The sequence below is a fragment of the bacterium genome (assembly GCA_020444065.1).
Classification (GTDB): domain Bacteria; phylum Sumerlaeota; class Sumerlaeia; order SLMS01; family JAHLLQ01; genus JAHLLQ01.
Genome location: JAHLLQ010000001.1, coordinates 980,415 through 1,211,100, shown reverse-complemented (window position 1 = coordinate 1,211,100; position 230,686 = coordinate 980,415). Strand labels below are relative to the sequence as shown.

Below are 230,686 nucleotides of genomic sequence, written 5' to 3'. Positions count from 1 at the left end.
GCATCCAGACGTCCTTCCACTACCCGGCGCTGCATTCCTTCACACACACGCGCCGCATGTTCGAAGGCCTCGAACTCCCTGTGCTGGACAGCCTGATCGACCGCCTCGTCACCCTCCCCATGGGTCCGCACCTGGACGAAGAGAAGATCGACCTGATCGGCAAGGCGGTTGAGGGGGCGTTGTAATTACCGCAAATCAGGTGGATTCGAGTGGGCCCAGACAGATTATCGAACAGGGAAGAAGCGAGCGAGAATGCTGAACCAGCTTCAGATCGTCGGATTGCTTGTGTTCGTGCTACTGACTGCGGCCGCAGAGGGGCAGGCTTGTGACAATCAATTCTGGATAGCCTTCGACAAGTCGTATGATCCTTCCGCGACATACGAACCTGGCGACTGCTTGGAACTCACCATCGTCGAAACAGAGGCGCACAGCTGGCCAACGACGCCAACTCTCGTGATATGGTCCTCGGATTTTGAGGCAAGTCTTCAGACGGAGTCCTTATCGACGAGCTTCACGATGCCCTTGGTCGGATACAACTGCGTACAGATCTCGGCGACAGCGTATATCCCATCTCAAGGTCCCGATTGTCCGGCTGCGTGGTCTCGGAACTCGGCGTACTATGTTGCCTGCAGGATCGACGCGACTCCATCGCCCACGCCACCGCCAAGCCCTTCGCCGACGCCGACATGCACCCCGAAGCAGATGGACTGTTCCGTGGTCTTTGACCCCTGGCCCGACAAGGATGGATATCTTCCGCTCTCGTTTGAGTTCGGATTCCAAGGATACGCAATCTACGGAATCTCGGGTCCTGGGAGTCCAGTCCTTGAGCACCTCGGCGGTACCTCCTATCGAATCAGCGGATTGGAATACGATTCCGCCTACCAGATGCCGTGGTCCTGTGAGGTTGAAGAATGTACGGGAGAACCAGACAACTACCTGCGGCTATTCCCAACAGTCCCTCGGCCAACAGGCTGGCAGACCTTGGGACCCGAGAGTCGTGACAACTCCGCCGTGACGCCCACGCGCGTCCTGCCGTGCGAAGTTCCGCCGGGGGATGGAGAAGCGGAAATCCCGTGAATCCCAATCAACAGCTCTGGGTTCTGATCGTGGTCGCGGCCCTTTGCCTGCCTGGGGTCGTAGGCGGGCAGGAATGCGATCGTTTCTTCACTATCGACTTGGACAAGGAAAGCGGCGAGGCAACGACATTTGTACCAGGGGAGTTCCTCAGCCTCACGGTGATCGAAGAGGTTGGCTATCCCTGGCCGACGACGCCCACGCTCGTCATGTGGGCAAAGAACTTCGGAGAGACCGAGTACACGGAAGGGCTCTCAAACACAGTGCAACTCCCAAGCGAAGGTTTTGATACCATCGTAATTACTGTGAGTGCGAAGATCCCTGCGCAAGCCCCGGACTGTCCAGAGGCTTGGTCACAGAACGCCCCAAGTTACACAGCCCATCGCTTCGACGCCACTCCATCGCCGCCCCCCCCACCCAGCCCTTCGCCGACTCCGACATGCACCCCGAAGCAGATGGACTGTTCCGTGGTTTTTGACCCCTGGCCCGACAGGGACGGATATCTTCCACTCACGTTTGAGTTTGGATTCCATGGATATGCGATCTATGACATCACTGGTCCCGGGAGTCCAACCCTTGAGCACCTTGGTGGCACTTCTTATCGAATTAGCGGATTGGAATACGATTCCGCCTACCAGATGCCGTGGTCCTGTGAGGTTGAAGAATGTACGGGAGAACCAGACAACTACCTGCGGCTATTCCCAACGGTCCCTCGGCCAACAGGATGGCAGGCGACTGGTTCGAGCAGCAGGTCGGATGATGAAGCAGAGCCCGCAAGGGATGCCTTGGTCCCCTTTCCCGAGCGAATTCACCCGTAGCAGGCACACTCCTGAATAGCCTCGTCCTCCCGCTTCCCCTTGCTCCTCTTCCTGCGGGCCTGGAGGATGGGCTCAGCTTGCGTACGAGGTGCGTCGATGGAGTTTCCCAGGGACTTGTGGCCGGGCGAGGATGATTGCCGGTTGGTCGAGCAGGCCATCGAGCTGTTCGAGTCGATGCCCGTTGTGCTGACCGACGAGCTGGCCAATTCGGTGTTCTTCAACGAACGCGCCGAGAAGCTGTTTGGCGGGACGGGAGAGGGGCTGGTGAACCGGGCGGCGTGTTCACTGCTCGGGTACGACCGCGGCGAGAAAGCACCGGGGCTTCTGGCGGAGGCACTGCTGGCGAAGTCGGGGCCGTTTCGGACCGTGGTGCGGCTGCCGGTGGGCGTGGACGACCCGCAGCCGGTCTTTGTCGAAGCATCCGCCGTCGTGAACGGATCGCGGCTCGTGTGCGGCGTGCTACGGTTCTCGATCGATCAATCCTGACGACATCAAACGGAGGAAGTGACATGGCGAACGATCTGCTGATTGCGACGGGGAATGCCCACAAGGTCGAGGAAATCCAGCAAATCCTGGCGGGCCTCGATGTGACGTGGCACACCACGAAGGAGTGGCCCGACGGACCGGATCCGGTCGAGGACGGATCGACCTACGCGGCGAACGCGGCGATCAAGGCGCGCGCCTGGGCCGAACACACAGGGATGTGGACGCTGGCGGACGACTCCGGGCTCGAGGTCGACGAACTGGCCGGCGATCCGGGTATGCATTCCGCGCGCTATGCCCCGACGAATGACGAGCGCATCGCGAAAGTCCTCATGAAGATGTCGGAGGTCGAAGATCCCGAAGATCGCACCGCGCGCTTTGTCTGCGCAGCGGTTCTTGTCGGGCCGGACGGCGCAGAGATCATCCGCCGCGGCTTCCTGAACGGCCGCATCGCCACCGAGGCCCGCGGCGAAGGCGGATTCGGCTACGATCCGATCTTCGTTCCCGAAGGCGAAGAGCGTCACCTCGCCGAACTCTCCGAGGACGAAAAGAACGAGATCAGCCACCGCGGCCGCGCGATGCGCTCGATCCGCGAGGAAATCGAGAAGCAGGTCATCGGCCAGGCGATCACTGACTAAGGGCAACCAGGCGTGATGCCGAAACTCTTTCTGCATGCAGCGACCGTGTTCATGGGGTTCTTTGCCATCATGAACCCGATCGCCAATGTGCCGATCTTTCTGAGCCTCACGGCCAGCGACGACCGCCAGACATCGAAGGCGATTGCATTGCGATCCGTTGCCTTGGCGTTCGCGATCATTGCACTCTTTGCCCTCACCGGGAAGCTCATCTTCCATCTCTTCGGGATCACGTTGCCGGCCTTTCGGATCACGGGCGGGCTGCTGGTGACGTTGATTGGCTATCACATGCTGCAAGGCAACCAATCGAGCGTCCACCAACTGAACGAGGGCGATAATCAGAAGTGCCGCGAGGCCCAACTCAGCGTCGCGGTTTCACCGCTGGCGATGCCGATCCTCGCCGGGCCGGGCACGATCGCAACGGCGATGAGCTTCACGGCCGACGGCGGCGTGGCGGAGACGAGCATCACCATCGCCGCGTTCGCCGTGCTGTGCGTGATTACCTATCTGCTGTTCGTGTTCGGCGAACGCTTCGTGAGCTTCATCGGCGCCGGCGCGCTCGGAGTCATCACACGACTGATGGGCCTGATCCTCGCCGTCATCGGCGTTCAAATGATCATCGATGGGTTGAAGCCACTGCTCGGGATGATTAGTTGAGTAGCCCTCAGTACCCTTCGTTCGGCGGGGGATCGGGAAGCGGGGCGTCTTCGGTGTCGACTTCCGGGATGGTGTCGATGTTGAAGGTCGATTCCGGGTACTCGGCTGCTTCGGCGGCCTGGGCTTCTTCTTCGGAGACGTACCGTATTGCGGTGCCGCGCAGGAAGTAGAGGTTGTACTGTCCCTGGCGCAGAGCGCTGAACGGCACGGTCGGATCCATCTCGAAGCCTTCGTGTTTCTCGCGCAGAAGTTGCACGTTCACGACGGCCTCGGCGCCGAGCTTCGCCGCGCGGCGCCGCAGATCCTGCAACTGGTCGCGCTTCGTCAGAACGGTCTTCTCGCGATCCAGGTACGAGTTCACGTACGCGATCCGAATGTGTGGCCGCTGAACCTGGCCGAGGAACAGACGGACGTCGTCCGGGTTCTTCGTGGCCGGAAAGCGTTCCTCGGTCAGTCGATAGACCTTGGTGCTGGAGCAGCCGGCCATTGCCAGCGCCGCAATCAGGATCAGCAAAATGGCGCGTCGCATACTCATCAGGTGCCTTCCGGGGCGATTTCCTCGTCGCCCGTGGGTTCTTCGGCAGATTCGGAAACTGCCTGGTCGTAGAACTCGGTGTAACCGCACAGGTGGCAAGTTACAGCCAGGTACCGACCGGTGTGGATGGGAAGTCTGCCGTGAGGCAGGTTGACGTGCTCGAACCGGCATTGCTGTCCGCGGCATTTCGGGCAGCGGTAGTCAGCGGCCAGAGCTTCTTCCCGGTTCATTCCGGCGGCGGTCCCTCCGGGGGCTTCTCCACCCCCTGTTCATTCTGGGGAGATGGTGGTCCCTCGGGTGGGTGTGGCGCAAAGGGAAAGGACGGCGGGTCGCCGTTTCCGTCTTCGGGCGGGCGCTTCGGCATGGGGGCATTCGTCGATTCGGGCGGCGGCATCATGGGGCCTGCCTCGGATTCGGTGGCCTCGGGAGGGGGAGGTGTCCAGGGGCTGATCTTCCCTGGATCGGCCGGGCGAATCCGCGGGTCGCCCCGATCGCCGGTGTAATCGCCGAACGGCCGCGGGCCATCGTACTGCGAGAAGTAAGCGGATGTCTGTGGCGGATCAAGCCAACTCGGCCGATAGCGGTCCGGCTCCAGGCCGAAGTAGCTCCGGTACGATGCCATTAGCATCGCATAGTAAAGCGGCATCAGGAAGATCACCAGAATGCAGCAGCAGTTCGAGATCGTGAGGATAAGGAAGATCAGAACATTGAACAGCGCGAGCCCGAACCAGTCGCGCCGCACGCAATCGAAGCTCGTCCGGATCGCGGACCAGAAATCCATGCGCTTGTCGACGGTCAGTGGAATGACGAACATCTTAAAGGGCGCAAAGATGATCAGCCCAACGACCGCGACGATCATCCCGAGTATCATGGACACTGCCATGATCCCGTCATCCGGCGGGCCGCTTGTCTTTGATGCCTCCAGAATTGCCGGCAGGAAGAAGAGCCCCGACAGTATGCCCACCACCATGAACATCCCGAGCGAAGCCAGGACGTCAGCGAGGATCGCCTGAACGTACGTTGGCACATCCTGTTTGAAGTCATCCCACTCGGCATCCCTTCCGTGCAGCCGAGCCAGCGCGACGCCGCTGAGTCCGCATCCGATCAACGCCGAGTAGAGAAAGCCGAGCGGAACCGAAACCGCCACATCGAACTGCACATTTCCGAGAACCTGACCCGCGAACTGGAACCCGCGGACGATCATCTCCATCGCCACGCGCACGCCGAAGGCCACCGCGCCAAACTGCGCGATGTTTCCCCAGTCGGAATTGCAGTCATTCCAACCCTGGGCGAACCAGTCGGGGATGCTTCTGAGGGCGATCTTCTGCATCGATGTAGCAAGTGGCGAGCAGCCGGCGGCGAGCGAACGCCACGGGCATCGGGCCACTATCCCCCATATCCGTCGGGATGGTTACTGTGCCAGTTCCAGGCATCAGTGACGATCGTCTTAAGGTCACCCTTCTTCGGATTCCAGCCCAGAATCTCGCGCGCGCGCCCGGCCGAGGCGACGAGTTTGCTCGGGTCGCCTGCGCGACGCGGCGATTCGATGGCAGGGATCGCATGGCCGGTGACCTCGCGGCAGATGTCGATGACCTCACGCACGCTGTGGCCATCGCCATTGCCAAGATTGCACTTCAGCGAGGCCCCGCCCTTTGCCAGGTAATCCAGCGCGCGCAGATGCGCATCGGCCAGATCCTCGACGTGAATGTAATCGCGAATGCATGTCCCATCGGGCGTGTCGTAATCGGTTCCGAAGATTGCGATGCTCTCGCGCTGCCCAAGCGCCACCTGCAGAACCAACGGAATCAGATGGGACTCAGGGCGATGATCTTCACCGCGGTTCGGCGTGGCGCCGGCCGCGTTGAAGTACCGCAAGCAAACCGACCGAAGACCGAACGGTTCCTCGTACGTCTCCATGACCTGCTCCATGAAGCGTTTGGTCAGTCCGTACGGGTTCGTCGGGGCCGTGCGCTGGTCTTCCGTGATGGGCACGGCTTCGGGCTCGCCGTAAGTGGCGGCGGTGGACGAAAAGACGATGCGCTGGACATTCGCGGCACGCATGGCGCTCAGCAGAGCGATTGTTCCACCGACGTTATTGTGCATGTACTTCTCAGGATTCTGGACGGATTCGCCGACCAGCGAAAACGCGGCGAAGTGAACGACGGCTTCGATCTCGCGGCCTTCCATGACTTCCGCCAGACCGCGGATATCGTGCAGGTCCAGATTGTGGAACGGCACATCGTCGAAGAGCGCTTCCCTGTGCCCGGTCGATAGATTATCCACGACCGCAACCTGATCGCCGCGCGCACGCAGCGCCTCGACTGTGGCGCTCCCGATATAGCCTGCCCCGCCTGTCACCAGGATGTTCATCGTCTCGATTCGTCCTTGCTGAATGTTGAACCTATAACGAGGGCGCGCCCCGATTTGGCGCAAGGGGAAGAACGAGTTGGACAGGATTGACAAGATCCACGAGAAGGGACGTCACCCGGAATCTCGTTCATCCTGCAAATCCCGCCCCCGCGCACAGTCGTTTTCGATGCGAGTTTCATTTGACTCCAGGCCTCCGATCTTACTATGACACGAGGTTTCCGTTGCTTGCGGGACAAGAATTCGCTGATCGGAGAGTATCATGATTATTGGCGTTCCGAAGGAAATTAAGGACCAGGAACATCGCGTAGCGGTCGTCCCGGCTGGGGCGAAGGACCTTGTGCGAAACGGCCATCGAGTGGTCGTCCAATCGGGCGCCGGAACGGGAATCGGGATCTCCGATGCCGACTACACGGCCGTTGGGGCCGAGGTCGCGGCGACCGCCAAGGAAGTCTGGGACCAGGCCGAGATCATCGCCAAAGTCAAAGAACCCCAGCCGTCCGAGTGGCCGCACATTCGCGCCGACCACGTGCTGTTCACGTATTTCCACTTCGCCAGCGGCAAAGAGCTGACCGAGGCGATGATGAAGTGCGGCGCCAAGTGCATCGCCTACGAAACCGTCGAGGACAAGAAGGGCGCTTTGCCGCTGCTGACTCCGATGAGTGAAATCGCCGGCCGTCTGTCGACGCTTCAGGGCGCGAAATACCTCGAGAAAATCCACGGTGGGCGCGGTACGTTGCTCGGCGGCGTTCCGGGCGTGAAGCCTGCCCGCGTGATGATCATCGGCGGTGGTGTCGTCGGGACCAACGCGGCCAAGATGGCTGCGGGTCTCGGCGCACGCGTCACGATCCTCGATGTGAACCTCGATCGTTTGCGCTACCTGGATGACGTGATGCCCGCCAATGTCAGCACCTTGTTCGCCTCGGATTACAACGTGTGCGACCAACTGGAGTCCGTCGATGTCGTTATTGGCGGCGTTTATCTGACCGGTGCGAAAGCCCCCCACGTGATCCGCAAGGAGCACCTGAAGCTGATGCCAAAGGGCGCCGTGATGGTCGACGTCGCGATTGACCAGGGCGGATGCTTCGAGTCCTCCAAGCCCACCAGCCACACGAATCCCGTCTACGAGTACGAAGGCATCATCCACTACTGCGTGACGAACATGCCGGGTGCTGTGGCGCGCACGTCGACGTTTGCATTGACCAATGCGACGCTTCCGTACCTGCTTCGCCTTGCAAATGCGGGCTATCCTGAAGCCCTGAAGCAGGATCCGCTGTTCAAGCTCGGCCTCAATGTCGCCGATGGCAAGATTGTCTACAAGGCCGTCGCCGATGCGTTCGGCATGGAATCCTCGGACGTGGATTCCATCCTCAACTGACGCAGTTCGACAAGTCGTTTCATGAAGGCCGGATGGCAGAACGCCATTCGGCCTTCTTCTGTTTCAGGGGATAGAAGGAATATCGAGGCCGGCTTCTGCCGCACGACGACGCAACTCAGCCTTGATGTGATCGGATTGTTGCGCGAGGTCTTCGAATTTGTCGATGTCCGTGCGCTCGTCGAGTCGCACGGCCGGCATTCCAAAGCGCCTTAGTTGCGCCAGCATCTGCCCGCAGGTGTAGCGGCTGCTGTACTCGACGTTGTGGAAGAGGCGCGGCATCCAGCGGCGAATCGCTAGAATCCAGAATCCGCCATCGGTCGCGCGGCCGATTGAGGAATCGGCCCCATCCAAGCGAGCCAGCGCTTCGACAATGTCCTCATGAGTGAGTTCCAGACAGTCGGAGCCAATGAATACAATCGCGTCGGCTTCAGCTTGTGTGGCGCGTTCCCCGGCATTCTCAAGACGCCCGGTCAGATCGCCGTCGGGCTGCGCAAGGACGCGCGTCCCTTCCCTGCGAGAACCACCAAGAAGCCATGCGCCGATTCGTGACGCGGCCTTCGCCGGCGTGGCGTAGATCCACAGATCGTACTCGCAACCGGCATGAGGAAGCAGCCGATCGCGCAACACTTCGACCATGATGCGATAGAGATTCGCGGCCTGCACTGGAGTACAGCCGCTGGCGAGCCGAGTCTTCGAGCGTCCCGGCTCCGGTTCGCGGACGAACATCACAACAACGGGGCGGCCCATCGCCGGATCCTCAGAACTGCAGCCCGATCTGATCCATCAGGACTTCAAGCTGGCGAGTAGCGGCAGGGATGCAGGGGAGAAGTCGACGTCCTTGCCCGGCGGTCCATTCGTTTGCGCCTTCCGAGGGCTGCGGATCGCCATCGCGCATCAGCAGTCGCTTCCACATCTCAGTGCAGTTCGCGTTGTACTCGCTCAGCGATTCCTCGGAACCGTTGTTCCTCAGAATCTCGAAGAGGCGGCATGCGAGATCGTGTCCCTCGATGAGGCCAACGTTCATGCTTTGGCAACCGACGGGGCTGGTCAGGTGTCCGGAGTCGCCAGCGAGCCAAACTCGATCCCGGCCGAACTGCGTGACCAGGCGATGTTCAAATCGCACCCGGGCGGACCACTCGACGTGCTCCGGGCGACTGGTGAACCACGGGGCTCTTTCTTCGATGAAGTGCGACAATGCGTTGTTCGAGTGATTGTGGCTTTCGCCGGGCTTCAACTCGAAACTCCAGCGACAGCGGCCGTCCTTCATCGGCCACAGCACGTTAACGGTGTCCTGCGACAGCGTCAGCCGCACCTCGTTGTCGAGGTTCATGTCCGTGTGGAACTCGTAGACGGAGAAGACCTGCGCTTCGTTGAGATCCTGGTACTCGATCTGGAGAAGCTTGCGCGTCAGCGAATTGTAGCCATCGGTCCCCACCACATAGTCTGCGTGGAACGTCGATGTCGACGTGACGACCCGATGCATCTGCATGATTGGGTAGCCCTTGGGGATTTCTTCGATATGGTCGATGGAGGCTTCCACGCCGTCGCCGGTTTGCTCGATGGTTTCGACTTCGTGGTTCCAGAGGACCTTGACTCCAAGATCCGCGAGCCGGCGTTCCAGGATTGTCTCAAGGCGGCTTTGCGGAATCGACAGCGCAAAGGGGTAGGCATTCTGAAGCTTCGAGAAATTGAGCGTGGCGCGGTGGACATCGTTATCGTAGACGCCGAGGCGATCGACCCGATAGCCGACGGGGATCAACTCATTGACGACGCCGGCCTCTTCCAGCAGATCAAGCGACCGTGGATGAAGCACCAATGCGTAGCTATGGACATTTGTTCTGCGCTCGCGATCGACGATGGCGACCTTCACCCCACGCTCCGCCAAACAGACCGCCGTCATCAGGCCAACCGGCCCTGCTCCGACGATCAACACCTCGGTCTTTCGCTTTTCATTCCTCGCCATAGTCCGCACCTTGTTCCGATTTTCGTCCGGTTTCTACTGTCTGCAGTCGTCAACTTTATCCCGTGGTATCCCGGCCCACGGCCTAAAATCTCATGAATACATGTGGGGAATGCAACGATTATGCGCAACTTACAGATAAATCACTCGGAATACAGGATTCTTCCAGACCAGTGTTCAGATGTGAATAACGCGGTCGGGAGCCTAGATTCGCTCGATGGCATCCGTACGGATGTAGCCGCTCCGCCCATCCAGTAGCTTGAACTGTACCCAGCCGCGTTCGGGGGATCGGACAAGGTCGAGAACCGTTCCCGAGGGGAGTTCCAATTGCTGGAAGAACTTCTCCCCGGGGCCGCTGCGTGTGATAGATTTGTCTTCGATAACGACGGCATCGCCGCCGGAATCTCCGGCTGAGATATGAAGGGTCAGCAGCCCCGACGTGGCGATCAGAAGCAGCGCAACCCAGGCTACTCGGCTGCCCCATGCGGCTCGGGTGTCGGTGTGCGGCTCGCTGCGTCCGAATGCAAAGAGCGTTATCAGGAATGCGAGGAATGTCAGCTCGGCGAGCACGATCCAGAACATCCGATAGGTTCCACTGAACCACTGGGATACAAGGCTTGTCATGCTCGCACCCTCGAGGACATTGGTCGAAGGCTCGACGAGCTGCAGATTCTGGCGCGGCATGCTGTAGCCAGGTGCCAGACGCAGGGCGCGCTTGTAGAAGACAACGGCTTGTCCGACATCGCCCGCCCGATACGCCGCATTTCCTGCGTTTGCCAGGACCTGTGGATTCTCGATCCCATCGCGATACAGTGTGCGATAGGCCTCGAACGCCTCCTGGTATTGGCCCTGCTGGTACAATTCGTTGGCCTCGTCGAAGCGATTCTGGGCAATATCGACTGTGAGCTCTTCGGCAGGGGAGGAGACGGCGAGGAGAATGGCGCCAAGAAGGAGCACGAGTATGCGAGCGGCCCGGTTCATCGCTTCTTCCCCTTTCCCAACTCGGTAATCAGTGCCCGGGCTCCCTGCAGATCTTTCTCGCGATCATTGTCGGCGGATTCAGGGGCGTATCGCATCGCATCGCATCGATCCAGCAATTGGCTCAATCGCGTCAGGTCATCTTCCTCGACGCCCTGGCTGCGCAGTTCCTTCAAAGCGTCGTCTGCGGTCAGGCCGGATGCTTGTCGACCAGTGATAGCGGCGACTCGGTTCAGGATGCCTTGGGCCAGCGCGGAGTAGTATTCCTCGCGCGTTCCCTGCCCCTTGACCTTCTCGGCTTCGCGCAATGCTTCCTGTGCGCGGCGATCGGCGCGCTTCGCGTGATAGGCCACCGGGTCCGCGTGCAGCCGCCGGACGTTGGCAACCCAACTAACGGCCGCAACGACCAGAAGCAGTGCACCGCCGTGCAGCACCCAATACCATGGCCGTGCATAGAACGGCGCGTCGTCTGAACGCAGACGGAGATCGCGGAGGGGTTCCGTATCGATGAACAGAATGTCGGCCTGGCCCACCTCGCGAACTTCACCACGCGCCCGGGTGGGGCTGCCGCTGGCGAGCTGCAGCGATGAGCCCTTCGACTGGAGAATGGTCACGGGAATCGCGTTCGTCGAAACGATCTTCTGTTCTTCCGTTTTTGGATCAAAGACCGCGAAGTCCAGGGGGGGGATCTCGAATTCTCCGGGCTTGCTTGCCTGCAGGATTTCCTTAAAGACCTTCGTCGTCACCAGATCGCCGTGGATGTTGTTGATCTGGAAATCGACCTCTTCGTTGATCTTCGTGAATCCGTCGAATTCTGGAAGCGATTCCATTGAAACCGTCTGCAAGTAGCCCGTTCCGGACACGCGAATCGTCAGCGTCAGAAGATCCGACTCCGTCAACTCGCTCTTATCGGCAAAGCTCGTGATCTGGTAGGAGCCGACAAGTTGACCCAGTACCCCATCGGGTTTCGGTGGCAGGGGGAGGATGTTCAGTTCCTGCTCGTAGGCAGGGAGTTGGGCCTCCACCGTGTTGCGATTGAAGAAGGAGTCGAAGAAAGGATCGCGCCGCCTGGTGTTGTTCGCGGTTTGTAGAATCATCTGAAATGTCGTGCCGCGGAGTGTCGTCTCGCCGGCGCGTGTCGGCACCATCGTCGATACAGCCAACGGAGTGCGCAGGAAGGCTTCACCATCCACGTTCACGCTTTCCCACTGGATTCCTGGAACGCGATAGGACGCGTCGTCCACACGAATGAATTGCCGCCCGCCGGCGACCTCGAGAACGTTGATGCCGGCAATGCTGGGGTTGAAGTTGGCGCGGCGATACAAGTACGTCGTCGCCTGGAATGCCTGGTTCGCGTAGACCTTGTCGGGCACTTCCGTGTAGCTGAACAGGCGGCCCTTCAACTGCTGGTCCAGTGACGTGTTGCCCGTCCGCGCAGAAGAGACTTCCCCAAATGTGCCGAGCTTCTGTGATGGCACGGGAATGACTTCGACCTCGACAGGATTCGTCTGAACGGTGTTGCCGCCGATAATGACCTTGGCCGGCCCAAACTTCACTGTGCCCGTTCCCTGTGCCTGGAAAGTCCAAGACATCTCGACGCTCACGCTCTGGCGGCCATTAACGTTCAGCGTGCTTGACGAACTATTTGGCCCGCCAGCCAGACGCACATTGCCGCCTTGAATCTCGGGCAACGTGGCGTCGTCGATCCGCGAGTCGGCCTGAATGACATAGCGAAAGGTATCGCCGACCACAACCGGCGAGGGCTCTGCGTAGACGGTGACTTTGGCGTGGGCCTTCGCCCCCAGTGCCGTGATCAGCACCAGTCCCAGAATCCAAAGCCATGTTGAATTGCGTCGCATTCGATTACCAATCCTGACGGCTGCGTCGCGAATCGTCGCGTGGCTGACGCAGGATCAGCAAGCCGCGATTTCCGAGGAGGTTGAGCATGTTCTTCGCCTCCTCCTCCGACATTTGCTGAGCCATCTGCGCTTGCTGCTGTTGGCCTTCCTGCGGCTGCTCCTGATCGCCGGCCTGTGACTGGTCTGCCTGCTTCTCTTCCGGCTGCTGCTCTTCCTGAGGCGTGCCGGAGTCGGCCTGCTTTTCGTCCTGTTGCTGCTCTTCGCCCTGCTCCTGACTGTTCTGCTGTGCCTTGCCTTCCTGCTGCTGATCCTGATCCTGCTGTTCGCCTTGCTGTTGCTGTTGGTCGTTTTGTTGATCGCCCTGCTGCTGATTCTGCTGATCTTGCTGATCACCCTGTTGTTGCTGTTGATCGCTCTGCTGCTGGTCCTGCTGATCCTGGTTCTGATCGCCGTTCTGTTGCTGTTGCTGCTGGTTTTGCTGATCCTGATTCTCTTGATCCTGCTGATCCTGATTCTGATCTCCATCGCCCTGCTGTTGCTGTTGTTCCTGCTGGGCTTGCTGAGCCAATTGCATCAGGAAATTCCGCACCTGCTCGCGGTTGAACTCTGCATCGGGGAAATCGGATTGCGCGTCGAGTGCCTCGTTGAAGGACTTCAGCGCTGCAACGCCCATTTGAATCGCCTGCTCTCGGTCCTGGGCTTCCAAAGCCTGGCGTGCGAGCTCGAACTGGGACAGTCCCTTGTTGTAGAGCGACTTCGCACGAATCTCCGGTGCGCTCTCTGCCAGTTCAACGGCATGGTTGAACGAGGCAATGGCTTCCTGGTACTCGCCCATCTTGGCCGACGTGAGACCGAGGTTCATCACCGGTTCGGGAGCATCCGGGGCTTCGACGCGCGCATCATGGAAGATGCCTCGAGCCGTCTCGTAGTCGCCCGAGTCGTAGGCCGCAACGCCTTCTTCGATCAGTCGCGGCAGGCGATTGTTCCAATCGAAAGCCATCGCGGGCGACGCACCGGCGAGCGCAAATACGATCAGGATTGTGGCGAGCCTCTTCATCATGCCGCTTCCTTCCTGCGGAGCATGCCCCTCGAAATCTTTCTCTCCCGCCGGTCGCCGATCAGCCCTTCAAGGAACAACAGAATCAGGGCGAGCGCCAGCGGGTACTGAAAACGTTCTTCGCGAACAACGCGCCGGTTTTCGGCGAAGTCCGTTTGCTGAAACGTCCGCAACTCACTGATCAATGGTTTGACGTCGAGCGACGTCGAGCCGTCGGCGATGTAGGCCTTGCCGCCGGTCATTTCAGCGACCTTCACCAGCGTCTCTGCGTCAAGTTTCGAAAGGATTTTAGATCCATCTGCATCTTCCTTCAAGGTCCCATCTGGCATGACAATCGGCGACCCCTCGGTCGAGCCGATTCCCAGCGTGTAGATGAGGATTCCCTCTTCGGCCGCCAACTTTGCCTGCTCCTCGACGTGTCCGCTGTGATCTTCGCCGTCAGTGATCAGGACCAACACGGGTGTGCCGACGCTGCCCTCGCGGAAGGCATTGCGAGCGACTTCGATCGCCCGTCCGAGATTCGTTCCGGGCGTTCCGATCGTTCGCGTATCCACGTTCTGCAACACATCGAGCACAATCCCGTAATCCGTCGTCAGCGGGCACTGCAGGAAAGCATCCCCGGCGAAAGGAATCACGCCGAGGCGTTGGCCCGGGAACGATGAGAGGACCTGGCGAAGCTTGGTCTTCGCTTCGGTCAATCGATTGGGCTTCACATCCGTGGCGAGCATGCTCTCCGAAACATCGAGAGCGACCAGGATGTCGATGCCGCTCTGGCGAATCATGCGCTCGCGGGTGCCGAAGAGCGGCCGCGCCGCGGCAAAAACTGAGAGGGCCAGGGCCGTGAAGAGCAGCAGCGCCTGCCAGCGCCTCGCCGTCGTGGACACAAATGGGTTCAGCACGGACCAGTTGCTGTTCTGATTGTCGACGAAGCGACTCAGCTTCTGCTGGCGCATTGCGCGGACCCAACGCCACACGATCGCCAAGGGAACGAGCGCGACAAGAAGCCACAGGAGTTGGGGATGCTGGTACGTCATGGCAACCTCACCAACCAGAAACCGCGCAGGAGGAATTCGAGTCCGAGCAGAATCAACGCAGGCGTCCAAAACATCATGAACCGCTCGTCGAAGTCGTCGTACTCGTTGACCTCGATTTCCGTGCGCTCGAGATGGTCGATCTCCGAGTAGATCTGCCGCAGAGCATCTTCGTTCGTGGCGCGGAAGTATCGTCCGCCGGTTTCCTTCGCAATCTGCTGCAGCGTCTCTTCGTCAATCGTCACCTGCTGGCGCACCATGCGCTGACCGAACAACGGATCCTGGACGGGGATTTCGGTGATCGAATTGCTGCCGACACCAATTGTGTAGACGCGCACACCGAGAGCCTTTGCCGCTTCGGCGGCCTGCAACGGCGCGATCGTCCCGGTGTTGTTTTCGCCATCCGTCAGCAGGATGACGATCTTGCTCTTGGCTTCGCTGTCGCGCAGCTTGTCGACAGCCAGTGCCAATCCCGTTCCGATCGCCGTCTTCTCGTTATTTAGAATGCCATCCTGAATCGTATCGATGAAAAGCTTCACAGCCTGGCGGTCGAACGTTGGCGGACAGAGGACCGCTGCCGTGGAGGCGAAGACCACGAGACTGATGCGATCGCTGGAGCGCCCATCAATGAAGTCGTGAACGACTTCCTTGGCCGCTTCCAGGCGATTTGGGGTGAAATCCGCGGCCTGCATCGAGCCGGAAACATCGATCGCAAGGGCAATGTCGACGCCGAGCGCGGCGCGTTGCCGTTCGACCTGGCCGAATTGCGGCCGTGCCAGGGCGATGATTCCGAGAATCAGGACGAGCGCTCGCAGCACGGGCATCAGTTGGAGGACGCGTATCTTCAGCGTCTTCGTTCCCGCGGCAAACGGCGCCGTGTCGGAGAAGAGCACCGATGGATGGCGCCTCGCACGACGCAGGTAGTGCCACGCCAGCCAAATCAACGGCAGCGGCAGCAACGCCAGAATCCAGGGATAGAGGAATCTCCACTCCAACATCAGGCTGCCTTCGATCCTTCTTCCGGAGAGTTCGTCGCACGCATGCGTTCCGACTCATGACGCAGGAAAACGCGCGCGGTGGAAATGTCTTCGCCGGCCTGAGGCTCATTAGCTTCCCATCGTGCGAACTTCGCCATGCTAGCGCGCAGCAGGATCGGTTTCAATTCCGTCAATGCCGCGGCGTACTCACCAGAGCGACGAAGGTATTCGATGAGTTCATCCTCCGACATTTCGAGAGCCTGGAAATCGAACTGGCGCTCGAAGTAGCGGCGCAGGAGATAAGAAAGCTCGGAGTAATGCGCCTTAGTGCCGCGATTCTGAAAAACATCCATCGTAGCCAGTCGGGTGAGCGACTGAATGGCTTCCTCAAGCGGCGGCAAGGGCGGAGGTGCGATCCGTTGGGTTTCTGCAGAGCCTCGCTTCAGCAGAGCCCTGATGAGCAGGAATGCGAGCAGAACCGCCACGATGATCATGGCCCCAATCGCCATGTTGCGAAGTGTCCAATCGAACGGCACCGTCAGTGGCGGCGTGTAGTCTTCAGTTTGGCCCGGGTCGGCGCCGGGTTCTGCAATGGTCACAGATGCCGTTTGTGTTGTGAAATCCTGAGTCCGCCCATCGGTCATTTGGGCGGTGATGGAGAGAGGGCCGATCGTCTGTTCACCGGGAGAGAGGAGCCGAACCGGAATCGTCCAACCGGCATCGGTCTTCTTCGGCTTATCGATGACGAGCAGTCCCTGCTGCTCCTTAGGCGGCTTGGCAATCAGTGCTTCTGCGGCGCCGGTCACTGGGACGTCGAGTGACACTTCGATCTGATCCCCGATGGGTGCGCTGACCGGATTCACCGTGATTGGCAGAGGAGCGCCCGCAGGGGCATCCTGCGCGAAGCAGGCGGCCACCATCGCGAGCCACAAGATGCCAGTCAGGATCGTTCGCCGCGGGCTACGCATGAGACATCCTCCGCGCGCGACGTTGGAAAAAGTCGATCAAGGGACGATCGAAGGGACGGTCGGTGCGCAGATCGATCTGGTCGATGTTGAGAGACCGGAGGAGGCGCTTCGTCGCCACCTGGCGCCCCTTCAGATCCGCGGCGATCTGCTCGCGCACCCGCCGGCTCGATGTATCGACCAGCATGCGTTCGCCTGTTTCGGCGTTTTCCAACTCGATCAGGCCGACGTTAGGGACTTCCTCTTCGCGAGGATCACCGATCGAGATTGCGATCAAGTCATGCCGCTGCGCTGTGACAGAGAGCGAGCGGTACAAGTCGGGTTGCTGGAAATCGGAAATCAGGAAAACGACCGCGCGCTTTCTTTGCAGCCGATTCAGCGACTGCAGGGCGGTTGCGATGTCCGTCTTGCGACCTTCAGGCTCGGTCAGAAGTTCCGTGATCACGCGCAACCCATGGGTCCGTCCCTTTTTCGGAGTCAGGAACCGCTCCACGCGATCGCTGAAGAGCATCAGGCCAACACGGTCGTTGTTGCGAATGGCGGAGAATGCGAGAATCGCCGTGATGACGGCGGCCAGTTGGCGCTTCCTCCGTCTGCCAGAACCGAAAAGCGTTGATGCCGACACGTCGACCGCAAAGATCACCGTCAGTTCGCGCTCTTCGACAAACCGCTTCACATGTGGGTGTCCGGTGCGTGCGGTGACGTTCCAGTCGATCGTTCGGATGTCATCGCCAGGCTGGTACTCTCGAACCTCGCTGAAGTCCATGCCTTGACCGCGGAAGACGGAGTGATACTCGCCCGCCATCACATCGTTCACGATGCGACGAGTGAGAATCTCCAGTTTGCGGACAGATGCCGCATCTTCGAGTAATTGTGGAACAGGCATGCTCTCTCAACCTCTGGCGATTGAATTCGCCGCTTCCCTCATTCTTCCCTGTCAGGGCACCTCGACCTGGTCGAAGATCTGGCGCACGATGTCATCGCTGGTCAGCTCTTCCGCTTCCGCTTCGTACGTCAGCAGAATGCGATGGCGCAGAATGTCCATGCCGATCGCTTTCACGTCGTCCGGCGTCACGTGAGCGCGGTGACGCAGGAAAGCGTGCGCCTTTGCCGCAACTGCCAGCGCAATTGTTGCACGCGGGCTGGCGCCGACTTGGATAACCTTCTCCAATTGCGTTCGCGATCCGTTGCCGGAATTCGAATGGAAGCGCACATTGAACGCCTCCGGCGAGCGCGTTGCCTGCACCAGGTCGAGAATGTAGTGCTTCACCTTCTCGTCCATGTAGATGCGATCGACCGTCGCGCGGGCATTTCGAATTTCGTCCGGATGCACGACTTCAGAGATCTCGACATCCTCGGAATTCGACCGGCGAGTCGTATCGGCCAGGCCCATGCGATCCAGAATCAAGCGTTCCTCGTCGCGGCTGGGGTAGGTGACGTTGACCTTGAAGAGGAATCGATCGATCTGCGCTTCCGGCAGGGGATAGGTGCCTTCCTGTTCGATCGGGTTCTGTGTTGCCAGAACGATGAAGGGGTCATCGAGCTTGTAGGTTGTGTCGCCGATCGTCACCTGGCGTTCCTGCATCGCTTCAAGGAGCGCGCTCTGCACCTTCGCCGGCGCGCGATTGATTTCATCGGCGAGGATGAAATTCGAGAAGATCGGTCCTTTGCGCGGTTCGAACGTCTGATCCTTCACGTTGTAGATCAGCGTTCCGATCAGGTCCGCCGGCAGCAGATCCGGCGTGAACTGAATGCGCTGGAACTTCGCCGCGATCGCTCGCGACAATGTTCGGCACGTCAGCGTCTTCGCCAGGCCCGGCATGCCTTCCAGCAACACGTGGCCATTGCACAGCAATGCGATCAGCAGACGATCGACGATGTGCTTCTGGCCGACGATGATGCGACCGATCTCTTCTTCCAGCCGCTCGACAAATGCGCTCTGCTGGGTTACTTCTTCTTGAACTGCTTGAATGTCCGTTGCCGTCATTCTCTCGCTCCGCATTCCGCAAAGAATCTCCGACCATCGCCGGAACCCTGGGGCCGGACGAGCGCTTCTCGCCCGGCCCCACGGTATTCAGTGGTTACTCGACTGGATCGACTGTGATGAATTGATTCGAGCCTGCACGCCGGAATAGAACCACGTGGTTCTTGCCCTTGCGAACATTCTCCAGACCTTCGACCAGTTGCTCTTCAGAGGTGACATCGATTCCGTTGATCTGCAGCAGAATATCGCCCACGCGCAGGCCGGCCCGCGCGGCGTTGCTATCGGATTCCACGGCGTTGATCATCATTCCTTCGATGCCGCCTTCATTGAAGTGCTCGACTTCCAGACCCAGCTTCTCGACCGGGGAATCTTCCTGGATGATCTGGGGATGATTGAACATCCCACCAAGGTCGCCGCGCGCCGTTGCCAGTTCATCTTCCGACGGGCGCTCCGCCAAGGTGACCTTCAGCTTCTTCTCCTGGCGCTCGTTGCCGCGGAAACGCAGCACTTCGACTGAAACGTCGTCGCCGGCATCGTAGGAGGCGATGACCTGCAGCATTTCGCGACGGTCTGCAATGCGATCGCCGTCGATGCGAATAATCAGGTCGCCCGCTTCGAGGCCTGCTTCGGCGGCCGGAGTTCCCGGCACGACTGCGGCGACGAGGACCCCGTCATCGGATTCCAGGTCGTAGGCTTCCGCCACGGCCTTGTTGAGGTCATTCATTTCGATACCCAGGTATCCGCGCGACACGCGGCCCTTATCCATCAGCATCTCAGCGATTCGCTGTGCCTGGTTGCTGGGAATGGCGAAACCCACGCCGGCCCAGCGTCCCGTGGACGTCGCGATCGCGTTGTTGATGCCGACGATGTGACCGTCCAGGTTCACCAGCGGCCCGCCCGAGTTCCCCGGATTGATGACGGCTGTCGTCTGAAGAAGGTCCTCAATCGGCGCCTTCTCGATCACGCGATGCTTGGCCGAGATGATCCCCTGGGAAACGCTGTTGTTGAGTTCAAGAGGATTGCCCAGAGCCAGGACCCATTCGCCGACCTCCACATCATTCGAGTTCGCAAATTTCACTGTGGGGAGGTGCACGCCATCGGGAATGTGGAACTTCATCACGGCCACGTCGGTCAGCGGATCGTTGCCGACTGCTTCGACGTTCTCACCGGAGACCTCGATCGGGCCATCATCGCCCAGCGAGGAATCCAGCCGCACCGTGTACTCGACCCGATCGTTAGCGCTCAGCACATGAGCATTCGTAATCAGGTAGGCCCATCCATCTTTCTGGGCGAAGATGACGCCGGAGCCCGCACCGCCGGAGGGGAAGTCCTCCATCCGGAAGTTGCGCCAGAAATCCTGGGCACTCGGCGAGTTCGGATCCTGCATGTATTCACGCAGCATGTCTTCGAAGGATTGCGCCTGGCCCTGCTGGTACAACTCGGGGGCGGGCGGTACGTAGACTTCGATGCTGACGACGGCAGGCAGGACCTGCTTCGAGACGTCGATAAACGTTCTCGGGGTCAGCACGGTGTCGGTGGATTGGGCGGCCAGCGGGGCCGAGATCGTCAGCGCCATGGCGGCGCCCAGAATGGCAATCCATCTCTTCATCGGATTTGTTCCTCTCAAGTTCATCGGACTTCGTTCACTCCAGCTTAACGGCATCCTCCAGGAGGGGTCGCGCCGGATTCGATTCCCCTAGTATCAAAGCCCGTGCCCCAAGCCTCGGGAGCCCGCGAACATATCATGTTTTTGCATATGCTTGCTGTAAGTGGTTTGAAATCAGCGCTAAACGCAGTGTGCTGATCGGCCAAAGAAGGACCGGATACCCGTGCCGATGCGGAGGTGGGTGCCATCGCTCAGCCGTTGGAAGGGTCGCATGCTTCTCAAGCCTGCGACATCATGTCTCTGTCGGTCAGGGCGACGCGCTGGGCGAGACAATTGCGCACTTGAAGGTCGCGATTGAATACAACGCAACCCCGAGCGTACAAATGGCAGGTCACTGAATGGAGAAGACTCTGTGCTCTACTTGCTCGCCATTATCCTGCCCCCCGTCGCCGTCCTGCTCTGCGGGAAGCCGATTCAGGCACTTATCAACCTGCTTCTGACGCTGCTGTTTTATGTTCCAGGTGCCGTGCATGCCGTGCTGGTCGTGCATGACTCAAAGGAAGAGAAGCGCACGCGTCGGATCATCCATGAGATTGAAAAGAAGCAGGCCTAGTCGCCTGTGCCTTCCTTAATCATCGTCAGCGGAATGCCCAGTTTGTCGATTTTGTCGTAGAGATTGCGTCGGCTCATACCGGCCTGGCGGGCGGCGTCGGTCACGCTGCCGTTGTGGCCGCGCAGGAGGGCCTCCAGGTACTCGCGCTCGAAGGATTCGCGGGCGCTCTTGAAGTCCGGAACCTCCTCGACCATCGCTTGCGCAGAGAGCGCCAGCTTCGTCACGCCATCGGTGCTGCTGCTACTGCTGCGGCGAGCACGTCCGGCCTCTTCCGGCAGAAGGTCGGTCGTGATGACGTCCGTATCAGACAGGAGAATCATACGCTCGATCAGGTTTTCCAACTCGCGCACGTTGCCCTTCCAGGGGAGCATTCGCAGGGCTTCGAGCACGCTTTCGCTGAAACGCAAGTCGGGTCGATTGTGCTTCGCAGCTTTTTCCTGCAGGAAATGTTCGGCCAGCAGCGGAATGTCCTCGCGGCGTTCGCGCAGCGGTGGGAGCTCGATCGAAATCACATTCAGGCGATAGAAGAGGTCCTCGCGAAATTCGCGGTCCGTGATCGCGGCCTGCAGGTCGCGGTTCGTGGCGGAGACGACGCGAATATCGACGGGGATGTTCGTCAGGCCGCCGATGCGCGTGATTTCGTGCTCCTGCAGGACGCGCAGCAGCTTCGCCTGCAGCGGCAGGGGAAGTTCGCCGACTTCATCGAGGAACAACGTTCCGCCGTCGGCCAGCTCGATTAGTCCGATCTTCGTCTGGTTGGCGCCCGTGAACGCGCCGCGTTCGTAGCCGAACAATTCGCTTTCCATCAGTGACGCCGGAATCGACGCGCAGTTGATTGCGACGAAGCGACCCCCGCGGCGTCGGCTCAGCCGATGGACGCTGCGCGCGGCCAGTTCCTTGCCTGTGCCCGATTCGCCCATGATCAGGACCGGACTGTCCGATGGCGCGACCTTCTGCAGCATCTCTCGGACGCGGTGCAGAGCCGGTGACTCACCGAGCAGGAGCACGTCCTCGCGACGGGCCCCCTGATTGTAGGCCTCGGTCAGTGCCGAATTCATCTCCTTCAGGCGCTTGTGCTCGAAGGCTCGAGAAATCGTGACAAGCAGTTCGTCGGTCTTGAACGGCTTTGTGATATAGTCGAGAGCGCCGATCTTGACGCACTCGATCGCACCCTGAATCGTCCCGTACGCGGTCATCATGATGACCTCGCAGGAATGGCCACGTTCGCGCACCGCGGCCAGAACTTCGCGGCCGGTCATCTCCGGCATCCGGATATCCGTCAGTAGCACGTCCGTGGAGTGCGTCTCCAAGTGCCGGAGCGCCTCCTTCGGATTGGTGAACGTCGTGACGTAGTAGCCCTCCAGGTTGAGGACCTTCGTCAGGATTTTGCACATGTTCTCTTCGTCGTCGAGAACAAGGACGCTGCCACGGTAGGTTGGTTTCTGGCCGTTCTTCATCAGTACTCAAGCACCCTCAAGGCCTGGGGTTTGGGGAAAAGCGCTTCCATCGAATTGTCGATAGTGCCCCGTTTGGACCGGACACGTCCAGCATTAATGCCAGCCGAACGTGCAAAAAAATGCACTGCATGCTGTCCAGGATGGGGCCCGGGTCTGTGAGCGTCAAGAAAGTGCGCAGGATTTTGCGCGCCCCAGGCAAAATACATGTGTGGATATGCCAATGTCGCCTTAGCGCTTGAGCTATCGGGAGGCTTCCACCAAAGTTCCACCATGGCAATCCTCGGCTTTTCGGCTCCAACCTCCACTTAGAGGACGTGTGTTCATGACTCGGAAGCACTCCAATATCATTCTGATCGGGATCATCGTTGCCATCGTCCTGGCGGCGATCTGCGTGGCGCTCTTCGGCGACGCGATGACTCGGGTCGAGGTCCTCGGCAAGCTCTTCCTGACTGCCCTGCGCATGGTTGTTGTTCCGCTGGTGCTGGCCTCCGTCATCGTTGGAGTGACCCAGATGGGCGACATCCGGAGGGCCCAGAAGACCGGCTTGAAGACGATTCTCTATTATGCGACGACAACGGCCCTATCTGTGGGTCTGGGAGTCATCCTCGTGACCGTGATTCGGCCTGGGGCTGGGATGGCGATCGAGGGAGCGGTTGCCCCGGAGAACGCTCTCGCCAAACAGGGAACGACGATCTCCGACGTCTTGCTGTCTTTCCTCCATCCGAACATCTTTGGAGCCCTCGCCGAGGGGAAGATGCTTCCAATTATTGTATTTGCGATTATATTTGGGGGAATTCTGACGACGCTGGGGGAGAAGGGGAAGCCCGTCATCGCCTTCTTCGACGGGTTCAATGAGGCCATCATGAAGATGGTTCACCTGATTATGTGGATCGCGCCGATCGGGATTTTCGGATTGGTGGCATCAAAGTTCGGAGCCGCGGCCGGGACCGAGGGCGGCCTGGCCCGGATGATCTCCGGAGTCGGGCGCTACATGGCCACGATCTTCGCCGGGTTGGCGATTCATGCGTTCGTGACGCTCCCCATTCTTTGTTTCGTGCTGACGAAGAGGAATCCCCTGAAGCTGATGCTGGCGATGTTCCCCGCCCTGCTGACGGCCTGGTCTACCGCCTCCTCGTCTGCAACTTTACCACTGACAATGGAATGTGCTGAAGATCGTGCCGGAATCGGAGAGCGCTCGGCCGGCTTTGTCCTGCCCCTCGGGGCCACGATCAATATGGACGGCACGGCGCTCTACGAGGCCGTCGCGGCCATTTTCATCGCCCAGGCTTTCGGCGTAGACCTCTCGTTCGGCCAACTGCTGATCGTGTTCCTGATGGCGACGGTCGTCTCGATCGGGGCCGCCGGCATTCCGGAGGCCGGCCTGGTGATGATGGTCATCGTCCTGCAGGCAGTCCACCTGCCGCTGGAGGGCATCAGCCTGATCGTCGCCATTGACTGGTTCCTCGATCGCTTCCGCACCGCCACGAATGTCTGGGGAGATTCGATTGGGGCTGCCTTTATCGATGGGTCATCGTCATCCGACATTCCATCCGGAGAACTGGCTGCATCCTGACTGGTGGCAGGCTGATTCGGGCGTGAGTGAGTGTTTGACAAACATGATCGGTTGACAGCGCCCGCGTCTGAGGCTGCAATACTTATGGTGGGTACATGGGGAAGAGGGCAGATGCGCCGGGGGCGCATTCCTTGCCCAGGATTCGGCCTGTGAGGGACCATCCCTCGGCAGGCCAGTGAGGTCCTATTTGAGATGGCGATTGCCGAGCGTTTCAAAGGGCTGTTCCGCAAACGCGCGCTGAAAGAATTGGAAGATCCTGAGGCTCGACGTCGTCTCCTCCAGGAGGCGTGCGACGAGGCTTCTCAGGCGCGTGCGCTCGACAAGTCCGGGACCGGAGAATGGCGCTCCTCGCTCCGCATCATTGCCGAAGCGTTCCAGGAAGTCGGTCAGGACGAAACGGAGCTCTACCGGTTCGCCGACGCGGCATTCCCTGACGATGAGTATTGGCTCTCCGAATTAGTGAAAGCGCTGGTCCGTCGCGACAAGTTCGAACTCCTCGATCTCAGCTATCTGGAACGTGAAGCCGCGCGCCAGGGCATGAACCTGAGTTTGTGGCGCCGCCTGCTTGAAGAACGCCGGCGTCAAGGCGATCAGGCCATGATCGTCGATTCGTTGGAGCGGGTCGCCATCGGATTGGGTTCCTATTTCCCATCGATCGATGAGAGCGAGTGGCTCGATGTCGATACCGAATCCGAAGCGCGCTCGTTGTTCTACGATAGTTTCGACGACGCGTTGGAATCCGTCCTCAAGTCCACTCGCAGCGACCCACAGGCAGAGCACGTTCTCATGCTAGGCTCGCAGCACTTCCCGGAGCGCGCCGAGATTTGTGGCCGTTTGGCTGAACTCTATCGCGATCGCGACGATGGCAGCCCCAAAGCGCTCGAGTATGCTCTACGCGGGCTCCTGTACTCCCCGGAAGATGTCGATATGAAGCTATTTGCCGGTCGGCTGCTGTGCGACCGGTCGGGGCACGAAGAAGAGGGCATGGAAATGCTGCGCCAGGTTCTGGAGGCGCGGCCCGACGATCCGGACGCTGTGCGGACCCTTGGTAAGATCCTCGTTCAGAGCAAGCAGACGCTGAACGACGAAGATGCCGGCATCGTTCGCAAATGGCACAACCTGCATACCGACGACGTCGACGCGGCGGTCGCGTTGGCAGACTTCCACGCGAACCGCGGCGACATCGATACGAACGCGCTGGAGATCTACCGCAAGGCCGTTACTCATAGTCCGAACCGCGCAAAGTACCTTCGTCTGATTGGAAAGTCTCACGCCTCGCAGGGCAACTGGACGGGCGTGATCGACATCTTCGACAAGATCCACGAAGAGGGCGACGATAGCGAAGACACGATCATTCCGCTCGCGACTGCTTATGCGGAGATGGGGCGGATCGACGACTCGGCGGTCACCCTGTTTCAGCAGGCGATCCAGCTTGGGTCGCGACACGATGCGGTTCACAATCAGCTTTGTCGCCACCTGTACCAGTCGGCGCCGCAAGATCCCGCTTCGATCCGGCAATTCAAAGAATCGCTGAAGATTCATCCCGATTGCATGTGGGCGCGGCTCGGCGTGATCGGGCACCTGGTTCGAGCGAGAGATTTCGGAAAGGCCTTGGACGAAGCCGCTGCGCTGCTGAAAGAGAACGGAAACGACATCGAGCTGCAACGACTGGCGGCGGAATCCCTCGCCGGGAACTTCCATCGTTTGCAGGTCCGCAAAGTCATCTCGCTGCCGCCGAAGACCGCGCTGGCCGTGCTCGAGCAGGCCAACCAGTTGCACCCTGATGCGTTACCGATCACGAGCGCCCTGGTCCGTTCGCGTCTGGCCAACAACGTGCGCGACATGGAAACGGCGAAGATGCTCGGCGAGATCTGCCGCCGCGATCCGGACGAGATTGAGCTGCGCATCGCTCGCGCCGATCTCCTGTGGGAGTTGGACCAGCGCGACAACGCGGCAATGCTCTACAAGGAACTGATCGAGCGCTGGCGCGCGATGGGCGGCGTGAGCATCAAAACGCAGGCGATCGTTCGCCAGGAACGCGCGCGAATTCTGCATCGCGTCGCGGAGTTCCTGATGCAGCCCCCCGGCCCCAAAGCCGAGGACATGGACATTCTGCTGGAGGCCGCTCTCGATCCCGAAGCCAATCAGGACCTGGTCCTGGCCGTTGCACGCCACATGGTGGAGACGGATCACGCACATCCGATGCGGTTGGCTTTCCTGGAACGCGCACTGGCTTTCGCACCGGGCGATGAATTGCTCGAGCGCGCCGTGGCGGAATCGCGAGCGGCTCGCGGTAATCCGCGGCCCGCACTCAAGCTCGGATTGGCGGCCTTGATTCGGAAGCGGTACGATGCCTCAACGGTTTCCCTCCTTCGCGCGGCATTATCGTACACACGCAAGGAACATCTGGGCGAAGACGTCGGCCGCAATCTGGACGATCTTGCGCGGCGCGGGCGGGCACTGCCCGAAGACGTGATCCGCGTCTGGGCCCAGATCGTTGCGATTGGTCAGTTCTGGAAGCCGGAGTTCGCGAAGCTGATGCAGCGGGCGGTTGAACTCGAGCCAAACAACCCGAAGTTGGCCGGCTCGCTGGCGCGTTGTTATGAAGCAGCGGGCGAGGATCAGAAGGCAGCCGAGCTCTACCGTCGTGTCGTGGACCTCTTGCCCGAGGACGATGAGACAGTGCTTTCGCTGGCACGAACGCACGCGCGATTGCAGCGCAACACGCCGGAAGTTCTGGAACTTGCCTCGCGGGCCTACGAGATTGCGCCGGAAGAGGCAGACCTCGGATTGCATCTTGCAGCCGTGTTGCTTGGCACCGGTCAGACGCACGAAGCGGCTGATATTCTCGATCGCCTGTTGGGTGAGGATGCGGCCGTGAATCAGCGCGTCCTGACGCTTCTGGAGCAGGCCGCGCCGCTGTCCTCGAATCATGCGGAGATCCTGCTGTTGCTCTCGAAGTGCTACGTGCGCGTCGGCAAGATCGAACAGGCACTTGTGACGCTCGTTCGCCTGCACACCCAGTACACGCAATACATGGGCGATCTGATGGCATGCTACGACGAGATTATTCGCGTCGCTCCGGACAACGCGCGCGCGCACGTCGAACGCGCGATTCTTTACAAGATCATGGGCCAGGTGGAAGAGGCGGCGGAGGATCTGGCGGAAGCCGCTCACCTTGCTCCGAACAACCAGGACATTCTGGAGGAGTACGAAGAAGTTCTCGAGTTCGCCGTGAACACCGCAACTGCGCCAAGCTTCGACATGCTGTTGAGGCTGACAGAATTGCGACTGGACCTGGAGAATGCCGAGGGGGCCAGCGAGATCATCGACCGCGCGTTGGAGATGAAGCCGAAGAACCGCGCGGCTCTGTTGTTGAAGGTCAAATGCTTGATGGGGCTTGGGCAACATGACGAAGCTCACGAGGCGATTCGCAATCTGACCGACGACGATACGAAGGCTGTGCTATTGCAATCGCTCTCTCGTCAGTTCGAGGAATCCCACGAGTATCTGCGCGCCGCGGAAGTGCTGACAGAGGCACTGGAGATTTCACCCGATCAGCGAGACTTGCTCGAGCGGCTGCGGAACCTCCACGTGCAGCAGGCGCGTGAGCAGAACACCACGACGGATCGCCAGCGCATTCTTGGCGAGCTCTCTCCAAGTGCGCGGAGTCGGTACGAGATTCGAGAACGACTCGGTAAGGGCGCGATGGGCGAAGTGTTCCTGGCCTACGATCGCGAACTCGACGAGTTGGTGGTCCTGAAGATTCTGGGCAAGCACTTCGCCAAAGATCCTGCAGCGCATGCCCGCTTCAAGAATGAAGCGAAAGCCGCGCGCAAGCTGAGCCATCCGAACATCGTGCGTATCCACGATATCGGAGAAGAAGGCGGCTTGAAACACATCTCGATGGAGTACGTGCCTGGTGGCGATTTGCGGACGATGCTTCAACGCGAGAAGCGTATTCTGACTCTGGATGAATCGATCAGCATCATTCGCCAGATTGCCCGTGCGCTAGTGCATGCTCACGGCGAGGGCGTTCTGCATCGCGATATCAAGCCTGCCAACATCCTGATCGGAACGCGCGGCAAGATGAAGCTGTCCGATTTCGGAATCGCAGCGATCGCTCATCCGGAAATCGCTCGCGGCGGTCTGATCGACAGCGCATCGCAAGGTACGATCTTCGGAACGCCGATCTACATGAGCCCGGAGCACTTCGCGGGCGATCCGCTCAGCGTAGCATCCGACATCTACTCGCTCGGAATTCTGTTCTACGAGTTGATCACTGGGTTGCCGCCATTCTGTCGCGGTTCCGTTTCCTACCATCACCAGTACACGAAGCCGGCCCCGCTGGCTCCAGAGGTCCCAGGCGTGATCTCGAAGGTGATTTTCCGATGTGTGGAAAAGAAGCCTGAACGCCGTTACCAGTCCGCCGTCGAGCTGCTCCAGGCGCTCGACGAGTACGATGGCATTCGCAGAGAGCGTGGGTCGTCTCCGCGCATCCGAAAGCTGAAAGCGGACGAAAGCCAGAAAGAAGAAGACCCCGTCTAGTTGCTCCTACTGCAGATGATTCGTGGCCCCGCCCTCCCACGGGGGCGATGAAGGCGTGCCATCCAACTTGAAAATCCCAGGCTTTGGGTTCCCGAAGATTGCCAGCAAGCGCACAGGCGTCGCGCTGGTCACTCGAAAGCCATGGGGCTCCCACTCCGGGATCAGGATGCTCTGTCCGGCTAGAATCGCCCATTCACGATCGCCGATTCGTGCAAGGATTTCGCCCGCGACGATGGTGATGATCTCTTCGCAATCGTGCCGGTGAAGCGGAACATCGAAGCCGGACTTGTGCTCTTCCTGCCACAAAGCCAACTGCGCCGCGCCGGTCGTTCCATCGATCACCGTTCGATGCCGCAACCCAGCCAGCGCGCCTTCGTCTAAAGCGCAAAGCGGGGTGCGGCCGTGATCGTAGAAATGTTGAATATCAGCCTGCGAAGGCATGGCGCACCTCGGCGGGGTAGACTGGACGAACGGCCGGTAACGACGGAATCAGGTCTGCTGTATAGGCTTTCGCGAAGAGCAGCCGGAGTGCTTCGCGGCAGTCTTCCGGCAACTCGACCGTGTCGGAGTTCGTGAACATCTCGATGAACTCCTCGCCGATCCCGTCGGCGGCCTGGTGCGTGTAGGTCATCGCAAATGCCACGGCGGCCTCGCGATTTTGAAGAGCCACTTCCACGCTCTCGCGAACTGCGTGGGCGATGTGTTCGATCAAGTCGTCGCCAAGAGACTGCCGCACCGCAATCAACCCAACGGGGATGGGCAGCCCGGTTTCCTGCTCCCAGCTCTTGCCGAGGCACTCCAAACGGCGCATGCCACGGTGGCGAAGATTCATCAGTTCCTCGTGGATCAGAACGCCGGCGTCCACGTGGCCATTCACGATGGCTTCGCCCACCTTCGCGCACGGCATCTCAACGGTGCGAACCTGTGGGTGCATCAGGCGAAACAGCAGCGCACCAGTCGTCAAATTACCGGGCAGCGCGACGGTTGCGTCAGCCAACTCATCCAACGTCTGCAGATTCACACTTCCCACCGCCGGGCCGTATCCTCGTCCGACGGAGGCGCCGACTCCCAGGATCGCATACCGATCGCTGAAGTGCGGCCAGGCCGCCGAGGAGATCGCAGCCACATCGACTTCATCATGAAGACAGGCCAGATTCGCTTCCTGCATGGTGCGCGGGATGCAGCGGAACTGCACGCCCGGGACCGAGACCCGGCCCGAGAGAACTCCCCACCAGGCGAACGCATCGTCCGGATCCGGGGAGTGGGAAATCGTCAAAACTTGATCTGAAGTTGTCATTCTAAAGCCCTCCTTGGTCATGGCTGCGAAACGGGCAGGGGCAAGCTCCGGGCCATGCCCAGAGAGGCGTTTGAGGGATTCATTTCGGAAGAGTTTACAGCTTGGACTGTGAAAAAAGGACAGGAGATGGGCTCGAATAGAGCCCTGGAGCCCCCCCTCCGGACGGCACACGGATTGCCCTTCTCTATGCGCTAAAAGGAGAGGCCATGAGGCGTACACCGATTCCGATGATGACAAGACGTTCCATCTTCCTCACAGGAGGAAGCGGCTACCTGGGTTCCGCGCTTCTGCGCGAGCTGCTGCGGCGAGGGCATCGCGTGACGGCGTTCGTGCGCGAGCGCTCGCAGAATCGTCTGCCATGGCACGAGGCATTGCGGGTGGTGACCGGCGACCTGACAGATCCCAATCTGATGCTGCCGACGGAGCGCTTCGACGCAATTGTTCACTGTGCCGCGATGCCCAAGTTGGCCGGCGCGTCGCAGATCGCGATGGAGCAGGCAAACGTTGCCCCGGTGGAGTTTCTTGCCGCCCATGCGAAGCGCACAGGTGTGGCGCGCTTCCTCCATGTTTCCACCGCGTTTGTCGGTGCGGATGACGACGGTGTCCTTGCCGAAGCTTCGGCCAACGAGGAGTCGTGCTCGAATACGTACGAGAAAACGAAAACGAAGGCAGAGGGCCTCCTGTTAGGGCGCGTCGACGGCCTCGAAGTCTTCCGCCCGGGGATTATCCTGCCCGAATGGATGAGCAGTCGGGAAGAAATCGAGAAGAGCCCGCTGGGCCCTTTCTTCGAAGCACTCGATGTAACGGGGCGGGGCACTTGCCGACTGGGGGCACAGGCACACATTCGGCCGGGATTCTGTCGCCGGACCGATGTCGTGCGTTTCATTGCCGGGCGACTCGAAGCGGCACCGAAGCCGAACTCTCTCTGGAATCTCGTCAGCCCCGAGCGGCCGACCGTTGCAGAAATCGGTCGGGCTTTTGTGCGGGCCGGGCTCGCGATGCACTTCGAGTTCCTTCCGCGATCCCGTCACCCCATGTTCCGTCCGTGGGACAACTACCTCTCTCGCGATCGCAGGTGGGAGCAAACGAACACCTGCGCGGAGGCAAACCGCATAATCGGCGGCCTCAACAACATTAGCGAAACGTATCTCGAAATGCTGGGAAGATCATGGCTGAACGCCGAGATCTTGAAGGAAGTGAGCGCATGAACGATCTTGAACGTTGCGAATACTATCTGCGCGATTGGCTGCCGCCTCGCCTGAGCGCAAACGAGAATCAACTGCTGGATTCCATCGGCGTTCCTGTCTCGTTCGATTTGCATGAGGGCAAAGAGAGCCGCCGCTTCACCGTTCAGAAAAAGAACGAAGGCCTCGCTGTGCTCGAAGAGGCGGAGCCGGTCTGCACATACCGATTGGCTGCTTCGACTTTCCTGAAGATTGCAGCCGGCGACTGGTCGCCGCAGCGCGCTGTCTTTACGGGCAAATTGCGCATTGGCGGCGACAAGCTTCTGGCCGTCCGCCTTGGGAGTTTGCTCGAATCCGTCTTCCGACGCATTCCATGGGACGGTTCACCGGCGTCGACATTGAAGGCCACGATCAGCAGCGTGACCACGGAACTGACGCCTCATCAGCGCGCGATGCTGGCTCTCCACATGGACCCGAAGGATGGCTCGCGTTACTGGGTGGAGCGCTCGAGTCTACTCGGGATCGAGCCGCAAGAGCTGCGAACGATCGAGGATCTGGCGGCGTTCGGGCCGATGGATCGCCAGGCCATGTCGCATCGTCCGTGGCGCGATTTCGTCCCTATGAAACTGCTACGCACGGGCGGAGAATTCACGCTCGGAGAGACCGGCGGCACAACGGGCGACCCCGTCACGGCCGCGTGGTCGGCGAAGGATTTCGAAGCCGGATTCGTCACGCCGCTGTTGTCCGAATTGGGGCATCGTGAATTGGAGATGTTCGCGCAGTGGTTGTTCGTCGGTCCCACGGGACCGCACATCATTGGCAAGGCGGCCGACGCGCTCGCACGCAGAACCAGTGGCATCGACGCATTGAAGGTGGACTTCGATCCGCGCTGGCATCGCACAATGCTGCCCGGCTCGACCGCCTCGCTGCGGCATCGCGAACATCTCGTACGCCAGGCGATGGCATTACTCGAGCGAGAAAGCGTCGACGCTCTGTTCATCACGCCGTCGGTTCTGCAGGTACTCCTGGAGAAGCACTCCGGACCATGGATCGCGAACCTGCGCCTAGTTCACCTCGGCGGCCAGAGCATCACTCGCGACGAGCGCGAATGGTTAGCGGGCAAACTCCCCGCGCACTGTGCGCTCATCAATGGATATGGCAATTCGCTGTTCGGTTGCCTGATTGAAGATGCGACGCGTCCGTTGCGATACCGCACAGCCGAGAATCGCGTGGCGATTCGTTTGCTGCGCAATCCGGAGAATCTGCGCGACTTTGCTCTCGCCGGCGAGACGGGCAGAGTCCTGTTTCATCGCTTTGACGAGTCGATGTTGCTGCTAAATTGCGTGGAGCGCGACGAAGCCGATGCCTGCGAATCAGGTTTCGAATCCCCTCGACCGGCACGAGAGACGGCTTCGGCTGTCGCCGGCGGCATCTACTGAGGAGGACGGGAATGAACCTGCTGGAACGAAAACGCCGCGTCCTGATGCCGTGCCTTTATCATTTCTTCGGCGACGATCCGCTCCATCTCGTGGATGGCAAAGGCACCGTTGTGCGTGACGATCGCGGGCGGGAGTATCTCGATTTCTACTCCGGCGTTGCAGTGAATGGACTGGGGCATTGCCATCCGGAGGTCGTTGAAGCCGCAGCACAACAGATGCGAAAACTGCAGCACACCACCACTATCTTCCTGACCGAGCCGATGATTGAGTTGGCCGAGAAGCTAGTCGACGTCGCACCGCGGGGACTCAGCCGGGTGTTCTTCTGCGCAGACGGAAGCGGCGCCAACGAAGGCGCCTTGATTGCGGCGCGCATCGCCACAGGACGTCCTGCCTTTCTTGCGTTTCGCGGTGGCCTGCATGGAAGGACTTCGTTGACCATGGCAACCACCGGACTGCCAATGTGGCAGGCGGACCCTTTCCGGCCCGAGGTTGTCATTCACGTTGATCATCCCATGAACGTCGGGATGGATGTGCACTTCTCTCAGCTTCAACAAGCCATTGCGTCGAAGGGTGCGGATTACTTCGCCGCGTTTATCGCCGAACCGATCTGTGGGAATGGTGGAATTCTCGTGCCGCCGGATGGGTACTTCCAGAAGCTGCGCGCATTTCTGCAAGAGCACGGAATCCTCCTGATCGCAGACGAAGTGCAGACGGGATTCTGTCGAACGGGCGAGTGGTTCGGTTTGCAGAATTGGGAGACTTCGCCCGATCTGATGAGTGTCGCGAAAGCCCTCGGAAACGGCCTCCCGATCGCGGCATGGATGGCGACTGAGGAAGTTGCAGCCCGTCTCACATCGCCGCAGGCCTCCACCTTCGGGGGGAATCTCGTGCCCGTTGCCGCGGCCTTGAAGGTCCTGGAGATCATGCAGCGGGAGAACCTTGCCACCGAATCCCGTCGGAAGGGCGAGCGTTTCAAGGAGATGCTGCGCGCGATCGACGATGACGGAATCGTGGATGTCCGCGGCAAGGGACTGATGATTGGCGTTGAGTTGTCGCACGAAGGACAGCCCGCGACCGATCGATGCGATGCGGTCCTGCGTTCGTTGCGTGACAATGGCATCCTGGCTGGGAAGACGGGCCCTGGGCGCAACGTTCTGACGTTCGAGCCACCACTGATCGTTTCGGACGATGAACTCGAAAGAGTTGCGACCGCGACGGCGGATGCGATGGCGGCGACGCGCGAGGTCCTGGCATGATGGAGCGCGTTCGGATTCGCACAACGTTCGAAACGGAAGGCATCCTGGCCTATCCGGATGCGAACGCCAGTCGGGGACGGATTCTCGTCAACTGCCCGCACCCTTTGCTGGGTGGGACGCTCGATAATCCCGTCGTGATGGCAATTCTCGACGGATGCGTGCGAGCAGGTTTCGCCGCATTGGCGTGGGAGTATCGCACGCGAACGGGACTGAGCCAGGAAGAGGTCGATGCCATGCGTACGCGATTCTGGGAAGATCATCGCTTGATCGAATCCAGCGCCGGCGATCTGGCCGATGCACAAGAGATTGCCGGGTGGTTTCGCAAAGAAACGCTTGGATGTGACGAGGAAATCACCGCGTACGCCGGCTATTCCTACGGAGCGATCGTGAGTCTGCTGCTGGCAGACGAATCGCCCGTGTTTGCGATCAGTCCACCTTTGCGCGCAATGCCTCAATCGGCGCGAGTCGTTCCGCAGACGCGGATTATCTTAGCGGAAGAGGACTTCGCCGTCAGCGACGAAGAGCTTGTTGCATCGACGGGGCTCACCCGAGAATCCGATAATGTCCTGACGCTGGATGGAAGCGATCACTTATTCGTGGGCGATGCGCCTCGAATTGCCGACGTCGCCCAGGAATGGGCGCTGCGGCTTCACTCCGCCTCGTCGTCCGACTGCCACGCTTCCAGCTTGTTGTAGAGCGTCTTCACAGAGACTCCGAGTTTCCGTGCGGCTTGTGTTTTATTCCCGCCGCAGTCGTCCAGCATCGCCAGGATGTGACGCTTCTCCAAGTCGGCGATCGTCATGTTCGAATCGAACACGTAGGCCTCCGTGTTCTCGTCCGCCGGCTTTACCATCTGGCGCAAATGACGAGGCAGATCCTCGGGCTGGATCTCATCGCTCTCGGACAGAATCAGCGCGCGGCGCACGACGTTTCGCAGTTCGCGGACGTTTCCCGGCCAGGCGTAGTTGCGCAGAATATCGAGGGTCTCCTTGCCAAATGGGCGGCCGACGTATTCCTCGCCGAGCTCCTTGCTGAAGAGTTCGATCAGTTCATTAAGGTCTTCGATTCGTTCGCGTAGTGGGGGAGCATCGAGGGTGATTGTATTCACGCGATGCATCAGATCCTCACGAAAGCGGCCCTCGCGGACTTCGTCGATCAGGGATTTGTTCGTGGCGGCGATGACCCGCACGTCGGCATGGAGCGCCTTGTTCCCACCAACGCGACGGAACTCGCCCGACTGCAGTACGCGCAGCAACTTGGGTTGCATGGAGATCGGCATGTCGCCGATCTCGTCGAGAAATAGCGTCCCGCCGTCAGCAATTTCAAAGAATCCCAGGCGGCGTTCTTCCGCGCCGGTGAAGGCTCCCTTTTCGTGCCCGAACAGCTCGCTTTCCAGCAACGTCTCGGAGACGGCCGCGCAGTTGACGGTCAGGTACGCTGCCTTCGCGCGGTTGCTTTGCTGCTGAATCATTCGAGCAATGAGTTCCTTGCCTGTTCCGCTCTCGCCGATGATAAGGACCGACTCGTCAAAGCCCGCGACCTTGCCAATCATGCGGCGCAGACATGCCATCGGTTCCGACGATCCCGACAGTTTTGGCAGCGGGCGCAGCGGTTGTGTATGTCGCGTCAGCGTCCGGGTCTTTTCTCGGAGCCGCGTCCCTTCGACGGCACGGCGAATCGCAAGTTCCAGGTGATCGATGGAGCAGGGCTTCGTCAGCAGATCGACTGCCCCAAGCTTCATGCACTCGACAGCCAGGTCGACATTCGCGTGGCCCGTCAGCATGATCACCGGGACGGACGGAGCCAGGTCCGCGAGTTCACGGAGAAACTGATCGCCGGAAATTCCCGGCAAGCGAACGTCGAGCACAATGGCGTCCGGCGTCTGCTCCTGCAGCCAACTCCGGGCGCTGGCAGCGTCCTCGAAGGTCGACACTGTGAGCCCAAGCCCTTCCAGTTCTCTCCCGAGAATGCGGCGAATAGCCGATTCATCGTCGATGAGTGCGATGTGTAGCTTCTCTTTGTCTGGCATGATTCCCTGTCTCCTATGATTCTTCCGTCAACGTCCGCGGATGGCGCGGCAACGTCACGATGAAGCGCGAACCTTTTCCGCGACCTTCGCTTTCCGCCCGAAGTTTGCCGCCGAGTGCATCGATCAGACCTTGGCAAACATACAGACCCAGGCCGGTCCCGTTCTGATCGCGACGGCGTGTAAAGAATGGCTCAAACAAATGGTCGAGGTCTTCAGGGGCAATACCGACGCCGTTGTCCTGAATTGAAATCTGCACATCGCCGTTCGACCATGCGCCTTCGATCTCGATCCTTCCACCATTGTCGCAGGCTTCAATCGAGTTCATCAGCAGATTCAGGATGACCTGTCGGAAGGCACTCGGGCTGGAGTGGATTTCCGCATCATCTCCCAAGCACGATTCGATTGTCACGCCCTTGGATTCGGCGAGTTTTCCGACCAGTCTGGTCACGTCTTCAATCAAATCGCACGGTTGGAAGTCTTTCAACTCGTGCTCGCGGCGACGCGAGAGATCCAACAGGCGCTCAGTGATTTCTTTGCACCTGAAGACTTCGTCATGAATCGTCTGCAGGTAGTCGAAGAACGTCTCGCGCTCCAGTTGATCGGCTTTCAGCCGTTTCAGTAGTCCTTCGGCGCAGGCGCCGATCGCCGTCAGCGGATTGTTGATCTCATGAGCCATTCCGGACGACAAGCGTCCGAGCGCAGCGAGCTTCTGCGACGATGCCAAAGCCGCTTCCACTTCGAGTTGGCGTGTCATGTCGCGGACACATTCGAGGACGACGTCGGTCTGCCCATCCACTGTTGCGATCGGGAGTTCCTGTACGTCGAGCATGCGACTTGTGCCATCGGGCGAAACCCACTGGAAGTAACCCTGAGGCGTTCGCTTTCCTTGCTGGAGTTCCTTCACCTTCGAGACTCCATCGGGAGATAGCAGCGTACGATATGTATCGTTGGCCATCACAATCTTTCCATCTGGAGTGGCAAGTCCGACCGCATCGGGCAAGAGATCCAGCATCTGGCGCAGTTGACGCCGCGACGATTCGAGTTCCTGCGTGCGCTCTTGAACCCGATGCTCCAATTGTGTTGTGAAGTAGTGAATCTCTGTGGCCATGTCCTGGAACGAAGAGATCACTTCGCCGATCTCGCCCGGGGCACGCGCTCCAGAAACGGACTCGAACTTGCCGTTGCGCACGTACCGCACCATTTTCTGCAGCCGACGGATCGGACGTAGAAGCCAAATGCCAAACCCTACCCATGCCAGGGCCAGCAGGACGAACATCCCGATCGTCCACGTGTGGGACATGTTCTCGAGGACTTCCTCGCTGCGATCTAATCGATCCAGCGATGAATCCAGCTCCTCGAGAGCCCCCTGATTGTAGTTGCCGATGGCTATCATAGAGCGCCCGTACAGGGCATTCATCTGGCGGAGAAGATCTTCCTCGGTGGTACCCGGCGCCGGTGACGTGTTGATGAACGCCTGCAGGTCGTGAAGAGTCTGGTCCAATCGTGCAAGGGAGGTGAGCTCCTGTTCCTCTCCTTCGTCGCCGGTCGGATCGTCTTCCGCGTGATCGCGGATTTCGGCGGCGCGCGCCAACGCCTCGCCCAAGTGGCTCATCGCCATTTCGCGGTCGGCTTCCAGGCCACTGCCTTCGAACTCCATGTGGATATCGCTGATTTGATCCGACAGTTCCATCAGCAGGCGGGTCTCTTCCCAATCGTCCTCAATCCGATGACGAATGGAACGAAGCTCCTCCTTCTGATTTTCCATAATCAGATAGAACGTCACCGTACCGGCGACGAAAAGGAGAGACAGAACAAAGAAACGAGTTTTCAGCGACATGGCGAGAGACCTTCCTCCACTCTCTCAAATCAATGGAAACGCCGATCCGGCCAGGGCGTAAAGGGGAACCACCGAAAACCGGAGCGCCGATTCAATTTCTACGGTGTCATGAGTTCAGAAATCCGTTCGCGCACGAGCGCGCTTCCCTCTTCTTCGAGCAACCGCTCCGCACGTGTGCTGAAGCCATCCGGATCGAGCGCCGCCAAGGCATCGACGCTGAAATACCGGACGTCCTCCGAAGGATCATCCGACAGCATGCGTTCAACAACTGCGGCGTCCTTGGCAGAACCCACCTTGCCAAGCGCAATGACGGCCTCGATGGCCTGCGCATCGGTCACATCCGTACCACCCGGATCCAATCGATCCTCGAGCATGCCGCGTAGCGGTGGCGCCAACTGGGAGTCGTCGGTTTCGCCCGCGCGGTGAATTTGCTCGGGTGTGACTTCGGCATAGCGGCGTTCGCGCAGAGAACCCAGCGAGGCGCACCCAACGGTCAGCATGACGAGCGCGATTTCCGGTGCAAGTCGAATGAATGAGGCGATGTTCACCATTTGCCTGCCTCCTCCAATCGCGTCTTGATGTCGAGTGCGAGGCGGTTGTTCTCGTTCTTCTGCAGTGCCTTTGCAACTTCCAGGCGAGCTCGCTCCGGGCGCTTCTTCTTCATCCACGCCTGGGCCAGAAGGGCGTGATACACGTCGCGATCACCATCCTTCTCGGCGCAGGTCGTAAAGGTCTCCACGGCCTTGTCGAGATCGCCCCCGTTGATCGGTGGATTATTCAGATACATCAGCCCAAGGGCGCGGTGCGCTTCCCAGTTTTCTTTGTCCAACGTCAGCGCGTATTCGATGTCCGACTTCGCGGTCGGTCCGAAACGCATGCCGGCAATCGGACCGTTGATTCGATGGACGGTGCATTCGCCGGAGAGACGATAGGCCTCGGATTTCTCCTTCGGATTCTTGGCGAGCTTCTTAGCGGCCGAGGCATGCGCTGCCCCGGCTTCCCCCCACTCCGCCTGTCGATCGCGCAGCGCCCCCACTTCGTCACTCTCGATATCGCCCATCTGGCGATCCGCGCGCACCAGGTCCGCCCGCGCCAGATAGCCTCGTGCCGCGGCGATGCGCAGATCGTAGTCCTGAGGACTCTGCTCTACCTCGTTCAGGACATCGGTCAGGGCCGCGGCAATCGCGGCGTCGTCATTTGCGAAGATCGCCTTATCCAGAACAACGATAGAGTCGCTCTTGGCGTTCTCGATGCTCTCATCCTGAGCAAACGCGCCGACCCCGAACAGCATAGCGGCCAGCGACAGGCAGAGGAGTTTGGGGGACATACGGGTTCTCCAACTCGGGGAATAGTTCCAGCCGCTGAATCGAGAGCAAGGCCGGTTCCACATTCTGCCCGCAGAATCGCCCCCCAGGGGAGGAATACGCGGCAATCTTTTCACGATCCTCGGGTAGAAACTTCCGAAGAAGCCTGCCAACAGGCGACTTCAGCCATGGCAAAGACTTTGCCTGAGCCTTTGGGGAAGTCTGTTTCGCTGGGAGCGATTGGGTCGTATGAGAATCTCGAATCTGCACATCAACCGCATTGCCGCTCTGGCTGCCCTGGCCATTGTGGCGCTTCTGGCAGGGTGCGCGTCCTCTGGCGCCCCGGGCCTGTTGCCCGAGCCACCGGCCGCCGATGGATTTCGCGAGTTGGAGCAGGATGCCCGCCACGAGTCCACCACCTGGAACATTGCCCACCAGACGATCGATGAACGCCCCTGGCTGGGAGTCGATTCGGAGACTCGTCTGCGGCTTCATCTGCTCAAGGACCAGGTGAATCACCCGGTCATCTTCCGTGAAAATGCCGTGGTCGCAATTCGGCACATGCTGGACATCGGGGCCCAGAACCTTAGGATCGACGCGGAGGGATTGGCCCCTGTTTCGGTCGACGAGGATGAGCTGTCACTGGCGGGGCAGTTGGAGTTAGAGGCTGTTTCGAGGCTGGAGACGCCGGAGGAGTGCGAGGCTTGGCTCGATGCCATGACGGATGCGACGCCGGGCTTTGACAAGCAAGACGGCCGGATCTGGCGGATGCTGTCCGCGCTGCCTGCCGTGCCCTTCGTGAATGCCTGGATTTCGCACCACGCCAAGGAGGAATGGCGCGGCGAGAACTGGCGCGACTTCCCGAAGGCCGTTTTGTACGAGCCCGACTACACGCGCGACCTGGCGACGCTGGATCATCTTGCGTCGGCGACGGACGAGGAACTTCTGGCTCTCTACGCGCCGATCATCGCGCAGGAAGTTCCCGAAGATGGACCGCCCGATTTTCGCGACGACATACCCGGACGTGTGGGGTTGATTCCCAATCGAAAGGGCGATCCCGTCGCGGAGATCGATGAATCGCGGCCATCGCTTTATGGTCACGTCACGCGTGCCTTCGTCGATGGTCGGTGGCTCAACCAGATGAATTACTCCTTTTGGTATCATGACCATCCCGAGCTAAAGCACAACGATCCGGAAGCCGGACGTTCCGAAGGGCAGTTGATCCGCATCACGCTGGATGAAGGCAATCGGCCGCTGGTTTCCGAAGCTGTCTACGCATGCGGATGCTACCACCGCCTGTATCCGCTCGATCGCGTTGAGCAGAGCGCCGAACGCCTCTACGGCGATCCGGAGCAGGGCAAGTACACCATCGCGCGCCACATCAAAGGACGCATCGATCCAATCGTGCCGGAAACTGGTGGCGAGTTCTTTCCAGATAATCCACACCCCATTGCCTACGTGCGGAGTGGATTCCATCTGATCGCCGCTGTTCGTTTTGAGGAGTGGATTCCTGCGTACGAAACGGCCGCGGAGTATTCGCTGTTGCCCTCACAAGAACTTGAACAACTGGCGTGGGGCGGCGACACGGTTTCGCTCTACGATCGTGATGGACTCGTGCGCGGCGCAGACCGTCCCGAGGCCCTGATGCTCTATCCATCCGGTATCTTCCACGCCGGGACGCCTCGCGCTCCTGGCCTGCACCTTGTTCATTTCGATCAGTACGACTACGACGATCCCGGTCTTCTCGAGACCATGCTACGAATCCCACTGAATGGAGAGGCTTCCGATAATGTGGCGGATGTTTCCGATACTGATGGCACTCCTGCTGAGCGGATGCGCGGCGGGCTATAACGTAACGAAGTGGCAGGAAGTCATGGCGCTGCCGCGTCCCGAGCAGGATCGCGGGTTTGTCGCCAAGGAACTCGCCCGTGTCGATGTGTTGCGCGAATCCATGGATCTTCGCGCATCGCGTGAGCTTGCCCTCCATCTGGTGGCGGAAAATCCCGCAAATCCGGATGCCCTTTGGCGCGCGGCACGCGCCGAAGCCGACGGCGTCTTCCTGCACCACCCTCACGAGGAAGACCAACGCGCTCTCTCCGCTCTCAGTTCTCTCGAGTATGCAACAGAGGCCACGCGACTGGAGCCGCAGGATGCCGAAACGAACACTTGGTACGCCTGGGCGCTCGGAACGACGATTCACCTGCAGCCGATGTTCTCGCGTGCCGGCCAGGCGGACGAAACCCTGGAGGCTGCCCGGGCGGCCCTCGGAGCGGACCCCCATAACCCCACAGCTAATCTCGCGATGGCGATTTTGAACTACCGCTTGGCTACGCTGCCCTGGATTGCCAAGACGATGAGTATCGGCGAGCCGAGCAGCTCTTTGACCGATGGGGAGGCATTCGCGCGTCTGGCGTATGAAGAAGAGCCTTCCATCGAGGCAGCCATCGTGCTCGCGCAGATATTGAAGGCGCAGGAAAGAACGCGAGAGGCAATCGAGGTGCTCGATCATGCGCTCGCGGAGCCAAACCGTTTCCCGCGCGATGCGGAGAATCGGGATGAAGCCTATGCGCTTTGGAAGGAGTGGAGTGAAGTCGATGGCGACGAATCCGGATAGCCGGGAACGACTGTGGGCGGTCTTTTGGGTGGCGCTCACAGTCGTTCTCGCCTTCGGAGCCGTGCGGGCACGAATCGACAACAGCCCCGCTACGTGGACGGCGCCGCACACGCCCGCTGCGGAGTTGCATCGCCAGACACTCGACGAGTTCGGGCCGGACGAATATGTTTCTTTCGTTCGGTTCGATGTCGATCCGTTCGACTCGAGCCAATGGCAGGCCCAGCAACAACTCGCCGATGAATTGACCGCGGTACCTAGCGTGGCACGCGTCGATGCGTTGCCAACGTTGGCGCAATCCCTCGGCCCAAGTGCCGAGAAAATCCCCGATCCAAATTTGCAGGAGACGATTCTCGATTCTCGATTCGCGCGCGGCACGCTGCTGGGGCGCGATGGACGGTCTATTCGGCTGTTCGCATGGGTTTCTGCCGGCGACAGCGCGGCGCGCAGCAAGCTTCTTGCAGAGGTGCGGGATCTTGCCGACCGCAACGGCGATTGGACGATTGGTGGCCCGGTTGCCTTCAATGTCGAACTCGATCGCCTGGTTCAGGCGAACATGATTCGCATCGGAGTGTACCTTGCCGTCGCCATTGTGCTGCTGGGGTTCCTGATCTTCCGCAATTTGTGGGGGATTGTCGGTCTTGCACTCAGCGGATTGCTCCCTGGCGCTGCATGGATTGGCCTGTGCGGCTGGCTCGGGCTCTCGTTGAACGGAGCACAACTGGGTGCGCTCCCGTTTCTAGCAGTGATCGGACTGGAAACGTTTGTGCATTTGTGGAGCGAATCTGCCTCGGAGCGGACTCACTTTGCTGCTGCCGCAAGGAAACTCAGCCGCCCCTTCTTCTTCGCGATGATCACGACCGCCGTATCGCTCCTGGCTCTGGCAATGGCGGCATTTCCATTCCTCCGGACGATCGGATGGACGTTGCCGATGGCCGTCATCGTCGGATGGGGATTCTCGCGATTTGCTCTGCCGCGCGGAATGGACTGGGTGCGCTGCAGCCCTCAGTCGGAAGGACCGAAGTTGCTTCAGCGATTGAAGATCGGACGACTACCTCGAGCGCTGGGAATCGCGCTGACGCTCCTTCTACTCCTCGCCGGCGGGGGAGCGCTTCGTTTCATCCAGACCGAGGCCAACATCGCGCGCCAGTTGCCCGCCAGTTCGGAACTGGCTCAAACGCTGTCGCGAATCGATCAGGCATTCGGCGGCAGCCTTGGGCTGCTTGTACGAATTGAATCTCCCGACGGCCTGGCCGGCGACTTTGAAGCAGAAAGGCAGATTGCCAGGGAACTTACCCCTCAAGGTGCAACTGTCATTGGTCCCGCTGCCTGGCTGGATCTGCAGCAAGCGGCGCACGATGACGTCTCGCTCCTTGAACGAATGCGTCAATTGGCGGAGACGCCTCCGGAAGCAGCGAAGGCCTTCATTCACGGCGATGCGACGCTTGTGCGTGTGATCATTCCTCAATTGCCGGGCAAGCAGATCGAAAGCATTCGCGAACAGATCGAAGGCGACTCCCCTGAGCGCCGCGTCACGGGTACCGTCGCAAACCTGATGGACGTTCAGCTTCGCATTCTGCAGGAAGCAGCCCGCAGTTTCGCTCTATCATTGCTGCTCGTCGCCGTTTGCATCGCTTTCCTCCTCAGATCGTTCGCGACGGGCTTGATCGCATTGGCCGTTAATCTTGTCCCATTCGCCGCCACCGTGCTGCTTTTCGCCGTGACCGGATGGGCGGTCGACATGACGAACTCGCAGCTCTTCTCGATGCTCTTCGGATTCGTCGTGAACTCAACGGTCTTCATGCTGGCATCGCTTGCTCATCCCGAGACAGTTGCGCACCGCTCGCGGGCAATCGTGCTTGCCGGTGTCGTCGGAACGATCCTGTTCAGTGGACTGGCGCTGACGACGCTACCGTCGCTTCAGCACTTCGGAATGCTGGCCGGTGTCACCATTGCTGCAGCTTGTTTCGCGGATGTTGTCTTGCTTCCGTCGCTGGAGAAGCGACGCGCCTAATCGCCAATGCCTAACCGATCGATCGCCGACTGCAGACGCCCGGCATCGGTGTGCGTATAGATTTGCGTGCTGGCGATCGAGGCATGTCCCATCAGCGCTTGGATATCCACCAGGTCCACGTCGCGACCATGAAGCAACGTCGCGAACGTGTGCCGCAGCTTGTGAGGCGAAATGCGTTCCTTGTCGATACCCGCGCGTTCCACGTAGCGATCGACCATGTACTGCACCGATCGTCCGGACAGCCGGCGCCCTCGCGAACTGGTGAAGAGCGCACGCTCTCCATCAGCGACCTTTCGCTCGGCATCGTTCAGCCACAACTCGAGCGCTTCGCGAACCTGCCGGTTCATCGGAACTAGGCGCTCCTTGTTGCCCTTGCCGAGAATCTTGATCGTCTCGCGAGAGAAATCCACGTCCAGCGTATCGAGCCCCACCAGTTCCTGCAGACGCACGCCCGTGTAGACCATCGTGATGAGCATCGTCAGGTCGCGGCGCCCGATCCATGTCGACGTGTCCACAGCCGTCAGGAGCTTGCGGACTTCTTCCTCGATCAGGTAGATCGGCAGTTTCTTCGGCAGCTTTGGCCGGTGAACATCCTTGGCCGGGCTTGTGTCGATCAGTTCCTGCTCCAGGCAGAAATCGAAGAACACTCGCACCGACGCCACCACTCGCGACAGCGTCGTGGCCTTGTAGCCGTGGTCCTTCTGAAGAAACTCCATGTATTCCCGAATGTGATCGGGCGTGACGTCCTTCAGCCCGATCGACTCTTTTCCGTCGCCCGACAGGTACTTGTGAAAGCGCTCCAGGTCGTAACGATAGGCTTCCCGCGTGCGCGGCGAGAGATTCTTCTCCACACGCAAGAACGTGTGAAACGAATCCAAAGCATCCTCGATGGGCATGTTCCAGGCCATGGCGTTTCTCCGAGTCGTGGCTCCCTCGAAGAGACCAAGAACAGCAAGGGGAAAGGACGATGGCGTTTGGCAGTCCACGGACCGCGAGTCCCGAATCTCCCTTGCGTGGCACGGGGGATGCTTCCCAGGATGACCGTTGGCGGGGGAGACGGCCACCTCTGCCTGCCACGCAAAACATTGAAGGGACATTGGTTACGTGCCAGTTATCATTGACGAACGGCCTTCGTTCGAGCCCGGCGATTCCTCGCGAGGGGCCGACGGCTATCATCCCGGAAGCCTGACGCCTCAGCAGTTGGCGGAAACCGGACGGCGCCTGCCGCCCTGGATTCGAGGCCGGATTGCGGCCGGTGCAGGCTATTCCAAGATCCGCAGTCTCGTCGATGACAAGCACCTGAACACTGTCTGCGAAGAGGCCCAGTGCCCGAATCTGGGCGAGTGCTGGACGCGCGGCACTGCAACGTTCATGATTCTCGGCGACACATGCACGCGTGCGTGCGGCTTCTGCGCCGTCAAGACAGGTCGCCCGACAGAACTCGATCTGGACGAGCCGCGTCGCGTGGCCGAATCGATCCGCGCGATGAAGCTTCGCCACGCGGTGATCACATCCGTGAATCGCGACGAGCTTACCGATGGGGGCGCGGCCGTCTTTGCCGACACGATTCGGCAGATTCGCGCAAAGGCTCCCGACTGCCGGATCGAGGTTCTGATCCCCGACTTCCTTGGCGAACGCGAATCACTCGACCTTGTCTTTGAAGAACGTCCGGAGATTCTGAACCACAACATCGAGACGGTGCCGTCGTTGTATACGCGCGTGCGCCCCCAAGCCGTTTACGCGCGGTCGCTGCAGGTTCTCGCGATGGCGAAGGAAGCCGGCTTGAAGACCAAGACCGGGCTGATGCTGGGCCTGGGCGAGACCCTCGACGACGTGCGCGATGTGATGCGCGACCTCGTTGCGATCGATTGCGATATTCTGACCTTGGGCCAGTACCTGCAGCCCACGAAGAAGCACCTGCCGATCACGCGCTTCGTTCACCCGGACGAATTCCGGCAATTGAAGGAAGAGGGCGAATCGATGGGCCTTGGCCACGTCGAGAGCGGCCCGATGGTTCGATCCTCTTACCACGCGGAAGAGCAGAGCGAGGAGTTCGTCTGACTCGAGGCGGCCCCTTTACCGCGGCATTGTGCGTCTGTACGAACCATCCGGTGAAACGAGCGGTTCGTAACCCGGGTGTGACTTGATCAAGCGCTTATAGAGGGCATTCGCCTGATCCTGCTCGTTGGCAGAGGACAGCGCTTTCATCGCCAACAACTGAACGGTCAGAATCTCCGGCCGCACCGTCGCCATGGGAGTCGTGATGCTGGCTCGGATCGGCGGCGCGAGACCCACCTTGCCGAGACGCGTGGCCGAATCGATTTCCAGCAGAATCGGCGCGGCTGGGAAGCGTGCCAGCAAGTAGTCCAGGTCCGGTGTGAAGTCCTTCACCCTGTTCAAGCGCGCGTTCGTGGCAAGTCGCTGAACATGAAGCGCCGGCACGTCCGGCCAAAGCTCAATCGCCTTGTTGATTCCCTTCAATGCTTCCTCGCCATCCATGTAGCGGGCCCGCAGAGCCAGGGCCGGCGGATAATCGGGATACTGCTCCAGCGCACCGTCTGCCAGTTCCTGCATCTTATCGATGATGGCCTGGTTCGAGTACGGAATGTCGCCATCGGGATAAACGGCCACGGGCGGTTCGCCGACCTTCGACACACGGTACCGTCCTTGGCCGGGCAACGCTTCCAGGCGATCGATCAGCCCGGTGGCGCCGACATCCTTCATCGTGATCTCCTGATCCTTCTCCAGCAGTTCGCTTGCCGTGGCCAACTCGATCGCGGCATTCAATTCACCCAGGAGAGACTGGATCCGCATCGTCTGGCGAATCTCGGCGCTGTCTGTATAGCGCAGCGCGAACATGCGCGTCTCGATTTCGCGATGCAGCAGCTCTGGCGCCTTCTCGTCGTTGTAGATGATCTGCCATGACTTTCGGACCGACAGAGGGGCCGTTGCAACGCGCTCCTCGTACAGTTCCATTCCGAGCAACTGCCGCAACGCCCCCACGACGAGGCTGTGCGAGCCTCCCGTCGTGCAGTCGAATCGATTCTCGTCTTCGTTCCATGTGTACGTTCCACCCTGCGGGCACTGCGGAGCTTCCTCGATGCGCTCTGCCGCTTTGAGGGCTTCCACCGTCGGTGGATCTTCGTGCAGCATTCCCCAGGTCGCAGCCGCCTTTGTCAGCATAGCGAGATTCTCGCGGCACTGTGCCGGCAGGTCATCTCCAGCCGGTGGCTCGTCCAGGTACAGACCCTCGACGCCGTAAGCCTGCTCGTAGATCAGAATCCAGTCCGAGTCGATTCGCTCCGGCAGTTCGACCTCCGTGGCCGATGTGTCTTCGTCCGTTGGGCGGACGGGCTCGATAGCCGACACCGTGTGGAGCGGCAGCACGCAAAGTGCAAGAAGCAGAATCAGGAATGCACGAGTTCTCATCATTTGACGATCACCGAATGGGTTGAGGTGCCGGGCCGGCCGAACCATCCAGAGACTTGCTCGGCAGCTCCAGGCGTTCAAAGGGCAAGTGCTTTGGCGGAGTCCAGAATACCGCGGCAGCAAACAGCCCGATCACAATCAAGAGGCCGCCAAGAAACAAGCCACGATTTCCGCGGGCTATCCAGACTTCCGGGTGCTTCAAGATCTCGCCGTTGTAGAAAACCTGCAGATACACGAATTGCGGGATTTCCAAGTCTGTGGCGAATGTGGTTTCTGCCAGGACCTCGTCGTCATTGCCTTGGGGTATCTGCGGATCGATTAAAGAGAGGGGCGCAGACAGCAGGATCGAGATCGTCCCGATCACAAGAATAGTCCACCACAGGCCCTTTGCGCGATCGCGGCGGCACCACTCGGCCAGTCCGAGCGGCGTGACGGCCAACATGGGCAGCAGCAGTCGCGACCCCATGCTCCAGCCACTCCACCACATATAATATCCCGCATTGAACAGCAGATAGCTGACAAGGCACCACAGTCCCAGCCATCCGATGATCCGTCGCCGGCCAGACGAACGCGTTTGCATGATCGACCCACCGGCAGCCAGCAATAGAATCGGGGACCAGAAGAAGAGTCCTCGGAACGGGTGCAAGGTGATAAACCAGAGTGGCGCCAGCCTCGGTGTCGTCACGCCCATCAGGCCCGCCTGCATGCCTTCGCGAAACCGATCGCTGACTTCGTAAGCGTACGGGATCGTCGGCGAGCCGAAAATACTGATCGAGTAGAGCACGAACACCGCGAGCGGAAGAATGCCTCCGATGATTCCAGCGGCAAGGATCTTCAATGCGGTGTTCTTCGGCGAACTCATGCCGCGCATGTCTGCAAAGGCCCGCACGCCGAAGAGAGCCGCTTGATCCAGCAGTCGGATCAGGAACACCACTCCGATTCCCACGATCAGCAAACCAAACGTCAGATCGCACAGCATCGCAAAGCCACAAAGGAGTCCGATCGCGAAGCTGTTTCGTACTGTCAGTCGACGCGCACGCGGAAAAAGAATCATCCAAAGCGCGGCCATCGCCGATGCGATTCCGGGCAGGTAGGGGTAGAAGACGGTCGAGTATCCGAACAGCATCGTTCCGAAGAACGCCGCCGCGACAGCGAACAGAGCCCGACGCGGGGCAGCTCCCAGTCGCACCATCAACAGCCACATCAGTGCGGCGACAATTGCGCCGGGAATCGAGACAGCCAGCAGGCGCAGCGCGTAGTTCGCTTGCTGGAATGTCGGACTCCAGCCGACCATTCGCAGCGCCGCGTAAGGTGGCACGGCCAGAAGCGAAAGCCCGATGATTTTGTCGCAGTAGTAGTGGCCTTCGTAGAATGCCTTGTCGCCCGTCGCGTAGGGCTCCAGTTCGTGATAGTCGTCGATGGCGAAGGTCTGTTGGTCGACGATCGCAAACACTAGATTCAACCGTGTGTTGACGTTCCAACCGGTCTTCGGATGATGAACGATCGCACACGCTACCAGCGCCGCCAGGCCGATAAGCAGGGCAGTGCGCCACTGCCAGTTCTGAAGCAGGCCAGGGCGCGAGGCAGGTGACGAATCGTTCGTTGTCATCAGACGTCGAGCAGCAGGCGCTCGGGATTCTCAATGCACTCCTTGATACGAACCAGGAAGCTGACCGCTTCGCGTCCGTCGACGATCCGGTGATCGTAACTCAGGGCCAGGTACATCATCGGCCGGATCACGACTTCCCCGTTGCGCGCTACGGGGCGCTCCTCGATTCGGTGCATCCCCAGAATGGCGCTCTGTGGCGGATTCAGAATCGGCGTCGACAGTAGTGAGCCAAAGACGCCGCCGTTTGTGATCGAGAACGTCCCGCCCTGCAACTCATCCAACTCGATCTTGCCGGCGCGAGCACGCGTTGCGAAATCGACGATCTGCGACTCGATGTCCGCGAATGATCTCTCGTTGGCATCGCGCAACACTGGAACGACCAGGCCTCGCGGTGTCGACACGGCGACTCCAACATGGTAACGGTTGTGCAGTACAATGTCCGTCTCATCGATCTCCGCATTGACGCGCGGGAAGTCCTGCAGCGCCTTCACAGTGGCGCGCACGAAGAACGACATGAATCCGAGCCCCACGCCGTGGCGGTCCTTGAATTGCTCCTTATATTCGCGGCGCAGGTTCATCACGGCGCTCATGTCCACATCGTTGAACGTGGTCAGCATCGCTGCGTTGTGCTGCGCGGAAACGAGGCGCTCGGCAATCCGGCGACGCAGCATGCTCATGCGCTCGCGGGTTACATCGCCGTCGCCTTCGGCTTTCTTTGGAGCAGGCTTCTCGGACGGGGTTGGCTTCGGTGTCTCAAGCTCATGCGGCGATTTCGCAACCGGCGGCATCGGGGGCAGGCGCGGAACGTCCTCTTCCTCAACTTGCGGTGCTGCAGGTTCAGGAGCGGACTCTTCGGCCTTCTCTTCGCCGATGCGGCCTGTGCGTTCCATGGCGAGGAGCACGTCCTCGCGTGTTACGCGACCGCCCGGTCCAGTGCCGGGGATCTCCGCGACGTCCACGCCATACTGCTCGGCCATTTTGCGCGCGACGCTGGATGCCTGACGATGCGAGGCGCCTTCTTTCGCGGGCGCCTCTGCCTTCTTTTCGACCGGTTGCTCGACCTTCTGAGGCGCGGGTGCCTTCGGCTCAGCCTTTGGCTCTTCCTTCTTAGGCGCTTCTTTCGGAGCCGGCTTCTTCTCTTCTTTTTTTGCCCGTGCTTCGCCGGTGGCTTCCGTATCGATCGTGGCGACGACCTGGCCGACCTTGACCTCATCGTCCGCCGCCGCCTTGTGCGCGACTACGCCGGATTCCGGAGCGGGCACCTCGGTCGATGCCTTGTCTGTCTCCAATTCGAAGAGCGGCTGGCCCTTCTCGATGCGCTCGCCGTCGCCCACAAGCCACACGGCGAGAATGCCTTCGCTGATCGATTCGCCTACGGAAGGAACTTCAACTTCGTGAATCATAGTTTGCCTACTCTCGCTATTGTGTCGGACCCGCGCATTGCGGGTCCGCTCTCAAGTTCGATGCGTGTTCGTTCGTCTTACTTCGCGCTTGTTGCCAGCGCCTTCTTTGACATTTGCATCGCCGTGCGGACGATTTCATCCTGTTCCTGGCGATGGCGGTGCAGAGAACCCGTCGCCGGGCTGGCCGCGGAAGAACGGCCGACATAGCGCAGTCGAATGTCGAAGTGCTCCTGCATGCGCTGCGACATGAACGTCCAGCCTCCACGGTTCTTCGGCTCTTCCTGGCACCAGACGAATTCGACCTTCTTGCGATAGCGATCCATCATCGCTGCCAGTCCATTCTCGGCGAATGGATAGAACTGCTCCACGCGAACGATCGCGACATCATCAATGTTTTCCTGCTCCCGATATTCGAGAAGATCATAGTAGACCTTTCCGGAACACATCACGATGCGCTGCACCTTCTTCGGATCGCGATCATCGTCGAGCACTTCACGGAAGTGCCCCTCGGCCATATCATCGATGCGCGAGGTTGCCCGCGGATGGCGCAGCAGGCTCTTCGGGGCCATGATGATCAATGGCTTGCGAAAATTCCGGCGCATTTGCCGACGCAACGCATGGAAGTACTGCGCGGGCGTCGAGATATTGCAGACCTGGATGTTGTCCTGCGCGCACATCTGCAGGAAGCGCTCAAGCCACGCGCTGGAGTGCTCCGGTCCCTGGCCTTCGTATCCGTGCGGCAGTAGCATCGTAAGGCCACTGAAGCGTCCCCACTTCGATTCGCTCGAAACGATGAACTGATCGATGATCGTCTGCCCACCGTTTGCGAAGTCGCCGAACTGCGCTTCCCAGAGGATCATCATGTCCGGGTTCCCGAGCGAATACCCATAGTCGAAGCCCAGCACGGCGGCTTCCGACAGCGGGCTATCATAAACGCAGAAACGTCCCTGTTCCGCCGCGATATTATTCAGCGGGATGTACATCTCGCCGCTGCTTGAATCCCACACGGCCGCATGGCGTTGGCTGAAGGTCCCGCGTCGGCTGTCCTGGCCGGAGAGGCGCAGCGGCGTGCCTTCGATCAAGAGCGATCCAAACGCGAGCGACTCTGCCGTCGCCCAATCGAGTGGCTCGTTGTTGCGTACGGCTTCGACGCGTTTTCCGAACAGGCGGCGGATCTTACGATTCGGCTCGAAACCATCCGGGAAGCGATCCCAGATCTCGGCGACTTCCACCAATCGCTCTCTGGGCACACCCGTCTCCACGGCATCATGCGTGTAGATCGGTTGCATGTCCTTCCATTCATCACGAAGGGACTGCTGGGCGAAGACGACCTGCTGGTTTTTCGCACGGCCCTGCGCGTCGGACAGGTACTTGTCCAACTCCTGGGACATCTCATCGAGCATCTCGCGCGTGGCAACGCCATCAGCGATCAGCTTTTCCATGTAGATTTCCTGGGTCGTCTGATGGCTGTTGATCATCTCGTACAACTTCGGCTGCGTGAAGCTCGGTTCATCGCCTTCGTTGTGTCCGAGACGGCGATAGCAGTACAGATCGATCACGACGTCCTTCTGGAACTTCTGGCGGAACTCGACGGCGATTTCCGCGATGTGGATCACGGCTTCCGGATCGTCCGCATTCACATGGAAGATCGGCGCCTGAATGCTCTTCGCCACGTCCGTGCAGTACGCCATCGAGCGCGCGTCTTCCGGCAACGTCGTGAAGCCAATCTGGTTGTTCACGATAATGTGAATCGATCCTCCGGTGCGATAGCCGACAAGCTGCGAGAGATTCAGCGTTTCCGCCACGATGCCCTGGCCGGGGAAGGCCGCATCGCCGTGGATTAACAGCGGCATCACCTTGGTGCGCTCGAAATCGCCGAGGATTCGCTGCTTCGCGCGTGCCCGTCCTTCGACAACCGGATAGACCGCCTCGAGGTGGCTTGGGTTCGCGGTCAGGCTCAGGTGGACCTTTTGCCCCTGGTACGTGTACCAGTCGAGCGAGTAGCCCTTGTGGTACTTCACATCGCCGTCGCCCATGACCATGCCGGGCGTGTAGTTGTCTTCGAATTCCGTGAAAATCTCTTCGTACGACTTCTGCAGGATGTTCGTCAGCACATTCAGTCGCCCGCGATGGGCCATGCCGAGAACGATCTCCTGAAGACCTTCGTAAGGCGCTTTCTCGACGATCGCATCGAGCAACGGAATCAGCGTCTCGCCGCCTTCGAGCGAAAAACGCTTCTGTCCGACGTAGTTTGTGTGCAGGAAGCGCTCGAATGCCGTCGCCTTGCGCAGCAGCCGCGCAATCCGCAGCTTTTTGCCAACCGGAAGCTGCGGATGGTTCTGATCCTTCTCCATCCGGCGCTGCAGCCAGCGGCGTTCCGGCGTGTTCTGAATGTGCATGTACTCCGCGCCGATGCTGCGACAGTACGTTTCGCGCAGCGCCGCCAGGATCTCGCGCAGCGTCATCCGCGGCGGACCCCATAGCAGCTTGTCGGCATGGAACTGCATGTCGAGATGCGACTCGTCCAACCCGAACGCCGCCAGTTCCAGCAGTGCGTGGGACTCGCGGTTACGCCCCAGCGGATCGAGTTGCGCGATCAAGTGCCCGACATCGCGGTAGTGATAAATCAAAGAGTCAACCTGCGCCTGTAGCCACTCGAACTGCGTCAGTTCCTCGTGCGTATGCAGGCGTTCGACAGCCGATTCTTCGATTTCATCTGCAGATGCGCCGGATTCTTGCGGCGCCTCAACAGCAAAGCTCTGCCCCAGTTCGAATCCCTGGAAAAACGCCCGCCACTCTTCCGTGACGGACTGCGGATCCTGGCGCCACTGATTGTACAGTGCTTCCATGTATTCCGGATTCCAGGAGTTAATGGCCTCACCTTGGCCGGGTTCCGAACTCATACCCAAGTGTTCCTTCCTGTTTGGAAAACAGGCGGATCGCGACGCACGCGACCCGCCCGCTTGACTTTCCTGTATTCAGATCAGGACTTCGCCAACTGCCGAATCACGTACTGCAGGATTCCACCATGGCGATAGTACTCGACTTCGTTTGGCGTATCGATACGAACGAGAGCCTGGAACGCCTTGGTCTGTCCGTCCGCGCCGATTGCCTTCACATCGACTTTCATGCCAGGCTTCAATCCTGCGGCGATGCCGGCGATCGTGAATTGCTCCTCGCCCGTCAGGCCGAGTTTCTCGATGCCTTCGCCTTCCAGGAACTGAAGCGGAAGCACGCCCATGCCGATCAGGTTACTGCGGTGAATGCGCTCGTAGCTTTGCGCCAGCACCGCCCGTACGCCAAGGAGCGTCGTGCCCTTTGCCGCCCAGTCGCGCGACGAGCCGGAGCCGTACTCCTTGCCCGCCAAAATCACGAGCGGCGTGCCTTCTTTCTGATACTTCATCGCGGCGTCGTAGATCGACATTTGCTCGCCGTCGGGCAGATGACGTGTCACGCCGCCTTCCGATCCCGGCAGCAGAAGATTCCGCAGGCGGATATTCGCGAACGTGCCGCGCATCATCACCTCGTGATTACCGCGTCGCGAACCGTAGGAGTTGAAGTCCTTCGGCTCGACGCCCTGCGCCATCAGGTAGCGAGCCGCAGGGCTGTCCTTTGCAATCGCGCCGGCAGGGGAGATGTGGTCCGTCGTGACCGAATCGCCGAGCATAGCCAGCACGCGAGCGCCTTCGATGTTCTGCACGGCTTCGGGCTCCATCTTCATGCCGACAAAGAAAGGCGGCTTCTGGATGTATGTGGAATCGCCCTGCCACTCGTAGAGGTTGCCCTCCGGCGCGGGCATCGAGCGCCACTTTTCGTCGCCTTCGAACACGCGGCTGTATTCGCTGCGGTACATCTCGGAATCGACGGCCTCGGCCAGGACTGTCTGGACCTCCTCTTGAGTCGGCCAGATGTCTTTCAGATAGACATCCTTGCCATCCTTGTCGGTGCCGATCGGCTCCGTATCCAGGCTTGTGTCCATCGTGCCGGCGATCGCGTAAGCGACGACCAGCGGCGGCGACGCGAGGTAGTTCGCGCGAACATCCTGGCTGATGCGGCCTTCGAAGTTACGGTTGCCGGAAAGAACGGAAGTCGCGACGAGCTTCTCATCGGCGATCGCCTGCGAGATTTCCGGCGCCAGCGGACCGCTGTTGCCGATGCAAGTCGTACAGCCGTACCCGACCAGGTTGAATCCGAGCGCATCAAGGTACTTGTCGAGACCGGCCTTCCTCAGGTAATCCGTCACGACCATCGAGCCCGGCGCGAGGCTTGTCTTCACCCACGGCTTGCGCGTCAGGCCCTTCTCGTGGGCCTTCTTCGCAACGAGCCCGGCAGCCAGCATCACGGCGGGGTTCGATGTGTTCGTGCAACTCGTGATCGCCGCAATCACCACGTCGCCGTGCGTCAGATCGAAGGAAGAGCCATTCTGTCCGACCTTCGCCTGTGCGGAACGACGATTCGCATCGGGCACCATCTGCTCGAGCGTCGACTTCCATGCCTTCTGCGCGCTGCTGACTTCGATCTTATCCTGCGGGCGCTTCGGGCCGGCGATCGTCGGAACGACCGAGCCGAGGTCCAGCTTCACGACCTGGGTGAAACGTGGTGCTGGGCTGTCGTCCGTGCGGAACATGCCCTGCGCCTTGCAGTAGGCCTCGACCATTCGCACGTGCTTCTCATCGCGGCCGGTGAAGCGAAGATACTCGAGGGTCTTTTCATCGATCGGGAAGATGGAGACCGTGCAGCCGAACTCCGGGGACATGTTGGAGATCGTCGTGCGATCCGTCACTGCCAGGCGCGAAAGGCCTTCGCCGAAGAACTCGACGAACTTGCCGACCACGCCGGTTTTGCGCAGCAAGTCAGTGATCGTCAGCACAAGGTCCGTGGCGGTGGCGCCGGCGGGCAGTTTCCCCGTCAGTTCCACGCCGACAACCTGCGGGATCAGCATCGAGATCGGCTGGCCGAGCATTGCGGCCTCTGCTTCGATTCCGCCAACGCCCCAGCCGACAACACCCAGGCCATTGACCATCGGCGTGTGCGAGTCCGTTCCAACCAGCGTGTCCGGCAGTGCGAATGTGGAGCCGTCGATCTCTCGCTCCAGAATGGAGCCGGCAAGATACTCGATGTTTACCTGGTGACAGATGCCCGTGCCGGGCGGGACGACGCGGAAGTTGCGAAACGCCTTCTGGCCCCAGCGCAGGAACGCGTAGCGCTCGCCGTTGCGTTCGTACTCCTTCTCCATGTTCTGCTGATAGGCTGTCGGCTCGGCCGAATGATCGACCTGAACTGAGTGATCGATCACGAGATCGGCGGGCTGGATCGGATTGATCTTCGCGGGATCGCCGCTCAGGTCGCCAAGGGCATCGCGCATGGCGGCGAGATCGACGACGGCGGGAACGCCAGTGAAGTCCTGAAGCAACACGCGGGCGACGCTGAAGGCGATTTCCTGGTCAGGGGTCGCTTTCGGATCCCAGTTGGCCAGGGCCTTGATTTCGTCAGAGGAGACCCGGACGCCATCCTCTGTACGAAGCAAATTCTCCAACAGAACCTTCAGCGAGAACGGCAGCGTTTCGACGTTGCCGACTCCCGCCTCTGCCAGTTTGGGCAGGGAAAAATACTCGATGGAACGTCCGTCCACATCGAAACTCGAACGTGTGGAAAAGGAATCTTTCATCATAGTTTCGGTCATCTTTTCTCTCGGAATGGGGAGGGATGTCCGGTCAGTGGCTCTCCTCCGGCAAATGCGCGGCACAGCGTAAGGTATATGTGAAGCGAAACACAAGCCCCAAGCCCTCAGTCGATCCGGCCATCGACTTTGTCCATCAGTGCGCTGCAGCTTCCCGGAATTCCTCTCGCCTCGGGCCATCAACTCCCGTAGAGGTAAAAGCAAGAAGTGTGACGAATTGACGCGACACGGGCGACCATATGGCCGACATTCCCGTCACCGAACAGGCCCCGACGGAGCCGATCCCTGTAAACCCATGGCGTGTCCCGCCTTCCGGGTCGCTGGGGGATGACTACGATGCGGCGATCCAGTTGGACGTCGGCGAGCAAGCCAAGGCCAGCGGTGAGCGTTCGCGCCGTCGCCGCACGCCCAAGCGCCGGCCCGACGAGATCGTCTTCCTGCAGTGGACACCCCCTCTCCACTGGGCCGTTGTCCTTGCGTGGATCTTCGCAGCGATGTCCCTGCTTTCCACCGGGCCGCTCTATGCTCTGATGTCGATCTGGGCCAGCTTCTCCATCCTGTCGGCCGCCGGCGCGGTGATCCTTCTACGGACGGTGCACCGCCAGAATACTGGCGAGAAGTTGGCGATCGGTGCCGGATGTGTGGCACTCGTGCTTGTCGGTCTGGATTTGTGGCGACCGGACTCGGACGCGTTCGAAAACTACTTCATACGCGCCCCTCGCGCCGGGGCATTGCCGGATGCAATCGATCCTCGCGACCAGATTAATGAGCGCATGCAACTGATGGCTCGAATCGCGGGGTGTGCGTGGTTGAAACTGGGAGATGAGGCGATCGAGGTTGGAAGTTACAGTGTGAATTCAGGAGTCGATCCGCGATCCGTGTCTTTTGCGATCTCGACGCTCTCCTCTGGGGTTATCGTGGACCCATCCTTCATCCCAACATTTCCCGGGGAGCGTCGCAAGTTCCTGCCGCGCGATCCCTACTCGGACGACTCCTATGCGACCTTCGGCGTCTACGTCACAAACACGCATCTGCTCGTCTATTCGCCCGGCCCCGATGGCGATTGGGACATCAACCCGCGGGCGCCACTTCCCCCTGAAATTGCCGACCCGGTGATTGATCTTAAACCGCTCATCTACGATGAGATGTCCGGCGATGGGGACATCATCCTGATCATGCCTTTGGAGAGTGTTGAGGAATGGGCTGAATGCGATACTCTCGTCGAGCAGTTCCGGAAGTAATACTTAATACACCACCCAGGCTCCTGCGGGGGCGTTCCAATCCGTTCCTTGCGGCGTCAGGATGTAGGTGCGCGACCCGAACACATCGCTGCCATCCGGGCGGCCGGTTGCGAGGATCAGCCCTTCGTCGTTGATCGCGCGGGCATTCTCCAGAAGCACGTCTCCGCCGGACAGCATTTCGTTCAAGTCCCAGGCTTCCCATTGCCCTTCCGAGACCGGCAGCCAGACCGCTGCGAAGTGCTCGTACGATTGGGCCTTCGCCCAGACCGCGCCGCAGATTGCTCCCGATTCGTTCATTCCGTTGGCCGTCCCGGCATCCGACACACCGTTCGAAGGCAAACCAAGATCGATCGGTTGTGTCGTTCCTGGCATGAAGGCGACGGCGTGGGGTTCGAAGGACGCCGCATAGCTTTCGCCTGCAATCAGCCCCGCATTGTTGATCGCGATCCCCTTTGTGGAACTGATGCTCAGACCATCGAGAAGCTCGAACTGCCCATCCGCCATCCGGCGGAATCCGCGCGTGGGGGAGCTCTCGTCCGCCACCCAGCCCGTGATCGTGCCGGAATTGTTGATCCCCAGCGCCGTTCCGCGGAAATATTCCGGCGTCAGTACCACCAGCGATTCCGACGTGGCCGGATCGTAGGAGATCGCCCGGGATGACCAACCAAGTGAGCTGCTGCCGGATCCTTGAACGGTCGATTCGCCGACTGAGGTTCCCGATGCGTTCACATCGTAGAGGCGGGCGAAACGAACGTATCCATTATAGAAGTGCAGATCATCGCCATCCCAGGTCGTGTAGGACCAGTAGTACTGCCCCAGCCAGGTCTTGTACGTGAGCACATTGCTCTCGTAGTAGGCGGCGTAGTCGGAGTTGCTCGCCGCGACGCCGACGATCTGGCCTGCGTGGTTGCGCGCCCGCGGCGACAGGTTCGACCCGCCCCATGGCAGAACAAACACCGCGTGCCGGAAGTACGGGATCGTCGCCAACTGCACTTCGCTCCAGCCGGTGATGTCGGTGACATCGTAGATGACAGGCGGATCGGCGGCCCGAATGGCTGCCGGCAGGAGCAACACCAGCGCGCTCCATGCCCAAATCGAAATGGTCAAACGCATGGCCCCAACCTTGTCATTTCTCGCACCCGAGAGGTGAAAATTCGGAAAAACCTTCCGGAATGCGGATGATCATGTGTCGTCGGGGTGAGGAGGAGAGAGTTGTGTGCCACCGCTCGGGCGGGCACTGCCCTTGACGGGGTTGGGGGGAGGCGAGCAGAGTCTGCGGACGCTTGGGCAGGCTGCCCAAGCGCCTATCTGCACGGTTGTAGAAAGGCCTCTCACGCCACGTGGCCAAAAAGAAGAAAAAGGTAAAGAACGAGAAGCGCTCGATCGTGAAGAACAGGCTCCTTCTGTTCCGCGTCTTGAGCTACATGCTTCCCTACAAGAAGGCCATTCTGATGGCTTTTGGATCGGCCTTCCTGTCCGGGTTCCTCGCCGCGGCGGCGCTGCTCCCGATGATTCCGGTGATTGAAATGGTTCTCGATCCCGAGACGGCCGAGGCGCGCGAGGAGCAGTACGAAGCATCCAGAAAGCACGACGAGAGCATCCTGAAAGAAAAGCGCGCCCACGCCGAGGACACTGCAAAGAATGCCGTTGAATCCTTCAAGGAACGATTCGCGTTCATTGAGGACGCCGAAATTTGGCTCTCTGCGCGAAAAGACAAGGGACGCGAGGAAATCCAGGAGTTCCTGATCGATCACCGCGAAAACGCAATCAACTGGATCGTTGCATTCATTCTGATCGCAACAGTCTTCAAGTCCTTCTTGGAGTATCAGGCAAAATACAACATCACGAAGGTCATCTACTGCGCACTTCAAAAACTGAAGGTGGACCTGTACGCGAGCTGTCTCGAATTGGATATGTCCGCGCTCCAGGTGCGCACTTCCGGCAACCTGATCGCGCGCCTCAGCAGCGACGTGGGGCAGGTTCGCCAGATCATGCAGTCGTCATTGACTCAATCGATCATGGTTCCGTTCCAGATCGTCTTCCTGCTGATCGTCCTGCTGATCATCAATGCGAAGATCACGCTGATTACAATCGTGGCCGTCCCCCTGATCGTCGTGCCGATCGCGCTCGTTGGCAAGGCCCTTCGCCGCATGAGCAAGGCCGACGCGGAGGAGGACGCCTACCTGATCGACGTGATGCAGGAGACGATCCAGGGAATGCAGATCGTCAAGGCCTTCAACACGGAACGCCACGAACGGAAACGCTTCAAGCGCGTCTCGAAGGAGCAACTCAAGCGCCAGATCCGCCGCATGCGTCTTCGCCTCGCGTCGGGCCCGGTCGTCGATATCCTCACGACCGCCGCGATGGGCGTGGTCCTGATCCTCGGCGGATACCTCGTCATGAAGAAGGAAACGATGAATGCCGCCGAGTTCATCGTCTACCTCGTCGCGCTGACCCGCTTCTACAAGCCGCTCAAGGGCCTCTCGAGCGGATACGTCAAAATCCAGCGCGGCCTCGCGAGCGCCGACCGCATTTACGAGATCATTGATGCCACGCCGGACGTGGTTCAGAAGCCGGACGCCATCGAACTGCCGAAGATCTCCGAGAACATCGAGTTCGATGACGTCTCGTTTGCCTACACGCAGACACGCGATCTTGTCTTGCGCGATATCACCCTGAAGATCCCGAAGGGGAAGGTCTACGCTCTCGTCGGCGCGTCGGGATCCGGCAAGTCGACCATGGTTCGGCTGCTGCCTCGATTCTACGATCCGACAAAGGGCTCGATCCGTATCGACGGACACGATCTGCGCGATGTGACCTTCCGCAGCCTCCGCGAGCAGATCGCTATCGTGACGCAGGAAACCATCCTGTTCGACACGACGATTTTCTATAACATTGCCTACGGCCGACGCGATGCGACGATGGAAGAGGTCCAGGCTGCTGCCGAAGCGGCCAATGCCCACCAGTTCATCTCTGAATTGCCCGACGGCTACGACACGCGGATCGGCGAGCGCGGTGGCCAATTGTCCGGCGGCCAAAGGCAGCGCGTCGCCATTGCCCGAGCCCTGCTGCGGAACGCCCCGATTCTCGTTCTCGATGAAGCGACCAGCGCGCTCGACAACGAGAGCGAGGCGCTCGTGCAGGAAGCGCTCGACCGCCTGATGAAGGATCGCACCGTGATCGTCATCGCCCACCGGCTCTCGACCGTTCGAAACGCGGATAGACTGGTGGTGATGGAAGAAGGCCGGATCGTCGAGACCGGCACCCACGAAGAACTCCTTGCCCGCGGCGGGCGCTACGCCGACCTTTGTAGAACCGAACTGACGCGAGACCAGCAGAACCAGGCCGCCCTCGAAGCCGAGCTTGCCGCCGGCGAGAAAGACTGAGTTCAAAAGACAGGGACCACTGGACCGATGAGCGATCAGACACCCCAAGGTCCGCCCCCCGAGATGCCGTCCAGCGGCATCCACGGTCCTCTCCAGCCCTCTGTCACAACCCCGATGTCCAGCGCGTTCGATCTGACTCGGATGATCTGCTTCGAGCCTTTCGATATCGGCCGTTGGTTCATCCTCGGATTCCTGGCATGGCTGACTGACTTCCTGCGCCAGGGTGCCAACTTCGGCAGCAGTTGGAGAGGTGGACCAGGCGGGGGAGGACCGGGTTCCGGATCCCTTGACGATGTCGTCAGTTGGATCGATTCGAACCTTGCATGGATCCTCGCAGGGACGATCCTCGTCCTCATCATCAGCTATCTCTTCATGATGCTGGTCTTCTGGCTGCGAAGTCGCGCCGACTTCGCTTTCCTCGCGAATCTCGCCCACAATACAGCAGAGATTCGTGGCCCATGGAACGAGTTTCAGCGCGAGGGGAACTCGCTATTCATGCTGCGAGCCGTCATTTACACGATCGGGTTTGTCATCGGCGCGATCCTTCTGGGTGTGGGTGCACTGATCGGATACTCGGATCTCCAGGCGGACCAGTTCACGACTCCGACAATCGTCACAATCGTCGTCGTGGTTCTGATCATGATCTTCATGGGGATTGGGATGGGCCTGCTGACATTCTTCATCGACAACTTCGTCGTCCCCATCATGTACGCCCGGCGATGCACGGCGACTGAGGGACTCAAGGATGCCTGGGCTCTCATGACCGCGAATCTCGGCACGTTCTTCCTCTATCTTCTGATGAAGATAGTCATCTCTATTGCAGTCGGCTTGCTGGCTGGCGTGCTGACCTGTTTGACTTGCTGCATCGCAGCCCTGCCCGTCGTCCGGTGTGTCGTACTCTTGCCCGTCTTTGTCTTCCTGCGCGGATATTCCGCCTACTTTATCGACCAGTTCGGGCCACAGTACCGGATTTTCCCGGAGACGTTATATTTCGACACCTCAGGCTATCCTGCTCAGATGCCGCCGAGCCACCAGTGAGGCCCTGAGCGCAATTGCCCGATTCTTGCGTTACCCCCATGGCCGTGAAAACGAAAGCACCCTATCGGACCCATCCCGTCCCATAGGCTTCGAGATACAGACCCTTTACGATACAGGAGATACCCATGGCAGTCAGTTCATTCGACGTTGCGGTGATCGGCGGAGGCCCCGGCGGATACGTTGCCGCAATTCGGGCGGCTCAGCTTGGATTTAAGACGGCGGTCATCGATCGCGATCGCCTCGGCGGCATCTGCCTCAACTGGGGGTGTATCCCTACCAAAGCCCTGCTGAAGAATGCGGAAGTCTACGATCACATCAAGCACGGCGGCGACTGGGGGATCACCTGCAAGGACCTGCAGTTCGACTTCAGCAAGATCGTCAAGCGTAGCCGCGGCGTGGCCGACAAGATGGCCTCCGGCATCGATTTTCTGATGAAGAAGAACAAGGTCACGGCCATCCACGGCGCGGCGAAGCTGAAATCCAAGACCCGCATCGTCGTCGACGGCAAGGATGGCAAGAAGGAAGTCGAGGCGAAGAACATCATCATCGCGACGGGCGCTCGCCCGCGGACGCTTCCTGGCGTGGAGATCGATCGCAAGACCATCATCACCAGTCGCGAAGCCATGAGCCTCGACAAGCAGCCCGAGTCCTTGGCCATCGTCGGCGCAGGCGCGATCGGAATCGAGTTCGCCTACTTCTATGCTGTGCTCGGCACGAAGGTCACTGTCTTTGAAGCCCTGCCGACAATTCTGCCCGTTGAGGACCGCGAGTGCTCCGCCATCGTCGCGAAGGCCCTGAAGCACCGCGGAATCGACATTCGCACGGGCGTGTTCGTCGACTCCGTCAAGACCCAGAAGGGCGGCGCGGAAGTCACGTTCAAGAAGGGCAAGGACGGTAAGCCCGAGACCCTGAAGGCCGAGAAGGTCCTGATGGCTATCGGCGTCCAGGGCAATGTCGAGAACATCGGCCTCGAAGAAATCGGCGTGAAGACCGAGCGCAATCACATCGTCGTCGACGAGCACTATCGCACCAGCGTCGCCGGCATCTACGCGATCGGCGACGTCGTCGGCGCACCCTGGTTGGCTCATGTCGCCAGCGCCGAGGGCGTTCACGCCATCGAGCACCTGAAGGGAATGAACCCGCACCCGATCGATTACTCGAACATTCCCGGCTGCACATACTGCCAGCCGCAGGTCGCCAGCGTTGGCCTGACTGAAGAAGCCTGCAAAGACAAGGGCCTCGAATACAAGGTCGGGAAGTTTCCCTTCCGCGCCAGTGGCAAGGCCGTGGCCGGCGGCGATCCCGAAGGCATGGTGAAGATCATCTTTGGCAAGAAGTACGGCGAAGTTCTCGGCGCCCACATCGTCGGCACCGAGGCGACCGAGATGATCGCAGAGCTGGGTCTCGCGAAGTCCCTCGAAGCGACTTCCGAGGACATTCACCACGCCATCCACGCGCACCCGACCCTGTCGGAAGCGATCATGGAAGCCGCCGCGGCCTCCGAGGATATGGCGATTCACATCTGAGGCACCGAGTCGCTTCAAATGAATGCAACGAACTGCCCGGGGGGAACCTCGGGCAGTTTCGTTTGCCCCATTCCCATTGACTTGCCAGCCTCTCCACGCCAGTAAAACAACGACTCCACGGATGGGGATTGGTAACCAGTCTATGCACCTCTCTTACAAGTCTGCTCTTCGCGCTTTTGTATTCGTTTTGTTTGGCTTAGCTCTCGCCTCTTCAAGTTTCGCCCAGACCACCGTTTATGTGTCCACGAACGGTAGCGACGAGGGGGAAGGAACCATCGCGGAGCCGTTCCAGACGGTGATGAAGGCCTTCGCTTCGCCGGCCGACCGCATCGTCGTGGCGGCGGGCGACTACGCGACCACCGGCCAGCTTGTTCTCTCCGGCAGCCGCGAACTGATCGGTGGCGTTCAGGACGGCGATTTCAAAGCCGACAAGCTCTCTGTGTCGCGCGTGACACTGTCGTCCGGGCTTGGCAAGGGCGGCCTTGTTCTGGAGGACAACGCTCGTGTCGCCTACATGACGCTGACCGGCGGGTACTGGAGCATCGAAGCGCGCGACAACTCGATCATCGACAATTGCGATTTCGAAGGCTCGACGGGTGCCTCGATCCGGGTGCAGGGCGATGCCTCGCCGACCATCGTGAAGTGTGAGTTCATCACCGGCCTCTCGGGCGTGGAGGTGACGAACAACGCCGATGTTCTGATCGATCGGTGCTACTTCATCGACCATCGCGGCCGCGGCATTGTTGTGAAGGGAGACTCCACCGCGACGATCGTCCGGACCGAAGTACGCCGCAGCGATGCGGAGGGCATCAGCTTTTTCGAGAACGCCACCGGCCTCGTGCAGAACAGCTTCGTGCATCGCAGCACCGACGCGGGTATTCGTTGCCAGGGAACGTCGCCACAACTCATCGGCAACATCGTCTCATTGAACGAGGACGGAATTCTCCTCGAAGCCGGGTCGCAGGCGATCATCTCGAACAATACGATCGCCAAGAACCGTCAGGCGGGCCTGCGCATCGATGAGTCGCTGCCAAAGGTTCGGCAGAACATCTTTGCCGAGAATGACGATTACGGCGTCAGCGAAGCCGAGCAGACCGTCGGCGACGAGATCTCGGAGAACATCTTCGCGAAGAACATTCTCGGCTCCTATCTGGACGCTGGGACGACGCCGGTTCTGACGGCCGAGGCGATCAACACAAGCCTCGTCAACGACGGCACGCAGTTCGGAAATCTGGTCGAGGACGAGTTCCTGTTCGTCGATTCTGCGAATGAAGATTTCCGCCTGGCGGACGGCGCCTCGGCGATCGACCGGCTTGCGCTGAACGATGCTGGATTCGAATACGACGCGATGGGCGTTCCCCGGCTGTTTGATGTTGCCGGAGTAGGCAACGAGCAGGACGACGTTCTCGACATCGGCGCACTTGAAGCAGGCCAAACGACCTCCTATCGATTCGGCAGTTTCCTCGACGGCTGGGAACTCGTCGATGTGCTCGCATGGGAGCCCATAAGCCTCCGCAGCATCCCTGGTCGAATCGAGTTTGGCGGGATCAAGGAAGAATCTTACGGTGGTGCGATCATCGAGGGCATGCCGAACATCCAGTCGCCGGACACGCTCCTCCAGATGCGTCATCGGATCGCATCGGCAGGCCCGGATATCGCCGGAATGCCGGAAGTCCGTATGCGCCAGAACGGTCTGCTGAATCAGCTTTCGTTCTCGTCCGCCTTCGTGCCGGCGCAGAACCAAGTCCTCGCGCCGCCCGAATCGGGCCGCGACTACTATCAGATCATCGACTTCCAGAATGGAAGCCTGCGGACTAATCCCGGAACCACGCCCTTTTACTACACCCTGTCGCTCGACATGCTGGAGTTCGGACGCTCGCCAGCCCGCACGAAGGCCATGACGCCGTTCGACTTCGAGGAAATCGACGCGACCGAGATCGACCGCGCGTCTTTCGACAGCCAGTTCAGCCCGTACCGGGAATTCACTTTCGACCAGGACGCAGAAGGTTGGCAATTCTTCGATTACGTATCGTTGTTTGATGTGCCGACGCACGGGCACGACATCGGCCGCGGCGCGCTCTGGCTGGCGCCAAGCAGTAACACCTGCTTCGGCTTCTGGAGCAGCGCGCGGATGGAAATGACTCCCGGCACAATCGTCCGGATCACCAGCACGCTGTCTTGCGACGAGCCCGACGAGCGCATCGTCTCCGACCTCCGTATGCGCTTCGGATCGTGGACGTTCGAGTACTACCAGACCATGACGACGGCTTCCCTGGCGGCGGGCTATACGGGTGTGATTCCCGATGCCGATGGGAACGACCTCGTCATGTACGCTGTCATTCCTGACGACATCGATGAGAACGGCTTCTACCTGGCCTTCGATCTGATGGGCTTCAATCCGACCATCAGTTCGCAGCCCATTTACCTGGAGAACGTGCGCATTGACACTGCGCCCGGTCCTCTCGTCCCCTGACGGGTCGACGAGAACCCACCGGCGAGGTTGTCCATTGCCTGATATTCAAGAGTTTCCTCAACCCCAGCCCGGTCACCGGGACTGGTACGCGTACGAAGCGCTGCGTGCTTTGCCGCGCCTGATTCTGATGGCGGACAAGAACCCGTTCAGCCGCACGTACGGCTGCTTCGATCGTCAGTACTGGCACTACCGGACGATGGACTTCCCGTGTGGCATGAACCAGGAATTCGTCCTGCCGCTGGCGCTGGCGTACAAGCTCCAGATGCCGAACAATCCGTATTACGGACTGCCTCGGATGAAGGAACTCGTCGAGGCCGGCATCGACTTCGCCCGCGAATCCAGCTATCCGAATGGTTCCTGCGACGATTACTTCCCGTTCGAGCGCGCGCTCGGCGCATTGGTGTTCAGTCTCTACGCCATGACGGAAAGTGCGATCGAACTCGATCTGCGCGAGCCGCGTCACCTCGAGTTCTTTGCGCTTCGTGGCGACTGGTTGCGCGAGCACAACGAAACCGGTCAGTTAGCCAACCACCAGGCCTTCGCGGCGCTGGCGCTATACAATGTGTACATCCTGACGGGCGAGAAGCGCTTCCTGAAGGCGTCGAATTCTTTCCGCGATCTGACCCTGAGCTGGCAGGATCCCGAAGGCTGGTTCCAGGAGTACGAAGGCGCGGACCCCGGCTACCACACCTGCAGCATCGGGTTCCTGACCAAGCTCTGGCAGAAGACCCAGGACGAGCGCCTGATCGAACCGATCGGTCGTGCTGTGGACTTCGCGGTCAACTTCATGCACCCGGATGGTTCTTACGGCGGCGAGTACGGCAGCCGGAACACGTACCACTTTTATCCGCACGGCTTCGAGGTCATGGCGTCTCGTTTCCCGAACGCCGCCAATATTGCGGAGACCTTCCTGCAGCGCTCGATGCCCGAGCGGCGCCGCTATTACAACGACGACGATCGCATGGCGGCGCACTACGTCTACGATTGGATGCAGGCTTGGCGGGATTACTCGCCGGAGCGCGGCAAGCCAATCGATCTGCCCAAGAAGCTGACAGCGAAGTGGTTCGAGGGCGCAGAGATGCTCGTCGTGCGCGGCCCGCAGTACCACGCTGTCGCGGCGGCGAACAAGGGAGGCGTGTTCAAAGCCTTCGACCGCGAAGGCCCAATCGCCAGCGACACGGGCCTGATCGGTGAACTGGACGACGGCCGCGTGGTCGTGACACACATCGTCGACCGCAACAAAGTGAAGATCGCGCCGGATCACCTGGAGATCGAAGTCTCCGGCGTCTTTCAACGCCGTCGCGCACCCTTGTCGACACCGTTCAAGCAGATCGTCTTTCGCGTACTGCTGCTGACCATCGGGCGCTTCCATGCGAATGCTGTCCGGTTCCTGCTGCAGAAGATTCTGATCACCGGAAAGGCCCGCACATCGATTCAGTTCCGGCGTCGGCTGGCATTCCGAGAGGACGCCATTGCCGTCGTCGATGAAGTGCAATTGCCACGTCGCCGCGCGCCGCGCTTCCACCGGCTGGCGGCCGGTTCCGATGCGACGTCGATCTACGTTGCCAACTCGAACGTCTTCCAGGAATCGGTGCTGATGCCTTGGACCTGGTTTCAGCGGTCGCTGAAGAAGTTGAACTCCACCGGTCGGATGCGCGTTCGTCGCCGCATCTTCCCGCGCGGTCAGCAGGACTGATGAACTCGCCGCGTGCACTTCTGACTTCCCGAGTGGGACTGGCGGCGATTGTCTCTGTCGCGCTCTTTCTTTTTGGCTGTGCCGCGAATCGTCCGGCCACATGGCTCGTCACCGGCGAAGGGCGCGCTCCCATCGCGGGAGCCGAAACCCGCACCCCCGCTCCGGAATTGCAGGCTCCAGTCTCCATCCCCTGGGCGCGTCAGATATTGCGCGCATCGGCGGTTGCCCCGATCGAAGGCGAAACCGATGCGCCTCCCGGCGTTCCATACGCCGGTGCCGTCTTGGCGGCACGCGGCGAAGCCCAGGCCGACCTGCGGCGACAGGCTGACGAATTGCCTGCAGTTGTGGACAAGAACCTGGCTGAGTTTGCCAAAGAAAACCCGCCTGTGGCGCGCGCGCTTGAAGCCGCTCTTGCTTCCGCCGAAGAAGACCTTCGGGCGGACTGGGATGAGGGCGATGTCAGCATCGCGCTGGAGATGCGTCTGGGCGGACTGGCGGCGGCAGTCCTTTCTTCCGGAGGCGGCGTTCGCGCCGAACTGGTGCAACCCACCGACGGACGCGAAGATGCTCAGGCACAACTGACTGCTCAACGAGAGGCCCTTCGTCGCGCCCGCGCGGACCTTATCGACCAGATCCAACTCGTTCCGCTCGACAGCAAAACCCGGATGGGTGACCTCATGCACCGCAACGCCGTGATGGCCGAGGCCTGCTCGCGAGCAATTCGGGCGGCCCGCACATTGCGAAGCGAAGAGCTTCCCACCGGCGAGTGGATCGTCGTGCTGGAACTGGACATCGCGCCGCTGCTGGGCGTCGCCGATTCATTGCCCGAAGAGAAATGACTCAATGACCCAACCGAAGATTGTTCTCGCATCCAACTCGCCGCGCAGGCGTGAACTGCTCGCCCGCATGGGAATCGAATGCGAAGTAATTCCCTCCGGCGTCGACGAATCGGCCATCCCGGCCGATCATCCGCGCACATTCGCCATCCGCGCCGCCTATGCGAAGGCTATGGACGTTGCCCAGTCCCAATCCGAAGGGACCGTCGTGATCGGTGCGGACACCGTGGTGACGAAGAGTCTCCAATTGTATGGCAAGCCCAGCGACGCAGAAGCCGCCCGCGACATGCTGCACAGCCTGAGCGGCGACTCCCACCAGGTCATCACCGGCGTTGCCGTTGCCATTGCTGGCCGGCCCGAAGCGATGCTCGATTCGGAAACCACCGATGTTGTGTTTCGCAATCTATCGCAACGGGAGATTGAAGACTACATCGCGACGGGGCGTGTATTCGACAAGGCCGGAGCCTACGCCATTCAGGAAGAGGCCGGCGGATTCGTCGATCACCTGGAGGGGGATTACTTCAACGTGGTGGGGTTGCCGTGTGCACTGCTTGTGCGGATGTTGTCGGAAGCCATCCCCGGCTCCCGCTACCGCGTTCCCGCGCCGCCCGAGCGCTGGCGCTGATTACCGACCCAGACCGGGATTCTGTTTCTTGATTTGCTGATGGTTCGCGCAGGACTCGAGCGCCTTGTTCATGAAACCCCTGGACCTCAGTCAGTGCCTGGATCCTTCGGCGGGGCGGGGGCAGGCGACTGGAACTGCGGAAGATTCTCGGCCTTCTCCAGCTTCACTGGCTTGATACCAGTTTTCTTTAGATCCATCGTGGGTGAGACGCCGCCGTTCTTCGCCTGGCGGGCGAAATTCTGTGACGTGCGGCGTCGCTTTTGCTTCTCTTCGTAGGTCTGCCGCTCAGACTTTGTCTTCTCCTCGTTGTAGCGAATGCCCGCGCGGCGACAGAACTCCGCAACGCCTTCGCGATCGATGAAGCGCACGATCTGCTCGTGATCTTCGAACTGCGATCCAACCGATCCCAGGCCTAACTTCGTCAGCAATAGCTCGAGCCCATTCGGCATGAAGGCCTTCGTCAGAACCGCGGTCGCGATCGAATCGCCAAACTTCGCGTAGCGCTGGTGAATGACTGCGACCACCTGGTTCCGGGCGTTATACATCGTATCGTTCGTTTCGTTCTGAATCAGGCCGCCCGAATCGGGTTCCACATTCTTGCCTCGGTGCCGTAGTCCAGCCACTTCGCCTGGCGTGGGCGGAGTCCGCGGATCGGCTTTCCCCTTTGTCATGTGGGCATGTTCGGGATGGGCGGGCGCGTGGCTATGTCCAGTGGGGGGCGGGGGAGTCAGCGGCGGGGCAGCAACGTCCGTTGTCGGATCGTCCATCAAGCCACGCTGGGGCTTCTTGCTGCCATCGAAGTTCAAGAACCGCCCCTGGGCGTCCTCGCCCAGATTGTCATCGCGGTCGCTCTCCTGCCGCGGAGGATGAAGAACCTCCAGGGCCTCCTGACGGCGCTCTTCCTCGCACCGGTCAAACCAGCCCTTCACGGCGCCGATGACTTCGTTCACTTGATCGAAAATCCCCATAATCAGTCCCTGATTTCTTCCCTTATAGGTACGAGTCGTGCCCATCGAGCTTCCCAGTTCGCGCGTCAGTCTCGTAGTTCAAACCATCCTATTTGCAGACCTCATACCAGTCTCACAATTCCCAGGGTGGTCAAAGAGGCACAGCTTATAAACTGTAGGTCGTTGAAAACAGAAACTTTACTTGCTGTCTGCGAAACCCGTATCGCACCTGGACGTTGGGAAATGTGCAATCCCGTGCACAGATTCTGAGTATTTATGTACCCACGGTATTTTCCTCTTGTCATGGCGGGGCTGATGGGTAACTAAATGGTTACATGATAGCAGATGAGGAGATGGATGCAACGTTCCGGGCGCTCGCCAATTCCGATCGGCGGCGGATTCTGGACATCCTGAAGGACTCGCCCGGTTGCAGCGTCAACCACGTGGCGGAGTTCTTCGAAGTCAGCCGCATCCAGATCCTCAAGCACCTCCGTTTTCTCGAGGACGCCAATCTGGTTGTTTCGCGCAAGGTGGGGAGGGTTCGGCACTTGTACTTCAATCCGGTGCCCATCCAGATGATCTACGATCGCTGGTCCACGGAATTCAGTTCCTTCTGGGCCTCTGAGATGACCGCGATGAAGTACCGAATCGAATCCCAAAGGAGCGACAACGATGGCTGACAGCGACAAGGCTGTGTTCCGGGTTCAAATCAACGGACCCATCGAGGAGGTTTGGAAGGAGATCACCAGGCAGGACAAGCCGCAGGCCTGCATGTTCAACTCGCAATTGCACACCAGGGAACTGAAGCCCGGCGAGAAGATGCAGATGCGCACGAAGAGTGGGAAGTTCGTCGGCGTCGTGGGCGAGATCCTCGAATTCGATCCTCCGCGCCGCTACGCGCACACTTTCAAGTTCACAAACTGCGACGATCCGCCCTGCAAGGTGATCTACGATCTCGAGCAGAAGGATGGTGGCACGCAATTCACAATGACGCTTGAGGACCTTCCAGCCGGAACGAAAACAGCCAAGCAGATGCTTCAGGGCGGAAAGTTAATCGTGAACACCCTGAAGCGCGTTGTGGAGACTGGAAAGCCGGCGCTCGGCGTTCGCCTTCTGTTTGTCCTGTTCCGAATAATGGAGCCCATCTCGCCCAAGAGCCAGCGCGTCGAAAACTGGCCGCTCTGACCTTCGAAAGGAAGACCACCATGGCGAAATCCCCGGAAGAAATGGCTGCGTCGATGATTGCAGCGTTGAAGGAGAAAACCGGCAAGACTCTGCCTGAATGGAAGAAGATCGTCGCGAAGTGGGAGGAGAAGAAACACGGGCAGATCGTCAAACGGCTTAAATCCGAGCACGGCGTAACCCACGGATACGCGAATCTGATTGCCCACGAGACTCTCGGAAGCGCCGCCAGTGCGCAGCCGAGCGACGACCTGATTGCCGGCCAGTATAGCGGCAAGAAGGCCGATCTGCGCCCAATCTACGAGAAGCTCATCAAGGAAATCCGGAAGTTTGGCAAGGACGTGGAAATCGCCCCGAAGAAGTCCTACGTCAGTTTGCGCCGTTCAAAGCAGTTCGGGCTGATTCAGCCCTCCACGGCCACGAGAATCGACGTCGGGATCAATCTGCCAGGCAAGGCTCCGACCGACCGACTTGAAGCCTCCGGCAGTTTCAATGCGATGGTGAGCCACCGCGTTCGGATCGCGACCGAGAAAGACATCGATAAGGAACTGCTTGGGTGGATCAAAGAAGCCTATGAAGGAGCCTGAGCCTTCAATTGGAGAGACGCCATGGCTGAGTTGAAGACCAAAGAGAATGACGGCAGTGTTGAGGAGTTCCTGAACTCCGTCGAGAACCCCAAGCGCCGCGAGGATGCCTTTGCGATCCTGGCGATGATGAAAGAAATCACCGGCGAAGAACCCCGCATGTGGGGCGGCAGTATCGTTGGGTTCGGGCACTATCACTACAAGTACGCCAGCGGCCGCGAAGGCGACTGGTTTTTGACCGGTTTCTCACCACGCAAGCAAGCCTTCAGCATCTACATCATGGCGGGGTTCTCTCGTTACGAGGACCTGATGGAGAAGTTGGGGAAGTACAAGAACGGCAAGGGCTGCCTGTATGTGAAGAAGTTGGAAGACGTGGATGCAAAGGTGCTGCGGGAGCTCATCGCAGAGTCGGTGAAGTATCTGAAGAAAACTTACCAGGGCTGAAGCCGCGATCACACGATCCGCTTGAACTGCTTATCCAACTCATCCTTCGCCAGCCGAATCACGGTCGGGCGGCCGTGGGGACAGGTGAACGAGAGCTGGTGCTGGCGCATCAGGCGAAGGAGCTCTTCCATTTCCATGGCGGTCAACCTTTGCCCGGCGCGAATAGCCGAGTGACATGCCGCGCGGATCAGAATCTTCTCTCGCAGGTCGGCGACGCGGTTGATTCGCGGTGCGCTTTCGAATTCATCCAACAAGTCCAGGATCAATGACTTCGGATCGACCTTCTGCAGATCGCTTGGGACACCGGTGATGCTCCAGGTCGAGCCGCCGAACTCCTCGACCTCAAATCCCAGGTTCTGCAGCGCGGGCGCCAGCGTCTCCATCGCCGCCCGGCGATCGGCAGGCACGTCGAACGTCTCCGGCACAAGCAACGTCTGCGATGAAATCTCCGCCGATCGCTGCTGGAGTTCGATGAAACGAATGCGCTCGTGTGCCGCGTGCTGGTCGACGAGCAAGAGGTCCGGTCCGAATCGCACAACGATGTACGTGTTCGCGATCTGTCCGAGAGGTTCGGGTTCGTAGCCCTGGCGCCAGAAGTTTGGCTCGGGCCGTTCGCCCGGGCCGGCAGCAATCGGCGATTGCGCGGAGTGCTTTGGCGGGGGCGCAGTGGGCTCCGCATCGGCTTCCGGCTCTTCGGCAGAGACGCGTTCGGCGGGTCCCAGCGCGGGGGCGAACTCCGGAGCACGCGGCTGAAAGTCCTCCTGCTGCGCGGCGAGGCCGATCCAATCGCTTTGCACTTCGCGAGCGCGTTTGCGCTCGAACGCCCGTGCGACCAAAGCTTCCGGCGACGTGAAGAAGGCTGGATCTTGAGCCGGACGCGACTCCTGCTCGGCAGGTTGCGGTCCCTGCTCGTCGCCCAACTGCATGTTTGGGACGTGGCCATGTTCTTCGAGCGCCAGACGCGCTGCATGATAGCACGCGCCCGCGATCGAGCGTTCGTTGCGGAATCGCACTTCTTCTTTCGTCGGGTGGACGTTGATGTCCACCTCCTCTGGAGGAACGTCGATGAAGACGCAGAAGATCGGAAAGCGCCCGATCATGATAAAGCCGCGACAGGCCTGCTCGATGGCCGCGGCGATTTGCTTGCTGGAAAATGGCCGATCGTTGACGAACAGATACTGAGAACGACGGTCGGAGCGACTGCTCAGCGGGCGCGCCAGGTACCCGCGAACCCGAGCCGGCGGCCGGTCGAATGCCAGCTCCAGCAGCCCGTGTTCGACTTGCGAACCCATCAAGGCCTTGAACCGATCGGCGAGACTCTGGCCCACGGGCAGATCGAGATGGACCTTGTCGTCTTTGACAACGCGGACTCCAACCTCGTGCGCAGCCAATGCCTGTCGGACAAGCGTTCGCAGCGCGGCGTTGAATTCGCCGACCGGGGTCTTCAGGAAATTCCGTCGCGCCGGTGTGTTGAAGAACAAGTCCCGCACGATGATCCGCGTCCCGGCCGGGCAGCCGGCACCTTCGATGCGCTCGATGGCGCCGCCTTCGACAACGACTCGCGTTCCGGACAAATCCTCGTGTCGGCGCGTTTGCAGTTCCAGGCGCGATACGGCCGCGATCGACGCCAATGCCTCGCCACGGAACCCGCGCGTCTGAATCGCGAACAGATCCTCCGTCGTGCGGATCTTCGACGTGGCGTGGCGCTGCAGAGACAACTCTGCGTCGTCGCGGTCCATCCCACAGCCATCGTCCGCGATCGTCATGTCGCGCAAATCGTTGGCCAACTCGATATCGATGTGCGTGGCGCCCGCATCGATCGAGTTCTCCACCATCTCCTTCAAGACGCTGGCCATATTGACCACCACCTCGCCGGCGGCGATCTGGTTGATCAGTGTCTGTGGCAGTACGCGGATGGTCATGGAGTGCCGGTTCCTTCCGAATCGGAGCCTATTGCCAAGCACAAGGCCGCGACCTTAGCCACCCTAAAGATGGCTGCCCGGCGGGATCGGCCTGAGCCTCAGGACATTCGAGTCGAACGCATAGGCCGCGGAGGTCTCCGGGACAATGTGATCGAGCACGACCGTGACGTCCTTCTCCGGGATGAAGAGTTCGAAGAGGAGTTGCGAGTAAACCCACCGACTCTCTCCCTGTCCCGGGTGCGGATGGGCGTAGATGGAGATCATCGTGCCGTCGATCCAGTCCTTCGAATACCCCTTCGCGTCGTGGATAAAGGCCTCCACAGCACGCTCCGTTTGCCTCGTCGCATCGACAGTGGGGGACGCATAGAACCCCATCGCGTAAACGACTCCGAGCACGCAGACTCCGCCGAAGGCCCATCGCCCGAGTAATGGGCTCCGCCGCCGGGCGCGATGGACCACATCGGCCAGCAGCAGGCAAAAGAATGGGAGAGCAGAATAGAGATACCGGCTTTGCGGGGGATCGGCGAGCAGGCTCGGGGGAAGCAGCGGCAGCACCAACGAAACGGCGAGAATTGTCTGTTGCCTTGGAATTGCGCCCTGCCAGGACTTCCATGCGAACACGAGGACCCCAATCGCGATCAGTCCACGAATTCCCCAAAGAGTGTTGTGCGACAGGGAGATGGCTCCGAATGGGGCTTCGACCACGTGGATGTATGGCACCCCGACGGAGAACAGGTAATCGGCAACCTGGCGCCCGAATGAAACTGGGTTCAGCAGGACTCGCTGTTCGCCCGAGTAAGAATTCTCCGCCAGGAACTGCCCCAGCAAGAGCGCGATGAAGTAAGCGCCAGAGACGGCTAGCGTCACAGCGCCGGCCATCCGTTGCCGAGGCGACAATGCTTTCCAACGCCACGTTCCCGTCCATAGTAGGAAGTAGACGGGAAGGAGAACGACCAGTTCTTTGCTGAGGGCGCAGATGGTCAATCCACCAACCCATTGGGCGATTGCCAGACGCGTGGGGCTCTCTCGTAATGCATGACAGCCCAGAACAAAGAGCAACAGCCCCGCTGCGAACGTCGAATCGCACGCGGCATTCAGTTGTGAGAGCGGATGAAAGGCGCCGACATGCACGACCATCAGGACGCCTGCGAGAACCGCTGGAGCCATCGCCAGTCGCAGCACACGAGTGCCCACGACGACGGTCAGTGTCGCCACGATGGCATGAATGACCACTGCCAGAACATCGAAGGGAAGGGCATTGAATCCTGCGATTCGCTGCAGAACGAAAAACATCACGCAATTCAGCGGGCGCCAGAATCCGTTCCCCCAGACCTTCCAGCAATCCCAGAATCCCGCACCGGACAGCGGCGACGTGCGGTAGAGCATCGGAAGATCGTCGGTGATCAGAAACCCGCCGAGGTGCGGGGCATTAAGCAGAAGGGCGATCGCCAGGAACACCGGGAACAGCAAAACAACCTGTCGCCGCATCGCACACTCCTTGGGGATGCCGTTGCTTCGTTCGGTACGCGTTGTCTACTGTCAATCGGTGGTGTGGGCAAGCACGTCTTGCGCGGGTCAGCCTTCGCGCTTTGGTGCTCCGAAGAAATCGTATGGGGGAAGCGGCACAATCTCGCGCATCTCTTCGTGGACCTCTGAGATGCCTCGGGCCGCGTTGATCCGGCAGATTCCCGGCATGTCGAGCAACGCGAACCGCCGCTGGACTTCGAGTTGGTACTCTTCGCGCTCGAACAGATTGGGTCCGGCGTCGTCGCGCTCGATCACGCGGCCGAGCGCATCGCGCACCGGCGCATCTAGCAGGAAGATCAGGTCCGGTCGCGGAGCAATCGCCTCATTGGCGGCCTGGATTTCCGCCGCGTCGAGCCCGAGCGCGCCCTGGTACGCGATCGACGAGATGTAGTAGCGATCCATGATCACCACCTCGCCCCGGGCCAGCGCCGGCGCGATGTTCGTCTCCACGTCGTAGATGCGATCCTTGCGAAAGTACTCGAATTCCTGCTGCGGTTCGAGGCGTCCGCTGCGGGCCAGGCGCCGCAGTTCCTCGCCGATCGGGCCGTGGGTGGGCTCATGGAACATCGAGCAGCCGACGCCCTGCTCGTGCAGCCAATCGCGCAACATCAGACACTGGGTCGTCTTGCCGGCACCGTCGATTCCTTCGACGGCCACCAGCAGGCCATTGTCCGTGCGCTTGTAGCGAGAAGAGGGCTTCCGTTCGTCCACCGGGCGTCTGTCCTGAGGGGAAGTGGCTGCTGCAACGGCCCGACCCTGCGGATGCGATGCCGGGGAGTCAAGCCTTGGGAGGGGCGGGATTCCGACTTGCTCCCGAAGTCGCCTGCGACCAGTGTCGATAGCGCATCCATATCCATCCATAGTCCGGTATGCCACGGGGCTCGCCCGTTTCCTGTTGCGACAGGGCCGGTTCCATCTCATAGCCTGCGGACATTCGTAGAAACCTGATTCGGGGGAAGTCGCATGCGTGTCTCACGTCTGCTGCTGATCGTTATTCTTGCGGCCGCCGGGGTCGCTTCCGCGCAGTTGCCGGATTCGGCGCGATACCGCGGCGAAAACCGCAATCGCTACTTCCTTGCGAAGTACGGCGGGCCCTATTGGGCCGAGATAACGGGCGGAAACACCGACTTCAACGGCGACGGCCGACCCGATCTGTGTCTCGGCATCCAGGAAATCGGAGAACCCGATCGCGTGGAGATTCTCCTCACCGATCCGTACTTCTTCGGCATGGACACGATGAGTTCCGACGCCACACTCGCCCAGCACCACATCATCCGATTCAGCGTTCCCGGAAGTAGCTCGGACTTTGGCGTCGCCCTCGCAGGCGGTGATTTCAACGGCGACGGAGTTGGCGACCTGGCCATCGGTGCGCCGATGGCGGACACACTGGCCGGCACGGGGAATGGCGCGATCTACATTCTGTACGGTGCGGAGAGCTTCGCGCCGGGATCGTATACGCTCGGGACCGCCGCGGAAGCCCCAAGGACAAGTGAAACTCTTATCCTCGGCGATGACGATGCGGATCATCTGGGCAGCGCAATGACCGCCGGCGATCTGAACGGCGATGGCATCGACGACTTGTTCATCGCAGCGCCGGACGGCGATCCGGGAGGACGGGGACGCGCCGGCGAAGGTTATGTGATCTGGGGCTCTCCCATCTTGCCGAATCAGATCATCGATCTGGATACGACGACGAGTGGATTGGATGCCGTGAGTCCCGCCGGCGAGTTGCGCATCTTTGGCGATGATACCATGGATCAGTTCGGTGGCTCGTCGGCGATCGGCGATGTCGACGGGGACGGATGGAACGATCTGTTCGCAACCTCGCAGGGAACCGCCGACGCGTACATCCTCTATGGCCCGCTTACATCCGGGACGTTGACGCTCGATACCGACGGCGCCATCGGTCCGGCGGGGGAGACGCGAATCCTCGGCGATGATGAAGGATTCGGGGCCGACGGAGCGCTCGCGGACTTCGATGGCGCAGAAGGCTTGGACCTCTTTACGTCCTCACGCAACTCCACGAACGTGACCATCACGATTCTGCCGGGAACGTCAGCACTCCGCGGTGAAATCGTAGACTTGGACACCGACGCCGCCACCAGCGCATGGAACGAGATCCGGTTGCTGCTACCGACGACGGATTCCGACGCCTATCGCGCGGCACCCGTGCATCTTCTCGGAACCGCTACGCCGCAGATCATCTACGGCGATTTCGCCTGGGCGGAAGGCGCATCCACCATGGTCGGGCATGTGGTTGCGTACGATTATCCGTTCACGTCGTGGGGAGTGATCCACACGCTGACCAGTGCGGATGATTTCTTCACGCTCTCCGGCCGCAGCGAGGACGACAACCTGGGCTTGCCGCCCGGGATGTTTGCAGATTTCGACGGCGATCATTTCGAAGACGCCTTCGCATACGCACCCAGTTCCAATATCTTCCGCACAGATTTCATGGTGATCGAGGGCGACGGCGCGACGGACGCCGGTGGCGCGCAACGCTACTCGCCGGTCGGCACCGGCCTGGTTCCCCCCGTACGTCTCGGGCACTCGGGAGTCGCGATCGACTATTCCGATGGCGATGGCGCGGACAACGGGGCTGGTGGAGCCTCGCAGACTACGCTCGTGCATTACTACACCGACGAACATCTGGGAATGCTCGGCGATGAATCTGAGACAGCAAACGTCGCGTGGCAACTGACCACCGACCGCGTGGGCTGGACGAGTGCCTCGCTGACCCTTTCCTACAATCCGGATGAAATCGCCGGCCTGGTCGAGGGCACGCTCGCTCTCTGCCAGACTGACGATCCGACAACAAATTCGTGGGTTCAGGTCGCCGATGCGACGTTTTACTTGAAGCGCAATCGCGTGACGGCGCCCGTGACGGAACTTGGCTGGTTCGCGATCAAGGGACAGCCGACCGGCATCATCATCGATGGAACGCTGGACGATGCATACGGTCCTCCGATCGCCGTTCAAGGCGTCAGTACAGGATTCGGCGATCAATCGGCCGGCATTCTGATGGAGAGCGGCAGCGAGCTGAACGCGCTCTACATGGCCAACGATGACGAGTTCCTCTACGTCTTCATGGCCGGGAACCTGGAATCGAACGGCAACGTGATGGGGTTCTTCCTGGACGATGCCTCCCAACCCGACACCGGCGAAAACGAGATTCCGTGGATCAGTTGGGTCTACGACAATTGGTTCGCGTACGGCTACATGAACGGCTGCGTACTGCCGACGGGTATGAACGCGGACTATTACTTCGGATTCAAGTTCTTCGACACGTACAATAACGGCACGGCCGACTGGACATTCCACGAAGTCGATTTCCGTCAGCAGGAAGAACGCTCGACCGACGACTTCGACAGCGGCGCCACAACCAATCCAATGATCGATGCGCGTCAGGGAATCCGCATCGGCATGAACAACGCAAACGTCGATGGTGTGGGGGATGGATGGCAGAGCAACTTCGAATTTGTCGGCACCGATCCGGCTCTGGTGACAACCGGTATCGAGGTCGCAATTCCGCTCGATCGTTTGCCCGATCTGCAAGTGGGCGACGATATTCGCGCCCTGGCGTACGTCGGCAACTACGTGAGCGATTATCTCTCGAACCAGTTCCTGCCGACAATGGATCCTCCCGATACGAATATCGGCAACACGCCCCTGGATCTGAACGACTACGGAATCGGTTACGCCAGTTATCGATTTGCCGGAGCCGCCGGCGAGGAGAAGCCGCTCAACGTCGTCGTCACTTCGGACTCTCCAAGTCCGACGGAGGATTCACCGATTCCCGCAACCGCGACATTCCGGCGTGCAGTCACGGGCTTTGAAGCAAGCGATATGGTCGTCACCAACGCCACAGTTGAGAACTTCCAATCCACCGATGGTCGCATCTACACGTTCGATCTTGTTCCGGATTCGGTGCTGGAGCGAATCGAAGTCTCGATCCCGGCCGGCGTGGCCGAGGATGGGAACGCCGTTCCGAATGTTGCCTCCAGCGGACCGTTCATTCGCGACTACGATGCAAATGCGCCGTACATGACGTCTCCGCTCGCCCCGGCCTCGACCCAGCAGGTCCCGGCGACGGTTCTTCCGGTGCGCTTCTCGGTGACTTTCAGTGAGCCCGTGCTGGGCATGGACAAAAACGCCATGGACATGACCTTCCCCGGGGACGCCGGCGCCTCCAACTTCTACATGTCCGGCTCGGGGGCCGGGCCCTACACGATCGTCGTGACCACCGTGACGGAATACGGCGATATCACGGCCGCTTTCGTTCCCGGAGCCATCACGGACACTACCGGAAATGCATTCGATTCCACCGGGGTCAGTGCCACGATTCGTTACATGGACGCTGCCGACGTGGTTGGTTGGATGGCGAAGTAATCCTTCGCCAAACAGGGGCCGCTAGCGATTTTGGAAGATCAGCACCACTTTGACGTTGTTCTGGTCAACAACCATTGGGAAGGCGGCTTTTAGTTCGCGGCCCAGATTGGCTTGTAGTCCGCAGATGGCTTCGATTTTTGTCTTCATCTGTGCACCATCGTCGGCCGTGAAGTGTAATGGTTCCACGTGGGTGGATGCATCATATTTTGCCATGTCTCTATTCCTCTTCAGCCTGTGTTTCGGGTGGTGCTGGGGGCAGTTTTCCAATCTTTGATCTGATGGCTTTCATTAGCTCCTCTGTCAGTTCATTGGGCTCCGCATCGAAGACCTCCTGGATGGAACTGACTTCCCCCTTCTTGTTGAACTCGTCAGTGGCGATTTTCTCTATATCTTCCTGACGCTTCTTGTCAGATTTCCAGTAAAGATCACTCAGCCAGAGTTTGAAGTCTATCTGATCTCGATTGAGTGCCGGGAGATTATTCGCGACATCGTTAGGGATCAACAAGGCGGGCTTCATGATCTCCTCTCGCGTCTTGCCGTTCATTGCCATGGCCTCAGCCACGGTGCCCGTTGCGAAGATTTCCTGCACGTCCATCGAGGTCGCAGTGCCATTCGCGCCCGCATCCAGCGAGAATCCGGCGAATAGGGATGGCACGTGTGGAACGACATATGCCGTCCCTTTGACATCTACGTCGGTTGTTTGGACCGGTGAGACAACAACGACAGCGACTTCCTGCCGCTTCAGACCTAGCGCGACAGACTTGGGGGCGCCCTGCGGTGTGTATGAAATATCCAGGCCGAAATTCGTGTTAGTCCCGAAGAAGAAGGGGTTCTTGGCCTTGTGATCGAGTTTCGACCCTGTAATTAGTCCCTTGATAAGGCCATCGACAACTACGAGTTCCAGTAGGCCGTGGTTTCGATCATATCGTAGTTCATCATTAGTCGCTTTGATCCGGACTGCCTCGGCCTCTCGAAAGCCCATTGGAGGTTGATCTCCTATTTTCCCCGTGCTGGCTGCAAGATTGTAAGCGGCCTTCCCTGTTGCGAAATTCTGGCTGACTCCGAAGCCGAAGATCTTGCCAACGGTCGCTACGGACTTCTGTATCCAGGTCATATTCGTTGTATCCGCCCGCTTCAGAGTCGCCAGTGCGGGGGGAACCTCCCCGCCTGGATATTGCGGGGCGATGACGCCTACCTGGCGGGAGAACGCGATGGAAGTTCGCGGAGGAATCGTGTCCAGATCGATTCCGTGAGATGTATTGGTCACAAAGGCCATACGAGATTGGCCAATTCCACAACCCGTCCCCACCGCCAGCGCCAACAAGAACAGCACATACGAGGTCAGTCTAATCCTTGCGTTCATTGAGCGTTACCCCTTTCAGAGTTTCGACCGACGTCCTGGTCGTTATGATTTGGATCCATGGTTCTTCGTCGTAAAGCGCGTACCCCCACGATCTGTCCTCCGCGATGCCTGAACCGACCATCCGGCACTGGTAGCCGACGCCGAGGGAGAGCGTGTCGCGTTGTCGGACGATCTTTGCTCCGACCGAGCCCAGCCAGTCCCGCGTTGCCACCCGCTCTGCCCCTGGGGGCTTTCGTTGGCCCAAGTGAAAGAGGAATGGCCCTCTTTTCAGAGATGTGTTGGAGATTCTCTCTCCTTCGATTGGTTCGCGAAGGACGTAAATGGAGGTGGTCCTCAGTTTGGAAGGCCCGACCACGATTCCGGAGAGAGAGTTCGAGTACCCCAGGTAGAGAAGCGGCGTTGCGATCTGTGTGTCGACTGCGACGGCTCGATTCTCAGTCGCCTCAGCGAGCGCTCCTTCATCATCCGGCCAGCCCGCCGAAGTGACACGCAGACTTCCAATCCCCATGACAAACGGATTCGAATCGCCGGCCACGAAGACGCATCCGGTCGAGAACGACGACGCACAAAGAAAGACGAGCACGGCAAATATACGCACAATCACACCCCGCATCCCAGCGGAAGAGCACGCCTGCGTTCATTGCCTGGACACCCCAGACATTGATTTGCGATGTTGCAAAACGCAATCATTTTCGCCCGGCTGGCGCAATCAGAAAATCAAGCGAGCATAAGAGGTTATCTGGCCTGACTTCCAATTGGGCATTCCCTTTGCACCCGGCACCGCGAGGAAACGCATTGCCCGGCCCGTGCCGGGCTGCCTAGCATCCTCGCAATCGCAGGCGCCCGTGCGGCGCCGTCGGAAGGAAAGGCCCCATCATGGCAGATGTCCCGATCGCAACAGCCCCGCTGCTGGGGAATGAACCGATCGACCCCGAGTTGCAGGCGCGCATCGCTCGTCGCAAGGAAGAGCTAGGCGACCGCGTTGTGATCCTCGGTCACCACTACCAGCGCGACGACGTGATCGACTTCTCCGATCGCCGCGGCGACAGCCTCGATCTGTCCCTGTTCGCCGCCGAGTTGAAGGGCATCGAATACGTCATTTTCTGTGGCGTGCATTTCATGGCGGAAACGGCCGACATCCTGACGCCGGACAGCGTTCAGGTGCTTCTGCCGGACATGCGGGCCGGATGCAGCATGGCCGACATGGCGGACATCGACCAGGTCGAAGAAGCGTGGGACGTGCTGACCGACGCGACCGATGCGACGTTCATCCCGATCACTTACATTAATTCGACGGCGGCGTTGAAGGGATTCTGCGGGCGCCACGGCGGCGGCGTGTGCACCAGTTCGAACGCGCGCATGATCGTGGAGTGGGCGTTCGCGCAGGGCGAGAAGCTTCTCTTCTTTCCCGACCAGCACCTCGGCCGGAACACCTGCTACGACCTCGGGATCGGGCTCGAGGACATGATCGTCTACGATCCCGCGCAGCCCGACGGCGGCAACGATCCGGAGGCCTACGCAAAGGCAAAGGTCGTCCTCTGGAAGGGCCATTGCTCCGTACACCAGAATTTCCAACCCTCGCACCCGGACATCTGGCGCCAGCGCGTGCCCGGCATCCAGGTCATCGTGCACCCGGAATGCATGTTCGAGGTCGTTCAGAAGGCCGACCAGGCCGGCTCGACCAAGCACATCATTCAAGCCGTGGAAGCCTCGCCGGCCAGCAGCAAGTGGGCCATCGGCACCGAGCATCATCTCGTCAATCGCCTGAAAAACGAGCACCCGGATAAGTTCATCGCGTCGCTGGCGCCGTTTGCCTGCCAGTGCTCGACCATGTTCCGGATCAGCCCCGAAGCACTGGCGGAATCGCTCGATTCGATCGCCGAGTCGAAACCTAAGAACGTTATTCGCGTCGACGACGAAACGCGGAAATGGGCGCTTGTTGCGCTCGAACGCATGATGAAGATGCGCTGAGGAGAGAACCTGTGAAGATCGTTCGTGAACTGGGAGAATTGGCCGCGGCGCATCGCCTGCTGAATCATGTCGGAGGCTGCGAAAACCTGCACGGCCACAATTGGGGGATCACTGTCTGGGTCGAAGCGCCGGTCGATTCGCACTCCGGCATCGCCGTCGACTTCCTGGACTTCGATCGCCTGCGGTCGGAGCTGTTCCGAGACTTCGATCACGGCATCTGGTTGAACTCCGAAGATCCGCTGATTGGTGTTCTCGAAGCCGGCGCCATCAACATGAAGCTGACCCGCGTCGACGGCGAACCCACGGCCGAGAACATGGCGGCGCTCTTCCTCGCCCGACTCAAGAACGCCTTCCCAAACGGCCATCGCTTCGGCGTGCGCGTGTCCGAAACAATCGGATCAGTGGCGGAGTTGTCAGGGTAGCATCATCCTGCACCCAAGCGCGAGACTCTTGGGGCAACTTCCCAATTGCGCTTTCGAGCGCGGCGTGAACAACTGTCCTTGATTCTGGCGCGAGGGCCGGGGAGGGCACAACCATTTCTCATCAAGGCGATTTCGATCTCAAGGAAGCGTTCGCCGGTGTCGATACATCGACTCCTGAACGGCCAGATTCCCCCTGGGCACGACCCGTACTCACGGTTGCCTGGGTCATCGTCCTGGCACTGCTCGCGTTCGCCGCGCCGGATGTCTGGTCCATGCGCCTGTTCCCGTACGCGCTGCCGGGGGCGGTTGCTGCAGGATTCCTGGTGACCTTCTTTCAACCCCGGATCATTGAAGGCAAGGCTCTACTCATCCTCTCCAGCATCGTGGCGGTCCTTCTGCTCGGCCTTCTTGCTGCACTGGGATATGCCGCCTGGAGGCCCGTCTGGCTCATGCAACCGCTTTGGGTCTACGCAGTTGTATTAGCCCTGGGCGGATTGGCTGCGCTGTGGGGAACGCAAGGCGCGATGACCTGGAAGACTATCTCCGCGGCAATGTTTGTGCTGCTCCTCGCTGCGACGGGATTTCTAGTGCGTTCCATTTCTCACTGGAATCGGGGCGCAATGTTAGAAACCGGGGCGTTTCTGGTCAGTGGTTGCACAGCCCAGTGGTACGGTGGTGACGAGCTGCAACTGGCGCTTGTTCCCATGACGATCTCCGGGAGACCGACTCTTCTGCTCCACTTCCAAACAGACTGCAATCTCCTATACTATCCACTGGGCCTGGGGGCATGGAACCTCGGGCAGAGATACTCCCCGGACGAGCTGACGTTGATGTGCTGTTCTGATCCGGCAACGACGTCGACCGTATCGCTCTCGGTTTATGATCTCACAAATCACACGCTGATCACCAGCGATCAAGAGATGCGCAATGTCGCCTGGCTATCCAATCCTGAGCGGGGAATCTCCTCCTGGTCGCCGGATCGACGATACTTCGTTACTGCTCATCGTATTGAAGAGGAATCTATCGGATTCTCTTTTCGACTTGTTTTGAATGACTTTGAGGAAGGGACAGCAACCGAGCTTCCAACAGGGTATTTCAGCGCATTATGGCTCCAGGATGGAACGCTCGTCCTGACAAAAAGAAAAGAGCGCGACGTGGGCGAGCGCAGCGTCTCAACCACCGACTATTTCTTCTACGACTGCGAGTCCGGGGAGATTACCCCAGAACCAGACGATCCTATTCATTCGGAGGAACTCGTCCGACAGATCGGGGAATTCGAGCCCATCTTGTTTGGAGCAGGTGACAGAGAGTTTTTCTGGTACAACCGGACTGATGGCAAAATGCGTCCGATGCCGGATTTCTACTATACTCCCAACGCCCCAATCGAATCTCAACGCTCGGACAGCCTCCTTGTTTACCCGAGCCGAGGACAAGATGGGATCGATCTTGTCGCTGTGACACCTGATGCGGTCGTCGCTCGGCGCGCGTGGCCCTTTGAGACCCCGCCCGACGACATTTTCATCTCCCCGGATGGAAAGAAGGCACTGGTTCCATACGAGACGGAAGAGTCCGCCCGTGGACTGAATACCACCCTACTCTACATGTGGGATTTCGAGGCGAAGGCGCTGGAGCCGCTGTTCACTCGGTGGGGATCCTATTGGCTGAGCTTTGCGAACACGCAGCAACCAGGTGAAATCTGGAGCCCGGACAGCCGGTATTTCTTCTTCGAGTGCGATCGTTTCCGATACGCCGCTCTACACATCATGCCTGTCGAGTAGGGGCTGCTGTCTTTCCAGTCGACTGACTACAGCGGGTAGTTCGACGCGTTTGGCGAGTACGACGGGGCGAAGCGGTTCCACTTCACGACCGTCGGCGTGCCCGCGGATACCTTTTCACCTTTTGCGATGGAACTGTCGGCATCCATGATCAATTCGATCAGGTCGTGCGCGATCCAGGTGTCGAAGAGGTTCGATTCCCACGAGTCGCAATCCGGATCGCTCGGCGTGAATGTGCCGTAGCATCCCATGAATAGCGGCCCCATCACGTAGTGCGCCGGCAGGACTTCGCTGACGAAGGCGAGGACGCGGCACTTGTGCTCCAGAATCTCTGGGCTGGGGAGAAGTGTGATCGACGGGATTGGGTGCATGCGCTGTCCTTTCGCGGAGTGAGCCTGAATTCCCAATTGCGCTTTCGAGCGCACCGTGAACAACTGTCCTTGATTCTGGCGCGAGGGCCGGGGAGGGCACAACCATTTCTCATCAAGGCGATTTCGATCTCAAGGAAGCGTTCGCCGGAGCCGGCACCCCGACTCCTGAACGCCAAGATTCCCCCTGGGCCCGACCTGTACTCACGGTTGCCTGGGTCATCGTCCTTGCACTGCTTGCCTTCGCCGCCCCGGATGTCTGGTCCATGCGGATCTTCCCATACGCACTGCCGGGGGCGGCATTTCTCTCCCTCCTGATCGCAGCCGTGCAGGCATCTCAAATTCGGTCTCGGGTTGCTTTCGTTGTCACATTGCTGCTGGCAGTGGCGGCACTCATCGATCTGGCGGCGCAGCGAATCGGATTCCGGACTTTTCCTTGGCTGGTGCAACCCATTTGGGTCTTTGCGGTCTCCATTGCTGTGATCGGATTGGCGGTGCTTTGGTTCGGGCGACGCTGGCCCATGCTCCTGGGAATCACCGTTCTGCTGATCGCGATTGTTGCCAGCAGTTTCCTGGGCTCCTCCCAACGCTACGCGGGCGGTGCTTACTTAGAGGGTTCGCTGGTGTTTTCGAACTGCCAATGGGTGCCCGAAGTCAACTTCCCCCTCATCGCCGTAAGTACCGACTACGCCAGTGGAGCGGGGCGGATGTACTTCATCGCAATGGATGGAGAGGTTGAGTACGCGGACCTGTCGCCTGGAGAGTGGCGACTCGCAGAACTCTACTCGCAGAATCAAGTTACTCTTCTTCATTCGAATAAATCAATCACCGAGGGTGAGCGACTGGTCGATGTGCTTCTTTACAACCTCGAAGATCACTCAAGCCGGACCATTGCGAAGGATCTTCCGGGCAGTGCGTTCCCATTCGACTCAACATACGGCGATGGTACGTGGTCGCCGAATCGTCGCATTCTGCTGACGAGAAGCCTGGGAGGGGAGTCTTCGAACCGGCATTTCATCCTGACCGATTTGGACTTGGGCACATCGATAACACTGCCTGGCAAATACGTACACGCCGTCTGGATCACCGACAACATCCTCGCACTCAATGAGACTTACGAGGATTCCTATGCAATTGAGGATGAAGAGAACCCCTTTATCTTCTGCGATCTGTCGACCGGTGAGTTTCTCGATGGAGAGGATTATCCCCAGTATGTCGCCGCGGTGGATGCCAAGGAGGGACCGTTCATTCTCGTTCAGGGCGGCCCGGATCGGTGCAGTTTCTCCTGGCATCATCGGCGAACGGGAGAAACGCGGCCCCTGCCGCGGTACCACTACTCCAAAGACTCCTTCGTCTTCTTCGATGCCGCGGATGACTTCGCTATCTATCCCGCCGAGACCGAAAATGGGATAGAGTTGATCGCTGCCTCGCCAGAGAAGATCGTGGCGCTCTTACCGTTGAGCGACGACATCGTTGTCGTGATGAGCGAGCCATCGCCAGATCGCACGAAGTGCATTCTGGCCTCCAGGACCGCGCCAACGCCACGTGGGAGTTCCCGAGTGAGGCTGCAGCTGTGGGATCTGGAAAGTGGAGCGCTGCGCACCTTGGCAGCGTTCCCCGGGATGTGCCGCATCAATGGGCTCGGATTCCGAGGCGGCAAGTCCTGGAACCCGGACGGGGAGCATGTTGTTGCCTGCGTGCTTGATATTCGAAGACCACGCACTCTGATCTTCGAAGTCGACTGACTCACGCACCTCCATGAACATCAACATCATTGCGACTGGAACAGGCTCCCAGGTCTTTGTCCGGTGCAATCGGAATCGCGAGGTCGCAGGAGGGTGGTTTTCCCCTTTCCCCCGCGGCGTGGCGGCCGGTAGCCGTTGAGGCGTCGGCGGCGTGGTTTGTCGCCAGTCCGCGGCAGGAGGCCGTTACATCATGCGCGCCATTGTCACCGGTGTGGCCGGGTTTCTTGGGTCCAGTCTTGCAGAAGCGCTCCTCGATCGAGGCGATTCCGTTCTCGGCATCGATTGCTTCACGGACTATTACTCTCGGGCGATCAAGGAACGGAACCTTTTCGGCTTGCGCGACCGGGAGAACTTCGAATTCAACGCCGGCAATATGCTGGACCTGCGTTGGGACCACCTGTTGGAGGGCGTCGACGTGGTTTTCCACCAGGCTGCCCAGGCCGGTGTCCGCGCCAGTTGGGGCGAGGAGTTCGAGTGCTACACCCAGTGGAATGTGCTGGCCACGCAGCGTTTGCTCGAGGCCGTCAAGCAAACCCCCGGGCCGCCGCGCGTGATCTACGCGTCCTCCAGTTCAATTTATGGTGAACGCACCGACTTGCCCATGTGCGAGAGCGACCGACCGCAGCCGGTCTCGCCCTACGGCGTCACGAAACTGGCCGCCGAGCACCTCTGCGTGCTGTACGCGAAGTGTTTCGGAATCCACACGGCATCGTTGCGATACTTCACTGTCTACGGACCGCGCCAGCGCCCCGACATGGCGTTTCACAAGTTCTTCCGCGCGATTTTCACCGAGAAGGAAATCCCGCAGTACGGCGACGGCCAGCAGACGCGGGATTTCACCTATGTGAGCGATGCCGTCGCGGCCAACCTCGCCGCGGCGGAGAACTCGGAACCCGGCGGCGTCTACAACATCGGCGGTGGCAGCCGGGTGACGTTGGCGCACTGTCTTGAAGAAATGGGGCGCGTCACCGGAATCGAGCCGCGCATTCGGCAATTCCCTCGCCAGGATGGTGACGTCACCCACACCGGCGCGGATATCAGCCGGGCGCGGGAAGTGCTTCGTTGGCAGCCGAACGTTGGACTGGCCGAGGGCCTTGCCGCCGAGGCACAGTACGTTCGCGAACTTCTCGAGGAAGGACTCTGACCGCCGCATGCGCGTCGACTATCACGCTCACACACCGCTCTGCCACCACGCCTACGGGGACCCTCGCGATTACGCCGAGCGCGCTGCCGACCTCGGATTGGATGAGTTCGGCTTCTCCGAGCATTCCTACTGGATGACCATGCTGGGAGAGAGGCGCCTCGCTCCAAGTCGTGAGGAAATGCAGCGCTATCTCGCCATCATGGACGAGTTGCGCGAGGACTACGACGGGAAGCTTGGGCGACCGCTGCTGCGTGTGGGGCTGGAGGCGGACTGGGTTCCGAAGCGTTTCGACGAGGCGATGAAGTTTATCGAATCCTATCCTTTCGACTACGTTCTCGGCAGCGTCCACCATCTGCTCGATCCGAGCGCCGGGACCATGGTTTCTACCTGGGGCTTCTTGTCTCAAGATATCGAGTCCGTCTACGACGTGTACTTCACCGAAGTCGGCCGGCTGGCCCGCAGCGGCCTGTGCGACATCCTGGCTCACCTGGACGTAATTCGGCGATCCGGTTCCGTGCCGAAGCAGGGCGTTCTGCCGTTCGTCGACCGGATTCTGCCGGATATCCTCGAAGGCGACGTGGCGGTCGAGATCAACACCAGCGGCCGCGATCACCGAAACCGGGACTTCTTCCCCTGCCGCCCGGTGCTGGAATTGCTCGTCCAGGCCGGGGTTCCGATCACATTCGGATCGGATTCGCACACTCCGGAGCAAGTCGGGCGCTACTTCGACGAGGCTGTCGAGTACCTCCGAAGCTGTGGCGGTACGGAGTTCGCTCGCTTCGACAAGCGGCAACGAATCATGACTCCGTTGGAAGACCTGGGCTGACGGGATCGCTTTACACACGCAGGCCGGCCGCAGGGGAAAACCATTGACCACTTTGGGGATGGGCGGGGATTCTGGCGGACCATGAAACAGAACCGGCGGGGGGACCTGAGAGCCACTCCTAAAACGCCGTGTTTCAATGACCTATTCCGATAACTAAGGGCTATCCCATGGCGACTCGTTTCAAGTCTAATCCCGAAAATATGCCTCAACCCACGCACGATCAGATCAAGGAACTCATCTCCCTGGTGGGAGAGAAGGGCATCGAGGAACTGGAGTTAGAGAACGGCGAGTTCCACCTGAAGATCGTCGGGCGCAAAGCGCCCGCCCAGATCATTGCGGCCCCGGCCGCTCCGGCCATCGCTGGCGTTTCCGCGCAAGAACTCGGCGGCGCCACGCCGCTTCCCGTCCCCGCTTCCGCGGCAGCTCCCGCCGCGGCCGAGCCTCCCAAGGATGAGGACGCTAATCTGAAGAAGATCACCGCTCCGATGGTCGGGACCTTCTACCGGGCTCCGTCGCCCGAATCGCTCCCGTTCATCGAGGTTGGCGATCGAGTCGACGAGGACACGGTCATGTGTATCATCGAGGCGATGAAGCTCATGAACGAGATCAAGGCGGAGGTGCGCGGCGTTGTGCGCAAGGTGCTGGTCGAGAATGGCCAGCCCATCGAGTACGGCCAGCCCATGTTCGCGATCGAGCCCAGCTAATAGGCCGCGCAGACGACTGAATCCGAAAGATTTGGAGTCTTCATGTTCAAGAAAATCCTCATCGCCAACCGCGGAGAGATCGCCGTACGGATCATCCGTGCCTGCCGCGAGTTGGGCATTCGATGTGTGGCTGTGTATAGCGAGGCCGACCGGAATAGCCTCCACGTCCACATGGCCGACGAAGCGCTCTGCATCGGGCCGCCTCCGGGGGCCGAGAGCTATTTGAACGTCGCTCGCATCATCAGCGCGGCCGAAGTCACCGACGCCGACGCGATCCACCCGGGTTATGGCTTCCTGGCGGAAAACGCGGACTTTGCGGAAATCTGCGACGAGTGCAACATCGCGTTCATCGGCCCATCACCGGATTCGATCCGCCGCATGGGCGATAAGAGCGTGGCCAAGGCCACGGCCAAGGCCGCTGGCTGTCCGACGGTTCCAGGAAGTGACGGCGAAATCGACGACGTCGATGATGCGAAGAAGCTGGCAGACAAGATCGGCTATCCAGTGATGGTGAAGGCCTCTGCCGGCGGTGGCGGGCGCGGCATGCGTCTCGTCAAGAACGCAGAAGGTTTCGTCAACGCCTTCAACACAGCCCGGGCCGAGGCCGGCGGCGCATTTGGCAATCCGAATGTCTACATCGAGAAGTGCATCCTCGAACCGAAGCATGTCGAAGTTCAAATCATCGGCGATGCGCACGGAAACGTGATTCACCTGGGCGAGCGCGATTGCTCGGTCCAGCGTCGTCACCAGAAGCTGATCGAAGAAGCGCCTTGCCCGGTGATCGACGAGAAATTGCGCGCAAAGATGGGCGAAGCGGCCGTTGCTTGCGCGAAGGCCGTGGACTACTGCGGCGCAGGCACCGTCGAGTTCCTGCTCGATAAGGACCGCAAGCACTTCTACTTCATGGAAATGAACACGCGCGTCCAGGTCGAGCATCCGATCACCGAAATGGTGACCGATGTGGACATCATCAAGGAGCAGATTTCCGTCGCGGCGGGGGAGAAGCTCTCGCTCAAGCAGTCGGACATTCAGCTTCATGGGCACTCCATCGAGTGCCGCATCAACGCCGAGGATCCGGTGAAGAATTTCATGCCGTGTCCGGGCAGACTGGACGACTACGTTCCGCCCGGAGGTCCTGGCGTGCGCGTGGATAGCGCCTGCTACCCGCAGTGTGTGATTCCGCCCTACTACGATTCGATGGTGGCGAAGCTGATCGTCCACGACAAGACACGCGAGCAAGCCATAGCGCGCATGCGGCGTGCCTTGGACGAGTTCGTCGTTGAAGGCATCAAAACAACGATTCCGTTCCACATTGCCGTGTTGAATTCGCCGGAATTTGGCGAAGGCAATTTCGGAACGGACTTCCTGGAGAAGTGGCAACCGCCCGAAACGCTGAAGGAGCCACGTCGGCCCATTCGCTGAGGCCAAGAGAAATCCGAAACCTGATATCCATACGACTTCATTGAGGCAGAGGAACGATGACAGAGACCAAGCAGAACGAAAGCTACGCGGAAGAACTCGAAGGCCCGTTTGTGACGGACCAGGATGGACACATCGAGATCAGTAACGACGTGATCGCCCGCATCGCCGGCATCGCGACCACCGAGGTGGACGACGTCTCGCTGGAGAGCAAGTCCGCCCTCGCAAAGGTTCTCACCGGCCGCAAGGAGCCCGTTCAGGGCATCCTGATCGAGCGCGACCCGGAGAACAACAGCGTCGTGATCACCTGCTCGGTGCGCATGGCGTACGGCAAGGACATGTATGAGCTGGCAGTTCGCCTGCGCCATCACATCAAGGACACCGTCGAGAAGATGACTCGCGCGATCGTGAGTCGCGTCGATATCAAGATCGTCGGCATCATCCTCTCCGAGCCGCACCGCCGCGAAGTCGAGGAAGAAGAAGAAGAGTAAGTTGGCCTCGACTGCGCTGCGCGGGAACGCCGGTCCGTTCGCGGATCCAGTCTGCCCATAGGATGGAGCCATCGTGAGGAAATTCACCGTACGAATTCTGATGATCCTGTGCCTGCTCACGCTCTTCGTGATCGGAGTGGATTGGCTCATGCAGACCAGCTTCCGGAATTGGATTCCCGGCGGGCCGGAACAATGGCCCGGTTTGGCTTATGTCCCGGAACCGCTGCACACCGGGATGGGAGTGGCCTCCATACTACTGCCGATCCTTGCTGGCGCGGCCTTCACCCTGCTCGGCCGCGGCGATCATATCGAAGCGCGCAGCGGAGACGGCGACCTGATCCGGCTGACCCCCGCCGCGATTGAGCGCGTCGTCCGTCGCGACGTGATGTCGAAGGTCGAAGCCGTGACAAAGACCGGCGTCCGTGCCTGCCAGGGCCGCCGCCGCACTGCTTCTGTCACGGTCAATGTGGCTGTTTCGGACCGCTCGCCGGTTCCGGCCGTTGAGCGCGAAGTGCGAAGCGTGACCGCTGAATCTCTTGAGCAGCTTCTCGGAACTTCCACCACATCCACCATCCGCGTCATCGTCTTCGATGTTCAGAGCGGCAGGGTTCGGAAGAAGAAGCCGAAGGAAGCCAAGCCCGAGAAACCGGCCAAGCCCGCCAAGCCAGTGGAGCCAAAGAAAGAGAAGAAGGCATCCGTCGCACCCGCGCTGAAGCCGCCCTCGACAAGCAAGCCGGCCGACAAACCCATCGACAAGCCGGCGGACAAGCTGGTCGAAAAGGCCGACGAGGCGCCCCTGGACAAGAAGCTGGACTCACTCTTTGACGAGCCGGAAAAGAAAGAATGACTGAAGACAAGATCCTGAAGGACTACGAGGCGGCATCTGCCTGGGCTGAGGAGCAGCGCCGTGCCGGCCGAAAGGTTGTGTTCACCAACGGTGTTTTCGATCTTCTGCATGCCGGGCACGTCGATTCGCTGCGACGCGCCGCGGACGAAGGCGATGCGTTGATCGTCGCCCTGAACGACGATGAGTCGGTCCGCCGCCTGAAGGGCGAAGGCCGTCCGATTCTGCCCCTGGACCAGCGCCAACGCGTCATCGCCGGCCTGGAATCCGTGCGGGCAGTTGTGGCGTTTCACGAGGATACACCCGCCAAAATCATCGAGGCCGTCGCCCCCGACGTCCTCGTCAAGGGCGGTCATTACAGCGTGCCTGAAATCGTCGGACACGAATTTGTGCTTGAACGCGGGGGCCGCGTGCTTTCCCTTCCTCTCCTGCCGGGCAGTTCGACATCCGGCCTGATCGAGGAAATCAAGAAGCGCTTCGCCTGAATCGGCGACTCGGCGCTCGAACCACACACTGAAGAGAGAAGAAGATGGCTACAACGAACGACCAGGAAATCGCATTCCCCGAGATCCAGAATAACGCTCAGGTTCACCATCCCAAGTTCGGTATTGGCAAGGTTCTGCTGCGTACGGGCATGGACGAGCGCAGCAAGGCGATCGTCAAATTCAAGGAAGAGGGCGAGAAGAAGCTGGCACTCAAGTTTGCCGGCTTGACCGTCGACAAGCCCGACGAGGAAGAAGAGGAGTAATCCGGATGGCCGGAGACGATCTCCAGAAAGTCGACAAAGTTGAACGAATCGATCGGGACCGCGTGCGACACGTGGCCCTGCTCTCGCGTCTGGAGCTCAGCGACGACGAGGTCGAGCGCTACTCTCGCGAACTGACCGAGATCGTCGGCCATTTGAATCTCCTGGCGGAACTGGACCTCGACGGCGTCGAGCCAACCAGTCACGCCATCCCCACGAGGAACGTCTTCCGCACCGATGTGCCGAGCAAGAGTCTGGCGCCCGGCCAGGCGCTCGCGAACGCCCCGGAGCAGGAAGACGACTGCTTCAAAGTCCCGCAGATTATCTGACTTCAGTCGATTGGAATCCGCGATGCCCTTGATGACGGTTCACGAAATCGCCCGCCAGTTGAGCGGTGGGGAAGTCTCTTCCCGCGAGGTCGTCACACGCTATCTCGGCCAGATCGAGAATGTGAATGACACGGTCAACGCCGTCGTCGATTTGATGCGGGATGAAGCGCTCGCCGCCGCCGACGAGTCGGATGCGCGCCGCAAGGCCGGAAACGCCCTCGGGCCGCTGGATGGCGTACCGGTTCTGCTGAAGGATAACATGTGCAAGAGCGGCACGCTGACAACGTGCGCCAGCAAGATCCTGTCGAACTTCCGCGCTCCGTACGATTCGACCGTCGCTCAGAAACTGGAAGCGGCCGGCGCGATCATCCTCGGCAAGGCCAACATGGACGAGTTCGCCATGGGCAGCTCGAATGAGCAGTCCGCGCACGGTGCCGCTCGCAACCCGTGGAACCCCGCCTTCGTGCCGGGTGGCTCCTCCGGCGGATCGGCTGCGGCGGTTGCTGCAGGAATGGCGCCTGCGGCGCTCGGAAGCGACACCGGCGGTTCGATTCGGCAGCCCGCCGGATTTTGCGGTGTCGTCGGGCTGAAGCCGACATACGGCCGTGTGTCGCGCTACGGACTCGTGGCGTTCGCCTCGTCGCTTGACCAGATCGGCCCATTGACGGTGGATGTCGAAGACGCGGCTTTGATGCTGGGCGCGATCGCAGGACACGATCCGAGGGACAGTACGAGCTCTGAGCTTGGTACGGACGATTACTACGGACAGTTGAAGAGCGGCTCCCTCAAGGGCCTGCGCGTCGGTCGGCCGAAGGAATTCTTCGAGGTCGAAGGCCTGGATGCCGAGGTCGCTGCGGCTTGCCGCAATGCTCTCACCGAGCTTGAGAACGCCGGCGCCCAGATTGTCGACGTCTCCATGCCGCACGCCGCGAAGTTCGCCGTGTCGACGTACTACGTGATCGCGACGGCCGAGGCCAGCTCCAACCTCGCGCGCTACGACGGAGCCCACTACGGCTTCCGCGCCGAAGGAACCAAGGACATCGTCGAGATGTTCTCCAAGACGCGTGCCGCCGGGTTTGGCGATGAAGTGAAACGCCGCATCATGCTTGGGACTTTCGTCCTCTCGGCCGAGACCTTCGACGCCTACTACCTGCGAGCCCAGAAGGTTCGCACGCTGATCCAGCAGGACTACACTGCTGCGCTTGAGAAGGTCGACGTGATTGCAGCGCCAACCGCTCCCACGGCTGCGTTCCGAATCGGCGACAAGATCGGCGACCCGATGCAGATGTACCTGTCCGACATCTTCACGCTGTCCCTGAACCTCGCCGGCTACTGCGGACTCTCCATGCCGGTAGGATTCACGGACGTGGGAATGCCCGTCGGAATGCAGCTCTTCAGCGGCCCCTTCGCCGAGGCGAAGCTGCTTCAGTCAGCCTGGCAGCTCGAGCAGGCGCTGGCCGTCGTCAATTCCCGGACAGCTACGCTGGCGGGCTGACGGGGAGGCGCCGGGCGCGGCGCGTAGGGCTGAAATCAAAAGAGATAACCCTCGACTCTGAAACTCGATTTTCTCCATGGCTGTCCACTTCTACATCGACCTCAATTGCCAGGCCCGCGAGGACCTTGGCGCCGAACCTCTGCTTGGTATGCTGCGTGATCGAACGCTCGCAGCCACCGTTCGCCAAGGTTATCGCGACAAGTTCGGCGACAAAATGCCCGAGTCTGAGATGAAGTTCCGTCGGCGCGAAGTCCACGAAGATGGCTCCGAGGTCGAGAACGAGTTCAATGTCGCCGATGTCCGCGAGCGCACCAGCGAGTTGGATCGACTCGCAACGATCTGCCAGGGCTGTCCCGCGGCCATCACCGGCGATCCCTACAGTTGCATTCAGTCCATCCCGCTTCCGATCAGCGAGGCAGGCGAGGAGTGGCTTCTGAGTCGGATTGGCCCGCCGGATTCTTTGACCGGCCAGTTCTTCCGCCGGGCCGTCGAGCAGATGAGTTATGGCGATTGTGATCGCCTGCGCGACTGGCGTGGCGCCGGTTTCCTGAAGGGCAAGAAGCCCGCTGAGCGCACTGACGAGGGAGACGAGCGGCCGTTGACCAGCAATCAGGTTCTTCACCCGATGCTGATGGTCGGCGACCTGGGGCCGAGCCATTGCCTTTCGCTGTTGCTCTTCACACGAGCGCTCACGACGGACCAGGGAGCGGATACCGACGAAGTCCTCCAGATCATCGAGCAAGTCCAGTTGACCCAGTCCGCTGAGGAAGTACCGGCGCTGCGCTGCAATCTGCAGCCGGAACCTGCGGACGACCCATCGGTTCATGCCTTCAAGTTGTTCTTGAATGCGGCCTATCGAGCACTCTCGCTTGAGGTCTCACTGGCAATTCGCATGTAAAGAGTGGTCCGAAATGCGTCACTTGGCCAATTTCCTCTTGGCTTCGGCGCCCGGCCCTCTTGCTATATGGGGCCATTCCAGCCCGGGGATCGATTTATGGCGGAGAGGTTGAGAATCCTGCACTTGACGGCATCGCATCGGTGGACCGGTGCCGCCGAACCTGCCGCGCGCCAGGCCGCCGCTGAAACACAGGCGGGACACGACGTGCTCTACGCAATGACGACCGGCAGCAGCTTCGAGCGCCGCGCGCGCGAAGCCGGCGTCGAAGTCACTGGCGCCGTACCCTTCGAGCGCTCCTACTGGCCGCACCGCAAACTGAGGGATCTCCGCCTTCTGAAAGAACTCATCGCCGACTACAAGCCTGATGTCGTCCACTCTCACCTGACGCACGATCACATTCTAGCCGGCGTCGCCATCGGGCCGACCGGACCCGGCAAGCCGATCCTCGTCCGCACATTCCATCGCGAATCGCCTCCGCGCCAGGATGCCTTCACGAAGTCACTGGTTGAAAAACGGACTGCCGGTATCGTGACGATTTCCACGCAGCAGGAAGACGCGCTGTCGCAGGCTTTCGGTCTTTCCAACGAGCGCATGCTGCGCATCGGCGGCCAGGTCGATCTCGATGTCTTCCAGCCCGGCGAACGCCCGGTCGACATGCGCAAGGAATGGGGCATCGAACCCGATGCTCCTGTGATCGGCCTGATCAGCCGACTTCGTCGCACACGCGGGATCGACTGGATGCTGGATGCCGCGGAGATCGCCTTGAAGCAGAACCCAGAGGCGCGCCTCGTGATCTGCGGCCGCGGTAGCTATAAGGACAAGATGCTCGAACGCCTCGAGCAGCTTTCCGTCAAGAACCAGATCATCTATGCCGGCTACGTCTCCGGCGACGAACTGATTGGGGCTTACCACGCGTTCGACGTCGCGCTGATGTTGATCCCTGGCAACGACGGTTCCTGTCGCAGCGCCCTCGAAGCGATGGCCTGCGGGCGTCCCGTCATCGGTGGCGACATCGGTGCGATTCACGATTTGCTGGACGAGGGCGACTTCGGTTGGCTCGTTCCCACAAACGACGCGTCCGCACTGGCCGACGCGATGGTTAAGGCAACTGCCGATCCCGCCGCCTGTCGAGCGCGTGGAGACGCAGCCCGGCAGCATATCGAGCGCGAACACTCACCAACTGCCGTCGCGCGTCATGTGTTGGATTTCTACGGACGACTGATTGAAGCCCGTGACGGTGTCGCGGCGCGCTGACCTTTACTGCATATTCTGAGCGAAGTAGAATCCGAGCGGTATCAGTACCGCCAGGATCGCTATGACCAGTAGCGTGATCTTCACGATGCTCCATGGACGTTCGCCCTGGACCTCGCCTGTTCGCGCGTTGATCAGCACGCGGAAGACCTTCTTGTGGAATTGATAGGCGGACAACCAGACCGGTAGCAGCAGCAGTTTGAACGTGATTCCCGTGCACTGGGTCGAGACGCTGTGCACGCGTTGCACATCGCCGCCGATACGCCGCTTCACGAGTCGCAGGATTTCCTCGTCCATGATCTTGCGAGCCGTGGCGAATCCCTCCGTCGCGTCCACCTGATAGCGCTCCGCACGGAAGCCCGACAGGTATGCCGGTTCGTACGAGACGCTGTTCTTCAGGTCCCAGGGCTCGAGATCTTCGACAAGTCCGCCAGGCAAGCTGCGTGACCCGCACACCAGGACATCGTCGAAGAAATGGTTTACATTTCCGCTGGCGGGATACCAGCGCGTCTTGCGCACTCGCCGACGGTTCTTGCCGCTGCCGACCGTGACCCAATAATGCTCGCCGCGCTGGCCAGTGTAGAACGTGAACGTCATCGAGTCGTACGTCCAGTAGGGAACGTAGAGCCCGCTTAGCTTGCCCAGTTTCGCGATCTTCTTGAACTCATTCGGGGCGAGCCATCGACTGCGCACCCATTCGCCAAAACGCGTGCGCGCTGAATCGTCATCGACCGCAAATGGCAACACACCGCCCGGCCGCATCATCGGCTGTGGGGCTTCGATGGGGTTGTCGAGCACCGACCCACAGAACGGGCAAAGATCGGCCGAGACGTTTGCCGGCAGTTCCACGATGGCACCGCATCCGCCACAGCGCGTTTCCGCCTCGGCGCCGGCCAAAACCTCGGCTGTTGTCATGCCCTTCTCCCAATGCTCGGCGAAGGGTAGTTCCTGCACGTCCTCGGCCGACTGAGGGATTTCCTCGACGTAGCCGCAGTACTCGCACTTAAGCGACTGCACGCCCGGACTGTAGTTCAGCTCCGCCCCGCAGTTGCGGCATGGAAACTTCTTTCCCGGGCCCGGCTCCGGCTTCTCTTCCAGTTCCGGCACCGGCGGGGGAGGAGCGGAAGGCTTCAGGCGCTTGCCCGAAGGTTTCCACTCACCTGCGCCGGGAGGCCGCACTCGTTGCGTTGCGGCTCCCGGATCGACTTCGTGAACCGCCGGTCGGGAATCATTACCCATGAAACAACATTCCTTTTGCTTGTCTGGCTGGTTCCTTTGTCAGGTCACTGCGGCGGCAACGGAGGCGGTACGCTTCCGAACAACTGGGAAACTTCCGGAACCTGGCCGGCAGGCGTCCAATTCGCCATGCCTTGTTTCCAGACCAGCGTCTCGCGCGTCAGCGTCCCCGCCTGTATCAGTTGTTGAATCGCCCCCGCATCGTACGGTCCCTGCTGCTGGCCGTTGATGCCGACAAAGAACTGCACCGCCGTCGGGAGAGGAGGCGGTCCTCCCGGAGTCGCCCCGGGGGCCGCGGGCTGCTGTCCCGGCCCCATGACGTTCATCATCTGCTGGGCCATGGCCATTCCGGCCCCGAGTCCCATCCCCATGCCGGCACCGCCGCTGCCGGGATTCTGCGCGGCATCGCGCATCGCCTCCGCCGCCTGGAACTTCGTGTACTGGTCCAGGTTGCCGATGATTCCCATCGACGTGCGCTTGTCGAGCGCCTCCTCGACGTTCGGAGGCAGCGAAATGTTCTCGATCAGGAAGATCGGCACCGAGATGCCCATCTCTTCGAAATCGGGGCGGATGCGTTCGCAGACGAACTTGCTCAGCTCGTCAAGGTTCGCAGCCATGTCCAGGACCGGAATGCCGGAACTGGCCAGTGCATCGGAGAATCGCGTCACGATCAGGCTGCGCAATTGCGAGGAAATCTCGAACGTCTCGAATGCCGGATCAGTTGCCACAAGCTGGCGCAGGAAGGCCGCCGGATCGGTAACCTGAATCGCGTAGTTGCCGAAGGCCCGTACGCGCACCGCACCGAACTCGCGATCTCGCAGCATAATCGGATTCGGCGTTCCCCACTTCTGGTCAGTGAATCGGCGTGTAGCGACGAAGTAGGCGTCTGCCTTGAACGGCGACTCGAACCCGTACTTCCAGCCCATGATTTTGCTCAGGATGGGCAGGTTCTTCGTCTCGAGGGTGAAGATGCCCGGGTTGAAGATGTCGCCGAGCTGGCCCATATTGACGAAGATCGCCGACTGGCCTTCGCGGACGATCAGCTTTGCGCCATTCTTGATCTCATTGTCGCGGCGCGGAAAGCGCCACGCCATCAGGTCGCTCTCCGAGGGCTGGTTCCATTCAATAATGTCGATGAGTTCACCGCGCAATTTATCCCACAAGCCCATGGTCAGGTTCTCCATCCGTCGAAATGGCATTCGTTTCCACAATTTGTACGGGAGCCGGCCGCGGGTATTCAAGCGAGGACTTGAAGAGCCAGAGAACCTGATCGACGCCCCGTTTTGGCTTGCTCCGGCTCGGAGGGAATGCCTAGGCTTCCGCGCTCGCTCAAGCCGGGACGACTCTCGGCCTCGGGGCGGTGCGCGCCGATGTCCTTTGTGGACAAACCTAAACCTTTGAAATTGAAAGACTTTCGATGGCTAAGATCAAGATCTCCAAAGAAGAACTCCAGCACGATGAAATCATGGAGACCAGTGAGAAGACGATTCGCTGGATCAAAGAGAATCTGACCGCCGTGCTGATTGGAATCGCCGTCTTCGTGGTGGCTTATTCCGCGATTACCTACTACAAGTCCAGCAAGCAGAACACCCTGGTCGCTGCGAACGACGCACTCACGGCGGCGATGGATAATTACCAGAAGGCCGTTTACGGTACTGAGTGGGCTTCTGCCGAACGGACGCAGCAGTTGACCGCGGTTGCTGAGAAGGCCCAGGAAGTTGAGGATCAGTACTCGGGCACCCCGATCGCCCGCCAGGCTCTCTTCCTGCAGGGCAACGCCTACTACCAGGCGGGCGACGACATCGCCGTCTCCGTGTCCTCCGGCGAGGCCGAGAACACTCAGAAGGCAATCGAGATCTTCACGCGCTACGCCGCGGAGGCAGACAATGCCTTCGACCGTGCCAAAGGTAATCTCGCGCTGGGTTACGCAAACGAAAACGCGTTCTTCCTGACAAACCAGGATTCCTTCTACAACAACGCACAGGCTGCCTACGACCAGGTCGTTGCCGACGAGGACGCGGGTTTCATGCGCTACGAGGCCATGCTCGCCAAAGGCCGCCTGTATGAGTTCCAGGGACAGGATCAGAAGGCCATTGAGCTTTATCGCGAAATTATGGAGGCCCGCTACGAGCCGCTTCCTTCGCCCGATGAGACAGAGAATCCGAACCGCAAAGCTCTCCTGCAGTTGCGCGGCCAGTTGAATACGTTCTCGCTCGCCGGAACCGCGCGCGTTCGCCTCCAGGCCCTGGGCGTAGACGTCGCCGACGAGTATCCGACCTTCGAGAAAGCCACGGACGATTCCGAGTCCTGACCGGGAATTCCGAGTTCACGTTTTCCATCGCCCTGGCTGCCTTGCAGTCAGGGCGTTTCGCGTTCACCCGCCCGTACGAGAGTCTCAAGTAAGTCCGCCAGGCGCTGGACTCGCAATGCTGGTTCATAGATTGGCGTCGGCGGATAGGAGTCCTCGATTCTCCGATCGATCAACCTGGCCTTCTGCAGCGTCTTCAATGCAGCGGCGATGGCGCGCGGTGTGGCTTCGGGCATGGCCTCGCGGATTTCGTTGAATCGGCACCGGCCCCGCGCCACAGCCAGAAGCGCTGGCAGAGACCACTTGCGCAGGCACGGTTCCTCAGCCTGCAACTCCTTCAGTTCTTCGACGACCTCTGCTGCAGCCGGAGCGATCCGTTCCCCCAAGGGCGTGAGGATGTATTCGGGTCTCAACGCAATGCCGTAGCCCGGGTTCTTCATCACAACGCCTTCCTCGATGAGGCCCGCCAACGTTCGACTCAGCGAATCGCGGCTAAGGCCGATGGCGTGCAGCATCACGACGAATCGTGCGCCGCCGTGACGGTGCAGTTCCGCCAGGGCCGGCAGGCTCCAGCGATGGTGAACAAGGCGGCTGAGAAGGGTGAGATCCATGTGGCTGTCGCGTCGCTCCATCTGGGTGTATTCTTAGGCCTTGACTTGGAACAGAAGCAAGTATATTTCCAGGACCAAGGTCGAAAAGACCCCAATCCCTCCCAGGAGCTACAACATGGCGAACTCCCTGAATGCGAACGGCACCGTTACACTGGTCTTCGGTGTCTCCAATCTGCAGAAGAGCCTGAAGTGGTACGGGGATGTCCTCAGCTTTCCCGTCGACTTTCAGGTGGAGGAGATGGGGTGGGCGGAGGTGAAGACATGCGTGCCGGGCGTGACGATCGGCCTGTCCCAAGTGGAGCACCCCCAGGTGCGCGGCGGGTGCACGCCGGTGTTCGGCGTGGGGGACATCGATCACGAACGCGGCAAACTGGAGGCGTTGAATGTGAAATTCGACGGCCCCACGATTACGATTCCGGACATGGTCAAGCTGGCGACGTTCTACGATGAGGATGGCAACAAGCTGATGCTGGTTCAGAGTCTCGCACAGACTTGACGATATGAAATCGCCCCCGGCGGGGTGCCAGGGGCGGGGAAGCGATGCTCTGTCGGGGGTTGTCAGCGGGTCTCGGAATAAGAAGAGCCGGCGGAGAGACGTTCCGCCGGCTGCTTGTATGATTGACGTTCGAGAGCCAGTGTCAGTTCGCGAATACGGGCATCGCGCTGGGCAAGCGCTACGCTCATTTCCTCCAGGCGATTCTCGAACTCTTCTTCGGGGACGGTCGGATCGATGGCCTGTGTGAGCGAGGCAGACTCGCGCCGTTTGCACTGGCGCAGGGCCGCCATGGCAACTCCGAAGATCGATTTCAATTCCTCGTCGCCGGCCATGGACCACATCCCGACGTAGGGTGCCATCGTCGGTGTACGGGCCATTGCCAGGAACTCGTGCTCCACCTCGTTCCACTCCTGCTCCGTCAGTACTTCCGCTTGCGCAGTCGTCTTCATGGGCTTGCCTCCCGCACGTTGGAGTCGAATTCTCATACCGCTACGTCAACGAGCGATGGTGCCCCAAGCGCTCGTGCCATCTCAACCCTGAAATGTTTCCGAGAGTTGTCCTGGCGCAAAAAAACTGTGTCACAAAGTAAACGTTCGTTGACAAATACTGTCCGCGAGGCCAGCAATCAATCTCAGAACATCGAGTGGCGCCGTATGCCCCGAATCCGCCGCTCGCGGTCCAAATCCGCTCGACACAAGCACAGAAGAGTCGATTCTAAACTGCAATGCCATCCTGAAGAAGGCTTTCCGAGATGACCGAACCAGAAGCCACCTCGATCCACCGACCACCGAACGAACCGGCCGAGCCCGATTTGCTCTCCTTCCGCGCATTAGCGGCGGTGGTTTTCCAGGGGGCGTTCAGTTCGACCTTCTTCCGTTTCTTCCTGTGGTTCGCGGCGGGGGCGGAGATTGGGCGGGCCGGCAGCGGCAGCTTCAGCCTCGCCCTGGCGGTGGGATTGCCATGGCTGGTTTTCTCCATCCTCGCGGGCCAGTGGGCGGACCGTGTCTCGAAGCGTCGCGTGATCATCGCGACCAAGCTCCTGGAAGTCGTCGCTGGGTTGGCAGGCGCCTTCCTCTTTCTGGCCGGCCAGACGTGGCTTGCGCTTGGGGTCCTGGGCCTGCTCGCCGCCGTGGGGACTCTATCGGATCCCGCGAAGTACGGCCTACTACCGGAGTTGCTTCCGGCTCGCCGGCTCTCCTGGGCGAATGGCTGGGTGGACTCACTGTGGTTTCTTGCCGGAGCCTTCGGCGTCATTGTTGGCGAACTTGCTTCGAGTCGCTTTGCCGACCAGCTTTGGATTCCAACATTCGCCCTTGCCGTCCTGGCGGGAGTTGGCCTTCTCATCAGTCTGGGAATCGATAAGCTGCCGCCGGCAGCACCGGACGAGGCGCCATCCTTCTTCCCAATGGCGCGCCTGCGTCGGCACATCGACGAGATTCGAACAACACCCGGCTTGTTCTGGTCCATCGGCGGAATTGCCGTCTGGTGGGCGGTGACAGCGATCGCGTTGCAGGCAGCCGTTCAGTATGGCAGCCAGAGTGTCTCCACGTTTGACGCGGTTCGTGTCCTGCTTGCCGTCGCGACGGGCCTGGCGCTCGGATGCTACGTGACGGGGCGAATCTCTCGCCAGAAGATCGAGGTCGGCGTCGTTCCACTCGGCGGATTCGGGATGGCGATTTCGGCGCTGGCAGTCTTCTTCCTGCCGCATTACGAGTTCTGGTTCGTCGTCAGTGCGGCATCCTATGGGTTCTTCTCGGCCTCCTTTGCGATTCCCTTGAAGGCTTTCATCCAGCACGCCGCCCGGCCGGATTCGCGTGCCGGAATTATTGGCTTCATGAACGCCATCGCCACCTTGGCGGTTGGGGCGGGTCTGTTGCTGTACGTTCTTCTGACAAAGACATTCGATTTCTCGGCTTATCACATCTACTTGTCGCTCGGGATCTTCGAGCTGGTTTTGTCCGGGATCGTAATCGCCGTGATTCCCGGCGCCGGCCTGCGCTTCATTCTGTTTGTCTTCGCCAATACGATCTATAAGACGCGTGTCGTCGGTCGGGAGAACATCCCGGAGAAAGGCGGCGCCCTCTTCGTCTGTAATCACATGAGCTTTGCCGATGCGCTGCTGATCATATCAGCGATGGATCGGCCGATCCGCATGTTGCTCTTCGAGGAAATCTACCACCATCCCCTCGTGAAGCCGTTCGCGAAGCTCTCTCGCTCGATCCCCGTTTCCGATCGCATGGGGCCGCGGGAACTCCTGACGGCTTTCCATACCGCTTCCGAAGCCATCAACGACGGCGATCTCGTCGGGATTTTTGCCGAAGGCCAGATCACGCGCACGGGACAGTTGCTGCCGTTCCGGCGCGGCCTCGAGCGTATCATGAAGGACGTCGACGCGCCGATCATCCCAATGCATCTAGATCGAGTGTGGGGGAGTCTCCTCAGTTTCAGCAACCAGCGCTGGCTGCTGAAATTGCCGAAGCGCATTCCCTGGCCGGTGACGATCAGTTACGGTGAGCCGATGCCAGCCACCGCGACGTCGACGGAAGTTCGCCAGGCGGTGCTCGATCTCGCATCCGATGCTTGGCAGCACCGAAAAGAGGACGCACCGATGCTGCATCGAGACGCGTTTGTCTCTGGCCGGCGGCATCCGTTCTCGAAATGGATGGCGGACATCAATGCGCCAAATGGGATTCCCCGCTGGAAGTTCCTGACCGGCGTCGTGGCGCTCGCGCATGTTCTGCGCAGCGAGTGGCAGGGGCAGAAGATGGTTGGCATTTGTCTGCCGCCCTCAATCGCCGGCGCGATGGTGAACGTCGCGGCGCTCCTGATGGGCAAAGTGCCCGTGAATATGAACTACACCGCCTCTGCGGAGATCCTCAAGAACATCGCGGAACAGTGCGAACTGGAGACGGTGATCACATCGCGCGCGTTCCTTCAGAAGCTCCCGTTGGAACTGCCCGGGCGCATCATACATGCGGAAGACCTGCGCAAGCGCATCAATGGCAGCGCCCGTCTTCGCGCGATGATGGAGGCGATGTTCCTTCCGATCGTACGGCTCGAACGAAACCTTGGGGCGCCGAGCCATCGCTCCGTCGACGATATGGCTGGCATCATCTTCTCCAGCGGCAGCACCGGCAACCCGAAGGGCGTGATGCTGTCGCACTGGAACATCTACTCCAACATCGAGGCCATCGGCCAGCTCTTCTCGTTGACGAAGAAGGACGCGATTCTCGGCATTCTGCCGTTCTTCCATTCGTTTGGATTTACGGCGACGTTGTTCATGCCGCTCTGCCTGGGAATCGGCGTCGCGTATCATCCGAACCCGTTGGACGCGAAGAGCATCGGAGAGATTGTGGAACGACACGCCGTCACGTTCATGGTCGCCACGCCAACGTTCCTGCAAAGCTACACGCGGCGCATTCAACCCTCTCAGTTCGGTTCGCTTCAAGTTGTCGTGACCGGCGCAGAGAAACTCCGCGAAGGCGTGGCGAAGGCGTTCCAAGAACGCTTTGGCATCCGACCCTACGAAGGCTACGGCTGCACCGAATGCTCGCCCGTTGTTGCCGTTAACACCAACGACTTCCGCGCGCCGGGCATGTACCAGTTGGGCTTCAAACCTGGCAAGATCGGCCATCCGTTGCCCGGCGTCAGCCTCCGGATCGTCGATCCGGCATCTCACATGGAACTCCCCCTGGGCGAGGAAGGGCTGATGCTCGTGAAGGGTCCCAACGTCATGATGGGGTACTTGAACCAGCCAGAAAAGACCGCCGAAGTGATTCACGACGGTTGGTATGTGACCGGAGACATGGCGAAGATCGACGAGGACGGGTTTGTCGAGATTACCGATCGCCTCTCCCGGTTCAGCAAGCTGGCCGGCGAGATGGTTCCGCACGGGCGCGTTGAGGAAGCACTGCACGAAGTGCTGGACTTGAGCGAAATGCGCTTCGCCGTCACCGGCATACCGGACGAGAAAAAGGGCGAGAAGCTGGTCGTTCTCCACACCATGACCGACGAGGAAGCGAAGGAGGCCGTGGACAAACTCTCCAAGAGCGGTGCACTGCCAAACCTCTACATCCCTCGCCTGGCGGATTTCCATCGCATCGAAGAGATTCCTGTCCTCGGAACCGGCAAGATGGACTTGCGGAAGATCAAGTCGATTGCGCTGGAGAAGTCCGGTGTGGGCGGGCAGTCTTAGGCATCTTGCCTCCGTCTACTCGCAAGGAAGCCTTCGCTCCCTTCGGGGACGCCGTTCCCGAAGAGTCGCCCCCGAATTGAGAATGTGGGAATCTGTCTGTTGGGTCCTCCGAAGGAGGGCTAGTTGAATGGCCCCGGGCGACCATCGGGAGCCCGGGGACTTGGAACGAGCGTGTTGCGGTCCCCGGAGGGGGCCAAGGCCCCCCATTGATTCGCATTGCCGCATCGACAGCCTTTGTGCAACCATTGAGAAACTGGAATCTATTGGGATGTACGGAGGACACGATCATGTCGGCAAACGCAATGCGGCAGGTGTGGGACGACGAGGCTTTCGATACGCCGGAAAAGGTGCTCGTGGCGCTGGCGTTTGCTGTCGTATCGACGGATGAAAGTTTCGGCTATGAGTTCGAAATCCCGCTGGCCGAAGCGGCCAGTCGGGCGCGGATCGAGGAGGACAAAGTTCTGCGTATCGTGCAGTCGCTGCAGCTCTCCCATCGCCTTGAAGACGTCTCCAGCCGCGGCGGCGTGATCAGCGGCGTGATTCCCCGGAAATAGGAAAAGACCCGAACGCGGCGGCATCCGGGCCCTCGAAATCTACTGGCTGGGGAGGCAGGGGTCGAACCTGCGACATTCGGCTCCAAAGGCCGACGTTCTACCACTGAACTACTCCCCAGCATCTCGGGCGTGCCCAAGGTGGCGGAAGGGTGGCCTCGAAAACGGGGCCTTGTCAACGGTGAACCTGACGACAAAATCTGCCTGATTCCGGCGCCATTTCCCTCAAAAAACGTTGTGCCCTCGGCGGTTCTGTGGCTGTTTTCAGCCACCTGGAGGGGACGTATCGCTGACGCTTGTCCGTCGGACGGATTCGCGGGCTCTCCACTCGACATTCGCCGAAGAGGTATAAGCGCAATAACGCCAAAGCTATGATTAAGCTGCTGATTGCCGAAGATGAAGAGAGAATGCGCCGGCTGCTGGGCATGTTGTTGGGCGGCGACAAGTTCGATCTTCAACTCGCCGCCGACGGCGAAGAAGCCCTGCAGAAATTCGAGGAAACCAGTCCGGATCTCGTGATTACGGACCTTCGCATGCCGAAGATGTCCGGCACGGATCTGATCAAGGCGATCCGCGAACGTCAGCCCGACGTTCCGGTAATCGTGATTACTGCCTTCGGCAGCATCGAATCTGCCGTCGAAGCGATGCAGGCCGGTGCGACGGATTACATTACCAAGCCATTCGAGGAAGCTCGCATTCGCCTGGCGATCGAGCACGCGTTGGCTGCTCGCGAACTGATGATGGAGAACCGCGTTCTTCGCAGCGAACTGCGCAGCCGGTACGCCTTCGACAATATCATCGCCGAAGATCGCAAGACACTTCAGGTCCTCGATCTCGCCCGTCAGGTCGCGGCGGCCTCGACGACCGTGATGATCTACGGCGAATCCGGCGCCGGTAAGGAAATGGTCACGCGCGCGATTCACGAATCTTCACCACGCAGTCGAGGACCGTTCATCGCACTGAACTGCGCCGCGATTCCGGACACTTTGCTTGAGAGCGAACTGTTCGGCCACGAGAAGGGGTCCTTCACGGGGGCAACCGAGGCCAAGAAGGGGCGCTTCGAGATGGCCCACGGCGGCACGTTGTTCCTGGATGAGATCGGCGAGATGGCGGCGGCGCTGCAGGCAAAGGTTCTGCGCGCGCTGGAGACGCAGGAGTTCGAGCGCGTCGGCGGCACGCGGACGATCAAGGCGGACATTCGCTTCATCGCGGCGACGAACAAGAACCTGAAGCAGCGCGTCGCGAAGGGGGAGTTCCGCGACGATCTCTTCTACCGCCTCAACGTCTTCCCCATCGTGATTCCCGCGCTGCGCGAACGCCCCGATGACATCATTCCGCTGACGGAGCACTTCCTGGCGCGGTTCGCCCGCGAGATGGGCAAGAAGCCCCCGCGTATCACGCCTGAAGCCGAAGAGGTCCTGCTCGGGCATCAGTGGATGGGCAACGTGCGCGAACTGCAGAACGTCATCGAGCGCGCGATGATCCTGCTGGCCGGCGAAGAACTGACCATCGATTTGCTGCATATCGATGCGCTTGAGGGCCTCGAATCCATGGATCGCGCGACCGCCGAGTACCAACGTGTGGGCCCATCGCTCGGGCCGCGCCGAGGCGCCACGCCGGTTCCTCTGCGTCGCACGGATGACGAGGAGAGTGACGAGGACGATTCGGGCGAAGAGGGAGGCGAGAGCATCGCATCCCGGCTCGGACGCTCGCGCTGGCATCCGTTCCGAATCCCCGAAATCGGCTTCAGTCTCGAAACGCACGAAAAAGAACTCATCGAGCAGGCGCTTGAGCGGACGCGCTACAACAAGACCGCCGCGGCCAAGCTCCTGGGCCTGACGCGCGCCACGCTACGCTATCGCCTGGAGAAGTACGACATCGGCAAGGCTCCAGACAGCACCGACGAGGAAGACTGAACACCAAGAATAACAAGGAAAAAGTTCGGAGCATTAGCAGAATGCATTACACGGTTCGCCCAATTGAGTGGGACTCGGCGGATGGCGAGGAGGCGCGGCGAATTCGCCTGACCGTTTTCGTCGACGAGCAGAAGGTGCCGATCGAGGAAGAGATCGACGCGATCGATCCGACGGCGCACCACGTCCTGGCCGTCGATGAATCGGGGCACGCCTGTGGGACCGGGCGGATCTTCCCGGACCCGAAGGAACCCTCCCACGCGCACATCGGACGGGTGGCCGTTTCGGCTTCCGCGCGAGGTACCGGCTGTGGGATGGCCGTACTCAACTCCTTGATTGAGGAAGCACGCCGCGCAGGGTACAAGAGAGCCGTGCTCTCGTCCCAAACACACGCGATGGGATTCTACGAGCGCGCCGGATTCCGGGCCTATGGGGACGTTTACATGGACGCCGGGATTCCGCACCGAGACATGGATCTGGATCTGACCAAGTGAAAGAACGAGACCCGCGCAAACTCGCCATGATGGCCAGCCTCGGAGTCGCTGTCCTGATGCTGGCGGGCAAAGTGGGTGCCTATCTCCTGACGAACAGTACCGCGATCCTCTCCGATGCTGCGGAGTCGGTGATTCACATCGTGGCGACGGGCGTCGTGGGTTACTGCCTGTGGTATTCGGCGCGCCCTGCGGACCAGGATCATCCCTACGGTCACGGCAAAATCGCCTACTTCTCTGCCGGCTTCGAGGGCGCCATGATCTTCATGGCCGCGCTGGCGATTCTCTTCACGGCCATCAAGGCGATCATTGTCGGGCCGGAACTTCACTCGCTGGACTGGGGCCTTGCAATTATCGCGGCGCTGGCGCTGGTGAATCTGATCCTGGGTCTTTCGCTGGTCCACTACGGCAAGAAGACCCATTCGATGGTCCTCGTCGCGAACGGCAGGCACGTTCTCACCGACGTTTGGACCAGCGCCGCCGTCGTGGTCGGTGTGGCTCTTGTCTACTTCACCGAGATTGCAATCCTGGATCCAATCGTGGCGATTCTGGCAGCCCTCCACATTCTAGGCAGCGGTCTTTCAATGGCCCGGGATGCCTACCACGGCCTGATGGAGAAAGCGAGCCCGGAGGATTCGGATCGCCTCATTCACTGTCTTCGCAAGGCGGTCGACGAGAAACTGATCTCCGGCTTCCATGCTGTTCGGCATCGTCGTGTGAACGACGCGCTCTGGGTTGAGGTCCACTTTCTTCTGCCGGGGAACCTCTCGATGATGCAGGCCCATGCGCAGGCATCGAAGGTTGAGGACGCAATCCATCACGCCTATGAAGGCGAGCAGGTATACGTGACCGCGCACCTGGAGCCGGACGACCATACGGCGGCTCACCCAACGGGCGAGATCGCTCCGCCGGACGCGCTCGAGGCGTATGCTTCCGTCCACGAGTTGTCGGATGGGATTTGACCTCCAACGGCTCTTTCACCCACATTCACCCGTCGCTTGCTGAATACTCTTTGGCCCCTGGCCTCTTGGAAACACCCATGGAATCAACCCGCGGAAAGAAAAAGACCGTACGCTCGACGCGCGAGCGCCTTCAGGATCTCGAACATCGCCACAAGGCGATCGAGGGCGAACTGAGCGACCCGGCCGTCGCCGGCGATCCGCGCCGCCTGGCGGAACTTGGGCGCGAGCACAGCGACCTGACGGAGACGATCGCTGTGGCGCGGCAATTGGTGTCCTCCGAGCAGCGGCTGGCAGAGGCGGAGGAGTTGCTGCGAACGGAATCCGACGGCGAACTCAGGGAGTTGGCAGAAGCGGACGCGGAAGAGGCCGGCGAGTTGGTCGAGAAGTTGACCGAGGAACTGCAGCTTCGCCTGATGCCGAAGGATCCGCTGGATGACCGCGACCTGCTGCTGGAAATCCGCGCAGGCACCGGCGGCGATGAGGCCGGGCTCTTCGCGGGCGATCTGCTGCGGATGTACTCACGATATGCGGAGACCCAGGGATGGAAGGTGGAACTGGTCTCGCAGACCGAGAGCGACCTCGGCGGCTTCCGCGAAGTCATCGTCGGCATTCGGGGCGATCGGGTCTACAGCCACTTGAAGTACGAAGGTGGCGTTCATCGCGTGCAGCGCGTTCCCGTCACTGAAACTCAAGGGCGCATTCACACGTCCGCCGCGACGGTGGCGGTCTTGCCCGAAGCGGAAGAGACCGACATCGAAGTCAAAGACTCCGACCTTCGCATCGATACCATGTGCGCCAGCGGCCCCGGCGGCCAGGGCGTGAATACGACGTACAGCGCCGTGCGCGTCGTGCACTTGCCGACCGGCATGATCATCTCCTGCCAGGACGAGCGCAGCCAGCGGAAGAACCTCGCCAAGGCGATGCAGGTCCTGCGTTCCCGGCTTCTCGAACAGAAGATGCGCGAAGACATGGCCGCGCGCAGCGCCTCGCGCAAACAGATGGTCGGCAGCGGCGACCGAAGCGAGCGCATCCGCACCTACAATTTCCCCCAGAACCGCGTGACCGACCACCGCATCAATCTCACACTGTATTGCCTCGATCGCGTCATGGAAGGCGATCTGGAGGAGTTGGTCGGTTCCTTGCGCAAAGCTGAGATGCAAGAGCTGATGGAGGAGATGGGGCAGTAAATCGAAGCGCTGGCGGCGATCACACGAGGTGACTTGAGCATCCTTGCTCAAGCCCAGTGATGAGGGGCTCTTCGTCTTTGGACGCGCCGGCGTCTGGGTTCGCTCTTGGGCAGAGATGCCCAAGCCACCTCATTGTTCCCGCTGCGGCACTGAACGTCCCTCGCCGGGGTCCAGCATCCAGAATTCCTCTTCGCTGACGTCGAGTTCCTTGCGTGCTTTCCTGAGATCCCTCGGCGCGTCATCCTGTCCATCATCGGCCAGTTCAAACGTACCGTAGTGCACGGCGAGGCTCGTTCCGGCTTCGAGAAGCTGGTGCGCCTCGACGGCCTCTCGCGGTGTCATGTGCATCGGACCCATGAACCAGATGGGCTTGTATGCTCCGATTGGGAGCATCGCAACGCGCGGAGCGCCGAAGCGCTCTTTGACCTGTTCGAAGTGCGGGCCCGTTCCCGTGTCGCCGGCGTAGTAAGCGACGCCCGCCGGACCTTTGACGACATAGCCGCCCCAGAGCGTCTTGCGACGATCACGCGTTCCTCGCCCGGACCAGTGCTGCGCCGGGACAAAAGTCAGTTCCACATTGTCCGCCAACTTTACGTCATCCCACCAGTCCATTGCCTTGCAGTTTGTCAGTCCCTGGCGTCGCAGATAGAGATCGTTCCCGAGAGGAACATAGATCGTGGGATCATGCGTTTTGGCCAGTCGCTTCAGCGTAGTCAGGTCGAGGTGATCGTAGTGGTTGTGGCTGATCACGATGGCATCGATTGGGGGAAGGTCTTCGAAACGAATCCCCGGCGGGTGGACGCGCTTCGGGCCAATCCAGGTGAAGGGGCTTGCGCGCTCGGACCAGATCGGATCGGTCAGGATGTTCAGTCCATCCATCTGCAGCAGCACCGTGGCGTGATTGACAAACGTGACGCGCATCTCGCCATCACCAACGCGCTCTGGAGGAGCCGGTCCGGGATCGGCGGGTTTGAAGTCGCGCCACTCACCCGGATCGGCGGTGAAACGCCACTTCAGGAACGTTGCAAACCGATTCTTGTTTGCGATTGGGACCTGGTTCGAGAAGCGTTCGCCATCGAAGTGATCCGATTCAGGCCCTTCATACCCCGGTGCAGATAGCACAACAGCCCCCATGAACATTGGAATCAGGATCCCCGTCACTCCCACGCCGAGCAGGAACCAAAGCGCGCGACGTACGCCTTTTCGCTTGAATGTTCGGCGGATAAGTCCAGCTTCTGTAGACATTCATTGCCCGTTTCGTGGCGGATTCCCCAACGGCCCTCTGTGAATGCCAAATGAGTGCCATTCGGGCCGGGGAGAACTTTCGACTTCGGCGGGAAGATTGCTAGCTAGTCACTCAGGAGAATCGAGATGCTACTTGTTCTGATGCGCCACGGCATAGCGGAGGATGGCTCGCCGGACGAAGCTCGCCGCCTAACGGGCGATGGCCGAGAGAAAACCGTACGCGTGGCAAAGGGTCTCGAAAGGTTCGGCGTTCGTCCCGATCTTGTAATTACCAGCCACCGCATTAGGGCGCAGGAGACGGCCCAGATCGTCATCGAGACGCTGGGGCTGAAGACGAAGTGGGTTCGCTCCGACGGCGTGGATTTCTACGTGCCCTGGGAACAATTCGCGTCGGATGTGAATCGGCGCATCAAGTCCTCTGGGGCAGAGACCGTCCTTGTGGCGGGGCACATGCCGCAGGTCAGCATGCTGGCATCGATGTGCCTGACCGGCCAGGAGGATGACTTCCGCTTTCGCAAATCCGCCGCGATGGGCATCGAGTTTGATCGTCGCATTGAATCCGGGACGGGCAATCTCCTGTTCTATCTGACGCACTCCGTCGCAAAGACTCTCCAGTAAAGGTTCCCGATGCTGCACGATTTGCTCGAAGAAAACCCGATCCTGATTCGCCTGCTCCGATCTGGCCAGGCCGCGCTGCCCGTAACCAAGGACTTCTGGAATGACTTGGCTTACGGCATCGGAATCAAGGCGGGAGACTTGCGCTCCGGACTGGAAGACCTGTACGCCGCCGGTCTCTCCGCTGGATTCTGGGGCGAACCGAACCCTTCGCATCCGAACATCGGTGAAGCCCTGCTGCAGGGGGATGTTCAGGACGAATCGCTTTGCGTGCGCTACCTGCTCGAAACCGAGATGGGTGTGCTGACATCAGTCGCAGGCGAACAGCGTTCGATGGATGCTGGTGGAAGCCCGTCGATCCGCTGGTTCAAGACCGGTTGGTCGCCGAATCTGAGTTTGCCGGAGCAGGAGAACCTGCTTGAAGCAGGCGCGGATCGATCGACGTTGATCAAAGACCAACCGGAGGCGAAGGCGATTCCCGACGAGGACCGCCCTGTGTGGGAGGCCCTCAAGACGCCTCGCCGACTTCTGTCAGCGACATCGCCCTGGGAACAGATTGGCGACTTGTGTGGCATTCAGCCCGAGGAAGCGCGGATGGCGATCCAGCGTCTCACGATGAACAAGTTCTGGCGCAGGTTCGCGTTGAAGTTGAATCCGACGGCGATGGGTTGGGAAGGTTGCGGATTGGCGTGCTGGCAATTGCGCGACGAAGATGCGTCGAAGGCGGCGAATGCCGTTTCGCTGATTCGTGGCAGTGGCGATGTCTGTCTGCGCACGCTGAGCGATTCTCTGCCGTACAATCTCATGGTGCTGTTGATTGGGCGGCATGCGGACTCCGGTATGTTGGCCGCAGAGGAAATATCCCGGCGATGGAACGTGGAACTCGGGCGGTTCATCCCCGTTAGGTTCATCTAGCTGGACCAACTTGACACCCTCTCCACCAATCGGCATCACGGGATTGTCGATTGAATCCCAGTCCGAAGCGCGGCTGACCCATGCGAATCTATCGTTGCTTCTGCGACAGCGAACTGCAACCGGGCGAAACGATCGAGTTGCCGGCACCGGAGGCCGAGCACCTTGTCCGAGTGCGCCGCGCATCCGCGGGCGACGACGTGGTTGCCATCAATGGGCGCGGTATTGAAGCCCAGGCCCGCCTGCTGGAAGCCGGCAAGCGCAGCGCTCGCATCGAAGTGATCGAGCGCTTGCGCTGTGAATCCTCGCCGCCTCCGGCGCTGGAGATTGCTCCTTCGCTGACGCGCACCTCGGCTTTCGAAGATATGCTGCAACGGTCGATCGAGTTAGGTGCGACGGCGATCCGCCCGATTGTCGCCGATCGCGGAGTCGTGCGACTGGATGAACGGAAGGCGCATGACCGGGCCGAACGCTGGCGCCGTCTGGCCGTCGAGGCGCTCAAGCAATGCGAGCGGCTTTGGTTGCCGGAAGTCGCTGAACCAGCGGAGCTTGATGACACTCTTGCGGCCGTCCGGAGTTCCGGCGCAGAGGCTGTTGTTCTCGCCGAGCGCTCAGAGAAAGCGCCTCCGCTGGCCGACTTGTTGGCCGAAGCGCCGGATCGCCCGAGGTGCTTCTTCTTTGGGCCAGAGGGGGGCTGGACAGACGAGGAGCGGGCCGTGTTTGAGGAGGCTCGTGCTTGCCAGGCATCCTTCGGGAGAGCCATCCTGCGCGCCGAAACTGCCGTGATGGCCGCATTGGCAGTTGCGCAGGCGATGCGTCGAGATTAGGGCTTGGAGCGTCCCGCTGGTGCGGGGCATTTTCGTTTGGCAGGCCATTGGATCAGGAATGCAGGAGTCGCCGTGAAGATCTTGTTCGTCTCATCTGAAGTCAGTCCCTTCGCCAAGACAGGCGGACTGGCGGATGTCGTTGGGGCGCTGCCCCAGTATCTTGCCCGTCGGGGACATGACGTGCGCGTTGTGATGCCGCTATACAAGAGCATCGACACCTACGCCCACAGGCTGATTCCGCTTCTGCCCGAAATCATCGTCGATTGGGGAACCGACCGCATCTCGGGAGAAGTGATGCGCTGCTCGCATCCATCCAGCCCGGCGGACGTGCCAATGTACTTCATCGCCCAAGAGCTATTGTTCGATCGCGACGGCTTGTATGGCGAGGCGGGTCAGGATTACTTCGACAACGATCGGCGTTTCGCCTTCTTCAATTTCGCCACGCTGTGGATGCTAAAGGGGCTGAATTGGAGCCCGGACGTCATTCACCTGAACGATTGGCAGGCGGGTATGGTGGCGGCCTTGTTGAAGCACCACCCCATCATTTCGGAAGACGACTTCTATCGCCGGATCCGAACGGTTTTCACCATCCACAATATGGCATACCAGGGACTCTTCCACCACGACATGATGCCGCGGATGAACCTGCCCTGGTACATCTACAACCCGGATGGTATCGAGTTTCACAACCAGGTCAGCACTTTGAAGGCGGGTATCGTCTTCTCCGATCGCATAACGACGGTCTCGCCGACATATGCAAAGGAAATCCAGACTGAGGAACACGGTGCCGGAATGGATGGCGTTCTTCGCCTGCGCGCGCGCGAATTGGATGGAATTCTGAACGGCATCGACGACGATGTCTGGAACCCCGAAACGGATGCACTGATCCCGGCGAATTACTCAGCGGACGATACAAGTGGAAAGGCCAAGTGCCGCAAGGCCCTGCTGAAGCAATTCGGGATCAAGGACAAGGCTGGGGCGCCTGTTATCGGGATGATCTCGCGGCTGGTTGACCAGAAGGGCTTCGACATTGTGGCGAAAGCAATGCCGGAGATTCTGGCAACGGGAGCACGCATCGTCCTCCTCGGTACCGGCGAGGCGAAGCACGAAGAGTTCTTCCGTAGTCTGGCCGCGCGGAACCCGGGCCAGGTCGGCGTTGCCATCGAGTACAACGAGAAGACCGCTCACCTGATCGAGGCCGGCTCGGACTGCTTCCTGATGCCCTCCTACTTTGAACCCAGCGGATTGAATCAGCTCTATTCCATGCGCTATGGAACGATTCCCATCGTGCGCGGCGTGGGTGGGCTGAAGGACTCCATAGAACACGCCAACAAGAAGACCATCACCGCGGGCAAGGCCACCGGCTTCGTGTTTGAGCGCTATACCGCTGGGGCGTTGCAACAAATGGTTAAACGCGCCGTGCAGTGCTACCAGGATCAGAAACTCTGGCAGAAGCTGGTGAAGGACGCCATGACCAAGGATTTCACCTGGGATCGCTCGGCGAAAGAGTACGAGAAGGTCTACAAGAAGACGATGAAGAAGTAACAGCTACTCGCGACCCGTCATCTCCGGATCCGCCGCGACGATCCGGGCGGAGCCCGCTCGGGCGACGGTCACGATGTGGACCTCTTCCGTTCCCGCATCCATCAGAACTTCGGCACAGCTCGAGACCGTCGCACCGGTCGTCATCACGTCGTCGACCAGCAGAATGCGTTTCCCCCTCAATTCGGCCGGTTCCGGCACCTCGAATGCCCCACGCACATTCGAAAGGCGGGCTTCCTTCGATTGCTGGCGCGCCTGTGGGGGAGTGGGCTTGTGGCGCACCAGCAGATCGGGCCGACATGGCAAGCGCAGCACATCCTGCAATCCGCGCGCGATACTCTCGGCCTGATTGTAGCCTCGCCCCCAGCGCCTGCGATAGAACATCGGGACAGGCACGATGAAGTCGACTCCGCGGTCACGCACCAGGATGTCGAAGTGCTCTGCCATGGCCGCGACTGTGAGACGCGCCAGTGCGCTGCCAACATGTTCGGCGTGCCGGTACTTCATGTTGCGGATCAGATCGCCCGCTACGCCTGCGTAAGGAAACGCCGCTCGGGCGCTGCGGAAGGAATCCGGCAGGCGACGGCAGAACTCGCAGGGCTGCTCGCTGGTTTCCTCATAATTGCCGAGTGAACAGCGCGGGCAATCCGCCGGGACGATTACCCGCAATTCCCCGCGGCACTCGGTGCAAAGAAAATCGCCCGCCTCCGGCCGCAACGGAACGTGGCAGGCCATACAGGCGGGCGGAAAGAACCATTCCCAGACGACGCCTGCGCCTTGCCGCAACCGAACCGGCAGGGGAGCGTCTATCACGAGCGGCTACTCCTTGCGTCCAAAGCCGAAGAACTTGCGCTTGCGCTTGTCGTGTCCATCGGCGTCCTTGTGCTCTTTCTCGCCGGGACGTTCGAAGGCTTCCTTTTCGCCTTCCTTCTGAAGGAAGCGATCCATCGCCTTGTGGCTTTCCTTTACATGGCGCGCTTCCAAATCTCCATCGAAGACGTCCGACTTCTCTTTCGGCGCCTCCATGTCCTGGATCTCCTCGATCGTGTACTTCTTCGGACGAACGCGGAATCCTTCCATCTTCATCAGATCGCGGACTTTGCCCAGCAGATCGCTCGGCATGAAGGGCTTCGTCAGGAAGTCGTTGGCGCCGACACGCGAGGCCATCTGGCGATCCTTATCTCCGCTCTTCGCCGTGCAGACCATTATCGGCAGTCTGCGGAACGCGCGGTTCGAGCGGAGCGACTGGCAGAGCTGGAAGCCGCTCATCTTCGGCAGCATGATGTCGATGACCAGAATGTCCGGCTGGTAGCGCACCAGGCGTTCGATGGCTTCCATTCCATCACCCGCGCGGACGAGCTCGAAGTCGCGTTCCAGCGACGCCTTCATCAAATCCTGGATGTCTTCGTCGTCATCGACGATCATCACGCGCGGCTTTGGGCCGACCGGGCTGACATCTTCGACCGGCGCTTCTACCTTCTCCGGCGCCTCGGGCTTCTGGAACTCGCCGGATCCGGGGGCTGCCGGTTCGACGTTGGCCGCCTCAGCCTCTTTGAGTTCCTTCAACGAATAGCGTTTACGCTTCTGCTGGGGAGGCGTCGTCTGGAAGAACACGTCGATGTTCTTCAGCAGGCGCGACGGATCGAACGGCTTTGTCAGGTAGAGATTCGCGCCCGCGCCGTAGCCCTTCTTGATGTCCTCTTTGCCGCCCAGAGCCGTCAGGAACATGACCGGCAGGGCCGAGAACCGCGGGTTCTTGCGGATGGCCGAACAGGCCTCGAAGCCGTTCATCAACGGCATCATCACATCCATCAGGACGAAGTCGGGTTCGTAGCGATCCAATTTCTCCAATGCGTCGAGGCCGTCGTGGGCCTCAAGCACCTCGTAGGAGGACTTCAAAGTCGCTACAATAATCGTCCGGACATCCGGCTCATCGTCCACAACCAAGATTCGCCACATTGGTTCAGAATCCTCGGGTTCGGAATAGGTGCATCGCGTGAGCAAAATCCAGGCTAAGGGGGGGCACACACAGAAGCAAGCGAGAACGCACCGGGCCCGGAGGGGTGAAACCCGCCCTTGACCTCTTCGGCCCTTCCGCGTTCTCTACTCCATTATGGGACGCAAGCGATCATATCCCACATCAATTAAAGAGGCAAAGTCCTCGACCTCTCGCGAGGCCGCTCGCAAACCCGTGCCCCTGCGCCAGGGCATCGTTGCGATTTTCTCCCTTGGTCTGATCGCGATTGCGGTCTGGATGTCGATTCAGACCGTCCATGAAGTGCGGGCCGAGGTGCTCTTTGAAAAGGCCCGAATGATCCAGCAGCGCGACGACACGTCGCCGCTTGCCGAGGTCAAATTCCGCCAGGCCTATGCTCAGGATCCGAACCATCCGGAGATCATGCGTGCGCTGGCGAATAACCTGATTCGAAACGAGAAGATCAAGTACTCGCGCCGACAACTCCGATCAATGTCGCAGGATCGGATCGAGGAAGGCCTGCGTTTGTTGGCACGTGCGCGCATCATTTACCCCTTCGAGCCCGACGTCGTGCGCGCTCACGGTGAGACTGCGTTGATGTTTGGCGATCTGTTGACGCTGACGGGCGACTACGACCGTGCGGAAGAGATGTACCAGGTTTCCTTTCAGGCTTTGACTGCTGCGGCGCGTCAACTACCCGTGCCGCGCCAGTCGAAAGAAGCGTTCCACGCCGAGATTATTCGCGTCGCTCAATTGATCGGTCGCCAGGACACGGCCTACGAATTCGTCCATCACATGGACAAGCGCGGCTTCCGCTGGATTCTCCCCGACCTGCGAATGCCGGAAGCACCGCTCGAAGCGGGGCGCAGCCTCGGCATCGAGCCCCGCGTCGTCCGCGAGGCGCGCTGGCTGCTGTCGATTGACCAGGAGCGCAACGCCGCGATGCGAGGTCTTGTCGAGGCGGTCAATCTGGGCGAAGGACCGGCCGCGATTCAGACGCTCACATGGCTTGATAAACAGAACGAACTTTCGCCGGAAGCGCGTCGGCTGCTGAACCACCTGGTCAGCACATCGGCCGACGATCCGGCGTTCTAAAGGACTTCGATATGGCAAAGAAGAAGAACCCCGTGCTGGTCAGCGATCTCGTCGGCGTGATCAACGATATCGCACCGTTCCGCCTCGCCGAGCACTGGGACAATGTTGGCCTGCAGTTCGGCAGCCCCTCGAATCCCGCAGGGAAGGTGCTGGTTGCGCTCGAAGTCAGTCCGGCCGTGATTGCAGAGGCGAAGCGCCTCGGCGTTGGGACGCTTGTTACGCATCATCCGCTTCTCTTCGTGCCCCCGAAGTCCTTTGCCGAGACGACCCCTGTGACACAGATGGGCGCGGAACTGATTCGGGCAGGAATCAATCTGATTGCCGCGCACACGAACCTCGATTCCGTTGCGCACGGGACAAACGGCGAAATCGCCGATCGCCTGAAGCTGGACGATCGGCGTTTCCTGAAGGCGCTTCCGAATTCCGCGGATTCGGTGAAGTATGTTGTCTTTGTTCCCACCAGCCACGTCGACGCGGTGATCGAAGCGATCGCATCCGCGGGCGCGGGCGTGATCGGGCAGTACAGTCACTGCACATTCCGTTCACCCGGAACCGGGACTTACACGCCGATGGACGGCGCGAAGCCATACGCCGGTAAGATCGGGAAGTTCGAAGAAGCGACCGATGAAGTTCGCCTCGAGTGTGTTTGTCCGAAGTCGAACCTGGCGCGCCTGATCGATAAGGTCCGCGCCGCGCATCCCTACCAAGAAGTCGCCTTCGATGTGTATCCGCTCGAACCGACCGGCGCGCGGCAATACGGCATGGGCTGCATCGGGAAACTTTCGAAAGCGACGACCCTCGCGCAATTCGTCCGCACCTGCAAACGGGCCTTCTGCATCAAGAGCATCGGCGTTGTCGGCCCTGATGATAAGCCCATCGAGCGTGTGGCGATTTGCTCCGGAGCGGGCGGTTCCTTCATTAGTGGCTGGAAGCCCGGCAGCGCCGACGTCTTTGTCACCGGCGAGATGACGCACCACCAGGCAGCCGATGCGCGCGAACGCGGCCTCGCCGTCGTCCTTGTCGGGCACTTCAACAGCGAAGCCATCGTCTCGCCGCGCTTCGCGAAGATGATCGCCGACCACCCCCGCCTGGCCGGCCGCGATCTGAACATCGCCGTCTCTAAAGACGAGGCGACTCCCGTACGACGGTTGTAACCGCTAACACATTCCACATGGCACATCCATGGCTCTTCCAGTTCCATTCCGCTGGATTGGGAGCAAATTGCCATGATATCCGCCAGACGATTCGCGCCCTGGGGCGCGCTTTCGGCGTTTTTGAGCCATGTTTTAACCATTCGGCCTGTCGTCGTGATCGCAGGGCTTGTCTGCGTTTTCGGTGGGAGTGCCTTCGCAGACCCGGGCACTGCCTTCACCTACCAGGGGCGTTTGACAAACGGGGGGGCGCCGTTGGACGGGCCGGTCAGCCTTCGCTTCTCCCTCTTTGACGCCCCGACAACCGGCACTCAAATCGGCGGAACGATCGCCCCACCTGACCGGCTCATCTCTTCCGGCCTGGTCGAGGAATCGCTCGATTTTGGCGCTACAGCGTTCGATGGCTCCTCCCGGTGGCTGGAGATTGCCGTCGATGCCGATGGTGGGGCCGACAACTTCGAGACGGTAACGCCGCGGGTGCAGATGCTTCCGGCCCCGTATGCGATGTATGCGGAGACGGCCGGCAATGTAGATGATGCCGATGCCGATCCGGCGAATGAACTACAGACGCTCTCCTTCACATCCCCGAACCTGTCAATCAGTGGCGGAAACTCCGTGAGCCTCGGCGGCCTGCTTTCCGCCGTTCCTGACGGCCACTCGCTGGACGCGGCAGACGGCGATCCGATCGATGCGCTTTACGTGGATGGCGAAGGACGTGTTGGTATCGGAACCACGTCTCCCGTCGCAGGCCTGGAGATTCAAACGCGAGCCTCGGGAAGTGCCGTCACATTGTTGACCCAGGTAGGCGCCGCCATTGATGTCTCCAAACCCGGTGGGACGTTCGAGGGACTTATCGCTCCGCAGGACGTTGAACTTCAAGGTTCATTGGCGTTTGTCGTATCAGGTTCACTGGTCGTGCTCGACATCTCTAATCCCACGAATCCGATCCCTGTTGCCAATGTTGCTGGATTGGGCGGAAGCTGCATCAGCGTCGATGGTGATCTGGCCTGCGTCGGGTCCGGGCAGACAGTAAAAGTCATCGATGTCTCCGATCCGACCACGCCCGTCCTCCTTGGAACCGCTGTCGATGACAACCTCGGTGGGAGTTTCCCCTCCCTTTTCCCGGTTGCCGATGTCTTCGTGCAGGGGACGACTGCTTACGCGCTTGCCCAATACGACGATGCCCTCACGATCATCGATCTCTCGAATCCGGCATCTCCTGCCTTCCTCGGAGAAGCCAAGGCCGGTTTCAAGCTAGGCGGCAGTGGAACCGTGATCGTAAGAAACAATCTCGCCTATGTGACCTCTCAGGACAACGACGCGCTCAGCATCATCGATGTCACAAATCCGGCGATACCGGTCGAAATCGGCGTCGCTCAAGATGTCAGTAGCGGCGGAACTTTCTCTCAACTCAACGGGGCGGTCGGTCTCGACCTCGTTGGGGATATCGCCTATGTGACCGCCTCGGTGTCAGATGCCGTGACGATGATCGATGTTTCTGTTCCTTCGGCTCCTGTCGAACTTGGTGTTGGGGTCGGCTCGAGCCGCGGTGGCACGTTCAGTCGTCTTGAGGGCGCCCGGCACATTTCATCCGATGGCACGTGGGCAGCGGTTGGTTCGCTGTTCGACGATTCGCTCACTGTGGTTGACGTATCGGATCCAACGAACCCAACGGAGATGGCGTATGCGACGGATGATTCGCGGGGAGGCGATTTCTCGCTGCTTCAGTACCCGCAAGGGCTCAAGTTCCGCAGCGGAATCATCTACGCAACATCGCTCAACGACAGGGCGCTTTCCATGTATGGAATCGTGAGTAGTACCGGCGCGGCGAACGCGTTGATCGCGAACGGCAATGGCATCTTCGGTGGTGCTGTCACGGCAAATCGGTTCGTCGGCGACGGTTCGGCTCTGACGAATTTGCCCGGCGATGCGGACGCAGATCCGACGAACGAACTGCAGGACCTATCGCTCAGTGGAAGCATGCTAAACCTGACCGGCGATCCGACCGACGTTGATCTGTCTGCGGAATTCTGGACTCTTTCCGGCAACCAGGGCACCACCGACACCACTTACATCGGAACCGTCAATGAAGCGCCCTTCGACATTCGTGTGGAAGGGCAGCGTGCCATTCGCGTGAGTACCGGCGCGGACAGCGAGGGCGATTTCGCGCCGAACATCACGCTCGGTGACTTCCGAGCATCCGTTGTCGGCGATGGTGCGGTCGGGACGATCGTCTCTGCCAGCGACGCGAATCAGAACGATTTCCCCGCGCCGATTCCAGAGATCAACTCGGCGTGGGATGACTTCAGCGTCGTTATTGGTGGACAGGAAAACACAGCCGGTTCGCCCGATGGCGATTCACAATCCGCGCTGGATGCTGGTGTATTCGGCGGCAATCGGAACTTCGCAACGGGACCGCAGGCGGTCGTCGTTGGCGGAGAGAAGAATGAAGCGAGCAATCACCAGGCAGGCGTGTTTGCCGGCGAAGACAATCTCGCCTATGGCGAGGAATCTGTCGTGTTGGGCGGCGACTTGAATTACGCTGGAGCGCTCGATTCCGGGATCGTCGGAGGCGTCGATAATTACATCGACGATTTCCCGGGCTCTGAAGGCGAACTTGGCTTCATAGGCGGTGGTTACTACAACTACGTTTCCGCGCCTCTGGGGGCGACGGTCGGTGGCGAAGCGAACGAGGCCAACGGTTACGCCAGCCTCGCTGCCGGTTCCAATGCCGCGGCGGATCACGATTTCTCGTTTGTCTGGTCCGATGGTACGACCGGGTACGACAGCGGCTTAACGGACCTTTTCTCCACAACTGCGCCGGGGCAGTTCCTGATCGAAGCGGCCAATGGCGTTGGCATCAACAAGGAGGACCCCACATCGGAACTCGATGTGAACGGAACAGTGACGGCCTCTGCATTTGTCGGCGACGGATCGGGCCTGACTGGTCTCGTCGATAACGTGGACGACGCGGACTCCGATCCGACGAATGAGCTCCAGGATCTTCAGTCTGTTCTCAGCAATGGCAACCAGGCGAACATCGGCGGCCAGGGGCAGTTCTCATCTTCGCAGGTCAACAGCACATTGCGAATTGGCTTTGATGGTGGGCTGAATACGAATGCCCAGCCCGGGAACAGTTGGGGCAATATTGCCATCGGCAATTATCAGATTCTCACGAGTGGCACCGACTCGGCCCAGGCCACAACAACTTCGCAGGCCCTTGTCATTCAGACCCAGGACAACCCCTCGGCGGACGGCAGTTTCCAACTCTTCAGCGTCCAGAGCGGCGGCGACGCCAATCGCTTCTCCGTGGTACACGGCAACACTGGTTACGGCAGCCAGTTCCACGACAGCGTCGCAGTTGGCTCCAATGGGTATACGCGCCTGTTGTCCTTCGACCCATCCAGCAACCTGGATTTCGGGATCGGAAACAACGGCGACCTTTGGGTAGCCGACGATATCGAAGCTGGTGGAACGGTGTACGCCAACAGCTTCATCGGAGATGGTTCGGCGCTGACGAATCTGCCCGTCGACGGCGACGGCGATTCGACGAATGAGTTGCAGAATCTAAATAGCGTTCTCACACAGGGCGACAGCGCCGGCGGCCTCTCCATTAGTGGTCTGAACGACCTCAGTTTCGATCCTACTCTCGGTGGTTTCGGCTTCGACACGACAGCGAGCGTGAATTTCAACGCACGGCAGGTGAATGTGACGCTTGGCAGCAATCTGGCCCCGAGTTCTCTCGATCAGTCCAAGGCAGACATCAAAATCGGGCGGGAGAATACGCCGGCGGAAATCAACGTGATTCTCAACAAGGACAAGTCCGGCGGCATGGTGATTTCGGGTACGGAACCCAAGGGGGGCCTGATTAGCGATCCGATTGGAGAGGAACCAAGCAACGGTCCCCTCCTGCTGATTGACGGCAGCAGTCTTGAAGGCACGACAGCAGCCCGCGCCTTCAAAGTCGACATGAGCGGCGGCGCTGCAACGGTGCCTTACGCGGCGACTTTCCTTGGCGGCAATGTCGGCATCGGCACCGATGACCCGGATACTCCGCTCGAAGTGAATGGAGAAGCCTCGGCCGATGAATTCTCTGCCGCGAATTTCAATGTCGGCAGCGTTGGAACCCTCGAAGTTGAAAATGGATTCTACCGATTGTCCGATCGTGCCCTGAGTACTGACGCGAGCAATCCGACGGGCAGCAGTTTCACGAATGCCACAGACGAATGGCAGAGTTTCACCGCCGTAGCATCCGCGCGGCTAGCCCGAGTGGTCATTCAGCGCATCGGTCCGGCGGGTCCGGTTACTGCCTACTTGCGCGAAGGCGAGGGAGCCGGTGGCGCGATCCTTTCGCAGAGCTCTCTGCCTGCAATCGCAGGCACTGGAGGCGCGTTGCAGGAAGTCTCCTGGATCTTCCCAGTGCCGATCACAGCCGGCAATCAATACACCGTGCACCTGGTCGCATCGAGCGGTTTTGTCAGTTGGGGGCAGACTCCCACCGACCCATACGCGGGCGGGCGCGGGGAGATCAGTTCGACCTATGATCACTACTTCGTCGCTTACGTTCTCAATGAATCGGGAAGTTCAACACCGCTTGTCGAAGTCGAATCTCAAACTGGCGAGATGACGTTTGGCGCCCAGCAATACTCCCCGGTTGCATCGGAAGCGGCCAGCCCGTTGCGCATCGTTGCGGGTTCCATCATCGACGACGAATCGGGGACCGGAGTCGATGGAGTCTCCGGCAATGGCATCCAGAGTGTCACCCGCACGAACAACGAGTACACGATCACCTTTGCGGCCTCGTTCGCGGATAATCCGATTGTCACCGCGACGGCGAGGACACTGAACCGCGCCTGCATCGTCACGCAGTCCGGCACGAATGTGATCAAGATCGAGACGCGCCAACTCGGTAATAACGACGCCGAACGCGCATCGTTCAACTTCATCGCTGTCGGGGCGAGATAATCCGAATGCACTCCTCGGCGTGGGTCATCCCAACCAGGTGGCCCGCGTCGAGCCAATGATCCGCGTTCGCGCGGCAGGCAATGCTGGAACTCAGCGGCACACAAAACCATCCCGCAAGTGGTTCGGCTTACCTCGCCCAAACAAACCCTTCGAATGCATCCGTATTCCGAGTGCGAAATCCGGCGGCCATTCTGCGTGCGATTGCCTGCTATTTTGTTCTCCAGGAGCAGCAAGCACCTGCGCCCCCGCAGTTTTATTTTACCGGTGTACCATTTACACTGCCCGATTTGCGGCCAACCCACCGCTTCTTGGAGATAAATAAATGTAAATCGCCATTGACGCCATCTCAGCTCACAGACAGGTGTACTTCGAGATCACTTTATACTGTCTGCGGGAGAGGATATCATGACAGAATGCCTGTCGGTCCGTACCAAGCTTTCTATCAATCGTCGGTTGTCATTGCTGGCACCCTTGGCCTTTCTGTCGCTCTGTTGGATAGGCCATCCGGGACTATCTCACGCTGATACACCGCTTATCATCCCCATGCCGCAGAAGTACGACGACTCACAGATTCAATTCGAGTGTGTGGATGATCAAGGATCCACTTATGTCTGGTCCGATAGAACGGAAGGTGAAACGATCGCCGCTGAGCAGGTCGATCCCGATCGCGAGGATGGATTCGGGGTTCTAGGCGATTCCTCTTCCCCAATTCAAGTCTATCTGATCAACTCAGAGAACCTCTTGAAGAATCCATCCATGGAGGAACACTCCGGCGATGATATCGACGATTGGGTCGAAGAATGGACCTCCGTTCTCAACTTCTATGACACCACGACGAAGAAGCGAGGCGATGCATCTGCTAAGCTACTTCCGCACACAGATCCGATTGAGATGACGCGTCTCTATCAGGACTTTCGCGTTGAACTCGATACAGAGTACTGCTTCGAGATGTGGGTCCGCACAGAATCGGTCGGAGGAGTCGTTCTTGGCGAGATGTATCGCATGGATGACAACGGGGGCCATGTCGATTCCTTCCAAACGGAATGGCTCTCCGGCACGAATGACTGGTGTGTCCTTCGCGGAACCTTCAATTCAGGCCAATACACATCAGCCCGAATCTATCTTCGGCTCCACGGTTCGTCCGGTCAGGCCTGGTTCGATTCCGTCAGGGTCTTTCGAGCAGAAGAGGGAGTCACCAACCTCACGGAATATGATGCTGAGCTTCAACTTAAGTTGGACGACATTCCAGAAGACCTCGTCCAGAGATACGATCGGTATGTTCGCGCGCTCGAGTCTTGGCAGCGTGATCAATCCTATCTCCTCTGGGCGAATCGATTTGAGGATGCTCCTGGCCAGTGGAAGGTCGGGTACTACGTCGTTGGCAAAGGCGCCCAGGGGCGTTACTATGGAATGCAATCGCTGCGACAAGTCCTCACCCAAGTTGAGGCTGGCGACTGCCCACGTGGCAGCCTGGGCGTGCCCTACGACTTCAGTGTACTTGACTATCCAGACTATCCGGTCCGGAGTATGATGTACCAGGATCCGGATTTGGGTGCGTTTTTTGATTTTATTGATTCGCCTTGGCCCTACGACCTCTCCGTGGAGGGAAGAGAACGACTCGATTACCTGACCAATCTGAAGCTCTCCGAGGTGATGCTTGGCTACGATGATGCCATAGGGTATGGATGGGGACAACTGGAGGAAAACAGGCTCTTTTCGTGGAATCCCGCGACGGAGCAATGGGATCTCAAGGTAAATGAGAATGAATCGCAGGGATGGGCTTACTGGACGCACTTTGGCAAGCTCTTCGACTACATGAACGAGCGCCATTTGACGCCAATTATCGGACTGGGGTTCTTCAACTACGCCATCATCACGTTCTACGATCCATTCTCGTTAACGGAAGGCTATTTCTGCAATCAAATCCCATTCGAAGTTCAGTCTCTTGGGGTGGCAACGCCGGCGCTTAACGCTCCAGTTCTTTCAGATGACGAAAACCTTCTGGCGAAGGGAGACTTCGAAGAGGCGGCAGATACTTCCACGTATCGCAATCAAAGTCCGATTCACGGGAACAACTACTTCTATCGACCTCCACAGGTTCCACAGGTTCCCGGCGACGTGGATTACTCGCTGGCTTCGATTCCTGCCCCCTCTTACTCGAACTTGGAAGTCACCGGATGGATTCGAGCCAGGTGGGATGCCAAGGCCGAGGACCTAGTTCATGTGACTGGGGCTTCACTTCTGGGAACCTCGAACCTAGCCTTGGAAACCAATGATTGGACGAGCTACGAAGCCCGGCTCTTTACCGAGGACTCTCAAGAAATCGGTATCATCTTCCCAGCGATGGGATTAGAGCGGGGCTTTGATTACTTTCGTCTCATCCAGCGCGACATTGCGCGTAACGGGACTTTCGAGTATTGGAGTACCAGCTACAACGCACACGAATGGCAGGAAGACTCGGGAGGAGGGGTGATCTCGCGCGATCAAACACAGCCCCGCAACGGAGCGTCCTGCTTGAGAATGTCGCGCTCCTCTGCCGGCATGACTCGCATGACCCAGGACTTCATCTCCACGCCGAACATGATCCACACGCTCAGAGCCTGGGTGAAGCATGACCTGCAATCGGAATCCATTGCCTACTGCGAGATCTACGCAACTGAGAATGGGCAGATTATTGATGATTCCTATGTGGTTGCTCGAGATCTGCGGCCCGGGATAGATTCAGATTGGTACATGCAGGAGCTAACCTTCGAGACGAACTCGACGGGGACTTTCCGTATCTATCTTCATCTTCACGGCGGGGGAACCACATGGTTTGACGACATCACGGTTGAACCGGAAGCCCCGAACACCCTGTTCGTAGAGAGCTTCGAAGATCACGACTTCGATCCCGCCGGTTGGCAGGAGCTTCCGCAATCCGCCGGTGCCGATGCCATTCTCGATGCCAAGACCAGCGGAGATGGCGTATCCTCTGTCAGGACGACTGGTCTCATGAAACTGCGGCAGGAGTTCACTCCAGAGCCGCGGGTTCAGTATGAGGCACGTGCCCTTTTTGAGCCCGGCGATCTGGCCGACGGCTCTTCGCTCCTTCCCGTCCTGGACATCTCCGAGTTGGATGGAACGCCGATTTTGAATGCCACCCTTAACGAGCCGAGTACCTTTCAGCCCCACTGGCGCTCGTTCCGACAGACCTTTGAAACAGGCCCGGTAGAGAGTGCCCATTATTTAGAACTCGAAACCCTGGATTCGCAGCCACAGCACTTCGACGCAGTGGGCATCTACCGTTCCAATTGGCTCAAGAATGCGGATTTTGAGTATCTGCAATCGAATGGACTCATCTACGATTGGACAGAAGAGATTCCGGACAACATCTCAAGAGCCTCAGATCCCTACACCGGGACGTACGGCCTCTGGATGCACGCCCCTGTGATTGACCCAATTCTTCTAAAGGCATCCGAGACATCAAAAAAAAGCCCCATCGTGACAGAGAAAGTCATATTCCCACCGCTGCCTAGAAAGCCTGTAACCAATCGGGCATATCAATCAGTCTCCATAGAGCCCTACACCGATTATTGTTTCGAAGCATACGTGAAGACGGATTCAGCCTATGGCGCATGGATCGAGGCATATCCGGTCGATGACTATGGCAACGACGTTACAGCGGAAATGCTGGCCAGTCCAAGGGTCGTATCCACCTCTGACTGGACACCACTGCGAATCACACTGAATTCCCGAGAATACTCCAGTCTGCGTCTTCAGCTTTGCGCCGAGGGTGGCTCCACTGTTTTCGATTCGGCGAATCTGTATCCATCCAGCTATGTTCTCGATGGCTCGTTTGAGGCTGCGGAGGCATACCCAGATGGTTCTATTGGAAATGGCTCATGGGGTGAAATGTGGTTCTACCAGATGCAGAGACCAGGCGTATTTGTGGATTCAGCCGATTTCCATTCCGGAAATAGTGCGCTCCTCGTAACATCAAACAGCGGGGCGGATGACCCAGATACGAAGACCAATAGATCAATCTACCAGGACTTCACTGTTCCCCCCTGGACGACCATTGAAATGAGCTTCTGGGCGAAATGGCAGAGCGTCTCCAATGCGAACTTCGGCGCAACCCTCAGCGCTGCCAAGCCGGCGGCCGCTCCAGAAACATCCATTGATGTGGATGAAGATGGCTCCTGGGCACGGCACAATTACCGGGATCTCAACATCAACCGGACTTTCGCTCCTTTCCCTTCATCCTCTGACTGGCGAAAGTACCGAATACTCTTCAACACTGGCCGAAATACTCGTATCACCTGCTCGATAGACGTATCTCCGATCGACAACAGCAACTGGTCAGGCGACTTCTGGTTCGACGATGTTCAGGTCAAGTGCATCCCCGAGGAGATTGGGTCCGGGCTGATCACCAACAGCCTGAATCACGACACCCTCCTTGTCAGGGACCATCTCGGGAACACCCTCGTCGAAGGTACTGACTACAATCTGCGCCTGGTCGGTACGGAGCAGGACCAGAATTGGGAACTCTGGAACTTGGACTGGCCGATCGGTAAACGCCTTACGGTCTCATGGAATGAAGTTGGTCCCGTGCCGACTGGACACAGTTGCCCCCAAAGCGAGAAACTCTATTTGCTGGCAGAGGCATTCTTCAATGCATGGCATGCCGATCCGGAAGTGGATCCTGACGGCTACGGGTTCGGCCTTACGACGTTCGTTGTTGGGCATGACGACATTCGATTAATCAATCTGGATGGACGTTCTCTTTCGGCTGGTCTGACGAACAGCCAGCAAGTTGCCTACAGTCTGTCTAGACTGAGTGAGATCGTCCCCGAGGGCTGCAGCTTGATTGCTTGGGCAGACGCTTTCGATCGCTACCATTTCGACCGTTTCAAGGGCGATTTTGCGGAAGAAAGGTATCGCGCAGCAGGGCAAGTGCCGAAGAGCATCCGCTATATGCCGTGGGATTACTACTCGAATGGCGGTGAATCTGCAGCCCATGCGGAGAATTTCGCCCGCGCCGTTGACGGGTACGGCCTGACCTGGGTGGGCACGGGTGGTGTTGAGGACGAATCCAACTGGGAGACTGCACCACAGTGGATGGCTGCGGCAAAGCCCCATTCCCTGAACAAAGGCGCTTGTTGGGCAACATGGAGGGCACTATTCATCCAAGACGAAGGTGCGACACCACCGACATACATTTCTCATGACTTCGATGGCCTTGTACTCATGTCCGAAATCACCTGGAATCATGACGGGTACCCTGACGGATCACCTGATGATGACGACTATGTACCTGAGTATGAGCGGCACCCTTCCTTAGTGAGCCTGGATGACTTGCCATACATTCCCTATAACCTAAACAACTCTCTTGGAGATGTGCCAGATGCACTTCCACCGCAGTGAGTCCTCTGAATAGCAGAAACACAAAACCGGCCCGGGCGTTGTCGCCCGGGCCGATTGATCCATCCCGCAAGTGCTTCCGCTTACTTCGCCGAGGCGAAGCGCTTGGCCACTTCTTCCCAATTCACGACGTTCCAGAACGCGGCGATGTAGTCCGGCCGCAGGTTCTGATACTTCAGGTAGTAGGCGTGCTCCCAGACGTCCAGGCCGAGGATCGGCGTGCCGCTGCCGTCCATCAACGGGTTGTCCTGGTTCGGGGTGCTGGTGACGGCGAGCTTGCCATCCTTGACGACGAGCCAGGCCCAGCCACTGCCGAAGCGCGTGGCCGCGGCGTTGGAGAACTTCTCTTTGAATCCGTCGAAGCTGCCGAAGGCTGCGTCGATCGCGGTGGCCAAGTCGCCGGTCGGGGCGCCGCCGCCGTTCGGACTCATAACCGTCCAGAACAGGCTGTGGTTGGCGTGTCCGCCGCCGTTGTTGCGGATGCCGCCGCGGATGTCTTCCGGCACGGCGCTCAGATCCGAAATCAGGTCTTCGATCGACTTCGCGGCGAGATCGGCGTGTCCTTCGAGGGCCGCGTTGGTCTTCTTCACGTAGCCGCCATGGTGCTTGTCGTGGTGGATCTCCATCGTCTTCGCATCGATGTGCGGCTCCAGAGCATCCTTTGCATACGGTAGATCAGGCAGTGTGTAAGCCATAAAGCGTATCTCCTTAAATCAGTCAGACTTGTTCGCGAATTGTCACTTTCTCATCTCTGTGACCATCTCTCACAGTATCCCTATGCAAGACCCGGACCGCCGTTTTTCGGCACTCCGGAGATGCGTGCCAAACCGTTGCGTGAATGGCCAAGGCTTCTGGTATCAGTGAGTTGCGTAATCCAGGAATTGGAACTTGGGCGCGCGGCCGCAGGCTGCGGCGGTTGATCGGCGCCGCGAAAAGAGACGCGCCGGAAGCTCTTTGGCTCCCGGCGCGGAAACTTCGGCACGGTATCGCGATTGTCAGATGGACTGGGCCTCGGCTTCTTCCGGTTCTTCCTGATGCATGGGATCCAGTTTCCCGATAATGGAACGGATTCGCACCATACCTTCGCCGACCAGACGCATGACTGTGCCTTCCGGTGCATCGCCGATGTCCCGCGTAATTGCGGCGGGACTTCGGGTCGCGATATCGTCCTGCAACTGCCCCCAACTGACGATTGCCTTATCTTCATCCTCCTCGTCTGCAATGACCTGGTGGCCGCGATAAACCAGGCCCAGGTAGAGTTCGATGGTTTCTCCATCCAGCCAGAACGGAAGGTGCGGACAATCGCGATGGACTTTGACGCAATGGCGGACCAACTCGTCGATCTGATCCAGCGGGCCCTGGCCATCGAACTGCTTAATCACGAGGCGTAATTGGTGCCCGAATCGCCCGGTCGTCGCTGACTCCTCGACGACATCCCGCAGATGGCTAGAGACGCTGATCGTCATTCCACGATCCACATCCACCTTATCGATGTACGTGGTGAAGATCTCCTGCGTGGCGGGATCGCTGGGGGGACGGTATTTTGTCTCCTGCTGCTTTCCCTTCTTCGCCTTCTTGTTTTTCTGCCCTTTAACGACCTTCGTCAGCTTGGCGGAAATACCGGAGAGAGAAATACCAATCGCCACGCCGATGATCAGGAAAATCAGTCGTTCAGCTAGATCCATGGATCGAGCACCTTTCGGATGATCCTGGCTCTCAAAATCGCCCCGCCACCCGGAATCTGAAGTTTGGAGAAGACTATCGACAACACAGAAGCCTGTCAATCCGCATTGGGAGCGCTCCGAATCGCTCCACGGCGCCAGGCACGGATCATCGATTGACCCGCAGGGAGAAGTGGAACACGGTTCGCTTCAATACCGACCGGTCGGTATTGAAAGCCGCCTCCGACCGAAAGCGGAAGGACCCTGAAAATGCAGGTTTTGGACGAAAAGAAACGCGCCCGCATCATCCAGGCAGCGACAGAGCTCTTTGCCACAGAGCCCTTTCGCAAGGTGCTGCTGAGTCAAGTTGCCGCGGCTGCGGGAGTTGGGAAGGGCACTCTTTACGTCTATTTCAAGAGCAAAGAGGACCTCTATATCGCCACAGTTCAGGAAGGTTTCCTCGATCTCGTCGATTGCCTGAATGCGCGTTTGGGCGACCAGCAGTTGGCGCCGCCCGAGAGCCTCGCGATCGTTATTCGGGAGCTCGTGCACTTCGCCTGCCGAAACCCGCATGTCTTTCAACTGATGCGGACTGTGCCGGACCAGACCCTGGATCAGCCTGCATGGGAGCAGAAACGCCGCGAGTTGCGCGGATTAATCGAATCGATCATCCGACGCGGCATCGAGTGCGGAATCTACGACGATCCTCACCCGGAGTTAACCGCCGTCTTCATTCCGGGAATGGTGCGCTCGACGTTCCATTTCGATGGCGAAGAAGTCGACGAGGAAGCGCTGACTCAGCAGATCACTCGCCTTGTTTCGAGGGCGCTTTGCAGGAAATGAAGATTTGGAATTCATAGTGAGGGATTTGGAATAAATGAGCGACTCTGAAAAGACAGCGACAGAAGAGCCCCAGGAAAAGCAGCAGGAGAACGGCGAACAGAATTCGTCAAAGCGCAAGGTGGCAGTCGTCGTCATTGCGATCCTCATCCTCGTGGGTCTGATCTTTGGCGTGCCTGCGTACTTGCATGCGCGGAGCCATGAGTCCACGGACGACGCATTCATCGAGGGGCACATCATCTCGATCAGCCCACGTGTCGAAGGCATTGTCGCACGGGTTCATGTTTCGGACAATCAGTGGGTCAAGAAGGGGGAACTGCTGGCCGAACTCGATCCGAGCGATTTCCAGGCTGCACTGGATGCGGCGGAGGCGACGCTGAATGCCGCGAAGGCCGCTCATGAAGCTCGACAGTTGGATGTCGACGTCACTTCGATCACGACTTCTTCGACGCTGGAAGAGAGCAAGGCAAGCCTTGCCGCCGCCGAAGCCTCAGTCGAGGAGGGTGAGGCCCTCCTGACGTCGGCGGAGAACAAACTCGATCAGTCTCAAGCTGCGCTTTCGTACGCCGGGGCGGCGCTGGACCAGGCGAAGGCCGATGTGAACTCCGCAGAGGCGGAGCACGATCGCGATGTGCTCGACCTGGAGCGCGAACGCAGCCTCGTCGATTCGCAGACGGCCAGCCGACAAGATCTCGATCACGCGATCGCCGCCGAGCGCATCACGGCTGCGGATTTGGAATCAAAGCGCCAGAAGGTCCAGACCCAGGAAGCACTGATCAAGATGGCTGGCGCATCGTTGAAGTCGGCCCAGAGCGATCTCGATCGAGCGAAGGCCCAGTTGGAAGTTCGCCGTGCCCAAGCTAATGTCGCGCGCAGTCGCGTCGATTCAGCACTGGCCGCTCCGCAGCGCGTCGCGCAGAGCAAGGCCAATGCGGACATTTCTCACGCGGATTCGAAGCAGGCGGAAGCAAAGGTCGATCAAGCGCGCCTGAATCTCTCGTACACGAAGATCTATGCACCGTGCGACGGATTCGTGACCAAGAAGTCGGTCGAACCAGGTGCATTCGTTTCACGCGGCCAGCCGCTGCTCGCGATCGTGGATCCGGATGTTTGGGTGACGGCGAATTTCAAGGAAACACAGATTGGCGAAATGAAACCCGGCCAGCCGGTGGAGGTTGAGGTCGACACATTCCCCGGCGTCTCTTTCGAGGGGCGCGTCGATAGTGTGCAGCGCGGCACCGGGGCGCGATTCAGTCTCCTGCCGCCGGAGAACGCCACCGGGAACTTCGTGAAAGTGGTTCAGCGCGTGCCGGTGAAGATCGTCTTCGACGATCCAAAGGCTGCTGACTATCGCCTGGTTCCCGGTATGTCCGTCATTCCCGACGTCGACATTTCTGCACCGGGAACGAAGATCGACTCGAGCATTGCACAGGGCGCTGCAGAGGATCGCTGATGTCTGCGTCCACCGAATCGCATGCCCAGCACGCACACGACCTGATGGCGTCCGCCAACAAGTGGATCATTGCCTTTACGGTCATGTTCGGCGCGTTCATTTCCGTGATGGACATCAGCGTCGTGAACGTTGCGCTGCCTCACATGATGGGCACGTTCGGTGAGGATCTGTCCTCCATCACGTGGGTGGCAACAGGCTACAGCATCGCGGAAATCATCATGGTGACGATGACCGGATGGTGGAGCACCATGATCGGCCGGAAGCGCCTGTATCTACTGTCATTTGGAGTGTTTACTGCCGGTTCCGTTCTCTGCGGATCCGCGACCACTTATCCGATGATGCTCGTCTGTCGCGTTTTGCAAGGCGCCGGCGGGGGAGCGCTCATCCCGGTTTCGCAGGCGATCTTGCGGGAGACTTTCCCGCCCGAAGAGCAGGGCATGGCGATGGCCATGTACGGCATGGGTGTCGTGCTGGCGCCGGCCTTTGGGCCGATCCTCGGCGGTTGGCTGACCGATCACTACGGTTGGCCGTGGATTTTCTACATCAACGTACCGGTCAGCCTGCTGGGAATGTTCCTGGTGGCAACGTTCGTGCACGATCCTCCGTACCTGCGCCGCGGTGTGCAGAAGGTCGACTGGTGGGGAATCGGTCTCCTCGCCTTGTCCCTCACAATGATGCAGATCGTGCTCGAACGCGGTCAGGAGAACGACTGGTTTGAATCGAAGTGGATCGTGGCCGGCTCGATCGTCACGGTCGTCTCACTGATCACGCTGATCATCTACGAACTCAAGATTCCCGAGCCAGTTGTGAACTTCCGCGTGCTGCGGGACTTGCCGTTAACGCTGGGTTCTGCTATGAGTCTCATCTTCGGCATTGGCTTATTCGGTACGACCTTTATCCTGCCGCAATTCACGCAGAACCTGCTGGGCTATACGGCGTTTGATGCGGGGCTTGTACTGGCGCCACGCGCCGTGGCGATTCTGATGCTGATGCCGATCGCCGGCTGGCTGTACCGTCACTTCGATGCGCGAGTCATGATCTTCTTCGGCATTGTCTTGATCTGCTGGTCGTATTGGGATCTTTCGCACTTGTCGCTTGAGGCAGACTTCTGGACACTGGTTCCGATGCTTCTGCTGATGGGTGCCGGCATGCCTTTCATGTTCGTCACGATGACGACCGTGTCTCTCAGCACTACGCGACGCGAGGACATGACCGATGCGTCCGGCATCTATACGCTCTCTCGACGCGTCGGCGGTAACATCGGCTACGCGCTGATCGCAACGCTCGTTGCGCGCGGACAGCAGATCCACCGCACGACGCTTGTCAGCCACATTACGGACTTCAATCCGAACTTCATGGCTTTCAAGCAGCATCTCGCCGCGGGGTTGGCTCATGCAGGCGTCGCCCCCGGGCTGATCCCGAGGGCGACGATGGGTTACACAGATTTTATGGTACACCGGCACGCCACGATGTTGGCTTACAACGATGCCTCGTTGATTACCGGACTGCTCTTTCTGATCACGGTACCGCTGGTCTTTCTGATTCCCGGCCGCGCCGTTCTGGCAGCGACTGCCAAGAAGAACGGCGCAGCCGGGCACTGATCATTCGTCCTCGTCGTCGCCGCCGCCCAGCAGACCGCCAAGACCTTCGCGCACGTTGCGCACAGCATCGCCTGCCGCGTCTTCGACATCTTCGGCGGCGCTGCCGGCGCCTTCAGTCAATCCACGGAACTGCTCGCCAACATCGGCGCCGAGCGAGTTCAGCGTGTTGCCCAGATCCTTCAGCGCTTCGTCAGGCAGGATGCCTGTGCCGGCGTCGCGGATCGCGCCAAGCAACTCGGCGAAGAAGATCTCCAGCGCTTCGGCCGGATTGACCGTTTCCTTCTCGCCGCCGAGGTCCTTCTTGTCGATGCGTGGGACAGGTACTTCAGCCGTCTGCCCATTCAGGAACGGCATGGCCACGGAGATCGTTGTTCCCTCGATGATCAGTTGCTCGATCTTCATCTGCTTCTCGGTGCCCTCTTCCTTCGGCGCTTCTTCGGTGCCGCTGGAGAGACGCTTGGCATTCTCCGCCAGATCCTGCAGGTTGGAGGACTTCAGCGACTTCTTCTCCATCGTGATGTCGGAGTCGGAAATCTGGATCAGGTGGATGACCGGCTTGTCCGTGCGGAAGGAAGGCAGATCGGCTTCCACGCGAACGACGCCGAACTTCATCGCGTGATCCGAGTCGTACCCTTCGGGATTGTCGATCACGATGTTGTTGAACTGAATCGTGCCCTTCGCCGGTTCGACCTCAGCGCTCTCGATTGAAACATCGACCTGCAAGACGTACTCAAGAACCCGCTCCGTCGCCGTGCGAACGATCGAGTCCTTCTTCATGTAGAGAATACCGCCAACTACCACTGCCGCCACGATCAGGACGATGACCAGTCCGACGACGATCTTAATGAGGCGTTTTGCCATGAGCTATTTCTCCTTCGGAATCTCAGTCTGATATACTCTCGCTTCGTGCATGCGAGTCATGTGCCACTCGGACCTTGTTTTACTGGGCCAGGAAGATCATAATCCCAACTGCAAGAAGTGCCAACACTTCCAGCGAGCCGAGTATAATTGCCGTCCACGCATGCGCTACGCCCCGAATATCGGGGTCCCGCTTGGCGGATCGCAAGCCCATCCCGCCGAGAATGACAGCCGCCAGGCCCCCGATTCCAGTCGGGATGAAGAGACAGAGCGCTCCAAGCAGGGAGAGAATGGCCACGTAATAGCCGATAACGGCCAGCGTGTTCGGCGGAATCAGCTTTTGGAAGAGGTCCCTCGGAATCTCGTTCTTCAACTCTGGAACTGAATTAACGGGCCGCATCTGGTGAGTCTCGGCATCCTCGACCAGGCTTGCAAAAGGGACGCGGCCTTGTCGCGCCCACTCGATCAATGTCGGGATGTCCGCCGGGCCGTATCGGCTCCCATCCGGATGGATCACATAGACATTTTCAAACTCCATCGCAACTCCCCCCTGTCAAATCTCAATATCTGGATAGGCGACCGCGAGCCAGGGGCCAAGGCCAAATAACCGTTGTCGAAGCCCCTCCGATCGGGCCACTCTGTCCTGAAGAGGTGAAGTGCTCGTGAAGGCTATCATACCTGCCATCATCATGCTTCTCTTGGTTGTCGCCGCTCCAGCGGCGGATCGGTTGCCCTTCGTCTCGTTGGACGGATCCGATCGAGTCCAGCAGGACGGCCTGCGCTCAATCTGTGAGGAGGAGTCCTGGTGGATCCAGATCGGGGACCGTCTTTACAGTCCATCGCTCGGCGAGGCCGAGAGCGATCCAGCCGTGTACTACATCCTGGATGGCGCGCCCGTCCCGCCGTCGCTTGCGGATCGGGTGGCGGCCTCTCACTTGAGCAAGACAATCCTCTACCTGCCTGACGGTCCCCCAACCGATCTGCACGGCACAAACTGTCCGGATTGCCCGTTCGAAGGATCACTCACTCCACTTGCAGTCAACCGGGCGCTGGTGACGGAGACTCTCCCCGGCACTCCTCTTCCAACGGGGATTCCCGACTTCATGGTCGCCGATGCGATCCAGGCAATTTCCGTCGATATTTACACTTCGCAGTTGGTGTCGCTGACCAGTATCGATAGCCGCTGCACACACTCGGACGGAAATGACGCGGCTCGGGACTACATTGCGGCGGAGTTCGCCTCGATGGGACTCGATGTAGAGCTGCAGCACTACGAACCGATCCTCCGGGGCATCGGCTACACGAATGTGATTGGGCGACTGGAAGGGGCGCGGTATCCCGATCAGTTTCTGGTCGTCGGTGGCCATTACGATTCCCTCCCGTGCCCTCCGAATCCTGGGCCTGGTGCCGAGGACAATGCCTCCGGGACCGCCGGCGTTCTTGAGGCGGCGCGCGTGATTTCACAGGTCACGCCGCGCCCCCAGCGCACTATCCTGTTCGTCACGTTCTCCGCGGAGGAGCAGGGATTGCTCGGAAGCGAATACTTCGTCGAGCAGTTCACCCCACAGGACTATGCGGGCTTCCGCGGTGCACTGATTATGGATATGATTTCGTACACGAGCGATCCAGTTTGGGATGTGCACGTGGAGAGTTTCATTTGGCACGCGAACTTTGCGTCGACTGTCCTCGCATGCGCCGATGACTTCTCCACACTGACCCGATACTGGTCGTCGAGCACCGGACGCAGTGACCATATGTCTTTCCTCAACCGCGGCTTGGCGGCGGTGCTGATTATCGAATCCGAGTGGGGGAATTACCCCTACTATCATACTTCCGACGACACGATGGACAAGATCACGCCTGCAGTGGGGAGTGAAGTCCTCCGGATGACCATCGCAGCCGCGCTGCAGTTGGCGAACCCGGATCCTGTCGGGCCTTCGGGAATGATGATCAGGGGATCGGAGAGCCGGTGACAGACCCAGTCGATTTGAAGAAGAAAGAACTGCGCCGTATTATGCGCGCCCGGCGGCGCTCCCTGAGCGATTCGGAGCAGGCCGACGCTGCCCGGAAGCTCGTCGGACAACTGTGGTCGCTGCCGGGAATCGGGGATTCTCGAGGGCTTCTGGCGACACTGCCGGTTGGTGGAGAACTCAGCGTCGCGCCGTTCCTCGACGAGTGGTTGCAGCGAGGCCGCGCCCTCTTTCTGCCCAAGGTGGATGAAGATCTGATCGGGATGACGCCGTTGCGCGTCGCTTCGATGTCGGACATTCGGCCGGGCTATCGGGATTGTCCGGAGCCCGATCCAGTGCGTTGCCCCGCAGCCGACATTTCGGAAATCGATGTCTTCCTGGCGCCCGGCGTGGCATTCGATCGAGGGGGCGCGCGCCTGGGCCAGGGAGGAGGGCATTTCGACCGGATGCTGGCCCATCGTCGCATCGATTCGATCGTAGTCGGGGTCGCCCATTTCTTCCAGGTCATTGACGATATCCCATTTCGGCCCGAGTTTGATCAGCGGATGGATTGGATCGCGACGCCGGAGGGGATCGTGCGCTGCTCGGGGCAGGAGTAGCACTTCATTCAATCCCTGGCATTGGTATCGCTTGCCCTCCCAGTGACCCGGATGGCAACAACACCCGGGTCGCGGGCCTTGTTGCGTCTGGTCGCAACCCCGCAGAGCCATCACCACAGACGAAATGGGAGTTCATGAGCACGATCATCGATATCAAGGGGCTGACAAAGGTCTACGTCCGCGATGTGATCGGGACGGAGCATGGCCGCATCCGCCTGCGCCTCAAAGATCGCAAGCGCGTTGCGCTGGAAAACCTGAACTTACAGGTCGAGGAAGGGCAGATTTTCGGTCTGCTCGGTCCCAACGGCGCCGGAAAGACAACAACGATCAAGATCCTGATGGGTCTGCATTTCCCGACCGCCGGATCGGCCACCATCATGGGTCGCCCCCTGGGTGATGTCTCTTCGAAGGCCCAGATCGGCTTTCTGCCTGAGAATCCGTTCTTCTACGACTATCTTACGGGCCAAGAATTCCTGGATTTCTACGGGCAACTCTACGGAATGGACCGCGCAGCACGCCGCCGCAGGATTCCCGAGTTGCTCGAGCAGGTTGGCCTGGAGGACTCCGGTAACGTTCCGTTGCGCGGGTACTCCAAGGGCATGCTCCAGCGCGTCGGTTTGGCGCAGGCGCTGCTGAACGACCCCAAACTGGTGATTCTGGATGAGCCGCAGTCCGGCCTCGATCCATTCGGTCGAAAAGAGGTTCGCGACTTGATTCTGCGCCTCAAAGAGGCCGGGAAGACGGTGATGTTCTCCAGCCACATTCTGGGCGACGCGGAAATGATCTGCGATCGCGTCGGGATTCTGAACCAGGGCAAGCTGATTGCCGAGGGACAGTTGTCCGAGCTGCTTTCGACTCGAGTCATTGCTTATGAAATGGAGATGGCTTCCCCATCGGCCGAGCTCCTGGCGGATGTGCGCAAGTCCGCCCGCCGGGTGCTCGAGCAGGGTGAATCCTACCTGGCGGACTTCGAGACAGAAGAAGAAGCAAAGAAGACTCTCTCCCGACTGGCGGGCGGCGAGGGAACACTCGTCAGTTACGCACCACGGCGCGAGACGCTGGAGGGCTATTTCATTCGTGAAATCGAAGGCAAGCGTGCCGAAGCGGCCAACGCCGAGGGGAAGGGGGCGAAGGCATGAAAGTCTTTGCGATCGCTATCAACACTTTCAAGGAAGCCGTCCGGAACCGCGTTCTGTACGTGCTCCTGTTCTTTGCTGTGCTGATCCTATTGGCTGCCTGGGTGGCCTCGACTCTGGCTATCTTCGGACAGGAGAAAATCGTCCGCGACCTCGGTGTCGCGGCTATCAACATCATCTCCGTCCTGATCGCCGTCTTCGTTGGCGTTGGACTCGTCTACAACGATCTGGACAAGAAAACCATCTACACAATCGTCTCGAAGCCGATCAGTCGCTGGCACTTCCTCATCGGGAAATACCTCGGGCTCTTGCTGACCATCTGCGTCAACATTCTGATCATGACCTTCTTCTTCCTGGCGGTGTTGTACTTCCGAAGGTACACGACCGACGAGGTGATGAGCAAAGCGCTTTGGATGAATGCTGATGGTACCTACAAGGAAGCCATCAGTCCTCTCGCGCCGACATTCTACTACCTGATATCCTTCGTGAAGGCGATTGCCCAGGCGCTGCTGAGCGTCGTCTCCTTCGGGATCTACTCGATTCCGGCGACTCAGGGCATCATGGCCGCCTCTTTCCTGACGATGTTGGAAATGTCGATCGTGACAGCATTCGCGATTCTGTTCTCCTCCTTCGCCAGTCCAATCCTCAGCGCCATGATGACGGTGATCATGTTCGTGGTGGGACGACTGAACCAGGACTTGTATTACCTGGCCGACCTGTTGGCCTTCAGGGCGGGTGGTGTCGATAATCTCACCACGGGCCAGTACATTGCCTATCAGTTCTCGACCAAGGCGGCGTACGTGGCACCAAACCTAGAGTTCTTCAACCAGCGACACCGCATCGCCGAGATGCTGTCGCCCGAGATCACGGGTTACCAGATCGTATACGGCGTGGCATACACGGCCGTCGTGCTGGTGATCGCGATCGTGATCTTCAACAGGCGGAATTTCAAATGAGCGAGAAGACTCCAAAGCCCAAGAGCTTCCGGCCTTGGGCGCGCTTCTCGGCGGGGGAGCTCCTACTGCTGCTTATTGCCGCAGCGGCTTTCTTCTACTGTCTCCGTTTTCAGGTCCACCGCTACGAGGGCTACACCCGCGGCAGTGGCGTCTACGTTCAGGAGGTTCGTCTGCCCGCCACGGAGATCATCCGTTTTGTTGCACTCGGTTACGACGATCTGTACGCGGATTTCCTGGTTCTTCAGGCTGTGCAGGCCTTCGGCTCAAAGTGGCAGACGCCCAACAATGACAACACGCCCATCCTGGAGTACTTCGATACCGTGACGGAGTTGGCTCCGCACTGGATCGAGGCCTATGAACTCGGGAATTTGGTCCTGACGGAAGGAAAGGGCGATTATGATCTGAGTTTCGACCTTTTACGGAAGGGCATCCGTAAAAACCCGAATAACTGGCGTCTTCCTTTCCTCGCGATTTACAATGCCGTGTGGGGAATGAACGAGCCCTCGGTGGCTCGTGAGTTTCTCCATTACGTGAAGCGGATCCCCGATGCGCCCGGCTACGTGATTCGCATGGAGGAGTATATCGAGCGCCAATCCGGGCGATTCCACGCGGCATTCAATGTGAACCTCAGCTACTATCTGCGTTACCTGCACTCAAACCGGGAGACCGAAGCGAATCTTGCAATCATTCGCTTCAAGACGATCCTCGATGGCTGGTACAAGCTGGAGTTGGCCCGTGCGGCCGATGCCTATTATAAGGAGCACGGCGAGCATCCGCCCAATATCGAGGCCCTCTTGGACGAGAAGTACCGGCCGGACTTCACTGCCCCGACAATGACTGGCTTGCTGAACGCTGTCGAAGAATATTCTACCAAGGGCGAAGATATCCGGGACTTCCAGGATGACATCCGCGAAGAGTCCATTGAGCACATCGTCGGCCTGCCGCCGGATCCGAATGGAACATGGTACTACTTGTCGTCCCTGCAGAGATCGCAGATGCCCGAAGGAGCACCGCCCGAGGACGCCGATCTTGTCGTGAAGTATCCTTACTTCAGCAGTATCTTCGACCAGCACGAGCGAGTTGACGCCCGCATCCTGCAGGCTCAGAATACCGTCGCACAGACGATAAGGAACGAGAACCGTCTGCCCGAACCTTCCGAACTCGCCCGCTTCCTCGGTCCGGACTGGGTCGGCGGACACATGGTCTACGACCCAAGTGGACCGTACTTCTATTCGACCGCGATGTGGCGCGTTCGGCACGGCAACGATCCGCGTATCGGTCTATCGGGCACTCTGGAGAACTTCCCGCGCCGAACCTTCCGTGTCTCTGACGATCAGCCCGACTACCTGCAGGCAGAACCGACATTGTGGGATTTCGAGGAGGACGCGGTCTGGGCAGAGGACATCGGACTGACTCCGGGAGTCCCATACCAGGATCAGCCTCCCGAGGTGATGGACGGGATCGGCGAACGCATCGTGAAGGAGTGTTTCAATGCATGGTTCGTCGGTCCAATGTACCCGCCACCCGAGGAGTAGGGCGGTTGGTCCGGGGATTGCACCAGGGACGGAAAGCCGAACCGATTTCAGGCCCGCGAGATCTGCCACCTGCAGGTCTCGCGGGCTGACTCGAATCCAGGGAGTGAGCGCCGCGTGGCTCTTTCAGACGTACCCGCTGAACTCGTAGAGCGCTGTCAGAAGGGCGACAGCGACGCCTTCAGCGATCTGTTCGAGATGATCCGCGACGATCTCTTTCGTTGGGCCTATTCCCTCCTTCGCAACGAGGACGATGCTCTCGAAGTCGTCCAGGAATGCTCGATCCGCATTTTCCGCCACCTCGAACGCCTGAAGGACCCGAAGCGCTTCAGCGCCTGGGTGGGCCGTATGCTGGTCAACCAGGTGAATACTTATCGGGTGAAGGCTGCCCGCACGCGGACTGAGAGCCTGGAAGACGGATTGGAAGCCCCCGAGGAGTCGCTCCCGATCCAGGGCACCCCCGGCGCGGGCCCGCGGGCTGCCGCCAGCCGCAACGAGGTCTATCGCGATGTCAACGCGGCAATCCAGGAACTGCCGCCCCGCCAGCGCACCGCCGTCCTGCTCTTCGATGTCAAAGGCTGGAGTATCAAAGAAGTAGCGGCGGAACTGGGGACCACCGAGGGAGCCGTGAAATTTAACATTTTTCAGGGTCGGCGCAAACTTCGACAGCTTCTCGATGGTTATGTTAACGAGAAGGGCGAGCTAAACGTCGAGGATTTCGACTAACTCGCTTGAATTTCCATGACTTATACGGAGCACACTCCGACCATGTCTCCACGGTCCGGCGACAAAGACCCCGCAAAACTCCCCAAGAACTGGTCCCCCGAGGGCGATTCAGACGCCCAGTGGGAGGGCATTGTTCGGCTTCTTCGCGAATCCGATCAGCCCACCACACCCACGGACGAGCAGTACGATCGATTGTTCACAGAGGTGATGGAAGAGGTGATCGGGTCCGAAGGCGCCCCGGCGCCGGCCCAGCAGCGCCGTGAGTCCTTCCTCGACTGGTTGCGCCTCGTCCTGACCGGCGGCGGTCTGCCGGCCCATGGATTCCGGTTTGCTGCGGTTGCGACCGGCGCGTTGCTGATCGGCATGAGCCTCAACACCGCGCCTCAGCAGGTGGCGACGCCGCAGCACCACCCAGGCACTGCACGGACGGTCGCGATGGCATCTCCGGGGAACGAGAAAGGGCCTGCCGGCGGCGGCACCATTGTTCCCGTCAGCAACGATCCTTCCGCCGGGGTGGCTTCGGCAGCGCCCGCATCCACGGTCGGCCGCGTGATTGAACGCGAAGCGTGGAACACCGATGAGCGTGCCTCTGCGAACTGGGATTGGGAAGGCACAATGGCTTCCGACCAGGGGTGGAATTTCAATCAGAACATGGAGTCGTACGGTTCGCCTCAAGTCGTCTCGAGCGCACCGACAGCCGGCGCCTCCTCTCGCCAGCAGGTGATCAGCCTGATGCAACAGCTCAAGTTCCAGTCGATGGTCGAACGCGATGAAGAATCGCTGTACCAGATTCGTCGGCTCGAATCGGCGCTGACGCCGCTCCTGGAGGATACGCAGGGTGTTCCGAATGCGGAGGTCGAAGCGCTCGACAGCTTCCGACGCGGCGAAGACCTCGCGGCCCGTTCCCGCTACGCGGATGCGCTGCTGGCATTCGACCAGGTGCGCCGGCATGCTCCGGGGACCTTCATGGCGTTCCTGGCGCAGTTCCAGATCGCACGCATCGATTTCGAAAACCTGCGCGACTACGAAAGCGCACTGGAAGCCTATCGCGTGGCGTTGGAAGAGTATCCGAGCCACTTCCTGAGCGACGAGAACAAGGCCCTGATCCTTCAGCGCATCGAACTTCTGACGCGCAATTCCGGCGACGATTGGAAGGCCCTGCGAGTTTGGCAGGACGCGCTTGCCGCGCCGGACACGGCCAGTGAGATCTCGAAGCTTGAGATGCTGCTGACGGAATCGCCGACCAGTCCGCTGGCCAGCCAGGCTGCGCTGAGGTTGGCGGGACTGACGCTCGAGGACATTCGCGGCGAGCAGATCAATCCGCTTTATGTTGTTCGCATCCTCGACGAAGCCATTGCTGCTTCACCCGGCGCCGCCCATCGCGCAGACATTCAGTTCGCGAAGGGCGAAGTGCTGCTACGACGCTTGCTGAAGCTCGATGAAGCCACCGAGGAATTCAAGCAGGTTGTCGACAACACGACCAGCGAGCCGATTCGCCTGCGTGCCCTGCAACGCCTGCGCTACCTGGAAGAACGCCAGAGCCGCGTAGAGAACTGACCACGGATTTCACGGAAACCACGGATAAGAAACGCGAACGCGCCGGGCAATCAACCCGGCGCGTTCTTCGATTTCCAGACGTCCCACAGCGCTTGTTCGTACAGTCCGCCGAAATCGATCCGAGTGATGGGCTTCATGCGATGCCATCGAAGGCCGTCATCCATCTCACCTTGGATCGATATCTCGCGCCAGTCCATCTCCCCGTCGCTGAATGACGGCTCTCGTCCAATGAAGAGTATATCGGGCGCAGTTCGCAGTGGATGCACTGAAACAAGTGGAAAGAATTCCAATGCACTCTCGATGACTCCTCTTTTGCTCGTCAGCTTGATGCGACCGACTTCGTCTTCATGTGGCCACGACTGGCTGCGGAGCTCGAGTGCCTTGCGAACAAACTCGCCATTCCGCGCACGCTTGATGGACTTCAGCGTGGAGACAAGTTCCGCAGAGTACCCGTTCGCGAGAATATCGTCGGAAACCAATTTCAGCAGAAGCCACTTTGGCGACCACGCCAGGATGTAACCTTGCTGATAGAAGCTATCGTCGAATCTACTGCGAGTTCGAACGATGACGCCATCCCTTCGGAATCGCTCCAGTTTCTTCTCGTTCAACTTCATCTCTCGGTATTCCTTCATTTTCGACGCAAGGATGTTCAGATCGTGGAGCGCCCGCGGGGACGCGATATCTGCCGGAATTGAATCGTCTCAGATAGTATACGGTGTTCCTAAGAATCCCCAGTTGGGAGTCAAAACGCTCTCACGGTACGACTGCGCGTGGCGGGCAGAGAGTGGACAACACTATCTCTGCTTCGCTTGAACGATGAAGTACACGAGATTCTGCCACTCCGAACGAGATTCAAGCCACAGGGGTGTCAGTTCCAGATCCTCCCTCTGGGGGATAAGCTCAGGTTTCGCGAGTATGACGATTCTCCCCGAAGGGGCAAGCAGCAGATCTGGCCAAGATATTCTCCACCCTTGCCTCTGCAGCAGCTTGCTCCTCGACCAATTACGTAAGGATGGCACCAGCAGACTGAAGGGCAGAAAGAGAAGGACATAGTGTGTCAGGAATGCATAAGGGATGACGTACAAGCACAGATGTACTGCCCAAATGATCCAATACCTTGCATGATCCTCCGGTTCCACCGGGTCAATGCTTCTCATAGTCCGTGTGACCTCGTCTCGGCCCTTGGAGATCGCGGCGATTCGGGGGCAGGATACTCTCTCAAGAATCACTCTCATCATTGCGATGAGAGAAGGGAGAGCATTGGGCGATCTCCCTGCCTACCTCTCAGCGTCACCTGAGGTTGAGGGCACGTACCTCGATTCCCATACTTCCCACAGCGCTTGTTCGTCGAAGCCGCCGAAGTCTCCCATTCCGCTCCATCCGTGTTCTCCGTGCGATCCGTGGTCATTCCACCTTGGTGGACGTCGTGATGTCCAGTTCGTGGATCTTGTTGAAGAGTGTCTTGTAGGAGACGCCGAGGCGTTTGGCTGCTTCGGCTTTGTTGCCGCCGCACAGGCGAATTGCGCGAATCACGGCGCCGCGCTGGGCATCCGCAGCGACGTCGCCGAGCGGACGGATCTCTCCCTCCTCGCCGAGATCGACGAGCAGATGATCTTCGCTCACCGGCGGCTTTGCGGCGGTCATCTTGGGGATTTCTGAACCGGACGGCGTCACGGTGTAAGAACTGCTCTCCAGCAACACGCGAGCATCGCGCAAGACCAACGCTTTCTCGACGGCGTTCTGGAGTTCGCGGATGTTGCCCGGCCATTCGCGTTCCTGGATGCCGGCAATGATCTCGTCGCTCAGTTTCAACGGTTCCAGTTTGTGCCGATCGGAGAAGCGCTGGTTGAAGTAACGCGCGAGTTGCGGAATGTCCTGTCGGCGTTCGCGCAGGGGCGGCAGATGCAATGGAATCACATTCAGGCGATAGTACAGATCCTCGCGGAACGCCTTTGTGCGAATGCTTTCCTGCAGATCGGCGTTTGTTGCGGCGATGATGCGCACGTCGACGGAGATCTCACTCTCGCCGCCGACACGACGGAAGCGTTGGTCCTGCAGCACGCGCAGGAATTTCGCCTGCAGCCCCAGGGGCATTTCGCCAATCTCATCCAGGAACAGCGTGCCGCCGTCTGCCAGTTCAAACTTGCCGCGCTGCAATGCGTGGGCACCGGTGAACGCGCCGCGTTCGTGGCCGAAGAACTCGGATTCCAGCAACGTCTCCGGCAGGGCCGCGCAGTTCACGGCCACAAACGGCTTGTCGCGCCGAGATCCGTTGTAGTGGACCGCCTGCGCAACCAGCTCCTTACCGGTTCCCGATTCGCCCTGGATCAAAACGGAGGTCTTCAGGTCGGCGATGCGCTTGATGATTGTGAAGACATCCTGCAGGCTTTCGTCGCTTCCAATCATCGGCAGGGGAGCGCGATCGGCGCCGACGAACGTCGGGTGACAAAATTCTGCGCGCGTCAGCAGATCGCGGCTTTCGAAACTGCGCCGCACGGCTGAACGAATGCGCGAATTATCGAATGGCTTGACGACAAAGTCCGCGGCGCCGAGCTGCATCGCCTTCACCGCGGTGTCGACATTGCCAAAAGCCGTGATGACGATGATCGTGGTGTCCGGACTCATTTTCAGAGTGCGCTTGATGACTTCAAAGCCGTCCATGCCGGGCATGGACAGATCGACGATCATGGCGGGAATCGTCGCCGAAGATTCCTGCAGGACTTCGAGCGCTTCTTCGCCGGACGCGCAGGCCACCGCCTGCCAGCCGTCATCCTCCAGAATATCCAACAGGAGGTTGCGCATGTTTTTCTCGTCGTCGACGATCAGGACCTGGCATTGGCTGGCGACTGTCATGGGTACCTCCGTGGGAAATCAGCGGTTGTTTTTGCCCGATCGCCGCCCATTGCGCTAGCGAAAAACCAGGACGCTTTCAGCGGAGAGCTGAGCATACGAATTACTCCCTGAGAAATCTCGCAAATGCGGTCCGATTTGTCGTGCGCTTTCCTGGCCTCTCCGTTTCATATCTTGAACAAAATCAATGACGCAAAGTGCGCTTGCTTTCCGGCCTGTGCGTTTTGCAGGGTCTCGCAGAATTGTAATGCTATACTCTTCTGGAAGGTGCTTTACCTATGAAAATCTCTAATCGTGTTGCCAGCCTCGAACCCTCGATGACTCTTGCGCTGACGGCGAAGGCCAAGGCCCTGAAGGCGCAGGGCGTTGATGTCATGTCCTTCGGCGCCGGAGAGCCCGACTTCGACACACCCGAGTTCATCAAGAACATCGCGATCGAAGACATCAAGGCAGGCCGCACGAAGTACACACCGGCGAAGGGCGGCCCGGAGATCATTGAGTCGGTGCGCCAGGCCCTCGAGCGCGACTACGGTCTCGAATACACGGCGGCGGAGATCCTCGTCTCGGTCGGTGGCAAGCATTCACTCTACAATATCTTCCAGACGATCGTCGACCACGACGATGAAGTCATCATTCCGTCGCCCTTCTGGCTGACGTATCCGGAGCAGGTGCGCGCGGCGGAAGGCGAGCCGGTCATCGTGAAGTGCGGACCCGAGCAGAACTTCAAGATCACGCCCGCGCAGTTGGAGGCGGCGATCACCGACCGCACCGTGGCGCTCGTTCTCAACAGTCCGAGCAACCCGACCGGCGCAGTCTATTCGAAGGACGAACTCTCGGCGCTGGCCGAAGTTCTGAAGAAGCATCAAAATGTCACGATCGTCAGTGACGATTTGTACGAGAAGTTAGTTTACGCGCCGGAAAAGTTTACCAGCATCCTGCACGTCGCACCGGAGCTGCGCGGGCGCACGATTATCGTCAATGGCTGGTCGAAAGCGTTCTCGATGACCGGCTGGCGGTTGGGGTGGATCGCGGGTCCTGTGGAGGCTGTGAAGCCCATGACAAGCCTGCAAAGCCACTCGACCTCGAACGTGACGTCTTTTTGCCAGCGTGCGGCGGCGGTTGCCCTGCAGAGCGACCTGAAGTTCCTGGATGAATGGCGTGCCGAATTTGATGCTCGGCGCAAGATTCTCGTCGCTGGATTGAACGAAATCCCGGGCGTGACGTGCGATCCGGCCCCAATGGGGGCCTTCTATGCCTTCCCGGATATTTCCGGGGTCTTTGGCAAGAAAATCGCTAATAAGGTGATCGATGGCTCAATGCCATTTGCCGACGTAGCCCTTGAGGAGGCCAAAGTCGCTGTCGTTCCTGGTAAAGCTTTTGGTGAAGATCGTTGCGTGAGAATGAGCTACGCAACGAGCCGGGAAGTCATCGAGAAGGGCCTTGAGAGACTGCGGAAGCTGATTGAGAGCGCCGAATAAGCTGGACGGCCGGTCAACGCCAAAACAAAGCAGAATTATCAACAGATTTGTCGTTTTTTCGTTGACCGGCCAACAGCATTTCGTACTCTCCAAATAAGTCGTCGTTATGCGCACATTTGCCTGATGGCGCGATTCCAATAGAGAGGTGTCATTCCCAGACAACCTATTTTCCTCCCTCCCCTCCTCCAAGGGCTGGAGCCTCCTTCGCGGAGGCTTCGGCTCTTTTTAGCACCCTGATTCTCTTCCCCGATCTGCACCAAAACATGCACAATCCCGTGGACGACTCCAGCCGTTGGCTGCTTTCATCCAAGGACCTTTGAACGAGGCGATTCTATGGCTTCCCGCATCCTGAAAGAACGACTTGTCTTCGTCGGAGGCGTGCTGTGCGCGCTGCTTGTTATTCTTACGGCCTGTGGGCTGGACGGAGAATACGCGTCTGTCGTCGGGCCTGATGGCCGCACGGTGAAATTCCGAGCAACGGGCGAGGCCTCGTGGTACGGCCCCGGGTTTGCCGGTCGGCCGACCGCCAGCGGCGAGATCTTCAATCCGGACCAACTGACCGCGGCCCACGGCAACATTCCGCTCGGCAGCGTCGTTCGGGTTACCAATCTGGAAAATGGCAGGTCAGTTGTCGTGCGCGTCAACGATCGGTTTCCCGGCACAAAGGGTCGGATCATCGATCTGTCGCGTGCCTCGTTTGCGTCGCTCGCACCGGTCGAGCGGGGCGTTATCCCTGTTCGCCTGGAAGTTCTTCAGGCTGTTCACTAATCGAGAGGAAATCCGATGGCTATCTCTGTAACCGTCGATGTGATTCTGTTTGCTGTCGAGAACCAGGTACTGCACGTGCTGCTGATCCAGCGCAAGAATCCTCCATTTGCAGATGCCTGGGCGTTCCCCGGCGGTTTCCTGGATGAAGGCGAGGATCTGGAGCCGGCGGCCCTTCGCGAACTGCAGGAGGAGACAGGGCTTTCGCTGGAAGACGGAGAGCTTTGGCAGTTGGGAGCCTACGGGACTCCTGGACGCGATCCTCGTGGGCACACGATCACCGTCGCCTTCTTCGGCGTGCTTCCGGAGGATATGCCCGAGGTTAGAGGCGCTGACGATGCGGCAAAGGCGCAGTGGTGGCCGATCGAGTCCTTGCCGGAGCTCGCGTTCGATCATGGCGATATTCTGAACGAAGCCCTGGCCGCTGTGGCCGGGACCGACGACTGATCGCCGACTGACTCCCATCAGAACATTCGAGAATATGCGTTCGAGCAGCGCTGCGCATTCCCCATGGGGGAGTGATCTCGTCGTGAAATGCTCGGTGTTCTGAAATTATCTTTTGACCCCGCTGTCCAGTTTCTGCTCTCGTGCTCTGTTAAGACTCCGCTGGGAGGACTCCCTACTCGCGAGGCGATCATGGAAACGCATATCACGCACATCTACAAACGAAACGGTCAACTGGTGAAGTTCGACCAGAAGCGCGTCACGGATGCAATGTTCCGGGCGGCGGCATCGATCGGCGGCAAAGACGTCGACCGTGCTCGAGAATTGACCGACATCGTCGTCGGGATCATGAACGGGCAATACGAGAAAGGGCAGTATCCCACCGTTGAGGAGACGCAGGACATCATCATCAATGTTCTGCAGCGCGAAGGCCACATGCGTACGGCGCGCGCGTACGCCGCTTATCGCCAGGAACACTCTCGCCTGCGCCGCAAACGCGAAACCGGCGAGGTTCCGGATACCGTCCCTTACAAGCTGCTCTGGGAAGTCGTGAACTGGAATGTCGACTACGGCTGTGACACGATCTATCATCTGAATGAACACATTCGCCGCGGCACGTTCCCGATTCTTGTTCGCGAGGCGGAACGCGTCTATCAGCGGGAGATCGATAAGCTGGCGCGCGAGATCGAAGAGCGTCTCGACGACGTGAAGATCGTTATCGTTGCCGGTCCATCGAGTTCTGGCAAGACCACGACGACGATTCGCCTGGGCGAGAAGCTGGCGCACAAGAACGTCGAGTTCGTCACGATCGGTCTCGACAACTATTTCTATGACCTCGAGACGCATCCGAAGGACGAATTCGGCGACTACGATTTCGAACGGCCGGAGGCACTCGATATTCCGCTCGTGAACGAGCATCTGGCCGCGCTGATCGAGGGCAAAGAAGTGATGATGCCCTACTACAACTTCAAGACGGGCAAGCGCGAACCGGAAAACGCCAAGCCGTTCAAGCTGGCGAAGAATCAGATCCTGATCGTCGATAGCTTGCACGGTTTGTACGAGCCGCTGACAGCATCGGTTCCGGCGGATCGAATCTTCCGCATGTACATCGAGGCGATGTGTCAGATCAAAGACAACAACATGGAGTTCGTCCGTTGGGCGGACCTGCGCATGTTGCGTCGCATGGTGCGCGATTCATGGGCGCGTGCTTACTCGCCAAACCAGACAGTTGGGCACTGGCACTACGTCCGGCGCAGCGAATTGCAGTACATCGTGCCTTATCTTCACACGGCAGACTTCGTGTTCAACGGCTCGCTTCCCTACGAACTGCCGGTGCTGAAACGTCACCTTTGGAAGTACATGGACGAGATTCACAGCACCTACGAGAACGAGCCAAAGCGCTACGATGCGTCCATTCGCGCACGGCGCGTGCATCGACTGCTCGATTCGATTACGCAGTGTGACAACGAGGAGTGCATCCCGGAGTATTCGCTGATGCGCGAGTACATCGGCGGCAGTTGTTACAAGTACTGAGAATCGTAAACAGTGAGGCGGCCGCCGAGAAGCGGCCGTTCTCCTTTTTTACTGAACGACCCAGCCATCATAAGGGCCAGTGCCGAGAAGTTGCCTGGACAGGCTGAGCTGCGTGGAACTCGTGATGCCGTCGGATGCCGTGACTGTGCATTCCACAACCTGTCCGGCATTAGCTTCATAGGCAGGCAACATGTCCGAAGTCGCTGCAATCGTTACATCGCGGCGTACGTCTCCATCGACCGTCCAGAGGAACCGGTAACGAACGACATCGTAGTCAGGATCGCGCAGAATGATGGGCGCTTCCACCTGGCACCGAACGGCTTGAGTGTAATTGGGGGACGGAGGAATGAAAGACAGTCCCTCCGCCGGCAGGGGAGGGCGATTCACGCCGGACTCGGGCGTTTCGACAACTTCAAACGGTGCGTTGGCGACAACGTCGCCATCCAGCGTCAGCTCGACTATCCAGGTGCCTGTGACGTCGAAGTTGATGTTGTAGTTCCACCACCAGTAGGAAGTCCGATAGAAGTTCGAGTTCGCAAAGGCCTGTGCTCCACTATCGTACCGAACCGAGTCATCGGGGCGGATGAATCGAACGCGCCACGGGCACTCTGCGGGGAAGTTCTGAGCGATAGTCCAGAAGCGAATCGGTTGCACGCCCGTCCCAAAATAAGCCTCGCGATCTGTATCGACCGGAGGGCCTGCCCAGACCGACAGATCGTCTGTCGTGATCGCGAACTCTCGCAGATAGAGATCCCGCCGAAAGGCCGGCTGGTTTTCGAAACCGCTGTCTCCCGGGCGGCACGCACCGGCAAAGGGCTCGTAGTAGCTATCATAGAGGCGAGACTCGAAGTGCAGGTGCGGTCCAGTGCTGTATCCGCTGCTGGCCGTCAGCCCGATCTGCTGGCCCGCCTGGACTGTCTCTCCGGGACTCACGCTGACGCTGCCATTCTTCAGATGCCAGTACCACGTTGTGTGCTCTCCTCCGTGGTCGATGATCACATAGTTCGCCTGATTGTTTGGATCCCAGGTTGTCTGTTCGTCGAAGTTCCCATCCTGAATCGCTACGACGGTCCCCGGCAGCGCGGCGTAAACCGGCACGCCGATGTCTTTGCGCGTCCAGGTCGTGATGTCTGAATCGATTCCCTGGTGCGTGTCGTACGTGTAGCCGGTGCACTCGTAGTCCTGGATTCCGGCGGATGGATCGAGATCGACGAAGTTGTTCGGGAAGATATCGCCCCAGAATTCCCCTGCCTGAGGATAGAACGGATACAGAGTTGGGGGCAGGATAACGCCACCTTCAACGCGGCTGGCGCGGTACTTCGCCAACTTCGCTTCAGCTTCCTGACGCTGCAGCTTCGAAATACAATCCGCCGGCGGTTGTTCATCGAGCTCGCGACCGCCTCCGAGGCCATCGGCCGAGGCTGTTCCCGCGGTCAGAAGAAAGGGCGATGCGAAGAGCAGAATGGTTGTGCGCAAGAAGCTCATGGCGGGAATCCTCACGGGGCGACGATAGCGGCGGCCAGGTGCGGATTCCGTGCCGATTCGACTAGAACATCATCCAGCCACGCAGCCCAATTCCCTGCACCGTCATGGAGATTTGTCGAGCTTCGGATTCCAGCAAACCGTCGCTCGCTGTGACGGCGCATTCGACCGTCTGGCCGCTCTGTGCTTCGAAGGCAGGAAGCATATCCGAGGGGGCTGCGATTGTCACGTCGCGGCGAATCTCGCCGTCGACCCTCCACACGAATCGATAGCGCAACTGATCGTAGTCCGGATCGCGCACAATCCACGGAGCGATTGCATCGCAGCGAATCGCATCGGCGACTGTCGCGGTTGTGGGCGAGAAAGCCAGGTCATCCGGCGGCAGGGGAGGGCGGTTCGGGCCAGATTCGGGCGATCCCACGACCTCAAACGGCGCCTCGGCCATTACCTCGCCATCCAGCGTCAGTTCGATCGTCCAGGTTCCCGTCACGCTCAGATCCAGTAAGTAGCTCCAGTACCAGAAGGACTGACGATAAAGCGTGGGGTTTGAAAAGGAGTTGGAGCCGCTGTCGAAGGACAACGACTTGTCCGGCCGAAGAATACGAACGCGCCAGGGGCAGAAGGGCGGGATATTCTGGGCCATTGCCCAGAATCGGACTCGCTGGCCGCCCGTGCCGAAGTAGCCCTCGCGCGTTGTGTCGTCCGGAGGGCCGGACCAACTGCTGAGGTCTTCCTTGGTGACGATGAATTCGCGCAGGAATAGGTCGCGGCGAAATGACGGCTGGCTTTCGAAACCGCTCTCGCCTGGATGGCAAGTGCCTACAAAGGGATCGTAGGGAGAACCATCGAATCGGGACTCGAAGTGCAGATGCGGGCCGGTGCTCATACCGCTGCTTGCAGTCATGGCAATCTGCTGGCCGGCTCGCACGGTCTCTCCAACTTCCACCGCAACGCTGCCGTTCTTCAGGTGCCAGTACCACGTCTGGTGCGTGTTGCCGTGATCGATGATCACGTAGTTGGCTTTGTTGTTCGGGTTCCAATCCGTCTGCTCATCGAAGTTTCCATCCGCGACTGCGGCAACGATCCCTGGCAGTGCCGCATAGACGGGGACGCCGATGTCTTTCCGTACCCACGTCGCGATGCTTGTGTCGATACCCTGGTGTGAATCGTACGTGTAGCCAGTGCATTCGTAGTCGCTGATGCCCGGGCTCGGATCGACATCGAAGAAACTGCCGGGGAAGATGTCATCCCAGATTCTGCCAGCTTGCGGATAGAACGGATAGTGCGTTGGTCCTTCGGCGCGTGCAGCCTCCGGATTGGCTGCGCGGAAGGCTTCGACCTTCGCCATCGCGGCCTCTCGCTCCGCGTCTGAAATGCAGTTCGTGTGAGGCGCCAAAGGCAATTCACCGCCCCCGAACTCCTCGAGCATTTGCGTGGCGAAAGATGTGAAAGGGAACAAGCCCGCTGCCAGCGGGGCCAAGATCCTCCAGACACTCAACATGTACAGAACCCATCCCAAACGATCTCGGCCGATAGGTAGTGCGGATTTCGTGCCTGTTCGGAGGGTTTCTACTGGGGTCTAGGATTCTGAGGGCGTCTCAGGAAGGCAAACGCGGGATCGTCACGGAGTTCCAGCACCGGCTGGGCGCCTTCGAACTCCGGCTCCTGGGCCGCATATCCCGGGTCTGGGAGGGCACTTTGGGGGTCCTGGGCTGCATAGAGCGGCAGGTCGAAGCTGGAGAAGTCGATCCCCGGCGTTTCGATGTCCATCCGATGCAATTCCGGGCCCAGATACCACTTCCAGATCGGAGCCGAGCGCCAATTGAACGATGTGGCCGTGAACGATCCGCGCGGAAGCGATGCAATCCAGTCACGATTGTTCATGACCAGGCGCCTCTGTCCGGACGGATCGGGGGAGAGTTGTGGGATCGAAAGAAGCACGGCCGTCAGCAGCACCATTGCGATCGGAAACCAGCCGAGGGCCTTCCAAACGGCGTTCGCCTCCCCCTCCTGTCCCGCTCGATTCCAGCGCTCCTGGAACCGATCGAGGACGACGGCTGCCAGGACGGCGATTCCCGGGACGACGTTCAAGAACGACCGCTCGACCTTCCATGGATAGAGGCTCCAGACGACCAACGGGAAGAGCGTCCACCAGAGAAGGAGTCGCTGATCCGACCCTTCGATGATCGGCTCGCGCTTCATCCAAATGAGTCCGACCACGCCGACAATCAGAAGCCAGTGCATTCCCGCCGCGAGTGTTCCGATCAGGTAGAACCATGCCGCCGCTCCGTAGCCGCGAACGCCATCGGTTGATTCCGCTGCGCCTGCTGCGATCACGGCTTCTTCGCCGCCGGCGACCTGGTGAACGGCGAAGTTGTAGTACAACTCGCCAAAGAAACTGCGGAAGTCCGGATAGGCATTTCGCAGAACGAAGTCGACACCGAGCAAAGCGCCTTCGAATAGGCCGGCTGACACAATGCCCCCTGCTATCAGGGCGATGCGTGTGCGACGACTCCAAAGCGGCCAGGCTCCGATGCCCAGTGCGAGCATCAAAGGAGCAACGTTATAATGGCATGTGAACGCTGCGAACGCGACGGCACCCGCGAGCGCAGCGCGCCATGCTTTGCCATCTGCATGTTCCATAATCCAGAAGGCGAGGAGTGCGAGAAAGACAGCGGGTTCTACACCGAGCGCCATTCGGCCAAACTGCAGCACGAGTGGATTCAGTGCGACCAGGAGTCCTGCATAAAGTCCTGTACGCCATCCGAATCGCTTTTCCGCAATGGATTGCGTGAGTGCTACGACTCCAACGCCGCAGAGGACGGAGAGGGCAAGCGCTCGGCCGCTGGTCAAACCGCCAGTCAACAGATCCAGAAATGCTAAAATGAATATGTACCCAGGTTTGGCTGCAAAATAGAGGGTCCCGCCGCCCTGGTGGATGGCATCTCGGATCTCGGCGATCGAATTTCCCGAGAAAATGCCGCGAATTCCCTCGGCAATCGTGTGGGCCGCCAGAAGAAAATGCCCTTCATCGTAAACGGCTATTGCCCTCCCGGCAGCGCCCGCGGCTAAAATAACCAGCATGAGAACAGCCGGGCCGATTCGGATGAGAATATTGGGGCCTTTCAGGCCTTGTTCGAGGCGGCGCATCGGAGACTCCGGGAAAAGGGCTGTTTACACGGCCAACTCAAACGGTTACAAGGGATGAGATGGGGGCGCAAGCCCGGTGGGGCCAGTCTGGCGGTGCTGATTTCCCTTGCGGCGGTGTGTTCGGCTCAATCATGACTTACACCAGAAGAATCGAAACTTGGCGAGAGAGAGCAAAATCCGGATCAAACTGCCATTTTGCGATAGCAATTGGTCCCGGGTGCGTCGGATCCCGATCAACTGAAAGGGAGAACGAGTGCATCTAGTATTGCGCCCACTTTTCTAGGTAGGGCAATCTGGCCTTCGACTCCTATGAGACGAGATCCAGAAAGGTCCAGGCAGAGAGCAGGGCACCGAGACCTAACGACTAGAGGGATTGCCCATGTTTGGCTCCAAAACCGTCATCGGTTTGGATATTGGATCGGATAAAGTCAAAGCGATCCAACTCAAGAAGCGTGGAAACCGGCTCGAGGTCGAGAAGTTCGGGATCGCCGATGTCTACCCGAACGGCGACAAGAGTTCGCCGCCGGCAGATCCTCGCGAATTGAAGACCCAAGCCATCCGGCGGGCGATTGATGACGCCCGCATCACCGCCAAGTACTGCGTCAGTGCTGTCAGCGGCGAATCCATCATCGTGCGGTATATTCAACTTCCTCAAATGCCAGAGGCCGAGTTGAAGAACGCGCTGCGGTGGGAGGCGGAAGAGTATATCCCCTTCCATATCGACGAAGTGAATATCGACTCGGTCGTCCTTGGCCCTTCGGCCACGGCGGGCAAGGTCGATGTTCTGCTCGTTTCCGCCAAGAAGGACCTGGTGAGCGAGCACGTCGGCCTGGTGCGCGGCGTCGGCCTGACGCCCGTGATTGTCGATGTGGATTCCTTCGCCTTCCTGAACAGCTACGAAATCGCCTACGAGCCTCAGGCTTCGGACTGCGTGGCTCTGGTGAACATCGGAGCGGAGATCACCAATATTAATATCTACCTCGGCGGGACGTCGCGATTCTCTCGCGACATCAGCATCGCCGGCAACGCGGTCACCCAATCGATCGTGCAGAAGACCAGCGTTCCCTACAAGCGTGCCGAAGAAATGAAGCAGGCCATCGGGGCGCCGATGCCGGAGAACGCCGAAGCGACCGAAGAAGAAGAGTCCTCGCTGATCAGCTCGATCCGCGGCACCGTGGAGCGCATTACCGGCTCCGACCTGGGTGACGAGACGCTCGAAGCATCGGTCAACAAAGCAACTCGCAATGTTCTGATGAACCTGGTGGGCGAGATTCGCCGCTCGGTTCAGTTCTTTGAAAACCAGGCGGGCGGACACACCGTCTCGCGGCTCATCCTCGGCGGTGGCACATCCCGGATGCCTCACTTGCCCCAGTTCCTGTCCTCCGAGTTGGAAATGGAGGTCGAGTTGTTCGACCCGCTGCGCAACTTCCAGGTCGCCAGCGGCGTGAACACCGACTTGCTCTCGGCGTCCAAGGAACACCTTGGGGTGGCGATCGGGCTCGCCCTGCGAAAGGTGGTGGGATAGGCTATGATTCGGATTAACCTACTTCCCCAAGAGACGGCGGCGGACGTTCGCGGTGCCGCCAAGACGTCCGAAACCAGCGGTACGATGGTGGTCGCCCTGATCCTGATCATCGCCTTCGCGGTGGTCCTTGGTGGCGGCGGCTGGATCTATAACTATCGCAGCAGCGAATTGAAGAGGACCGCCAGAGTCAAGGCCGAAGCCAAGAAGGTGGCGGATGAACTGAAGGACATGAAGACCCAGTACGCAGAGGTCCAGGATTCGATGACGGCTCTGCGCAACCAGATCGCCGTCCTTAAGGCCCTCGATCCCGAGAATCGCCTCTTCTGGGCACGTAAGCTGAACATCCTGCCGATGTTGGTTCCGGAAGGCGTTTTCCTGACCAACATCCGCGTGGTAGAAGATGTGAAGGAAGTTGAAACGGCAGAGTCGCGTGCACGCTATGCGGCGTGGGCAAAGAAGAAGAAGGGCCCGGCCCCATCGCGCGTTATGAAGCCCGTGATCAAACAGAAGCTGGATATGGAAGGCGTCTCCTACGTGGAGAACGGAACCAGCGACCAGCGACTGCAGTTGATCATCGACTTCTATCGTTCGCTGGAGAACAACAAGGTCGAAGTACCATTCTCTGGCGAACAGGTCGGCTTCATGGAGCACTTTGAGCCGAACATCGCGTTCTCGCCCTTTGAAGCGGCGAAGATCAGCAATCGGCAGTGCTCGAAGTTCAAGTTCACTCTCATCAGCCAACCGCTGACATCCGAGGATAGCGCAGGCGGTTGATGCAGCCATCCGGACCGTGGCGTGAGCCGCAGCCGGGGTAGTTTGACGAAACCTACGAAACGGACGACCAGCCGGAGGATTGATCACGATGGTCTTTACCGAAAAAAACAAGCAGGCGCTATTGATCGGGCTGATCATGGCTGCGTTCCTAGGGTTCCTGGTGGGCTATTATTACTGGCTGAGCAAGCCGGTCATCGCAAAGACCCAGAAGGAACGCGGTACCCTGAATGCGCAGATCAAGAAGGATCAGGCCGAGATTAATCGCATGCGCGCTCTGATTGAGAACACTGCCGAGCGGGAACAGATGGCAGAAGTGGTTCGGCGGGCGAAGGAGCGGTTGCCCGAAGATCGGCGCGCCATCGAATTCCTGACCCTGCTGCGCGACAGCCTGACAAAGACGGGCGTTGTGCAGACTCGCGTGGCTCCGGAAGCTCCCAAGCGCCGCGCGCTGTATGAAGAGATCCCCTACAGTGTCAAGGGATCGGCACGTTACCATGAATTCGGTCAGTTCCTGAACCTGATCGAATGCAACCCCGACCGCTTCATGCGTGTGAACGGGTTCTCGCTCTCGAATGACCCGAATCGCCCGAGTATTCACCCGATGGAAGTTGGGATTTCGACATTCATGTTCCGGTCTCGATGAGACCCGCCTCCGAGAGGAAGAGGCACGGAAAGGATCGCAAGATGAGAATTCGCCCAACGCCCTTGCTGCCCGTTGTTGTGCTGGCGTTGCTTTCCCTTCTGGCCCCCAGAGGGATCCAGGCACAGCGGTCTGCGGAGTTGGTTGCCGCATCGGACGTCGAAAACGCCGGCTTGGACGAAGGCACTACTGAGGAGGCCGAGCCGGATCTCGCCTCTCAGTTGCCCGCCGAGGATGAGGCCGTCTTCGAGTTCGACGAAGGCAATGATGCAGCCAATGGTGACGATACTCAGATCGAGGCGACGGTCGAGGAGATCGAGATGCTCATCAGCCTGCCGCGCGCCGCTCAGCTCGGACGCGAGGCCGATGAGGACCCCCGATCCCCGCGGAACCTGTTTGAGACCAAGGAAGTTCGGGAAGCCCTGCTGGGGACGAAGCCCAAGTTCGTCTACTTCCCCCAGGGCATCGATCCGATGATCATTCCCTGGGTTCGCAATCAGATCGTCGTCAACGAACTGCTCGACGATGTACGCGAATTGATGGCTCTCGGCGATCTGCCAAGCCTTCGCAGGGCGCAGGAGATCACCGAAGAAATCACCACGAAGTATAAGGACACCCAACAGGCGCCGGAAGCCAATCGCCTTCGGTCACAGATTCTTCGTCAGATTCAGATCCTAACGCAGACGGACCCCGAGCGCGTCAACCAGCCGCACGCGACCCCCACGCCGGATATCAATCCGCCTCCGCGCTGGGTTATTGAAAATACCCGTGGTGTGATTGTCGATAAAGTTCAGCCGGAAGATTCCTACGTCTTGATCGGCGATGACATCCTGCGCCGGGGCGACAAAGTTCCCCGTTTCCCGCAGGTCGTCATCCAGGATATTCTGCCCGGTGAAGTCATCTTCACTTACCAGGACAATGAGTTCCTGGTTCGTGTGAAGAGCGAGGAAGGATAATCCAATGAACCATTCCCGTAGCGCAGGCGAGAATTCAAAAGGAGCCCTTTTCCCGATGCGATTGGTTTCTCCATTACCCAGCCTCGCCGGAGGCCTTGGCACGCTGCTCTTGGCGGCCGGGCTGTGGGCCGGGCCCCAGCTTCATGCCTGGAACCTGCAGCAAACGCAGAACCAGGAGCGGGTGCGAATCCGGTGGACGGAACCGGCGCCCATCGAGATCAACGAGTTCCCCGCGGCCCGACAGGTCGTCGTGACCATTCCGGAGGCCTTCATGACCTCCGATCTGGCTCCCCTCGACACGTCCGCCAGCACGCTTCTTCAGTCCGCCAAGGCGCAGTCAATCAACTTGGCAGACGGGCGCGAAGCCGTGCAGGTGACATTCGACTTGCGCGAATGGCGTGATGTCCACGCCGTCGCCGGCGCTGGATGGCTGACGCTGTCCTACGAGCGGCCGGGCAGCATCGAGGTCCACAACGCGTCCGTGAGCGATGCTCCTTCCACGCGGAAGGTCATCAAGCTCAGCAACGCCGACCTCGAAGCGCTCGATGCCGACCAGTTCGGCTCCAGCAACACGCCCGCGACCGGTGCCGGTCAGGCAGATGCCCAGTCCGATGCCTTCGCTCCCTTCTACGTCCCGCCGGATCTGACCCCGGAAGAGAAGGCGCAGCAGATGGGCACCCAGGACCTGGGTATGCTGACCACCATGGACATCCTGAATCGCACCGTCGATCTGGATTTCAAGGATGCCGAACTCCAGAACGTCATCCGTCTGATTGCCTCGAAGCTTGGGCTGAACATCATCCTGACGCCGGACCAGGTGAACGGACGCGTGACGCTCAGCCTCAGTAATGTGCAGGTTGGCGACGCGCTCGACGCGCTCCTGAAGTCCCGCAACCTGGCCTACAAGATCGAGAATGGCGGCATCGTCCGCATCGTCGATCGCAAGCTGGTTCAGCCGGAAGAGAAGGAAACAATCATTCAGTCCGTTTCGCTGAACTGGGTGGATGCGGATGAGATCATGGACGCGCTCGATCCGTTCATGAGCGACTCCGGCGAAGTTCAGTCGTCCGAGAAGGCCAACGTAATCATCATCAAGGACGTGCCCGATCGCATCGCGACGCTGCAGGACCTGATCACCCGCCTCGACGTTCCGGAGAAGCAGGTGAAGATGGAAGTCCGCCTGGTTGATATGTCCGAGAGCGCCTCCCGCAATCTGGGTCTGCGCACGACATGGACGAAGCAGGACTTCACGACCCTCGTCCCGGTGGAAGAAGGCGAACTCGGCACCGCGGTCGATCTGGCGAAGACCTTCGGCGGATTCGGCTCCTCTGCCGGCGTCGATTCCTTCTTCATCGATCACATCGCCGACAATGTTTCGATCTTCGGAAACGACTACATCCTGCAGATGCGTCTCGAGGCGGAAGAGAACCGTGGCGAGGCCGTGACGCTGGCCAACCCGACGATTCTCTCGCTGAACAACACTGAAGCCAGCATCGAGATCAAGCGTCAGGTCCCGTACCGCGACGCCGTCAACTCGACGCAGGGCTCCGTGGCCTCGATCCGTTTCGCGGACCTTGGCACCAAGATCACACTGACCCCGCGCATCACCAACCACGGCTACGTCCAGATGGAGATCCAGCCGGAGCAGAAGATCCTCGTCGGTACCGACGCTGCCACAAATGTCCCGATCATCGACGAGCGCTTTGCCGAGACATCTGTGATCGTGAAGGACGAGCAGACGGTCGCCCTCGGCGGTCTGCGCCAGTTCGATACGACTCTGAACGAAACGGGCGTTCCCTGGCTGCTTCGTGCGCCAGTCATCAGTTGGCTGTTCAAGAGCCAGTCCTCCACACAGAACCGCGTCGAGCTCTTCCTGTTCGTGACGCCGCACATCGTCAAGGACCCGCAGCCCGAGGTCTACGAGATGGGCGTATACGAGAAGATCGATTACAACTGGGATCTGCCGGATTACTACTACGATGAAATTCGCGCCCGCAAGGGACCGAAAGAGCAGATCGACCCGAAAATCAAGTACTGATGGCCCAGGCCATAAATGCTGATTCCGCCGCCTCCCTCGAAACAGGGAGGCGGCGTTCTATGAAGCCACCGTGCGATGAAACCCATGACTGAACAGGAGATCGTCAAGGAGCGCAGGATCCCGTTGTCTTTGGGCAGCGCGATTGCGTTGTGGTTTGCGGCCTGGTTCTTCACCGGACTCGTCTGGGGGCCGCCACTGGGGCCGATGTGGATAAACCCGCTGCCCTATTGGCTGTACGTCGTTGCGCAGTTCCTTCCACTGGTCATTACACTGACCGTCTCGCTTGCGCTCATGGCGCTCCTGGCGCTCCAGGCGCCTTCGCGCAATACACTGATTGTGCTCGGCGTCGTTTCCTTCGCGGCCCTGCTGGGTTGCGGCATCTTCTTGCCCACCCAGTGGCGTCTCCTTGTCCAGGGCCCGCTGCTGATGCTCTTCGGAATCGCGCTGGGGTTCGGACTGGCGCGCAGTTTCCAGCAGCGCGAATGGATTATCCCGGTCCTTGTGATCCTGATCTTCATCGACGTTTACAGCGTCTTCCTTGGCCCAACGAAAGCCATGATGGAGAGCGATCGCGGAGCCAAGGCCGCCGAATACGTCATGGTGACCTTGCCCTCTTCCAATCCCGATCGCCCATTCGGCGTCCAGCCCTTCTTCGGTTTTCCCGACGCGCTCGTGATGGCGCTGCTGCTCGGGTTGGCCGTGCGATTCAGCCTACCCCTCCGCCGGACGGCGATCGCGGCGGTCCTTGGACTCTTGATCGCCATCGCATTCGCCGGCCTGACAGGCGTGGGCACCCCCGCTTTGCCTTACATCTGCGGGGTCTTCTGGATCTCCCAGGTCTCCCGCCTCCAAATGGACAGGAAGTCGGCGACTCAACTCATCACCTTCCTGGTTATCATCTCGGCAGTCGTGGCCGTCCTGCAGTTCTTTCGATAATCTCACGGTCTTCCCAAAATCCGCCAACAATCCCCTTGACTCACGACGCCTCATAAGTAAGTGTTTGTTTATAAATGGTTATGGAGAGCGTACATGCTGTTCAGAAGATCAAAAAACACCCCCAGGAGGCGACGCCGTCGGACCATCGTTGTCGCGCTCATTCTGCTGGCGATCGCTGGCGTCTCCTCCGCACTGCTGGCTCTGAGCGGTTGCTCTCACGCGCCGATCGGTTGGGAAAAGGTCCCGGGCAACACGGACATCGTTCCCGTCCTGTTCGTCACCGATCGGGCGGCGACCAACGACGGGCAGTTCGGCCCGGACCGCGCCGAGAGCCTTAGCTACGGCGTCGCGTGGGTGACTTTGCCGCCGGACCGGGAAACCGGCGAGTACCCCCGCCCCGTCCCTGCGGCGCCCCTGAAGGCCGAACGACACGTTGCCCTGATCTCCATCGAGCCTCTCAGCCGAGAGGGCTTCCTGGCGCGCCTGGACGATTCCTGGAGCAACAATCCCGACTCACCACGACTGCTCTTTGTGCCGGGTTATGGACTGACTTTCGAGTCCGCTGCCTGCCGTCTGGCTCAGATGGCAGACGACATCGATGCGGAGCCGCCTGTGCTCTTCAGTTGGCCCTCGCACGGGAGTTTCACGCGATATGCGCGCGATCATCGCGTGGCGGCGGATTCTGTTCCGACTCTTCAGACTTTCCTCGAAGACCTTGCCACAGAACGCGCCGCCGGTCGATTCGGCGCGTACGGCGTTGCGGCTCACAGCACGGGGGCAGAGATTCTTTCGCGCGCCCTGGCGGAGCGTCACAATCCTGCGGAGACGGTGGCCGACCAGGCGATCTTTTTCGCGCCGGACGTCGATGCAGGCGTTCTGGCAGAGCGCACGACCCTCTTCACGGGCATCAAGGAGACGACAATCTACGCGTCGACCGATGACGTTTCGCTTTGGCTATCGCGGGTTCTGCACGGAAACGAGCCGCGTGGGGGCGAGGTTGCCGGCTGGTTGGATCCCCAAGCTCGAATCGTCGACGTCAGCGACGTCACCACGCAGATGTGGGGGCACATTTACTATCGCGACAGCCCCGAAGTACTGTCCGATCTCCGCCGGGCACTGACTTCCAGGTAAGCCTGCGCCTTGACAAGGCCGCCGTCTCGCTGGGAGTCTCCGGCCGCACGAGGCGAGGGAGGCAATTCGCCGCGGATGGACGAGCAATGGCCGGGACTTACAGCGTAATCACCTATGGGTGCCAGATGAACGAGCACGACTCGGAGATCATGGAGGGTCTCCTGAGGGCTCGTGGGATGGAGCGTTCGGACGACGAACGCACCGCCGATGTGATCGTGTTCAACACGTGCACGGTCAGGGACGGCGCGGAATCCAGAGCTTACGGCCGCATCGACAGCCTTTCGACCTCCAAGCGCGAGAACCCCGAGCAGGTCATCGCAATCTGCGGCTGCGCGGCCCAGGACAAGGGCCAGGCGCTGCTGGAGCGCTTCCAGCACGTCGACCTGATCATCGGCACACGCGATTACGTGAAGATCGACCAACTCGTCGACGAGGTTCGCCGCACCGGCCAGCGCATCGTCGCCGTTGAGGATCTGGATAAGCCGCTTAGTCTCCCGACTGTCCCGATGCGCAAGTCGAGCCTGAAGGCCTTCGTAAACATAATGTTCGGCTGCAACAATCGTTGCACCTTCTGCATTGTTCCGAAGACACGCGGCGTCGAGTACAGCCGCACACTGGAAGAGATCGTCGCGGAGGTGAAGACTCTCGCCGAGGCGGGCTTCCGCGAGATCTGTCTGCTGGGCCAGAATGTGAATTCTTATCTGGACGAGAAGCGGAACGACTTTAGCGACCTGCTGCATGCGCTGAACGAGATCGATGGGATCTGGCGAATTCGCTACACGACCTCGAATCCGAAGAGCGCGCGCGACCGGCACCTGTCCGCGATCGCAGAGTGCGAGAAGGTCATGGAAAGCCTCCACCTTCCCGTGCAGTCCGGCAACAATCGGATTCTGCGCGAAATGAAACGTGCCTACAATATCGAGCGCTATCGCTACCTCGTTGACATGTACCGCGATCTTTGTCCGGACAGCGGGCTGACTACCGACATCATCGTCGGATTCCCGACGGAAACCGACGAGGAGTTCGAAGAGACGATCAAGCTTGTGGAGGAGATGCGCTACGACAGCGCATTTATGTTCATGTACTCCCCGCGGGCCGGCACGGTCGCGGCGGACACGATGCGGAACGACGTGCCGATGCGCGTGAAGAAGGAGCGCCTTGAGCGGTTGATCCAACTGCAGGAGTCGATCAGCGCAGAGGTCAATGCCGCCGAGGTTGGCCGCGTACACGAGGTTCTGGTGGAAGGTCCCGCGAGGCGCTACAACGATATGATGGGACGTACGCGCACAGACAAGACCGTGATTCTGCCTGGCGATGAGAGCCTTGTCGGTAAGCTGGTCCAGGTCCGTATCACTGACGGGCACTCACACACGTTGAAGGGTGAATTGCTGGCCGACAAGCCCGCCATGGCGATGGATGCCTAAACGGCGCGAGCCACGAGAACGATCTCAGAGCTTTCGTCCGCATCGAACTCTTCGCCTTCGTAATCCCCGTACATCGCGGTGACCTGAAGGTTACTAAAATCCAGTTCGGCCACGATCTCGGCCTTGCTGTAGAGCTGCAGTTCCAGCGACCACTCCTGCTGTTCCTTGCCAATTCGCCAGACCCCCGCGCCGCGCAGCGTGTTCTTTGCGGGATCGAACGCGTACTCTTCGGTCATGGTCAGCTTTGGGCCGACGGTGTGGGAGGGCTCGAACTCCTCCGCAATCTCGGCCATCACGGGACCATTCGGGATTTGAAGTACGAATAGTCCACCGGAGGAGAGGACGCGCCGGATCTCCGCCAGTATCGCCCGATTCTCCTCGCGCGAGAAGTAGCCGAACGTGTTGAAAATGCAGTAGGCACCGCGAAAGGCTCCGTCGGCGAATCCCAGGCTGCGCATATCGCTGCAGACGGCGCGTCGGCCACGAGTAGGATGGCGCTTCAGCAGGTGGGCGAAACGATCTGTCCCGGTGACGTCGAAGCCGCGGTGGCGCATGGCCCGAACATGGCGGCCAAACCCACAACCGATATCCAGAATTGGACCTGGGCGGACCGGCCGCAGCGCCTTCTCCAGGAACGATGCTTCGCGTCGCGTCTCGCGTGGGTTGGCTAAGGGGCCTTCGTAAACTTCGAGGTACAGCGGACTGAAGTAGTCCTGCCACCAGGAACTCGCCGGTTTGCTCATCAGCTCGCACCGAGCTCCTTCAGGACAATGGCAACTTCTTCGGCCTCGACGTCGCGCACCAGTTCCACCTCGCCCATTCGCACTGGCAGGACGTAGCGGATGCGCCCCTTGCGCACCTTCTTGTCCATCTGTGTGCGTTCGATCAGCGTCTCCGCACTCAAGCCTTCCGGAACACGCGTCGGGAGACCGGTGCGTTCCAACAGTTTCACCAGGCGATCGTGCTCAGTCTGCGTCCACTCCTCGTAAGTATCGCGATTCAGCGAGATCATCGAGGCCACGACCATGCCGATTGAGATCGCTTCGCCGTGGCGCAACTTGCCGTATTTCGTTTCCGCCTCGATTGCATGCCCAACCGTGTGCCCGAAATTCAGAATCGCGCGCAGGCCGGATTCGCGTTCGTCCTCCGCAACGACGTCGGCCTTGATTTCGACGGAGCGCTTCACTGCGTGAACCAGTTGCTCATCGTACCCGGGCTGGAAGATCGTATCCAGATTCTCCTCGAGGAAATCGAAGAATTCGGCATCGCGAATGACGCCGTATTTGATGACTTCGGCCATGCCGGAGATACGTTCCTCGACAGGCAGTGTCTTCAAGCAATCCAGATCGGCCAGAACCATTGCCGGCTGCCAGAAGGAGCCGACGAGGTTCTTGCCTTGTTCGAGGTTCACGCCGGTCTTGCCGCCAACGCTCGAATCCACCATGGCCAGCAGCGTCGTCGGAACTTGCACAAACGCGATCCCGCGCAGGTACGTGGCGGCAGCAAACCCCGTCAGGTCACCCGCCACGCCGCCACCGAGAGCCACCATTGCGGAATCGCGCGCGAAGGCTCCATCCGCCAGCATCTCCCAGAGTTGCCCGATGCACTCAACGCTCTTGGTCTTCTCACCGGAAGGCATCGAGATGATGCCGACATCGAATCCGCTGGTTGCGAGTGTCTTCGTCAGCAGCTTGCTCCAGGGCGACTCGACCGCCTCGTCGCAAACAACCAGGACCTGGTCTCCCTCAACAACTTCGCGAAGGAAACTCCCAGCCGTATCGAACAATCTGCGGCCGATGATAATCTCGTAGGAGCGTTTGCCCAGTTCGACACGTACGCGCGCAGCGGAGTCGGAAGATGCCGGTTCCATGTGATTGTCCTTTCCGGATACTTTGCTCCCCCGGGCGAAATGGCCGCGGGGGAGGGGTTGGAAATCAAGGCTGGAAAAAGGTACGCGCCCCGGCTGGGGCGCGCAACAGAACTCATTCGGAGGCCGGTGCTGGACCTTCGACCGGTGGCGTCTCTTCCGAGGCCGGCGGTGTCGCGCCCGGCTCCTCGGTGGCGACCGGTTCGGCCGGCGTGACAGCCGCCGCTTCGCCGGAACCGAGGTCCAGATCGTTTCTTTCGCGTTCATGCCACGTGCCGAGCATGGTCAGGAGAATTGCAATCACGAAGAATGCGGCCGTGGACCAGGCTGTCCATTTCGAAAGGCTCTTCTCGGCCTGCGAGGCGCCGAGGGTTTCGCTGATCGCAGCCGAGGCGCTTCCGCCTCCGAGGCTGCCCATGCCGCCACCCTTGCTCGGCTGGATGAGGACGATCAGGACCAACCACGTGCAAAGGACCACGTATGCGAGGCCCAGAATAACCATCAATACTGTCATTTTCCGTACCCTATTCTATCCGGTTCGGGGAATTAACCCTCCACGGACAGGCACACAGGGCCTGTCCAAGGGCCGTTGACCCTTGGTCGCAGGCCCCCGGGGTGTCAAGGCCAGGATTGCGGAAGTTCGCTTTCCCTAGCCGGTGAATTCGACCAGATCTCCCGAATCGACCTGGCCATCACCGTTCAAGTCCGCCGGCCGCATCTGGATGCCCAGAATGTGGTTCAGAATGACCTCCAGGCTGTAGACGTACGGGGCGGGATTCGGTGTAATCGTGATGCTGACGGAGTCGCTTGCGGTCAGCTCCTCGAGGCTCTTGACCACCAGTTCAAACTCGAAGACTTGCTCCGTAGGGCTCGGGGAGACCTCAAAATGAGGCGTCGCCGTATCGGCGTCCTTCAAATCCACTGAGTCGCCGCTGGTTTGGGTCCAGGCGTACGTCAGATCCTCGCCGATCGGATCATAGGAACTGGTCCCATTCAGGTAAACGACCTGCGTCGATCCGACGTTGATCCGCTGGTCCTCGCCAGCGCTTGCCACGGGCGGCAGGGGAGGCGGTTGAGGCATGGACGAAGGTTCACCGAACCATGCCTTGGTCCAACTATCCGGAATCCCGGCATCCGAGGCACCAGGCCACAGATAGTCGAGCCCGTAGAAGTACTGGCCGATCTGGATGCCGACTTCGTGATTCCAGCCACCCAGGTTCGCATCGTCGATGCAAAGTTCCGCTCCCCAACTTTCGCCATCCCGTATTGCTGCCACCTGGAAGCCGGGCCGAGATTCGAAGTCGAACGTGAAGGCTCCACTGCCGTTGGGAACCAGCGTCACAGTCTCCGAGTCATCGCTGACTCCAAAGGCGATGTCGGAGCCGGTGACCTCCGGTCCGCCGCTGTTGTCCAGATCGAGAAGAATCGCGATGAGTCGGCCGTACGGATCGGTGGTCGTGAACTGCAGACCGCTGAAGCACGCGTAGAGTTTCCCGTCGCGGTGCAACATGCGGACCTCGTAGTAGGACCCGTCATCGTAGGGAACGCGAATCAGGCTTCCATCTTCGTACACGTCATCGCATCGACCATCGATCGCGATGGCCGAACCGCCAACTGTCGGAATTGTGACGGGAGCGATTTCGAAGTGACGCGTTGTGCTGCCGGAGGCGCCTTCGCTGTCCATCGCCGAGATGGTCAGTGTGTATTCTCCGGGGAGGAGATCGTCGTACTGAACCATCGAGCCGACGGGGGCTCGAGCTTCCGGTCCAGTGAGCGACCACACGAGGGAATCCGCCGGCAGGCTGCCCTCGTCCGCATCGAGTGCCAGTGCGCACAGCGTAATCATGTCTCCGTACGGAATCGTCTCACCTTCTTCCACGCCATCGAGCAGTATCAACGGCGGGTGATTGTCGATCGTGATTGGACCGAGATCGTGAACCACCGTATTCATCCCGTCGGAGAACAGGAGCTTGAAGCGGCAGGACGCTCCGCCGGGTAGTCGATCCAGTGGCAAGTCCACTCCGTTGTAGGGATTCTGCGCGCCCCAATTGCGCCACGTCGTGCCGTCGTCGTTGCTGTAGAGAACCATCGTCTGAATCGCATCGCCATCCGCGTCCCAGGCATTCCAGCGCAGCCTGACAAGCCCGGCGCCCGCATCCACTTCCGGCGCGGCGACTCGAACGTCCGGTGCATTCGCGGTGCGAGTCACCACATACGCCGTGGCGCCGTCGACCTCGAATTCGAGCGAATGAACATCGTTGTTATAGGGCAGCCATGAGTAGATCATTCCCAGCGCTGCATCGCCGTCTCCGACCGGGAACGGATCGACTTCCTGCGAATGCAGAGATGTTCCCGAGACATCGCGAAGAATCAACGTTTGCTTGAAGAACCCGGCATTCCCGACAGCCGGGAAATCGGGTTGTTGCGCCAGGCCTGCCGGCCAGGCGAAAAGATTGGCGATCTGGTATCCGCCCGAGACTGGCTCGTATAGCGCACCAATCACAAGCTGATCGTTGAGGGGATCGCCTTGGATTTTCGTGCGCGCGTCGGAGCGCAATCCCGTGTTGATGCTTGTCGGTCGGCGCCAGCGATCGTCGCGGTAGTACTGTCCGGAAATCCATCGCGGCAACCGATACGACATCAAGTCGCCGGCCTCGGTCGGCCGAACGACCGTACGCGTCATTCGATCGAATCCCATGTAGCGCACATTGCTGCCCGACGGCCCCATGTTACATTCATTCCAAGGGTAGCCGCTTTCGTAAGGCCCGTCAGGTTCTTCCCCGCATCCTGTATTGTGAATGTGCAGGATTCCGGCGACGTGCCCCCACTCGTGAGCGATCGAAAGCGCGCCGCGCGGCTGGTTGAAACTATTCAGATCCGAGATGCCGCCCTCCATACGAACCAGGGCTCCCGTGACTGGGAAGGCGACGCCGTTGAAGTTGGGTACGCCCGGCGGAACCATCGCGACCTGCAGATTTCCGTAGAGATAGTTGCTTGACAAGGTTGAAACTGAAAGATTGAGCAATGCCCAATTCTGTTCGTTCGGCATTGTCCACGGACCGAGGTCGATCCCCAGGATATTCTTCTGCAGTACGCTGTCGACCTCTTCGACCGTGAGGTCTGAGAATGGCACGAACGCCTTTGCGCGTTCGATCATCCGTGGAAGTGACATCACGTTGCGCAGACGAATAATGGGCTGGTCCTTGACCTTCATTGGCCTGAAAATGAGGGACGGAGTCTCTGGATCGATCGGTTCTGCGTGAACCTGGATACCCGACTTCCGCGTCTCGTAGCTCACCGAGACCGTGTTGTTTGAGCGCGTCTCGGTTTCCGGGGCCAGATCGGATTCATTCAAAGTCATGCGGAACTCCATCGTTCCGGGGGTGATGTATCGTCCCGGAACAATCCAGAAGAACGTGCGGGGATTTCGATTGTCGAAGTTATCCCGCGTATTTGCCGGTCCGCTCGTTCCATCCAGTCGAGCCAGCCACCGCGGCTGGAATTCCTCGACGAGAACGCCATCGTCGTAGACCCGCAGCCACCCGTCGACGGGCCAGCTTGTTTCGCCCGTTGTGTTCATGGCGAGATCGCCGTATCCGCGAACGACAGTGTCCTTGCCCGCGATCAGCGGAATGCGAAGACCAGCAGAGTCCTCCAGGGTCTGAGTCGTCTGAATGGCCTCCAAACCTTGCTCTCGAACATCCAGCGTCACCGCTGCGGAACTCGTCGCGAGACGCTTGACGTAGTGGCCCTCGGGGCTTCGCGGTTCGATGTAATAGAGCCAATCGCCGTCGGACGTCAGGCTGCCGACGTTTGACGACAGGGCTTGGATTGATGTTCCGGCGCCGGTACCGCTGATGACGTTTCGTTGTATCGAATAGGTGCCAGAGACGTTCTGGACGAAGTAGTAGTTATCGGAATCGACTGCGACGTTGTAGACTGAAGCGCCGATGCTATAATAGCGTTCCGTGACGACGCCGCTGGCGGGGGAGATATGAACCAGATAGCCGCCGACGTTGTTGAGGCCGCGCCCAGTCGAGCGGACAAGCGGAACGAATCGCGTGGCGAAGATCACCGTGGAACTGGGGAACGCCGATGTGTAGATGGCATAATCCTGAACAAAGTCCGTGAGAACCGTTCCCGGCGTCGTGCTGTTTGAGCCGACGTTCTTCAGATAAAGAGTATTCAAGCCGCTGTCGCCTGGCGCAACGGGCTCCGGCCCGACCATGTAGAAGATCCCCATCGTGCCGCTCGATCCGTAAGGTTCGATCTTGATCTTCTTGACCCAATTGTTGCTCGCGTTTGGTCCCGTGCCAGTTGCGACCAAGACACCGGCCGCCGCGCCGACGCTATCTTCGTTTGCGCGATAGATGCGGAACGCGTTGGTCGAGGTTGAACGCATCCCATAATACACGTCGCCATCGTGGTAGGCGAGCGATGTCACGGCATAGCCGGTTAGTGCGCTGTTCGTGACAAGATCGTTGCCGCCGGCGTTCGCTGTCGCATAGCGGCGATCGATCACGCGCGAGTCGCGCACGTAGAAGAAGTGTGCGTCGTTTCGAACGATGTTCGTTCCATCTTCGATGCCGAGGCAGTCTGAGAGCCGCGTGTAGTTCGGCGATGACGGATCGAAGCGGTAGGCCTTCCACAACAGGCGATCGTCGCCTGGATCTCCGCAGGAAGTCTTGTTATTCTGCCAGCAGTATAACCCGTTATTGTAGAGGTCCATACCGGCCAGGCCGTTATCTTCCTGGATCAGAATCTGTGCAAACTGCGCCCTCCCCTCAGTTGCCGTGAATGTTAGCACCAGCAATGTCAACGTCGCCAGAATGGCAGGACGGAGAACGCTTAGAGAACGCATGAATGCTCCTGTAGCAAAAAGTCAAGGTATCGGATATTGGCAATACTCAGGGCATATACCGTGCCCGGGGACGAATCGTCATGCCGTGGCAGGATATCGTGAGCACAGCTCTTCAACGTGAGGGCGATCGAAATGCGGATGTCGTTTCCTTGCAGGTATCGAGGGGCTGACATGCAAGATAGGCGCACTTCAAATACTGGTCAACTGTGAAAAAAAGCACAGAAAATGCATGAAAGATGGCCTAAAAGAAGATCGCGCTGGGGGACAATCTTGTCCTCCCAGCGCGAAGAAGTTGCATGGTGAAGTTTGACGAACTTCGCGTCCTATTCGCTGACCTCGAGCTTGCGATCCTCGACCGGTTGGAGCTTCTTGAGTTCCGGACGCTTCATTCTTCCCTGGGACCAATCCTGGACATCGTCGGGCTTCGATTCTTCGGACGACGATTCTGATGCGCCACTTGTTTCGAGCGAGTTCACGAGCGTGACAAGCGCCGGTGTCGCTGCGTCGACGGCTGCCTGGCTGCCCGTCATTTTCAGGAAGACGGAGCCTTCGGGGCCGCCCTCGATGATGATTCCGTACAGACCGGAGTTCTCCAGCGCTTCGCCGCTTCCGCCCATCATGGAGGCCTTCAGGGTACCGACGCCGTAGGTTTCCGTTACGTTGAGCGAGTCCACCTTCTGCTGGTAGATCTGGGGCTTCACCTCGTCGCTCAAATCAAGCTGACCCAGCCAGCGACTGACGTTTGCCACGGCCGAACCGCCCTGATCGCGTCCGAAGTAGTAGGCGACCAGTTCGGCGCCTCGGTCGGTGCCATCAGGAGCCGGAACCTGCCACTGGGCGGCGCGCATCATGCCGAGCTCGCCCTTGGGAACTTCCTTCCAGGAGGCGGGCACATCGAAGGAAATGCCAAACAGAGTCGCCTTGGTCCTGGCTACGTCCGCAGGCAGAGTTTCCCGATCGGCCGGAGGTTCGGCAAAACGCATCATCATCTGGCCCCCTTCTCCCTGGTTGATCTGCGGGTGTCCGGCAGGCAGCTCTGCACTGCCGTCCATCATCTGATCCATCGACGGATGGCCAGACGGCATCCCAGAGCTTCCACCCATCATCTCTCCCATCGAGGGATGACCCGCGGGCATCTCTGCGGCAGGTTGACTCGCCGGCTGCGACGCCTGCGCCACCTGGACCTCCTTGGTCCCCTCCTGCTCGTACAGGACTTGCTCATCATTGCAGGACGACACTCCGACCAGCGTGGTGCTCAGCACCGCGGTCAGGAGAGTTGTTCGGATCCATTCGTTAGCCATATGGGAAACTCCCTCATATTCAAGTGTGCTAGGTGCTGACATAGCCAAACCCGGGCCGACAAGCGAGAATTGGCAGGGCCAGCCGCCTTCCCCATATCTGACACGAGAAACCTCTGCTGGGTTCCTGTGCTCTCCGTAATCCCAATGAAACCATCGCCTTGAAGTAACAGGGCCACGCAGTCCCGCTTGCGTCTGTTCCATCGGGCGGGGGAAACACGGGGCGCTATGGAATCGACGACGCTTCGCTCGCGCATCGCCATTGCAGTGCTCTGCCTCGGGCTCTTTCCGCTGGCGCTGGTGACATATAATCACCTGGGCGAGGACGCGTTTATCACCTATCGGTACGTGGAGCAGTTTGCCGGCGGGCATGGCCTGGTCTACAATCGTGGCGAGATCGTGGAGGGATTCTCGAATCCTTTCTGGTTGCTGGTGCTGACGCCGGCGGCTTGGGCCGGGCTGAAGCTGCACGTGGCCGCGCGCTTGCTGACCGTGGCGTTTCTGGCGGGGCTTGTCTGTACCTCGTGGCTGGCGGCGCAGCGCCTGGTAGGGGAGAAGAACCGTTGGCTTGCTTGGTGGCTGCCGCTGGCGATCGCCTTGACCCCGATTCTGAACTACCACCGCGATCGCGGCCTGGAGACTGTCTCCTACGCGGCGCTGATGGCCGGGATGCTTCTGGTCTTCGGGATGCGGGCTTGGATTCTTGCGGCTGTCGCTGGGTGTTTCGTATCTATCAGTCGTCCCGAGGGGCTCGCATTCGTCATTGCCCTCTGGCCGGCGGCCGCATGGGAGATCTGGCGAACGCGCTCGCAGCGTTCCTGGTGGCGACCTGCTGCATTCGTGGCAGGGCCGCTGCTATTCTGGCTGATGATCGAACTGGGGCGCCGAGTCTACTTCGACAACTGGGTTCCCAACACGGTGACAGCAAAGGCCGGCGGCGCAGCCGGATGGCGCGAGCTGTTGCGGCTCGTGCTTTCCTGGTGGGGGATGCCGGTGCTGGGATTTGCCGGAGCGGCCCTTGCGTTTCGCCGGGATCGCAAAGACTTGCTGGCGCTTGGGACCGGGCTATTGATCGCGGCGGCGGCTGCTTTCCAACTGAAGATCGGCGACGTGCTGTCAGCCGGATTTCGCTACAGCGCTCCGATCGTCGTACCCAGCCTGATCGGTGTGTGGCTGCTGCTCAGGGAGGTTGGATCGTGCGTGAGGCCGGCAGTGCTCAAGATCGCAGCCGGGACACTTCTCGCACTCTCGCTTTGGATGCCCTACCTGGAGGGCAGTGCCTACATAGTTGGCTTGCGCGGCGAGGGGCCCGGAGCGCGCCTGCCGTCCCGAGTTGCTCGATTCCTCACAACCTGGGATCTGGGCACGCGATGGGAGTGGTTCTTCCACGACCCCATCCTGCTAAATGCTGAAGCCGGCCGCTGGGTGCGGGATGAACTAGTCCCCGAGCACCCCGGAGCCTTACTGGCGGCGGACCAGATGGGAATGCTGGGGTTTTACGTTCCGCCCGAAACGCACATTGTTGATATGTTGGGGCTTATGGATCGCCACGTGGCCACCTATCGACTGATGGGGATCGACTTGGCGCGGTATCTGGAGGAGCGCGATGTCTCGTTCATCCTGCTTTACTGCTGGGGGCCGAAGCCGCTTGAAGGCTGGATCGGCCCTGACGACGTGAATCGTGCGGCGGTTCCGTACCTGCGCCCCACCGTGGAGGAGACGCCGGGCCGCGAACTCTGGGCACCGTGGTACTACGTGCGGCCGCGGAATGACCTGGAGGCCGTTCAGTTCGTGGTTTATGGCCCAACGGAAGGCGCGCCGACGGAGCCGCAGATCATCCTGGTGGGCGAAACAACCGAGGAAATGAAGCGTCTTTGGGGGATCTGAGGGTATGCCTGAACGGGCATGAGAGATTCCGCCGGCCAGTCGGAGGGACCGGTCTTGCGGGGACGTGATTCTTTCGCTTGCTCCCCTTATAAAAAAAGCCGTAGGCATCCTCACCATTGACCTTGCGAACCCCAGAGGTTAAGCATTTTATAAACCCACCGGAAGCTACCCCGGGTATTTTATAAGACCGTAGCGAAAGGCGGCCATGGCAGGCCAGAAGACAAAGTCCGGGAAGCGGCGCGTCACCATCATGGACGTTGCCAAGGAGGCGGGTGTAAGCATCGCTGCGGTCTCGCGTATCCTTAACAATAGCTACGAAGGTTTCTCGGCTCGCGAGGAGACCAAACAGCGCGTTTACGCGGCGGTCAAGAAGCTGAATTACGTCGCCAGCCGCGCCGCCGTTCGTCTCGCCACAGGCAAGACCCAGGCGATCGCCTTCTGCTATCCCGGCCACGGGATTGGCGACACGGCGATCGATACCTCTCAGATTTCCACTGTCTTCGGCCAGTTCGACCACATGCTGCAGGTCCACGGTGTGGCGCGCGCGGCCAATTCGGCGCGCTACGACCTTGTGCTGATGATGCGCGGCGGGGAACGCACGCTCGAGCAGTTGCTGACGCAGGCACAGGAAACCGTGGACGGGATCATCTACGTTCAGCCTGAGGCTGATAAAAAGATTATGAAGAAGGTCGTCTCCGCGGAAATCCCGGTGGCGATCGTTGGACCGGCTCCGGTGGAGGGCGACAATTTCTGCTCTGTCCGTGTGGACGAGTTCACGGCCGGCCGCATGGCGATGGGTCACTTGATCGTTGCCGGTTCGCGGCGCGTGATCGTTGCCGTGCCCGAGGCGCTGGTCCACGAAACCGCCATCCAGGATCGCCTGGAAGGCGTGAAGATCGCCGTGAAAACTTTCAGCGATCCGGCGCTGGGATTTGATGTCGTGCAGTTACCGTACGATATGGATGTGGCGAAGTCGAAACTGATCAGCCACATCGGCAAGTGGGGTAAGCCGGACGGCGTCTTGACGCTCGGTGGAGTCTTGCCGTTTGCCGTTATGCAGGCCTTGGAGTCCGAGGGGTTGCTTGTACCGGATGACGTGAAGGTCGTCGGCTTTGACGAGAACCCGATGTACCAGTTGCACAGTCCACCCATCACGGGAATCCGCTATCCAATTGAAGAGATGTGCCGCAAGGCCGCGGAGATTCTTCTCGAACGCATCAAGTCGGGGAAGACTCCCGAACCGGTGCTGATGACGCCGAAGATGATCGCGCGCAAGAGTTCGGAAGCCTCCTTCCTCTTCTAAGAGGCCGCCATGACAGAGCCCGCACCACAGGCACCGGATCAGCGCCGCTGGTTCCGCAAGAAGCGCTTTCGAGTCCCCATTTATGGCGTCGCGTTCATCGTGCTGCTCCTGGCCGCGCTCATCTACGGCATCTTCGTGACGGTGATTTCGCGTGCAAAGGCCCGCGACTTTCCGCGTGACGAATGGCTGCAAATTTACCGTGAAGACGTCGAAGCGCTTCGGTTCTCGGATACACAACTGAGCGATGCCGTCGCAGGGTTGCAGGAACTGGCAGCGGACGCCCCGGACGACATCACCCAGCCTCTCTCTCCGGAGAAGAAGGATCTTGCGCGTGCCTACTGGGCGCAGATTTATGAGCTGGCGCGCGATATTCACGCCCGGGCCGACTTGCATCGCGACTTCGTTGTGTGGGTCGAGAAGGAACGACGAGGCGATCACATTCGCGGGTTCCTGCTTTGCGAAGTGGCAGACATGATGGTGCACGACGCGGCGCTGCAGATCGCGGAGTCGCTGGCGGGAAACGATCGCTTCGAGCGTATTCTGAACGAACCGCAGGAGGAGTTTGCACTGCCCGAAGGGACATTCACTGACCTCAAGAACCAGATTCTGAATCCAGAGCGGACTGCCCGCCAGTACGCTGCTCGCAAATACCGACGCGTTCTCGGCAAGTTCGATGAGTACGACGATGTGATCTCCGAACCGGAAGGCGCGTGGCTACAGGTGCGCGTCGTGGCGTTGGAGGACGATGTCGTCGATCGACTGCAGGCGCGCGGCGTCGATCTCGCCATCGACCAGACGAAGGATTATTCCAGCGGGCTTGCCTTCCAGGCCTGGTTTCCTGTGCAGCACAACGTGGCCGACACGATGGGGAACATCCGCCTGAAGCGGGGCGAGACAGCGCTGATCTCCAACGATCAGATCCAGCAATTCCACGATAAACTGCAGTCTGGCGACATCGGCGTGACGCGCCGGAACTGGTATCTCTCGAACGCCGGCATTCCAGGATTCTGGCCGCACGCGATTCTCTACATCGGCCATCCCGCGGATCTGGCGGAGTTCGCCGACGATCCGGATGTGATTGCTTGGTGTGAGGAACACAACGCGGCAGACTTCGCGACGCTCCTTGAAACGCGCCACCCAGGAGCCTGGAAGGCTTACACAACGGCCTCGGACCAAGGCGAAAATGCCGTGCTCGAAGCCATCGCAGAAGGCGTCGTGTTTCGCCCGCTCGAAGACGCTTTCCACGCCGATGCCGTCGGAGTCGTTCGTCCGCGACTGAGCAAACTTGACGTTGCGCGCGCCATCGATCGCGCGTTCTCGCATTACGGCAAACCGTACGACTACAACTTCGATTTCGTCACGGACGAGACGCTGGTCTGCAGCGAACTCGTCTTCAAGAGCTACCAGCCGACGGAAGAATTCTCCGGTGTGAACTTCCCGCTGTCCGAGACGCTGGGCAGACCGCTCCTTCCCCCGAACGACCTGGTCAAGAAATTCGATCTCGAATGGGGCGATCCAAAGCAGCAACTCGACTTCGTCGGTTTCCTCGATCCACGCGAATCCGCCGGCGCCGCCACATGGGGAACCATGGAAGACTTCCGCCACAGTTGGATGCGCCCAAAACGCGAAGCCGTGAGGTGAAGTGAGGTGAAGTGGCTAGTGACGAGTAGCTAGTGGCGAGTTGCGGCCGCTGCTTGCACCAGGAACGCCTGACGCACTGGTTGATCTGTTAGTGGCAGGGTACCTACGCGCGTCCGATGGCCGGGAGGAATTCGACTTCGCCGAGGGCGTCGTTGACGGCGATACGGTGGGTGCGGCATCGCTCGGCTTCGATGATGTTGCGGATCGTTTCGATCGTTCGGCCGAGATCTTCGTTGACCATCACGTAGTCGTAGCGCTGGGCGAAACGGATTTCGTTGCGTGCGTTCTCAAGACGCAGCCGCATCGTTTCTTCGTTGTCGAGACCGCGGGAGCGGAGGCGCTTTTCGAGCGTCGCGATGCTGGGCGGCAGGATGAAGATCGTCACCGTGTCAGGGCGCTCTTCCTTCAGTTCCAGGCTGCCCTGGACGTCGATATCGAGAATCACATCCTTGCGATCGGCCAGTTTGCGGGCGACTTCTTCGCGCAGCGTACCGTAATAGTGCCCGTGGACCTTGGCGTACTCGATAAACGCATCCTCGGCGATCAGGCGCTCGAATTCTTCTTCGGTGTGGAAGTAGTAATCTTCGCCGTCGACCTCGCCCGTTCGGGGGGCGCGGGTTGTGGCGGAGACGGAATAGGAGAGCGTGGAATCGGCCTTGAGAACGGCCCGCAGGACGGTAGATTTGCCGCCGCCGCTCGGGGCAGAAATGACGAACAGAATACCTTCGCGGTTCAGTTGAAACTCGATCACGGAGCGCCACCCGGGCGGGGCAGCCGGGCCCCGCTGCTGGATTGAGGGAATCGTGCCCAGCCCCGAGCCCAGTGTCAAGGCAGGTTCAGCGCGCTTCTGCAGGGCGTTTTGAGGCCGCGATTCAGGGCGTAGACACTTGATTTCGGCGAGGATGCAACCAGCGTAGACGGCGATGACTCTTCTCGTCGTCGCCTTCGAGTCGCAGGAGATTCTCGATCTCCCAGATTGTTGCCGTGGCGCTGCCTTGCAGGATTTCCACCTCGTCGCCTTCCTGCAACTCGATCTGCTGAGGATCGTTGTCCGCACCCAGCAGCGCCGGTCCGCGCGTGATGCACACGACGATTCGCGAGTCAGGGGTCAGGACGAGGTGGTTGATGGGCTCCGTGGAGTTGTTGAACGCCAGCCCGATCCCGACATGGATTACCGAGTTCGTGATCGATCGATAGTAGGCGGAGGACCCGAAGGGCGTGGCCACGATCAGGCCGTCGCCGACGATCTCCCCAAAATGGTATGTCTCGTCGATCTCAACGGTGAAGCGCACAGCGCTGGTGACATTGGCGTTGTGGACGAAAATGTCGTTCAGGGCCAGCAGGCAGTGGCCGTGGGCGCGGGCCTCCAGCTTCGGGAGCCGCGTGATCTGGACCTGGCGCGTGGCAACGCGGCGCAGGACTTCGCAGTTGCGCAAGCGGAGGGCTTCGGGGTCGCCGGTATCCGGCCGCGGTTTCCGGATGGGGACTTTCGGCAGACCGGGAAAATCGCGTTCGGCACCCAGCATGGTTCCGTCGCCGCCGTAGCAGATGCAGGCTTCGGCATCTGCCGGGTTCTCGACGACTTCCAACTTGGCGTCGCGGATGCAGTTTTCGACTTCCTCGGACTGCTGGCCTACGAGCATCACCCGCATAGGATTCGGTCCTTGTTTCCCCCTGGTTTTGTCCAGACCTGGACAGCATCCGGAATCGGACGGCGCTCGTCAAGGCTCGCCGGGGCGGAAAGAGGCCTTCCGGTGGGGGACTTTCTCTTGATCCCGTCCGGGGCCATAGAGACGGTGGAGTCAATGTGCACTCCCCCTCGGGAGAGGTGATATTTCCATGAATGTCGGCGATCCGTTTGTTCGACATACAGCCTACTGCTTCCAGGTTCTGGAAGGCGTCCGAAAGGACGACTTCAACGAGAAGGGCCTGTGGCCGTCGCGTGATCCGGCGGATGTGGACGAGCCAACCCAAGAGGTGCTCGTCGCGCAGCTCCAGCGCTGGAAAGAGCTGGTGAAGAAGTACACGGCTGTCACGAAGATGCTGGACCCGCGGGAGATGTTCATCCTGTCGATCGCGGTGCAGCGCTGGGCCGGTCCGATCCTCGAGGTCGGAACGTACAAGGGCATCACGACCTGCCTGATGTGCGAGGTGCTGAATTCTCTGAAGCGTCGAGTTCAGTTGTTCACTGTTGAACTTCTGAGGGAAGGGTACAAGGGCCCCGCGGGGGACGACGAGTACCCGGGCGAGAACTACTTCAAGGCGTTGCAGCAGTTCCGCAGCCAGAAGGCCCTGAGCCGCGTCGTTCCGATTGTCGGCGACTCGCACAAGCTCTTCCCGGTGTTCTGGGGGGTCCGTCCAGTCCTGATCTTCCTGGATGGCGATCACACCGAAGAAGGCGTGACCCAGGACCTGCAGATGCTGAAGAACTTCAACCACCCCTTCATCTGTCTGCTGCACGATGCGAATCTGTCGTCGGTGATGGAGCCCGTCCTGAAGTTGCGGTCTGAGATTCCGGTGCACTTCGCGAACTTCCACACCGGCGCTTCCGGGGAAAAGGGGCTGGTGGCTCTCAGCCGGCCATGATTCCGCTATGACCGTCGCCCTGACAATCTTCTATCTGCTCGTGGTGCTTGCTTACGGCACCACGACGATTTTTTACCTGAGCTTCTTCTTGCGCGAAGATGAGCGCTTCCTGACGCGTGCGCGAATTCCCCGCGGGGCGGGCAAGATCTTTCACCTCATCTTCCTCATCCTTCTCGGCTTCAAGTACAAGGAACTGCCGCTGGTCGGCGCATCGAGTTTTCTGTCGTTGTTGGCACTGACGTTGGTAATCGTCCACACGGTTCAGGAGCTTCGTCTGAAGGTCGGGGGAACCGGCGTCTTCGTCATGGGGATCGCAACGCTGCTGCAGATCGTCGCTTATCCTGCGATTCACGCACAGCCCGAAATCAAGGAACTGTTCCAAAGCCCAGGCTTTGGCATTCACGTGTTCCTGGCGCTTGCAGGGTACACGGGATTCATTCTGTCGGCATTGTATGCCGTTCTGTATCTCGTCATGTTCCGGCAGTTGAAAGCGAAGCGATTCGGGTTGTTCTTCCGAAATCTTCCGCCACTGGATCTGTTGGCAAAACTGAACATCGACGCGGCACTGGTGGGGTGGATCGCACTGACTCCGGCGATTCTGCTCGGGATTGGAATGTCGATTCGCCTCGATATGGATCTGCTTTGGGATCCGAAAACTCTGCATTCGTTTGTGGCCTGGGTTGTTTACCTGGCGCTACTGATTGGGCATCGGAAGATGCAATGGCCGGGACGGACGTTGGCCCGGATTTCATTAATCTGCTTCGTCCTGTTCCTGCTTTCGATGGGAATTCTCATGGCGCTGCTGCAAACAAAGCACCAGTTCGCGTGACCCACGGAGAGGACCTGCAAGTTTCATGAGCGTCTTCTGCTTTGGAATGAGTCACCGGACCGCCTCGATGGCCCAACTCGGGGCGTTCGCACTCGCCGTCGAGGAGAAGGAAACCCTCCTGCGGCTGCTGCGCACGCACGAGTTGCTGCACGAAGCCGTCGTGCTTTCCACCTGCAATCGCACCGAGTTCTACTTCGTGGCCGAGGAACTGGCGCCGGCGCACGATGCGCTGCTGGAGTTGGTCCGCGAAGCAGGCGGGCGCACCGACGACGAGTTGCTGGCGCAGACATACCTCCACCGTGGACAGACTGCCGTTCGACACATCTTCCGCGTGGCGAGCGGTATCGAATCGATGATCGTCGGCGAACGCGAGATTCTGGGGCAGTTGCGCACTGCGTTCGATGAAGCCAATGAAGGACGAATCGTCGGTCAGCATCTGAATTACCTCTTTACCAAGGCGCTCGCTTTCGGTCGTCGCGTTCGTGAAGAGACAAACATCAGCCGCGGCAACATATCGGTCTCTTCCGTTGGTGTGAACATCGCGGCGAAGGTGTACTCCGATCTGAGCCGCAAGACGGTTCTCGTCGTCGGAGCGGGGGAGACGGCGCGACTGACCGTGCAGCATCTGCGTGCTCGCGGGATTGGCGGTCTGCTTGTTGCGAATCGCACGCACGAGCGCGCCGTCGAAGTCGCAGAGTCCTTCAACGGCGATGTTGTGCCGTTCGCAGAACTGGCGTCGGCCATCGCCCGGGCGGACATCATCGTCTGCGCAACCGGCTCGAAAGAGTACCTGCTGACCATCGACTTGGTTTCGCCGGCGATCAAGAAAGACCCCGGCAGGACGCGCGTGTTCCTCGATCTCTCCATGCCGCGAAACATCGATCCGCAGATCGGCGAACTGGACCAGGTATTCTGCTACGGGATGGAAGATCTGGAGGATATCGCCCGCAGCAATCGGTCTCGGCGAGAGTCGGAGATCGAGCGCGTCGAAGAATTACTGGAGGACGAGGCGGAGCGGTTCCGGCTGTGGCAGCGTAAGCAGGATGCGGCGCGACTGGCCGGTGCGTTGCGCAAGCGCGTCGAAGAAATCCGCCAGGAACACCTGGACCGGCACGGCCGCCATTTGGAGGATGAGGAAATGGAGCGGCTCAACAAGTTCACGGACAGCTTGTTGAGATCGGTGCTGCACGACCTGACGAAGAATATCCGCTCCATCGACATGGAAAGTGAGGTAGGGATGAAGGAGTTCGAACTCATCCAACGCCTCTTCAACCTCCAGTCCGAAGAACAGGAAGACGAATGAGCAAGAAGACTCTCAAACTTGGCACACGCGGCAGTCGCCTGGCGCTGACCCAGGCGAACCTCGTGGCCGAGCAGATTCGGAACGGACGCCCGGACATTCAGGTCGAGACGATCATCATCGAAACGACCGGCGATAAGATTCTCGACTCCTCATTGGCGCGAATTGGTGGCAAAGGTCTGTTTACGAAAGAGATCGAACGTGCTTTGCTGGATGGCCGCGTCGATGTGGCTGTGCACAGTTTGAAGGATTTGCCGACGCTGCAGCCGGAAGGGCTGGCGCTTGGTGCGATTTCTCGCCGTGAACCGCCCGGCGACTTGCTGATCGCCGCGAAGCCCGTCGATTGGAAGAAACTCGGTCCGGAAGAGACGATCGGCACCTCGAGTCTGCGGCGGCGTGCACAGGTCCTGGCGCTGAATCCAAGTGTGCAGATTGCCGAGTTGCGCGGCAACGTGCCGACGCGCATCCGCAAGATGCTGGATGGTCAGTACACGGCGATTCTTCTCGCCGCGGCTGGCGTCAAGCGCCTCGGCGAGCAGGCGCCCTTCATGTCCGAGGTGCCGTTCGACGAGATGTTGCCCGCTCCGGGTCAAGGCGCGATCGGCTTGCAGGTTCGCGAAGGCGACGACGAGACGTGCGAGATTCTCTCCTCGATTCACCATGAAGAAACTGCGGCTTGCGTGACGGCCGAACGTGCGCTCCTGCAGGCGCTCGGCGGCGGTTGCCAGATTCCGCTTGGTTCGCTGGCTGAAATCAACGGCGACGGCACGATGTCGTTGCGGGGAAGAGTCATTTCACAGGACGGCACGCGCTCTTGTGAAGGCGAGGTCTCCGGTACTCCCGCTGATGCCGAACAACTCGGGGAAGAACTGGCCGAGAAGCTGAAGGCGGACGGCGCTGTGGAGATTCTTGCCGAGGTCGAACAACTCGACGCAGAAGCCGGCTACGAGAATGCAGTGCGTCGTGCAGAGGCCATGCGGGCGCTGCCACTCGGCGACAAGACCATCATCGTGACACGCGACGAAGATACGGACGGTCCGCTGAGCACCGCGCTGCGTGACTTGGGTGCGCATCCCCTTTGCCTGCCCCTCGTGCAGCACTTGCCGCCGGAAGATCCGGCCCCCTTGCATGAAGGCCTGCTCGCCCTAGATGAATTCGATTGGCTTGTCCTGACCAGCCCGCGTGGCGTTGCGACAGTCGAAGCCGAACTGGAAAAAGAGGGACGGAGTCTCTCGGCGGTGAAGACTCGCATCGCTTGCGTTGGAAAAGGAACCGCGCGCGCCGTCGCCGATGCCGGCGCAGAAGTCGCCTTGATTGCACAGGACGCGCGAGCCGAAGGACTGCTGGAGGCGTTCTTATCCGAGCAGGACCTCAAAGGCGCGAAGGTCCTCTATCCGCGCGCTGACCGCGCCCGCTCGACCCTGGTTGAAGGGCTGCGCGAACTCGGCGCCGAAGTCAGCGATCCGATCGCCTATCGCACTGTACCAGCGAAGCAGACCGGTCCGGTCGTCGAGGCGCTCGACACGCGAAGGGCTCAGGGCATTCTATTCTGCAGCGCCTCGGCCGTCGAAAGCCTGTCGGAACTGTTGGACCGCGAGGAGTTCGCACGCCTGCTGGGCGGGGTTGCGGTCGGTTCGATGGGCCCCGTCACCTCACAGGCCATTGAACGGGCCGGTGCCGGCGTCGACGTCGAGCCCGAAGAGCGGACCTTCTCAGGTCTGGCGCACGCCTTAGCCGAACATTTCGCCCGCGGCTCCGGTTGACTCTTGGCCGGTAGCCGAAGCACCATTCTTGATTGTCGTCCAGAGACGACCACCGACCCCTCGGGAGGGTTACGTACATGCATTATCCTGCTATCAGACTGCGCCGAATGCGTCGAAACGAGCAGATCCGCGCCATGGTGCGCGAGACGCGCCTGACCGTTGATCAGTTGATTTATCCCCTGTTCGTATGTACTGGAGAGAACGTCCGGCATCCGATCAGTTCGATGCCCGGCTGCTTTCAGATGTCCGTCGATAAGATCGTGGAAGAATGTCGCGAGATCAACGACCTCGGTATTCCGGCCGTGATTCTCTTCGGCATTCCGGACAAGAAGGACGAGTTCGGTACGGGAGCCTACGATCCGGAGGGACCCGTTCCGGTCGCAACGCGCGCCATCAAGAAGGCCTTCCCGAATCTGCAGGTCTGGGCCGATGTCTGCATGTGCGAGTACACCAGCCACGGTCACTGCGGCATCGTCAGCGATCGCATGGTCGAGAACGATCCCACGTTGGATCTGCTCGCAAAGGCCGCACTGACTTACGTGCAGGCGGGGGCTGATGTCGTTGCTCCAAGCGACATGATGGACGGCCGCGTCGCCCGCATCCGCGAGACGTTGGAGGAGGCGGGTTACTGCTTCGTCCCGATCGTCTCCTACGCCGCGAAGTACTCCTCCGCATTCTATGGCCCATTCCGCGAAGCCGCCGAGAGCGCCCCGCAGTTCGGCGATCGGCGTTCGTACCAGATGGATCCGGCAAATACCGACGAGGCCATGCGCGAAGTTGCCTTCGATATCGACGAGGGCGCCGACATCGTGATGGTGAAACCCGCGTTGCCGTACCTGGATATCATTCGCCGCGTAAAGGACGAGTTCAACATCCCCATCGCTGCGTACAACGTTTCTGGTGAGTACTCGATGCTGCACGCCGCCGCGGAGAAGGGTTGGCTGGACTACGAGAAGGTGATGATGGAGAGCCTGCTCAGCATCCGCCGCGCCGGCGCGACGATGATTTTGACCTATTTCGCTAAGGACGCCGCGCGCGTCCTGGCTCGCCAATAAGATTCGACCGAAAGGCCTGACATGACTGCCAAGACTTCGAAAGACCTGTTTGCGCGTGCCCAACAAATCCTGCCCGGCGGCGTGAATTCGCCCGTTCGCGCGTTCAAGGCCGTTGGCGGCAATCCGCCGTTCATCGCTCGCGCAAAGGGCGCCCGCCTTTGGGACCAGGAAGGCAAAGAGTACCTCGACTACATCGGATCGTGGGGCCCGATGATTCTGGGTCACGAGCACCCGCGCGTCGTTGAAGCTGTTCGCAAGCAGGCCGAGATCGGAATGAGCTACGGCGCGCCGTCGGCCCTAGAAGTCGAGATGGCCGAATTGATCGTCGACATCGTTCCATCGATCGAGATGGTCCGCATGGTCAACTCCGGCACGGAGGCGACCATGAGCGCAATTCGCCTCGCCCGCGCCGCGACCGGCCGCGACTTGATCGTGAAGTTCGAAGGCTGCTATCACGGCCATGGCGATTCGTTCCTGTCCAAGGCCGGCAGTGGCGCCGCCACCTTCGGCGTTCCGACCAGCCCTGGCGTGCCGAAGGGCGCCGCCGAGTGCACGCTCAACGCACGTTACAATGACATCGCCAGCGTAGCCGATTTGTTCGCTGCTTATCCTGAACGCATTTCCTGCGTGATCGTCGAACCCGTCGTCGGTAACATGGGTTGCGTGGCACCGGCCGACGAGTTTCTGCAGAAGCTGCGCGCGGAATGCTCGAAGAACGGCGCGCTATTGATCTTCGACGAAGTCATGACCGGCTTCCGCGTGGCGCCGGGCGGCGCACAGGAACGCTTCGGTGTGACACCGGATCTGACCACCATGGGCAAGGTCATCGGCGGCGGCCTCCCCGTCGGCGCATACGGCGGACGGCGCGACCTGATGGAGCGCATTGCTCCCGCCGGGCCGGTATACCAGGCAGGCACGCTTTCCGGCAACCCGCTGGCCATGGCCGCGGGCATCGCAACATTGCGCGAGTTGCAGGAACATCCCGAGATCTACGGCGAGCTTGAACGGCGCGGTGCGGCGCTCGAATCAATGATCACCGACTGCATCAAGTCCAAGGGCTATCCCTGCTCCTATGGGCGAGTCGGGTCGATGGCGACGTTGTTCTTCTACGATGGCGCCGTGCGCAGTTGGGAAGAGTCGGGCCAGTGCAACACCGAGCAGTTCGGCCAGTACTTCGGCGAAATGCTCGCCGCAGGCATCCACATGCCGCCGGCACAGTTCGAGGCCTTCTTCCTCTCCGCCGCCCACACCGACGACGACATCACCCGCACCGCCGAAGCCATGACCGCGGCGATGGGGAAGGTGCTGGGCTGACCGCCACGGCACAAACTGCCAGAAGCGCAAAACGCCGGACAGGTTCTTGCCTGCCGGCGTTTTTCTTTGGCTTCCCCCAATTCATGGCTTGACAGTTGGGCACAACTGTCCTAGTTGGACTAGGACAGAAGGACAGAGCTGAGAACGGACACGACCATGTTCTTCGAAGTCGATCTTCAGAACTCCAAGCCGGTTTACCAGCAGCTCATCGACCAAGTGAAGCTGGCCTGTGCGAGTGGGCGGTTGAAGCCGGACGACCGGTTGCCATCCATCCGCGAGGTCGCCGTGGCGCTGCGCGTGAACCGCAACACGATCGCGCGCGTTTACAGCGAACTGGAACGCGAGGGGCTCGTCTATACGCGCGCGGGACAGGGGTGTTTCGTCAGCGGCCGCGAGTCGGATCTGCGTGCGGACGTGCGCGAGGAGGAGATCGCTCGCCGCGCGGAGGAACTGGTCGCGCAGGCGAAGCTCTACGGATTCTCCGAGCAGGACATTCGTCGCGTTCTGGATGGTCAAATTCGCGACATCTACAAGGGCCGGGCGAAGCGCCCGCGCAAGGAGGCCAAGTCATGATTCCCGCCGCCGTTGGCAGTTTAGACGAACTGGCCGTAAGGACCTGGGACCTGGGGAGATCGTTCGGGAAGCTGTGGGCCGTGGAGGGCCTTGAAATGACGGTTCCTCGTGGCGCGGCGTACGGACTGCTCGGGCTGAACGGGGCGGGCAAATCGACGACGTTGCGCATGTTGCTTGGTACCTTGCGGGCGCACCGCGGTTGGGCGGCGGTTCTCGGGCGAAATCCGCAGCACGATGCATTGGCGATCAAGTCCCTGGTCGGGTACGTGCCGGAACGCCCGCAGTTCTACGACTGGATGACGGCGGCCGAGTTGATCGCGTTCGTGCGGCGCTATCGCAAGGATCGCTGGAACGACGAGCGCGCGACGGAGCTGGCACGCTCGTTCAAAATTCCGCTCGATCAGCGAATCAAGACCATGAGCAAGGGCCAGCAGGCGAAGGTCAGCCTGCTGCTGGCGTTGGCATTCGATCCGGAGATGTTGTTGCTGGACGAACCGCTCGGCGGGCTCGACCCAGTCATGCGGCGCGAGTTCCTGGAGAGCCTTCTCGCCGAGTACATGGAGAGCGGCCGCACGGTGGTGATCAGTTCGCACCTGGTGAACGAGATCGCGGGGCTCGTCGATCGTGTCGGGATGTTGGTGGATGGGCATCTGATCCTGGAGGAATCCACCGAGGATCTGCGCGCGCGTGTGAAGCGCATTCGCCTGCAGTTCGAGGGCGATGCACCCGCCGAGTTCCCAAACGTCGAAGGCGTCGTGCAAAGACGCGTCGCCGGGCGCGAGGCGCGGTTGACGATCGAGCACTTCGATTCGGAGAAGACGATTGCGCAAGTGCGCACCTGCAATCCTCAAGATGTCGTTGTGGAAGACCTGAGTTTGGAAGATGCGTTCGTCGAGCTGACCAGCGCTGCGGGATAAGGAGGGCGAGATGTCTGCGACCGAACAAGCCGTTGCCGCCGGAGTCCCTACGACCCGCGGACCAAGACTGCGATCGCTGCGCCGTGCGTTGATCGGGCGGGGATTCCTGGGCAAAGACATTGTGCAGTTTGCTTCGCTGTGGGTGGCGATAGGCCTGGCGTTTTCGCTGATTTTGATCGGGCAGAAGATTGTTGTCCTTTGGCATCCAGGCAGCAATATTCTGGCTCCGGCTCCGGTCTGGTTTGTCCTGTTCCTGAACATCTTCGCGTATGCGCTTGGTCTCGCCATGTACGGCGAGGAAGAAGAGAGCGAATCGCGTCTCTTTGCGAATCGTCTCCCCGTTTCGGCAATCCGCCTCGTCTTCGCCAAGTTACTCTCGGGCCTCCTTCTGATCGCGTCTTGGAGTGTAGTTTTTCTGCCGATTGGGCTTTGGCTTAATCAGGCACCTCACAATGCCACGAGAGCGTTTCCATTCGGCGAGTTGTTCTTCCTGGGGTCCATCCTGAGCGTCTTCCTGCTCGTTGCCGGAATGACTGCGGCCGCGTGGCACAGGCGTACGATGATTGCCGCGTTTGCAGGATTTGTGGAGATCGGCCTTGTGTGGATGGTCTTCTACCAAGCCGCGATGGCGTTCTTCCCGGGCCGATGGATTTATGATTGGGCCAGCGCCAGCGGGTTGAATGCAGACAACACGGTATTTGGTCCTCTGAGAACATTGCTGCTCTCCGCGCCGTTTGTTGCCCCGCTCGGGATCCCCCTCCTCCTGTTGCTTCTTGGTATTCGCGTTTCGAAATTCGAAGACGTACCTGCCGAGTCGAGTTTCAGGTTCCGTGCGCTTGGTCGGGCAGGCACGGCGAGAGGAGGTCTCTCGCTCAGGACGTCCGCCAGCTATCGAATCCTCCACGTTCCAACGCTGCTGGTCGGCATTCTCGCTGGCCTGATTGCTCCGATTGCACTGGTCAGATTTGTTGGAGCGGAACTGACGCCGATCATCCACACAGGCTGCGCGGTAGTCTTCCCGATGTTTCTCGGTGCCATCGCTTGTGTGCCGATCGAACGCTACAGTCCGGAGTTCTTCATCAACGCCCTGCCCGTCTCGCGTCGACGGCATGAGTCCCAGCGCATTCTTGGGCTCCTGATCGCGGCGTTCGTGCTCGCGGTGGCGCTGGTCGGCAGTGGGCTGTTCCTCGGGAGCGACGCTATCCTGCGTGCGTCGAATCGTTTGATCGAATGGCTATCATCTGCTCCGAGTGCCGCATGGGGGTTGGTGTACATTCTCTATGATGGTGCAGTTCTCTTCCTCATCGCAGCGGCTTCGATCCTTCTCGGATACCTGTTCCGCTTGTACTGCCGCTCGATCATCATCTCCCCGATCCTGACCGCGCTCCCGGCAATCGCCTGGTATTGGGTCATCTACGAAGTCAGCGGAGATGCGATGATGTTGATGTACATGCCGGATGTCAGGCCCTTCGCGGGGCTCCTGGGCGGGCTCAGTGCACTCGTTTGGCCGGCGATTGTCGCGATCGGCCTGCCGATCCTTGCGATCTGGATTACAACATGCCGATCGCCATTGCTGGAACAAAGCGAACGGCGACGCACCGCCATTGCGATCCTGCTGGCGCTGCTGCTCACCACGTGGGGCGGAATGGCCTTGTCTGTTTCGCCGATCGATATTCTGACGATCATCCGGTACTAAGAGGAGGCGACGATGTTCCCATCGGCAAGACCTTCGATCTGGAGCAAGAGTTGGCTTTGGGTGATTCTGCTCGTCGCCGTGCCAATGCCATTCATCTTCGCATGGCTTCTGATTCCCAGGCCTGACCTGCGTTACCAGGAGGCATTGGCGGAGTGGGCTGAGGAGAATACCGATTACGATCCCAACTACCATTTCGATCATCCACCCGATCGTGCACAGTTGGGTTACGATACTCTCTATTCCTCGGCCCCCTTGGGCTTCTTCGATCTACTCAAAGTAGCCAATGCTCCTTTGATCCGTGAACAGCTCCAGAAATTTCCGCTGGTCGACGCTGGCGAGAATTACTACTCAACGGTTCTTGCCACCATGAATGCTCTGCAGATCTTTGATCAGGGGGATTGGGATAGCGGTATAGCTCTCTCAAAGGAATCCGCCTGCGCGAAAAGGAAGGACTCCCTCTCGTGGCGTCGATTCGCGGCTCGAAATCGTAGTATTGATGTGTTTGAGGAGATGCTACGTCAGACTCCGGATGTGGAAAAATGCAGGGAGATGGCCGTGGCGCTGACTGATGTGAGAAACTGCGCTCCCGTATTCGATGAGAGAGACCTGGTTTCAGACATCGTCTTCAGTAGCGAGCTGGGGCGGATGCGCTACTTCCGCTGGGATTCTCCCATGCCACGAGTACTCTCACAAAGGGACGATGATCTCACGGAAGCGCTCAGGCTCCTTGTCCGTTCCGACAGCGCCCGAGCACGTATCAGCAATCGCGCAGACATGCGGTGGATCGATTCTCTCGGGCAGCGCTACTCCCTCACGGAGCACAGTTGGGACTACACGAAGTCAGCTGAGCGGATGCCTTGGACTCGTGAGATTGCTCTGAAGGAGCGCCTTGCCACTGTTTCAGCGAGAAACCCTGGGTTGATGGAGTCATTGTGGCTTCCCGAGGAGGTAACGAGCCGATTCACTGTTGAAGAGCGAGCTTCGACGGAAATTCGCGCTTTGCTGGTTGCCGCTCGCCATGTGGGATACTCACGAATTCTTTGGAGGATTGAATCACGCGCACTGGCAACACAAATCGCCTGGGCGGCGCGGGTGTATCGCTTTGAGAATGGTGAATGGCCTGAGAGCATCGCGCAACTCGACCCCGATCTCTTGCAACCAACGCCGGATTGGGAAGCGATGAAACATCCGAATCCCCTGCGATCGACTGGTGCAGTGGGGGAGTACCGCTTGCAGTTTGAGGAGACCACGCCGGAACTTGCGCTGAGAATCCCAGGAATCATCGACGGCAGCGAGATGGCAGGCTTGGATCGCCACGGCACGCTGGAGTGGGAAGGCAATCGGCTCACCTTTACTATGCGCTTCTATGAACATCGGTCCGGTTTCTTGAGGCCAGATTCAATTCTCGCACGCAATGTCGCCTACATTGCAGAGAGTATGGCCGATCATCCTCTCGTCGAGTCCGTGCACTTGAGCATTTCCTCAGAGGCCGATGGGCCGCTGACTGAAGTCACTCCCGCCGAGTGGCTCGCAGCAGTCTCTGCGATGCGCAACGAACCGATGCCCGAGAACGCAACGATTCCAGAGATCCCATTCAAGCACGGTGTCTTCACCTGGACGGCGGAGTTCCCGGATCGATTGCTTACCGTCCGATGCGACTTGCCCGAGCGAGAGTTCGATCCAGGCTTCCGACGGGGAAACGAGGACGATCGGGATCACCTCGTCATCATTGCCGGATGGGAGAAATACGTTTGGCGAACTGCTTTATCTACTGCGAACCGTAGACTTGTTGCTCCAATTCTGAGATGGTCACGGCCAGTTCTTGGATTTTCATCAGGAGACCATTGATTCGATCCAACTCATCCTGGGGAAAGTCTGCGGAGAATTCAGGAACTCCGACATCGGGATCGCATTCCCAGTCGTCCCGGCTCGCTTTCAGGGCTTCCAGGTACTTCACGGAAGTCTTTGCGAATTCGATCCGCGCCTGGAAGAGCTTCCGTTGGTCGGCGCCCTTCGCACGAACTGTGGCCGAATCTTCGCGGAGCCTGTTCTCGCTCTGCGAATTCCACGCACCTTTCTCCTTCAGCAGGTTCTCAACTTTGGAAGGCAGTTCCTCCATTGCCTTCAGAGAATCCTCGTGCCCCTTCTGATAGCCCTTTGCGTACGTTATCCGTTGATCGATTTCTTCGACGGACGGATTTGTCGACATGTTAAGTCCGCCGGAATCCATCCATTGTTGCGAAGATTCCTCAAGCGCGACTCGAAGCCCCTGCATATCCGCCGTGAAGTCTTGTATCGCCAACTCCGAAACTTCATCATATGATGCCGCCTTTTCCCGGGACACAATCTGCGCCAGGGCAACCACAGAGCCTTCGGCGATGAAGAGTGTCGCGACGAGGGCGAAGATGATGTTCGCCACGACGCGTGAACGACGAGCCAACAGGAATGCGATGCCAGAGAGGATGAGACTGAAAATGAGAGCTCCCATCGCATGACCGACTGCACTGGCGATCGCAGTGGATCCCTCTTTGCTCGCCACGGATTCTAAGATGACCACCAATGCGAAACCGAGGAACACCGCCAGCAGGATTGCCCAGTGGAGGCTGTACTTGATCTTCTCAGGCTTTTGTGGAGCTTCGGGGGCTGTTGGCTGTGGGCTATTCTGTTCGTCGCTCATGAACTGTCTCCGGAGAATGGTGGGGCCACTCCAGCGACGCGTGTCTATGGTTGCAAGGGAAACATAACAGTCCTTCACACCACAGAAACGCATTTCTCACCGGCATGGATTGCAGGTTTCCTTCGACAGAGGGGGCACAACTGAGGCATGAGAACCCTGCCGCAGGGACAAAGCCCCCACTGTGTTCCCGCGTAACGAAATGTCTTGGAGTTCTCTCCTGCCTATGCCTTGTCACGACGTGACGGAAATCGTTCGCATCGCGTTCGATTCGGAAGACCGCCTGACCCACTACAGCCTGATCAAGAAGTCCTGCGGCCAGGGAGTTGGCGACCAATCGCTGATTCTTGGCTGGCTGATCGGCCGCAAAGCGGACGACATGCTCGACCTCACGCCCGAGGCGCTGCTGGATCATTTCCAGTCGACCGATGAAGCGGTCGAGTATCTGACGTTGAAGCATTTCTTTGCGCTTCGTTCGGCGCTGCTGGTCTACACCGGCATCGAGCCCGGAGGGCTCGGCAGCGAGTGCGTGCTAGAATCGCTGGCCTATGAACCGGAAGGCGTCGAACTGATCGGCCGCATCCGCGTGGATGTCTTCACGGATCGGATCAAGGGCTGTGCGCGGTGCTGCGGCGGATCGTGCGGCGGCGCAAAGCCGACCGCAGCAACGGCGAAGATCTAGAAGCAATTCCAATAAATTCGGACTTGTGCGGCGGGATTTCCCCGTTGCGGCGGTTGCGATTGCGCGGCGATAGTTCCGCACCCCGCGGGCACTGAGGCCGAGCGAGAATGTCACGACCCATCCGAGTTCTGCATGTCATCGATTCCTGGAATCTTGGCGGAGCGCAAACGGTTCTGCTGAATCTGCTTCGCCATGGCGATCAGAGTGCCTTCGAGTACTCTGCGTTCTCGTTGCACGGCCCTGGTACTGTCGAGGGCGAGGCGGGGGAGATCGTCGATCGTTGCGGCCATTTTGCGACATCGAAGGCGGATCCACGTCTGGTGTGGAGGTTCCTTCGGGCCGTCCGCGACTGGAAACCGGATATTGTACATGCGCACCTTGTCGCTTCATGTTTTCTCGCAGAAGTTCTGCTCCCGTTCTATCCGGCAAAGACTCGTCTCGTGTCGCACATGCAGTCGATCTACCGCCCGCCCGATCACGAGGAACAGTATCAGAATTTCCTCGAGCGATTCATCTATCGCCGAAGCCATCGGATTATCGCCTGCAGTCGACCGACGCTCGATTCGCTGGAGAAAGCGCGCGGACGGAAGGTGAAGCAGGCATCGGTCATTTTCAACAGCGTCCCCGATGCGATCATCACTGGACGAATCCCCGAGGACCGAATTGCGATTCGCAACGAGCTGGGCGCCTCCGAAGATGCGACGGTTGTGCTGACGGCTTGTCGGTTGTCTCCGACAAAGAACCTTCTGTTCGGCGTCGAGGTCATGGCGCGCCTGCAGGAGACTCACCCCGACCTGCAATGGTGGATTGCCGGCGAAGGCGCAGAGGGCGAAGCGCTGCGCCGCGCCGTGAAGGACGCAAACCTGCGTGGCGTGCAGTTCCTCGGCTATCGCAACGACGTTCCGAAGCTTCTCAGTGCGGCTGATTACTTCCTGATGCCTTCCCTATACGAAGGCCTAAGCCTGGCACTCGCCGAGGCGCTTGCAAAGGAAGCCGTGCCGGTCGTGACGCCCTTCGAGGGATTTGATCAGATGATTGAACACGAGAAGACTGGAGTCGTCATTCCATTCCGCGACGCGGACAAAGCGGCGGAGCTTTGGCGAGCGATCCTCGATAATGAGGGGCAGAGAGCCAGCCTCGCCGCCGAAGGGCTGGTTATTGCGAAAGAACGGTTCTCCGCATCGAAAATGGCAGCAGACATCGAGGAGTTGTATCGCGACGTGATCGCGTAGCCTGGCGTTTCATCCTCATTTTCGCATCTGCCATACCGCCACTCTCAGCGAATACAGGTGTCGGGTTTTGTCTTGCTCTATTCTCAGGGAGAGTTCTGAATGAAGCACTGTTCGGTGGCCATGCCGGCGAAGTTCCCTGGGGAGTAATGAGTATGAGCGAAGCCGCCAATTCCAGACAATTCTGGTCCTCAAAACGCGTTGCCGTTCCCGGTGGAGCCGGTTTCCTTGGATCCTACATTGTTGAGAAACTGCAGAAGCGCGGCGCCGGTGAGATCTTCGTCCCAAGGGTCGAAGACTACGATCTTGTCCATGAAGACGCCGTTCGGCAGATGTACGAAGATGCCCGGCCGGACATCGTAATTCACCTGGCCGCAACCGTCGGAGGAATCGGGGCGAATCGCGAGAACCCGGGGCGTTTCTTCTACGAGAACCTGATGATGGGTGTGAACCTCATCGAGGAGGCGCGCCGTCGTCAGTTGGCCAAGTTCGTGTGTCTCGGGACGATTTGTGCATACCCGAAATTCACGCCCGTGCCGTTTCAGGAGAAGGACTTGTGGAACGGCTATCCCGAGGACACAAACGCGCCATACGGGATCGCAAAGAAGGCGTTGCTGGTGATGCTCAATGCATATCGCGCGCAGTATGGTCTGAACGGGATCTACCTCCTGCCGGTGAATCTGTATGGGCCGCGAGACAATTTCAATCCGGCTAGTTCCCATGTTATTCCGGCGTTGATTCGGAAGTGTGTGGAAGCTCGCGAGCGTGGCGACGAGGAGGTTGTCGTCTGGGGAACCGGCAAGGCGACGCGCGAGTTCCTCTATGCGGAAGACGCCGCGGAGGGAATTCTACTGGCAGCGGAGCGCTACGAGAAACCCGATCCTGTGAATCTGGGCGCTGGCTTCGAGATTTCAATCAAGGAGCTGGTGGAACTGATCGTTGAAGAAACGGGATTCCAGGGACGACTCGTCTGGGATGACACCAAGCCCGATGGACAGCCCCGTCGTATGCTGGATACTTCGCGCGCGGAGAAGGAGTTCGGGTTCAAGGCAGGCATGAATTTCCGCGAGGGGCTGCGCCGGACGATTGCCTGGTATGAGGCGGAGCGGAAAGAAGAACGGCAGGCATAGGCCGCCGACAGCGCAGTAGGATGTGATCTTGAAGACAACCCTCGATAAGGAACCAGAGTGATTGCCGGCTTGCTCTCACGAATCCTGACCCGAATCGAATGAAACAAATCGCTGCCTGACAGAAACTACGATCCCTTGCGCGCCAACTCGGCCCCGCTGGTAATTGAGTTCCCCCGCTTACCGGCGGTCCTCGCAGAACCCAAGAGAGCCCCCTTGGGGGTTCGCCCTTGACAGCCCCACTCGGCCCTCACACCATTCCCTTTGCCGTTGGTCCCAGATAGTCGCATAAGTCTACTGGGGGCAAATATCTAAGCTTGATCGAGAAGACCACGCAAACCCCTATGCCCGCCGCCCCCGCTATCATTCAGAACGCCGACACGACGCCCGGAACTCAGGCTGTCGCGCCATGGGCCGTGCGACTCGAAGGCGTGGGCAAGCGCTACCGACTTGGCGGGCCCAAGTCCTTGAACGACAACCTGCGCGAAGATCTGATGAAAGGCATCGGACGCCTGATCCGGCGGGACTTCGGCGTTGACGAAGAGAAAGGGACCTTCTGGGCACTGCGCGATGTCGACCTGGAAATCCAGCGGGGCGACACCGTTGGCGTGATTGGTCGCAATGGTGCCGGCAAGTCTACCATGCTGAAACTCCTCAGCCGGATCACCGCGCCGACCGCCGGTACCATCCGGTATCGTGGTCGTCTGGCAAGCCTGCTCGAAGTCGGCACCGGCTTCCACCGCGAATTGACCGGACGCGAAAACATCTACCTGAATGGCGCCATCCTCGGCATGACTCGCGCGGAGATTGCTCAGCAATTCGATGCCATCGTCGATTTCGCCGGGATCGAGAAGTTCCTCGACACTCCGGTGAAGTTCTACTCGAGCGGCATGTACGTGCGCCTTGCCTTCAGCGTCGCTGCCCATCTGCGCACCGACATCCTCGTCGTCGATGAAGTCCTCGCTGTCGGGGACGCTGAGTTCCAGAAGAAATGCCTGGGAAAGATGCAGGACGTCGCCACGGGAGAAGGACGAACGGTGATTTTTGTCAGTCACAATATGGCAGCGGTGAAGGGTTTGTGTAAGACTGGCATCTTGCTCAAGCAGGGACGAATGGTCCGCTGCGGAAGTACCGAAGAGATAGTTGATGAATACTCACGCTCTAACAGAACCACAGGACCTGTGAGCCTGCTGGATCGAGCAGATCGAACGGGGACCGGTGATGCAAGGCTAACAAGGTTTGCGATAGCTGACAAATCGGGCTCCGAAGTATGCGCATGCAGATCGGGTGAGTCAGCCACGTTCCGCCTCACAGTAGATTGCACATCAAGAAAGGATATCGAATTCGATCTGGCTATTCTCCGGTCCGACGGTATCCCAATGATCCACATGAGCAATCGAACGCTTGCCAAGGACATCACCTTGGATTCTGGCGAGAATGTACTCGCCCTCACGATGGATCGACTTCCCCTCGCGCCTGGGCAGTACTCGCTCAATACAATGATCAAGTCTCGCGGAGCGATATTGGATTGGGTCAAAGAAGCAGCCGCTTTTGACGTGGAAGCGGGCGACTACTACGGGACTGGAGCACTACCGCCTTCGGGACATGCAGCGGTCTTCGTCGAGTACGAGATTGGACTGGCAAGCGCATGAGATCAACGAAAGATCTGCTGTTCGAGTATCACAGTCGGTACTTCCATCGGCCCGCAAGAGCTCAGCGGCCAACGTTGAGCAACTACTTGGCGATGTGGAGGCACTTCCCGGCTTGGCGCAAGTACGTTCTGAGGCCGGAAGGAGGCCCTATATCGGACGCAATTCCATGGATATCGTACCCAGCGATTCGGCGTCTTCAGCAGATTCTGACTGAGAACGATCGAGTCTTCGAGTGGGGAGGAGGAGGATCCTCCCTCTTCTTCGTGGATAGAGTACAAGAATTGATCACCGTCGAACACGATACTGAATGGTATCATTCTCTTCTTCAAGAGAAGAAGGAAAAAGGAGTCCAAAACTGGCGTATCGTGAGCGCGCCACCAGTTCATGGGAAAGACGAACATTCTTCATCAAGCGATCGCTACAGGGGCATGAGTTTCAGAGCCTACTGCCGCAGCATCACTCAATTCGATGGCGAGTTCGACATCATCGTTATCGACGGTCGCGCACGTGAGAAGTGTCTCGATTATGCTCACGAGAAGATCGCACCTGCAGGGGTCATTGTCTTCGACAATACCGAAAGGAAGAAGTACAGAGACGCAATCAGTCAATATGAGAAAGACTACTCTGTCGAGAATGTATTCGGGCCTGCGCCCTACGCTCAGATATTCACCATGACGACGTTTATGAGGAGATTGAGCTGAGATGTTGGGAAGAGTCACTTACAGACTGGACAGGTACCGGAAATGGCGTGCTCTGCGAAAGTCCCGCAGGATCATAATCGGAGCGGGTCAGACAGCGTATCCTGGTTGGTTTCCAACGAATAAGGCCCTGCTCGATGTCATCGATAGAGAACAGTTCCTCAGGACTTGGCCCAAGCCTGCAGTTACTCACTTCCTGGCCGAGCACGTATTCGAACATCTGACTGAAGAACAGATTCGTCAGGCCCTCAAGAACTGCTCGCTCGCGTTGGTTCAAGGAGGAAGAGTCCGGATCGCCGTCCCAGACGGCTATCACCCGAGCCCAGAATATATCGCTCATGTCAGGCCTGGCGGAATTGGACCCGGCGCCGACGACCACAAACTCCTTCTCGATATTGACAGTCTGTCCAATCTGATTCGCGAATCTGGGCTGATCCCAGAACCTCTCGAATTCTATACTAAGGAAGGCTCGTTTGTCGCGAATGATTGGTCATCGGAGGATGGTTTCGTAATGCGGTCCCTCAAGCACGACAGAAGGAACGCATCACCAAATGCGCCCTACAAATATACTTCGTTGATTGTTGATGCTCTGGTACCCCGGGAGAGTGACGCCTCTTGAATAAGTACGGAGAACAAATCACAGGAGGCCTAGTGGCCGGACGTTCATCTGCTTCTGGGTCTTTGCCATGCTCCGTCATTATCGATCCTGTCATTTGCACGAAGACTCGCTGGAAAATGTATGAAGACTGAAGCCGTCCCAGTTTTGCTATTTACCTACGCTCGGCCCGAGCACACTGCTCGTGTCCTTGATGGATTGCGTGCCGAGCGTATTCCCCATCTAATTGTCTACTCTGATGCACCTAAGCGCGAGGAGCATGTTGCGCTCGTGGAGCAGGTTCGTGCACTCGTCGGCAGCATCGATTGGTGCGAAAAGGAAGTTCATCTCCAGGAGGTGAATCGGGGCTTATCGGAGTCTATAACGACTGGTGTCTCAGCAGCCATGGAGCGCTTCGGGTACGCAATCGTGTTGGAAGATGATATTCTGGTGCTTCCCGGGTTCTACCGCTTCATGACCCAAGCGCTGGAACGCTACAGGACAGAAAGGCGAGTCTACTCGATTTGCTCCTATACGATGCCACATTATTGCAATTTGTGCCCTGAGTATGACGGCTTCTTTCTGCCTCGATCATCCAGTTGGGGTTGGGCCACGTGGAAAGATCGTTGGGGAGACTTCACGATGGATTTGGATGAACTGCTGGACGGAATAGAAGAAGCCGGGATGGACTTAGAGTCTGTAGGAAAGGACATTCCAACCTACGTGGCCCAATGCAGGAGCGGCCGTGACGTTTGGGCGATTTGCTGGCACCTGACTCAGTTTCTGAAAGGTGGGCTCAACCTCTATCCAAATGAAACACTCTCCTTAAATCTGGGACTGGATGCTTCTGGAGAAAACTGCGGTGTTGGCTTGGCCCGCCGATACAAGCCCCGCTCGGAGCGGATGCAAGTGAAGAAGGAATATGTGTTGCCTCCTGCTGGCAAGATTGATCCATCATATTACAAGCAATTGAGCGAGCAGTACGGATATGCTTCTCGCAGCAGTTTCCTTCAGAGGCTGCTGAAGCAGATCAGAGGGAGAATTCGGCCTTGAATCAACTTCGCAGCCTGCTCACCTATTTGCGCTTCTTCCCTCGAGCTCAATGGGCACTTAGGGAAGGCCGCAGGCTGGGGCTGCCCGGGCTCGAATTCGACCGCTATGGGCGTTCTCTCGGCGGCAAGCTGGGTTTTCGTCATCCAGCAGTATCTTGCCGACTAAGACTTAATCCTGTATCAAGTGTCAGGTACTTCGAGTTCGATTTTGTCAACAGGCACTTGCAGGATGGAGCAATTCGGGCATTGGACGTTTCTTCTCCTTGGTTATTCAGTTTCTACGAAGTCAGCCATCGTGAAGAGCTTCGGGTTTTTATGATCAATCCGGACGTAAAGGACTGCCAGAATGTACGGAAGTTGATCACCGCTTTGAGAGTGGAGCGAATCTCTGCTGAGTGCATTGATGTGAGAAGCTACGAAGATTCTGCACAAAACGAGTCTTTTGATGCCATTTGGGCGATCTCCGTCATTGAGCATATCGATGGCGAGTATGACGATCGGGATGCCATCTGCCAGATGTGGAAGATGTTAAAACCTGGAGGACAGCTTCTGCTTACGTTTCCCGTCTCTGCTCAATTCGAGGAGGAGTTTCGTCCTGTTGATCAGTACGGGCTGAACACCCATCGGAATCAGAAAGGACAACACTTCTTCCAGCGGTACTACGACGAGGAAGCCATCAACAGCAGGATCCTCGAACCGCTCGATGCAGTCGACCCGAGAATCGAATTCTATGGTGAGAGAGTGCCCGGCTGGTTCCAGCGGTATGAGAGTCAGTGGACCAAGGCAGGATTGTCCCGAACCGTCTACGATCCAAGAGACATGGCGAGACAAATGGTGCGATACGACTCCCTTTCGCAAATGCCCGGGAAAGGTGTTTGCGGATTAGCCCTAAAAAAACCCATTCGACAGGAAGACTCGGGATGAGTGAACAACACCCCAGAATACCAGTTGCCAAGCCTCACATTACTACCCTTGAGGAGGAGTACGTTGCGGAAGCGGTCCGGAGCACATGGATCTCTTCGACAGGGAAATTCGTAAGTCGATTCGAACAACTCTTCTCAGAGGTTACAGGAGGGCGGTCGGTAGTTCCGGTCTGTAATGGCACCGTCGCTTTGCATCTGGCATTGGAGGCCCTCAATATTGGGCCGGGCGACGAAGTCGTTGTCCCCAGTCTGACCTACATCTCGACTGCAAATGCCGTTTCCTATGTTGGGGCGTCCCCAGTCTTTGCGGAAGTGGATCGAGAGACCTGGACAATTGACCCTGGACGTCTTGAAGAGTGCATTTCGCAGCGCACAAAGGCCATTATTCCTGTGCATCTCTACGGGCATCCAGCCGACATGGATGCAATCAACAATCTTGCTTCGCTGCATGGGATCGATGTCATCGAGGATGCTGCAGAGGCCCCGATGGCAACCTACAAGGGGCGATTCGCAGGAACACTCTCGAGGGTTGCCACTTTTTCGTTCTATGGCAACAAGCTCTTTACTTCAGGAGAAGGGGGTGCCCTTACAGTCTCCGATCATCTGCTTGAAAGGAGAATTCGGATTCTCCGAGGACAGGGGATGGATCCAGATCAACGCTACTACTTCCCCACAATCGGGTTTAACTACCGGCTGACCAATGTTGCGTGTGCCCTGTTGTGCGCCCAGCTAGATCGGAAGAAAGAGATCATTGAGAAGAGGAGAAATATATACCGCTGGTACGAGGATGCTCTTGACTCTATTCCGGGCATTTTGATGCAACCGGTCGCTTCATGGGCCACGCTCTCCCCCTGGCTCTTTAGTATTCTTGTGGATGAGCGCGAGTATGGACGCACCAGAGACGAATTGAGCGTGATTCTCGAAGAGAACAACATTGAAACGCGTCCCTTCTTCATGAGCATTCATAAGTTACCGCCGTATCGAGCGGCGGCTCGCGCAAGAGGCACAACTTTGCCGATCACAGAACGCCTGAGTGAAACGGGAATGAACCTGCCTACTTATGTTGGCCTTCGCAAGGAGGACGTTGACAGGATCTCGAGCATCATCCGTAGAAGCCGAAAGGGATGATCGTGAAATCGCTGCTCCTCTTGCGTTCGTTGGAACGGGATGATGAACTCTTGCTTGGGTCACTCTTCCAGGCCATAGTTGAATCTGGGGATGCCGAGTACTTCCATCCACATCCCTTTACCGGAGCACATGCACGGCAGGTTTGCGGGCATACCGGCAAGGATCAGTACCTCGCCTTGATTAGTCGGAATGAGATTCGATGCTACGGGCTCCTGCGAGGATGGGACGAGGGGTTTGACATCCCCTCGCTTGGTATTATCGTTCACCCTGCTTTTCGTGGAAGAGGCTATTCATCACTCATGATGATGTACTTGCACGCCGTGGCTGCCGAGGCTGGAGCTATGAAGATACGCCTGAAGGTTTATGAGGACAACACTTTGGCAAAGAGATTGTATGAGAAGCTTGGCTACGAGTTTGTTTCGAGAGAGAAAGGCCAACTAGTGGGATACTGCAAGATCAGAGGGCATGCAGTCTGATGTCCGATGAGCGTGATGGTAAGATCAGGATCGGGCTGGACGCGCGTATTGTTCCTGGAAGATGGGGGGGGGTGGAGCAGGTTGTCCTGGGAATGGCAAGTGCCCTCTCAAGATTAAGCGATGGCGACGAGGAGTATGTATTCTGCACATACTCAGGAAACAAGGAGTGGCTATCGAAGTACTGCAGTGGATCATGTCGGGTTCTTGAAGTACAACCGTTCGAATCTATGAATGAGAGACCTCGAGGGTTTATCAAACGGATTCAACGTCAAGTTCAGATTCTCCACAGACGTCGCTTTGGCCATCTCCCCCATGAGCCCAAAGTCATTGTTAGCGAGGCGTTCGATGTCTTTCATTTCCTCAAGCAGTGGGGATTTCGGACGAGAACTCCCAACATCTATCACCCTCACGATTTGCAGCACGTTCACTTGCCCAGTCTGTTTGAGCCCGCGACTATTCAGACGAGGGAGAGAATGTACAGACTGATGGCCAATCAAGCAACCCTTGTGGCGACCTGTTCGACTTGGATCAAGCAAGACGTTGAGAGGCAATATGGGCTGGATCCATCGCGAGTCAAAGCTGTCCCCCTTGCACCCGTTACAGAGTTCGAGGAAAGGCCGAGTGAGCATGTAATACGCAGTACCAAGAAGACGCTAAACCTTCCCAATAGGTTCATCTTCTATCCAGCACAGCTCTGGCTTCACAAGAACCACGCGAATCTGATTCGAGCTACTGCCGAAGCTCAAAAGGCGTGCGAGAGCCGTATTCACTTGGTTTTCTCGGGCAGATTGAATGAACCCGTCTATTCGGAGTTACTTGGACTCACGGGCAGCTTGGGGTTGGAAGGACAAGTTCACTTTCTGGGTTTTGTAGAGCAGGCCCAGATGAAATCACTATATTTTCTTGCCCACGCTGTTGTCATTCCTACCCTCTATGAGGCTGCCAGTTTTCCCTTGTGGGAGGCTTTTGAGGCCGGCGTGCCGGCGGCATGCTCGAATGTGACCTCTCTTCCAAGACAAGCTGGCGAAGCGGCTCTCATCTTCGATCCCCACGACATCGAGGACATGGCGCGCAGCCTTGTTACTATCTGGACCAACGAAGAAGTGCGCGGTCGTCTCATCGAACTGGGGAAGGCTCGCATCGAACTATTCACCTGGGATCGCACAGCGAAGCATTTCCGGGCTCTGTATAGGCTGCTAGCCGGCAGAGGACTATCTGCCGAGGACAGAGAGCTTATCGACCAGGAGGCCAGACTGTGACGGGCCTTCCTTCCTCCATTTCTGACGAAAAAGCCTGGCCGAACAGAGGATGCGCCCCGGCGGCCCGTCCTGATTGGGCCTCGGACATTGACCGCCTCCCTGCACTTGGAATTATCACACCGTCTTACAACCAGGGCCGGTATATCGAGGCGACGATTCGGTCTGTGCTGCTTCAGGGATACCCGAAGCTTGAGTACTATATCGAGGATGGCGGCTCGACCGACGAGTCTGTGGAGGTCATCAAGAGGTACGAGGAGTTCCTCTCCGGCTGGGTAAGCGAGAAGGACCGCGGACAGAGTCATGCCATCAACAAGGGAATGGCGCGGTTCGAGGATGCAACGCACGTGAACTGGCTGAACTCAGATGATTACCTGATGCCTGGTGCGTTATGGAAACTCGCTGAGCGAATCATGGCGGCGTCGGACGCTTCGATTTTCATTGGGGCTTCCCGGCGGGTTTTTCCGGAAACGAAATCAGAGAAGATCCATAGGCCGGAGAATGTGACGCTGGAAGACGTCTTGCATTGGCGCGAAAGGTTCATCAGCCAGCCAGCGGCGTATTTCCGTCGCGACCTGTTCGAGGCCATTGGCGGTTTGCGTGAAGACGTGCACTATTGCATGGACTTCGAGATGTGGATCCGCATGTTCGAGCGCCCGGAAGTCCGTGCCGAGGTTTTCCCCGACGTTCTTGTTTCAACGGTCCACCAGGAGGATGCCAAGACCGTGGCTTCGCGGGGACGAATGCACGGAGAATCCGCGGCGGTTCTGATGGAGCACGGCTATCGGGAAGAGGCGATCCAGTTGGTGGAATCGGTCTATCAGGATTACTTCGAAGCCAGCCGGATCTTCCGCGTGATCGAGTCGCTGCCTGGCGGTCGCCAAGCGCTGCAGGCCTACAATCGGCTCAAGCGCCGGGATTGAGTATATCCTGATAGAGGGCTCTGTGGGCGCGCCCGACTTCGGACCAAGGGAACCTCTCTGCGGCGGCTCGGGCGTTCGTTCCCAGCATCTCCAAATCACTCTCCATGGATTGCTGCATCGCTTTCTGCAGACCATCCATAGTCTCCGGATCATAGAGAAAGCCCGCATCTGCAGGAACCTGCTCTGGAATGCACCCGATCGCCGGTGCAATGACGGGCTTGCCCATCGTCATCGCCATCATGACGCTCGCAGAATTCAAGATCGCCGTGAAGGGAGCCACAACGACGTCCGCTGCGCCGTAGTAGTAGGGGACTTCTTCCTCCGGTATGAAACGCTGATCGACGCGCAGGTTGGCGATCTGTGCCTTCTTGCGCCCCAAGTAAGTCCGCATGCTCCTGTCGTATGCATTCCCTGCCAGGATCAGGAGGTTCTCCTCTCCCGGCAAGGTCGGAAAGACGTCGAGGAGTTGCTGGATGCCCTTATACTTCCTGAGAAACCCAAAGGAAAGGAAGACAAAGGAATCATCTGGGATGCCCAGGCGCTTGCGGCACTCCTGCTTCGAGGGTGGCAGAGCATGAATCGATGCGTAGTTGCCGGGAGGTATTACGCGAAGCCCCGGGTGCTGGCCATAAGTCTGCTCGAACCGCTTCCTTCCGCAGTCACAGTGGACGGTGATTCCCTTGGCGGCCCTGGCCATCAGTCTCTGAGCCCACACTGCCAGGTACTTGCGCTGGGGATCATGCGGCCAGACGTTGTGCATCGTCCATACGATTGGAAACCCCCACCTCTTCATCATCACTAGCTTGATGTAGAAGTGCAGGAAGTGAAAGGCAAACGTATGTGCGGTCTGTCGGTACAGGATGTTGAGCCAATGGAAATGGTACAGTGGCGGGGATTTGCGTTGTTGGATGATTTCCCCGAACGTCGGCATCTGACGATGGAACTCGACTTCAACATTCTCGTCTTCGAGTGCCTGCTGGAGCAGATCGATATAGACGTTCTTGACGCTGGGAAGATGAACGCACTTGATTCGCGAATTAGTGGGGCCAGAGTCCATCAAAGTATGTCCACCATCATGCGCTCGCGGCTAGTGAAGAACTTTATCCCGAGGGCCAGAAGAACCCACCCACCGATCAGTCCCTTGAGGGTCAACGCCCAATCGATCCCTCTTCCAACCAGGAGATTCCGGTATCCTTCCACGACGGCCGACATTGGGTTCCAGGTCAACAATTCCTGAAGCCACCAGGGCTGCCACTGGTAGAGAGAAAGCGGCACGACGAGGAACATGCCGATCTGCAAGATAAACGGGATCGCGTACTTCACGTCGCGATACTGGGCATTAAGGGATGCCAGAAAGAGGCCGAGCCCCCAGGCGGTCAGCAACTGGATGAGAAGGAGGAGCGGCATCATTGCAAGATACAGCGGCGTGAAAGCTCCAGCTATTCCAGATAGAAGAAGGAACACGGTAAAGGCGATCGAGAAGTCCAGCAACGAGCCGACAACGTGTCCTCCGGGAACGACCATGCGCGGGAAGTACACTTTGCTAACAAGGTTCGCGTTCATCTCCATCGAGGTGGAGGCCATTTGCAGGCTGCTTGCGAACGATGTCCATGGCACCATACCGACCATGTAGAACAGCAAGTCGCTCAGATCGACATCGCCACCTCCCCGCAGAATCGAGATCACGATGGCAAACACGCCACCTGTGATGATCGGCTGGAGGACAACCCAGACAATCCCGAGGGCCGTTTGCTTGTAGCGGACTTTGATATCGCGTAGGACGAAGGCGAGAAACAGCTCGCGATACTCGATCACGTCCTTGATTGTCTGGAGGATGCGCACACGAGGGTCAGGGCTAATAACGGTCTCCGGCAGGTCGCCACCATTGGCGCTTGCCTGCCCGGCGGAGCCTGGCGCAAGGGCTTCGCTCTTCGACGTATGTTCTTCGGTGGATTCGGTGGCTTCGGGACTCATAGCGGGAAGAAGTCTGCCAGCGGCGCGAGGGCTGTCAAGCTGGGATTCCGGTGAAGTCTCGGCCGGGGAGCCTCCGCCCTCATCTGAATCCCTGCCATGCCGGCGCCAAGCTGGAGATGTTTAGCGACCGCCAGCCCAGGGCAACTGACGCCCAAGAAGGTCCGCCAGCTCCGCATCGGGCTCTTTGTAGAACGCCCTCATCTCCGCCAGACGATCTTTCGGCAAGGAGATGCGAAAGCGCGACTGATTCTTGATTGCGGATGGAAGGAAGCGGTCGACCGCCCAAGAGAGCCTCGGATATCCCCGCCGGAGTCGCATTGCCAGAAATGACGCACGCTTGTTGTGGGCCTTTTGCAGATCGGGCATCATACCCTGAGGGAACGGCGAGAGGTCCAGGAAATCCAAGGTAGTTTGAAGAGTCGAATGCTGATCGGTACGGACCGCTTCCTCAAAGAAGAGGATCAGGAACTGCTCTCGTGGAAAGACCTCGAACCACCTCTTTAACTGGAAGGCGTAGAGTCCCATTCGAATCGTATGGAATGATCTATCTGCATCGAAAATGTCCATCGTTGGCGCGATGCGTCCAACCCCCATATTGTGATAGTGGGCGGATACCGCACGGGAGACAGGCTCACGCAGCAGCACGATCAATTTCATCTGTGGGTCGAGCTCGCGGACTCGTTCTGGCGTTTCCTCCCGCCATGTCGGATCGTCCTCGGGGCCTCTCCCCAGATAGATCGTATTCGGCGTATACTCTCCGATCCTCTTCTTGCCACTCCCGTCTTCGAACTGCGAAAGAAACCAGTCCATTCCCTTTTCGAACGTGGGGCGATCGTCGAAGAAGTGCAACTCCTTCTGGTTCGGAGGAGAGTAGACCTCCGGATGTCGACTCAGGACATTGGCAAGCCAAGTGGTTCCGCACTTCTGGCTGCCAATAACAAGGAAGTTGGGTTTGGGCATGGATCAATCTTCCAGACAAAAGAAACAGTGAGGATTCGACATTTCGGTGCGCTTATTCTGCCTTCGGGTACCTAAGTCGACGCGGTGACCAGCGCAAGTCGAATCGCCCGCTGGCACTTCCAATGGGTTCGGGGTGTGCATTCCGACAATCTGCAATTCTCTTCTCTCGTTCATTCTCAGAACCGATTCTTGATCGTGAGCAAAGCGATCAATGCCCTCCGCAGCAGTGATGCCGGAAGGAAGCTAAGCAGGAACATCACGTTTGCTTTGGCCGGGGCTCGCAGCGTTCGAACGGATTTCCACAAATCGCCCCGGAAAGGAAGATGATAGGTGAAGAGGTTGTCCTTGGCGAGATTGTAGTGAACAATCGCCGCGCGACGCTGAAGCTGGCGGGGGTTCAACACTCCTCCCTCCCGCAAATAGTCGAGCATAGTTAGCTCCATGCTCCTCCGTTGATCCAACTGCCCCTCGCTGGTAGAAAGCGACTCCCCCTGTGGTGCAAGTCGATAGCCACAAAGCTCTTCGGTCAATCGCGCCACATGAAAGCCCACCACGAGGCGGATGAAGTACTCGTAGTCCTCGCCAAAACGAAGTGAGGAGGATTCGATCATTCCTCCCAATTGCTCGAAGCAGTGTCGTCGCATGACAATCGTGTCGGTATTCAGTGACTGCTGCAGTACCTGGTCGACAGTTACTGACTCGCTGCTAAAGCGCCACATCATATTATTGTACTGGCGAACCCGCTCTGCATCGCCGAAGACATAGTACCAACAAGTGATTGCATCGATATCCGGATGATCGAGGAGGTAGGCGATCTGCTTCTCCAACTTCTCTGGCACCCAGACGTCGTCCGCATCCAAGAAGGCGAAGAACTCGCCGCGAGCATGTTGCATGGAGTTATTCCGGGCACGCGCGGCAAGCCCAGTGTTCTCCTCAAATTGAAGCAGGCGGATACGGTCATCGGCGGCTGCGAATTCTCGGACAATCGCAGGGGTTTCATCCGACGAACCGTCGTCGGTGATCACCATTTCCCAGTTCGTGTAGGTCTGTGCCTGCACGGACTCGATCGTCTCAGCGATAGTTGCCGCCGCGTTGAAAGCCGGCACAATAACGGAAGCTAGCGGTTGGCGTTCGTCACGGGACGACTTCACGATCGCCCCCCCTTTCCTGCAAGGATCGGAATGCCGCACGCTGGAGTTCCAGACGCGATTCGTACGTATTCTCGAGAGCAATTGATCGACGGCGCTCTGCCTTCTTTGCCTCTTCCGATGGGCTCGATGCGATGTACTCGAGGTAGTCGCTCCATTCTTGGGCTGTCTGATATCGAACAGCCAGCGATGGGTCAGGGAACTCGAACGGACCGAAGTCAGTACTCAGGATTGGCTTTCCGCTCATCGCATATTCGTAAAACTTCAATGGCAGCCCGAGATTCTCCGCCACCGGGTTTCTCCGAAACGGGACCATGAGAACATCCGCGCCATTCAAATAGCCGGGGATGGCCTCCCAGGCTCGATGGCCGAGCAGAGATACGTTCTTCTCACCCCTCAACTGCTGGATCTCGGATGAGTCTCGGATTACCGGACCAACAAGAACGAACTGCCAGTCCTTTCGCAACTGAGCACACTTAAGCAGGAGGTCGAAGTCCAAGCGCTCGAACACCGCGCCGGTGAATACGCAGCGCGGTTTCGGAATACCGCTGAATTCAGGTGGTGACTGTCCCGAACCACTCTCCCACCAATCCCGATCTACTGCATGAGGGATGTGATATGTCCTCGGGTTGAAACGGACGAGGCGATTCTTCAGAACCTCTGATGTGGTGAAAATCAGATCGACCTTTCGGCAGCAGGCCTCCTCCTCTTGGAGTTCGCCAGGCGTCGCTTCTCCGAACCCGTAGATATCGCTGCAGTAGTACGCGGTTGTTGCCTTCGGGAACATCGCGAGCAGATCATGCCGCACTGGCAATTGGAACAGGACTACCAGATCCGGCTCCCAGCCCAACGCTCCCAAGTACTTCCTGATCCTCCGGCGATCGAACGGACGATGAACTGCGCGAAGCGAGTTCCCCATTGGGCCACCCTTCATCATGCGGGGAAACGCCGGCGGCATCGTCCCGACCCACAGGCGTTCCCGAGGTTGATGGAGGGTGCCTCTGAGTGAGTCCGCCAGGCTCGCGCGCCCCGAACGAAAGTCCCCAGGGTAGGGCGCCTGCTCGAGCCACAAAACACGGTTTCCAACTTCCGCCCAACAAGATGGCATGCGGTGGCGGACACGCTGCATCCCTCCCCAGTAGTCGTCTGTAAGCGCAAGGATATTGGAGTTTTCCAGGACCACCGGGACGACCCTTCACTGGGGCGAGATTCCCAACCCTTTGGTACCCTGTGAGGGCGTGTCAACCGTGAGTCGGATTCCTCTCAGCCCGCCTAATACGGGGGCGATCCAAGCCAGTCGCTACTCATCCAAGTCGAGAGCACTTCGACTGGCAATTCCCTTCCTCGGGCATCTCCAGATGCCTGCGGTCAGTAGGATTGACGACGCCTCGGGCTTGTGTGGATGCTTTGCTGCACGTGCGGAAAGCCCGAATGGCTTCCGGATTTTGCATCTGTCGAAGGCGAATCATGGTCGATTGGTCCCAGGAGAGTGTCTTCATCACAGGCGCCGATGGCTTCATTGGCAGCCACTTGACCGAGGCTCTCGTTCGCCGCGGAGCCAGTGTCCGTGCCTTGGTCTATTACAACTCCTGGAACCAGTTTGGCTGGCTGAGCGATCTGCCACGGGAAGTCTTCGATAGCGTTGAAGTCGTCTTTGGCGACGTCAGGGACGGCGACCTGATGAGGCGCTGCTGCCGCGACACCCAGACCGTGTTCCACCTGGCATCGCTGATTTCGATTCCCTACTCGTACACGGCCTCCGAATCCTACGTTCAGACGAATGTCCAGGGGACGCAGAATGTCGCCCGGGGCGCGCTCGAGGCCGGCGCGCGTCGGTTTGTGCATACGTCCACCAGCGAAATCTACGGAACGGCCCGGACTGTCCCCATCGACGAGAGGCATCCGCTACAGCCGCAGTCGCCGTACTCGGCCTCGAAGATCGGCGCCGACATGATGGCGCTCAGTTTCCATCATGCCTTTGAGTTACCCGTCGCCGTGGCGCGACCTTTCAACACCTTCGGCCCTCGCCAGACTCCGCGCGCGATCATTCCGACGATTATTCTCCAGTGCCTGGCGAATGCGGAATCCGGTCAGCCCATTCACCTTGGCGCGCTCGACCCGCGGCGGGATTTCACGTTCGTGGAAGACACGGTTCGCGGGTTTCTGGCCGTTGCGGAGAGCGACGCAGCCGTCGGCCAGGTGCTCAACATTGCGGCCGGCCAGGACATCTCCATCGGCGAGCTGGCCGAGCGCATCATGAAGCTGTTGGACGTCGATTTGGCTATCGAGACCGAGGGCCAGCGCGTTCGCCCCGCCGGCAGCGAAGTCCGCCGCCTGCTCGGCGACGCGACTCGTTTGCGCGAGCAGTGCGGATGGAGCCCGGAAGTCGAACTGGACGAAGGTCTGAGCCGCGTCATCGAATGGCTTCGCCCGCGGGCACAGACGATTGATTCCAAGCGGTATTGGACATGAACGGGAGACGGTAACGGGATGGGCGCGACGAAGAAAGCTGTCATTCTGGCCGGAGGTTTGGGCGTTCGGCTCAAGCCGTTCACCGACGTCATTCCCAAGCCGCTGCTTCCGCTGGGGGAGAAGTCGCTCCTCGAGATTCAGATCGAGCACCTGAAGCAAAACGGCATCGGCGAGATCATCCTGGCGCTTGGGCACAAGTCCGAGTACATCTCTTCGTTTCTCGGCGATGGAAAGCGCTACGGAATCAACCTGCGCTACAGCGTCGAGGACCAGCCGCTCGGGACATGCGGTCCCCTCAGTCTGCTGCGCGAGGAACTGACCGATCCCTTCCTCTTGATGAACGGAGACATCCTGACGACGGCGAACCTCGGCGAGATTCTGCAATTCGCCACCGACGATCCATCCACGCCGCTGCATGTCGTGACAAAAATCGTCACCGCGCCATTCCGGTTCGGAAAGATCCACACCGATGGGCGATACATTCTCGACGTCGAAGAGAAGCCCGACCTGGACATGGAAATCCTGGCCGGCATCTACGCGCTGAAGCCGGATATCTTCGAGTTCATTCCCGATGGCGAGTACTTCGGCATCGATGAACTGATCAAGTGCCTGCTGCGAAACGACATGAAGGTCGGGCGCTACCTGCTGAAGGACTATTGGGTCGATATCGGTGTGGTCGAAGACTACGATGAGGCGCGGAAAATCTACGAAGAGCACTTCCGATGACGCCGCGCAAGCTCCTGTTTCTCTTCGGCACGCGCCCCGAGGCCATCAAGCTGGCGCCGGTCATTCTGGCCGCGCGAGAACGCCCCGAATTTCATGTCACGATTGTCGTTACGGCCCAGCATCGCGAAATGCTCGACGAAGTTCTGCGCGCCTTCGACATCGTCCCCGATCGCGACCTGAACATCATGGCACCGGGGCAGACCCTCTTCCATGTGACCTCGCGCGTCTTTGAAGCGATGGAGAGCGTGCTGGCCGAATACGATCCAGACGTCGTGCTCGTGCAAGGCGACACCACGACCGTCTTTGCCGGAGCCGTCGCGGCGTTCTACGCCGGAAAGCCCGTCGCCCACGTCGAAGCCGGTCTGCGGACCGGAGATCTGGCGGCGCCGTTCCCCGAAGAAGCCAACCGCAAGATGGCATCCTGCGTCACGCATTGGCACTTCGCGCCGACCGACAGCGCGCGCCAGAATCTCCTGCGCGAAGGCTATCCCGGTTCTGCGATTCATGTGACCGGCAACACCGTGATCGATGCGTTGTTGTGGATGGTCGAGCGCGTCAAGACCGCCGCTTGTCCTGTTGCCGAAATTGCTCCCGCGATCGATGCGCACGAGCGCATGGTCCTCATCACCGGGCATCGCCGAGAAAACTTCGGCGCGCCCTTTGCCCGCATCTGCGAGACCTTCCGCCGCCTCGCCGAGGAGAACCTCGAAACGCTCTTCGTTTATCCCGTGCACTTGAATCCAAACGTGCAGCGACCTGTGAACGACATTCTCGGCGGCGTCGGGAACTTCCGCCTGCTTTCGCCGTTGGCCTATCCCGATTTCGTGTGGTTCATGCAGCGCGCTCACCTGATCATCACCGATTCCGGCGGCGTGCAAGAAGAAGCCCCGGCACTCGGCAAACCGGTGCTCGTGACGCGTCGCGTCACCGAACGCCCGGAAGCCGTCGATGCCGGCGTTGTTAAGCTGGTCGGAGACGATCCCCACAGCATTTTCGCCGAGGCCACGCGCCTGCTGCGCGATCCCGAGGCTCACACCCAAATGGCCCGCGGCGTCAGCCCCTACGGCGACGGCAAAGCATCCGCGCGCATTCTGGACGTGCTGGCGACGCAGTAGCCGCCCACATTGACACCCGGTTTCTAAATGCTTGCTCCGGCAGAAGCGCGTGTGGAAGGCTACCTCTCATACGGGGAGCCTTGAGATGAATCTCTATCAGATGCGGCGGGATCCTTACTTCCGGAGACTCAGGGCTCTGAGCATCAGCAGGCGATGGGGAGCACTCGTCTTTCTACTGGTCGCCCCGAAAGCAACCAGGATGCTGGCCGCGATTCTCGCAGGGAATGATGGGAATTTCGTCGGTTTCTCTCTCTTCATCCAAACCCTCATTCTCGTCTGGCTTCTGTGTGTTGGAATGCTGCTGCTGATCCTTGCCAATCCCGACGCGTGGGCATTGCGAAGAATACTCGCTGCCATAGATCGAAAGACTGTTCGCGACATTCTGATCGACTGCAAACCGGAACGGCTCAACGCCGATTCGATTGTCCTGGACTTGCGCGGGATCGAAATGGAGGCGGAACGCTTCCAGTTGAACACCTGGCGCGAAAAGGCAGGGACCCTGTGGTTTAGAATCGCCGCCGGAATCCACAAGAACCAAGAGACCATGGATAGTGCCTTTGTTGAAGCGATGACCAAGGAGAAGCTCTGGCGCCACTTCCCACACATCGTTCCTTTGCGCGTCTATTCATGCGAGGTACTCGTGAACAAGAGAATCCTCACTGTCCCCGAGGCCCTGTCACTCATGGACCCGAGACGGGTCTCCTACAACACAGACAGGAATTCGTGCGCAGTCTGGACACGCCGCGGCCCGAGGTGGCTCCGGAACGCACGCATCGAATACGAACCGGGCGAGGAATGGCGGGCAAAGACGACAACGGATGCCCTTTCCAGCGCTCCGGTTGAGAATATTGGGACGGCTCTTCCGTAGTGTCTCAAGTGGCGGATAGCGGCCATTCCTGGAAACGCCCATCGAGCGCAGAAGGTTATCAGTGCCAGAGATTTCTCATTTTGACCCGGAATATGATGCCCTCCTGGAGAGAGCATTGCGCCGTCGATCGTTGGGGCGAATCCTGCATGGATTGTCCCTCTTCGCAGCTTTCACAACCGCTGGGATGATCATACTGCGGTTCCCGGAGGCCTTCTCGCGGCATAGGGATATCCTCGGCTATGTGGCCGGCCTGTTGTTCTGCATACCAATCATCTTCTGGATTCGCGCGCGACTCTTCCGCTCGACCATTCGTCATGTCATTTGCCATGCCGCGCGTGGAGAGGGAGAGGGCAATGGCTTGTTCCAGCTATTGGTGGAAGGGAGAGAGGATGATGACGTTCCCATCGCTTCCCCAACTCAGATCTGGCTCAACACAATCGCTCCCTGTCTCAGGGATACCTGCTTGAACAGTGCGCTGACGAAGTGGCTGTGGAAGCAGCCGACACCCGTGGACTTCCATGGCTTCCTGCAGCGCGTTCACGATGCGTATGAGAAGACACATCCGATCAGGCACATTTGCTGGCCATCATCGAATGGGCTGCCGACTGTTTTCTTCGTTCGAGAGAACATGCTCCACGATGCCTCGTCGCTTCCTACAGAAGTCTACCGCTGGCGCAGTCTTCTTTCGCCGCCTGGTGGGGCGGAGGGCGATGCGGACACAATGCTCCTCGACCTGTCGGGGATCGATGAAGAGAGAAGCCGGGGCGAGTGGGAGGACTGGTGGCGTCAGTACAGAGAAGTTGTAGAGCGGAAAGGGCTGTCCGTCTATCCTTCTCGGCGGAGACAAGTGGAAGCCATGAAGGAAGCGGCCTGTGACCTCGGGATCGAAAGCAAGTGGCCGGCGATCGTTCCATTGCGGCACTATGCTGGCGATGCGCTCGTGAACGAGACGCTTCTTACTATTCCAGAGGCACTCGAGTTTCGCGATGATGCTCTCCTGCGATTTGACATTTGCCCTTGGCCCCTGCGTTCGTGCCGTGGAGAGGGGCACGCGAGCCTGAATGACGATTCGGGTTCGTACCAACCCCTTTCGATCGCGTATGAACCGGGAAAGTACCTACGAATTTGCGCCACCGGCGCGCCGTACAAAGAAGCGCCCACGGAGAGCTAAGAAGCCATGCCACCCTTCAGCAGTCGCGACCTTCGGGAATTCCTTGCCGCCGATGAGCAACTTGCCGCGTTGCGCGTGGAAGTGGCCCCTCACTTGGCGGGGGATGCCGGGCACGACCTGGCTCATGCGGAACGCGTTGCTGTCTGGACGATTCGCCTGGGCGGGGGAGAGATCGATCGACGCGAGGCCGTCGCGGCGGCGCTCTGCCATGACCTCGTGCAAGTGCCGAAGAACTCGCCGCAGCGCGCCCAGGCCAGCACACTCTCCGCAGACGAGACTCGCCGCCTGCTGCCGCGATTCGGATTCAGCGAGGACGCTGTCGAGCGCATTGCCGACGCCGTGCGCGACCACAGCTTCAGCCGTGGGGCAGTTCCTTCAGCCCCTCTTGGGCGCGCCTTGCAGGATGCCGACCGCCTGGAAGCGCTCGGGACGATTGGCATCATGCGATGTATTGCCACCGGCGTGAAAATGGGGACGGAGTTCTTTGATGGCGCGGATCCTTGGGCACGCAGTCGCGAGCGGGATGACAAACAGTTCTCGATCGACCACTTCTTCACGAAGCTCCTACGACTTCCCGCAACGATGCAGACCGAGGCAGGGCGCGAGGAAGCGCAGCGGCGAGCCCGGTCGCTGATTCGATTCCTCGAAGACCTTGCGCGCGAACTCAGCGCCCCGATGCCAATCCTTATCGTCGACTACGATCCGGAGTGGCCGCTGCGCTTCGCCTATCTCAAAGCGCTGCTGCAGCCCGCAATGCCCGAGGGCGTGCGCTCCATCGAGCATGTCGGCAGCACGTCGATTCCCGGGCTGGCGGCAAAGCCAGTGATTGATGTCGATATTGTCGTCGAGTCCGAAGGCGTTCTTTCCGATGTGCGCGACGCACTCGAAGGGCTTGGCTACGAGCATCGCGGCGACTTGGGTATTCCGGGGCGGATCGCCTATCGCGAGCCGGCCGATATCGGTTTTCGCCACAATCTGTACGTCTGCGTGCATGACAGCGAAGCGCTCGAAAACCACCTGCGACTCAGGCGCTTCCTGCTTGCAAACCCAGATTCGGTTCAAGAGTACGCCGAGCTTAAACGGAGGCTAGCTTACGAGGAATCGCTTGGAATTTCCGACTACTGCGAGGCCAAGTCGGACTTCATTGCCGATTGCCTGCTGAACAGCGGAATGGATGCGGCAGCGGTCGAGGCGATCCGAAACGCCAATCGCGCGGACAAGTAACAAGATATTCATCGCCACAAAGAAATCGGGCCCGGCGAACCGGGCCCGAATCGTTTGGCATCGTCATGTTCTGCCGAGCGATTACATCTGCTCGTTCGTGAACATCTCCTCGTTGAACTTCGGCTTCATGGTCTTCAGCGCATCCTTGCGGAATTCATCCACGAACGTGCGCTCCTTCATGCTGCGCAGTCCGGATTCCAACTGACGCATATCCTGCAGGAAGACCTTCTTGTCCGGCGGGTTCTTCTCGGTCAGTTCAAAGACGACCGCGGCGTTGACGAAGTCGCCGGAGCCACTCTTTACGACCCGTGGCTCGCCGACCTTTGCGCGCAGCGATTCATTCGCGAACTCGGAAGCACCGCGAAGTTCGCCCGGAGCATTCGCACGCGTGAACGCGTCGCCTGCTGCAACGTATTCGGCACCGAGCTGCTCGGCCACCTTCTCCATGTCCTGACCCGATTCGACACGCTCGCGGATTTGTTCCGCGATTTCCGTCGCCTGCTCCGCCGCAACTTCCCGCTTCAGGGCGCGCGTGACCTGGTCCCGAACCTCGTCCAGAGTCTGCTGGCGTTCCGGGAGGATCTTAGCGATTTCCATGACCACAACAGCATCCATGTCAGAGCGCAGAGCAGGGCTCATCTCGCCGAGGTCCAGACGGCTCAGCGCCATCTCATTCTGACGGAAGCTGCCTACACCGCGAATCGAGGTGCTGGTGGAGATCGTTGGGCTGGTCTCCTGAACGTCCATATTCAGTTCGCGAGCAACGCCTTCCAGCGTCGTGCGCGTCGCGACCAGTTCACGCATTTCCAGCTCGATTTCGTCGGCTTCCTTTGAACGAGCTTCCTGCTGCTCGCGGATCTTGCTCTGGCGCAACTGACGTTCGATCCGAGGACGTGCTTCCTCGAATGGAATCTTTGTGGACTCCGCCACGTCTTCAACCTCCGCCAACAGGAAGGACTCCTGGTCGGGTCCTTCAACCACGTCGGTCAACTCGCCTGCGGGCGTTGTGGTGACGGCATCAACCCAGGCCTGTCCGTAGATGGCTGCCCAGGTTTCCGGCTGATTGGTCCGAACCCGTGTCGCCAGCAGACCGCCGCGCATCGTTGCCGTCGTTCCCTCGTCAAAGCGGATGTTTGCCGGATCGTCGCTGAACTCATTGGCCAGTTCTTCGAAGCTCTCGCCGTTGGCGATGCGCTCGCGAATCTGTTCCAACTCGCCCTTCACATCGTCGGCATTCTCACCCTCATCCACGGTCAACATGATGTTGCGGACCTGCCGACGCTCGCCGGTGGCATACTGCGGCTGCCTCTCGGGATCCATCGTATCGTAGATGACTTTGCTTTCGGACTCCGGGATATCCATCATGAAATCGAGCGGTGCGGGCTCGCGCTTGATGTAGCGGTAGATGCGCTTCTCAGGCTCGATGTAGTTGTCCAGGTGATCGTTGTAGTACTCGGCCACCTCGGCGTCGGTCACCTCGATAGAGTCCAGCAGATCGGACGTCTTCAAGACGGCGTATTCGGCCTTCAGCTCTTCGTTCTGCAGCAGGTACTCCTGCCAAAGCTCAAGCAGGGAAACGCGCGCGACGGAACCCACCAACTGTTGCGTCCGGGAGTTCTGCAGATCGAACAGGCTTTGCGCGATCAACTGCTTCTTCGAGATGCGCCGTTGCTGCAAGTAGAGCGGGAGTGTCTGATCGGTCAGTCCCATATTCGACAGATACCGGCTGACCTGCTCCATCGAAACCGCGATTCCCCACTCCTCGCCGAGCTGCTGCATCGCAGCCGCGCTCACCGCGTAGTCGGCGATCTCTTTGTTGGTTAAGGCACTGCTGATCTGAGTCCGTTGGGCGTTGGTGGCATTCTGGCCCAGGAACATCGAATAGTAGTAGGACAGAGAGTCCCGCGCGCTCTTCATGTCCTCGCGCGTGATCTCCTGTTTCCCATGATTCGTCTGGATCTCGACGAACGTATTGCCCAGTTGGGGCTGATTGCCGGATCTGCCCGAGCCCGAGAATCCATAGAATAGCACGAAGGAAGGAATCGTGAGGATCAGAATCGCCCACAGAATCTTCTTCATGACATACCGGCTGCGGAGTTTCTGCATCATAACGGCAAAGGTCTCCAGAAAAGGCGCCCCTCAGCGCCCAAGGAATATGACAAAGCAGCGGCCGCCGGATACCCGGCAGCCGGGAAAGCGTGGGATGCTAGTCCCTAGCCGTTGCAAGTGGTCAACGAAAAGAACGCCTGATTGGCCAGAAAGCCTACTTCTCTGCCTCCGGAGCTCCGTTCTTCTCCTCTTCCCGCGGCTGAATGGTCTCCGGATTCATCGGTTTCTGTCCGAACTCGTCGACGAACTCACTGAGATGTTCCGACTTACCCAGCAGCACCAGCACGTCCCCTGATCGCAGCGCTTCCATCGGATTCGGGGCGACTTCGATTGAGATGCGTTCAGCGAAGGTCCCCGTGCTGCGCTTGATAGCAATCACGTTAACGCCGAATTTTTTTCGTAAGTTCAGCTCAATCAATGAGTTGCCCTCGAAAGACGCGGGGCAATGCACCTCGATGATGCCGACATCCGGGCCGAGCGGAATCTGCTCTGCCAGGTCCGGCATCGTCAGGTTGCGGGCCAGCCGCTGGGCCATGTCGCGTTCGGGGAAGACCACGTGGGTGGCACCGATGGACTCGATGGCGCTCGATTCCTGGGTAGAGTCCACGACGGCGATGATCTCCTTGAATCCATGACTTTTGAACAGGTGTGTAGCCAGCACCGTCACGTCGAAGCGGCGGCGAACCGCAATGATGGCGGCGTCCGCATCGAAGGCACCGGCGGCTTTGATCGAGTCCTCATCCAGCACATTGGCGCAGTAGGCCTTCGTGACGAACTCGGCGACTCGCTCGACTTCGCGCTCGTCCACGTCGATTGCGAGCACCTTCGCCCCGGCCTCGTACAGCGCCTTGGCCGTTTGGCCTCCGAATGTTCCCATGCCAACGATTGTAAATGTCCGTTTCATTCGCCTATCCTACCATCAGGTTTTCTTCCGGCATTGTGTAGTTCAGCCGCTTGCGACGACCCACCAGCGAGATCGCAATCATCAGCGGCCCCAGGCGGCCGATGAACATGCACGCGATGATGATCAGCTTGCCCAGGCTCGACAATTTCGCCGTCACGCCCAGTGACAATCCCACCGTGCCCATAGCCGACACGACCTCGAAGAGATGCTCCAGGAACTGGCCGCGCACTTCGGCGTGCGGGCGCAGGCCGTACTCGGCACTCTGCAGCAGAATCGTCGCCACGACAATGGCCGCTATATAGCCGGCGGTCACGGCGAGCGCCTTGGCCACCAATTCCGCGGGGATGCTACGATCCAGGATCTCCACCTTCGGCCGATTCCGCGACCGGGAACTGATGATCGAGGTCAGAATCGCTGCCGTCGTCGTCTTCAGACCGCCGCCGGTGGATCCCGGCGAGGCTCCGATAATCATCAGGATCATCAGCACCAACAGGGTCGGATTCGCCAGGTCCGACATTGCCACCGTGTTGAATCCGGCCGTTCGCGCAGTTACGGACAGGAACAGCGAGCTCTGGAACCACTCCCAGATCGAGTTGCCCGACCCCGGGTTGCGCATCTCCAGAATCGCCAGGATCCCCCAGCCGCCAACCACCAGGATCGTCGTCGCGCGCAGGACCGCCCGTGTGTGCAGCGACAGCTTGACGCGTCGCTTCCGGCGCTGTCGGACCCAGTACGATAGGTCCGCAAACACGATGAACCCCAGGCCGCCCAGGACGATCAGCGCCATCACCGCTACGTTCACGACGAAGTCGTCGCGGTATCCTTCCAGGCTGTTGGAGAACAGACTGAAACCCGCGTTACAGAATGCCGAAACGGAGTGGAAAATGCCCAGCCACAGTGCCTGGCCGAACGGATAGTCGAAGGCGAACCGGATCGTCAGGATCAGCGCGCCGACGGCTTCGCTGGCGAACGTGTAAACCACGATGCGGCGCAGCAGGTGCTGGGGCTCGATATGCGCCAGGCCGCCGTGCGTTTCGGCGATCATCTCGCGTGCTCCCAGACCAATTCGCGAGCGGCGGCTGAGCAGGAAGAAGTTCGACAGCGTCAGGATCCCCAGGCCCCCGAGCTGGATCAGGACCAGGATGATCAGTTGCCCGATGAACGTAAACTCGGTTGCCGTATCCCGGACGATCAGCCCTGTTACGCAGACAGCCGACGTTGCCGTGAACAGCGCTTCCACCGGTTTCAGGGCGCCGGCCTCGCTCGCCATTCCAAACGGCAACATCAACGCAATCGCCCCCACCACGATCAACGCGGCGAACGAGAGAACGAGCAATCTGGGGAGCTTTGCCTGATTCACGACCAGTTTCCTGGCAAGATCGGCTCCAATCGACGGTGTCGCAGAGCCAGCAAGACCTGTCCGCCATCACCCCCCAGAGCGGCAAGGGGTTAGTACGCGGAATCCCATTGCCCATGCCCAGCCACTCACCTATGAACGGATGAAGATCGGGAGGGCCGCAACGCGCCCTCAATCTTGTTCATCTTGTCAATCCTGTCAGTTTACTCATAGGACTCATGTACTACGCCGACCTCAGCAGGTACTCCTATTCCCTTTTTATTCGGATGCGCTACTTTGGTCGCAAACTGCGGAATGTTGGCTGGCTGGATCACGCGCACTCTATCCCTCAAGCAATCCCAGATGGAGAGTTGGTCCGCGCGCTGGCGGTGCTGGCCCGTTCGCCGGTGCATAGGACCCGTGGATGGCACCAATGCCCATTCTGCAGTGAATACCCAGTCAATAACCCGCTCCCTGGAGGCGACCTTCACCTCGGCTCCTGCGAGATCGTGGTGAAGGGCAAGCATCGAACGATATACGTGTGCCCGAACCTGATCCTGCACTACGTTGCGATTCATCACTACGATCCTCCGGCGGAGTTCAAGAGGGCGGCGTTGAAGGAAGCCCAACGACCTACTGGCTAAGCGCTTTGCCACCTGAATCTCCGTGTCCCATCCTCAGCGAAGAGGACCTTCCATGAAGCATGTATCCTTTCATCGGCCGGATTTGCTGGACGGCTTGAACGTTTGCCTGATCTTGGTGTGTCTGTTGCCAGTCGCTTTGATCCTTCAGTTCCTGCCGGATCTGGGAGCATCGGCGATCTTCTCTCTCGTCTGCTGGCACGCCGGATTGCTGGTAGCGCTGGCCTTCAGCTCTTTTCGACTCCGGCTCGATCGGGCAGGTGGGACCGTGTAGTTCCTCGTCGCAATCCTCATCCTCGCGGGGGCGGTCACCGCGTATTGGTTGCTGCTCGCCGGCGGGATTGCCCAGGGGACAGGCAGCTTGAGAGTGCTGATCGCGGTCGGCGCAGTTGCCCTGGTCGACGTTGGATGCATGGGGCACATCAACTGGCACATCCGAGCCGTGCTCGAATCCGAGGCCAAGGATCCGAAGTAATCACATGGGCCTCGGCACGCTACGACGCCCGCCCACTTTGTTCTTGTCTTCCCGTCTGCCGGCCGTCCACCATCGTGGACTTGTGCAAGGCGTCTTTCCAGCCCGGAGGTTTGCCGTTCGATGTCATCCGATCTGATCAAAAACGCTCGCCAGTGGGGGATTGTCGGCGCCGGCGGTGCCGGATTTCCCATGTACGTCAAGCTCGGCGGCTCGGTCTCGACATTCATCATCAACGCCGCCGAATGCGAACCGCTCCTCCATAAGGATAAGGAGATGATGCGGGCGTTCGCCGACGAGATGATGGAAGGCGCGCGGATGATCATGCGCCAGATCGGCGCCAAGGAAGGCATCATCGGCATCAAGGCGAAGTACACGCAGGTCATCGAGATTCTCGAGAAGCTGCTCTCCGACAACATCCGGATTCATCCGCTGAAGGACTATTACCCGACCGGCGACGAGTTCATCCTCGTCTATGAAGCGACCGGCAAAGTCATTCCGCCGGGCGGATTACCGAAGGATGTCGACTGCGCCGTCCAGAATGTCGAGACGGTGATCAACCTGGCGCGCGCGAAGCCCGTGACGCGCAAGTACCTGAGCGTTGTCGGCGCCGTGCATCATCCGGTCACGATCGCTGCGCCCCTGGGCACACCGTTCCGCGACTGCATCGCGATGGCCGGCGGGGCAAAGGTCGACGACTTCGGCGTTCTGAGCGGCGGCTGCATGATGGGCAAGCGCGTCAAATCGCTGGACGAGCCGGTGACGCGCACAACCGGCGCGTTGATCGTCCTGCCTTCGGATCACGATCTGCTGAACGTTTACGATCGGCCGAAGCAGGCGCGCGATCGCATCGGAAGGTCGGCCTGCGACCAGTGCTCGTTCTGTACGGAATTCTGCCCGCGGTATTTGCTTGGGCATCCGATCGAGCCGCACAAGGCGATGCGTTCGCTGGGTTTCGTGCACGACCGCCAGGCGCAGGTCATCGGCACGACCTACTGCTGCGAGTGCAACCTGTGTACGCTGATGGCGTGTCCGGAAAGCCTCGATCCGCGCGATGCCTGCGTCGGTGGCAAGGCCGAGGTGAAGGCCAATGGCTGGAAATGGAACGGCATGCCGCGCCCTGTGCATCCGGTCTTCGACGGGCGCCACGTGCCGGTCAAACGCCTGATGTCTCGCCTGAATCTGAACCAGTTTGAAAATGTCGGTCCGCTTCTTCCGGACATGCCTGAATCGCCGCGCCTGACCATTATGCTGAGCCAGCACATTGGCGCACCTGCCGTTCCGATCGTGAAGGCCGGCGCGTCGGTCAAGGAAGGCGACATCATCGCCAACGTCGGCGAGAAGGACCTCGGCGTGCCGATCCACGCCAGCGCCGCCGGCCGCGTGGCCGAAATCACCCAAGACGCCATCGTCATCGAACGCTAGGGAAGGATCCCCTGACCCATGGAAATGAACTCGATCGGACTCGTGGAATGCTCCAGCATCGCGCTGGGATACGTCGTCCAGGACGCCATGCTGAAGGCCGCGGATGTGCAATTGATCCTTGCGCGAACGATCTGCAGCGGCAAGTACCTCGTCGTTGTCGGCGGCAACGTGGCGGACACGGCAGCCTCGACTGAGGCCGGCGCCGCGGAGGCTCGCGAGGGCCTCATCGAGTCGCGCCACATTCCGCGAATTCACCAGGACATTTTCCCGGCGATCGGTTGCTCTGTCGTTGTCGAGCCCCACGAAGCGAAGGCTCTCGGGCTCGTCGAGACGTTCTCCGCGACGTCGATCATCGACTGCGCGGACGCCGCGGCCAAGGCCGCCGATGTGAAGCTTTTCCGCGTGCACCTCGCGATGGCGATCGGTGGTAAGGGCTTCTTCGTGGTCACCGGCGATGTTGCGGCCGTTGAAGCCTCCGTCGCCGCCGGCCGTTCCCGCGCCGCCGAAGACGGCATCCTCGTCGCCAGCGTCGTCATCCCCGGCCCGAGCAAGGAGCTGTTCCACGAGTTTATCTGAGTGGAAGTGTGTTATCCGCAGATTGCGCAGATTACGCAGATTGGAGAGACCAGGCAGAAGAAATCTGCGAAATCCTGTAATCTGTGGATGATTGGCCTCGCCCCACAGCTATCATCCGCTTTCGCCTTGGGTTGACGTTCTCTCCCCCATGTGTGATACTCACCTTGAACATGCCGATCCCGGGCGGGGATTCGATGTTGCCTTGAGGCGTGGAGTGAGGAGCCGAATTGGGCTCGACAGGTGTTCGGGGGCATCAATAACATTCCGCTTTGGGTTTGGGCTCGTCTCTTCAAGGGGTTGAGGGGAGCAAATCAGTTGGGAGGCACCGGATCGTGCCAGACGAAAAAAAAGTGACCAATGAAGAGCCGGATCAGAGCTCTCCGGAGAAGTTCGAGATCCGCATCGAGTCCTCGGGCCCCGTGGACTGGGGCAGCGCCCTGAAGGAACTCGAAGAGTGGGATAAGAAGATTCCGGCCGCGAAGACCGCTCCGGCAAAACCGGAGGCCGCTTCCGCTGCGCCCAAGCCGCCCGCTGAGCCGAAGAAGGAAGAGTACAAGGCCGTGCCGGCCGAGGAGGCTCCCGCGGCAGAGGCGAAGGAGCCGGAAACCGCGGAGGAATCCGCCCCCGAGCCGGAGGAAGACGAGGCGACCCGCAAGCGCCGCGAGGGCATGAAGCGGTACGAGGAGCTTTGCAAGACTCCCTCGATGAAGATCGAGAGCGAGGATCTGAAGATCATCAACGAGCTCTCCGAAATCCTCAGTTCCGTAAACACAGCCGTCAATCAGCTGAAGCGCTTTGAAGAGAAGCACCCCTATCTGATCGCGCCGAACGTCTTCCGCGTCTGGGAGGACAACCTGAAGGAGACGGCAACGATTATGTTCCGCGAGTTCCACAACCTCCGGAATGGCAAGAAGAAGAAGGTCTACGACAAGCGCTACGTCTGCAACGAATGCCATTCCGTCTTCATGATGCCGCTGCCCGAGGGCATCTGCGATGAATGCCGGAGCCGCAAGGCCGCCGAAGGGGCTGCGCCGTACTGATGGTTGATATGAAGTCCAATCTTGCGGGCGTTCAGGCTCGCATCGAAACGGCTTGCCGCAAGGCAGGCCGTTCTCCGTCAGAGGTGACTCTCGTCGCCGTCTCGAAGACGCGTCCGGTGGAGCAGACGCGCGAACTGTACGATCTCGGCATCCGCCAGTTCGGCGAATCGCGCGTCCAGGAAGCTCGCGACAAGATCCCGGGTTTTCCTGACGATATTGTCTGGCATCTGATCGGGCGCCTCCAGACCAACAAGGCGAAGTACCTTCCCGAAATCGTTCAATGGGTCCATTCCATCGATCGACTCTCTGTGGCAGAGGCGCTGGAAAAGGCCTACGAAAAGGCCGACAAGGTCGTGCATGGCCTCGTCCAGGTAAGCCTGGCGGGGGAGGAGCAGAAGGCCGGCGTCGAACCAAAGGATGCAGAGGCATTGGTGCGCGCTGTCGAATCCATGCCGCACATCAAGCTGGAGGGCTTGATGACGATCGGGCCGTTTGTGGACGATCCGGAGGAAGTCCGTCCCGTTTTTCGTCGGATGGCGGAACTGGCGGCGAGGCTTCGCGAATCGACCGGACTCGGCCTTCCACACCTTTCAATGGGAATGACGAACGATTTCGAAGTTGCCATTGAAGAAGGCGCTACGCTTGTTCGCGTTGGGACGGCATTGTACGCGGACTGATGTTCTTTTTCCTCCGATAGTGATCTCCATTATCGCCATTGTCGGGCTTTTTCCTCAAACTTTTCCGCCCCCGCCCCAAGGGTTTCCTTGCTCCTCTTAGGCTTTTGTCTTAGTAATAACCCAAAGCGTTACGGGTCGGGAACGGACACGCGCGGGATGACTCGGTTGGGGGAGTGACCGCCGCAGCGTTCGAGACTTGGGCCCCATCTGTTCGGTGTACGGAGACGATCATGCTCGCTGTCATTGAGAAACTCGCCGAAAGAGAATCCTTCCTGGATGCCGAAACCTGTCACAAGGACGGCGCGAAATACCCTGATCTGTTCGATGAGTGGCCGACTCCCTTGGATGATGGCCAGATCGCGCAACTGAAGTCGCAGGGCAATTTCTGCCGCGACTGGTCGAAGGTCAAGATCTCCAAGTCCGGCGATTTGTCCAACATCCGCAATGTGTCGTTTCACGGCCATTGCCTGATCGGAAATCTGTCGGGTCCGTCCATCCCATTGATGCCCGGGGCCTCCATGGAGCCGGGACTCGAAGATTGCTCGGTCGAGGATGTCCTGATTGGCGACGGCTGCGCGATTCGCAACGTCACGATGATGTCGCGGGTTGATGTGCTGCGCGGCGCGCTGGTTTATGGCTGCGGTCTGATCGCGGGTGGCGACTTGAATTGCATGGGATTGGATCGCGAGATTGTCTTCGCGCCCGGCAGCGGCGGCCGCCAGTTGCCCGTGTTCCCCGAGATGACAACCGACGCGCTGGAGTGGCTGGCCGTCCGGATGGGCGACAAGGACGTGCAGAAGAAGTACCGCGACATCTGCGCGAAGTATCGCAAGCGTCGCAGTCGCAACACGGTTCTGATCTCTCGTCACGCGCGCCTGTTCGGGGTCAAACACGTCCTGCGAAGCGCCATCGGGCCGTACGCGTTCCTTCTGGATGCCGGCGGAATCGAAGACTGCATTATCACGTCCTCTCACGAGGCGCCCACGAATATCGGCACCGGTGTGATTCTGAAGCAAGTCACCACACAGGATGGCGTCACGATCGAAAGCGGCGCGCATTGCGTGAATTGTCACTTTGCGGAGTTCAGTTGGGCGAAGGAATCCGCGCGCGTTTCGAGCTCCATCATCGGCCCGAACAGCGGCGTTTCCGGCGGCGAGTGCCGGAGCTCCTTCGTCGGGCCTTTCGTCGCCTTCCATCACCAATCGCTGCTGATCGCCACTTTCTGGCCGGGCGGCCGAGGCAACGTCAGCTATGGCGCCAATGTCGGCTCGAACCATAGCGGCAAGGCGCCGGACCAGGAGCATTGGGCGGGCGAGGGCGTGTTCTACGGCCTGGGCGCGTCGATCAAGTTCCCGGCGAATTACACCGAGGCGCCGTATTCGTTGATCGCCAGTGGTGTGACGACACTGCCGCAGCGCGTGCAGTATCCCTTCTCGCTGATCAACACGCCAACATTGAATTCGCCGCAGCTTTCTCCGGCCTTCAACGAGATCATGCCTGGTTGGGTGTTGAACAACAGCATGTACGGGTTGTTGCGCAACATGTCGAAATTCCGCGACCGCGATCGGGCGCGCTGGGTGAAGCTGGAAACCCGCGCCCTGCGCCCGGATATGTTGCCGGCAATCGTCGAGGCGCTGGAACGTCTGCGCAATCCAGGTGATGAGCCCGAGGGCGTTCTTTCCACGGGCGAGACCTTCTACACAGAGAAGCAGATCCCTGGTCTTGGGAAGAACTTCTTGCGTGAATCGAGTCGTCAGCAGGGCATTTTCGCCTATGAGTTTGCGGTGAAGCTGATCATCGCGTTGAATGTCTTCAACAAGTGGCAACAACTGATCGGCGACAAGGACGATGTTTTCTGCAGCGATGAACTGGACGCTCTGCCTCACAGCATTTGGCGCAAGATCGACAATTTCGCCGCTGGCAAGACGTGGGGAGATGCACTGAAGGCGTCCTTCCCAATCTATGAACACGCTGTGAAGCTGGCCCGGAATTGCCGCAAGACCGACACGAACCGCGGCCAGCGCATTATCCCGGATTACCTGGCCGTTCACGGGACCATTGATGATGATGCCTTCGTCAAGCGCCTCGAAGACGCATTGAAGGAGATTCACGACGTCATCTCGCGTTGAAGAGCAGGGGAACAGATTGATTGCGTCCCCCCCTTCCCATGAAGTGTCTTTCCGCCGGGGCCCGAAGATGGGCCCCGGCGTTTCATTCCAAGACCGTAGAGTATTCCCGTGCAACGTTCCGCTCTGATCGACATGACGGCCGAGCTTCTCGGCAACTTCCGGACGTCTGGCCTGCCTGCAGACCGGGCCCTGTCGCAATTCTTCGCCCAGAAGAAATTCCTGGGTTCCAAGGAGCGGAGATTCGTCGGCGATGTCTTCTATCACGCCATTCGGCACCTTCGCCGAATCGACGAAGCCATCTATGCCGGCCTGGAGCACATCGCGCGACATTTCGAAAAGGAAGTCTCCCGGACGGTCGGCTTCCCGATCACGGTGTCTCCGAATCACTTGGTCTGGGCGAATCCGAAGCAGGATCCGAAACGTCGTCGTCGCACTGCCGACAACTGGATCGATCGCGTTCGCACGACGCTGGCGGCGCATGAAGTCGAGCCCGGTGCGTTGCGTGAAGAGAAGCCGCGTCTGATCGACGCCTGGCCGCTCGAGAAGCCGAACCTTCCGACAGAGTGGATCGACGGAACGATCGATCGCATCGGCGAGTTGTTCGGCAAGTTCGGTCGCGAATCGAAGCCGATCGATCTGGCGCGCAAGCACTCGATCCCGGAGTGGTTGTGGGCTCTGCTTGGCTTCGGACTTCCGACGCGCGAGTACGATGCCGCCGCCGCGGCATTGAACGAGAATGCTCCAACAACGATCCGCATCAATACGCTGAAGACCGACATGGACGCATTCGAAGCCGCTTTGGCCGAGGTGGAACTCACGGCCCGTCGGGGCGAACTGGCGCAGAATGCATTCGTCTTCGATTCGCGCCTCGCGCGCGGTGCATTGCCCGGAACGAAGGATGGTTGGTACGAATTCCAGGATGAAGGCTCGCAGCGTGTCGGCGAACTCATCGCGCCGCAGGCCGGCTCGACCGTCATCGACGCGTGTGCCGGTGCCGGCGGCAAGACATTGCATTTCGCTGCGTTGATGCAAAACCAGGGACGCATTCGCGCCTACGAACCCTCCGAAGGGCGTCGCTCGAATCTTCTTCAGCGCGCCGCAGATGCGGGCGTCAGCATCGTAGAGTTGATCGAAAATGAACCTTCATCTGACGCGCCTGCGCAGGATGAACTGGCGGATCTTGTGCTGTTGGATGTTCCATGTTCGGGAATGGGAACGCTTCGTCGCAGTCCGGAACTCAAGTGGCGCACGCTTCACGATGTGTTGCAGCAGCGCGTGCAATTGCAGTCGAAACTGCTCGCCCAATGGAGCCCGTTCGTCAAAGTCGGCGGACGCCTCGCGTACGTTACGTGCAGTTTGTTGCATGATGAAAACGGTGGACGAGTCGATGACTTCCTGGCCGCGCACCCGAACTTCCAGCGCGTCGATCTCGGCCTTCCGAAAGATCAACGCACGCGCGCCGGCGACAT

General features: G+C 59.5%; 191 protein-coding genes and 1 tRNA gene (2 of these 192 only partly in view). 121 read left to right on the top strand and 71 right to left on the bottom strand.

What is annotated here, in order from left to right:
• The 5 genes from KQI84_04450 to KQI84_04430 form a co-directional block, all read left to right on the top strand.
• Positions 1-185, top strand: partial view of a DegT/DnrJ/EryC1/StrS family aminotransferase gene (locus KQI84_04450; protein ID MCB2154112.1) — the end only. It extends 955 nt beyond the left edge of the window; the window shows 185 of its 1,140 coding nt (coding positions 956-1,140); its start codon lies off the left edge, out of view; the stop codon is at positions 183-185.
• Positions 186-252: 67 nt separating this feature from the next.
• Complete coding sequence (locus KQI84_04445; GenBank protein ID MCB2154111.1) at positions 253-1,077, top strand: hypothetical protein; 825 nt, start codon at positions 253-255, stop codon at positions 1,075-1,077.
• A gap of 911 nt (positions 1,078-1,988) precedes the next feature.
• The gene (locus KQI84_04440; protein MCB2154110.1) at positions 1,989-2,378 is read left to right on the top strand and encodes a hypothetical protein; all 390 of its coding nucleotides are present in this window, start codon (positions 1,989-1,991) and stop codon (positions 2,376-2,378) included.
• Between the two features lie 23 nt (positions 2,379-2,401).
• Complete coding sequence (gene rdgB, locus KQI84_04435; protein ID MCB2154109.1) at positions 2,402-3,013, top strand: RdgB/HAM1 family non-canonical purine NTP pyrophosphatase; 612 nt, start codon at positions 2,402-2,404, stop codon at positions 3,011-3,013.
• A gap of 15 nt (positions 3,014-3,028) precedes the next feature.
• Entirely contained in the window at positions 3,029-3,667 is a 639-nt protein-coding gene (locus KQI84_04430) for a MarC family protein (GenBank protein MCB2154108.1), read from the top strand.
• A gap of 7 nt (positions 3,668-3,674) precedes the next feature.
• Here KQI84_04430 and KQI84_04425 read toward each other — a convergent pair whose 3' ends face one another.
• Genes KQI84_04425 through galE form a run of 4 tightly spaced genes read right to left on the bottom strand, consistent with a single transcriptional unit; the run spans position 3,675 to position 6,572 of the window.
• The gene (locus tag KQI84_04425; protein MCB2154107.1) at positions 3,675-4,202 is read right to left on the bottom strand and encodes a hypothetical protein; all 528 of its coding nucleotides are present in this window, start codon (positions 4,200-4,202) and stop codon (positions 3,675-3,677) included.
• A complete protein-coding gene (locus KQI84_04420) occupies positions 4,202-4,432 on the bottom strand; it encodes a hypothetical protein (protein ID MCB2154106.1) in 231 nt (76 codons plus the stop codon). The genes KQI84_04425 and KQI84_04420 overlap by 1 nt, the downstream gene beginning before the upstream one ends.
• Positions 4,429-5,589 (bottom strand): hypothetical protein, encoded by a 1,161-nt coding sequence (locus KQI84_04415; GenBank protein ID MCB2154105.1) that lies wholly within the window; start codon positions 5,587-5,589, stop codon positions 4,429-4,431. The genes KQI84_04420 and KQI84_04415 overlap by 4 nt, the downstream gene beginning before the upstream one ends.
• Positions 5,589-6,572 carry a UDP-glucose 4-epimerase GalE gene (gene galE / locus KQI84_04410; GenBank protein MCB2154104.1) on the bottom strand — a complete coding sequence of 328 codons (984 nt, stop codon included), beginning with the start codon at positions 6,570-6,572 and terminating at the stop codon, positions 5,589-5,591. Before galE ends, KQI84_04415 begins: the two co-directional genes overlap by 1 nt.
• Positions 6,573-6,831: 259 nt before the next feature.
• On the opposite strand from galE, the gene ald reads away from it, so the two are divergent.
• The gene (gene ald, locus KQI84_04405) at positions 6,832-7,947 is read left to right on the top strand and encodes an alanine dehydrogenase (GenBank protein MCB2154103.1); all 1,116 of its coding nucleotides are present in this window, start codon (positions 6,832-6,834) and stop codon (positions 7,945-7,947) included.
• Between the two features lie 63 nt (positions 7,948-8,010).
• Here the strand turns inward: ald and KQI84_04400 are convergent, their stop codons facing one another.
• From KQI84_04400 to KQI84_04350, 11 genes are all read right to left on the bottom strand, one after another.
• The gene (locus tag KQI84_04400) at positions 8,011-8,694 is read right to left on the bottom strand and encodes a TIGR04282 family arsenosugar biosynthesis glycosyltransferase (GenBank protein MCB2154102.1); all 684 of its coding nucleotides are present in this window, start codon (positions 8,692-8,694) and stop codon (positions 8,011-8,013) included.
• 10 nt (positions 8,695-8,704) lie between these two features.
• Positions 8,705-9,910, bottom strand: coding sequence for an FAD-dependent monooxygenase (locus tag KQI84_04395; protein MCB2154101.1), 1,206 nt, complete (start codon positions 9,908-9,910; stop codon positions 8,705-8,707).
• Positions 9,911-10,111: 201 nt separating this feature from the next.
• On the bottom strand, positions 10,112-10,888 hold the full coding sequence (locus KQI84_04390; protein ID MCB2154100.1) for a tetratricopeptide repeat protein: 777 nt from the start codon (positions 10,886-10,888) through the stop codon (positions 10,112-10,114).
• Positions 10,885-12,744: a BatD family protein gene (locus KQI84_04385; GenBank protein ID MCB2154099.1), complete on the bottom strand. Its 1,860-nt coding sequence runs from the start codon at positions 12,742-12,744 to the stop codon at positions 10,885-10,887. The genes KQI84_04390 and KQI84_04385 overlap by 4 nt, the downstream gene beginning before the upstream one ends.
• Positions 12,745-12,748: 4 nt before the next feature.
• Complete coding sequence (locus tag KQI84_04380; protein ID MCB2154098.1) at positions 12,749-13,804, bottom strand: hypothetical protein; 1,056 nt, start codon at positions 13,802-13,804, stop codon at positions 12,749-12,751.
• A complete protein-coding gene (locus KQI84_04375) occupies positions 13,801-14,835 on the bottom strand; it encodes a VWA domain-containing protein (protein ID MCB2154097.1) in 1,035 nt (344 codons plus the stop codon). The genes KQI84_04380 and KQI84_04375 overlap by 4 nt, the downstream gene beginning before the upstream one ends.
• A complete protein-coding gene (locus KQI84_04370; protein ID MCB2154096.1) occupies positions 14,832-15,830 on the bottom strand; it encodes a VWA domain-containing protein in 999 nt (332 codons plus the stop codon). Before KQI84_04370 ends, KQI84_04375 begins: the two co-directional genes overlap by 4 nt.
• Positions 15,830-16,777: a hypothetical protein gene (locus KQI84_04365; GenBank protein ID MCB2154095.1), complete on the bottom strand. Its 948-nt coding sequence runs from the start codon at positions 16,775-16,777 to the stop codon at positions 15,830-15,832. Before KQI84_04365 ends, KQI84_04370 begins: the two co-directional genes overlap by 1 nt.
• Positions 16,770-17,660, bottom strand: a complete 891-nt coding sequence (locus tag KQI84_04360; GenBank protein ID MCB2154094.1) for a DUF58 domain-containing protein — start codon at positions 17,658-17,660, stop codon at positions 16,770-16,772. The genes KQI84_04365 and KQI84_04360 overlap by 8 nt, the downstream gene beginning before the upstream one ends.
• Before the next feature lie 51 nt (positions 17,661-17,711).
• Positions 17,712-18,761, bottom strand: a complete 1,050-nt coding sequence (locus tag KQI84_04355; protein ID MCB2154093.1) for a MoxR family ATPase — start codon at positions 18,759-18,761, stop codon at positions 17,712-17,714.
• A gap of 94 nt (positions 18,762-18,855) precedes the next feature.
• Complete coding sequence (locus tag KQI84_04350) at positions 18,856-20,367, bottom strand: PDZ domain-containing protein (GenBank protein ID MCB2154092.1); 1,512 nt, start codon at positions 20,365-20,367, stop codon at positions 18,856-18,858.
• A 409-nt stretch (positions 20,368-20,776) separates the two neighbouring features.
• Between KQI84_04350 and KQI84_04345 the strand changes: the two genes are divergently transcribed.
• Positions 20,777-20,977: a YqaE/Pmp3 family membrane protein gene (locus tag KQI84_04345; protein ID MCB2154091.1), complete on the top strand. Its 201-nt coding sequence runs from the start codon at positions 20,777-20,779 to the stop codon at positions 20,975-20,977.
• Here the strand turns inward: KQI84_04345 and KQI84_04340 are convergent.
• A complete protein-coding gene (locus KQI84_04340) occupies positions 20,974-22,434 on the bottom strand; it encodes a sigma-54 dependent transcriptional regulator (protein MCB2154090.1) in 1,461 nt (486 codons plus the stop codon). The genes KQI84_04345 and KQI84_04340 overlap by 4 nt on opposite strands.
• 322 nt (positions 22,435-22,756) lie before the next feature.
• Between KQI84_04340 and KQI84_04335 the strand changes: the two genes are divergently transcribed.
• Together KQI84_04335 and KQI84_04330 are read left to right on the top strand one after the other, a co-directional pair.
• Positions 22,757-24,007: a dicarboxylate/amino acid:cation symporter gene (locus tag KQI84_04335; protein MCB2154089.1), complete on the top strand. Its 1,251-nt coding sequence runs from the start codon at positions 22,757-22,759 to the stop codon at positions 24,005-24,007.
• A gap of 192 nt (positions 24,008-24,199) precedes the next feature.
• Entirely contained in the window at positions 24,200-28,555 is a 4,356-nt protein-coding gene (locus tag KQI84_04330; protein ID MCB2154088.1) for a protein kinase, read from the top strand.
• Positions 28,556-28,561: 6 nt separating this feature from the next.
• On the opposite strand, the gene KQI84_04325 is transcribed toward KQI84_04330, so the two are convergent.
• Complete coding sequence (locus KQI84_04325; GenBank protein ID MCB2154087.1) at positions 28,562-28,996, bottom strand: cupin domain-containing protein; 435 nt, start codon at positions 28,994-28,996, stop codon at positions 28,562-28,564.
• Positions 28,980-29,852: a hypothetical protein gene (locus tag KQI84_04320; GenBank protein MCB2154086.1), complete on the bottom strand. Its 873-nt coding sequence runs from the start codon at positions 29,850-29,852 to the stop codon at positions 28,980-28,982. Before KQI84_04320 ends, KQI84_04325 begins: the two co-directional genes overlap by 17 nt.
• A 206-nt stretch (positions 29,853-30,058) precedes the next feature.
• Between KQI84_04320 and KQI84_04315 the strand changes: the two genes are divergently transcribed.
• From KQI84_04315 to KQI84_04300, 4 genes are read left to right on the top strand one after another with little or no spacing between them, the layout of a single operon-like run.
• Positions 30,059-31,060: an SDR family oxidoreductase gene (locus tag KQI84_04315; protein MCB2154085.1), complete on the top strand. Its 1,002-nt coding sequence runs from the start codon at positions 30,059-30,061 to the stop codon at positions 31,058-31,060.
• Positions 31,057-32,475, top strand: a complete 1,419-nt coding sequence (locus KQI84_04310) for an SCP2 sterol-binding domain-containing protein (GenBank protein ID MCB2154084.1) — start codon at positions 31,057-31,059, stop codon at positions 32,473-32,475. Before KQI84_04315 ends, KQI84_04310 begins: the two co-directional genes overlap by 4 nt.
• A gap of 11 nt (positions 32,476-32,486) precedes the next feature.
• A complete protein-coding gene (locus KQI84_04305; protein ID MCB2154083.1) occupies positions 32,487-33,731 on the top strand; it encodes an aspartate aminotransferase family protein in 1,245 nt (414 codons plus the stop codon).
• The gene (locus KQI84_04300; GenBank protein ID MCB2154082.1) at positions 33,728-34,426 is read left to right on the top strand and encodes a hypothetical protein; all 699 of its coding nucleotides are present in this window, start codon (positions 33,728-33,730) and stop codon (positions 34,424-34,426) included. Before KQI84_04305 ends, KQI84_04300 begins: the two co-directional genes overlap by 4 nt.
• Here KQI84_04300 and KQI84_04295 read toward each other — a convergent pair.
• From KQI84_04295 to KQI84_04280, 4 genes are all read right to left on the bottom strand, one after another.
• Complete coding sequence (locus KQI84_04295; GenBank protein ID MCB2154081.1) at positions 34,381-35,760, bottom strand: sigma-54 dependent transcriptional regulator; 1,380 nt, start codon at positions 35,758-35,760, stop codon at positions 34,381-34,383. The genes KQI84_04300 and KQI84_04295 overlap by 46 nt on opposite strands.
• A 13-nt stretch (positions 35,761-35,773) precedes the next feature.
• Positions 35,774-37,597: a HAMP domain-containing protein gene (locus tag KQI84_04290; protein MCB2154080.1), complete on the bottom strand. Its 1,824-nt coding sequence runs from the start codon at positions 37,595-37,597 to the stop codon at positions 35,774-35,776.
• A 98-nt stretch (positions 37,598-37,695) separates the two neighbouring features.
• The gene (locus KQI84_04285) at positions 37,696-38,148 is read right to left on the bottom strand and encodes a HEAT repeat domain-containing protein (GenBank protein MCB2154079.1); all 453 of its coding nucleotides are present in this window, start codon (positions 38,146-38,148) and stop codon (positions 37,696-37,698) included.
• A complete protein-coding gene (locus KQI84_04280; GenBank protein MCB2154078.1) occupies positions 38,142-38,924 on the bottom strand; it encodes a hypothetical protein in 783 nt (260 codons plus the stop codon). Before KQI84_04280 ends, KQI84_04285 begins: the two co-directional genes overlap by 7 nt.
• A 226-nt stretch (positions 38,925-39,150) precedes the next feature.
• On the opposite strand from KQI84_04280, the gene KQI84_04275 reads away from it, so the two are divergent.
• Genes KQI84_04275 through KQI84_04265 form a run of 3 tightly spaced genes read left to right on the top strand, consistent with a single transcriptional unit; the run spans position 39,151 to position 43,526 of the window.
• Positions 39,151-40,752 carry a hypothetical protein gene (locus tag KQI84_04275; GenBank protein ID MCB2154077.1) on the top strand — a complete coding sequence of 534 codons (1,602 nt, stop codon included), beginning with the start codon at positions 39,151-39,153 and terminating at the stop codon, positions 40,750-40,752.
• Positions 40,715-41,515: a hypothetical protein gene (locus KQI84_04270; protein ID MCB2154076.1), complete on the top strand. Its 801-nt coding sequence runs from the start codon at positions 40,715-40,717 to the stop codon at positions 41,513-41,515. Before KQI84_04275 ends, KQI84_04270 begins: the two co-directional genes overlap by 38 nt.
• A complete protein-coding gene (locus tag KQI84_04265) occupies positions 41,496-43,526 on the top strand; it encodes a hypothetical protein (protein MCB2154075.1) in 2,031 nt (676 codons plus the stop codon). The genes KQI84_04270 and KQI84_04265 overlap by 20 nt, the downstream gene beginning before the upstream one ends.
• Here KQI84_04265 and KQI84_04260 read toward each other — a convergent pair.
• Complete coding sequence (locus KQI84_04260) at positions 43,523-44,434, bottom strand: tyrosine recombinase XerC (GenBank protein MCB2154074.1); 912 nt, start codon at positions 44,432-44,434, stop codon at positions 43,523-43,525. The genes KQI84_04265 and KQI84_04260 overlap by 4 nt on opposite strands.
• A gap of 292 nt (positions 44,435-44,726) precedes the next feature.
• On the opposite strand from KQI84_04260, the gene lipA reads away from it, so the two are divergent.
• Positions 44,727-45,587 (top strand): lipoyl synthase, encoded by an 861-nt coding sequence (gene lipA, locus KQI84_04255; protein MCB2154073.1) that lies wholly within the window; start codon positions 44,727-44,729, stop codon positions 45,585-45,587.
• A 15-nt stretch (positions 45,588-45,602) separates the two neighbouring features.
• On the opposite strand, the gene KQI84_04250 is transcribed toward lipA, so the two are convergent.
• From KQI84_04250 to acnA, 5 genes are all read right to left on the bottom strand, one after another.
• Positions 45,603-46,958: a hypothetical protein gene (locus KQI84_04250; protein ID MCB2154072.1), complete on the bottom strand. Its 1,356-nt coding sequence runs from the start codon at positions 46,956-46,958 to the stop codon at positions 45,603-45,605.
• Positions 46,959-46,965: 7 nt separating this feature from the next.
• Entirely contained in the window at positions 46,966-48,564 is a 1,599-nt protein-coding gene (locus KQI84_04245; GenBank protein MCB2154071.1) for a hypothetical protein, read from the bottom strand.
• On the bottom strand, positions 48,564-49,967 hold the full coding sequence (gene odhB / locus KQI84_04240; protein ID MCB2154070.1) for a 2-oxoglutarate dehydrogenase complex dihydrolipoyllysine-residue succinyltransferase: 1,404 nt from the start codon (positions 49,965-49,967) through the stop codon (positions 48,564-48,566). Before odhB ends, KQI84_04245 begins: the two co-directional genes overlap by 1 nt.
• Positions 49,968-50,044: 77 nt before the next feature.
• The gene (locus KQI84_04235; protein ID MCB2154069.1) at positions 50,045-52,870 is read right to left on the bottom strand and encodes a 2-oxoglutarate dehydrogenase E1 component; all 2,826 of its coding nucleotides are present in this window, start codon (positions 52,868-52,870) and stop codon (positions 50,045-50,047) included.
• 80 nt (positions 52,871-52,950) lie between these two features.
• Positions 52,951-55,650 carry an aconitate hydratase AcnA gene (gene acnA / locus KQI84_04230; protein MCB2154068.1) on the bottom strand — a complete coding sequence of 900 codons (2,700 nt, stop codon included), beginning with the start codon at positions 55,648-55,650 and terminating at the stop codon, positions 52,951-52,953.
• Positions 55,651-55,886: 236 nt separating this feature from the next.
• Here acnA and KQI84_04225 point away from each other — a divergent pair, with 236 nt between their 5' ends.
• On the top strand, positions 55,887-56,888 hold the full coding sequence (locus KQI84_04225) for a hypothetical protein (protein ID MCB2154067.1): 1,002 nt from the start codon (positions 55,887-55,889) through the stop codon (positions 56,886-56,888).
• 3 nt (positions 56,889-56,891) lie between these two features.
• Here the strand turns inward: KQI84_04225 and KQI84_04220 are convergent, their stop codons facing one another.
• The gene (locus KQI84_04220; protein MCB2154066.1) at positions 56,892-58,001 is read right to left on the bottom strand and encodes a hypothetical protein; all 1,110 of its coding nucleotides are present in this window, start codon (positions 57,999-58,001) and stop codon (positions 56,892-56,894) included.
• Between the two features lie 272 nt (positions 58,002-58,273).
• Between KQI84_04220 and KQI84_04215 the strand changes: the two genes are divergently transcribed.
• The 7 genes from KQI84_04215 (at position 58,274) to maf (ending at position 68,468) form a co-directional block, all read left to right on the top strand.
• On the top strand, positions 58,274-60,274 hold the full coding sequence (locus tag KQI84_04215; GenBank protein ID MCB2154065.1) for an ABC transporter ATP-binding protein/permease: 2,001 nt from the start codon (positions 58,274-58,276) through the stop codon (positions 60,272-60,274).
• 27 nt (positions 60,275-60,301) lie between these two features.
• Positions 60,302-61,312 carry a hypothetical protein gene (locus KQI84_04210; GenBank protein ID MCB2154064.1) on the top strand — a complete coding sequence of 337 codons (1,011 nt, stop codon included), beginning with the start codon at positions 60,302-60,304 and terminating at the stop codon, positions 61,310-61,312.
• Between the two features lie 125 nt (positions 61,313-61,437).
• Positions 61,438-62,838: a dihydrolipoyl dehydrogenase gene (gene lpdA / locus KQI84_04205; protein ID MCB2154063.1), complete on the top strand. Its 1,401-nt coding sequence runs from the start codon at positions 61,438-61,440 to the stop codon at positions 62,836-62,838.
• Positions 62,839-63,076: 238 nt separating this feature from the next.
• Positions 63,077-65,311 (top strand): right-handed parallel beta-helix repeat-containing protein, encoded by a 2,235-nt coding sequence (locus KQI84_04200; protein ID MCB2154062.1) that lies wholly within the window; start codon positions 63,077-63,079, stop codon positions 65,309-65,311.
• Between the two features lie 34 nt (positions 65,312-65,345).
• Complete coding sequence (locus KQI84_04195) at positions 65,346-67,007, top strand: hypothetical protein (protein ID MCB2154061.1); 1,662 nt, start codon at positions 65,346-65,348, stop codon at positions 67,005-67,007.
• Positions 67,007-67,846: a hypothetical protein gene (locus tag KQI84_04190; protein MCB2154060.1), complete on the top strand. Its 840-nt coding sequence runs from the start codon at positions 67,007-67,009 to the stop codon at positions 67,844-67,846. The genes KQI84_04195 and KQI84_04190 overlap by 1 nt, the downstream gene beginning before the upstream one ends.
• A gap of 4 nt (positions 67,847-67,850) precedes the next feature.
• Positions 67,851-68,468, top strand: coding sequence for a septum formation protein Maf (maf, locus tag KQI84_04185; protein MCB2154059.1), 618 nt, complete (start codon positions 67,851-67,853; stop codon positions 68,466-68,468).
• Between the two features lie 86 nt (positions 68,469-68,554).
• On the opposite strand, the gene KQI84_04180 is transcribed toward maf, so the two are convergent.
• Positions 68,555-69,481, bottom strand: a complete 927-nt coding sequence (locus tag KQI84_04180) for a hypothetical protein (protein ID MCB2154058.1) — start codon at positions 69,479-69,481, stop codon at positions 68,555-68,557.
• Between the two features lie 287 nt (positions 69,482-69,768).
• On the opposite strand from KQI84_04180, the gene KQI84_04175 reads away from it, so the two are divergent.
• Genes KQI84_04175 through KQI84_04160 form a run of 4 tightly spaced genes read left to right on the top strand, consistent with a single transcriptional unit; the run spans position 69,769 to position 71,625 of the window.
• Positions 69,769-70,095 (top strand): metalloregulator ArsR/SmtB family transcription factor, encoded by a 327-nt coding sequence (locus KQI84_04175; GenBank protein MCB2154057.1) that lies wholly within the window; start codon positions 69,769-69,771, stop codon positions 70,093-70,095.
• Positions 70,088-70,600: an SRPBCC domain-containing protein gene (locus KQI84_04170; GenBank protein MCB2154056.1), complete on the top strand. Its 513-nt coding sequence runs from the start codon at positions 70,088-70,090 to the stop codon at positions 70,598-70,600. The genes KQI84_04175 and KQI84_04170 overlap by 8 nt, the downstream gene beginning before the upstream one ends.
• Before the next feature lie 20 nt (positions 70,601-70,620).
• The gene (locus tag KQI84_04165) at positions 70,621-71,184 is read left to right on the top strand and encodes a DUF4287 domain-containing protein (GenBank protein MCB2154055.1); all 564 of its coding nucleotides are present in this window, start codon (positions 70,621-70,623) and stop codon (positions 71,182-71,184) included.
• Positions 71,185-71,205: 21 nt separating this feature from the next.
• A complete protein-coding gene (locus KQI84_04160) occupies positions 71,206-71,625 on the top strand; it encodes a DUF1801 domain-containing protein (GenBank protein ID MCB2154054.1) in 420 nt (139 codons plus the stop codon).
• Between the two features lie 8 nt (positions 71,626-71,633).
• Here the strand turns inward: KQI84_04160 and mutL are convergent, their stop codons facing one another.
• The 3 genes from mutL to tmk form a co-directional block, all read right to left on the bottom strand.
• A complete protein-coding gene (gene mutL, locus KQI84_04155) occupies positions 71,634-73,547 on the bottom strand; it encodes a DNA mismatch repair endonuclease MutL (protein MCB2154053.1) in 1,914 nt (637 codons plus the stop codon).
• 63 nt (positions 73,548-73,610) lie between these two features.
• The gene (locus KQI84_04150) at positions 73,611-75,035 is read right to left on the bottom strand and encodes a hypothetical protein (GenBank protein MCB2154052.1); all 1,425 of its coding nucleotides are present in this window, start codon (positions 75,033-75,035) and stop codon (positions 73,611-73,613) included.
• Between the two features lie 87 nt (positions 75,036-75,122).
• Positions 75,123-75,785 (bottom strand): dTMP kinase, encoded by a 663-nt coding sequence (gene tmk, locus KQI84_04145; protein MCB2154051.1) that lies wholly within the window; start codon positions 75,783-75,785, stop codon positions 75,123-75,125.
• Positions 75,786-76,037: 252 nt separating this feature from the next.
• Between tmk and KQI84_04140 the strand changes: the two genes are divergently transcribed.
• Positions 76,038-79,463 carry an FG-GAP repeat protein gene (locus KQI84_04140; protein MCB2154050.1) on the top strand — a complete coding sequence of 1,142 codons (3,426 nt, stop codon included), beginning with the start codon at positions 76,038-76,040 and terminating at the stop codon, positions 79,461-79,463.
• 21 nt (positions 79,464-79,484) lie between these two features.
• On the opposite strand, the gene KQI84_04135 is transcribed toward KQI84_04140, so the two are convergent.
• The 3 genes from KQI84_04135 to KQI84_04125 form a co-directional block, all read right to left on the bottom strand.
• Positions 79,485-79,676: a hypothetical protein gene (locus tag KQI84_04135; GenBank protein MCB2154049.1), complete on the bottom strand. Its 192-nt coding sequence runs from the start codon at positions 79,674-79,676 to the stop codon at positions 79,485-79,487.
• A 4-nt stretch (positions 79,677-79,680) separates the two neighbouring features.
• Complete coding sequence (locus tag KQI84_04130) at positions 79,681-80,577, bottom strand: hypothetical protein (GenBank protein ID MCB2154048.1); 897 nt, start codon at positions 80,575-80,577, stop codon at positions 79,681-79,683.
• Positions 80,578-80,809: 232 nt separating this feature from the next.
• Positions 80,810-81,430 (bottom strand): hypothetical protein, encoded by a 621-nt coding sequence (locus KQI84_04125; protein ID MCB2154047.1) that lies wholly within the window; start codon positions 81,428-81,430, stop codon positions 80,810-80,812.
• Between the two features lie 272 nt (positions 81,431-81,702).
• Between KQI84_04125 and nadA the strand changes: the two genes are divergently transcribed.
• The 3 genes from nadA to KQI84_04110 all read left to right on the top strand — a co-directional run bounded on the left by nadA (position 81,703) and on the right by KQI84_04110 (position 84,997).
• Positions 81,703-82,797, top strand: coding sequence for a quinolinate synthase NadA (nadA, locus tag KQI84_04120; protein MCB2154046.1), 1,095 nt, complete (start codon positions 81,703-81,705; stop codon positions 82,795-82,797).
• 11 nt (positions 82,798-82,808) lie between these two features.
• Positions 82,809-83,219 carry a 6-carboxytetrahydropterin synthase gene (locus tag KQI84_04115; GenBank protein ID MCB2154045.1) on the top strand — a complete coding sequence of 137 codons (411 nt, stop codon included), beginning with the start codon at positions 82,809-82,811 and terminating at the stop codon, positions 83,217-83,219.
• 272 nt (positions 83,220-83,491) lie between these two features.
• Entirely contained in the window at positions 83,492-84,997 is a 1,506-nt protein-coding gene (locus KQI84_04110) for a hypothetical protein (GenBank protein MCB2154044.1), read from the top strand.
• 26 nt (positions 84,998-85,023) lie between these two features.
• Here the strand turns inward: KQI84_04110 and KQI84_04105 are convergent, their stop codons facing one another.
• Positions 85,024-85,365 (bottom strand): hypothetical protein, encoded by a 342-nt coding sequence (locus KQI84_04105; protein MCB2154043.1) that lies wholly within the window; start codon positions 85,363-85,365, stop codon positions 85,024-85,026.
• Between the two features lie 263 nt (positions 85,366-85,628).
• On the opposite strand from KQI84_04105, the gene KQI84_04100 reads away from it, so the two are divergent.
• The 13 genes from KQI84_04100 (at position 85,629) to KQI84_04040 (ending at position 97,256) form a co-directional block, all read left to right on the top strand.
• Positions 85,629-87,107 (top strand): hypothetical protein, encoded by a 1,479-nt coding sequence (locus KQI84_04100; protein MCB2154042.1) that lies wholly within the window; start codon positions 85,629-85,631, stop codon positions 87,105-87,107.
• Positions 87,108-87,294: 187 nt separating this feature from the next.
• Positions 87,295-88,251: a GDP-mannose 4,6-dehydratase gene (locus KQI84_04095; GenBank protein ID MCB2154041.1), complete on the top strand. Its 957-nt coding sequence runs from the start codon at positions 87,295-87,297 to the stop codon at positions 88,249-88,251.
• A 7-nt stretch (positions 88,252-88,258) separates the two neighbouring features.
• Positions 88,259-89,077, top strand: coding sequence for a histidinol-phosphatase (locus tag KQI84_04090; GenBank protein MCB2154040.1), 819 nt, complete (start codon positions 88,259-88,261; stop codon positions 89,075-89,077).
• 200 nt (positions 89,078-89,277) lie between these two features.
• On the top strand, positions 89,278-89,781 hold the full coding sequence (gene accB, locus KQI84_04085; protein ID MCB2154039.1) for an acetyl-CoA carboxylase biotin carboxyl carrier protein: 504 nt from the start codon (positions 89,278-89,280) through the stop codon (positions 89,779-89,781).
• Between the two features lie 42 nt (positions 89,782-89,823).
• Complete coding sequence (accC, locus tag KQI84_04080; protein ID MCB2154038.1) at positions 89,824-91,203, top strand: acetyl-CoA carboxylase biotin carboxylase subunit; 1,380 nt, start codon at positions 89,824-89,826, stop codon at positions 91,201-91,203.
• A gap of 56 nt (positions 91,204-91,259) precedes the next feature.
• The gene (locus tag KQI84_04075; protein ID MCB2154037.1) at positions 91,260-91,691 is read left to right on the top strand and encodes an Asp23/Gls24 family envelope stress response protein; all 432 of its coding nucleotides are present in this window, start codon (positions 91,260-91,262) and stop codon (positions 91,689-91,691) included.
• 73 nt (positions 91,692-91,764) lie between these two features.
• Positions 91,765-92,538, top strand: a complete 774-nt coding sequence (locus tag KQI84_04070) for a hypothetical protein (protein MCB2154036.1) — start codon at positions 91,765-91,767, stop codon at positions 92,536-92,538.
• Entirely contained in the window at positions 92,535-93,020 is a 486-nt protein-coding gene (locus tag KQI84_04065; GenBank protein ID MCB2154035.1) for an adenylyltransferase/cytidyltransferase family protein, read from the top strand. Before KQI84_04070 ends, KQI84_04065 begins: the two co-directional genes overlap by 4 nt.
• A 44-nt stretch (positions 93,021-93,064) precedes the next feature.
• Positions 93,065-93,283: a hypothetical protein gene (locus KQI84_04060; GenBank protein ID MCB2154034.1), complete on the top strand. Its 219-nt coding sequence runs from the start codon at positions 93,065-93,067 to the stop codon at positions 93,281-93,283.
• 5 nt (positions 93,284-93,288) lie between these two features.
• Entirely contained in the window at positions 93,289-93,609 is a 321-nt protein-coding gene (gene gatC, locus KQI84_04055; GenBank protein MCB2154033.1) for an Asp-tRNA(Asn)/Glu-tRNA(Gln) amidotransferase subunit GatC, read from the top strand.
• 22 nt (positions 93,610-93,631) lie between these two features.
• Entirely contained in the window at positions 93,632-95,104 is a 1,473-nt protein-coding gene (gene gatA / locus KQI84_04050) for an Asp-tRNA(Asn)/Glu-tRNA(Gln) amidotransferase subunit GatA (GenBank protein ID MCB2154032.1), read from the top strand.
• Between the two features lie 76 nt (positions 95,105-95,180).
• Positions 95,181-96,002: a hypothetical protein gene (locus tag KQI84_04045; GenBank protein ID MCB2154031.1), complete on the top strand. Its 822-nt coding sequence runs from the start codon at positions 95,181-95,183 to the stop codon at positions 96,000-96,002.
• Positions 96,003-96,098: 96 nt separating this feature from the next.
• Positions 96,099-97,256 carry a glycosyltransferase family 4 protein gene (locus KQI84_04040; GenBank protein ID MCB2154030.1) on the top strand — a complete coding sequence of 386 codons (1,158 nt, stop codon included), beginning with the start codon at positions 96,099-96,101 and terminating at the stop codon, positions 97,254-97,256.
• Positions 97,257-97,259: 3 nt separating this feature from the next.
• Here the strand turns inward: KQI84_04040 and KQI84_04035 are convergent, their stop codons facing one another.
• Both KQI84_04035 and KQI84_04030 read right to left on the bottom strand, forming a co-directional pair.
• Entirely contained in the window at positions 97,260-98,492 is a 1,233-nt protein-coding gene (locus tag KQI84_04035; protein ID MCB2154029.1) for a hypothetical protein, read from the bottom strand.
• Positions 98,493-98,536: 44 nt separating this feature from the next.
• Positions 98,537-99,658, bottom strand: coding sequence for an SPFH domain-containing protein (locus KQI84_04030; protein ID MCB2154028.1), 1,122 nt, complete (start codon positions 99,656-99,658; stop codon positions 98,537-98,539).
• 248 nt (positions 99,659-99,906) lie between these two features.
• Between KQI84_04030 and KQI84_04025 the strand changes: the two genes are divergently transcribed.
• Positions 99,907-100,800, top strand: coding sequence for a tetratricopeptide repeat protein (locus KQI84_04025; GenBank protein MCB2154027.1), 894 nt, complete (start codon positions 99,907-99,909; stop codon positions 100,798-100,800).
• Positions 100,801-100,847: 47 nt separating this feature from the next.
• Here KQI84_04025 and KQI84_04020 read toward each other — a convergent pair whose 3' ends face one another.
• On the bottom strand, positions 100,848-101,429 hold the full coding sequence (locus KQI84_04020; GenBank protein MCB2154026.1) for a winged helix-turn-helix transcriptional regulator: 582 nt from the start codon (positions 101,427-101,429) through the stop codon (positions 100,848-100,850).
• Between the two features lie 94 nt (positions 101,430-101,523).
• Here KQI84_04020 and KQI84_04015 point away from each other — a divergent pair, with 94 nt between their 5' ends.
• Positions 101,524-101,904 (top strand): VOC family protein, encoded by a 381-nt coding sequence (locus KQI84_04015; protein ID MCB2154025.1) that lies wholly within the window; start codon positions 101,524-101,526, stop codon positions 101,902-101,904.
• A 62-nt stretch (positions 101,905-101,966) separates the two neighbouring features.
• Here the strand turns inward: KQI84_04015 and KQI84_04010 are convergent, their stop codons facing one another.
• Positions 101,967-102,353, bottom strand: coding sequence for a hypothetical protein (locus tag KQI84_04010; protein ID MCB2154024.1), 387 nt, complete (start codon positions 102,351-102,353; stop codon positions 101,967-101,969).
• Between the two features lie 302 nt (positions 102,354-102,655).
• On the opposite strand from KQI84_04010, the gene KQI84_04005 reads away from it, so the two are divergent.
• Together KQI84_04005 and KQI84_04000 are read left to right on the top strand one after the other, a co-directional pair.
• Complete coding sequence (locus KQI84_04005) at positions 102,656-106,099, top strand: MFS transporter (GenBank protein MCB2154023.1); 3,444 nt, start codon at positions 102,656-102,658, stop codon at positions 106,097-106,099.
• Between the two features lie 287 nt (positions 106,100-106,386).
• Entirely contained in the window at positions 106,387-106,653 is a 267-nt protein-coding gene (locus tag KQI84_04000) for a hypothetical protein (GenBank protein MCB2154022.1), read from the top strand.
• A gap of 43 nt (positions 106,654-106,696) precedes the next feature.
• On the opposite strand, the gene KQI84_03995 is transcribed toward KQI84_04000, so the two are convergent.
• Positions 106,697-106,771, bottom strand: a tRNA-Gln gene (locus KQI84_03995).
• A 250-nt stretch (positions 106,772-107,021) separates the two neighbouring features.
• On the opposite strand from KQI84_03995, the gene KQI84_03990 reads away from it, so the two are divergent.
• The 4 genes from KQI84_03990 to prfA all read left to right on the top strand — a co-directional run bounded on the left by KQI84_03990 (position 107,022) and on the right by prfA (position 111,203).
• Positions 107,022-108,566 (top strand): sigma-54 dependent transcriptional regulator, encoded by a 1,545-nt coding sequence (locus KQI84_03990; GenBank protein ID MCB2154021.1) that lies wholly within the window; start codon positions 107,022-107,024, stop codon positions 108,564-108,566.
• A gap of 41 nt (positions 108,567-108,607) precedes the next feature.
• On the top strand, positions 108,608-109,057 hold the full coding sequence (locus KQI84_03985; GenBank protein MCB2154020.1) for a GNAT family N-acetyltransferase: 450 nt from the start codon (positions 108,608-108,610) through the stop codon (positions 109,055-109,057).
• 26 nt (positions 109,058-109,083) lie between these two features.
• On the top strand, positions 109,084-110,016 hold the full coding sequence (locus KQI84_03980; protein ID MCB2154019.1) for a cation diffusion facilitator family transporter: 933 nt from the start codon (positions 109,084-109,086) through the stop codon (positions 110,014-110,016).
• A gap of 77 nt (positions 110,017-110,093) precedes the next feature.
• A complete protein-coding gene (gene prfA, locus KQI84_03975) occupies positions 110,094-111,203 on the top strand; it encodes a peptide chain release factor 1 (protein ID MCB2154018.1) in 1,110 nt (369 codons plus the stop codon).
• Between the two features lie 129 nt (positions 111,204-111,332).
• On the opposite strand, the gene KQI84_03970 is transcribed toward prfA, so the two are convergent.
• Positions 111,333-112,343 (bottom strand): MBL fold metallo-hydrolase, encoded by a 1,011-nt coding sequence (locus KQI84_03970; protein MCB2154017.1) that lies wholly within the window; start codon positions 112,341-112,343, stop codon positions 111,333-111,335.
• Positions 112,344-112,574: 231 nt separating this feature from the next.
• Between KQI84_03970 and sixA the strand changes: the two genes are divergently transcribed.
• From sixA to glgA, 4 genes are all read left to right on the top strand, one after another.
• Positions 112,575-113,066 carry a phosphohistidine phosphatase SixA gene (sixA, locus tag KQI84_03965; GenBank protein MCB2154016.1) on the top strand — a complete coding sequence of 164 codons (492 nt, stop codon included), beginning with the start codon at positions 112,575-112,577 and terminating at the stop codon, positions 113,064-113,066.
• 9 nt (positions 113,067-113,075) lie between these two features.
• Positions 113,076-113,978 carry a hypothetical protein gene (locus KQI84_03960; GenBank protein MCB2154015.1) on the top strand — a complete coding sequence of 301 codons (903 nt, stop codon included), beginning with the start codon at positions 113,076-113,078 and terminating at the stop codon, positions 113,976-113,978.
• A gap of 80 nt (positions 113,979-114,058) precedes the next feature.
• Positions 114,059-114,802 (top strand): 16S rRNA (uracil(1498)-N(3))-methyltransferase, encoded by a 744-nt coding sequence (locus tag KQI84_03955; GenBank protein ID MCB2154014.1) that lies wholly within the window; start codon positions 114,059-114,061, stop codon positions 114,800-114,802.
• A gap of 72 nt (positions 114,803-114,874) precedes the next feature.
• The gene (gene glgA, locus KQI84_03950) at positions 114,875-116,347 is read left to right on the top strand and encodes a glycogen synthase GlgA (GenBank protein MCB2154013.1); all 1,473 of its coding nucleotides are present in this window, start codon (positions 114,875-114,877) and stop codon (positions 116,345-116,347) included.
• Between the two features lie 3 nt (positions 116,348-116,350).
• On the opposite strand, the gene KQI84_03945 is transcribed toward glgA, so the two are convergent.
• Together KQI84_03945 and KQI84_03940 are read right to left on the bottom strand one after the other, a co-directional pair.
• Positions 116,351-117,157: a ComF family protein gene (locus KQI84_03945; GenBank protein MCB2154012.1), complete on the bottom strand. Its 807-nt coding sequence runs from the start codon at positions 117,155-117,157 to the stop codon at positions 116,351-116,353.
• 6 nt (positions 117,158-117,163) lie between these two features.
• On the bottom strand, positions 117,164-118,303 hold the full coding sequence (locus KQI84_03940; protein MCB2154011.1) for a response regulator: 1,140 nt from the start codon (positions 118,301-118,303) through the stop codon (positions 117,164-117,166).
• Positions 118,304-118,535: 232 nt separating this feature from the next.
• Here KQI84_03940 and KQI84_03935 point away from each other — a divergent pair, with 232 nt between their 5' ends.
• The 4 genes from KQI84_03935 to KQI84_03920 all read left to right on the top strand — a co-directional run bounded on the left by KQI84_03935 (position 118,536) and on the right by KQI84_03920 (position 130,933).
• On the top strand, positions 118,536-119,414 hold the full coding sequence (locus KQI84_03935; GenBank protein MCB2154010.1) for a hypothetical protein: 879 nt from the start codon (positions 118,536-118,538) through the stop codon (positions 119,412-119,414).
• A gap of 11 nt (positions 119,415-119,425) precedes the next feature.
• Entirely contained in the window at positions 119,426-120,568 is a 1,143-nt protein-coding gene (locus tag KQI84_03930) for a Nif3-like dinuclear metal center hexameric protein (protein MCB2154009.1), read from the top strand.
• A gap of 72 nt (positions 120,569-120,640) precedes the next feature.
• Positions 120,641-125,530, top strand: coding sequence for a hypothetical protein (locus tag KQI84_03925; protein ID MCB2154008.1), 4,890 nt, complete (start codon positions 120,641-120,643; stop codon positions 125,528-125,530).
• Between the two features lie 405 nt (positions 125,531-125,935).
• Positions 125,936-130,933: a hypothetical protein gene (locus KQI84_03920; protein MCB2154007.1), complete on the top strand. Its 4,998-nt coding sequence runs from the start codon at positions 125,936-125,938 to the stop codon at positions 130,931-130,933.
• Between the two features lie 80 nt (positions 130,934-131,013).
• Here KQI84_03920 and KQI84_03915 read toward each other — a convergent pair whose 3' ends face one another.
• Positions 131,014-131,625, bottom strand: a complete 612-nt coding sequence (locus KQI84_03915) for a superoxide dismutase (protein MCB2154006.1) — start codon at positions 131,623-131,625, stop codon at positions 131,014-131,016.
• A gap of 300 nt (positions 131,626-131,925) precedes the next feature.
• Positions 131,926-132,615 carry a hypothetical protein gene (locus KQI84_03910; protein ID MCB2154005.1) on the bottom strand — a complete coding sequence of 230 codons (690 nt, stop codon included), beginning with the start codon at positions 132,613-132,615 and terminating at the stop codon, positions 131,926-131,928.
• A gap of 246 nt (positions 132,616-132,861) precedes the next feature.
• On the opposite strand from KQI84_03910, the gene KQI84_03905 reads away from it, so the two are divergent.
• From KQI84_03905 to KQI84_03895, 3 genes are read left to right on the top strand one after another with little or no spacing between them, the layout of a single operon-like run.
• On the top strand, positions 132,862-133,434 hold the full coding sequence (locus tag KQI84_03905) for a TetR/AcrR family transcriptional regulator (protein ID MCB2154004.1): 573 nt from the start codon (positions 132,862-132,864) through the stop codon (positions 133,432-133,434).
• Positions 133,435-133,468: 34 nt separating this feature from the next.
• Positions 133,469-134,884: an HlyD family secretion protein gene (locus KQI84_03900; protein MCB2154003.1), complete on the top strand. Its 1,416-nt coding sequence runs from the start codon at positions 133,469-133,471 to the stop codon at positions 134,882-134,884.
• A 44-nt stretch (positions 134,885-134,928) separates the two neighbouring features.
• Entirely contained in the window at positions 134,929-136,485 is a 1,557-nt protein-coding gene (locus KQI84_03895; GenBank protein ID MCB2154002.1) for a DHA2 family efflux MFS transporter permease subunit, read from the top strand.
• Here KQI84_03895 and KQI84_03890 read toward each other — a convergent pair whose 3' ends face one another.
• Together KQI84_03890 and KQI84_03885 are read right to left on the bottom strand one after the other, a co-directional pair.
• Positions 136,486-137,346 carry a hypothetical protein gene (locus KQI84_03890; protein MCB2154001.1) on the bottom strand — a complete coding sequence of 287 codons (861 nt, stop codon included), beginning with the start codon at positions 137,344-137,346 and terminating at the stop codon, positions 136,486-136,488.
• Positions 137,347-137,425: 79 nt separating this feature from the next.
• A complete protein-coding gene (locus tag KQI84_03885) occupies positions 137,426-137,881 on the bottom strand; it encodes a hypothetical protein (protein MCB2154000.1) in 456 nt (151 codons plus the stop codon).
• Between the two features lie 124 nt (positions 137,882-138,005).
• Here KQI84_03885 and KQI84_03880 point away from each other — a divergent pair, with 124 nt between their 5' ends.
• The 7 genes from KQI84_03880 to KQI84_03850 all read left to right on the top strand — a co-directional run bounded on the left by KQI84_03880 (position 138,006) and on the right by KQI84_03850 (position 145,819).
• Positions 138,006-139,316 carry a M20/M25/M40 family metallo-hydrolase gene (locus KQI84_03880; GenBank protein MCB2153999.1) on the top strand — a complete coding sequence of 437 codons (1,311 nt, stop codon included), beginning with the start codon at positions 138,006-138,008 and terminating at the stop codon, positions 139,314-139,316.
• Positions 139,313-139,912: a 5-formyltetrahydrofolate cyclo-ligase gene (locus KQI84_03875; GenBank protein ID MCB2153998.1), complete on the top strand. Its 600-nt coding sequence runs from the start codon at positions 139,313-139,315 to the stop codon at positions 139,910-139,912. The genes KQI84_03880 and KQI84_03875 overlap by 4 nt, the downstream gene beginning before the upstream one ends.
• 134 nt (positions 139,913-140,046) lie before the next feature.
• On the top strand, positions 140,047-141,051 hold the full coding sequence (locus tag KQI84_03870) for an ABC transporter ATP-binding protein (protein MCB2153997.1): 1,005 nt from the start codon (positions 140,047-140,049) through the stop codon (positions 141,049-141,051).
• Positions 141,048-142,004 carry an ABC transporter permease subunit gene (locus KQI84_03865; protein ID MCB2153996.1) on the top strand — a complete coding sequence of 319 codons (957 nt, stop codon included), beginning with the start codon at positions 141,048-141,050 and terminating at the stop codon, positions 142,002-142,004. The genes KQI84_03870 and KQI84_03865 overlap by 4 nt, the downstream gene beginning before the upstream one ends.
• Positions 142,001-143,539, top strand: a complete 1,539-nt coding sequence (locus KQI84_03860) for a hypothetical protein (GenBank protein MCB2153995.1) — start codon at positions 142,001-142,003, stop codon at positions 143,537-143,539. Before KQI84_03865 ends, KQI84_03860 begins: the two co-directional genes overlap by 4 nt.
• Positions 143,540-143,653: 114 nt before the next feature.
• Positions 143,654-144,262: an RNA polymerase sigma factor gene (locus tag KQI84_03855; GenBank protein ID MCB2153994.1), complete on the top strand. Its 609-nt coding sequence runs from the start codon at positions 143,654-143,656 to the stop codon at positions 144,260-144,262.
• A 42-nt stretch (positions 144,263-144,304) separates the two neighbouring features.
• Positions 144,305-145,819 (top strand): tetratricopeptide repeat protein, encoded by a 1,515-nt coding sequence (locus KQI84_03850; GenBank protein ID MCB2153993.1) that lies wholly within the window; start codon positions 144,305-144,307, stop codon positions 145,817-145,819.
• 50 nt (positions 145,820-145,869) lie between these two features.
• Here the strand turns inward: KQI84_03850 and KQI84_03845 are convergent, their stop codons facing one another.
• Positions 145,870-146,433 carry a hypothetical protein gene (locus KQI84_03845; GenBank protein ID MCB2153992.1) on the bottom strand — a complete coding sequence of 188 codons (564 nt, stop codon included), beginning with the start codon at positions 146,431-146,433 and terminating at the stop codon, positions 145,870-145,872.
• A 790-nt stretch (positions 146,434-147,223) separates the two neighbouring features.
• Positions 147,224-148,672: a sigma-54 dependent transcriptional regulator gene (locus KQI84_03840; protein ID MCB2153991.1), complete on the bottom strand. Its 1,449-nt coding sequence runs from the start codon at positions 148,670-148,672 to the stop codon at positions 147,224-147,226.
• A gap of 275 nt (positions 148,673-148,947) precedes the next feature.
• Here KQI84_03840 and KQI84_03835 point away from each other — a divergent pair, with 275 nt between their 5' ends.
• The 4 genes from KQI84_03835 (at position 148,948) to KQI84_03820 (ending at position 152,889) form a co-directional block, all read left to right on the top strand.
• Positions 148,948-150,147 carry a pyridoxal phosphate-dependent aminotransferase gene (locus tag KQI84_03835; GenBank protein ID MCB2153990.1) on the top strand — a complete coding sequence of 400 codons (1,200 nt, stop codon included), beginning with the start codon at positions 148,948-148,950 and terminating at the stop codon, positions 150,145-150,147.
• Between the two features lie 333 nt (positions 150,148-150,480).
• Positions 150,481-150,915, top strand: coding sequence for a septal ring lytic transglycosylase RlpA family protein (locus KQI84_03830; GenBank protein MCB2153989.1), 435 nt, complete (start codon positions 150,481-150,483; stop codon positions 150,913-150,915).
• A 15-nt stretch (positions 150,916-150,930) separates the two neighbouring features.
• Positions 150,931-151,359 carry an NUDIX hydrolase gene (locus KQI84_03825; GenBank protein ID MCB2153988.1) on the top strand — a complete coding sequence of 143 codons (429 nt, stop codon included), beginning with the start codon at positions 150,931-150,933 and terminating at the stop codon, positions 151,357-151,359.
• Between the two features lie 189 nt (positions 151,360-151,548).
• Entirely contained in the window at positions 151,549-152,889 is a 1,341-nt protein-coding gene (locus KQI84_03820; GenBank protein MCB2153987.1) for a response regulator SirA, read from the top strand.
• A gap of 48 nt (positions 152,890-152,937) precedes the next feature.
• On the opposite strand, the gene KQI84_03815 is transcribed toward KQI84_03820, so the two are convergent.
• The 3 genes from KQI84_03815 to KQI84_03805 all read right to left on the bottom strand — a co-directional run bounded on the left by KQI84_03815 (position 152,938) and on the right by KQI84_03805 (position 157,521).
• A complete protein-coding gene (locus tag KQI84_03815) occupies positions 152,938-154,374 on the bottom strand; it encodes a M23 family metallopeptidase (protein MCB2153986.1) in 1,437 nt (478 codons plus the stop codon).
• Positions 154,375-154,435: 61 nt separating this feature from the next.
• Entirely contained in the window at positions 154,436-155,719 is a 1,284-nt protein-coding gene (locus KQI84_03810) for a M23 family metallopeptidase (GenBank protein MCB2153985.1), read from the bottom strand.
• Positions 155,720-155,940: 221 nt separating this feature from the next.
• Complete coding sequence (locus KQI84_03805) at positions 155,941-157,521, bottom strand: glycosyltransferase family 39 protein (protein ID MCB2153984.1); 1,581 nt, start codon at positions 157,519-157,521, stop codon at positions 155,941-155,943.
• A 379-nt stretch (positions 157,522-157,900) separates the two neighbouring features.
• On the opposite strand from KQI84_03805, the gene pilM reads away from it, so the two are divergent.
• The 8 genes from pilM (at position 157,901) to miaB (ending at position 166,945) form a co-directional block, all read left to right on the top strand.
• Positions 157,901-159,046: a type IV pilus assembly protein PilM gene (gene pilM, locus KQI84_03800; protein MCB2153983.1), complete on the top strand. Its 1,146-nt coding sequence runs from the start codon at positions 157,901-157,903 to the stop codon at positions 159,044-159,046.
• Positions 159,047-159,049: 3 nt separating this feature from the next.
• A complete protein-coding gene (locus KQI84_03795) occupies positions 159,050-159,820 on the top strand; it encodes a hypothetical protein (GenBank protein MCB2153982.1) in 771 nt (256 codons plus the stop codon).
• Between the two features lie 88 nt (positions 159,821-159,908).
• Positions 159,909-160,463 (top strand): type 4a pilus biogenesis protein PilO, encoded by a 555-nt coding sequence (locus KQI84_03790; protein ID MCB2153981.1) that lies wholly within the window; start codon positions 159,909-159,911, stop codon positions 160,461-160,463.
• A gap of 41 nt (positions 160,464-160,504) precedes the next feature.
• A complete protein-coding gene (locus KQI84_03785) occupies positions 160,505-161,416 on the top strand; it encodes a hypothetical protein (GenBank protein MCB2153980.1) in 912 nt (303 codons plus the stop codon).
• Positions 161,417-161,471: 55 nt separating this feature from the next.
• Complete coding sequence (locus KQI84_03780; protein ID MCB2153979.1) at positions 161,472-163,454, top strand: secretin and TonB N-terminal domain-containing protein; 1,983 nt, start codon at positions 161,472-161,474, stop codon at positions 163,452-163,454.
• Between the two features lie 84 nt (positions 163,455-163,538).
• Positions 163,539-164,390 carry a hypothetical protein gene (locus KQI84_03775; protein MCB2153978.1) on the top strand — a complete coding sequence of 284 codons (852 nt, stop codon included), beginning with the start codon at positions 163,539-163,541 and terminating at the stop codon, positions 164,388-164,390.
• 93 nt (positions 164,391-164,483) lie between these two features.
• Positions 164,484-165,521, top strand: coding sequence for an alpha/beta hydrolase (locus KQI84_03770; GenBank protein MCB2153977.1), 1,038 nt, complete (start codon positions 164,484-164,486; stop codon positions 165,519-165,521).
• Positions 165,522-165,607: 86 nt separating this feature from the next.
• Positions 165,608-166,945 carry a tRNA (N6-isopentenyl adenosine(37)-C2)-methylthiotransferase MiaB gene (gene miaB / locus KQI84_03765; GenBank protein MCB2153976.1) on the top strand — a complete coding sequence of 446 codons (1,338 nt, stop codon included), beginning with the start codon at positions 165,608-165,610 and terminating at the stop codon, positions 166,943-166,945.
• Here miaB and KQI84_03760 read toward each other — a convergent pair.
• The 5 genes from KQI84_03760 to KQI84_03740 form a co-directional block, all read right to left on the bottom strand.
• A complete protein-coding gene (locus KQI84_03760; protein ID MCB2153975.1) occupies positions 166,942-167,688 on the bottom strand; it encodes a methyltransferase domain-containing protein in 747 nt (248 codons plus the stop codon). The two genes, miaB and KQI84_03760, sit on opposite strands and share 4 nt — an antisense overlap.
• A complete protein-coding gene (aroB, locus tag KQI84_03755; GenBank protein ID MCB2153974.1) occupies positions 167,688-168,815 on the bottom strand; it encodes a 3-dehydroquinate synthase in 1,128 nt (375 codons plus the stop codon). The genes KQI84_03760 and aroB overlap by 1 nt, the downstream gene beginning before the upstream one ends.
• A 112-nt stretch (positions 168,816-168,927) precedes the next feature.
• Positions 168,928-169,326 carry a preprotein translocase subunit SecG gene (secG, locus tag KQI84_03750; GenBank protein MCB2153973.1) on the bottom strand — a complete coding sequence of 133 codons (399 nt, stop codon included), beginning with the start codon at positions 169,324-169,326 and terminating at the stop codon, positions 168,928-168,930.
• A gap of 135 nt (positions 169,327-169,461) precedes the next feature.
• Entirely contained in the window at positions 169,462-173,673 is a 4,212-nt protein-coding gene (locus KQI84_03745; protein MCB2153972.1) for a hypothetical protein, read from the bottom strand.
• A 323-nt stretch (positions 173,674-173,996) separates the two neighbouring features.
• On the bottom strand, positions 173,997-174,974 hold the full coding sequence (locus KQI84_03740) for a hypothetical protein (protein ID MCB2153971.1): 978 nt from the start codon (positions 174,972-174,974) through the stop codon (positions 173,997-173,999).
• Between the two features lie 225 nt (positions 174,975-175,199).
• On the opposite strand from KQI84_03740, the gene KQI84_03735 reads away from it, so the two are divergent.
• The 3 genes from KQI84_03735 to KQI84_03725 all read left to right on the top strand — a co-directional run bounded on the left by KQI84_03735 (position 175,200) and on the right by KQI84_03725 (position 179,802).
• Positions 175,200-176,858, top strand: a complete 1,659-nt coding sequence (locus KQI84_03735) for a hypothetical protein (protein MCB2153970.1) — start codon at positions 175,200-175,202, stop codon at positions 176,856-176,858.
• 205 nt (positions 176,859-177,063) lie between these two features.
• Positions 177,064-178,161, top strand: coding sequence for a LacI family transcriptional regulator (locus tag KQI84_03730; protein MCB2153969.1), 1,098 nt, complete (start codon positions 177,064-177,066; stop codon positions 178,159-178,161).
• A gap of 9 nt (positions 178,162-178,170) precedes the next feature.
• Complete coding sequence (locus tag KQI84_03725; GenBank protein ID MCB2153968.1) at positions 178,171-179,802, top strand: hypothetical protein; 1,632 nt, start codon at positions 178,171-178,173, stop codon at positions 179,800-179,802.
• A 103-nt stretch (positions 179,803-179,905) separates the two neighbouring features.
• Here KQI84_03725 and gmk read toward each other — a convergent pair whose 3' ends face one another.
• Both gmk and KQI84_03715 read right to left on the bottom strand, forming a co-directional pair.
• The gene (gene gmk / locus KQI84_03720) at positions 179,906-180,595 is read right to left on the bottom strand and encodes a guanylate kinase (protein MCB2153967.1); all 690 of its coding nucleotides are present in this window, start codon (positions 180,593-180,595) and stop codon (positions 179,906-179,908) included.
• Between the two features lie 79 nt (positions 180,596-180,674).
• Entirely contained in the window at positions 180,675-181,454 is a 780-nt protein-coding gene (locus tag KQI84_03715) for an NAD(+)/NADH kinase (protein MCB2153966.1), read from the bottom strand.
• Positions 181,455-181,641: 187 nt separating this feature from the next.
• Here KQI84_03715 and KQI84_03710 point away from each other — a divergent pair, with 187 nt between their 5' ends.
• From KQI84_03710 to KQI84_03665, 10 genes are all read left to right on the top strand, one after another.
• Entirely contained in the window at positions 181,642-182,388 is a 747-nt protein-coding gene (locus KQI84_03710; protein ID MCB2153965.1) for a class I SAM-dependent methyltransferase, read from the top strand.
• Between the two features lie 7 nt (positions 182,389-182,395).
• Positions 182,396-183,217, top strand: a complete 822-nt coding sequence (ccsA, locus tag KQI84_03705) for a cytochrome c biogenesis protein CcsA (GenBank protein ID MCB2153964.1) — start codon at positions 182,396-182,398, stop codon at positions 183,215-183,217.
• A 25-nt stretch (positions 183,218-183,242) separates the two neighbouring features.
• Positions 183,243-184,520, top strand: coding sequence for a glutamyl-tRNA reductase (gene hemA / locus KQI84_03700; protein ID MCB2153963.1), 1,278 nt, complete (start codon positions 183,243-183,245; stop codon positions 184,518-184,520).
• Positions 184,517-186,280: a hydroxymethylbilane synthase gene (hemC, locus tag KQI84_03695; GenBank protein ID MCB2153962.1), complete on the top strand. Its 1,764-nt coding sequence runs from the start codon at positions 184,517-184,519 to the stop codon at positions 186,278-186,280. Before hemA ends, hemC begins: the two co-directional genes overlap by 4 nt.
• Positions 186,281-186,357: 77 nt before the next feature.
• On the top strand, positions 186,358-187,335 hold the full coding sequence (gene hemB / locus KQI84_03690; GenBank protein ID MCB2153961.1) for a porphobilinogen synthase: 978 nt from the start codon (positions 186,358-186,360) through the stop codon (positions 187,333-187,335).
• Positions 187,336-187,356: 21 nt separating this feature from the next.
• Complete coding sequence (gene hemL, locus KQI84_03685; protein ID MCB2153960.1) at positions 187,357-188,649, top strand: glutamate-1-semialdehyde 2,1-aminomutase; 1,293 nt, start codon at positions 187,357-187,359, stop codon at positions 188,647-188,649.
• 156 nt (positions 188,650-188,805) lie between these two features.
• The gene (locus tag KQI84_03680; protein ID MCB2153959.1) at positions 188,806-189,222 is read left to right on the top strand and encodes a GntR family transcriptional regulator; all 417 of its coding nucleotides are present in this window, start codon (positions 188,806-188,808) and stop codon (positions 189,220-189,222) included.
• The gene (locus KQI84_03675) at positions 189,219-190,139 is read left to right on the top strand and encodes an ABC transporter ATP-binding protein (GenBank protein ID MCB2153958.1); all 921 of its coding nucleotides are present in this window, start codon (positions 189,219-189,221) and stop codon (positions 190,137-190,139) included. Before KQI84_03680 ends, KQI84_03675 begins: the two co-directional genes overlap by 4 nt.
• Before the next feature lie 10 nt (positions 190,140-190,149).
• Positions 190,150-191,835, top strand: a complete 1,686-nt coding sequence (locus tag KQI84_03670) for a hypothetical protein (protein MCB2153957.1) — start codon at positions 190,150-190,152, stop codon at positions 191,833-191,835.
• Between the two features lie 12 nt (positions 191,836-191,847).
• Positions 191,848-193,683 carry a hypothetical protein gene (locus tag KQI84_03665; GenBank protein MCB2153956.1) on the top strand — a complete coding sequence of 612 codons (1,836 nt, stop codon included), beginning with the start codon at positions 191,848-191,850 and terminating at the stop codon, positions 193,681-193,683.
• Here KQI84_03665 and KQI84_03660 read toward each other — a convergent pair.
• Entirely contained in the window at positions 193,604-194,512 is a 909-nt protein-coding gene (locus tag KQI84_03660; GenBank protein MCB2153955.1) for a hypothetical protein, read from the bottom strand. The genes KQI84_03665 and KQI84_03660 overlap by 80 nt on opposite strands.
• Before the next feature lie 223 nt (positions 194,513-194,735).
• Here KQI84_03660 and KQI84_03655 point away from each other — a divergent pair, with 223 nt between their 5' ends.
• The 11 genes from KQI84_03655 (at position 194,736) to KQI84_03605 (ending at position 206,250) form a co-directional block, all read left to right on the top strand.
• Complete coding sequence (locus KQI84_03655) at positions 194,736-195,191, top strand: hypothetical protein (GenBank protein MCB2153954.1); 456 nt, start codon at positions 194,736-194,738, stop codon at positions 195,189-195,191.
• A 107-nt stretch (positions 195,192-195,298) separates the two neighbouring features.
• Positions 195,299-196,423: a glycosyltransferase gene (locus tag KQI84_03650; protein ID MCB2153953.1), complete on the top strand. Its 1,125-nt coding sequence runs from the start codon at positions 195,299-195,301 to the stop codon at positions 196,421-196,423.
• A 152-nt stretch (positions 196,424-196,575) separates the two neighbouring features.
• Positions 196,576-197,550: a GDP-L-fucose synthase gene (locus KQI84_03645; protein ID MCB2153952.1), complete on the top strand. Its 975-nt coding sequence runs from the start codon at positions 196,576-196,578 to the stop codon at positions 197,548-197,550.
• A gap of 341 nt (positions 197,551-197,891) precedes the next feature.
• Positions 197,892-199,199: an ABC transporter ATP-binding protein gene (locus KQI84_03640; protein MCB2153951.1), complete on the top strand. Its 1,308-nt coding sequence runs from the start codon at positions 197,892-197,894 to the stop codon at positions 199,197-199,199.
• Positions 199,200-199,273: 74 nt separating this feature from the next.
• Complete coding sequence (locus tag KQI84_03635; protein MCB2153950.1) at positions 199,274-199,900, top strand: class I SAM-dependent methyltransferase; 627 nt, start codon at positions 199,274-199,276, stop codon at positions 199,898-199,900.
• A 736-nt stretch (positions 199,901-200,636) separates the two neighbouring features.
• Complete coding sequence (locus KQI84_03630) at positions 200,637-201,545, top strand: hypothetical protein (protein MCB2153949.1); 909 nt, start codon at positions 200,637-200,639, stop codon at positions 201,543-201,545.
• The gene (locus KQI84_03625) at positions 201,542-202,468 is read left to right on the top strand and encodes a class I SAM-dependent methyltransferase (GenBank protein MCB2153948.1); all 927 of its coding nucleotides are present in this window, start codon (positions 201,542-201,544) and stop codon (positions 202,466-202,468) included. Before KQI84_03630 ends, KQI84_03625 begins: the two co-directional genes overlap by 4 nt.
• Positions 202,465-203,595, top strand: a complete 1,131-nt coding sequence (locus tag KQI84_03620) for a DegT/DnrJ/EryC1/StrS family aminotransferase (protein ID MCB2153947.1) — start codon at positions 202,465-202,467, stop codon at positions 203,593-203,595. The genes KQI84_03625 and KQI84_03620 overlap by 4 nt, the downstream gene beginning before the upstream one ends.
• Entirely contained in the window at positions 203,592-204,071 is a 480-nt protein-coding gene (locus KQI84_03615; GenBank protein MCB2153946.1) for a GNAT family N-acetyltransferase, read from the top strand. The genes KQI84_03620 and KQI84_03615 overlap by 4 nt, the downstream gene beginning before the upstream one ends.
• Positions 204,071-205,330: a glycosyltransferase family 4 protein gene (locus tag KQI84_03610; GenBank protein ID MCB2153945.1), complete on the top strand. Its 1,260-nt coding sequence runs from the start codon at positions 204,071-204,073 to the stop codon at positions 205,328-205,330. The genes KQI84_03615 and KQI84_03610 overlap by 1 nt, the downstream gene beginning before the upstream one ends.
• Entirely contained in the window at positions 205,327-206,250 is a 924-nt protein-coding gene (locus KQI84_03605; protein MCB2153944.1) for a glycosyltransferase, read from the top strand. The genes KQI84_03610 and KQI84_03605 overlap by 4 nt, the downstream gene beginning before the upstream one ends.
• Here the strand turns inward: KQI84_03605 and KQI84_03600 are convergent.
• From KQI84_03600 to KQI84_03580, 5 genes are all read right to left on the bottom strand, one after another.
• Entirely contained in the window at positions 206,234-207,307 is a 1,074-nt protein-coding gene (locus tag KQI84_03600; GenBank protein MCB2153943.1) for a glycosyltransferase family 4 protein, read from the bottom strand. The genes KQI84_03605 and KQI84_03600 overlap by 17 nt on opposite strands.
• Positions 207,307-208,224, bottom strand: coding sequence for an ABC transporter permease (locus tag KQI84_03595; GenBank protein MCB2153942.1), 918 nt, complete (start codon positions 208,222-208,224; stop codon positions 207,307-207,309). Before KQI84_03595 ends, KQI84_03600 begins: the two co-directional genes overlap by 1 nt.
• A 120-nt stretch (positions 208,225-208,344) precedes the next feature.
• The gene (locus KQI84_03590; GenBank protein MCB2153941.1) at positions 208,345-209,184 is read right to left on the bottom strand and encodes a sulfotransferase domain-containing protein; all 840 of its coding nucleotides are present in this window, start codon (positions 209,182-209,184) and stop codon (positions 208,345-208,347) included.
• Between the two features lie 176 nt (positions 209,185-209,360).
• Complete coding sequence (locus tag KQI84_03585) at positions 209,361-210,335, bottom strand: glycosyltransferase (protein MCB2153940.1); 975 nt, start codon at positions 210,333-210,335, stop codon at positions 209,361-209,363.
• Positions 210,319-211,251, bottom strand: coding sequence for a glycosyltransferase (locus KQI84_03580; protein MCB2153939.1), 933 nt, complete (start codon positions 211,249-211,251; stop codon positions 210,319-210,321). Before KQI84_03580 ends, KQI84_03585 begins: the two co-directional genes overlap by 17 nt.
• Before the next feature lie 548 nt (positions 211,252-211,799).
• On the opposite strand from KQI84_03580, the gene KQI84_03575 reads away from it, so the two are divergent.
• The 6 genes from KQI84_03575 to KQI84_03550 all read left to right on the top strand — a co-directional run bounded on the left by KQI84_03575 (position 211,800) and on the right by KQI84_03550 (position 217,908).
• Positions 211,800-212,804 carry a GDP-mannose 4,6-dehydratase gene (locus KQI84_03575; GenBank protein MCB2153938.1) on the top strand — a complete coding sequence of 335 codons (1,005 nt, stop codon included), beginning with the start codon at positions 211,800-211,802 and terminating at the stop codon, positions 212,802-212,804.
• Between the two features lie 18 nt (positions 212,805-212,822).
• Positions 212,823-213,530 carry an NTP transferase domain-containing protein gene (locus tag KQI84_03570; protein MCB2153937.1) on the top strand — a complete coding sequence of 236 codons (708 nt, stop codon included), beginning with the start codon at positions 212,823-212,825 and terminating at the stop codon, positions 213,528-213,530.
• The gene (gene wecB / locus KQI84_03565) at positions 213,527-214,645 is read left to right on the top strand and encodes a UDP-N-acetylglucosamine 2-epimerase (non-hydrolyzing) (protein MCB2153936.1); all 1,119 of its coding nucleotides are present in this window, start codon (positions 213,527-213,529) and stop codon (positions 214,643-214,645) included. Before KQI84_03570 ends, wecB begins: the two co-directional genes overlap by 4 nt.
• A gap of 85 nt (positions 214,646-214,730) precedes the next feature.
• Positions 214,731-215,513, top strand: coding sequence for a hypothetical protein (locus KQI84_03560; protein MCB2153935.1), 783 nt, complete (start codon positions 214,731-214,733; stop codon positions 215,511-215,513).
• 115 nt (positions 215,514-215,628) lie between these two features.
• Positions 215,629-216,684 (top strand): hypothetical protein, encoded by a 1,056-nt coding sequence (locus KQI84_03555; protein ID MCB2153934.1) that lies wholly within the window; start codon positions 215,629-215,631, stop codon positions 216,682-216,684.
• 6 nt (positions 216,685-216,690) lie between these two features.
• Positions 216,691-217,908 carry a GrpB family protein gene (locus KQI84_03550; protein MCB2153933.1) on the top strand — a complete coding sequence of 406 codons (1,218 nt, stop codon included), beginning with the start codon at positions 216,691-216,693 and terminating at the stop codon, positions 217,906-217,908.
• 81 nt (positions 217,909-217,989) lie between these two features.
• Here the strand turns inward: KQI84_03550 and KQI84_03545 are convergent, their stop codons facing one another.
• From KQI84_03545 to KQI84_03530, 4 genes are all read right to left on the bottom strand, one after another.
• Positions 217,990-220,017, bottom strand: coding sequence for a peptidyl-prolyl cis-trans isomerase (locus KQI84_03545; protein MCB2153932.1), 2,028 nt, complete (start codon positions 220,015-220,017; stop codon positions 217,990-217,992).
• Between the two features lie 154 nt (positions 220,018-220,171).
• Complete coding sequence (locus KQI84_03540) at positions 220,172-220,921, bottom strand: TrkA family potassium uptake protein (GenBank protein MCB2153931.1); 750 nt, start codon at positions 220,919-220,921, stop codon at positions 220,172-220,174.
• Positions 220,922-220,925: 4 nt separating this feature from the next.
• The gene (locus tag KQI84_03535) at positions 220,926-222,281 is read right to left on the bottom strand and encodes a TrkH family potassium uptake protein (protein MCB2153930.1); all 1,356 of its coding nucleotides are present in this window, start codon (positions 222,279-222,281) and stop codon (positions 220,926-220,928) included.
• Positions 222,282-222,481: 200 nt separating this feature from the next.
• Positions 222,482-222,835, bottom strand: a complete 354-nt coding sequence (locus KQI84_03530) for a hypothetical protein (GenBank protein ID MCB2153929.1) — start codon at positions 222,833-222,835, stop codon at positions 222,482-222,484.
• A gap of 118 nt (positions 222,836-222,953) precedes the next feature.
• On the opposite strand from KQI84_03530, the gene KQI84_03525 reads away from it, so the two are divergent.
• The 7 genes from KQI84_03525 to KQI84_03495 form a co-directional block, all read left to right on the top strand.
• The gene (locus tag KQI84_03525; protein ID MCB2153928.1) at positions 222,954-223,172 is read left to right on the top strand and encodes a hypothetical protein; all 219 of its coding nucleotides are present in this window, start codon (positions 222,954-222,956) and stop codon (positions 223,170-223,172) included.
• Between the two features lie 321 nt (positions 223,173-223,493).
• Complete coding sequence (locus tag KQI84_03520) at positions 223,494-224,795, top strand: 4Fe-4S dicluster domain-containing protein (GenBank protein MCB2153927.1); 1,302 nt, start codon at positions 223,494-223,496, stop codon at positions 224,793-224,795.
• Positions 224,796-224,813: 18 nt separating this feature from the next.
• Entirely contained in the window at positions 224,814-225,371 is a 558-nt protein-coding gene (locus KQI84_03515) for a BMC domain-containing protein (GenBank protein MCB2153926.1), read from the top strand.
• A 332-nt stretch (positions 225,372-225,703) separates the two neighbouring features.
• The gene (locus KQI84_03510) at positions 225,704-226,411 is read left to right on the top strand and encodes a hypothetical protein (protein MCB2153925.1); all 708 of its coding nucleotides are present in this window, start codon (positions 225,704-225,706) and stop codon (positions 226,409-226,411) included.
• Between the two features lie 8 nt (positions 226,412-226,419).
• Positions 226,420-227,088, top strand: coding sequence for a YggS family pyridoxal phosphate-dependent enzyme (locus KQI84_03505; GenBank protein MCB2153924.1), 669 nt, complete (start codon positions 226,420-226,422; stop codon positions 227,086-227,088).
• Between the two features lie 230 nt (positions 227,089-227,318).
• Complete coding sequence (locus KQI84_03500) at positions 227,319-229,217, top strand: DUF4954 family protein (GenBank protein MCB2153923.1); 1,899 nt, start codon at positions 227,319-227,321, stop codon at positions 229,215-229,217.
• 108 nt (positions 229,218-229,325) lie between these two features.
• Positions 229,326-230,686, top strand: partial view of an RsmB/NOP family class I SAM-dependent RNA methyltransferase gene (locus KQI84_03495; GenBank protein ID MCB2153922.1) — the 5' portion only. The gene runs 67 nt beyond the window's last position; only the first 1,361 of its 1,428 coding nucleotides appear in the window; it begins with the start codon at positions 229,326-229,328; its stop codon lies beyond the right edge, outside the window.

What these genes read in the sequence shown, in the direction of transcription:
- KQI84_04105 (MCB2154043.1), bottom strand. Translation starts at nt 85,365, where the DNA reads ATGCACCCAATCCCGTCGATCACACTTCTCCCCAGCCCAGAGATTCTG.
- KQI84_04305 (MCB2154083.1), top strand. Translation starts at nt 32,487, where the DNA reads ATGAACCTGCTGGAACGAAAACGCCGCGTCCTGATGCCGTGCCTTTAT.
- KQI84_04445 (MCB2154111.1), top strand. Translation starts at nt 253, where the DNA reads ATGCTGAACCAGCTTCAGATCGTCGGATTGCTTGTGTTCGTGCTACTG.
- KQI84_04000 (MCB2154022.1), top strand. Translation starts at nt 106,387, where the DNA reads ATGTCGGCAAACGCAATGCGGCAGGTGTGGGACGACGAGGCTTTCGAT.
- accC (MCB2154038.1), top strand. Translation starts at nt 89,824, where the DNA reads ATGTTCAAGAAAATCCTCATCGCCAACCGCGGAGAGATCGCCGTACGG.
- KQI84_03970 (MCB2154017.1), bottom strand. Translation starts at nt 112,343, where the DNA reads ATGTTCATGGGGGCTGTTGTGCTATCTGCACCGGGGTATGAAGGGCCT.
- KQI84_04090 (MCB2154040.1), top strand. Translation starts at nt 88,259, where the DNA reads ATGCGCGTCGACTATCACGCTCACACACCGCTCTGCCACCACGCCTAC.
- KQI84_03670 (MCB2153957.1), top strand. Translation starts at nt 190,150, where the DNA reads ATGTCTGCGACCGAACAAGCCGTTGCCGCCGGAGTCCCTACGACCCGC.
- KQI84_03610 (MCB2153945.1), top strand. Translation starts at nt 204,071, where the DNA reads ATGTCCGATGAGCGTGATGGTAAGATCAGGATCGGGCTGGACGCGCGT.
- KQI84_04025 (MCB2154027.1), top strand. Translation starts at nt 99,907, where the DNA reads ATGGCTAAGATCAAGATCTCCAAAGAAGAACTCCAGCACGATGAAATC.
- lpdA (MCB2154063.1), top strand. Translation starts at nt 61,438, where the DNA reads ATGGCAGTCAGTTCATTCGACGTTGCGGTGATCGGCGGAGGCCCCGGC.
- KQI84_04175 (MCB2154057.1), top strand. Translation starts at nt 69,769, where the DNA reads ATGGATGCAACGTTCCGGGCGCTCGCCAATTCCGATCGGCGGCGGATT.
- KQI84_04280 (MCB2154078.1), bottom strand. Translation starts at nt 38,924, where the DNA reads ATGTCCCCCAAACTCCTCTGCCTGTCGCTGGCCGCTATGCTGTTCGGG.
- KQI84_04005 (MCB2154023.1), top strand. Translation starts at nt 102,656, where the DNA reads ATGACCGAACCAGAAGCCACCTCGATCCACCGACCACCGAACGAACCG.
- KQI84_04040 (MCB2154030.1), top strand. Translation starts at nt 96,099, where the DNA reads ATGGCGGAGAGGTTGAGAATCCTGCACTTGACGGCATCGCATCGGTGG.
- KQI84_03910 (MCB2154005.1), bottom strand. Translation starts at nt 132,615, where the DNA reads ATGGATCTAGCTGAACGACTGATTTTCCTGATCATCGGCGTGGCGATT.
- KQI84_04370 (MCB2154096.1), bottom strand. Translation starts at nt 15,830, where the DNA reads ATGTTGGAGTGGAGATTCCTCTATCCCTGGATTCTGGCGTTGCTGCCG.
- KQI84_04010 (MCB2154024.1), bottom strand. Translation starts at nt 102,353, where the DNA reads ATGAAGACGACTGCGCAAGCGGAAGTACTGACGGAGCAGGAGTGGAAC.
- KQI84_03790 (MCB2153981.1), top strand. Translation starts at nt 159,909, where the DNA reads ATGGTCTTTACCGAAAAAAACAAGCAGGCGCTATTGATCGGGCTGATC.
- KQI84_04170 (MCB2154056.1), top strand. Translation starts at nt 70,088, where the DNA reads ATGGCTGACAGCGACAAGGCTGTGTTCCGGGTTCAAATCAACGGACCC.
- KQI84_03575 (MCB2153938.1), top strand. Translation starts at nt 211,800, where the DNA reads ATGGTCGATTGGTCCCAGGAGAGTGTCTTCATCACAGGCGCCGATGGC.
- KQI84_03885 (MCB2154000.1), bottom strand. Translation starts at nt 137,881, where the DNA reads ATGGAGTTTGAAAATGTCTATGTGATCCATCCGGATGGGAGCCGATAC.
- KQI84_03520 (MCB2153927.1), top strand. Translation starts at nt 223,494, where the DNA reads ATGTCATCCGATCTGATCAAAAACGCTCGCCAGTGGGGGATTGTCGGC.
- KQI84_04285 (MCB2154079.1), bottom strand. Translation starts at nt 38,148, where the DNA reads ATGGTGAACATCGCCTCATTCATTCGACTTGCACCGGAAATCGCGCTC.
- KQI84_03645 (MCB2153952.1), top strand. Translation starts at nt 196,576, where the DNA reads ATGAGCGAAGCCGCCAATTCCAGACAATTCTGGTCCTCAAAACGCGTT.
- KQI84_03825 (MCB2153988.1), top strand. Translation starts at nt 150,931, where the DNA reads ATGGCTATCTCTGTAACCGTCGATGTGATTCTGTTTGCTGTCGAGAAC.
- KQI84_03570 (MCB2153937.1), top strand. Translation starts at nt 212,823, where the DNA reads ATGGGCGCGACGAAGAAAGCTGTCATTCTGGCCGGAGGTTTGGGCGTT.
- KQI84_03595 (MCB2153942.1), bottom strand. Translation starts at nt 208,224, where the DNA reads ATGAGTCCCGAAGCCACCGAATCCACCGAAGAACATACGTCGAAGAGC.
- KQI84_03980 (MCB2154019.1), top strand. Translation starts at nt 109,084, where the DNA reads ATGATGGCCAGCCTCGGAGTCGCTGTCCTGATGCTGGCGGGCAAAGTG.
- KQI84_03775 (MCB2153978.1), top strand. Translation starts at nt 163,539, where the DNA reads ATGACTGAACAGGAGATCGTCAAGGAGCGCAGGATCCCGTTGTCTTTG.
- KQI84_03985 (MCB2154020.1), top strand. Translation starts at nt 108,608, where the DNA reads ATGCATTACACGGTTCGCCCAATTGAGTGGGACTCGGCGGATGGCGAG.
- KQI84_04360 (MCB2154094.1), bottom strand. Translation starts at nt 17,660, where the DNA reads ATGCCTGTTCCACAATTACTCGAAGATGCGGCATCTGTCCGCAAACTG.
- KQI84_04220 (MCB2154066.1), bottom strand. Translation starts at nt 58,001, where the DNA reads ATGCGTTTGACCATTTCGATTTGGGCATGGAGCGCGCTGGTGTTGCTC.
- hemC (MCB2153962.1), top strand. Translation starts at nt 184,517, where the DNA reads ATGAGCAAGAAGACTCTCAAACTTGGCACACGCGGCAGTCGCCTGGCG.
- KQI84_03905 (MCB2154004.1), top strand. Translation starts at nt 132,862, where the DNA reads ATGCAGGTTTTGGACGAAAAGAAACGCGCCCGCATCATCCAGGCAGCG.
- KQI84_04165 (MCB2154055.1), top strand. Translation starts at nt 70,621, where the DNA reads ATGGCGAAATCCCCGGAAGAAATGGCTGCGTCGATGATTGCAGCGTTG.
- KQI84_04350 (MCB2154092.1), bottom strand. Translation starts at nt 20,367, where the DNA reads ATGAAGAGATGGATTGCCATTCTGGGCGCCGCCATGGCGCTGACGATC.
- accB (MCB2154039.1), top strand. Translation starts at nt 89,278, where the DNA reads ATGCCTCAACCCACGCACGATCAGATCAAGGAACTCATCTCCCTGGTG.
- KQI84_03630 (MCB2153949.1), top strand. Translation starts at nt 200,637, where the DNA reads ATGAAGACTGAAGCCGTCCCAGTTTTGCTATTTACCTACGCTCGGCCC.
- KQI84_04160 (MCB2154054.1), top strand. Translation starts at nt 71,206, where the DNA reads ATGGCTGAGTTGAAGACCAAAGAGAATGACGGCAGTGTTGAGGAGTTC.
- KQI84_03655 (MCB2153954.1), top strand. Translation starts at nt 194,736, where the DNA reads ATGCCTTGTCACGACGTGACGGAAATCGTTCGCATCGCGTTCGATTCG.
- KQI84_04375 (MCB2154097.1), bottom strand. Translation starts at nt 14,835, where the DNA reads ATGACGTACCAGCATCCCCAACTCCTGTGGCTTCTTGTCGCGCTCGTT.
- KQI84_03840 (MCB2153991.1), bottom strand. Translation starts at nt 148,672, where the DNA reads ATGACAGTCGCCAGCCAATGCCAGGTCCTGATCGTCGACGACGAGAAA.
- KQI84_03500 (MCB2153923.1), top strand. Translation starts at nt 227,319, where the DNA reads ATGCTCGCTGTCATTGAGAAACTCGCCGAAAGAGAATCCTTCCTGGAT.
- KQI84_03710 (MCB2153965.1), top strand. Translation starts at nt 181,642, where the DNA reads ATGAATGTCGGCGATCCGTTTGTTCGACATACAGCCTACTGCTTCCAG.
- KQI84_04140 (MCB2154050.1), top strand. Translation starts at nt 76,038, where the DNA reads ATGCGTGTCTCACGTCTGCTGCTGATCGTTATTCTTGCGGCCGCCGGG.
- KQI84_03860 (MCB2153995.1), top strand. Translation starts at nt 142,001, where the DNA reads ATGAGCGAGAAGACTCCAAAGCCCAAGAGCTTCCGGCCTTGGGCGCGC.
- KQI84_03990 (MCB2154021.1), top strand. Translation starts at nt 107,022, where the DNA reads ATGATTAAGCTGCTGATTGCCGAAGATGAAGAGAGAATGCGCCGGCTG.
- KQI84_04180 (MCB2154058.1), bottom strand. Translation starts at nt 69,481, where the DNA reads ATGGGCACGACTCGTACCTATAAGGGAAGAAATCAGGGACTGATTATG.
- KQI84_03715 (MCB2153966.1), bottom strand. Translation starts at nt 181,454, where the DNA reads ATGCGGGTGATGCTCGTAGGCCAGCAGTCCGAGGAAGTCGAAAACTGC.
- KQI84_04395 (MCB2154101.1), bottom strand. Translation starts at nt 9,910, where the DNA reads ATGGCGAGGAATGAAAAGCGAAAGACCGAGGTGTTGATCGTCGGAGCA.
- KQI84_04310 (MCB2154084.1), top strand. Translation starts at nt 31,057, where the DNA reads ATGAACGATCTTGAACGTTGCGAATACTATCTGCGCGATTGGCTGCCG.
- KQI84_04400 (MCB2154102.1), bottom strand. Translation starts at nt 8,694, where the DNA reads ATGGGCCGCCCCGTTGTTGTGATGTTCGTCCGCGAACCGGAGCCGGGA.
- KQI84_03735 (MCB2153970.1), top strand. Translation starts at nt 175,200, where the DNA reads ATGGAATCGACGACGCTTCGCTCGCGCATCGCCATTGCAGTGCTCTGC.
- KQI84_04420 (MCB2154106.1), bottom strand. Translation starts at nt 4,432, where the DNA reads ATGAACCGGGAAGAAGCTCTGGCCGCTGACTACCGCTGCCCGAAATGC.
- odhB (MCB2154070.1), bottom strand. Translation starts at nt 49,967, where the DNA reads ATGATTCACGAAGTTGAAGTTCCTTCCGTAGGCGAATCGATCAGCGAA.
- KQI84_04075 (MCB2154037.1), top strand. Translation starts at nt 91,260, where the DNA reads ATGACAGAGACCAAGCAGAACGAAAGCTACGCGGAAGAACTCGAAGGC.
- hemB (MCB2153961.1), top strand. Translation starts at nt 186,358, where the DNA reads ATGCATTATCCTGCTATCAGACTGCGCCGAATGCGTCGAAACGAGCAG.
- KQI84_03850 (MCB2153993.1), top strand. Translation starts at nt 144,305, where the DNA reads ATGTCTCCACGGTCCGGCGACAAAGACCCCGCAAAACTCCCCAAGAAC.
- KQI84_03940 (MCB2154011.1), bottom strand. Translation starts at nt 118,303, where the DNA reads ATGTGGCGAATCTTGGTTGTGGACGATGAGCCGGATGTCCGGACGATT.
- KQI84_04340 (MCB2154090.1), bottom strand. Translation starts at nt 22,434, where the DNA reads ATGAAGAACGGCCAGAAACCAACCTACCGTGGCAGCGTCCTTGTTCTC.
- KQI84_04265 (MCB2154075.1), top strand. Translation starts at nt 41,496, where the DNA reads ATGGCGACGAATCCGGATAGCCGGGAACGACTGTGGGCGGTCTTTTGG.
- KQI84_03665 (MCB2153956.1), top strand. Translation starts at nt 191,848, where the DNA reads ATGTTCCCATCGGCAAGACCTTCGATCTGGAGCAAGAGTTGGCTTTGG.
- rdgB (MCB2154109.1), top strand. Translation starts at nt 2,402, where the DNA reads ATGGCGAACGATCTGCTGATTGCGACGGGGAATGCCCACAAGGTCGAG.
- KQI84_03760 (MCB2153975.1), bottom strand. Translation starts at nt 167,688, where the DNA reads ATGAGCAAACCGGCGAGTTCCTGGTGGCAGGACTACTTCAGTCCGCTG.
- aroB (MCB2153974.1), bottom strand. Translation starts at nt 168,815, where the DNA reads ATGGAACCGGCATCTTCCGACTCCGCTGCGCGCGTACGTGTCGAACTG.
- KQI84_03830 (MCB2153989.1), top strand. Translation starts at nt 150,481, where the DNA reads ATGGCTTCCCGCATCCTGAAAGAACGACTTGTCTTCGTCGGAGGCGTG.
- KQI84_03680 (MCB2153959.1), top strand. Translation starts at nt 188,806, where the DNA reads ATGTTCTTCGAAGTCGATCTTCAGAACTCCAAGCCGGTTTACCAGCAG.
- KQI84_04020 (MCB2154026.1), bottom strand. Translation starts at nt 101,429, where the DNA reads ATGGAGCGACGCGACAGCCACATGGATCTCACCCTTCTCAGCCGCCTT.
- KQI84_04100 (MCB2154042.1), top strand. Translation starts at nt 85,629, where the DNA reads ATGCGGATCTTCCCATACGCACTGCCGGGGGCGGCATTTCTCTCCCTC.
- KQI84_04015 (MCB2154025.1), top strand. Translation starts at nt 101,524, where the DNA reads ATGGCGAACTCCCTGAATGCGAACGGCACCGTTACACTGGTCTTCGGT.
- KQI84_04365 (MCB2154095.1), bottom strand. Translation starts at nt 16,777, where the DNA reads ATGCGTAGCCCGCGGCGAACGATCCTGACTGGCATCTTGTGGCTCGCG.
- KQI84_03870 (MCB2153997.1), top strand. Translation starts at nt 140,047, where the DNA reads ATGAGCACGATCATCGATATCAAGGGGCTGACAAAGGTCTACGTCCGC.
- KQI84_04045 (MCB2154031.1), top strand. Translation starts at nt 95,181, where the DNA reads ATGGCTGTCCACTTCTACATCGACCTCAATTGCCAGGCCCGCGAGGAC.
- KQI84_03675 (MCB2153958.1), top strand. Translation starts at nt 189,219, where the DNA reads ATGATTCCCGCCGCCGTTGGCAGTTTAGACGAACTGGCCGTAAGGACC.
- KQI84_04030 (MCB2154028.1), bottom strand. Translation starts at nt 99,658, where the DNA reads ATGGGCTTGTGGGATAAATTGCGCGGTGAACTCATCGACATTATTGAA.
- KQI84_04130 (MCB2154048.1), bottom strand. Translation starts at nt 80,577, where the DNA reads ATGACCTGGATACAGAAGTCCGTAGCGACCGTTGGCAAGATCTTCGGC.
- KQI84_03845 (MCB2153992.1), bottom strand. Translation starts at nt 146,433, where the DNA reads ATGAAGTTGAACGAGAAGAAACTGGAGCGATTCCGAAGGGATGGCGTC.
- hemA (MCB2153963.1), top strand. Translation starts at nt 183,243, where the DNA reads ATGAGCGTCTTCTGCTTTGGAATGAGTCACCGGACCGCCTCGATGGCC.
- KQI84_03955 (MCB2154014.1), top strand. Translation starts at nt 114,059, where the DNA reads ATGCGAATCTATCGTTGCTTCTGCGACAGCGAACTGCAACCGGGCGAA.
- KQI84_03810 (MCB2153985.1), bottom strand. Translation starts at nt 155,719, where the DNA reads ATGGCGAAGGTCGAAGCCTTCCGCGCAGCCAATCCGGAGGCTGCACGC.
- KQI84_04235 (MCB2154069.1), bottom strand. Translation starts at nt 52,870, where the DNA reads ATGAGTTCGGAACCCGGCCAAGGTGAGGCCATTAACTCCTGGAATCCG.
- KQI84_03895 (MCB2154002.1), top strand. Translation starts at nt 134,929, where the DNA reads ATGGCGTCCGCCAACAAGTGGATCATTGCCTTTACGGTCATGTTCGGC.
- ald (MCB2154103.1), top strand. Translation starts at nt 6,832, where the DNA reads ATGATTATTGGCGTTCCGAAGGAAATTAAGGACCAGGAACATCGCGTA.
- KQI84_04320 (MCB2154086.1), bottom strand. Translation starts at nt 29,852, where the DNA reads ATGACAACTTCAGATCAAGTTTTGACGATTTCCCACTCCCCGGATCCG.
- miaB (MCB2153976.1), top strand. Translation starts at nt 165,608, where the DNA reads ATGGCCGGGACTTACAGCGTAATCACCTATGGGTGCCAGATGAACGAG.
- galE (MCB2154104.1), bottom strand. Translation starts at nt 6,572, where the DNA reads ATGAACATCCTGGTGACAGGCGGGGCAGGCTATATCGGGAGCGCCACA.
- KQI84_03785 (MCB2153980.1), top strand. Translation starts at nt 160,505, where the DNA reads ATGAGAATTCGCCCAACGCCCTTGCTGCCCGTTGTTGTGCTGGCGTTG.
- KQI84_04035 (MCB2154029.1), bottom strand. Translation starts at nt 98,492, where the DNA reads ATGGGTAATGATTCCCGACCGGCGGTTCACGAAGTCGATCCGGGAGCC.
- KQI84_03795 (MCB2153982.1), top strand. Translation starts at nt 159,050, where the DNA reads ATGATTCGGATTAACCTACTTCCCCAAGAGACGGCGGCGGACGTTCGC.
- KQI84_04290 (MCB2154080.1), bottom strand. Translation starts at nt 37,597, where the DNA reads ATGTCGCTGAAAACTCGTTTCTTTGTTCTGTCTCTCCTTTTCGTCGCC.
- KQI84_04225 (MCB2154067.1), top strand. Translation starts at nt 55,887, where the DNA reads ATGGCCGACATTCCCGTCACCGAACAGGCCCCGACGGAGCCGATCCCT.
- KQI84_04440 (MCB2154110.1), top strand. Translation starts at nt 1,989, where the DNA reads ATGGAGTTTCCCAGGGACTTGTGGCCGGGCGAGGATGATTGCCGGTTG.
- KQI84_03740 (MCB2153971.1), bottom strand. Translation starts at nt 174,974, where the DNA reads ATGGCTAACGAATGGATCCGAACAACTCTCCTGACCGCGGTGCTGAGC.
- KQI84_04380 (MCB2154098.1), bottom strand. Translation starts at nt 13,804, where the DNA reads ATGATGAAGAGGCTCGCCACAATCCTGATCGTATTTGCGCTCGCCGGT.
- wecB (MCB2153936.1), top strand. Translation starts at nt 213,527, where the DNA reads ATGACGCCGCGCAAGCTCCTGTTTCTCTTCGGCACGCGCCCCGAGGCC.
- KQI84_04150 (MCB2154052.1), bottom strand. Translation starts at nt 75,035, where the DNA reads ATGCGGCGACAGGTTGTTTTGCTGTTCCCGGTGTTCCTGGCGATCGCC.
- KQI84_03560 (MCB2153935.1), top strand. Translation starts at nt 214,731, where the DNA reads ATGAATCTCTATCAGATGCGGCGGGATCCTTACTTCCGGAGACTCAGG.
- nadA (MCB2154046.1), top strand. Translation starts at nt 81,703, where the DNA reads ATGGCAGATGTCCCGATCGCAACAGCCCCGCTGCTGGGGAATGAACCG.
- KQI84_04355 (MCB2154093.1), bottom strand. Translation starts at nt 18,761, where the DNA reads ATGACGGCAACGGACATTCAAGCAGTTCAAGAAGAAGTAACCCAGCAG.
- KQI84_03930 (MCB2154009.1), top strand. Translation starts at nt 119,426, where the DNA reads ATGGCAAAGAAGAAGAACCCCGTGCTGGTCAGCGATCTCGTCGGCGTG.
- sixA (MCB2154016.1), top strand. Translation starts at nt 112,575, where the DNA reads ATGCTACTTGTTCTGATGCGCCACGGCATAGCGGAGGATGGCTCGCCG.
- KQI84_04315 (MCB2154085.1), top strand. Translation starts at nt 30,059, where the DNA reads ATGAGGCGTACACCGATTCCGATGATGACAAGACGTTCCATCTTCCTC.
- KQI84_04430 (MCB2154108.1), top strand. Translation starts at nt 3,029, where the DNA reads ATGCCGAAACTCTTTCTGCATGCAGCGACCGTGTTCATGGGGTTCTTT.
- mutL (MCB2154053.1), bottom strand. Translation starts at nt 73,547, where the DNA reads ATGACCATCCGCGTACTGCCACAGACACTGATCAACCAGATCGCCGCC.
- secG (MCB2153973.1), bottom strand. Translation starts at nt 169,326, where the DNA reads ATGACAGTATTGATGGTTATTCTGGGCCTCGCATACGTGGTCCTTTGC.
- KQI84_04065 (MCB2154035.1), top strand. Translation starts at nt 92,535, where the DNA reads ATGACTGAAGACAAGATCCTGAAGGACTACGAGGCGGCATCTGCCTGG.
- KQI84_04295 (MCB2154081.1), bottom strand. Translation starts at nt 35,760, where the DNA reads ATGCCAGACAAAGAGAAGCTACACATCGCACTCATCGACGATGAATCG.
- maf (MCB2154059.1), top strand. Translation starts at nt 67,851, where the DNA reads ATGACCCAACCGAAGATTGTTCTCGCATCCAACTCGCCGCGCAGGCGT.
- acnA (MCB2154068.1), bottom strand. Translation starts at nt 55,650, where the DNA reads ATGACCGAAACTATGATGAAAGATTCCTTTTCCACACGTTCGAGTTTC.
- KQI84_03780 (MCB2153979.1), top strand. Translation starts at nt 161,472, where the DNA reads ATGCGATTGGTTTCTCCATTACCCAGCCTCGCCGGAGGCCTTGGCACG.
- KQI84_03745 (MCB2153972.1), bottom strand. Translation starts at nt 173,673, where the DNA reads ATGCGTTCTCTAAGCGTTCTCCGTCCTGCCATTCTGGCGACGTTGACA.
- KQI84_03960 (MCB2154015.1), top strand. Translation starts at nt 113,076, where the DNA reads ATGCTGCACGATTTGCTCGAAGAAAACCCGATCCTGATTCGCCTGCTC.
- KQI84_04390 (MCB2154100.1), bottom strand. Translation starts at nt 10,888, where the DNA reads ATGAACCGGGCCGCTCGCATACTCGTGCTCCTTCTTGGCGCCATTCTC.
- KQI84_04330 (MCB2154088.1), top strand. Translation starts at nt 24,200, where the DNA reads ATGGCGATTGCCGAGCGTTTCAAAGGGCTGTTCCGCAAACGCGCGCTG.
- KQI84_03770 (MCB2153977.1), top strand. Translation starts at nt 164,484, where the DNA reads ATGCTGTTCAGAAGATCAAAAAACACCCCCAGGAGGCGACGCCGTCGG.
- KQI84_03550 (MCB2153933.1), top strand. Translation starts at nt 216,691, where the DNA reads ATGCCACCCTTCAGCAGTCGCGACCTTCGGGAATTCCTTGCCGCCGAT.
- KQI84_03600 (MCB2153943.1), bottom strand. Translation starts at nt 207,307, where the DNA reads ATGGACTCTGGCCCCACTAATTCGCGAATCAAGTGCGTTCATCTTCCC.
- KQI84_04325 (MCB2154087.1), bottom strand. Translation starts at nt 28,996, where the DNA reads ATGCCTTCGCAGGCTGATATTCAACATTTCTACGATCACGGCCGCACC.
- KQI84_04060 (MCB2154034.1), top strand. Translation starts at nt 93,065, where the DNA reads ATGGCTACAACGAACGACCAGGAAATCGCATTCCCCGAGATCCAGAAT.
- hemL (MCB2153960.1), top strand. Translation starts at nt 187,357, where the DNA reads ATGACTGCCAAGACTTCGAAAGACCTGTTTGCGCGTGCCCAACAAATC.
- KQI84_03730 (MCB2153969.1), top strand. Translation starts at nt 177,064, where the DNA reads ATGGCAGGCCAGAAGACAAAGTCCGGGAAGCGGCGCGTCACCATCATG.
- KQI84_03540 (MCB2153931.1), bottom strand. Translation starts at nt 220,921, where the DNA reads ATGAAACGGACATTTACAATCGTTGGCATGGGAACATTCGGAGGCCAA.
- KQI84_04190 (MCB2154060.1), top strand. Translation starts at nt 67,007, where the DNA reads ATGAACTCGCCGCGTGCACTTCTGACTTCCCGAGTGGGACTGGCGGCG.
- ccsA (MCB2153964.1), top strand. Translation starts at nt 182,396, where the DNA reads ATGACCGTCGCCCTGACAATCTTCTATCTGCTCGTGGTGCTTGCTTAC.
- KQI84_04135 (MCB2154049.1), bottom strand. Translation starts at nt 79,676, where the DNA reads ATGGCAAAATATGATGCATCCACCCACGTGGAACCATTACACTTCACG.
- KQI84_04385 (MCB2154099.1), bottom strand. Translation starts at nt 12,744, where the DNA reads ATGCGACGCAATTCAACATGGCTTTGGATTCTGGGACTGGTGCTGATC.
- gatC (MCB2154033.1), top strand. Translation starts at nt 93,289, where the DNA reads ATGGCCGGAGACGATCTCCAGAAAGTCGACAAAGTTGAACGAATCGAT.
- pilM (MCB2153983.1), top strand. Translation starts at nt 157,901, where the DNA reads ATGTTTGGCTCCAAAACCGTCATCGGTTTGGATATTGGATCGGATAAA.
- KQI84_04245 (MCB2154071.1), bottom strand. Translation starts at nt 48,564, where the DNA reads ATGACAACGAACGATTCGTCACCTGCCTCGCGCCCTGGCCTGCTTCAG.
- KQI84_03580 (MCB2153939.1), bottom strand. Translation starts at nt 211,251, where the DNA reads ATGGGGAACTCGCTTCGCGCAGTTCATCGTCCGTTCGATCGCCGGAGG.
- KQI84_03725 (MCB2153968.1), top strand. Translation starts at nt 178,171, where the DNA reads ATGACAGAGCCCGCACCACAGGCACCGGATCAGCGCCGCTGGTTCCGC.
- KQI84_03590 (MCB2153941.1), bottom strand. Translation starts at nt 209,184, where the DNA reads ATGCCCAAACCCAACTTCCTTGTTATTGGCAGCCAGAAGTGCGGAACC.
- KQI84_04260 (MCB2154074.1), bottom strand. Translation starts at nt 44,434, where the DNA reads ATGGCCTGGAACATGCCCATCGAGGATGCTTTGGATTCGTTTCACACG.
- KQI84_03545 (MCB2153932.1), bottom strand. Translation starts at nt 220,017, where the DNA reads ATGATGCAGAAACTCCGCAGCCGGTATGTCATGAAGAAGATTCTGTGG.
- KQI84_04275 (MCB2154077.1), top strand. Translation starts at nt 39,151, where the DNA reads ATGAGAATCTCGAATCTGCACATCAACCGCATTGCCGCTCTGGCTGCC.
- KQI84_03515 (MCB2153926.1), top strand. Translation starts at nt 224,814, where the DNA reads ATGGAAATGAACTCGATCGGACTCGTGGAATGCTCCAGCATCGCGCTG.
- KQI84_03925 (MCB2154008.1), top strand. Translation starts at nt 120,641, where the DNA reads ATGATATCCGCCAGACGATTCGCGCCCTGGGGCGCGCTTTCGGCGTTT.
- KQI84_03650 (MCB2153953.1), top strand. Translation starts at nt 195,299, where the DNA reads ATGTCACGACCCATCCGAGTTCTGCATGTCATCGATTCCTGGAATCTT.
- KQI84_03640 (MCB2153951.1), top strand. Translation starts at nt 197,892, where the DNA reads ATGCCCGCCGCCCCCGCTATCATTCAGAACGCCGACACGACGCCCGGA.
- KQI84_03525 (MCB2153928.1), top strand. Translation starts at nt 222,954, where the DNA reads ATGAAGCATGTATCCTTTCATCGGCCGGATTTGCTGGACGGCTTGAAC.
- KQI84_03815 (MCB2153986.1), bottom strand. Translation starts at nt 154,374, where the DNA reads ATGAGCTTCTTGCGCACAACCATTCTGCTCTTCGCATCGCCCTTTCTT.
- KQI84_04270 (MCB2154076.1), top strand. Translation starts at nt 40,715, where the DNA reads ATGGCACTCCTGCTGAGCGGATGCGCGGCGGGCTATAACGTAACGAAG.
- KQI84_03865 (MCB2153996.1), top strand. Translation starts at nt 141,048, where the DNA reads ATGAAAGTCTTTGCGATCGCTATCAACACTTTCAAGGAAGCCGTCCGG.
- KQI84_03890 (MCB2154001.1), bottom strand. Translation starts at nt 137,346, where the DNA reads ATGGCAAAACGCCTCATTAAGATCGTCGTCGGACTGGTCATCGTCCTG.
- KQI84_04425 (MCB2154107.1), bottom strand. Translation starts at nt 4,202, where the DNA reads ATGAGTATGCGACGCGCCATTTTGCTGATCCTGATTGCGGCGCTGGCA.
- KQI84_03530 (MCB2153929.1), bottom strand. Translation starts at nt 222,835, where the DNA reads ATGAATCGCAACGTAGTGCAGGATCAGGTTCGGGCACACGTATATCGT.
- KQI84_03900 (MCB2154003.1), top strand. Translation starts at nt 133,469, where the DNA reads ATGAGCGACTCTGAAAAGACAGCGACAGAAGAGCCCCAGGAAAAGCAG.
- KQI84_03920 (MCB2154007.1), top strand. Translation starts at nt 125,936, where the DNA reads ATGACAGAATGCCTGTCGGTCCGTACCAAGCTTTCTATCAATCGTCGG.
- KQI84_03805 (MCB2153984.1), bottom strand. Translation starts at nt 157,521, where the DNA reads ATGCGCCGCCTCGAACAAGGCCTGAAAGGCCCCAATATTCTCATCCGA.
- KQI84_04300 (MCB2154082.1), top strand. Translation starts at nt 33,728, where the DNA reads ATGATGGAGCGCGTTCGGATTCGCACAACGTTCGAAACGGAAGGCATC.
- KQI84_03620 (MCB2153947.1), top strand. Translation starts at nt 202,465, where the DNA reads ATGAGTGAACAACACCCCAGAATACCAGTTGCCAAGCCTCACATTACT.
- prfA (MCB2154018.1), top strand. Translation starts at nt 110,094, where the DNA reads ATGGAATCAACCCGCGGAAAGAAAAAGACCGTACGCTCGACGCGCGAG.
- KQI84_03820 (MCB2153987.1), top strand. Translation starts at nt 151,549, where the DNA reads ATGGAAACGCATATCACGCACATCTACAAACGAAACGGTCAACTGGTG.
- KQI84_03615 (MCB2153946.1), top strand. Translation starts at nt 203,592, where the DNA reads ATGATCGTGAAATCGCTGCTCCTCTTGCGTTCGTTGGAACGGGATGAT.
- KQI84_04335 (MCB2154089.1), top strand. Translation starts at nt 22,757, where the DNA reads ATGACTCGGAAGCACTCCAATATCATTCTGATCGGGATCATCGTTGCC.
- KQI84_03505 (MCB2153924.1), top strand. Translation starts at nt 226,420, where the DNA reads ATGAAGTCCAATCTTGCGGGCGTTCAGGCTCGCATCGAAACGGCTTGC.
- KQI84_04110 (MCB2154044.1), top strand. Translation starts at nt 83,492, where the DNA reads ATGCGCCTGTTCCCGTACGCGCTGCCGGGGGCGGTTGCTGCAGGATTC.
- gatA (MCB2154032.1), top strand. Translation starts at nt 93,632, where the DNA reads ATGCCCTTGATGACGGTTCACGAAATCGCCCGCCAGTTGAGCGGTGGG.
- KQI84_03835 (MCB2153990.1), top strand. Translation starts at nt 148,948, where the DNA reads ATGAAAATCTCTAATCGTGTTGCCAGCCTCGAACCCTCGATGACTCTT.
- KQI84_03660 (MCB2153955.1), bottom strand. Translation starts at nt 194,512, where the DNA reads ATGAGCGACGAACAGAATAGCCCACAGCCAACAGCCCCCGAAGCTCCA.
- KQI84_04210 (MCB2154064.1), top strand. Translation starts at nt 60,302, where the DNA reads ATGAGCGATCAGACACCCCAAGGTCCGCCCCCCGAGATGCCGTCCAGC.
- KQI84_03915 (MCB2154006.1), bottom strand. Translation starts at nt 131,625, where the DNA reads ATGGCTTACACACTGCCTGATCTACCGTATGCAAAGGATGCTCTGGAG.
- KQI84_04250 (MCB2154072.1), bottom strand. Translation starts at nt 46,958, where the DNA reads ATGATGAGAACTCGTGCATTCCTGATTCTGCTTCTTGCACTTTGCGTG.